Origin of the sequence: Flavobacterium panacagri, assembly GCF_030378165.1 — a bacterium.
GTDB lineage: Bacteria > Bacteroidota > Bacteroidia > Flavobacteriales > Flavobacteriaceae > Flavobacterium > Flavobacterium panacagri.
Map to the genome: position 1 here is coordinate 57,672 of NZ_CP119766.1, position 230,686 is coordinate 288,357.

Genomic DNA, 230,686 nt, shown 5'->3' on the forward strand with positions numbered 1-230,686 from the left:
AAACAATATAAAAACTGTTTTCAGCATAAAAGATCTTGAGAACTTATCTGGAATAAAAGCGCACACCATACGCATCTGGGAAAAGAGATACAATATCCTTGAACCAATGCGAACGGATACTAACATAAGATTTTATAATCTTCATAACCTACAGAAACTCCTAAACATTACGTTATTACACGAATATGGTTATAAGATTTCTAAAATAGCAACGTATCCTGAAGAAAAGATACCGCAATTGGTACGCGAAATAATTTCTAAGAAAAACTCTCAGAACTACGCCATTACTTCCTTCAAAATGTCCATGATGAATTTTGATCAGGAATTATTTTTCAATACATTCGATTGGCTTATTTCTGAAAAGACTTTTAAAGAAGTTTTTAAAGAACATTTTTTACCGCTTTTAAAAGAGCTTGGATTGTTGTGGCAATCTGAAACGATTACGCCTGCAAATGAACATTTCATGAGTCACTTGATCAAGCAAAAAATATTGATTTATACGGAAAGTCTTCAAATTAAAAAACCAACAAAAACCGACAGAATTTTTGTTTTATCGCTTCCGCTGAATGAAATACACCAAATTGGTTTATTATACTTACAATACGAAATTCTAGATAAAGGTTACAAAACCATTTATTTAGGCGAAAGCATGCCAATTGAAAATCTTCAGGATTTAACGAGACATTTTGAGAACATTACGTTTATCTCTTTCATGACCGTTCAACCTGATCGAAGCGTAATCAATCAGTACGTAAAATCAATGGGGCAGAAATTGTTACAGAAAAACAACGAAATCTGGCTTATGGGAAAAATGGTCGAACATATTGACAAAACCGTTTTACCAGAAAGAATCCGCATTTTTGACTCAATGGAAGAAACTATTAACATGATCTAATTTTATTTTGTTTAAAGTTTTCCTATATTTGTTAAACAAATGAGAAAAACAATCAAAATAATAGGATCTGGCTTTTCCTCCCTAGCCGCCGCTTGTTATCTTGCCCATCAAGGAAACAGCGTTACTATTTATGAAAAAAATCCAACAATTGGAGGTCGTGCCCGTCAATTCAAGAAAGAAGGTTTTACCTTCGACATGGGACCAAGCTGGTATTGGATGCCCGATGTTTTCGAACGTTTTTTTCAGGATTTCAACAAAAAACCTTCCGATTATTACGAGCTTGTAAAACTCAATCCGGCTTATCGTGTTTATTTCGGCATAAATGATTTTGTCAGCATTTGCGACAATCTTGCAACAATCAAAAATACATTTGATGAAATTGAAAAAGGAAGCGGTCAAAAACTAGAAACCTTTATCAATCAAGCCAAAAGCAATTATGATATTGCCATAAAAGATTTGGTTTATCGTCCCGGAGTTTCCCCATTGGAATTGGTTACAAAAGAAACCACTTTAAAACTCAATCAGTTTTTAGGAAATGTAAGTGCTGATATTCGCAAAAAATTCAAAAATAAAAAGCTGATTCAAATTCTGGAATTTCCAGTTTTATTTCTTGGAGCAAAACCAACCAAAACGCCCTCATTCTACAATTTCATGAATTATGCCGATTTCGGTCTCGGAACCTGGCATCCAAAAACGGGAATGTTTGATGTTATTCGTGGCATCGAAAAATTAGCTTTAGAACTCGGCGTAACCATTAAAACCAATTCGCCAATCGAAAAAATAATCGTTGAAGATAAAACCGCAACCGGAATTCTAATTAATGGAGAAATCCTAAAAGCCGATATTATTTTAAGCGGAGCCGATTATCAACATACCGAAACTTTATTAGAAAAAGAACATCGCGCTTATTCTGATGAATATTGGGAAAGCAGAATCTTTGCGCCTTCTTCGCTCCTGTTTTTCATTGGTTTTAATAAAAAAATAGAAAATATTTCGCATCATGCTTTGTTTTTCGACACCGATTTTAATCAGCATGCGATTGATATTTATGATCATCCTAAATGGCCAGATGAGCCCTTATTTTATGCCAACTTTCCATCCAAAACAGATTTGACTTGTGCTCCGGAAGGAATGGAAACTGGTTTTTTCCTAATTCCGCTTGCACCTGGAATTGAAGATAATACAAAACTCCGTGATGAATATTTCGAAAAGATAATTACTCGTTTTGAACAGCTTACGCAACAAGAAATTAGAAATAACATTATCTTTAAGGAATCGTTCTGTAAAAATGACTTTGTAACCGATTATAACGCTTACAAAGGAAATGCTTACGGAATGGCCAATACTTTATTGCAAACGGCTTTTCTGCGACCGAAACTAAAAAGCAAAAAAGTTCGTAACTTATATTTTACAGGACAATTAACTGTTCCCGGCCCAGGTGTTCCGCCTGCGTTAATTTCTGGAAAACTAGCCGCTGAATTAATTCAAAAATCTTTAAGATCGTAAAAAAATGAAATCACTATTCGACGCCGTTTCTTTCAAATGCAGTAAGCTGGTTACCAAAAACTACAGCTCCTCTTTCTCGATTGCCGTAAAAATGCTGTCGCCAAGCATACGCGATGCCATTTACAGTATTTACGGATTTGTTCGTTTTGCCGACGAAATCGTAGATTCATTTCACGATTACGAAAAAGAGTATCTTATCGATGATTTCGAAAAAGAATATTACAAAGCAATGGAATTGGGAATCAGTCTAAATCCTATCTTAAATTCATTTCAGCATACTGTAAAAGAATACAATATTACAGACGATTTGGTTCAGGCATTTCTAAAAAGCATGAAACTCGATCTGATTAAATCAACATACCAAACCCAAACCGAATATGCCGATTATATTTATGGTTCTGCCGATGTTGTGGGCTTAATGTGTCTGAAAGTCTTTGTTTCTGGAAAAGAACACAAATACGAACAGTTAAAAGAAGAAGCCATGCGTTTGGGATCAGCATTTCAGAAAGTCAATTTTTTGAGGGATTTAAAAGATGACAGCACGATTTTAAACCGTGCTTATTTTCCGGGAATCAACCTCAACAATTTCAATGAAGATTCGAAAGAGCAAATCATCAAAGAAATTGAAGAAGATTTCAGAATTGCTTATCAGGGAATTGTAAAATTGCCAATCGAAGCCAAATTTGGAGTTTATACGGCTTATGTTTATTACAAAAAACTGCTGAAAAAACTAAAAAACACACCGTCACATGAAATTGGAAATTCGAGAATTCGGGTTTCTAATTATACTAAAGCGGGACTTTTAGCGCAATCTTTTGTGACTTATAAGCTGAAGCTTGTATAGTTTTTTTTTTAAACACATAGAAACATAGTTTTCATGCCTTAGAAAAGGCGTTTCACTTGCATAAATACACATAGCTATGTGTTAGAAACTAGTTTCTTTCAATATTCTCCTTGCAAGAAAAATAAAATCTATGTTTCTATGTGTTTAAAAACTAATAAATAAAAACCTTTAGAGTTAATCTTTTATCATCTAAGGCAAAACTCAAAAGAAATAAAATCATAATTTTAATTTACAACATTTATAAAATGATTTCTTTTTTAATCTTTATAGGCGTTTTTCTGTTTATGGAATGTGTTACCTGGCTTACTCACAAATATGTAATGCACGGTTTTATGTGGTATTTTCATGCCGATCACCATCAGCCGAAATACGAGGATACTTTTGAACGCAACGACATTTTCTTTGTCATTTTTGCCATTCCGAGTATTCTCCTGTTTTATTTTGGTGTTCAAGGCGGATTCAATTATTTGTTTTTCATTGCATGCGGTGTTACGCTTTATGGAGCCTGTTATTTTTTAATTCATGATGTCTTGATTCATCAGCGCTTTAAATGGTTTAAAAACACCAAAAACAAATACCTCATCGGACTGAGAAAAGCGCATAAAATACACCACAAACACCTTGGAAAAGAAAAAGGAGAATGTTTCGGAATGTTGTTTGTACCATTTAAGTACTATAAAATGTAACTTGATTTGGGCGTTCCCTATCGGTCGGGTTTTTCGTTCCCGCTTTTTTATGTCTGGCAGAAAAAGCCAGCCACAAAAAGAGCTCCACTACAACCCCTAACGCTCACGTGTTTTTAAGAAGCATTTGTAACAATTTAAAGTAAAAAGATGAAATTATACAAAATAGCAACCGTTCAATATGTAAATGCCAGCGTTGAAGACTGCTGGGATTTTTTCTCCAGTCCAAAAAACCTGCAGACCATCACGCTTGATAATATGAATTTTACTATCAAGGATTTTGACGACAAGCGAATGTATCATGGACAAATTATAACCTATACCTTAAGACCGCTATTAGGAATCAAGATTTCCTGGGTTACCGAAATTACAGCCTGCAAAGAAAATCACTATTTTATAGACGTTCAACGTTTTGGTCCGTACAAGTTATGGCATCACAAACACTTTTTTGAACGAACATCTGACGGCGGAACTAAAATGACAGATATTGTTCATTATGCGCTCCCACTCGGAATTTTCGGAAGAATAATGAATCGCTTAGTCGTAAAAAACAAACTAAAAACCATTTTTGATTTCAGATACAACAAAATCGAAGAATTATTCAATTCCAAATCACAGCCCAAGATTATTCAAATTAACGCAGAACAAAAGAGCATATAAATTCATTTTAACACATAGAAACATAGTTTTCATTGCGCAGAAAAAGGCGTTTAACTTGCATAAAAACACATAGCAGTACTTTAACCATGTGTTAGAAACTAGTTTCTTTCAATATTCTTCTACAAGAAAAAAAATAGAATCTATGTTTCTATGTGTTTAAAAAAAAAACATAAGCTGAGCAAAAAAATAAACAATGACAAAACAAAAAGTATCCTTTTTCTGGTTTAGACGTGATTTACGTTTAGAAGACAATACTGGATTATTTCACGCTTTACAATCCAATTCCCCAGTAATTCCATTATTTATTTTTGATGAAGACATTCTGGATAATTTACCGAAAAATGATGCGAGAGTTAGCTTTATCTACGATTCACTTCAAAAAATAAATACCGAATTAAACACTTTCGAATCCTCTATTTTAATCAAAAAAGGAAAAACTACAGCAGTTTGGAAATCGCTTTTAGAAGAATTCGATATTCAGAATATATTCTTCAATAAAGATTACGAACCTTTTGCTATCAAACGTGACAATGCAATTTTTTCCCTCTTAAAAGAAAACAAAATCGACGCTTTCTCTTTTAAGGATCATGTTATTTTCGAAGAAAAAGAAATCACAAAAGCTGATGGCCTTCCGTACACTGTTTACACTCCATACAAAAACAAATGGCTTGAGAAGTATCATTTTTCAGGTTCAGCTCCAGAATATGATTCTAGTTCGCTGGTTTCCAAATTTGCGAAAAATCAATTTATATTCCCTGATTTAGCTGAAATTGGTTTTGAGAAAAGCTCCATAAAAGTACTTCCTCACAACTTAACTCAAATTGCGAATTATAAAGAAACTCGTGATTTTCCTGCTTTAGACAGTACGTCTTATCTTTCGCCACATTTACGTTTCGGAACCGTAAGTATTCGTAAATTGGTAAATTGGGCGAGTAAAAAAAATCAGACTTTTTTAAGTGAATTGATCTGGAGAGAATTCTTCATCCAGATTCTGTTTAGTTTCCCAAATTGCGTCAATCACAATTTCAAATCGGCCTATGACGGAATTCAATGGCGAAATAACGAAGAAGATTTCAAACGCTGGTGTTCTGGAAATACAGGTTATCCAATGGTCGATGCCGGAATGCGTCAGCTAAACGAAACAGGCTATATGCACAATCGTGTTCGTATGGTTGTCGCAAGTTTTCTTTGCAAACATTTATTAATCAATTGGCAATGGGGCGAAGCTTATTTTGCAGAAAAATTATTAGATTTTGAACTAGCATCAAATGTCGGAAACTGGCAATGGGCAGCAGGAACCGGTTGCGACGCTGCGCCCTATTTCAGAGTTTTTAATCCCGAAATCCAGCAAAAGAAATTTGACGAAAAAGGCGAATACATCCGTAAATGGATTCCTGAGTTTGATTTTGGTTATGCTGAACCTATGGTCGATCATGCTTTTGCGAGAGATCGTGCGATTTCTACTTACAAGGCGGGAATACTAAAGTAAAATCCCAAGCCCAAAGCAACAGGGCAAATTCCAAATCTCAATTATCATACAATAAAAAATCCCAAACTTTTTTTAAATTTGGGATTTGTTATATTTAAAATTAATTCAAAGAATTTAGATTTTCTTCATTTGTTCTTTCATCATAGAGATTTGCTCTTTCAGCATCCCTTGTTTGTCTAATTTTTTAGCTTCGTTTAATAAATTAGTCGCTTCTAATTTTCTTCTTCGTGACATAGCAACTCCAGCTAAGTTTAATTTAGCTACAGCTAAATCCATATCCATTGATAGTCCAAGTTCGATCGCTTTTTTGAAATGTTTCTCTGCTTGGTTGATATTAGTTTGAGACAACATTATACCTTGTAAGTAATTTAAGTAACCTTGTTGTTTTCTTACTAATGCTCCTTCAGGATTTTTGATATATGACAACCATTTATTTGCACCTTCAAAGTCTTGTTTTCTTAATTTAAGGAAGGCTAAAAGGATAAATTCGTTTTTAAAATAAAGAAAAATTGGAATTGCAGTCAATAAAATAAGAAATATACCATTCCCAATATTACTTTCTGTAAATTGCCAAATGCCAGCAACCACAAGAAGTCCGGCTAAAATTAGTTTAATATTTTTGTGAAACATAATTAATGTAAATTTGTGATTGCAAAGATAGTAAAAGGAATTAAAAATATTTTTATAAAAGTGCTTGCCAGAAAAAAAAGTCTTTGTATATTTGCACTCGGTTTTTGAACAACGATATCCAAAACCAAATAAACGAGTTAATAGATACCATTTTTAAAGATACAAAGCAATGAGCAAAAGAACATTTCAACCATCGAAAAGAAAAAGAAGAAATAAGCACGGATTTATGGACAGAATGGCTTCTGCGAATGGAAGAAAAGTTCTAGCGCGTAGAAGAGCAAAAGGAAGACATAAATTAACTGTTTCTAGCGAGCCTAGACACAAAAAATAATGTTTGTATAAACATACATAAGGCGATTACTTTTTTAGTATCGCCTTTTTTTATACCTTGTCGGTAAAAAATTTCGCAACATTCTAGTTTAGAATAGACTACGAATGTTTTTTTAAAGTACTTTATATAACTACACAATACAAAAAAAATGCCTAAAGACACATCAATTAAATCCGTTTTAATAATAGGTTCAGGACCTATTGTTATTGGTCAAGCTTGCGAATTCGATTATGCAGGATCTCAATCTGCACGTTCGATTCGTGAAGAAGGAATTGAAGTTATCTTGATTAACTCAAATCCAGCAACAATTATGACCGACCCATCTATGGCCGATCATATTTACTTAAAACCTTTAACTACAAAATCGATTATTGAAATTCTTAAGGAACATCCACAAATTGACGCTGTTTTACCTACAATGGGAGGACAAACAGCTTTGAACTTGTGTTTGGAAGCTGAGGAGAAAGGAATCTGGCAGGATTTCGGAGTAAGATTAATCGGTGTTGATGTTAACGCAATTAATATTACTGAGGACAGAGAGCAATTTAAACAGCTTTTAGAGAGAATTAATGTACCAACGGCACCTGCAAAAACGGCTACTTCTTACTTAGAAGGAAAAGAAATTGCTCAAGAATTTGGTTTCCCACTTGTAATTCGTCCTTCGTTTACACTTGGAGGAACTGGAGCAGCTGTGGTGTACAAAAAAGAAGATTTTGATGAGCTTTTAACAAGAGGTCTTGAAGCTTCTCCAATTCACGAAGTTTTGATCGACAAAGCTTTGATGGGATGGAAAGAATACGAGTTAGAACTTTTAAGAGATAAAAATGATAATGTTGTAATTATCTGTTCTATTGAAAATATGGATCCAATGGGAATCCATACTGGAGATTCGATCACGGTTGCACCTGCAATGACATTATCGGATACCACTTTCCAAAAATTACGCGACTACGCTATCTTAATGATGAGAAGTATCGGGAATTTTGCGGGAGGATGTAACGTACAGTTCGCAGTTTCGCCAGACGAAAAAGAAGATATCGTAGCGATCGAGATCAACCCTCGTGTATCTCGTTCTTCTGCTTTAGCATCAAAAGCAACTGGATATCCAATTGCTAAAATTGCTTCTAAACTGGCTTTAGGATACAACTTAGATGAATTACAAAACCAAATTACAAAATCGACTTCAGCCCTTTTCGAACCAACTTTAGATTATGTAATCGTAAAAATCCCACGCTGGAACTTTGATAAATTTGAAGGTTCAGACAGAACTTTAGGCCTTCAGATGAAATCTGTTGGGGAGGTTATGGGAATCGGACGTTCTTTCCAAGAAGCACTTCACAAAGCAACTCAATCTTTAGAGATTAAGAGAAATGGTTTAGGAGCTGACGGAAAAGGATACAAAAATTACGAACAAATTATCGAGAAACTAACTTATGCAAGCTGGGATCGTGTTTTCGTAATTTATGATGCAATCGCAATGGGAATTCCATTGAGCACTATTCACGAAATTACAAGAATCGATATGTGGTTCTTGAAACAATACGAAGAGCTTTATACTTTAGAGAAAGAAATTTCAAACTATAAAGTTTCTGATCTTCCAAAAGAATTATTGCTTGAGGCGAAACAAAAAGGTTTTGCAGACAGACAAATCGCCCACATGATGAGCTGTCTGGAAAGTGAAGTACACACTTTACGTATGAACATGAACATCAACCGTGTGTTTAAACTGGTTGATACTTGTGCGGCTGAGTTTAAAGCAAAAACACCATATTACTACTCAACTTTTGAGGCTGAAATTGAAAAAGCAAACGGAGAACGTTTTGTAGATAACGAAAGTATCGTAACAGATAAAAAGAAAGTAATTGTTTTAGGTTCTGGCCCAAACAGAATTGGACAAGGAATCGAATTTGACTACTCTTGTGTGCACGGAGTTTTAGCAGCTAAAGAATGCGGTTATGAAACGATCATGATTAACTGTAATCCTGAAACGGTTTCTACAGATTTCGATACGGCTGATAAATTATACTTCGAACCAGTATTTTGGGAGCATATTTATGACATCATCCAACACGAGAAACCAGAAGGTGTAATCGTGCAGTTAGGTGGTCAAACAGCGCTTAAACTAGCAGATAAATTATCTAAATACGGTGTAAAAATTATCGGAACTAGTTTCGACGCACTTGATTTAGCAGAAGACAGAGGACGTTTCTCTGACTTATTAACAGAGTTAAACATTCCTTTCCCAAGATTCGGAATTGCTGAAACAGCTGACGAAGCTTCAAAATTAGCGGATACTTTAGATTTCCCACTTTTAATTCGTCCTTCTTATGTATTAGGAGGTCAGGGAATGAAGATTGTAATCAACAAAAAAGAATTAGAAGAGCACGTTATCGATTTGTTGAAAGCCATTCCAGGAAACAAATTACTTTTAGACCATTACTTAGCTGGAGCTATCGAAGCTGAGGCTGATGCAATCTGTGATGCAGATGGAAATGTTTACATCATCGGAATTATGGAACACATCGAACCTTGTGGAGTTCACTCTGGAGATAGTAACGCAACATTGCCTCCTTTCAACTTAGGAGAGTTTGTAATGCAACAAATTAAAGATCATACGCATAAAATTGCAAGAGCTTTAAAAACAGTTGGTTTAATCAACATTCAGTTTGCAATTAAAGACGATACAGTTTACATTATCGAAGCAAATCCAAGAGCTTCTAGAACGGTTCCGTTCATTGCAAAAGCTTATGGTGAGCCTTATGTAAACTACGCTACAAAAGTAATGTTAGGTCACAACAAAGTGACAGATTTCGATTTCAATCCACAATTAAAAGGATATGCAATCAAACAGCCGGTTTTCTCTTTCAGCAAATTCCCGAACGTAAACAAAGCGTTAGGACCAGAAATGAAATCAACAGGAGAAAGCATCTTATTTATTGATGACTTAAAAGATGATCAATTCTACGAATTGTACTCTAGAAGAAAAATGTATTTGAGTAAATAATCTCAGATTCTATTATATAAAAAAGCTCCAATTTTCATTGGAGCTTTTCTTTTAGCGTCATATCTTGTCTTTATTTAAGTAAAATTGCAGATTTTGTTTATGCCTCTCAATTTTAGGATATTCAAGTATTAATTTTTCTGTGCAATTTTTTCCTTCACTAAAAAAACCAAGATAATAAGCATGTATGCTAATAATCTCTACAGGACCATTTCCTCCATTGGCATTCTTATCAATAAACAATACATCGTCTTTAGTTGAAGTTACTTTAATTGCTAATGAAGCATACATATAAGCTCTGACGTGATTGTCTTTTTTGTTATAATATTCAGCCAATTGAAAAACAGGTTCTGCTCTCCATGGGCGTTCTTGAAAAGCTTCTAAAAGAACATCTTCTGCATCTTTTATAGAAGATAGTTTTAACAGACATAAACCCCATTTGTATTTAGCATACCAACGTTCTTCTTCCCAGCCATTCATTGCAGTCCTAGCTTCGTAATATTGTTTTGCGCTATCATAATTACCAATATCAAAATAAGAATTGGCTAAATAAAATACATGTCTTGGATTTTCGGGTTCTGATTCAACTGCCATAGTTAAAAGTTTTACATCTCTCTCAAACTTGTCAATTTTAGAACCGCCGTCACCTATATCATGAATTTTTAATAGTTCAAAAGAAGTATTTTCCGAATTGTTGATATCTAAAAACTCATGTGTAGGCCCTATATATTGCATTTGAACATCAGAACGTACTAAACGAATATTGTAATACTCAAAAGTACTGTCATGAAATTGCTTGATATTGTATGCAAGAGCAGTTAATTTATTTTTACTAAAGGAAGGCTCAACTATTAACTGCATATCTGCATCTAAAAACAGAAAATACCAGTCATCTGCTTTGTTGTTATAAAAGTTTAGATATTCTTTTGCGTAATTAATGGCGTTTGTTCTATTAACTCCAAAATTTACCCATCTATCCTGAAATACCTTACATTGTATATTTTTAGAGTTTGCCCAATCTTCTATAATTTTAATGGTATCATCTGTTGAGCCTGTATCGCATATCACGATTGCATCTACAATATTTGCTACTGAATTTAAAAGACGAGTTATGATTTGTCCCTCGTTTTTAACTATCATATTTAAAAGAATTTTCGCCATAACCAACACATAAAATATACTTAATCAAGCAATTAAAAAATTACATAAAATTTAAACCAATAATAAAAGGTTTTTCAAAACCATGCAAATATAAGTAAAGTATTACAATTTAATTATTTTAAATTCAAAAAAATAGGTGATAACGATTTTATTTTTATGCTAAGTGAAAAAGTATTTGAGTAAATAATCTCAGATTTTATTATAAAAGAAAAGCTCCAATTTTTCATTGGAGTTTTTTTTGGTTAAGTTTTTTTTTCTAATTTATTTTATTGCTTTAATAATTTGCGTTAAAGTATTCCTTATTTTTCATTTCAATTTCTTTAAATTCTTAAAAAGTTTATCTTTTAATTTTGAAGAAAAGGCTTTGTAAATACACCACATTATTAATGAGATAATTGATAACAGAATAACAAAAAAATAATTAGAAGTTTGATTTGAAAACAAATTATTTCCAAATAACAAATCGAAGATTATCAGGTTTTTATTGTTTTTAAAATATTCAAATAGTAATATGAGTACATTTAGATTTAGTAATATGATACTTAGGGAAATATATTCAGATACATATTTGATTGTTTTTAATATATGTTCCGAGTGCTTTTTTAAATTTAAGTTAAGATCTATTTTTTTCCAGTTAGTCCAAAATTTCAGATAATAATAAGTGATAATGACATAATATAGATAATTAATAAAAGTAAGAGAGAAATTATTGCGTTCCATATTTTTATTGTGAATTATTATCACAGAAGCTAATAAAACAGAAAACTCTAAAACACTAATAATTAGTATTTTTTTCATAACCGATTTGGATGGCAATTTTAAGATTTTCTCTATATCGTAAAATTCAAAATTAAATTCATTCCAGTTTTTTTTAAATTGTATAAAATTGGATTTCATAAATGCACTTTTATTAAATTAGTGCGTTTTTTCTTTATTTTGTTACAATTTAGCATCCATAAAAAAAGAATTTTCTCTCTTTTTTTATATTTTAAGCTTATTCGAAGTATATTTTTAATAAAAAAAGCTCCAATAAAAATTGGAGCTTTTATATTTAAATCAGCTAAAATTATTCGTTTTGACCAAAGTTCATATTATCCCTAGTATTTTTCTGTACCGAAATAGCACCAAACAGGGCCAATAAGAAGGCAAATGCATAGAACCCTTTTTCACTTGGAAGAATCGTGGCATTCCAAAGACCAACTACTAAAAGTACGATTGAAAGCAAAGTTCCAAACCAGCATATTCCGTAATAAATATCAGTTACTGGAAGTTTTTCAAGTCTATCCCTAACACTTTTTTGAAGCGAAACTACAGCGAAAAGACCGAACATTAGAACAGTAAAATAATATCCTTTTTCATTTAAAAGCATTTCAGCTCTGGCAAGTCCAACAATAAATCCGATTGTTCCTGCTCCAAGAGCAACCCAAGATGCCGCGATAAAGGCATTTGACGTTTTTTGTATCATATTAATTCTGGTTTAATTAGGTTTTGAGATTTGATTTTTTGGCTTATAGAGAATCTCATTTTGTAAATGTAATTATTTTTGGCTAACAGTAAAATAAAAGAGGTACTTAATTAGTACGTATAAACTTTCTTTTTCTATTCGTGTTTTGAGCAGAAAAAAATTAATTCAAAACTTCTATAGCCTTTTGAATAAGAGGGTCTACTTTGTTCTCAATATCTTGTTTAGAGTTTTTCATTTCGATTTTTACAGGGACTCCAACATCTTCCAATAATTTCTTATCGGTAGAATAATATCTTTGGTTGGAAAGCGTAAATAAAATGTTTTTTGAAAGTTTTCCATCAAACATATCAGACATCATTCCAGAAGTATTGGTTCCGATTGTAGTAACATTAGCCTGTTGATACAATGAAATAGTAAAATCTTCAGCCGAACTTGCCGTTTTATCATTGGTTAAAATAACGATTGGTTTTAAATATTGAACTTCGTTATTAGGTTCAATATAAATTGGCTTTTGGACAGAGAAGTTATTGTAATCTCCTTTTTCTTTTATCGATTTATAATGCGTAAGTCTCTTTTCTGACACAAATCTTTTGGCTAGAAGTTCTCCTGCATGACCACCTCCATTTGCTCTTAAATCAATAATAATCCCTTTTGTATCTGCGAAAGATTTTAAAATGCTGTCAAATAGAGTAAGCATTAAATTGATATCTTGTTTTTCTTTTTTATCATCAAAAAGACTTTCGAGAGTTCCAAAACATCTTGATATTCGAATAAATCCTAAATCTTTACTTTTACAACTATTGTACAAATAGACATTATTAAATAAAGGACCACTTCCTTCCATTTTCGAAAATCCGTCTTTTTCTAAAGTATTCAAACTGGTTTCCCATAATTGTTTTTGAATTCCTTTAAATTCTTCTAAAAAAGGAGACTGTTTTTTGTATTTATAAATTACTTCTTCGCCTTTTAAAATAGTAATGTGTCCATCTTGTAACGGAGACACCATTTCCTCCAATATTTTCAAGAGTTCTTTTTCTGTTGTCTCTTTAGTAACCTGAGGCCTGTATTTTTTATAACTTTCCTCCCAATCTACTTTTTTAAGATCAAAAAAAGCATAATTATTTTTAAAAGTAGTCCAGAAAGTTTCAAAATCCTGTTCAGGACGACTGAGTTTTTTTGAGTTTTGGCTGTAAAAACTTAAAGAAAACAATAACATAACGATTAATAGAAAATAGATTTTTTTCATAAGAACAATATTGATTATTTATTCATTTTCGATTGATTAATAACACCTTAAAGATATGATCAAAAATAAGAAAAGCTCCGTAACTGGAGCTTTCTTAAGTTTAATAAAGTAAGATTTTTTTATTTTTTCAGCAATTGTTCTAATGGTTTTAACTGTTCCATATCTATTTTAGATTGCTGTAAAACAGACATTAGAGTCATGATATTATTTGGATTCATATTTTCGCCTAAAACCCTAACTACAGCAAATCCATTTTCTTTTCTGTTGGCAAAAATCACAAACTCTTTAATATTGTCATCACTTCCAACGTAACTTACAGAAGCACCATCTTTACCAGATCCAAACTTCATTAATTCTTGATATTTCGGGTCTTTTAGAATCGCTTTTACTTTGTTTCTTTCTGTTTCAAACAGTGATTGATTACTTTTATCTGCTTTAAAAGCTAGAATATTCATTTTATCAAAAGAATTTAAAGCTTCATTTTGTTCGGCAGATAGCTTTGCTTTATCAACATTTAAAATAGTCGGCGAAACATCTAAAGCGATAAAATCTTTTTTCTCCGAATTCTCTACAAAATATTTTTGAAGTGAAGGTTCAGAATTGCAACTTACTAAAGTCAGCAATAAGCATAGAATCGAGGTAAAAACAGTTGCTTTCATGTTATTTTTTGTTTTTAGAAGCTTTCTTTAAGTCCGTACCGCCAGGAAGCTGCATTTTATCTGTTAATACTGAAATCTCGTTCAAGTCAAAATTACCTGTAAGAGATAATAAAACAGTTTCGTCATTTTTTGCACCGTCAACAAACATTAATAATTCTTTAATTTGTGTATCGGTTGCGCCAGATTTTACCATTATTTTGACATTTTTACCACTGTCGTTTACTCTCATTAATTCTTCAAGACCAGCAGTTTTAATGTATTTATCGGCAGAAGCTTTCATGTCTGCTTCAATTTTTGGATTTTTAGTAGTAAATACTTTTAAGTAGTCCAGTTTTTTAATAAGTGAAATATACTGCTGTGTTTCCTTGTCAGAAGCATCAACTTTTACTTTACTCATTAAATCGAACATTTTTTTGTTTACAATTACAGAAGTTACATCGTCTTGACCATCAAATTTGTCAAAAGCACCTTGTGCATAAAAAACGCTTGTTACGAATGTGAATACTAATGTTATAATGAAATTTCTCATGATTATTTTTGTTTAATTACTGTTTAAAAATTTTGTTTTTTGATTGTTCATATTCGTTAATGTACTGTACACTTTCAATACCTACATTAACATTGTTTGATAATAAAGCCAAAGCCTTTTGAGTTGCTTTTAGGGCTTCTTCGGGATCATCGTAGGTTCCTAATTCTGTTTGCGAAGCTACTGCAGTAGTATCATTTTTTTCGTTCACAAAAAAGTAGGTTCCAATTCCCAGCAAAACAACAGCTGAAGCTGCAATCGATAACCACGCCACATTTCGTTTTTTGTCCCGAGGCTTCGGGAGTGGAATCTCATACGTCGATTTCTGTTCTTTTGCTTGAGAGAAATATCCAAACATTGGTTTGTACTGCTCCAAATGCTGCGCAACATTTGATGAAGAAAAGTATTCTTTTAATTGATTTTCTTCAGCAATAGAAGTTTCTCCCTGAAAGTATTTTTCTAATATATCTTCTATTTTATTTAGTTCCATAAAGGTGTGTATTAATCATTGATTCTCTAATTTTTTTTCTTGCTCTTGAAAGCGCCACTCGTATAGCCGTTTCGTTCATATTGACGATTTTAGCTATTTCATCAAATTCATATTGTTCAACATCCCGAAGCTGAATTAACAATTGTAATTGTTCCGGCATTTGGTTTATTATTTTTTCAACCCATTCTAAACTGTCTTCATCTTCAATTTTTTTATCTAATCTGGGCTCTCTGTCTGTAAAATTATTATGAACGATCTGGAGATTACTGGCTCTTTTAGATTTTAATTGATCCAGACAATAATTTTTAGTCATTGTCATGGCCATGGCTTCAACACTATTGTAACTTTCCAGACTTTCTTTTTTGTTCCATAATTTTACCATTACCTCCTGAGTTGCATCTTCAGCTTCCTCGGTGCTTGTAAGCAATCTTTTTGCCAGACGAAAAACTTTGTCTTTAAAAGGATTTATCAATTCTATAAATACAACTTGGTTCATTAATCTGATGGTTAATCGTTAGCTTATATAGTCAAGACGAGGCACAATTATATTTGTTACAACAAAAAAATATTTTTTTTTTACGTAAAAAAATACTGCTTTTTAACGAAGCTAAAACTAAAGATACTACTTTTACGTTTATTCTATTATAGAAACTTAAACGATATGAAAACACCTTTAAAAAGTATTCTTTTTCTTTTTTTGCTAGTTTTTTCTTTGCAATCCTGTGAAGATAATGATGATGTTGCGGCTCCGGCAGACGTACAGGTTAATAGTTTTATCTGGAGAGGTTTAAATGAAGTTTATCTATGGCAGGCTGATGTACCTAATCTAGCAGATGGACGTAATCTTAAATCTGATTTCAATTCTTTTTTAAGAGGATATTCTAAACCAGAAGATTTGTTTGAAGATTTATTATATAAACCAGAAAGTAAATATCCAAATGGTGATGCTGTCGATCGTTTTAGCTGGATTGTTAACGATTATACTGTTTTAGAGCAAGAATTAAGCGGTATTACAAAAAATAATGGAGTTGATTTTAGATTAAGCCTTATTGCTTCAGGTTCAAATGATGTCTTTGGTTACGTTCGTTATATTATACCAAATTCTGATGCTTCAACAAAAGCCATTAAACGTGGTGATATATTTACAAGTGTAAACGGTACGAAACTGACAGTGTCTAATTATCAGGCATTACTATTAAATCAGGATAGTTATACTCTGAACTTGGCAGATTATAATGGAAGTACTTTTGTTTTAAACGGAAAATCAGTGTCTTTAACTAAAACAGTTTTAGAAGAGAATCCAATTTTTATTAATAAAGTAATTCCTTCCGGAAGTCATAAAATTGGTTATTTGATGTATAATGGTTTTTATGATGAGTATGATGATAAATTAAACCAGGCTTTTGGCGAATTAAAAGCACAAGGCGCTACCGATTTAGTTTTAGATCTTCGTTATAATGGAGGCGGCGCTATTTCATCAGCTGCTAAATTAGCGAGTATGATTACAGGGCAGTTTGATACTCAGATTTTTTCGAAAATGACGTTTAATGCCAAACAAATGCAAGGTTTGTCTGATGCTGATCTAGAAAGTTTAAACGTAAGATTTGTTAAAAATTTAAACAGTTTAAACATGAGTACTGTTTATATCATAACCACTGCAAGTACAGCCTCTGCCAGCGAATTAATCATTAACGGACTGAAACCTTATATCAATGTAGTGCAAATTGGAGAAACGACCACGGGTAAAAACGTAGGTTCGTTTACGGTTTATGATTCAGAAACTCTGACTACAAAAAAAGGGATAAACCCAAATCACAAATATGCCATGCAACCTTTGGTTTTAAAAATTACAAATTCTGTTAATTTTGGTGATTATACACAAGGTTTGCAACCAACATATCAGCAATCCGAAAAAATATCGACTTATGGAATTTTAGGAGATGCATCTGAGCCATTATTAAGTCTTGCTATTTCAAAAATTACAGGAGCAACGGCTAAGAATATTCCTCTTGATTCAGAACCTGATCGTCCATACCTAACAGATTCTAAAATTATTAATGGATTGAAACATGGTATGTATCTTAAAACTGCACCAAAAGTGTTTTAATAAATTCTAAATACAAAAAAAGGCTTTCAGAAATGAAAGCCTTTTTTAATCCAAAAATATAATCTAATTCTAATTATTAGAGTAGAAACCGTTTGGTCCTAGACCAGCAGTTACTGTTTTTAACACTGCACCCGTTGAAGAATATACCGTAACAGTTCCGTCTGCAGTAAATCCGTTAGCAGCTCCTGAATAAATTTTTCCATCAATAACACCAAAACCATAAAAAGTTGACCAGTCGTTGTCTGCTACAGAAAACAAAGCTTTGTCTGAAAAAGCCGTAGCAGATAAATTCATTGCATAAACTCCTAAACCTTGAGTATAATAGATTTTGTCTCCATCAATATCCATATTCAAAGCTCCTTTTATAGTAGTCGATTCTATAGATGTTGCAGTATCAGTAGAAGTATTGATTTTAAATAATTTACTTTTTGTACTATTTCCAGCTAATACATAAACAGTTCCATTATTTGCTTCAATAGAATTAATTCCATTTTCAAGAGTAAGAGTTGTAGTTACCGCATTAGTAGACGGATTGATAACTGTTACTTCACTTCCGCTTCCATAAGCAGCGTTTGTCACATATAATTTTCCGTTTGCAGTTACAATTTTTTCAGAAGTTTTGCCAATTGAAATTGAATTTAAGTATGCATAAGTTTTAGCATCATAAACAGTTACCGCTTTAGAAATTGCATTCGTTACATACAATTTGTCATTTAAAACAACACTGTAACGCGGATTTTCAAGTTTTTCAGTAATTGTTCCAAGACTTTTAAGCGTGTAACGGTTCACTACCTCTACTTCATTAGAATTGTTTACCACAATAAAGGCTTTGTCATTGCTAAAGCTTAGAGATTGTGCTACATCCCCCAAAACAGCAGTTGGATTAACTACTTTAAAAATATCATTTTGAAAAGTAGCTAAGTCATTTGAAAGGTAAGACACAGAAGCATTGACATCCTTAAAGTTTCCTTCATTCAAAATAAGTACGCCGTTGTCATATGCCCCTAACGGAACATCATTATTATCATCATTATCACTGCTACAAGATGCAAACAGAAAAGCAGATGCTATAATTCCTAAATAAAGATTTTTTAGTTTCATGTTATTAATAATTAAGGTTTAAATAAATGGTTAAATTTCGTCCTGGCATAAAGCGATTAGGAAGCGCTTCATACTTTTCATTCCAAAGATTAGCGGCTTTGACTCCCAGTTTGAAAATATTTTTTTTACTAAAATTATAATCAACTCCTATGTTAGAAACATTGTAAGCGTCAAGTATATATTTTGGATTATTGTCTGATGTTGTAAAAACTTCTCCCGTAAACATAATTTGATAATAGGCTGAAAGTTTTTTGTAGTAATAAGATGCTGCACCTGTCATTTTATGGTAGGGAACATAAAAAAGCTGCTTGTCTGTTTTATCGTTTAATGAAACGGTATAAGCATAAGTTCCATTAAAATCAAATGTATGTTTGTTGAAGCTTTTTCTCCATCCCAAAAGTGCTTCGGCACCATAGATAGTGACTCTATCTGTGTTTTCTGGGATCCAATTTCCTGAACTATTGGGCAGCCATCGAATCATATCCTTAATTTTCATTCCGTAAGCTGTAACCGTCAGCCGAAGATCTTTGTATTTAAATTCATTTCCTATTTCTGCCTGAAAAGAACTTTCTGGTTTTAAATCAGGATTACCGCTTCCTTCCCAATACAAATCATTAAATGTTGGAATTCTGAAGTTTCTAGAAAAATTAAACTTAAGCTTATAGAAATCTGAGAAATTATATCGAGAACCAACCGAAAAAAGGACAGGACTTTTGTAAGCATCTGAAACCTCTTTTCGAGCGCTCATTTCATAATTCCATTTATCTGTCAGTGTATGTTTCCATAACAAGCTAGCACCTGCAATTTCGCGTATGCTTTGGCCAATTCCAGATCCATTTCCATCATTTCTGGTGTAATCTAAAATGGTGCTTATTTTCATTTTAGCAGATATTGTGTAATCTAGATCATACTTTCCTATAAAGCTTTTTACACCTCCAGAAGTATGTACGTCTCTATTAATATCTTCAAAATAATTATAATGTTCACTAATATAAGCAAGCTTTAAATTAGAGTCAAATTTGGTAAAGGAACTGCTCCAAGTCAATAAATTTCGAGTATTATAATCTTGGTATTTGGTTTTGGTTTCATTTGGTGAAGTGAGCGAAAAATGCCTTTCGCCATCAAATATTTCGCTGTAAAATTTGATACTGTTTTTATCATTTATTTTGTAACCTATTGCAGCATCAAGAGTGTTATTGTAGTATTGACCATTTTTATTCCATACTTCTTGCCCCACAAATTTAAAATCGTTGTCAGAGCTGTTTCTGGTAAAACTTGCATCAAAACTCCATTTTTTAGTTCCCGCTGTAATACCGTAAACAGCACTTAAAGTATTAAACTCTCCATAATAGATTTGGAAATCATTTTTGAATGTATCTGTAAATTTCAGATCATTATTTAAATGAATTGTTCCTCCAATGGCACCGCTTCCATACACAACACTTCCTCCGCCGGCTTTTACATCTATTGAATTAAAGCCACGTGTCGAAATGGTATTGAAATCTGCTTGTCCTAATAATTGAGAGTTTACATTTATACCGTTCCAAACCACTACAGTTTGCTGCGAAGTTGTTCCTCTGAAAGAAGGAGCAGAAGTCATTCCTAATCCATTTTCTTTAAAATATAATACAGTATTGTAATTTAAAAGTGAAGTTAATGAAGATTGGTTTTTGCTTATGATAGAATCATTCAAACGTTGAATCGACTGTGTATTCGAGAAATTTTTAAGATTTGAATCGGAAACGACAACTTCTTTCAATTTGTTAATAGAATCGTTCTGCGCCAAAGTAATCTGGCACAACAATAGAAAACAAAAAACAAACCTTAATTTTATAGTCATAATTTCTTCACTCTTTTTCCCGAGAGCTCGATAATTTGTTATAAAGGCAGGTCTCCTGGCTTGCGTCTTGTTGTTTTCCTTCCCATCACGCAGGGCGTGACAGTGGCTTTGCAGTTTACAACAAGCGTTCGTTTAAGAACTTAGCTTACAGTTGCGGGTACAGCTCAAGATTTTACTTGATTCCCTTTTAATGTGTTCATCAAAACACAACCTTATTTTGCCGCAAAGATAAAGTTAAAAATACGGATTATTCAAATTTGTTTCACTAATAAGCCTTAAAAGTGAAACAAATAAGGAATTTATAATTCGATTCTTATAACTTGTCCAAAATCTACTTTATTCTGAAATGCTTCCTTTAAAGGTAATGAAGTTTGATGACATAATATGCTTCGAATGATTCCTGCGTGTGCCACAATGACTATCGGTTGTTTTATTTTAGAAATTTTTTCAGATAAAAAATCACCGACTCTTTCGTGTAATTCCGTGAAAGATTCGCCATTTGTAGCTTTAAGATTGACAAAATCTTCCATCCACGGATTGAGTTCTTCGGGCGGAATTTCATTCCAGTTTTTTAGCTCCCAGTCGCCAAAATTCATTTCCATCAAACGTTTGTCTTCCTGATAAGAAATTACCTTTATATTTTCTTGAATATGTTTAGCTAAAATCACACAGCGTTTTAATGGACTAGAAAAAATGAAGGCTTCAGAAGGCAATTCAGAAATAATCTTACTGAAAACTTCATCAAAAGGTTTCGCAATAGCAACATCCGATTGTCCGTAGCAGATTCCTTTTTCGCAAATGGTTTCAGTATGGCGGACTAGATAAATTTCCATAAAAATAAAATGCTTAAGTAAAAGATAACTTCACAAACCTGCTGTGTGGCACCAAGGCAATCTCCAGTATAGCCATCAATCCATTTTTGGAAATATTTTGCTAAAAAATATCTTGTTATGAAAACTGGAATAACTGAAAATAGAACTTTAGGATCTAAATAAGAAAATACAAGTAAAGGAATCAACCCAAAAAAGAATGATCCAAAAACTTCTTTCCAGGTAAATTGTTTGGCAATGGGTTTGCTTTTGCTCGAAGCATCTTGACGAGAATATTCATGTGTAAAAATGATACTAATTGCAGCTAAACGGCTCAAGGAATGAGCAGAAATAAACAAAAGCCAAATTTTGAATATTGCCATCGAATCATAAACTTGAAATAGCAAAATAGATTCTGAAAGCAGTTTGAATTTTAGTAGAAAAAGTAAAACCAATCCAATTGCTCCATACGCACCGATTGCACTGTCTTTCATAATCATGAGGATTTTTTCTTTTGTCCAGCCACCGCCAAAACCATCGCAGACATCCGCAAATCCGTCTTCGTGAAAAGCTCCTGTTGTAAGAACTGAAATGATAATTGAAAAAATAACAGCCGTTTCTGTAGAAAGAAACAGAGCAAATAGAGAATAAATGATAAAAGAAATACTTCCAACAATCCATCCGATAAAAGGAAAATATCTGGTTGCTTTGTTTAAATAATCTGGATGATGTGTAATGTTTTTTGGACAGGGGATTCGGGTGTAAAACATTAAACTGGTAAAAAAAATATGGAGTTCTTTTTTCATTTAGTTTTTAGTTGTTTGGCTAAAGCCTTTCTATCTTCCAAATTTATAACCTCCAGATAAATCTGGAGGCAACTCAAAGAAGAAAATTATAAAAAAATATAAATAATTTCACAATTTGAGTTGCCAACATCTTTAGATGTTGGTTTGTTTGTAGACAAAGATGAAGGCTTCAGCCAAACTCTTTAAGTTGTTTAGCTGGAATTCTTTATAGAGTAAATACTTTCATAGATGTTTTAAATATGGTGATAATTAATTTGTTGTTTGGAATGTAATTATTTGGCTAAAGCCTATTTATGTGAATAAATTTGTTACCTCCAGATAAATCTGGAGGCAATTCAAAGAAGAAAAATTCTAAAAATGGAGGATTTTATAATTTGAGTTGCCAACATCTTTAGATGTTGGTTGGTTTATAGACAAAGATAAAGGCTTTAGCCAAACTTTTTTTAAGTATGTTTAAAGCTAAACTTAATCATAAACTCATCATATTCCTCTTGAAATGTTTTCTTTTTATGATATTCTTCCTGATTTTTGATGTAATCTCGAACTTTATCTACAATTGATTGTGAAACAGAAACTGCAAAGTATTCATCCTGCCATTCAAATTTATTATTTGTTAATTGATTTTTATTGATCCAATAAGAAGATTCTCCTTTTAATAATTGTATTGTTTTTTGAATTGTCTGATCGTTTCCTAGTGAAATTAGACAATGACAATGGTCAGAATAGCCACTTATAAAATCTAGATAAATATCTTTTCTTAAGGCATTTTCTTTTATATGATTCCAGACTTTTTCACGTAAATCGACTGAATTCAAAAAAGGAAATCTGTTTTTGGTACTCCAAACACAATGAACATAGATTTTAGTAAATGGCATAGATAAATAGTTTTAAAATTATTTCAAGTTTGATTCAAATTTAAAAACTATTAACAATAAACAGAAAGTTATTTCCTACTTATTCCCGCGCTTTCAAAACTAGCCATTTCATTCAAAAAAGCCTCAGCCGATTTTAAAATAGGAAAAGCTACAGCACAGCCGGTTCCTTCTCCCAAACGCAAATCAAGATTTAAAATAGATTTAGCTTCAAGGTATTCAAGCAGTTTTACATGTGCTTTTTCAACAGAACAATGACAGAAAACAGCATTATTTTTAATGTTAGGATTGATTTTAGAAGCAATTAGATAGGCTACAGTACAAATGAAACCATCAATTAGAATAAGCATTTTGTTTTCAAAAGCAGAAAGCATTCCGCCAGCCATTTGAAGAATTTCAAAACCTCCGAAGTAAGAAAGATGCGACAATAATTCCGCTTGACCAGAATAATTATCAATAGCTTTTTTGAGAATATTTTGTTTCTGAGTTAATTTTTCATCTGAAACTCCTGTTCCTTTTCCAACGCATTCTTCAATAGGTAAACCAGTTAAAAGACTCATTAAAACAGAAGCAGTCGAAGTATTACCAATTCCCATTTCGCCAAAACCGATGCAGTTACATCCTGTTTTTGCAATATTTTCTACGATAGCTTTTCCTTTGTCAAAACACAATTGCACTTCCGATTCGCTCATGGCTGGAACGTGAAGGAAAGATTGACTTCCCTTAGCAATTTTACAATCTATTAATTTTGTATTAGTTGGAAAATCATAATTTACACCAGCATCAACAATCGATAATTTGATCTCGTTTTGTTTGCAGAAAACATTTATTGCCGCTCCGCCCTCCAAAAAGTTGTTGACCATTTGACGTGTCACATCTTGTGGATAATCGCTTACACCGTGATTAGCAATTCCATGATCTGCAGCGAAAACAATAATGTTAGGATTGGTGATTTTTGGATTTAAAGTTTCAAAAACAGTTGCTATTTGAAAAGCTAAGGTTTCTAAAGTTCCCAGTGAACCAACAGGTTTTGTTTTTGAATCTATTTTTTCCTGTAAAAGCTTGTGGAAATCAATTTTGTTATCGTTTTCAGTTTTTACGTTTAATTCAAAATTTGAAATGTTTATTGTATGAATTTCCGAAATCTCTTTGCAGATTGGAGCTTCTGATTTTTGTTTCCAATGCAGTTGTTGTAACATTGGCTGATTGTTGTAATTGGTAGCTGGTTTTCCGATACAGAAATAACCCAGCGGTTCTATATTTTCAGGTAAATCGAGGATTTTTTTAAATTGATAATAATTTAAAATCGAAACCCAGCCCATTCCGTAACCTTGTTCCGTCAGTGAAAGCCAGATATTCTGAGCCGCACAAACGGAACTGAATTTTACTGCTTCGTTACTACCGATTGTTCCAATCGTAAATTGATTCAAAACCGAACGATCGTAAGCGATAATAAGTCCGATTGGCGCTTCTTCAATAGCTTCGAGTTTAAGTGAATTATACAATTCTTTTTGTTCCTCGTTATCGGTAAGTTCTGCTGCTTTTTTGTTGTAATCTAAAAACAGCTTTTTAATCGAGGTTTTAACTTCATTAGATTTGATGAGGAAATATCTAGTCGCATCAGTTAACCCCACGGAAGGCGCCCAATGACCAGCCTGCAAAGCTTTCTGAATTACTTCATCAGGAACTTCATCAGGTGTAAAATGTCGGGTGTCACGGCGTGATTTTAGTATGTCTTCTAGATTGCTCATAAATTTCAAATTTCAAAAATCAATATAAATTTCAATTTTCACTTTATGTAAAGATACTCCACGATATTTGAATTTGAAATTTAAAAATTTAGAATTTGTTTTTTGATATTGTCATTGCCATTGAATTTTATCAACCCTTTATTTTTACCGGAATTCCAGAAACCATCAGAACCACTTCATTAGCATTTGATGCCAGAAACTGATTCATCCAGCCTTGCAGTTCTACAAATTTTCTTCCGATATGAGTTTCTGCATGAACTCCCATTCCGATTTCATTTGTTACAATAATGATATTAGCGTTTTCTTGATTGGCAATGGCAAGGAATTCTTCTTTTGCTTCTTCTAAACTTAGTTGAACATCATTTTTAGTATCCACAAAAAAATTAGTCAACCAAAGTGTAACACAATCTATTAAAGCTGTTTTTCCGGAAAAATCAATTTTACTTAAATATTTTTCCTCTTCGATATTCGTCCAACGTTCGTCTCTTTCCTGCTGATGTCTGTCAATTCGGTTTTGAAAATCAGAATCCCATTTTCTCGCAGTTGCAACGTATATTGGATTATCGGAAAGTGTTAAGGCTAAGTTTTGTGCATAACTGCTTTTTCCTGAACGCTCGCCGCCGGTTATTAGGTAAATCATTTTTTTAGGGAAGTTATAAGTTATGGGTTAAGTGTTGCACTGTGAGACAAAGATAACGAAGAGTTTCTCAATTCATGACATATAATTCTTAACCTGAATTACTTTTAATAAGGACAATGTCGGCAGTTATTTCCACAGCAGGTTCCTCTTTTTAAATGGTACCAGGTTTTAAAAACCATATTTCCATTTTCAATATAATAATCAATACCTTCAATTAATGTGTTTGTTTTGGGTAAGGAAATAGCTTTGTTTTTAGGAGCGTTTGAAGGATTTATAGTTTCTACATAAGCATCAATTTTGTCTTCACATGCTTCTTTAAAACATGTTGGACAAAGGCAATCTCCTCCTTCAGAAAGAGAAAAAATGGGTGGGTAGTCATTGCACCAGCATTTTTTTTCTACAGATATATCTCCACAGCTGAATTCAGATTCACAGCTTGAGCAAATTTTCATTTTTGTGGTATTCATGTTGTAAAGATACAATTGTTTAAATTTGTAAGAATAAAGGTAAACAAAAAAAATATAAAATACTTTACCTTTGTCACTATCCAAAACATGAAACATGAGACATTTATTACCGAAAATGGTTTTTATAGCTTCTTTTTTTATCCTGACAGGTTGTAAGAAGAATGAAAAAACGGAAACTGTAAAAACTGAAGACGCAAAAAACAGTATCGAATATGCGAGCGGACTTTCAATCGTAAAATATGATGATTATTCAGTTGTAACTGTCTCAAATCCATGGCCAAATGCCAATAAAGATTTCAAATACATTTTAAAAGAAAAAGAAGCAAAAGTTCCGGACAGCCTTCAAAGTTATACTACAATTCAAGTTCCGTTAACTTCTGTTGTGGTAACTTCAACTACTAATATTCCTTTTTTAGAAATGTTGGAAGTAGAAAATAATTTGGTTGGTTTTCCGCATACTGATTATATTTCTTCAGAAAAAACAAGAGCTTTAATTGACAAAGGTTCTGTGAAAAACGTTGGACAAAATGAAAAACTAAATATCGAACAATTAATCGAGTTGTCTCCGGATTTGATTGTCACTTTTGGAGTAGATAACAATAATCCAATGTTGGATAATCTGAAAAAAAGCGGATTAAATGTTTTAATTCAAGGCGACTGGATGGAACAATCTCCCCTTGGAAAAGCAGAGTGGATTAAACTTTATGGTGCTTTATTTGGTAAAGAAGAGCAGGCAAAAGAACTTTTTGATAAAATTGTTCAAAGTTATAATCAGGCGAAAAAAATGGTGGCTGATAAACCTGCAACTTCAAAAGTTTTATACGGTTCTATGTACGAAGATGTTTGGTATGTCGCCAAAGGAAACAGCTGGGTTGCCGAGTTTATGAAAGATGCAAAAGCCAATTATTTGTGGGCTGATTTAAAAGGAAGCGGAAGTGAAGGTTTGTCTTTTGAAAAGGTTTTAGACAAAGCCAAAGATGCAAATGTCTGGATTGCTTCAGGTTCCTTCAAAAGTTTAGAAGAATTGCAAAAGGCAAATCCGCATTACGGAGAGTTTGATGCTTTTAAAAATAAAACAGTTTATAATTTTGAAGGCAAATTAGGAGCGACCGGAGGTACCGTTTATTACGAATTGGCTCCAAGCCGTCCTGATTTGGTTTTAAAGGATTATATCAAAATTTTTCATCCTGATTTATTATCAGGTTACGAATTTACTTTCGCATCAAAACTGAATTAAATTGGCAAATAAAAAACGAAATACCATTTTATTTGTCATTTTGGCGCTGGGACTTTTGCTGATGTTTTTCGCAAGCATTAGTTTAGGTTCTGTTATGATTCCTGCAAAAGATGTTTTTAACAGTTTAACTGGAGGACATGCGACAAAATCGACTTGGGAATATATCATTATAAATTACCGTTTACCAAAAGCAATCACCGCAGTTTTGGTTGGAAGCGGACTTTCAATCAGCGGACTTTTGATGCAGACTTTATTCCGTAATCCGCTCGCTGGGCCTTATGTGTTAGGATTGAGTTCGGGAGCAAGTTTAGGAGTTGCTTTTGTGATTTTAGGAGCAGGATTTCTGCCTTCTTTTTTAAGTGTAATTGCCTTGTCTTCTTATGGAATTGTTTTAGCCTCTACAGCCGGAAGTACATTGGTTTTACTTTTGGTTTTAGTAGTTTCACAAAGATTGCGTGACACGATGGCCATTCTGATTGTGGGGTTAATGTTTGGAAGTTTTACCACAGCTATTGTAAGCGTTCTGACTTATTTCAGCACAGCCGAACAGCTTCAAAAATTCACTTTTTGGTCAATGGGAAGTTTAGGAAATCTTTCATGGCCAACGATTGGCATTTTGACAATTTGCATTGGAATCGGGTTGCTTTTAAGTGCCAAAAGCATAAAACCTTTAAATGCATTGCTTCTTGGAGAAAATTATGCCAAAAGCATGGGGTTGAATTTTAAACAAGCAAGATTAATAATCATCTTTGCCACAAGTATATTATCCGGAGCGATTACGGCCTTTGCGGGGCCAATAGCTTTTATCGGATTAGCAGTGCCTCATATTGCAAAACTGACTTTTCAAACCAGTAATCATACCATATTATTTTGGAGTACTTTATTTTTTGGTTCGATTATAATGTTGTTTTGTGATATTGTTTCACAAATGCCAGGATTTGAAGTTACGCTTCCAATCAATGCGATAACGTCTATTATTGGAGCGCCGGTTGTAATTTGGCTTTTGGTAAGAAAAAGAAATTTTAAGTAAAAGATTACAAATTTTAATATCTTAGTTTTTTTAAACACATAGAAACATAGATTACTATTTTTTCTGAAAGTTAATTTTGAAAATTTACTAGTAAATTAAAACATAGACTTTGCGAAAATGGAACATGTTCTTTTAAAAATTAAGATAATGATTACTCAGAAATATTTAGATGAATTGACTTTCAGTGTTATAGGGGCTTGTATTCAAGTGCATAAAACGATTGGAAGAGGATTATTGGAAAGTGTTTATCATGAATGTTTAAAAGAGGAATTGAGTTATCGTAAAATAAATTTTTTCACAGAAATGAATGTGCCTTTGATTTACAGAGATAAAGAATTAAATGCTAATTTAAAATGTGATTTATTTATTGAAAATTGTTTAGTTGTAGAATTAAAAGCAACATTAGAATTAAATCCTATTTGTGAAGCACAGTTAATGACTTATATGAAACTCTTAAAAGCACCAAAAGGCATTTTGATTAACTTTAATTGCTTTAATATTTTTAAAGAAGGTCAAAAAACATTCGTAAACGAATATTACAAATTACTCCCAAAGATTTAAACTCAAAGCTATGTGTTAATTTACTAGTAAATTTTCAAATCAACTCTCAGAAAAAGGAAAAAACCTATGTTTCTATGTGTTTAAAAAATAACCACAATGATTAAAAGTATCTTAAATACATCAAATTTAAATATTGGATATAAATCCAAGAAAGGTGTTACAACTGTTGCCAAAGATCTGAATTTAAATCTGGATTCAGGAAAACTGATTACTTTAATAGGAGCAAACGGAATTGGAAAATCGACTTTACTTCGGACTATAACCGGAATTCAAAAACCTTTATCAGGAAATGTTTATTTGAATGAAAAAGAAATTTCACATTATAAACCTTTAGAACTGGCGCAGAATTTAAGCTTGGTTTTAACCGAAAAACTGCCTCCAAGTAATTTGTCTGTTTTTGAATTAGTCGCTTTAGGTCGTCAGCCTTATACCAATTGGGTGGATAGTTTGTCGAAAGAGGATATTGAGAAAGTTCAGGAAGCATTGCGTTTAACTCAGATTGAACACTTAGCTTCAAAAAAACATTTCGAAATCAGTGACGGACAATTGCAGAAAGTCTTAATTTCAAGAGCTTTAGCACAAGATACGCCGCTGATTATTTTAGATGAACCTACAACACATTTGGATTTATTGCATAAAGTTTCTTTATTTAAATTATTGAAGAAACTAACACAAGAAACTGAGAAATGTATTTTGTTTTCAACCCACGATATCGATTTGGCCATTCAGTTAAGTGACGAAATGATTATTATGACACCGGAAAATATTGTACAGGATCAGCCTTGTAATTTAATTTCTAATGGTAGTTTTAATAATTTGTTCAAAGACGAACATATTATTTTTGATGCGGAAAAAGGGAAGTTTATTGTGAATTGATTTTCAGTCTTTCCTGCAAGGTTTTCCAAACCTTGTAGGTTTAAATTTTAGATTTTGATGGAAAATAACAAATACCTACAAGGTTTGGAAAACCTTGCAGGAACGTAGTAACTATTTTTTCAATCCAATTTGTCTTTTAGCTTCACCAACCACAAATGCAACTGAATTCGCAATATTAAAACTACGAATCAGTGGAGACATCGGAATTGTCAAATGATTTTCGAATCTCGCCATAAATTCTTTGCTTAGACCAACGCTCTCTTTTCCAAAAACCAGCCAGTCGCCATCCTGAAATTCATTTTCCAAATACGACTTTTCAGAATGGGAACTCATTAAAAATACACGAGACTGATCCGGAATCTGTACAATCCATTCCTCAACGTTTTGATATTCGGTAACATCAAGATGTACCCAATAGTCCAATCCCGAACGTTTTAAGTTTTTATCATTAATGACAAATCCGAAAGGATGAATTAAATGAAGTCGGCTTTCTGTACCCACACACAATCTTCCAATATTTCCGGTATTATTTGGTATTTCAGGTTCTACGAGAACTACGTTTAGCATTTTCTTTTTTTAAGTTATGAGTTAAGGGTTCAAAGTTATGAGTTCACAAAAAAATATCAAATTGGCATATTTTCTAATTATCCAATTGAAAATCTGAAACTTCCAAAACTTCTCCCGCTTTTAAGTTTTGCAAATATACATTTCCTATTCGTACACGAACCAAACGTAAGGTTGGAAAACCAACTGCAGCAGTCATTTTTCTAACTTGGCGAAATTTTCCTTCTCTAACTGTAATCGAAGCCCAGGAAGTTGGGCCATGACGTTCGTCTCTGATTTTTTTGGCTCTTGTCCCAAAATCAGGAATTTCGTTTACGATAAAAGCTTTGCAGGGTTTGGTTTTATATTTTCCTCCATCAAGACCAATTTCGACACCTTTTTGCAATTGTTCTATTGCTTCGGGTGTAATTAATCCGTCAACCTGGACGTAATATTCTTTGTCGACTTTTTTGCTTCGCACGAGTTCACTCATATTTCCGTCGGTCGTCAGGAGAAGAAGGCCTTCAGAATCTTCGTCTAATCTTCCAATTGCCATTGTTCCTTCAGGAAAATTATGTAATTCGCCCAAAAGCTTTTTCTTTCTTTTTAATTCATAAATAAATTGGCTCAAATAGCCGTAAGGTTTAAAAAGAATGAAGTGTCGATGCATTTTTAATTTTTTGCAAAGATAGTTCTTTCATAAAATAAAAAGAGAACATTTAGTATGGTAAGTCTGAATGGGATTTCATTTTTTTAATCCATTGATACACAAACCAAATCGCGGTAAGAACAAAAACGCCGAATAAAATAGTATAGTAATCAGTAAAAAAATCATGAAAATAACTTCCAACAAAAATATAGGCAGAAGCCATGCAAAGTTTGATGAGAATAAAGTCGGCATTAGACCAGCTGGTTTTGATTTTTAAGAAATTCATGGTTTGAAATTTAGTTAAACATTGAAATATTGTAAACCTCACAATAAAATTATGAAAAATTTTCTGTCAAAAACCAAAAGCAATGTTAAACCACTTAATTATGAGAACTATAATTCGTAATATTATAATAGAAACTAAAAAGAATAAAGCCATGGAAACGAATAATTTAGGAACAAAAAAGATAAACGGTACTCAAAAAAATATTGATGAATCTAAAGGGAAAAATGTTTCTCACGATAAAGAACTGAAAGATTCAAAATTGAACAAGGAAGTGGTAACTGATGCTGACGGAAATAAAAAGATAGTAGATCGTGCGCGAAACGAAAATGAAGATATTAAAACCAAACCCTCGAATACAACACCAAAAAATCCAAATGTAAATCGTGGCGTAATTTCTGACGAAGAAGCAAAAAAAACAGTAGAAAACAAAGACCGAAATTCTGATATAACACCAAATCGATATCCAAATTCAAACCCTGAAAGTCATAAGGACAGAGGTAATATGAAATTAGATGAAGACGAGTAATAGTAATACGAAATTTTGACGAAATAGAGGTCATTTTAATATCAAATAACATAAGATTAGCGCTAAGCGTTAATCTTATTGTAAACTCTTGTCAAACCTTGAATATGCAGGGATATCTTCGTAAATTTAAGGTATAAATTTAAAACATAAATAAAATGGCACTTTTAGAAAATAAAGTAGCTTTTGTATCTGGCGGCGGTTCGGGAATCGGACGCGCAGTGGCAGAAGCCTACGCTCGAGAAGGAGCAAAAGTAGTAGTCTCTGATATAAACGTAGAGCACGGTGAAGAAACCGTAAAAATCATAAAAGAAAAAGGCGGGGAAGCTTTTTTTGTAAAAGGGGATTCATCGAGTGCAAGTGATAATAAACATATGGTAGAGGTTACGGTTTCAAAATACGGCCGACTAGACATTGCCTGCAACAATGCGGGAATGGGTGGTCCTGCAAAACCAACTGGAGAATATGAACCAGAAGCTTGGGACAAAGTAATTGCATTGAATTTAAGCGGTGTTTTTTATGCCTGCCGTTATCAATTGGAACAAATGGAAAAAAACGGCGGAGGAAGCATTGTTAATATTGCCTCTATTCACGGACAAGTTGCAGCACCAAACAGCGTAGCATATACAGCAAGTAAACACGGTGTTGTGGGTTTGACCAAAAATATTGCAGTTGAATATGCACAGAAAAACATTCGCTGTAATGCTGTTGGCCCTGGTTATATCGAAACAGCTCTTTTAAAAGACAACTTAAATAAAGATATGATGAATGCCGTTGCAGCAAAATCGGCAATGAACCGTTTAGGAACGGCCGAAGAAATTGCGGAATTGGTAGTTTTCTTGAACTCTGATAAATCATCATTCACAACAGGAAGTTATATTATTGCCGATGGAGGTTATACAGCGGTATAATATTTTAGAGAATAATATTTTGAATTAGAGAAAGCAGTAAGCAAAGGTTTACTGCTTTTTTTGTTTTGAAAACCTTATCATTTGTAGGAAACATGGTGTTTCAAAAGTCAAAGCAAAGCATAAATGTTTTGAATTATATTTTAAATATTTCACTTTTTGTTGTTTTTATTTTATTATCTTTAGAGTAATCCTGAATTTTATTATACATTATTTACAAAAAACCAAACATTAAGTTTATGGTTTTATAATATTGGCTTAACTTTAAAGGAGATAAATTTGACTTCTAAAAACTCTATTATTTAACGTATGAAAAAACTTTACTTATCACGCCTTTTTTGGGCTTTACTATGTTTTTTTGGCTGTGTTTCTGGAAATCTTTTTGCACAGACGATGCCAGAGCCGCAGACTTTACCCTATAGACAAGAATTTACTAATTTAGCGGCAGATTATCCAGATGGGATACAAGGCTGGAATGCAAGCACGCCTTCAAGCTCAGCTATAACTACACCTTCATCTTTTACTACTACAGTTTTATCAGATAAAACCATGTCTGCTGGCGGTTCAGCTACTTCTGCATCAGGGAATATTTATAATTTTAATGAGAGAATTGGTTTTTTAAATGCTGGGAATTTTCTTGATCAATGTATAGCTCTGGCTTTAAAAACTACTGGTAATACTGACATAGAGGTGCAATATGATGTAATGGTAATTCGTAATCCATATGGTACTGGTACAAATACTCGTATTAATGAAATGGCTTTACAATATCGAGTGGGTGTAACAGGAAACTTTATAACATTGGATAGAACTTATTTTCAAAATAATACAACTACACGAACAAGTGAAAGCGCCACATCACAAAGTGAGCATATAACGGTAATGCTTCCTGCAGCATGTAACAATCAAGAAATAGTTCAGATAAGATGGATTACGAGACAAGTTTCAGGAGGAGGATCTCGTCCATCATTTGCAATTGATAATATTGATGTTAGAGAAAGTAATGATCAAAATCCGCCAGTTAATGTTTCTGGTTATCCAAAAACAGATAATATCTTGGCGCAAGGTTTTGATTTCATCAATAAAATAAATGAAATTGGAAAAACCTATTTTGTATTACTTCCAAATGGAAGTGCTGCACCAACGGCAGTACAAGTAAAAGCGGGTCAGAATTCAAATGGAGCTTCAGCTTTACAGTCAGGGGTCTTAGATATTACAAATGCATCTCAGGAATATGTAAAAACTTTTTCAAACTTAAGTTTAGGGACAACATATTCTGTTTTTTCTGTTTCAGAAGATCAAGTTGGGAATATTCAAACAGTAGTAAATAAGGTTGACGCTACAACATTAAGTGTTATTCCTCCTGCTCTATCTACAACTGTTGATGAGTTAAATTTAGGTGGCTTTGAACCCAATTATGAATCTGTAATTAGAAGTTACCAAATAGAAGCTTCTAATCTTACAGGGAATGTTGTGGTTACTGCTCAATCTGATTTTTTAATTTCAAAAGATAAAGTTACATTCTCATCTTCATTAACATTCACTCCTGCTGATTTTGCTTCTAATGCAAAACCAACAGTTTATGTAAAATATACTCCAACAGCAATTGGCAGTTTTACAGGCTCAATTACTCATGAAACAACTGGAGTAGCAACAAAAATAGTTGAAGCAACAGCTTATGGAATTAATCCTTTGGTACAAAATTTTGATGATCCCAATGTGCTTTTAAAGAACGTATGGACACAATACAATGAAGCTGGGCCAGTAAACAAATGGGCATATACTGCAGCAACTAGAAATGTAAATTCAGGAACTGGTGCAGTTCTTATGAATGGTTTTTCAGATTCTGGAGCAAGTAAAGATTGGTTGATTTCTCCAAAATTGCGTTTAGATAGTTTTACTGAAATTCCTTCATTGTCTTTCTATTCTCGTCAATATTTTGAAGGACCTGCTTTAAAATTAATGGTTTCTACGGATTATGACGGAGTAAGCAGCCCAAGTACAGCAACATGGACAGCCTTAGAAGGTAAATTTCCAGGTAATACAGCAACTTATACAAAATCTGAGTACATCAATTTAACAGCTTACAAAACAAGTCATACTTATCTAGCTTGGGTTTACGAAACAACTTCTAGCGGAAGTGGTAATGCCGCAGAATGGTCTTTTGATGATTTTGCAATTACAAGCGAAACCAAATATGTAGACTCAAATCCAATTTTAGATTTTGGAGATGCAAGTCCAAATTCATTCTCAGCAAGCCAGTCTTTTGTGTTTACGGCTGCAGGGTATGATGATATAACAATTCAGGCTCCGGCTTCCTATCAATTATCATTAGATAATATTTCGTTTGGATCAAGCGTTGTGGTTTCTGCCACAGATGCATTCGCAGGAAAAACGGTTTATGCAAGATTTGCCCCAACAGTTAAAGAATTAACGATTTCAGGTGTTCTAACCATAACAGGAAATTCATTAAACAGACAAATAGGATCATTTACAGCTTCTTCTTGGCCTAAAGCTGATACTTTTGATGTAGTGACTTATAATGTATCGTTTTTTGGATCAACAAATAATAACTATGGTCCTGCAAACAATGCATTACAGGTTGAGAATGTGGCAAAAGTCATGAATAAATTAAATGCAGACGTATATGCGCTTCAAGAAGTTTCAAGTGACACTGAAATAGATAACTTAATTTTGAAGCTAAATATAAACGGAAAAACTTTCGCAAAGGCGACTTCGACATCTTGGTCATATTCATGGCAGAATCCTCCAAGTGATCCAAATTATCCGCCTCAAAAATTAGTGGTGTTGTATAATACTCAAACGGTTACAGTAAAAAATACAAAAGTATTATTTAAAGAGCTGTACGATCAGGTTCTTGCCCATACTGTAGTTTTACCAAATTATCCAGGACCAGATACTCCAGAGATAAATGATGATAGTTTTTTCGCATCTGGACGTTTACCTTATTTGGTTGAGCTAGAAACAAATATTGGAGGTGTTAAAAAAACAATCAGTTTAATTGATTTTCACGCACGTGCAAACAGTGGAACTCAGGTAATAAAATACGATCAGCGTAAATATGATGTTGATTATTTAAAACAAGCTTTGGATGCGGAATATGGAGATGCTAATATCATCCTTTTAGGAGATCTTAATGATGACGTAAAAGCGTGGGTTGGAAATGCGAACACACCATCTTCTTACCAGAGTTTTGTAGAAGAGACATCGGGCTTTAATCCTTTAACTTTAGAAATCAGTAAAGCAGGAGCCGTAAGTTATTTAAATTACACACCCCCAAGCTTCCTAGACCATATTATCATTTCTAATGAATTAAGTGATCAATATATAGCAAATTCAACGGCTGTCTATGACCCAAGAAATGATATTTCAAATTATATCAGCACAACTTCAGATCACGGGCCAGTGATTGCTCGTTTCGAATTAAAACAAGATGTGCTTTCTACGCCAGATTTTGGAAAAAATAAATATTATGTAAAAGCGTATCCAAATCCAGCAACTGATCTTGTCAGTTTTGATGTGAAAACAACACAAGGAAGAGACTTAAAAATCAGATTGTATGATTTTAACGGACGAGCAATTGGAACTCCGATAAGTGTTAAAAACGAATCAGAGATTAGTACGGCTGTAGTTCCTGTTACAAATCTAGCTTCGGGGGTTTACTTCTATACTGTTTCAGAAAACAACAAAGTAATCTTTAAAGATAAGATTATCAAGAAATAAATAAGCTCAAGATTAAAAGAAAGGCTTCCAGATTTTGGAAGCCTTTTTTATTGAAAATCTACACGAAGATTTTTCTCAATTGATTGAAATCAATTTTATTTGAATTAGTAAGCATTATAAAATAATCTGATTGCCATTTTTGAGTTTTTTGAGCTTGTTTGCTCGTAGTTTCATCCCATGGCGGATAAACTCTTGTCGCTCGAATTCCTTCTTTATTACTTGTCGAAAAAATTCCTTTCTCTAAGAGTATTTTTTTTGGAAATATAAAATGTCCCCAGTTTAAATCCTTTCGAACACTCACTATTACAAAATCAATTGGGTCAGAGTAGTCAAAAGGTTCTATGGTTCCAAATTTATTTCGTTTCCATAAAGTAACAAATTGCCCCGTTTTGCTTGGAGTAATCTTAGCTTCTCTGTAACAAATTTTCTTTTCGCTTAGTAGAAAACGATAGGCGCTATATTCGTCACTTTCATCTTCTTTTTGAAGGGATGCCATTTGTAAGGGAACTTTGTGAAAAACAATTTCTTTGGCTAGTTTTAAATCAGTAGGAATAGAATCAGTAGAAGCATTATCATTCATAAAAAAGGATATTAATTTTTATTGAAAATTACGCTAAAGGAAATTTAGAACGAAACATTCAAACCAAAATTTAATCCCCATTGAAACTGATTGAAAGACTGGCTATTTAGTGGATTGATATAATAATTCATAGCCGGTTCGACAAATACATTAGTTTTTTTGTAAACGCGATATTGAACCGTACTACTCAAAGTTGACCCATAAACATAATCATTTGCACTCATATTTTGTCCAATCGAATGACCGTCTAAAGCTACGTTGTTCGAAATCAGTTTCCCTACAAAACCACCAGTATTCAAATTAATGCTGGCTTTATTTTTATTAAAAACAGAATAAGAAACTTCAAGAGGCATTTCGATATATCTTAAGTTTTGATCTAATTTTCCTGTTTGAATACTGTTATCATTTTTTAATGCCTCTTTTGTACTATTAGAAACCAAAAGATAATCTGGATTATTGCTTACTACAGGTGAAGATGCTACATCTGACATTGCAACACCAGGAATAAAAAGAGCATTAGTTTTTGCACTTACATACGAAACATTCGCAACACTTTGTCCCAATTCATTAATCTTAAAACCAGACCCTACCGCCCATTTTTTATTAATGTTATATCTTGTTTTTACTCCAAAAGAGTTCGATTGTTTAGAATCGTTTGTATTTCCAAGCGTTTTTTCGTTTTTAGTATTTTCAGAACTAGCAACTCCAGCAAAAACGGCAACTGCCCATTTTTCTTTTTTATCAATTAAGTTGTTCTTTTTCTCTTTTTCTTCTTTTTTAGTTTCAGGAGTCAGAATACCTTTTTCTAAATTTTGAAGTTCTGCCAACTGCACCGAATCAACTTTGCTTAAAGCATTACTGTTAAATTTCGAATTTTCCTTTGCATCGGTCTTATAAGCTAACTCTGTTGAAGTATTTTGCCTTGGTGCTTGAACTTGATTTTCTTTAATTACCGAATTGCTTGATTCATTACTTTGCTTTAAGAAAGCTAAATTAGGGTTGTTTTTGGAAGGAGATAAATCTTCAAAAATCGAATTGGAAAGCTGTTTTTTAGCTGTCGAATTAAATTTATTTTGTTTTCCAAAAGCAATTCTTTCTTCATAAATCCCTTTTGAAGCACTCTTCTTGTTGTTAATTAAGATAGTTTTTTTAGAAGATGAAGTTTTAGATTGATCATCAGAAGTATTATAACTCTGAATAGCAAGTGATTGATTTGGAGCATTTACGCTGTTTGGCATTTGCACCTTAGATTCTGAATTCTTTTGATTGGTTTTATCTTTAGAATTATTTGTTGCAACAGCTGTTTCCTGCTCCTGAATTTCTTTAGGATTAGAATTAATTAATTGTTTTTGTGATGGCGAAACAGTGTTTAAAGAGTCTTTTGTTTCACTTGTCTTTTCATTTTGTCCAGCACTCTTGTTTTTAGAAGCATCATTTGCTTTTTCTTCCAAAACTACGCTGTTAGCATCAGATCCTTTTATATTAAAATTTTTATTTTCTGGAGAAGTGAAATGTAAAATTGAAGGCAGAAGCAACCCTAATAATAAGCATGCAGCAGCCGACCACCAAAGAATAGCTCTCTTCTTCTTTTTAGGTTTGTCTAATTTTTCTTCAATCTGCGCCCACAATTCTGGAGGCGGAACACTCGAAAAGTCTTCCATTGATGAAAAAATATCTTCTATTTTGTGCTTCTTCATGCTGTCTTAAAATTTTTTATGCTCAAAATTCGCTTCTGTAAAATATGTTTGGCGCGATTTAAATTTGATTTTGATGTTCCTTCGGAGATTTTTAATAATTCGGCGATTTCTTTGTGTTTCATTTTTTCAAAAACATATAAGTTGAAAACCGTCCTGTATTGATCTGGTAAATCCCGAATATATTCTAGAAGTTTTTCTTGTTCCATCGGAATCGCTTCTAGCTCCTCCTCTTCAATAAAATCTGTATCGGGATCAAAAACATCTAAAAAGAAACTCTCCTTTTTCTTTTTGTTTAAAGTTTCGATGAGCTTATTAATGAAGATCCGTTTGAGCCATCCTTCAAAACTTCCTTCAAATTTATATTGCCCTATTTTCTGAAATACAATTACAAAAGCTTCTTGAAAAACGTCCTTTGCGTCATCTTCATTTTTCATATACTTCAAACAGATACCATACAAAACAGGAGAGAACAACTGATAAATTTTCAGCTGTCCCTCTCTGTCATTTTTTATGCACAGTTTGATGTATTTTTCTAAATTGTCTTTCAAGAAATGGTTCAAATTTGATTTTGCAAAAATAGTTTTAAATAGCTTACAAAACTATCTTTTAAATATAGTTCTAGAACCATCTTGATTGTTACTCACAATCGTTAGGTTTTGATTATCAAGTTTTTCGATGATATAAGTTTTACCTTCAAAGGTCACTAAGTCATGTTCTACTTGATCGGAATAACCTATCCCTTTCTCTATCTGATAAGCACTATTTCTAATTTCTACATTGTTTTTATAGGTAATCACTCTTCCATTTGGAGTAAAGATTACTTTCTTTGTGAAACCAATAGTTTTTGGTGTAGCGAGATAAGGATTGTTTGTTCCTCCAACAGATTTTTCCCAAGTCCAGGTATTTACAATCGCTCCTGAATATTCATTAGAAATATCTGCTGCACAAAAACTGGCAAAAACAAAAAATGCACTAAAAGATACTAAAAGGTGTTTCATAATCGAATTATTTTAAACTTGTGATTTTATCTTGGATCGCTTTCTTAAACGTTTTTATAGCCGCACTTTGATCATCCGTGTCATTGTTATCAATATAAACTTTAGTTACAGCACCGTTTTGACGTAATTCAAAATAAACACCGCCTTGGTCTGCACTGTCTGGAGTTCCATAAGTTTTCGTCTGACCTCTTAAAGTTAGAATTTCAGCAGGAACTTCTTTCAAAAGCAAACTATATTCTCCCCTTTTGATTGTTGGTGTGTATTTGTACTGACCAAATTCGTATTGTCCAGCTGCAACATTTAAGAATTTTAAAGTGTTGTAGTCATTAATTTGATAGAATTTTTGACAATCTGCACCAGTACATTGATTACGGAAGCTTCCGATAACAATATTATCAGGATTTTCAGTTGTTTTATAAAATATAAAACCTTTTGATGTTTTTGGCACTAAAACAAAATCTGTAGGGTAAGTTGGAGTCTGAGTTACTGTTTCACCAGTTGCTGGAGACTTTTCATAGTAATTCACTACAATCTGACAGTTGTTTTCTACAATAGAAGTTATTTTAATTTCATATCCTGTAGATTCTTTTCTACCTGCAAAAATTCCAACTAAATATTGTTTTGTAAAATCGATGTTAGGATCACTTGCAACAGGACAGCTGCCAGCAGTTTTTGTAAATAATTGATTCAATTTTTCTTCAGTTGCAACAACAGTGACTGCAGCAGCACTAGGAGGTGCTTTTACAGTATAATTGCACAATAAAGGAAATCCGGTAAATTCTACATTAGTATTAGCGCCACAGTCAACATAATTATCGTCCCCATTATTAAGAGAGCAGGCACTAAATCCAAAAGCTACAAATAAGCTCAACATTAATTTTTTCATAATTTATTTTAATAGGTTTATATCTTGTAGATAGCGCTTTTAAAAAAAGGTTGCGTAGATGATGCAATTTTTTTTATTTTTTTATTTTGAGTAAAATGTTGGTTTAGTTTGGATTGATTATGAATTCGTGAAATTTCTATTTTTAAAACTAAGCACTACGTATTATTGCGTACTTTTACGTAAAATAAACTTAGTTATGTCTGATTATCTACCATTTTTATTGGGTTTTATTGTAGCGCTTTTTATTGGGTTATACTTAGGGAAAGTACTTGCTGGTTCAAAAACTCAATCAGAAAAAGGCATTTTTGAAGAAAGATTGAATGCTTTAAATGCACAATTGCAAATGCAGAAAGACCAATTTGAAAATGAAAAAAATAATTTTCAGAAACAATTGCAATTTCATCTTTCTGAAAAAGAAAGTATCCGAACAGAAAAAGACAGTCTGGCCATTCAGCTTTCTAAAAAAGAAGTTGACTTTGAAAATCTATGGGAACGTCACAAAGAACAAAAAAGTGAAATCAACGAACTTCAAGAAAAATTTACCAAAGAATTTGAAAATTTAGCCAATAAAATTCTGGAAGAAAAATCGGCAAAGTTTACCGAACAGAATAGCGAGAATATGAAAAGTATTCTTTTACCGCTTCAGGATAAAATTCACATTTTCGAACAAAAAGTAGATCAGACGCACAAAGAAAGCATCGATTACCACGCCGCGCTCCGTCAACAGATTTTGGGCTTAAGCGAAATGAATGCGCAGATGAGTAAAGAAACTCTGAACTTAACCAAAGCGTTAAAAGGCGACAATAAAATGCAGGGGAATTGGGGCGAACTGGTTTTAGAACGCGTTCTGGAAAAATCAGGTTTAGAAAAAGGAAGAGAATACGAAGTACAGCAGAGTTTTACGAACAGCGAAGGGAATCGTGTTTTGCCAGATGTTGTGATAAATCTTCCAGACGGAAAGAAAATGATTGTCGATTCGAAAGTTTCACTCGCTGCCTATGAAAAATGGATTAACGAAGAGTCTGAACTTTTGAAAATAGAGTTTTTAAAGGAACATGTTAATTCGATAAGAAGGCATGTGGAACAGCTTGGCAGTAAAAATTACCACGATTTGTATCAAATGGAAAGTCCGGATTTTGTATTGCTTTTTATTCCGATGGAACCTGCGTTTGCAATTGCTTTAAATGAAGATCCGGCTTTGTACACAAAAGCTTTCGATCGAAATATTGTGATTGTAACGCCAAGTACATTGCTGGCAACTTTAAGAACAATTGACAGCATGTGGACGAATCAGAAACAGCAGGAAAATGCTTTTGAAATTGCAAGACAGGCAGGCGCATTATACGATAAATTTGAAGGTTTTGTTTCCGATTTAGTCCGAATTGGAAATAAAATTAAAGACACCAAAACAGAATACGAAAGCGCGATGAATAAATTGGTCGAAGGAAAAGGAAACCTGATTACAAGTGTAGAAAGACTCAAAAAAATGGGAGCTAAAGCCAAGAAATCACTTCCTGAAAATATTATTACGAGAGCTTTGAATTCAGATGAAAATGAATTATTAAACTAAAAATATATAAACACATAGAAACATAGATTTGGTTTGTCTTTATAAAGAATAAAGAAAGAAACTCGTTTCTAACACATAGTAATGATATGTGAACTTATGCAAGTGAAACGCCTTTTTTATAGATTCCAATGAACTATGTTTCTATGTGTTCAAAAAAAACTAACCATTCCAAAAAAACAAAAAGCATGACTACAGATTTTAAACCCGTTTCTTCATCAAAAATTAGTATATCAGAATTAATGCTTCCGTCGCATACCAATTTCAGCGGTAAAATTCACGGAGGATATATTTTACAATTGCTGGATCAGATTGCATTTGCTTCGGCATCAAAATTCAGCGGTAATTATTGTGTAACAGCTTCTGTTGATACAGTAAACTTTTTAAAACCAATTGAAGTTGGGGAATTGGTCACTATGAAAGCTTCTGTAAATTATGTAGGAAGAAGTTCCATGATTGTGGGAATTAGAGTTGAAGCAGAAAATATCCAGACAGGAGTTATTAAACATTGTAATTCATCTTATTTTACAATGGTTGCGAAAGACAAAGAAGGTAAAAGCGTTCAGGTTCCCGGATTAATTTTGTCCAATTTACAGGAAGTACGTCGTTTTAGAAAAGCAATCAAACATATCGAAGTTCGCAAAGAAATTGAAGAACACGAAAAACTGGCTAATATCAACTCGATTGAAGATTTGGCAAGTTTAGAAAAATATAATGTTCTTTTAGAAATCAGTTAAAATTCTTATATTTAATTCAAACATATTAAATAAAGAAATCATGATAAAGTTTGGATATACAATATTGTACGTTGAAGATGTAGAAGAATCAGTAGCATTTTACGAAAATGCATTTGGATTTCACAGGAAATTTATAAGTCCTGATCACGATTATGCAGAATTAAATACAGGTGCAACCGCACTGGCATTCGCATCAAAAAGTCTGGCATCGCAAAATCTCAGTGATGGTTTTATAGAAAGCAGTTTAGAAGACAAACCTTTTGCTATAGAAATTGGATTTATAGTAGACAATGTTCCCGAAGTTTTACAAAAAGCCACTTCTTTTGGAGCTGTAATTGTTTCAGAACCGGTAGAAAAACCATGGGGACAAGTCGTTGCTTACGCAAGAGATTTGAATGGTTTTTTGATTGAAATTTGTACAGAAGTAGAAAATGTAGTTTAAATGCATTTTACATCGATAAAAGGTGTTTTTAGGTTAAAAATATTCACAAATATTTAGCATTAACTGGAGAACTTAACAAGCATAAATTTCGTAACTTTAAGTGTAATCATTAGGGTTACGAAATTTATTCACGGAGTACTGCCGTTCGATTTTTCCAGATTAGTCGGAATCTAATTTTTTACCTTCTGTTAACCAAGACAAATTGAATGACATAATTGTTTAAATGCAGACGATTATGAAAACAACTACCTTATTATTTTTACTTTTAACTGCTTTTACTGTACTAGCCCAAGACCGTTTTTTTACTAATACGGGTACTGTAAATTTTGAAGCTTCCGTTCCTTTATTTGAAGAAATAAAAGCAGTAAACAGACAGGTTATAATTCTTTTGGAGCCTAAAACCAGTACATTTATTTGTACGGTTATGATCAAAAACTTTCGCTTTAAATTAGATTTAATGCAGGAGCATTTCAACGAAAATTATTTAGAAAGCAACCGTTACCCAAAAGCGGTTTTTAAAGGTAAGATCGAAAAATTCGATTTAAAGGATATTAATGAAATCGAAAAGAAATACGAGATTAAAGGGAAATTAAATATGAAAGGCAAGTCGAAAGAAATTGTCGTGAATGCTTTAATCAAAAGAGTTCCGGAAGGGATTCAGATAATTTCAGATTTTCCGATAACGGTTTCCGATTTCAATATCAAAATTCCAAGTAAAATAGCTTCGAAAATTGCTCAAACTGCCAACACAGAACTGACGGGAATTATTCATGATGAAGAAGGAATGTATGCTACTTTAAAATAAGAGATTATTTTAAGCAGTTTATTAAGGTCTTTTCTAAATCGGTAAACTGAAATTCGAAACCTGTTTTCTGGATTTTTTCAGAAGAAACTCGTTGTCCTGTTAAAACAGCTTCACTCATTTCGCCTAAAACTATTTTTAAAAAGAAAGGAGGAATTTTGGGTAACCAAATACTGTAGTCAAACAATTTGGCGAATGTCTTAGAAAATCTTGAGTTCGTGGTGTTGTCAGTAATACAGGCGTTATAAGGGCCTTCTAATTTTGGATCCTCAATAGCTTTTAAATAAATAGTGCATAAATCGTCAATATGAATCCACGGAAGATATTGTTTTCCCGTGCCTAAAATGGCACCAAAACCAGATTTAAAACTCGGAGTTAGTTTTTTTAGAAAACCTTCATTTTTGCCAAAAACAATTCCGGTTCTTATTTTAACAGTTCTAATCTCTAAAGCGCCAATTTTATCCACGGCGCTTTCCCATTTTTGGCAGGTTGTGCCCAAAAAATCATCTGCCGGAGGCGTATTCTCAGTACATATTTTATGACTCGTAACAGCGCCATAAATTCCAACTGCTGAAGCCGAAACAAAAGCTTCCAGTTTTTTATTGTTTTTTTCTAATACAGAAAGAATTAAATCAATTGGTTTTACACGGCTTTCCAGAATGACTTTTTTTCGTTTATTCGTCCATCTTTTTTCTACAATTCCTTCACCGGCAAGATGTATGATATAATCGGCATTTAAAACCGCATTTTCGTCAATGTAGTTTTTATTTAAATTCCATTGATAATACGTTATGGCAGGAGAACTTTCTTTGGCAGAACGACTCAAAACAGAAACAGTAAATCCAGCTTCAAGAAGAACATCTGTTAAATGTCTTCCAATGAAACCGCTTCCGCCCGTTAGTAGAACATTTTGAGCCATAATAGTTTATAATATATTTAACAGTCTAACTTGTTTAAGGAATAGTAAAGGTACTTAAACAATGTTTACCTTTATGGCAAATTCTAAATTTTAATAAAATGGCGACTAAAAAAAAGGATATTACCAAAGATGACATCGTTTCAATATACATGGAAGAAGTTTTAGAAAAAGGGCAAAAGCCAAAATCGGTTTATCATTTTGCCAAAGAAAATGATTTTACTGAAGCTGAGTTTTACTCCTTTTTTGGAACGTTAGAAGGTTTAGAAAAAGAAATATTCCGACTGTTTTTTGAAAACACAGTTGGATTGCTTCACAAAAATGAAGAATATCAGCAGTATGATATGAAAAATAAAATGCTGAGTTTCTATTTTACTTTTTTCGAAGTTTTAACGGCAAACAGAAGTTATGTTTTGCAGACGCTTAAAATAGACCGAAATCCACTTAAAAATTTAGTGCAGCTGACTACACTTCGCGAAAGCTTTAAGAATTATGTTTCAGAAATCCTGACAGATGATTACAGATTGGAACAGGAAAAATTCCAGAAGTTTCAAGAAAAAGCCATTCAGGAATCATCTTGGTTGCAATTGATGCTGACTATTAAATTCTGGATGGAAGACGAATCGGCTGGATTTGAGAAAACAGATATTTTTATCGAAAAATCGGTTAATGCTTCATTTGAATTAATGAATGTAGCGCCAATGAATCATTTAATAGATTTTGGAAAATTTCTATTTAAAGAAAAAATACACAGCAGATAATGAAAACAATCGATTATATTCCAACTTCAAAAATAGAAAGAGCCGGAAAACTGGTTCAAACCGGAGCCAAAATTGGAGTAAACTACATTAAGCATTATGCCGAAAAAGTTGTAAATCCAGATTTGACCCGAGATAAACTAAACGAAAATAACGCCGAAGATATTTATGACGGACTAAAAAGCTTAAAAGGAAGCGCGCTTAAAGTCGCGCAGATGTTAAGCATGGACAAGAATTTTCTGCCTCAAGCTTATGTGGAGAAATTCTCATTGTCGCAATTTTCTGTTCCACCGCTTTCAGCGCCTTTGGTTTTAAAAACGTTCAAAAATAATTTTGGTAAAACACCTTATGAAATCTTTGATGAGTTCAATCCAAATTCGGTAAATGCGGCGAGTATTGGTCAGGTACATTTGGCTAAGAAAAATGATAAAAAACTAGCGGTTAAAATTCAGTATCCTGGCGTTGCCAATAGTATTTCTTCGGATTTGGCTTTGGTTAAACCAATTGCAATCAGAATGTTTAATCTGCAGGGAAAAGATTCAGATAAATATTTTAAAGAAGTTGAAGATAAACTGATTGAAGAAACGAATTATTTGCTGGAATTAAAACAAAGTCAGGAAGTAGTTGAAGCCTGTCATAAAATTGAAAATATCACTTTCCCGAATTATTATCCGGAGTTTTCATCAGAGAAAATCATTACAATGGATTGGATGACAGGAATTCATCTTTCTGAATTCACAGCTAAAAATACAAATCAGGAAGTGGGCGATAAAATTGGGCAGGCACTTTGGGATTTTTATATGTACCAAATTCATGTTTTACGCAAAGTACACGCTGATCCGCATCCCGGAAATTTTTTGGTTGATGATCAAAATCAATTAATTGCTTTGGATTTTGGCTGTATGAAACAGATTCCTGATGATTTCTACACGCCGTATTTTGAGTTAATCAATAAAAATGTGATTACGGATGAAGCATTGTTTAATAAAAAGTTATTCGAATTAGAAATCCTTCGCCCAGACGATACACCTGCAGAAGTAGAATATTTTACAGAAATGTTTCATGATTTATTGTCACTTTTTACAAGACCTTTTCAAAATGAAACATTCAATTTTGCCGATGAAACTTTCTTTAACGCTATCGCCGAATTAGGAAAACGTTTCTCTGAAGATACTAATTTGAAAAAAATGAACGGAAATCGTGGTTCAAAACACTTTATTTACATGAATCGCACTTTCTTTGGACTTTATAATTTAATGTTCGATTTGAAAGCGAAGATTGTGGTGGAGAATTATTTGAAGTATTAGTTTTTGTTTTATCTGTTTCAGGTTTCAAGTTGGCTCAACTTTATGTATAGACCTTTGTCAAAGTTTAAAACTTTGACAAAGGTTTTTTTAGCCTAGTTTGTCATACCGAGAAACGAAGGATGACAAGATTGTACATAATTAGAATTTTATTTTAACTAATCCTCCAATATAATTGAAGGCAGATTCTCATTCAGCCATTTGTACTTATTTAAGATCATAATATGAGTTCCCCCTTTTACCACAATACAGCTGTTGATGTATTTTATAGGAAAAACATCATCCTGATCTCCATGGATATGGATTACATTTTCATCAATCCGATTTCTATCCCACAAAATAACCGACTCCACAGCCCATTGTAAATAATTAAGATCACGCACAGCCAAAAACTTCTCGTATAATTTAATTCGTTTGTTGACTTTCTCTCCAAAAGAATATTTTGCAAGATTTTCAATATTCAAAATCAGCTTCATCGGGATTAATTTGTAGGCTTTTGTTGTCTTCCCTATTTTCATTCTTCTAGGAAACTCGAGATTACTTCTAACACTTGATATAATAATTACTTTTCTGGTTTTTATATGTTTCGAAATTTCCTGAACCAAAATTCCACCAAAGGAAACCCCAACTAAAACAGGATTTTCATGTTTGATATTTTTGCTTATTCGAAGCGCATAATCCGATAAAGATTCTTTAGGATTTGGAATTTCCCATTCCAAAAGACATATTTCGAAAATATTTTCATCCAATTTAATTCTTTCAAAAATAGATGGACTTGCCGCCAGACCGGGCATAAAATAAACTGGAATTTTACTCATAACATTAAAATGAAATTACCATTAAGATATTTATTCTAAAAAATAAAGTTACTTTTTTTAATAGCATGACAATCAAATTTTAAGCCTAATTTCTCATGAAACTCAAAAAAAGCAAACTTTGAAAAGACATCTTTAGGTTTACATCTTTAAAAAATAATTCAATATTGAAAATCAAATGATTACCTTTGTATTTGAAATAATTTTGACTTGGAAAACTTATAAAGAATTTTCTTTCAAGACTATTTCGGACCCCAAATTCACTATTTACACATAACCTAAAAATGAAAAATTACTATGGAAACTTTTGTAACTATGGAAATCAAAGACAACACTTTTGCACGCCAATTTGAAACTGTCGTACCTGAAGGGATGCTGGCAGTTGAGTATTCATTTCAAGAAAAAAAAATCTTCTTAACCAAAATCAACACACCAGATTCTTATCAAAATGATGATGCAATCAACGCCTTATTGAAAAATGTTCTGGATTTAAGTTCTGAAAAAAATTACAGAGTTGTTCCAATTCATCCAAAGATCGTTTCTTTCTTCAAAAAAAATCCGAAGTATAAGGAGTTACTTCCTCCAGGAATCAGGATTTAAAAATCACCTATTAAACGGAGCCACAGTCCTCCAATTACCATATAAATAAAGAGCATTACCAAACCAGTTACTAATCCTTTAACCCACCAGCTCTTTAAATCTACGTAGCCGCTCCCAAAAAATACGGGTGCCGGACCGTGACCATAATGCGTTAATGTTCCGTATAATGAACCTATAAACCCTAACATAAAAGCCAATAACAAGCCTGGAATTCCAAGTGAAATCCCGACCCCAAGCAGTGCTGCATACATCGCCGCTACGTGTGCTGTTGCACTGGCAAAAAGATAATGACTGAAGAAATAAACCAAAACAATTATCGGAAAAGCCATCTGCCAGCTTAATCCGCCGATTTGTGTTTTTACTAAATCACTAAACCAAGCAATAAAGCCCAATTCGTTAAGCGAACTGGCCATCATTACTAAAACCGAAAACCAAACTATAGTATCCCAAGCTCCTTTTTCGGCCTTGACATCATCCCAAGTCAAAACAGAAGTTAAAAGCAAAATCACCAATCCGATAAATGCTGTTGTTGTGGCATCAATAGAAAACAAATCGCCTGTCATCCATAGAAACAGAAGGATAAAAAATGTCAAAAGCATCATCCATTCATTTCTCGTTATAGCACCCATTTCTTTTAATTTCTGAGCGGCAATCTGTGGGGCATCGCCAGTTTTCTTTAGTTCTGGCGGATAAATTTTATATAACACAAACGGAATCACAAAAAAAGCGCATAGTCCCGGAACAATTGCCGCAATTGCCCATGACATCCAAGTAATTTTTATTCCCAAATTCAAAGCAAACTTTTGACACATTGGATTACTTGCTGTTCCAGTCAAAAACATAGAAGATGCAATCAAATTCATATTATAACTATTCAAAGTAAGATATGAACCTAATTTTCTATGTGTTTCGGGCTGATCGGGCATTGATCCAAAACTCATTGACATAGATTTCATGATTGGATAGATAATACCTCCTCCCCTTGCCGTATTACTTGGAACAGCAGGCGCTAGAACCAAATCAGCAAGACCTAAACCATAAGCCAATCCCAAAGAACTTTTTCCAAATATTCTAATAAACAAAAAAGCGATCCTATTTCCTAAACCTGTTTTTATGAAACCTCTGGCTATAAAAAACGAAATTCCAATAAGCCAGATTACCTTATCTCCAAAACCTTTTAGCGCCAGTGTGATCGACTTACCTGGATCTCCTGGTGCTAAAACTTGTGTGAAAGCTGTTAAAGCAATTGCAATCATACACATGGTTCCCATTGGAGCCGCTTTCAGAATAATTCCTAAAATCGTAGCTACGAAAATGGCAAACAAATGCCAAGCTTCAGCAACAACACCATTTGGAGCTGGAATAAGCCAAATTGCAATTCCAACAGCAAGTGTAATCAGGGTTTGGGGAATCTGTACTTCTTTCATAATAAATGGTTTTATATTAAACTTAAAGTCGAAGCTGTAATTGGATTAAAAATAATTCGTCGTTGTAAGTTGACGTATCTGGAACATTTCTATCAAATCGATCAATTTCAAATCCCATCTCGATTCGGCCTGTGTAAGCTTTTCCAAATTCCAAACTGATCATGGGCGTATACGTCTGTCTTACGTTTGAATTTACTTTGTAACTTGGGTCAAAGGTTTCATAACGACATGATAATTCGACTGCGGTTAATTTTTTATAATTTATTACATACCTCAAATTAGGTAGGAAATAAACACCTCTCATTTGATAATTGGAAACATCTCCTACTCTGCTTTCTGCTGGAAGAGAAAAATATAAATTATGATTTGTTCCCTGCTTATATTCAATTTGAAGATCAAAACTCATTCGGTCAGTCAGTTTAAAATCGCTGGTGATATCAGCTCCAACGGCAAAAACATCTTCTTTGAATACTTTTCCAAAACCACCGTTTAAACCAAGATTTATTTTATGCTCTTTAGACAATTCAAAAACCCATCTTGTAGAATATTGCTTTCCATTATCTTTATCCAATTCTACATTTTTTCCGTTTCCATTTAAAACAGAAACTGCATAATTGACTGGAATTTTTCCTATATCAAAAGCTCCCGTTGCCGAAGCTCCGATCTGGAAACTGGTCCAGCCGTTTTTTCCAAATTCGTAATACTGATTCGAGAAATCGAAAGATTTAATGATATCAACCGGAACAAGCTCTTCTATACCGAATGCCGGACGAAATTGCCCTCCTGTTAAGGCTATGTATTTACTAAAAGTATATTTTCCATAGGCATTTTCGAGAACTTTACCTTTGGTATCCGATTTAAAATCGGCTAAGTTGACTAAGATTACAACTTCTGTAGCTTCGCTCAATTTGGTATTTAAACCAACACGCATTCTTTTAATATCAAAAGACTGCTGCGTAACATCTCCTGCAGAATGATGAACTCCTAAAACATCGACATTATCGCCGAAACTTTCCAGATATCTTGCCTGCAAAAGACCTTTGAGCTGATATTGCGGGTATTTTATTTCGCTTTCTTCTTTTTTTTCTCCTGCATTAACATCACCTTGAGCATACAGAAATACTGGAGTAAGAAGAAAGAAAAAAATAATCGGAATTAGTAGAATTTTACTCATAGACTTCAAATAGATAAAATGTTATTTTTATATAATGAATTCAAAATCAGCATTCTGCTTTTTATTCTCAAAAAGCTAATTACCTACCGTCAACACGAAATGGGATTACTAAAATAACAAAAAAATGCGTGAGCTGTAAAAAAATTTGCATTAAAATTCTGTTATCAAAAAAGACAAACAAAAAAGGCGCAAGAATTAACCTGCACCTTTTCTATTATTTATATTAAAAAAATTACTTTTCGATCTCTCTCATAGAATCCATTTTCTTATGAGCAAGGAAACCTGCCACATCTTCAAAATGTTCTTTTACCCTTTTGTTTCCGAATTCAAAAACTTTAGTTGCCAACCCATCAAGGAAATCACGGTCGTGAGAAACCAAAATTAAAGTTCCATCAAAATCTCTTAAAGCATCTTTGATAATATCTTTAGTCTTCATATCCAAGTGGTTCGAAGGCTCATCCAGAATCAACAAGTTAACCGGCTCCAACAACAATTTAATCATTGCTAAACGCGTTTTTTCTCCTCCAGAAAGTACTTTTACTTTTTTAGTAATATCATCTCCTTGGAACATAAAAGCTCCTAAAATATTTTTAATCTGAGTTCTGATATCTCCAACTGCAATACTATCAATTGTTTCAAAAATAGTAGCATTCTCATCTAATAAAGCTGCTTGATTTTGAGCAAAGTATCCAATTTGAGCGTTATGACCAATATCAACACTTCCAGAATCAACACCAATTTCTTTCATGATTGCTTTAATCATGGTCGATTTTCCTTCACCATTTTTTCCAACAAATGCTACTTTCTGACCACGCTCAATTACAATGTTTGCATCTTTAAAAACCACATGATCTCCGTACGATTTAGACATTTCTTTCACAATAACCGGATATTGCCCAGAACGCGCTGCCGGTGGGAATTTTAAACGCAATGCAGACGTATCTACTTCATCAACCTGAACAATCTCCAGTTTTTCCAACATTTTTACTCGAGATTGAACAGCATCTGTTTTAGAAAAAGTTCCTTTGAAACGTTCAATAAAAGCACGATTTTCTGCGATCATCTTTTGCTGCTCATCGTATGCTTTCTGCTGATGGATACGACGGTCTTTTCTTAATTCTAAATAATGCGTGTATTTCGCTTTGTAATCGTAAATTCTTCCCATAGTAACCTCGATAGTACGATTCGTGATATTATCTACAAACGCTCTATCGTGAGAGATTACTACAACCGCTTTTGCCTGATTCAACAAGAAATCTTCTAACCATTGAATACTTTCAATATCCATGTGGTTCGTAGGCTCATCCAGCAAAATTAAATCTGGCTTTCTCAATAAAATTTTAGCCAATTCGATACGCATTCTCCAACCTCCAGAAAACTCAGAAGTCTGACGCGTAAAATCTTCACGTTCGAAACCTAAACCAACTAAAATCTTCTCAACTTCAGCTTCGTAATTTACTTCTTCGATTGCATAAAATTTCTCGCTTAAGTCCGAAACTCTTTCGATTAATTTCATGTATTCATCACTTTCATAATCCGTACGAACCGTTAATTGCTCGTTGATTTCGTCAATTTCAGATTTCATTTTAAAAATCTCACTGAAAGCTTTAGATGCTTCTTCCATAACAGTTGCACCGTCTTCAGTCAACAAATGCTGAGGCAGATAAGCAACCACAGCTTCTTTTGGAGCAGAAATGCTTCCGGTTGAAGGTTTGTTGACACCTGCAATTATTTTCAAAAGTGTAGATTTTCCTGCACCATTTTTACCCATAAGGGCAATTTTATCATTTTCATTAATAGCAAAAGAAACATCGCTAAAAAGTGTAGTTCCACCAAACTGAACCGAAATATCGTTAACTGTAATCATTTGTTTTTGTTAATTTGTTTAATCGGTTAATCGTTTATTTGACTACCCATTTTTTGTGCTGCAAAGATAGATTAATTAGATAATTAGACAATTTGAAAATTAGATAATTTTGGAAATGTGTCAATTAGATAATTTACTAATTAATAACACCTTAAATTCTAATAAACGAAACCCTAATCGTTTTTTAATATTTTAAAATTTTAATCTTATCTTGTATAATAATTTTAAATGCAGCAGAATATGAAACCGAAATTAAAACTGACCGTTTACCTAATTGCAGGATTACTATTTGGACTTTCTGCGAATGCACAAAAAACTGTTATTAAAAAAGAAGCTTTACCTGCAAATGCACAGACTTTCTTAAAAACTCATTTCGGATCAAAAAAACCGAGTTATGTATTAGAAGACAAAGAATTTCTTTCTACAGAATACAAGGTTCAATTTGACAAACAGCTTGAAATTGAATTTGACAAAAAAGGAAACTGGAAAGAAGTATACGGTAAAAATGAAAAAATTCCAAAATCTATTATTCCGAAAAAGATTGCTTCTTATATCAAAACAAATTTCCCTAAAGAAAAAGTAACCAAAATAGAAATTGGATCTTCTGGCTACGAAACAAAGTTGACGAACGGTTTAAAGCTAAAATTCAACTTAAAAGAAGATTTTATTAAAATTGATAAGTAATAGTAGCCACAGATTAGAAGATTAAAAAGATTTTTTTCACGACTTAAGATAACAATCTGTGAAAATCCTTTTATCCCGATAGCTATCGGGAGTGGGCAAAAAAATAAACCCGACAGGTTTTAAAAACTTGTCGGGTTACAAAATTATCTAATTTTCAAATTGCCTAATTATCTGATTAATCTTTTCTCCACTTTTTCGTTTCTTCGAAAACATGTTCTAAGATTGCCTGTTCCGTTTCATCAAAATCAATATTTCTTCTTGACAAAACCAAACGCGCCGTTTCAAAAGCTTTTTTCGTTACATACGTTGTAAAACCTGCAGCACCACCCCAAGAAAAACTTGGAACAAAATTTCTTGGAAATCCTGAACCGAAAATATTAGCACTTACACCAACAACGGTTCCTGTATTAAACATCGTATTGATGCCACATTTACTGTGATCCCCCATCATTAAACCGCAGAACTGAAGTCCTGTTTTTGCGAAACCTTCTGTTTCATAGCTCCACAACTTCACTTCTTCATAATTATTTTTCAGATTAGAGTTATTAGAATCAGCTCCAATATTACACCATTCACCTAAAACAGAATCACCTAAAAATCCTTCGTGTCCTTTATTCGAATTAGCAAAAAGAACAGAGTTTTTAACCTCTCCTCCTATTCTAGATCCAGGCCCAACAGTTGTTGCACCATAAACCTTAGCCGACATTTTTACCATTGCATTTTCGCATAAAGCAAAAGGCCCTCGAATAACAGTTCCTTCCATGATCTCGGTATTTTTACCTATATATATAGGACCGTTCGAAGCATTTAAAGTCACAAACTCTAATTTTGCGCCCTCTTCAATAAATATATTTTCAGGAGCAATTACATTTACGCTTTTAGGAATTGGCTGTGATTTTCGGTCTTCTGTTAAAAAATCAAAATCCTGACGGATTGCCGCATCGTTTTTAGAGAAAATATCCCAAGTATGCTCGATAGTAATACAAGCGTCATTATACTGGATAATTTCATAAGAATCGAAATCGACTTCCTCTTGATTTTCGCTTGCAAAAAATGCTATTACATCTTCACCTTTAAATATGGCTTGATTAGTGGTCAAATTAGAAACCATCTCCGCAAGAGTATCATTTGGCAGATACGCTGCGTTGATCATTACGTTTTCTTCCATTTCAACCATTGGAAATTTCTCTGATAAATATTCTTCGGTTATCGTGGTAATTGTAGAACCTAAACGTCTTTCCCATTTTTGACGAATAGTCATAATTCCAACCAAAATATCAGCCACAGGCCGTGTAAAAGTAAAAGGTAGTAAAGCATTCCGAACGGGGCCGTCGAAAAGAATGTAGTTCATAAATAATTGAGTGTTTGTTAAAATTTGATTTGGTTACCTAAGGCCAAAGTTACAAATATTTTACTGGTTTCATTTAAAACCACTTTAACGAAAAGTAATATTTAACGCATAAAAAAAGCCTTCCAGAATTGGAAGGCCTTTGTATAATTTAAAACAGCTATTATTTTTTAGCGTGTTTAGCGTATTTAGTTTTGAATTTATCAATACGTCCTGCAGTATCGATAAGTTTAGATTTACCAGTATAAAAAGGGTGAGATGTTCTAGAAATCTCCATTTTTACAACTGGATACTCAACTCCGTCAACTTCAATTGTTTCTTTTGTATCTGCAGTAGATTTAGTGATAAAAACGTCATCATTTGACATGTCTTTAAATGCAACTAATCTGTAATTTTCTGGGTGAATTCCTTTTTTCATCTTTTCTTTTATTTATTGTTTTAGAGCATTTTTATTTTGAAGCTTTTTCATGATTAGAAAAAGGTGTAAACAACACTACTCTTTTTTGTTTAAAAATTTAATTATTTTTGAGTGTGCAAATTTACAATTCTTTTTTAATAAACAAATACTTAGCTCACTTTTTTTTAGTTTATTTCGAAAAGCTTTTTTTATCTCCGATTATAGTGGGAATTACTATATTTGTGGATTAATTTTAAAACATATAGAAATATGATTAATGAAGTTATAAAAAAGAATGGGGTTACTTATGGAATAATGATCGGAATTGCATCGGCTTTGGTTACGGCTACTATATATGCAATTGATTTAAAACTATTTACAGCTTGGTGGATGGGAATCCTAGGAATCGTAATAAGTATTACAATTAGTATCATTTTACTTTCTAAAACCAAGAAAGAATTAAAAGGCGTTTTTACTTTCAAAGATGCTTTCACCACCTATTTTATAGCCGCAGTAATCGGAATTTTGATTTCTACAACTTTTAACATTGTATTATTTAATGTTATTGATCCAGGAGCAAAAGAAACTTTAAACGAAATCATGATCAAATACACTGTAGGCATGATGCAAAAATTCAACACACCAGCTTCTGCAATTAACGAGGCTGTTGCCAAAATGAAAGAAAGCAGTCCATACTCTACTTTTGAATTATTAAAAGGATCTGCTTTTGCTATTGTTATCAGTGCCATTTTTGGATTAATTTTCGCAGCATTTTTTAAAAGCAAATCTACACAAGAATAAAAATATAAATGAATTTATCTATACTTATACCGCTTCTAAACGAGGAGCAATCACTTCAAGAACTCTATGCATGGATCATTAAAGTGATGCAATCTAACAATTACTCTTATGAAATCATTTTTGTAGATGATGGTAGTACAGATAATTCTTGGCAGATTATTGAAGGCTTTTCTAATGAAAATTCGAATGTAAAAGGCATTCGTTTCATGAAAAACTTTGGAAAATCCCAGGCTTTACATGCTGGTTTTGCAAAAGCTAAAGGTGATGTTATTATTACCATGGATGCCGATTTGCAGGACAGCCCTGATGAGATTCCAGAATTATATGACATGATTACAAAAGAAAGATTCGATTTGGTTTCTGGATGGAAAAAGAAACGTTACGATTCTGTTGTTGCCAAAAATCTTCCTTCAAAGCTATTTAACTGGGCCGCTAGAAAAACTTCTGGCGTTGAGCTAAATGATTTCAACTGTGGCTTAAAAGCATATAAAAATGTCGTAGTTAAAAATATTGAAGTTTCGGGCGAAATGCACCGCTACATCCCTGTTTTGGCAAAAAATGCCGGATTCGGAAAAATTGGAGAAAAAGTGGTTATTCACCAAGCTAGAAAATATGGTGAAACCAAATTTGGAATGGAACGTTTTATAAACGGATTTCTAGATTTAATTACCATTTGGTTTTTATCGCGCTTTGGAAAAAGACCGATGCACTTGTTTGGAGCAATGGGTTCTATCATGTTTATTATTGGTTTTTTAGCGGCCGGATACATTGGTGTTTCGAAATTATACCATATGTATAATGGAATGAAATATTCTCTGGTTACAAGCAATCCTTGGTTTTATATTGCCTTAACCACAATGATTTTAGGAACTCAGCTTTTCCTTGCAGGATTTTTAGGCGAAATTATCTTAAGAACCAAAAACAATGAAGAAAGATATAAAGTAGCACGTGAAGTGAATTTTTAACACCAATCAGGAAAAAAAAATCTTTTTCACTCCAATCAACCTTTGAAGAAAAACTATCTTTATTAAAACATAAAAGAAAATTTACATGAACATAGCACCTAATATTTTAAACGCTGTAAATGAATGGTTAACACCTACGTTTGACCAAGAAACTCAGGCAGCTGTTAAAGAATTAATGACAACTTCACCAAAAGACCTTGAAGAGAGTTTTTATAAAAACCTTGAATTTGGTACTGGAGGAATGAGAGGTGTCATGGGGGTTGGAAACAACAGAATCAACAAATACACGCTGGGAAAAAATACTCAAGGATTATCCGATTATTTACATAAAGTTTTTCCCAACGAACCTTTAAAAGTAGTTATTGCTTATGACTGCCGTCACAACAGCAATACACTGGCAAAAGTTGTTGCAGACGTTTTTTCTGCAAATGGAATTCAAGTTTATTTGTTTTCTGATTTAAGACCCACTCCTGAGTTATCATTCGCGCTTAAATATTTAAAATGCCAATGCGGTATTGTTCTAACTGCTTCACACAATCCGCCAGAATATAATGGATATAAAGTGTACTGGCAGGACGGCGGACAAATTGTTCCTCCGCAAGACGGCGAAATCATTCAAGTAATCGAAAGTTTAGGCTACGACAAAATTAAATTCAATGCAAACGAAAGCCTTATTCAATATATTGATACGGAAATTGACAAAGAGTTTGTAAAATCATCTATAGAAAACGCAAGTTTTAATACTCCTGCTGAAGCAAAAGACAATCTTCATATTGTTTTTACTTCTCTGCACGGAACTTCAATAAAATCTATTCCTGATGTTTTATCGCAGGCCGGTTATAAAAACGTTCATATCGTTCCAGAACAGGCGGTTCCAGATGGAAATTTTCCAACAGTAAAATCTCCAAATCCAGAAGAACCTGAAGCTTTAACGATGGCTTTGGCTTTGGCTGATAAAACAAATTCTGATATCGTTGTTGGGACAGATCCTGATTGCGACCGTTTAGGTGTTGCTGTCAGAAATAATGATGGAAAAATGATTTTGCTAAACGGAAACCAAACTATGGTTTTAATGACTTCTTTCCTTTTGAAACAATGGAAAAAAGCAGGCAAAATCAACGGAAAACAATTTGTCGGATCTACTATTGTTTCGACTCCAATGATGATGGAATTGGCAACAAGCTACGGTGTTGAATGCAAAGTTGGTTTAACTGGATTCAAATGGATCGCTAAAATGATCAAAGATTTCCCAGAACTTCAATTTATTGGAGGTGGAGAAGAAAGCTTTGGTTTTATGGTTGGCGATGCTGTTAGAGACAAAGATGCTGTTGCCGCTACGCTATTAATCTGCGAAGTTGCCGCTCAGGCGAAAGCTGCAGGAAGTTCAGTTTACAAAGAACTTTTACAGCTTTATGTTGAAAATGGTTTCTACAAAGAATATTTAGTTTCATTAACTAAAAAAGGAATGGAAGGCTTAGAAGAAATTAATCAGATGATGATTAATTTACGCCAAAACCCTTTAAAAGAAATCAATGGCCAGCGTGTGATTATGGTTGAAGATTATCAATCATCTACAGCTTTGAATTTATTGACAAATGAAGAATCTTCTATGGATATTCCGAAATCAAATGTATTGATTTATTACACAGAAGATGGTTCTAAAATTTGCGCAAGACCAAGTGGAACTGAGCCAAAAATTAAATTCTATATCAGTGTGAATGCTGAATTAGAATCGGTTGCTGATTTTGATGAAGCAGAAAGTTTTTTAGATCAAAAAATACAAAATATCATTGCTGACATGCAATTAAAATAATAAAAAAGAGCCGCAAACTCTTTACATACATACTATGATTGTGCAGGCAATACCTGCACAATTGATTAAGTTTAATTTTTTTTAAACTCTGATTCACATTTAGAATAAATATGAATCAGAGTTTTTTTGATAAAAAAAAGCAAAAAAAAATTGAAAACACTCCAATTGGATTAATTTTGCGAGGTATAAATTCGACAGAATAAACTAATTATAACCTAAAAAAAATACTAAAACTCAAAAGAGCTTTAGCACAGCAGAAAAACAATATTCAAAATTAAATGAGTAATTTTAAAAAAATAGTTCCTTTTATATACCCATATAAAAAATACGCATTCTTAAACATTTTTTTTAATGTTTTATATGCACTTTTCAGTACACTTTCATTTGTTGCTTTAATACCAATGCTTCAAGTTTTATTTGACAAAACGAAAGCTAATCATGTAAAACCAGTATTTACAGGAATTTTAAACCTGAAAGAATATGGCGAAAACTATTTAAGTTACTACATAACTACAACAAAAGGCACTCACGAATCTGGCTATATTCTGGGGGTTATGGTAACTATTATAATTTCAATTTTCTTATTAAAAAACCTGGCCGATTATCTGGCAATGTTTTTTATCAACTTTTTACGTAACGGAGTTTTAAGGGACATGCGTAATGCATTGTACAAAAAAACACTTGAACTTCCTTTAGCTTTTTATTCTGAGAAAAGAAAAGGAGATGTTATTTCTAGAATTTCTGCAGACGTAAATGAGGTTCAAACTTCATTTTTAGCTATTCTGGAACTTATCGTGAAAGAGCCTTTGACTATTATTTTTACAATAAGTGCGATGCTTATTATTAGCGCTAAATTAACTTTGTTTGTTTTTATTTTTATCCCTATTTCTGGGTATATCATTTCATTAATTGGAAAACAGCTTAAAAAACAGTCCAGCAAAGCTCAGGAAGAACAAGGAAGATTTTTATCTACTATTGAAGAAACGATTGGCGGATTAAAAGTTGTAAAAGGTTACAATTCTGAAAATTATTTTAATACTGTTTTTAGAAACTCTACCGAAAGATTTTTTGACTTATCAAACAGCATCGGAAATCGTCAAAACTTAGCTTCGCCTGCGAGTGAATTTATGGGAATTACCGTTATCGCTATCTTACTTTGGTATGGAGGACAAATGGTTTTAATTGACAAAACTCTTGAAGGAGCTGCTTTTATCGCTTATATGGGATTAGCTTACAATATTCTAACTCCAGCAAAAGCAATTTCTAAAGCATCTTACGGTGTCAAAAAAGGAAATGCAGCAGCTGAACGTGTTTTAGAAATTTTAGAACAGGAAAATCCAATTACAAGTAAAGAAAATGCGGTTGAAAAAGAATCTTTTGATAATGAGATAAGCGTTCAAAATATCAACTTTAAATACCAAGAAGAAACTGTTTTAAAAGATTTTTCCCTTCAAATTAAAAAAGGACAAACTGTTGCCCTTGTTGGTCAGTCTGGAAGCGGAAAAAGTACAATGGCAAACTTATTGACCCGTTTTTATGATGTTAATGATGGAACTATTTCTATTGACGGAATCAACATTAAAGACATCAATCTGCAATCGCTACGCCACTTAATTGGACTGGTTACACAGGACAGTATTTTATTTAATGACACCATAAAAGCCAATATTGCATTAGGAAAATTAGATGCAACAGATGACGAAATTATTGAAGCATTAAAGATTGCCAATGCTTATGAATTTGTAAAAGACTTACCAGCCGGAATTTACACCAATATTGGAGACAGCGGAAACAAACTTTCTGGAGGACAAAAACAACGTTTATCGATTGCTCGTGCTGTGCTAAAAAACCCTCCAATTATGATCCTAGACGAGGCAACATCTAATTTAGATACGGAAAGTGAAAAATTTGTTCAGCTGGCATTGGAAAATATGATGCAAAACAGAACCTCTATCATAATTGCACACCGCCTTTCAACAATTCAAAAAGCAGACGTAATTATTGTGATGCAAAAAGGAAAAATTGTTGAACAAGGAACTCATGAAGAATTAATTGCGCTTAATGGCACTTACAACAAGCTGGTAACAATGCAGTCTTTCGAATCGTAAGATTTTCACATAAACAAATAGCCAAACACAGATTAAGGAAATATTAAAACTCATTTTAATTTCTTTAATCTGTGTTTATTTTTATAACTTTAGGTTGGTTAAAGAATAAGTCATTTAATCCCAAGAAAATGTATCTTAACAACCCCAACCTTATACTTCCTGAAGATCCTGATACTATTGTCTGGAAATATTTGGACTTATCAAAATTCCTGGATTTATTGCTCTCGAAGAAACTCTTCATGTCACGTTCAGACAAATTCGAAGATCAATACGAAGGCACTTTCAGCGAGCCTACTTACGAGGAAATCAAAAAACTCGCCATCGACAATCCTGAATTTCTAAATTACTACAAAACACACAGAGAACAAGTTGCTGTAAGCAGCTGGCACATTAATGAATATGAGTCATTTGCCATGTGGCAGATTTTTACTCAAAATAGCGAAGGAATCGCCATTCAATCTACAATTGGCCGATTACAAAAGGCAGTTAGACCTGAAAATAATTTTGACCAATATATTGGCGAAGTCAATTATATCGATTATAAAAAAGAATATATTCCTTTTGAAGATTTATTCTTTCCTTTTTTATTTAAAAGGAAAAGTTTTCAATACGAAAGAGAAGTCCGTATTTTAACTGACACTTCTAAAAGTTCTTTAAAACTCAATGACGGCTTAAAAATCAACGTCGACATCAATCAATTAATTGAAAAGATTTATATTCATCCTAAATCAGAGAATTGGTATAAAAAACTGGTTATTGAATTGGTGGAACGCCTTGGATTTGATTTTGAAATCGAAAAATCTGATCTGGAAAGTGATATATTAATTTAAAGCTGCTAAGGTTCTGAGATACTAAGGTTCTAAGTTTTTTTTTTAGCCACAGATTAAAAGGATTAAAAAGATTCTTTTTGAATAAAAAAAACAGGAAAGCCTGTTAAAAATTATATTTTTAACAGGCTTTCTTTATCTCAAAGATTGGAAAATCTTAGAACCTTAGTATCTCAGAACCTTAACAGCTAGCTTAAATAGGCTTATAACTTTTCACTTCCCATTTTTTTGAAGCTAAATCTATATAGTTATAATGCAAAACATCGTTTTTATCAAATTGACCATTTTGGTTGGTATCCTCAATTGTTCTAAAATACAAACGGTTTTTAGATTCTACTAAATTCCAGTCTATCAATTCTTCTAGATCAGCTGAAACTTTAGTAAAATTTTCTCCGCTGATATCACTTAAATATAGAGTCTTAATGTCACTTGTATCTATTTTCCCGTCTTTATTGGTATCAGAATCTGTCAATGTATAGACCATCACATTATTATGAGTTTTATCAGCAACGGTTTTCAAATAAGTTGCGGTTAAAATCAAAATAGGTTTATCAGATAAAGGACGAATAGAATCTGAATCTACCTTTTGGAATTTTAAGTTCTGCAAATATCCTGTAATTTCATATTCGCCTAAATTAGAAATCGTAAAACTCACATCGTTTACGCTTGAAGAACCAAATCTTGCTTTAGAACCTCTTTCAATTACTCTTAAATCTCCAACAGGATGAATTAAATAATTAGTTCCTTCCAATTGAATAGGAAGATCTGCAATTTCTATTTGAGTCGAATCTGCTTTTGTGACACTTACTTTGTTTGAAACATCATAAGTTACTTTTGGCTTTTTAACTTCCTCTCGGCAACTAATTACTGTTCCGACAAGGATTAAGGCGATATATTTAAAATACTTTTTCATCTACAACGATTATATACGATTATCAAATATACTATTTTTGATTGTAATTTCTGTTTTTATTGAATTTTACTAGTGTAAAGATGTTGATTAGAACAATTCCAATATATCCACAGAAAATTAACTGCCATTTTTGAGCAAAATAGGATTTTTGAAAAACAAGCGCTTCTTCTTCTTTCTTGTTTTTTTGTTCCAAGTAAGCCTGCTGTCTCATTACATCCATGGTTCCACAATTCATTGCCTTATAATGCGTTGTATCTTTAACTTTTTTAGGTGAATTATTATTCGCTATTACATAAATATCATTATCAAATATCACCCAAGAAGCAACATCTTCCAATACCAAAACATCAATAGTACTAATAAAGGTCTCATAATTTGTTCTTAGAGCGTATTGTAACTCAATGCCATTTAAAGTGTCTTTATCCTTTTTTAATTTTCGAAGATAAAACCTCATTTCATTAAGCATCTTCTGATCATCAAACTCATTCCCATTAAACTTATAAGTTTTGTATTTTCTTAGTGTTTCAACTTCATACTTTTCAAAGTCTCCTTTATTAGGCATCGACAAGTCTATTACTCCATAAACTTTAAAAGCATCTGTTGTATAAAAATAAACAATACATATCAATGGAATCAAAACCAAAGAAATCATTCCCGGAACGTAAAAAATCTTTTTTCTTTTTTTACGCTTTTCTATCATAACCTCGCATTAATCTTAACGTTAAAAACCCTCGAAGTCATATAATTTGGAATTGCATATTGGTTTTTTGAATACACATCACGAACCCAGGTATTGGTAATAGCATTTTGATTATTAAAAAGATTGAAAATTTCCAATCCAACAGCTAATTCTTTAAAGTTTTTCAGCCAGCCTTTTTTCGTATTCTGCGTACTGCTGTCCACAAAAACCTTTGCAAAACCAATATCGGCTCTTCTATAATCATTTAACCTGTTTTGGTACAAATATGGATCAGAATAAGCTGGCGCTCCACCGGGAAGTCCTGTATTATAAACTAAATTCAAATACACTTTTACACTAGGAATATTCGGCATATAATCCTGAAACAGCATCGCAAATTTCAGTCTTTGATCTGTTGGACGTGCAATATACCCTTTGTTTTCGTAATTTTCCTCTGTTTTCATGTAACCAAAACTTACCCAAGATTCTGTTCCCGGCACGAATTCTCCGTTCAATCTAAAATCTAAACCTTGCGCATAGGCTTTTGCATTATTATTGGCGACATATCGAATGCGGACATTATCAATCGAATATACATTTACATCTGAAAGTGATTTATAATAAAGTTCCGTTACCCATTTAAAAGGGCGGTTCCACATTTTAAAATTATAATCATTACCCAGAACTACATGAACAGCTTCCTGCGCTTTCACATTTGGATTTACAACCCCATCCAAATCACGGAGTTCTCTGTAAAATGGCGGTTGATGATATAATCCTCCTGAAATCCTGAAAACCATATCACGATCCCAATCCGGTTTAATTGCAAACTGCGCACGCGGACTTACAACGGTCTGATTTTTTCCTTCTTCTGAAGCTCCAGAAACATTCCAGCTTTGAAAACGAGCTCCGAAATGATACCAGACTCTGCTCGAACCAATTTCAGACTGCTTGTTCCATTGTGCATATCCTGAAAATCTATTGATTGTATTGAAGTTTGTCGCTCGAATATCTTGATAAGGCAAAAGTGGCCCAGTGTAGGGACTGTACGGCTGATTATTTTCTGGCAAAATTGCTATTGGAGGATTTATAGAAAATCCAGCCGAATCGATTACTTCCCACTCAACTACTCTATCGCGAATGGATTCTCTGGTATATTTTAAACCAAATTCCAACTGACTTTCTTTCCATTCTTTTGTTCCCTTCAATTCGATATTGGCAATTAAAGCGTCCAAATCGTTACGGGCATGATTCAGTTGCGAACCAATTCCACGAGTAAAATCAATTGTGGATGGATCTGTTGGATTTTCTGGATCAACATTTCCTAAACGATATTGTGCTAAAATATCAAAATGCTCTTTTTCAGTGGTATGAAATAATGATCCGATTAACTTTAGCGTAAGTGAAGGAGAAGCTTTATAAGTCGTTTTTAAAGCTCCAAAATAGGTGTCATATTGATCTTTTTCCTGACCTTGATAATAAACCGCAAGTGCCATTGGCTGATCGATTGTTCCGAATTTAGTTTCTCGTGTTAAAGGCTGATATAAATATTTATTTTCTGAAATATTTCCGAGAAAACTCATCTGCCATTTTTCAGAAATATCATAATTAACATTGGTCTGAATATCTGCAAAAGTCGGTGTATAATTGGTTTGAGTGTCTTGACTATTTACCAGCAGACTATTATTTCTGTAACGAACCCCAGTAACTGCCGACCATTTTTTATTTTTAGAAACCAAATCTACAGAAGCGCTTCCGCCCAAAAAACTGGCTTCAAAAGAAGCACCAAACTGAGTTGGTTTTCTGTACGTAATATCTAAAACAGAAGACAATTTATCTCCAAATTTCGCCTGAAATCCACCAGCAGAAAAATCGACATTCTGCACTAAATCTGTATTGGTAAAACTCAAACCTTCCTGCTGTCCTGAGCGAATTAAAAACGGACGATATACTTCTACCTCATTTACATAAACCAGATTTTCGTCATAATTTCCACCGCGAACCATATATTGAGAACTTAATTCATTATTAGAGTTCACACCGGGAAGCGTTTTCAGTACATTTTCGATTCCTGCATTAGCACCTGGAATCTTTTTTATGGTTTCAGCATCAATAGTTGCAATGCCCTGAACTCGTTTTCTATTTCCTGAAGAAACAAAAACTTCTCCCATTTGCTCCTGCGAATTGTTCATTATCGGATTAAAAACAAAAATTTCATTTGTTTTTAAACTAACCTTTAAGCTGATCATTTTTAAAGAAACATGGGTAAATATCAAAGAAACCTTTCTATTGGAAGGAACTACAATTTCAAAAAAACCATTCGAATCAGACTGAACTAAATTTCCCTGTGAAGAAATATTTACACTTGGCACAGGATGTTTGTCTGTATCTAAAATTACTCCTTTAATACTGGCTGTCTGAGCTAATGAAATACAGCTGACAAATAATAAAAGAAAAGCGAATATAAACCTATTATTACTCAAAGATTCGGGTTTTATTTTTGTTGACTTCTAAAAAAATGAGTTTCAAAGATAGTAGTATTTCCTACATTATCGACAACTTCAACTTTTAAATCATTTGCGCCTTCATTCAATAAAGCATCATCAAAAACATGCGTAATTCTTCTGGCTTTATTTTCATATTCAAACAAAACCCAATTCCCGTTTATATAACCGTTATATGATTTTATTCCCGATAAAGAATCACTAATTATAAAATCAACTTTCTTTTGATCACTAATCCATTTGTCTTGAATTGGCTTTGTAATCGAAATTTTCGGAGCGATTGTATCGAGAACCAAACCATACTGACCTAATATTTTGGCTTTTGCTGTAAAAACATCACCTTTTCTAACAGTTCCGTTATGACTTGTTCCTCTTCCGATATATAACTTATCTCTTAAATTTTCCGGATAAGAATCGTCTTTTATCGTTATTGTAAAATTAGAATGAACTGGAACAGTATCATCGTGGATATAAAGTTTTTTATTTCGAACATCAAAGTTCATATTAAAATCTTCATAGAAAGTGCCAGCCGGAAAGAAAACTGACATATTATCTTTTTCGAAATTAGAATCTTTATTATACCGAACAAAATATGGAGAAGTAACTGGTTGTGCTTCTACAATCGGAGTGACACTGTCAAACTCAATTGGAACAGTAACTGTTCTTAAATTTCCAAAATAGTCCGAAACTTCGATTCTGTAAGTAGAAGCTAAATTAGGCTCTGTTTTTATAATACCGCGAAGTGAATCCGTTTTAATAATACTTAAAGCAAAAGGTGTTTTCATAAAAAGCTTCTGCACACGCTGACTTGTTTTTTTGTATCTTGAATAATCAATAAAAGCATTGATATAACGCATCTCATCAAAAGAATAGGTATTAAACTGGTAGTTATAATTTTGATTTCCATTTAAAAAACTAGTCACATTAAAAACACCATTTTTATTAAAAGAAACATCATCAGTATCCACAGCATTGATTCCAAAACCAATTTTCCCGTTTGCTTTCACTTTTGCTGCTAAATAATTTCCATCTTTCTGAAGTGTCATGGCCAGCAGCAAAGGCTGTTTAGACTGATTCACAGTTGCATTATCCAAAGGATATACATACAAACTGGACAAAGTTGGCTTTTTGGTGTCTTTTATATTTTGGTCAAAGCCAAAGAAAATTGGATTGATGACAAACTCCGTTTTAGAATCACGAATTTCAAAATGAAGATGTGGTCCTTCAGATGAGCCTGTATTTCCTGACAAACCTATAATTTCTCCTTTGGTAACTGGAAGTTCACCTGGCTTTGGGAACATTTCAATTTCATACGCTTTTTCTTTGTAATGAGTTGCTTTAACATAATCTAAAATTGCTCCAACCGGAGTCTGCAAATGCCCATAAACAGAAGTATATCCGTTAGAATGTGTAATGTAAATACATTTGCCATTTCCAAATGTTGAAATCTTGATTCTCGATACATAACCATCTGCAATTGCATGCACACTCAAACCTTCTCTTTGATTGGTTTTTAAATCGAAGCCAGCATGAAAATGGTTAGGTCTTAACTCTCCAAAGTTACCAGAAAGTTGCATTGGAATATCAAGCGGAGGGCGGAAATAGTCTTTAGGATATTGCGTTTGAGCAAATAAAAAATTACAAATAAAAAGGGTAAGTACAGAAAATCTCATAAGCAACATTTTTGCTAAGATAAGTAAAAATAAGCCAAAAAAAGCAAGTAAAAAACTACAAAAAACACAATCAACTGAAAAACATTCATTTATCTATTTTAATGCAAAAAAATCGATAAAAAATTGCATTAATAAAAAGGAATATTAACTTTGTAGGATTAAGTAATGAATAGGATGTATAATGAGTGTAATTGCAGAAATAATTGATACTCTTGAATATAAAGTCGAAAAGCTTTTTGAAAAATCAAAAGGGCTGGAGAAAAATAATCAAGCATTACGATTAGAATTAGCTAAAGCTGCGCAAATTATCCAGAAACAATCTGAAGAAATTGAAGCTTTGAAGAAGCAAAATGAAACACTTAAGATAGCCAATTCGTTGCTTGGCAGCGACAATAACAAGAGAGAGACAAAGCTTAAAATAAATTCATTAATTCGCGAAATTGATTACTGTATAGCACAATTATCAGATTAGTAACATGGACGGAAAGCTTAAAATTAAAATATCAATTGCAGACCGCGTTTACCCGTTAACGGTTGAACCATCTCAGGAAGAAGGACTTAGAAGTGCTTCAAAAAAAATTGATGCTATGATAAAGCAGTTCGAAGAAAATTACGCGGTTCGTGACAAACAAGATGTTCTAGCCATGTGTGCCTTGCAATTTGCATCACAAGTAGAACAAAAACAAATTGATAACGCAATCGATGGAGAAGAAACTATCGAAAGAATTAAGAAATTAAATTCGCTATTAGATCAATATCTCGAAAATTAAACGTTCTTTACAGAAACTAAGATACTGCCTACATTAGTTCACAATTGGTAAACTCAACACTAACAATTTAGAATGAGCAAATCGTCGCTACTATAGTATGCCCTCCATTTGGCTGGGAAACTTGAACAGTGAGTTAGCTCAAAACTTGTCTTTACGAGTTTATACAAGCAATTAATGTAGGCTTTTTTTATATATAAACCCTAACAAACATGGACATCATAACGATCATTATTGGTATTGTAGGTATTGCAGCAGGTTTTGCAATAGCTAAAATTATCGAGAAAAGTAATATTTCAAACCTCATCAAAAACGCTAAAAAAGAAGCTGCTTCAATTTTAAAAGACGCTAATTTAGAAGCTGAAAATATTAAAAAAGATAAAATCCTTCAAGCAAAAGAACGTTTTATCGAATTGAAATCAGAACACGAACAAGTTATTTTAGCACGAGATAAAAAAGTCGCTGAAGTAGAAAAACGCGTTCGCGATAAAGAATCTCAAGTTTCTAATGAACTTTCTAAAGCAAAAAAAGTCAACGACGATTTTGAAGCTAAAACTGCTGAATACAACAATAAAATTGAAGTTTTAGACAAAAAACAAGCAGAAGTTGAAAAACTTCACAAAAGCCAGTTACAGCAATTAGAAGTAATCTCTGGTCTTTCTGCTGAAGAAGCAAAAGAGCAATTAGTGGAAGGCTTAAAAGCTGAAGCTAAAACAAAAGCCATGTCTCATATTCAAGAAACTATTGAAGAGGCTAAACTAACTGCACAGCAAGAAGCTAAGAAAATCATCATCAATACAATCCAAAGAGTTGGAACTGAAGAAGCGGTTGAAAACTGTGTTTCTGTTTTCAACATTGAATCTGATGACGTAAAAGGTAGAATTATCGGCCGTGAAGGACGTAACATTAGAGCGCTTGAAGCAGCAACTGGAGTTGAAATCATTGTCGATGACACACCAGAAGCAATCATTCTTTCTTGTTTTGATCCTGTTCGTAGAGAGATTGCTCGTTTGTCTTTACACAAATTAGTAACTGACGGACGTATTCACCCAGCAAGAATCGAAGAAGTTGTGGCTAAAACAGCAAAACAAATCGACGATGAAATTATCGAAGTTGGAAAACGTACGGTAATCGATTTAGGGATTCACGGTTTACACCCAGAATTGATTAAAGTTGTAGGTAGAATGAAATATCGTTCTTCTTACGGACAAAACTTATTACAGCACTCAAGAGAAGTTTCTAAACTTTGCGGTATCATGGCTGCAGAATTAGGTCTAAACGTGAAATTGGCAAAAAGAGCTGGTTTATTACACGATATCGGAAAAGTGCCAGATACAGAAAGTGATTTGCCACACGCATTATTAGGTATGCAGTGGGCTGAGAAATACGGTGAAAAAGAAGAAGTTTGTAATGCAATTGGAGCTCACCACGACGAGATCGAAATGAAATCATTGCTTTCTCCAATTATTCAAGTTTGTGATGCTATTTCTGGAGCTAGACCTGGAGCTAGACGTCAAGTTCTTGACTCTTATATCCAGCGTTTAAAAGATCTTGAAGACGTAGCTTACGGATTCAGCGGAGTTAAGAATGCTTATGCAATCCAAGCTGGTAGAGAACTTCGTGTAATTGTGGAAAGCGAAAAAGTTTCAGATGACAATGCTGCCAACTTATCTTTCGAAATTTCGCAAAAAATTCAAACAGAAATGACTTATCCTGGACAGGTAAAAGTAACAGTTATTAGAGAAACTAGAGCTGTTAATATTGCTAAATAATTGAAGAATATAAACATAAAAAGAAAGGCCGTCAATAGACAGCCTTTCTTTTTATATGCTAATTTAAGCTTTACATATCATTAAAAACGATTTTAAAGCTAGTTCCTACTCCTACTTCACTTTCCACCAAAACCGTCCCTTTCATCGCCTCAATTTGATTTCTCGTAATATATAATCCAATACCGCGAGCTTCTTCGTGTTTGTGGAAAGTTTTATACATTCCGAACAATAAATCGCCATACACTTTCAAATCTATACCTAATCCATTATCCGTAATTTTAAGAGATTTAAACCCTTCAGGCTCGAGTGCAAAATCAAAAGTAATTATAGGATCACGATCTGGATGTGCATATTTAATCGCATTGGTTGTAAAATTCAACAAAACACTTTCCATATAGGCAGGGTTAAAATTAATCGTCAAATATTTTGGAACGTTATTTACAATCGTCACTTTTCGCTGTTTATCATATCCTTTGATTGTTGAAATCGTTTTTTCTATGTATTCGCACAATTTCAAAGGCACAACCGCAATATTAATATTACTCTGCGTTTTTACAATTTGCGTAAGATTCAAAATAGTTTCATTCAGATCGTTAGAAACAGCACGCAAATATTCCAACATTTCTGTCACAGTCTGCTTATTAACATCAGCATCAATAAGATCTAAAATCGATTTTATGTTTCCTGCCTGCGTATTTAAATTATGCGAAACTATATGCGAAAAATTCAGCAGACGGCTATTTTGTTCGCTGTATAATTTCATAGTTTTCAAAAGCTCAAGCTCTTTTTCTTTTTGTGCAGAAACATCTGTATGAGTACCAATTACACGCAAAGGCTTTCCGTTTTCATCACGTTTAATTACTTTTCCACGATCCAAAATCCATTTATAATTTCCGCTCGAAGTCATCACACGATGATAATTTTCATAGTATGGAATTTTATTATCAAAATGCTCTTGGATGTCCGAGTAATATTTTGGAAGATCATCTGGATGTACAATTTTATCCCAGCGTTCCGGATCATCAAAAATATCAGTCGATTCCAGTTCTAAAATTTTAAGCGAAAGCGAAGAATAAAAAACACTATTAGTCACCATATCCCAATCCCAGATTCCAGCGGTAGAAGCATCAAGAGCAAATTGAAAACGTTCTTCGGATATCCTAAGCTTTTCTTCTTTGTCTTTTAAGTCTGTTATATCCGAAACATGTCCATAGAAAATAACGTTTCCATCCAAAGCCAATTCTGTTTTCGCCGCAATTTTAAACCATCGCATTCCTTTTTTGGGAAGAATTGCTCTAAACTCGATTTCCCAAGGCGTAATTTCTTTTCTCGACTTAACTAGTGATTGAAAAAAAAAGTCACGATCCTGCGATACAATTCTATTGTAAATTATAAGCTTTATATCATTTGTAAAATCTGATGCTGCAAGCTCAAATATCTCATCTGCCGACTTGCTGACAAGCGGGAATGTATAATTATTATCCGTATCTATAATAAACTGAAAAAGTAAGTCAGGCATCTCGGCCAACAATTTTTTATAAAAATTATTTACCTCCAAGCAATCGTCATTTCCATATAAATCAAAAACCATATACTACTTCTTTATGTAAATAAAATATTTAGATTTTTTACCTCTAAAAAAGAGAGAAAAATCACAACTTATTCCGATATTGTTTTTATTACAACAATATTTTAACACAATATATAAATTTTTACAACAAAAGTAACGCAACAAATAAAAAATTATTTTCTGGGGTGAAAACTATACATCACTTCTTTTAAGAAACTGCGATCTAAATGCACATAAATTTCTGTTGTTGTAATTGATTCGTGACCAAGCATTAATTGAATTGATCTTAAATCGGCTCCATTTTCAAGTAAATGTGTCGCAAAAGAATGTCGTAGCGTATGGGGACTTATACTTTTTTTCAAACCTATTTTTTGAGCAAGATCTTTAATAATGGTAAAAATCATAGCTCTTGTTAACTGGCCTCCTCTTCTATTGAGAAACAAGGTGTCTTCTGCACCTTTTTTAATCGTTTGATGTGATCGCACGGCATTTCTATAAATATCAATATACTTTTGGGTTAATGAACCTATTGGCACAAATCTCTCTTTGTTTCCCTTACCTGTAATTTTAACAAAACCTTCATCAAAAAATAAATCTGAAATTTTAAGAGTTGTTAATTCCGAAACACGAAGCCCACAGCCATAAAGTGTTTCAAGAATTGCTCTATTGCGTTCGCCTTCATTTGTACTTAAGTCTATTGCGTCAATCAAATTATCGATTTCTTCAAGCGATAAAGTATCTGGCAGTTTACGACCTGTTTTAGGTGCTTCGATTAATTCTAAAGGATTATCATTTCTATAATCTTCAAAAACTAAATAATTAAAAAAACTTTTTAACCCCGAAATAATTCGTGCCTGCGATCTTGGATTTACTTCCTTTGCAACAGCATAAATAAATTGCTGTAAGGTTTCGTCGGAGATTTTAATTGGAGAAACATCTATTTGATTCGTTTCCAAGAAAAGACACAAACGTTCGATATCAAAGCCGTAGTTCTCAATCGTATTTTTAGACAAACCTCTTTCTATCCTCAAATACGATTGATAATCTTTAATATATCTGCTCCAATTCATATTTACAAAGTAAAACAATTTTAGAAATAAAAATGTCTCATACAACGAAATAAAAAAACCTTTCTTAAAGGAGAAAGGTTTTTACAATTAATAAATATTCAATTTATAATTTATATCCCAGAGCCAAAGAAAATACACTGCTTTTAATTTTATAATTATAATCCTCAACATGAAAATCTAAGGCATTTGACAAACCTAAGTTATAACGAAGATCTACCGAACAATCTTCCAGAAAATTATAGCCAATACCAAAATTCAAACCAAAATCGATAGTTTTAACATGATCCGTAATATTTAAACCTTTTTCTTCAGCATGCATTAAAAAACCAATTTGCGGACCTGCTTGCACAGTTAATCCCTGAGTGACAAAATATTTAGCCAAAATAGGCAAATTCAAATAGCTTAATTTAATATCATTATTGTATGCTATACCATCTTCTACAAATTTATTTTTCGCTCCGTGAGTTGAGTATAGAAGTTCAGGCTGAATACCAAATTTTTCATCTGTTTTAATTTCCGAAAAAATACCAACCTGATACCCTATCAAAGTTTCATTTTCATGGAAATTAGAACTATTTGGAAAATTGACACCTCCTTTAATTCCAAATCTACTCCCAGTTCCTTGAGCATTAGCAAAACCAAATGCCATAACTGCAAGAGTAGATAAAACAATTTTCTTCATTTTAATTTGATTTTTTTAGTCTGGTTAATTTAATTCACCAAATATAAAAATATACATACGAAAACTTAATTTTATTTTAATAATAAAAATACCATATAACAAAAAAAGCCTTTCATATAGAAAGGCTTTTTTTGTTATATTCTAGAAAAATTAGAATTTATAAGCTAAGGACAGAGCTAAAACGCTATTCTTTGGGCTATCAAAATATTCATCAAAATCTTCAGCGTTATAATCTGCAACATTAGATATACCTACAGTGTAACGCAGATTTACTGAAAGATTATCTGTAAAATTATATCCTCCTCCAAAGTTAAATCCAAAATCAGTTGATTTGTATGCATCTTTTGCATCCTCGCCATCAACTTTAGCAGAAACTAAGAATCCAATTTGTGGACCTGCTTCCACAGTCCATTGTTTAGTAATAAAAAATTTTGCTAACACCGGTACATTTATGTAATTTAATTTAGAATTCACATCTAAATCATCAAGTTTAGCACCTTGCATCGAAAACAGTACCTCAGGTTGAATTGCTAATCTTTCAATAACTTTAATTTCAGCAAAACCTCCAACATGAGCACCAACAAGAGATTTAGCATCCCAATAATTTCCTCCCGCAAAGGATGTTAAGTTAAGACCTCCTTTTACTCCAAATCTGGTTTCCTGAGCATTTGTAAATGCAAAAGCCATAATAGCAATGGCTGATAAAATTATTTTTTTCATTCTAATTTGTTTTGGGTTAAATTAATTTTCATATCAAATATAAAAATATTCTTCATAAAAACTAATTTGGATTTTAACAAATAAAATAGTAATAAGTATAGATACTGTTAATTGACGATCAATTTGGTCTTAATTTTTTAAGCAAAAAAAAAAGGCCTTTTCATTTCTGAAAAGGCTCTTAAAAAGAATTAACTAAATAATTTTAGAAGTGTAATGCAAATCCAATGTTTAATTGAAAAGCATTTTTATAATAATCATCATTTAATGAAACATTATAACGAAGTCCTGGCTCAATAGAAACATTATTTCCAATAAACCATGCATATCCTCCTTGCAATCCTACAAAAGATGGGTTTTCATCAGCTCCTTTACGACTCATTCCATTATAAGAAGCCTCAACAGGAAATTTGTTTGCGATATAATATTTCGCACCAACTTTGTAAGCAAAAACGCTATCACCATCATCATCTCCATAGCCTAAACCTAATTTTACAGCCAAATTATCAGCAACAAAATAACCTCCTTCAGCTCCTACATTCCATTTAGTATATCCATCTGAAGACCACAAACCAAAAGATGTGCTTCCAACTAAAGGTGTACCAAAACCAGTATTAGCCTCAATTAACCATTTTCCTTTTGCTGTTTGTTCTTGTGCATTAGCAAATCCAAAAGCCATCACTGCAATAGCAGCTAAAAATAATTTTTTCATGTTTATATTTTTTTAATTATCGAGATCAAAACTAAGATTAGACCTACAAAATAAAACACCTCAGAAGTTTAAAAAATATTAAAATAAGACATAAAAAATAACACGAAAACAAAACTGAAAATCAACATTATAACTATAAAAATCACCGATAAAATGCTCAAAAAACAAAATATAGTGGGAATTTTAGTAATTATTTAATCTAAATTATAAGGCAATAAAATGCTAAATATGTAGTTTTGAACTTTAGAATAACATTTAAATACCAAAAAATTAAAAAACATTTTTATGAAAAAAATAATTGTAGCCGCTGTATTGTTCCTAGCAACATCAGCAACGATGAATGCACAATTTGTACAAATCGGGGTTAAAGCAGGGGTTAACTTTGCTAACCAAACTGGAGGTTCGGATTTTAATGGAATTTCAGTTGACAAAGAAGGTATTACAAGCTACCATGCTGGTCTTGTAGCAGAACTTAAATTATTAGAAAAATTCTCAATCCAGCCAGAGCTTCTGTACACTACTCAAGGAGCTACATATAAAAATGCTGTTGATGAATTTAAAAATGAAATGGGATACATTGCAATTCCTGTAATGGCAAAAATCTATATGACTAAATCTCTTAGCTTAGAGCTTGGGCCACAAGCTTCATTTCTTGTTAGTAATAAAAAAGAATTTGATCCAGCAGATCCAAAAACATTTGACTTTTCTCTTAATGCAGGTTTAGGATTAAAAGTGGTTGGAGGTCTTTTTGTTCAAGCCCGTTACGGTATAGGCTTAACAGAAGTTTCAAAAGAAGCTGACTTTAAAAACTCTGTATTCCAACTTTCAGCTGGATACATGTTCTAAAAGAATATCACATACTTTTATAAAAACCGTTCTATTAATTAGAGCGGTTTTTTTATTTTTACACAATTCAATGGCAATATCAAAAGTCAATGTCAACTTCAATAAATACCTCAACATAAATAATTAAACATGAAAATCTGCATTATCAACGGTCCCAATTTGAATCTTTTAGGAAAACGTGAACCCGAAGTTTACGGAAGCCAGACTTTTGAAGATTATTTTGAAACGTTGAAACAAAAATTCCCAAACATTGAACTTTCTTATTACCAAAGTAATATTGAAGGCGAATTGATTGAAAAAATTCAGGAAGTTGGTTTTTCGTTTGATGGAATTATTTTGAATGCAGGAGCTTATACTCATACTTCAATTGGTTTGGGTGATGCAATGAAAGCCGTAACGACTCCAGTTATCGAAGTTCATATTTCTAATACTTATGCTAGAGAAAGTTTCAGACATCAATCATACTTATCAGGAAATGCAAAAGGGGTTATTCTAGGTTTCGGATTAAAAAGTTACGAATTAGCAATTCAATCTTTTTTATAAATATTGTCTTCCTGAGCGAAATCGAAGGACTTACCAACTGTGAAAGGCTTCGACTTCGCTCAGCCTGATAATCAAATTCGTTCCCTAAATAACAGAACTCCTAAGTTCATCAATTCACTTATTTTAATTTAACAAATTATTAATAAGCTCGTTTTTAAGTTATTCTATTTTTGTAAGAGAAACTACTTACATGAGAAACTTTACGCTACTTGCCTTTTTAATTTTTTCTATTTCTAATTTCGCCCAAATCAAAGGAACCATAACCGATGAAAAGGGAAATCCGCTTCCGTTTGTTTCCATTTTTGAAGAAGGAACTTATAGAGGAACCACTTCAAATGAACAAGGACAATATCAATTGCAAGTAAAAGAAATTGGTAAAAACCGAATTGTGTTTCAATATCTAGGTTTTAAAACACAAAAAATAACGGTTTCCCCAGATTCCAAAACCGTAACATTGGATGTAAAACTAGTAGAAGAAAGTTTTGCATTAAACGAAGTCGTTATCGATCCTAAAAACAATCCCGCCAATGCCATCATAAAAAATGCTATTGCGAACAAAAAAGAAAACTCAGATAAAACAGGAAGATTTACTGCGGATTTTTATTCTAAAGGAATGTTTAAAGTCAAAGATCTTCCTAAAAAAATCCTAGGTCAAAAAGTAGATCTTGGTGCTGACATGGCTTCCAATCTGGATTCGACAGGATCAGGGATTTTGTATTTATCTGAAACGGTTTCTAAAATTGCTTTTGAAAAACCAGCCAAACTAAAAGAGAAAATTATTGCTTCTAAAATTTCTGGAAATAACCGAGGCTATAGCTATAATACAGCTGCTTTGTCTACTTATGATTTCTATGACAATTCTTTAGATTTTGATGTCAAAATGATTTCCCCTATTGCCGATAATGCTTTCAACTATTACAAATACAAATTAGAAGGAAGTTTTTATGACGATAACAATAAGCAGATTTATAAGATAAAGATCATTCCGAAACGAGATAAAGAACCTGTTTTTGAAGGTTATATTTACATTGTAGATGATAGTTTTGCGATCTATGCCATCGATCTAGATCTTAAAGGTTATCGAATGAAAAATGAAATTACTGAAACGATGTCATTGACACAGAGTTTCAGTTATAATGCAAAAAATAAAATATGGTCTAAAAACGCCCAGACACTTTCTTTTACTGCAGGTCTTTTTGGAATAAAATTCTCTGGAAACTTTAATTATATATATTCTAATTATGAATTTCCAGCTTCTTTTGAAAAGAAAACGTTTGGAAATGAAATTGTTTCTTTTGAAGCCAATGCCAATAAAAAAGACAATGCCTTTTGGAATGAAATTCGCCCCATTCCGCTAACAATCGAAGAAAGCAACGATTATACTAAAAAAGACAGCCTCTTAGTCATTCGAAAATCAAAAAAATATACTGATTCTATTGATGCCAAAAACAATAAATTTAAAGTTTGGGATATTTTGATGGGCTACGACTATAAAAATACTTTCAAACAATATTCTTTTAATTATCAAGGTTTATTGAATATTGCTTCTTTAAGTTTCAATACTGTTCAGGGATTCAATTTAGACTCAGGTTTTTCATTTAAAAAAGAAAATGAAGAGAAAGGAAAATCAACTTCAATTGGAACCACTTTTAATTATGGTTTTTCAGACGAACGTTTTAGAGCAACTGGATATTTTTCGCATAAATTTAACAATATAAATTATGCTACAATTGGAGCTTCGGGCGGAACAAAAGTAGCTCAATTTAATAGTGCAGAACCCATTACAAAACTGGTCAATTCTGTAAGTTCTTTATTCTTTAAAGATAATTACATGAAGTTGTACAACTTAGAATATGCACAAGTTAATTATTCACAAGACGTATTAAATGGCGTTAATTTATTTGCGAAAGTGGCTTACGAACAGCGAAAACCGCTCTTCAACACCACTGATTATTCTTTCTTTAAAAGAGATGATTTGTATTCTTCCAACAATCCTTTAGATCCAAATGATTTCACCACTGCTCCGTTTGAACAGCATCATTTGTTTAAAACAGGTATCAATGCGCGAATTAATTTTGGCAATAAATACATCTCAAGACCTGACGGAAGATATAATTTTAAAGATGACAGATATCCAACTGTAGTTTTAGGATTCGAAAAAGCTTTTGCCGCAAGCGAAAAAAAATATGAATTTGAACGAATTGGAGCTTCTCTGCAATATGATTTAAACTTAAATAACAAAGGAACTTTAGGCATGAATTTCAGAGCTGGAAAATTCTTTAATGCCGAGAATATTGCTTTTATAGATTACAGACATTTCAACGGAAATCAAACTCACATTGGAACAACGGGACGTTATTTGAATGTTTTCAATTTAATGCCTTATTATGCCAACAGTACGAATGACAGTTATCTTGAAATGCATCTGGAACATAATGATAACGGATATGTAATGAATAAAATTCCGTTATTAAATCTTCTTAAATCGACGATGAATATTGGGTTTCATTCTTTGGCAATTCCAGATCGCAAACCTTACACAGAATATACAATTGGTTTAGACAATTTAGGTTTTGGTAAATTCAAATTATTTAGAGTGGATTATGTGCATTCTTACCAAGGCGGTATTCAGCAAAATGGAGTTGTTTTTGGATTGAAGATTTTGAATGCGTTGGACTAAGATACTGAGATTCTCAGATGCTAAGATTCTAAGTTTTCGTTTAGTGCTTAATACTAATTTTTGTCAAGCTGATCGATCCCGAAGCTTCGGGAGAAGCCCACGCAAAGATTTTCGAACTTAAAAAAAAACTGCTTAATTTACAATCTTGTTAAAGTAGATTGTAAATTAAGCAGTTTTTTAATGATTACAAGGGAATTATATTTACATGCTAAAGAAAAACTTAGAATCTTAGCATCTCAAAACCTTAGCACCTTTAGCAGTGATAATCATCCGGCTCAATATGAATCAAAACATTTCCTAACTGCGGAATCTTTTCTTTTAAAGTGTCTTGTAATTTATGAGACAAATCATGCCCTTCTTTTACCGAAATTTTAGCCGAAACAATGGCGTGTAAATCGACATGATAACGCATTCCTGCTTTACGGATAAAACATTTTTCTGTTCCTAAAATTCCAGGAACTGTTAAAGCCACAACACGAATTTCTTCCACCAAATCATCGTTTAGATTTTCATCCATGATTTCGCCAAGTGCTGGTCTGAAAATTTTATAACTGTTGTATAAAATAAAAAACGCTGCAAAAAGCGCTGCCCAATCATCTGCCGATTCGTAGCCTTTTCCCATAATCAAGGCAATCGAAATCCCGATAAAAGCCGCTACAGAAGTTATCGCATCACTTCTATGATGCCATGCATCTGCTGCTAAAGAAGAACTGTTGGTTTGTTTGCTTCTTTTCATTACCAAACGAAAAGAATATTCTTTCCAAATGATAATCGCTCCTAAAACATATAGCGTCCAAGATTTAGGCAAATCATGAGAAGTTCCAATGTTAGCAATACTTTCGTATCCGATAATTGTTGCCGATGTAATTAAAAAACCAACAACCAAAAAAGTTATTAAGGGTTCTGCACGACCGTGGCCGTAAGGATGATTTTCATCAGCTGGTTTGTTTGAATATTTGATTCCGAATAAAACCAGACAAGACGAAAATATATCCGTAGTAGATTCGATTGCGTCTGCAATCAAGGCATATGAATTGCCAAAAAAACCTGCGAGACCTTTTACAAGGGCCAGGCAGGTATTTCCTATTATACTAAAAATAGTAGCTTTTACAGCTTTTTGTTCATTTGTCATTTAGACTATTTTTTTTAGCCACGAATTCACGAATTATTTTTTTATAATCTTTGACGATTTAAATTCGTGAATTCGTCGCTATAAACTTTTAAGCTCTCACGATTTTTGCACCGATTGCTCTTAAACGCTCATCGATACGCTCGTATCCACGGTCGATTTGCTCAATATTTTGAATAGTACTTGTTCCTTTTGCAGAAAGTGCCGCGATCAATAATGAGATTCCCGCACGAATATCAGGAGAAGACATTGTTGTAGCTTTTAATTGAGATTCGAAATTATGTCCCATAACCACAGCTCTGTGCGGATCACACAACATAATTTTTGCGCCCATATCGATTAATTTATCCACGAAGAATAAACGGCTTTCGAACATTTTTTGGTGAATTAAAACATCTCCTTTTGCCTGTGTTGCTACAACCAAAACGATACTTAATAAGTCAGGTGTAAATCCTGGCCAAGGTGCATCGGCAATTGTTAAAATAGAACCATCGATATCTGTTTTCACTTCATATCCATCTTTGTGAGCTGGAATGTAAATATCATCGTTACGTTTTTCGATTGTAATACCAAGTTTTCTAAATGTATTTGGAATCAAACCTAAGTTTTCCCAGCTTACATTTTTGATTGTGATTTCGCTTTTCGTCATAGCAGCAAGACCAATCCAAGAACCAATTTCGATCATATCAGGAAGAATTCTGTGCTCGCAACCACCAAGACTTTCAACACCTTCGATAGTCAACAAGTTAGATCCAACTCCAGTGATTTTAGCTCCCATAGAGTTCAACATTTTACACAATTGTTGTAAGTAAGGCTCACAAGCCGCATTGTAAACTGTAGTTTGTCCTTTTGCTAAAACTGCTGCCATTACAATGTTTGCAGTTCCAGTTACAGAAGCCTCATCAAGAAGCATATCTGTTCCTTTAAGACCTTCTGCAGGAGATTCTACTCCGTAAAAATGATCTTCTCTATTATATCTGAACTTTGCTCCAAGATTAATAAAACCTTCAAAGTGCGTATCTAATCTACGACGTCCAATTTTATCTCCACCCGGTTTTGGAATATATCCTTTTCCGAAACGAGCTAAAAGAGGCCCAACAATCATAATAGAACCACGAAGCGCTCCACCTTCTTTTTTGAAAGCTTCGGTTTCTAAATATCCAACATTAACTTCATCAGCTTGAAATGTAATTGAACCTGGTTCGTTACGTTGAATTTTTACCCCTAAATTACCCAACAAAGTGATTAATTTATTGATGTCTATAATATCAGGAATGTTATTAATTTTTACTTTCTCTCCTGTTAGAAGCACGGCACATAAAATTTGTAATGCCTCATTTTTTGCTCCTTGCGGAGTGATTTCTCCTTTTAAAGGAGTTCCTCCTTCGATTTTAAAAATTCCCATAGATCTTTGTTAAGGTTCTTTCAAAGTTTCTAAGATTCTGAGACTCTGAGACTCTAAGTAAAAAACTTAGCATCTTAGTCCCGATAGCTATCGGGATAGCATCTTAGTCACTTTTTTTTATTTTTGATTATTGTTTTTTTGAAATGTCTTTTTTTGACCGCCTTTGTTATTGTTGTTTTTATTGTTGTTCTGAATTTTCGGCTGAACACCAGAAGCTGTTTTATTAGACATGCGTTTGTTGGTACGCATTAAATCTGTTGTATTTAACAACTCTTCTGTACTATGCAATAAATTAATTTTTCCGCCTGATAATTCATATAAATGTTCGAAAATCACATCATCTTTCACGGTGTCTTTGTTCCAGCTTAAGAAAGATTTTTTCATGTGATTGGCGATAACCATTACCAATGCCGTTTTCATCTCGCCTTCGTCCCATTTATTGGCGACATCAATCATGTACTTGATGTTGTTACCATAAAATCTGTATTTTGGGAAGTTCTGCGGATATTGCAAAACATCTGGTTTTAACTCCAAAACTTCTCTTGATGGAATTGGATATGGCGATTCTACATTCAGTTTAAAATCTGACATAATAAAAAGCTGATCCCAAAGTTTGTGCTGGAAATCCGGCACATCACGCAAATGCGGATTCAAACTTCCCATAACCTGAATGATATATTTCGCCGATTTATTGCGCGTTTCATCATCTTCAATTGCGGTAGCCTGATCGATCAATTTTTGTAAATGACGACCATACTCTGGAATAATCAAACGCTGTCTTTCAGAATTGTATTCTAAATTATACACAACGTCGCTTGCGGCTTCTCTTTTATATTTTTCGATCATAAGTTTATAATGAAACTATACCTTCTATTGTAGAAACTTCTTTGTATTTACTAATCACATCGTCTGAGCTGTGCATCGTAACATCTACAGAAACACTGGTAAATTTACCTGTTTTAGATTTTGTTGTTTTTATAACCGCTCCCATTCGATCAAAAGCTTTTTCGACACGCTCCACATTATCTGCAACAGAAGGTACAATGAATTTGTATAAATATTCTGCTGGCCAAGTGTTTGCGTTATCAAGCTCTACTTTTAATCTTTCGTAAAATTCGGCGGTATTTTTTTCTTTATCGTTCTCCATTCGTAATTAAAAATAAACGCAAATATACGGTTTTGATTTTAGACTTTTGAGTTTAGATTTTAGATTTTTTTCGGGGCTAAAACTTTGTTTTAAAGGGACAAAATTACAAAGGCGCAAAGGTGCAGAGAAAAAAGCAATCGAAGATTATTTCTTTGTAAAATTTACTGTTATATTTGAGAAAACAATCTTCTGATATCTCTCGCAAAGTCGCAGAGGCGCAAAGTTTTTTTTACTTATTAGACTACTATAAAATTTCTTTGCGATTCTGCGACTTTGCGAGATTAAAAACACATTACAATGAAAAAACTTCTTTTACTTTTTATCGTTCTTATATCCAGCAATATTCAGGCACAAGAAGTCAAAACACTGACTTACTTCCAAAACGACACTTTAAAACTGGATTTAGATTTATATCTGCCAAAGAAAAAAGCTGGCGAGAAAATCCCTCTAATTATGTTTGCTTTTGGTGGAGGATTTTCTGGCGGAGAACGCACAAGTGAGAAAGACTTTGGAAAATTTATGGCTCAAAACGGTTATGCCGTTGCAAGTATTTCGTATAGTTTATACATGAAAGGAAAAGATTTTGGATGTAAAGGAACTTTGACTGAAAAAATAAAAGCAATTCAGATTGGCGTGAGCGATATGTGGCAAGCGACCTCTTTTTTAATTGAAAATGCTGATAAATATAATTTGGACACTTCAAAAATCTTTATCTCTGGAATTAGCGCAGGCGCTGAAATTGGTTTTCATGCTTCGTTTTGGGATTATAAACTGATGAATCTATACAAAAGTAATTTACCAGAAAACTTTAAATACAAAGGTTTTATAGGCGGTTCGGGCGCGATTCAGGATATTAATTTGATTACGAAAGATAAAGCGATTCCAATGTTATTGGCGCATGGAAGCAATGATGATACAGTTCCATATAGTGCGGGTTCACATCGTTCTTGTCCGACAAATGCTTCAGGATGGCTTATCCTTTTTGGTTCTTATGCAGTATACAATCAAATGAAAGATTTACATAAAGACATCGAACTGATTACTTTTTGCGGTGGCGGACATGAATTTTCCGGCTACCTTTTCCATGAAGGACAACAATATGTTTTGGATTTTGTAAATGATGTTTTGAAAGGAAAGAAATTTGAATCGCATGTAATTGTGCCTTCTAAAAATGGAAAAAGTTCTGGGAAGTATTTGTTTTGTGAGTAATCTTTAAATCAATTTAAATGAAGATTAATTATAAAAATTTTGAAATTGAAGTCTATGCCGATCCAGATTATATTGCAAACATATATGACATTTACACCGACAATAAGAGACAATACGAAATAATTTATTCTGAATTCGAAGTAGAACCAAGCGAAAATCCCGATTTTTTTTACACCAGTAATTATGCAATTATAGTTAAGGAATCTGAAAAAGAAATTTCTAGTGCAATAATTTGCGAGACTGACAGACAAACAATGCTAAATAAAAATTCTTTCATAATTGAAAATGATAAAATTTGGATTTGTGTTTGTAATAAAATTTATTGTTTAGAAATACCATCTTTAGAGTTGATATGGCAAAAAGACTTTGATGCTTTTTCTAATTTTTACTTACATAAATTAGAAGATGATTTTATCATTCACGGAGAATTAGAAATATTTAGAATCACTAAAGAAGGAGAAATTTTATGGCGTTTTGGAGGAAGAGATATTTGGGTAAGCATAGATGGGAAAGTCGAATGTAGTATAAAAGACAATAAAATAATTTTATTTGATTTTGAATCAAACGAATATGTTCTTGATTTTGAAGGAAAAGAATTAGAATTCAATCCCAGAATAATTGAAATCGAGACCAAAAAGAAATGGTGGCAAATATTTGGCTAAAGCCGAAATCTAAAAACCTTTTAAACCCGTTGGTTAAAACCAACGGCAATTCAAAATCATCATTAATTCCTGCAAGGTTTTCAAAACCTTGTAGGTATAAAATATAAGCCGAACCTACGGCTCTTTACATCTTAGACTTTTATTTGATGGACGAATTAAAATTCGTCCCTACAATATTGATCGAGCCTAAGGGCTCTTTTGCTAAAGTTCCGAAGGAACGATTTATTTTGTAGCACCCCCCGATAGCTATCGGGATTAATCCGTTGAATTTTATCGAACATTAACAGAAATTCCATCGGAACGAAACATATAAAATTGAATATCTAAATATACCTACAAGGTTTTGAAAACCTTGTAGGAGGGATCATCATAGAAATAATTCCAAAAACAAAACCATGTCTCTCTCCTAGCCCTGATTGAGGCGGTATCCTTTTATGGTCTCGTTTTTTTCTAACGAGACCATAAAAGATATAGCCGAAAGCAGGAACCCATACCTACTAAAAATGCCAAATCTTTCGCTTCAAGTAAAAATTCTTTTTAATTACGAATAAGTTTAGGTAAATTTGCCCTTTATTTTTAGAATAGTGCAAAAAGAAATTATAGTCTTACTTGGCGGTCCTGGTACTGGAAAATCAACACTTATTAACGAATTGGTAGCTCGTGGCTTTTGCTGCTATCCTGAAATTTCTAGACAGGTTACCATGAAAGCGCAACAGGAAGGCATTGAGCAACTGTTTCTGGAACAGCCTCTTTTGTTTAGCGAAATGCTTTTGGAAGGTCGTATCGAACAGTACAAAAATGCTCTTGAAGAACCAGATAACGTCGTTTTTATTGACCGAGGGATTCCTGATGTTGTAGCCTACATGGATTACATTGGAGACGAATATCCAGAACGTTTTACTAAGGCTTGTGAAGACTATAAATATTCTAAAACTTTTATTCTGCCGCCTTGGGAAGAAATTTATCAAAGTGATGCAGAGCGTTATGAAAATTTTGAACAAGCAGTTAAAATTCAGGAACATCTTATCGAGACCTATAAAAAATATGGGTACGAACTGATTGAAGTCCCAAAAGATACGGTTGAAAACAGAATTCTTTATATCTTAGACAAAATTTAGCAAAAAGGTTTTAAAGTTGCAAAACTAGGAACTGTTTTCTAAATTTTTAACTTTAAAACTTACGCAATGCTCGGAGCGCAGGATATTCTTCTAAAATACTGGAAACACGACAGTTTTAGACCGTTGCAAAAAGAAATTATCGATTCGGTTCTCGAAGGACAGGATACTTTTGCCGTACTTCCGACGGGAGGTGGAAAATCGATTTGTTTTCAGGTTCCCGCTATGATGCAGGAAGGTATCTGCCTCGTAATTTCTCCTCTTATTGCTTTAATGAAAGATCAGGTAATGAACCTGCAAAAAAGAGACATTAAAGCTATTGCTCTTACGGGCGGAATTCACACTGAAGAAATTATTGATCTTTTGGACAACTGCCAATACGGAAATTATAAATTTCTTTATTTATCTCCAGAACGTCTACAATCGGATTGGATTTTGGAGCGCATCAAAAATCTTCCTATCAATTTAATTGCTATTGATGAGGCGCATTGTGTTTCGCAATGGGGACATGATTTTAGACCAGCTTATCTTAAAATTTCTGAACTCAAAAAATTCTTTCCTAAAATTCCGTTTTTGGCTTTGACCGCTACGGCAACTCCGAGAGTTATTGAAGACATCAGAACACAATTGGAATTGAAAAACCCAAGACATTTTCAGCAGTCGTTTGAGCGAAAAAATATTGCTTATATGGTTTTTGAAGTAGAAGATAAATTGTACAGAACCGAGCAAATCCTTAAAAAGAATCCACAGCCTTCTATCATATATGTCCGAAATAGAAAGTCTTGTTTGAACATGTCTTCACAATTGCAGTCGTTAGGATTCACTTCGACGTATTATCATGGCGGACTTTCGGCAAAAGAAAAAGACAAAAACATGCAGTTATGGATGTCACAGCAAGCACAAGTGATTGTGGCAACGAATGCTTTTGGAATGGGAATTGACAAAGACAATGTTAAAACGGTTATTCATACACAGCTTCCGGAAAACTTAGAAAATTATTACCAGGAATCCGGTAGAGCGGGGCGAAATGGCGCAAAAGCTTTTTCGGTTTTGCTTTATAACAATTCAGACATGATCCAGACGGAACAACAGTTTATTAATGTTCTTCCAGACAAGAAGTTTCTTAAAACGATGTACATCAAACTCTGTACTTATTTCCAAATTGCTTACGGAGAGGGTTTAGATGAATCTTTTTCTTTTAAATTGAATCATTTTTGTAATAAATACGACTTCCCTACTTTAAAAACTTATAATGCACTGCAGTTTTTGAGTCAGCAGGGAATTATTACGATGTCTCAGGAATTCTCTGAAAAAATCAATATTCAATTTTTACTCGAATCTAAAGAGGTGATTCGATACATGAGTTTGAATCCGAATGATGAAGAAATTATGCTGGCCATTTTAAGAACCTATCCTGGCGTTTACGAAGTAAAATCAAATCTAAATCTGGGATTAATAGCTAAAAAATCCAATCATACCGAAGAACAAGTTACAGCACTTTTAGAAAAATTAAAGGAAAAGGAAATCATAGAATACAAATCTAAAAACAATGACGCTACTATTTTATTTAATGAAGTCCGCGAAGACGATCTTACCATAAATAGGGTTTCAAAATATTTAGAAAAACAAAATCAAGTTAAAAAAGAACAGCTTCATTCTGTTTTACATTATATAAAAGACACCAAAACCTGCAAAAACAGATTGGTTTTGAATTATTTTGGAGAAGAAACCAACGAAAACTGCGGTATTTGTTCATACTGCATTACCCAAAAAGGAAAAATTACAGAAGCAGATTCGATTGCTGATAAAATTTTATCACTTTTAAAAACAGCTTCTTTGACTTCGAGAGAAATTGAAACCCAAATCAAAATGGATACAAAAGACATTATTTCGGTTCTTCAAGAATTACTCGAAAACAATCATATCATTATACAAGCGAATAATAAATACACTTTAAAATCATAATGGAGAAATTGAGAATTATATTTATGGGAACGCCAGAATTTGCTGTCGGCATTTTGGATACCATTATTAAAAACAACTATGAAGTTGTCGGCGTGATCACTGCGGCAGACAAACCAGCAGGACGCGGACAAAAAATAAAATATTCAGCAGTAAAAGAATACGCCTTAGCAAACAACCTTACTTTATTACAGCCAACCAATTTAAAAGACGAGAATTTCTTAGCCGAATTAAAAGCTCTAAACGCTAATTTACAAATTGTAGTAGCGTTTAGAATGTTACCAAAAGTAGTTTGGGAAATGCCAAGTTTAGGCACTTTTAATCTTCATGCTTCTTTATTACCAAATTATCGTGGCGCGGCGCCAATTAACTGGGCCATTATAAATGGAGAAACCAAAACTGGGGTTACCACTTTCTTTATTGATGATAAAATCGATACTGGTGCGATGATTTTAAATTCTGAAATCGCAATTGAACCAGAAGAAACAGCCGGACAATTACATGATCGTTTGATGCATTTAGGAAGTACAACCGTTATTGACACCTTAAAAGTTATTGAAACAGGAAATGTAACGACCACGATTCAAGAAGATAACGACGATATAAAAACAGCTTACAAATTAAACAAAGAAAACTGCAAAATTGACTGGACAAAATCTGGAACAGAAATCAATAATCTGATTCGAGGCTTGAGCCCTTATCCTGCTTCTTGGTGTTTTTTAAAAGATCAAAATGAGGAACTTAACATCAAAATTTATGAAGCAAAACTGGTCTCAGAGTCCCATTCTTATGAGATTGGAAAATTAATTAGCAGTAAAAAAGAAATCAAGATTGCAATAAAAGAGGGTTTTATTCAGTTATTAAGTCTACAATTTCCAGGAAAAAGGAGAATGCTTGCCTCAGAAATATTAAATGGAGTGAGTTTTTCAGATGCTGCAAAAGTCTATTAACGTCAGTAAAACAGGGGTTTGTACTTGTTTTTCATCGATGAATAACATTCTTTATGAACAAAAAAAGCAAGTTATTAACAATTTTTGCTAAAATTAAAGAAAAGACTTGCACGCAACGGATTTCCTACTAAATTTGTGTATTAACAATTTTTTTTAACCAACAATTAATAACTAATTATTATGAACAAATCAGAATTAATCGATGCTATCGCTGCTGATGCAGGAATTACAAAAGCTGCGGCGAAATTAGCTTTAGAGTCTTTTTTAGGTAATGTAGGGACAACTTTGAAAAAAGGTGGAAGAGTTTCATTAGTAGGTTTCGGATCTTGGTCAGTTTCTTCTAGAGCTGCTAGAGATGGTAGAAACCCTCAAACAGGAAAAACAATCAAAATCGCAGCTAAAAATGTTGTAAAATTCAAAGCTGGTGCTGAATTAGAAGGTGCAGTGAACTAAGTAAGAAAGTTCTCTAAACTTACAATATAATTAAAACCTTCCTTATGGAAGGTTTTTTTATGCGGTTTAACGATTTTTTTTGTGATTTTAATTTTTTTATGATTAAATTTAATAAAAATTGTAACCGTATGATTTCAGAAAAATTAAAAAAAGGACACCTGCTTATTGCCGAGCCTTCAATAATTGGAGATTTATCTTTTAACAGATCGGTAATTTTATTAGCAGACCATAACAAAGAAGGATCAATAGGTTTTATAATTAACAAGCCATTAAAATATACTATTAGTGACTTAATACCAGAAATTGAGGCCAACTTTAAGATATATAACGGAGGTCCCGTAGAACAAGACAATCTTTATTTCATTCACAATATTCCTGAACTAATCCCAAACAGTGTTGAGATTTCGAACGGAATTTATTGGGGTGGCGATTTTGAGTCCACCAAAGACCTTATAAACAGCGGTGCTATCAGCAAAAATAACATTCGCTTTTTCTTAGGTTACACTGGCTGGGACGAAAATCAGCTTGAAAATGAAATGCAGGGAAACTCTTGGATCATTGCTGATAATAATTATAAAAATAAAATTATCGGAAAATCCACTACCCATTTTTGGAAAGAGCAGATTATAGAACTTGGAGGCGATTATCTTATTTGGTCTAATGCACCTGAAAATCCATATCTGAATTAATTTTCAGAAATGGATTCGTTTAGTTTCTGTACTAATAAATGAGCCAGATTCGCTTTAAACTCCTTTTTTCGATATTTAGTTATCGGCTGTATCCCTGTGATTACATTTGTGAGAAATAATTCGTCTGCTTTTTGAAGATCAAATGGCGAAATTATTTCTTCGGAAACTTCTATGCCTTCTATTTTCTTAGCCACAGCTAAAATTTGTTTACGCATTATTCCGTTTAAAGCTCCTTCTGAAACTGGTGGTGTGATCAATTTATTCCCCAAAACCATAAAAATATTTCCTTGAAGTGCTTCTACCACATTTTTACTGTCATTCAGTAAAATACAGTTAGCAAGACCATTTTCGTCTGCAAAAATACTTCCTGTTATATTAATCATCTTGTTAGTCGTTTTAAGAGACGATAACAATTGTTTTGTCACATAGAAGTCTTTATATAAATCTACTTCGTATTCGTTTGCATTTATGCTATATGCTTTATTTCCAAGAGAAATGGCATTTATTAAAAACGAAATATCATTCGTTTTAGGAAGATACAAACCCCCATCTTTTCTAAAAACAGTAATTCTGGCTCTTGCCGAAGAAGCAATGTTTAATTGATTAACCAAATTTAAAATCTGCTCTTCAAAATATTCCATTGTAAAATCCATAGGAATCATCATTCTAACCACACGCATGGAAGCCATCAATCTAAAATAATGATCTTCAAGAAACAAGATTTTTCCGTTGACAATTTTTACTGTTTCAAATATGCCGTCACCATACAAGAAAGCACGGTTTAGAGTTAATATATTATCTTCCTTTGCTATGTTTCCGTTAAAATTAATCATAAAAAAACCCTGAATTTTGTTCAGGGCAAATATAAGGTATAAAATAGACTTTTACTAAACAGAACCTATAAGATGTTTTAGGTCTGAAATCTGATTCTCCCACAATTGTTTAGCTTCTCCTAATTCTTCTTTTTCGGCAAAATCAACCACCATTAATGATACATCTTTAGTCAATTCATCAACTAAAATATGAAGTTCAAAAAAGTAATCAGTGTCTTTACTGCTTTCGTCAACCCATTTAAATTTTACTTTTTCGCCAGATTTTTTTGAAGCTAGACGTGCTTTTTCCTGTGAATCATTCCAAATAAATGTAAAAAACTCTCCTCTTGAATTAACATTGTCAGCAAACCATTCTTGTAAACCTGACGGGGTTGATATATATTGATACAATAATTGCGGCGAAGAATTGATCGGAAACTCTATTTCGTAACGTATTTTTGACTCCATGTGCTACTTTTAATTTTTTTGGAAATATAAGAATATATGTCCAAAAACAATGCGTTTTTAAAAATATTTTTTTTTCTTCATTTTATGCTTGCAAGCTTTAATATTATTTCTATCTTTGCACCCGCAATCAGGAATTCATGATAGCAGTCCAGGCGAGGTAGCTCAGTTGGTTAGAGCGCAGGATTCATAACCCTGAGGTCACGGGTTCAACTCCCGTCCTCGCTACTTGAAATAAAAAAACACCACTTTTGAAGTGGTGTTTTTTTCGTTTATAGCAATATGTAATACCACTAATAATCAGTTTGTTTTATAATTCAAAAGAGTTTTTTTACTCTCTTATTTCTAAACAACTCACTATCAACCTCAACATAGTTTATATTTCCAAAATACAGTTTTTATAATTACAAAACAGTTGTACAAAAGCCCAAAAGCTTTTCAACTCTCTATTTAGTAACCTTTAAACTATATTGATATGAATTTATTTAAACAACCTTTATTCATTGCATTAATTATAATGCTATTTTCTAATTCTATTGCTGCAAAAGTCAAAATCCCTTTTGGAGAAAGAGAAGTATTAAACAAAGTTTACGATCTGCCTAATACAGATGAGTTTAAACTGAAAGATGGCAATTTTATGGATTTAGCAACACTTCATAAAGAATTCAACATTGCTTATTTTCTTCCATTGTATATCATGGAAGAACCCAAAATAGTAGGTTATGATGAAAAAACAGAAGCCTTTTATGACATTCCGCAAAATGAGATAGATGAGATTATAGCCTCGCAAAAGCTAAAAAAAGAAAATCTTCTTCAATTGCCATTTTACACCAAATACGGTGGCAAATTAGTCGCAGGATTAATTATTGGATTATTGATCTGGGGTTCCATACCTTCAAAGAAAGACAAAGTTGAACCAAGAAATGTCTAACCTAATTCACAAATCATGAACTTTTACTATTTTCTTATTCCAGTTGTTTTAATTGTGGCAAGCTTAATACTTTCAAAAATTATGAAAAAGCGCCATCAATCTGCAAAATCTGAAATTGATTTTGATAAAGAAAGGGCAAATTATGCTTTATACAAAGACGAACTGTTAAGTAATGATTTTTCTTTTCTGAAAAAATGGATGAATGGCAAAACAATAAATGCTTTTACCTCTGCTTCTATTCCTCAAAGTACAGGAAATAAAATTAAAAACTTTATTGGTGATGGTTTAAAAAATGTCGCATTATCAACTGTAGGCGTAAGACTAAACAATATAGAAACGGATGCCTACTGGGTTTTAAGCGGCAATGATTTGCACTTTTTCACAACAGATACTGTTGGGGACTTAGAAGAACATTTGATTTTTGATACGTTTCGAATAGAAAGAGCTACGTTACAATATTCTGGACTATTAAAAACTCCAATAGGCTTTTACTCAAAACTTACGGAAGAATATCTGCCTAAAGTACATCTTATAACTTTTGATATTGATGGCCAGCAACTACCTTTAGAAATCCACGACAGATTAATATACCACGTAGATCCGACTGATATTTGGAGTGTAAAAAAGCAACTGCAAATCAGGACAAAACATTTAGTAGTTGGAGAAGGTTTCTTGGAAGAACTCAAATCTATATTTCCTAACTTAATTGCTTAACTTTTATGATTTTACTAAAATTATGGAGAGCTCTTTCTGGTTTGCGGTTAAACAATAAAGAACCTTTAAACGGACAACAACTTGATTACATATTAGTTAGTTCAATGTACGCCGGTCAACAATCAGCTTATTTAAACTCTTATGCTACAGGTTTAAGCAAAAGAGAAATAACAAAAATCCTGCAAGATTATTGGGGCATTTACAATATCGAAAATGCAAAAGAAACAATCGAAAACTTAATGGAGAAAAATAATGATCCTTATACTTCTGTTTTGTATGAAGCATTTGAAAATAAAGAAAACTATGTTGAAATTTTAAAATCAAAATTACCTGATGAAGAGACTATATTAGATTACTATGTTCAAATTTACAGAGCCATAAGTAATATAATTCCTGAAGTCACGGCTCAAGGCTTATTTGAAAATTATTCCATACTAAAAGAAACAAAAGATGCTGGATGGAATTACGGTCGAGCTTCTTTTATTGCAAGATGCTGTTTCGAAATGGGCTATTTATCAGATAATGAATTCAAATTGTATTTAGAAGCAAGTTACAAGGGTCTAAAAAACCATTGCAAAACATGGAAAGAATATACTTCTAGTTATATTTATGGCAGAGCTTTATGGGGCGGTTCACATAATGAAGGTATGATTTCTATTGCCAATAATTTATTGACCAATAATAAGAGCCCGCTAAAGGGCAAAAACTATATCTAAATTACTTAAAAATCTGATTTTCTATTAAAACAAATAACACTATTTTAAAAGTGGTGTTATTTTGTTTTGCAACGTGAAACATTTTACTACAAATATGTTATTCATGTGCGATGGCACTAAAATGATAAGTCGTCAAATTCCTTTATGATTCAAGATCATTATATTCTTTGCAAAAAGACTCAAATTAGAAAAATCTAAAAAACACTTAACAATAAATTTGCTTAGTATTTTACTGAAATCCGTAAAAAAACCCCTCAATTGAGGGGTTACTTTCGACCGGGTTAACAAGGTAATATATTTGCGGTTATTACAAATTATAGTTTAATTGAGAGAAGCTCTTTACCTAATTTATGTAAACCTTCCTCAATTTCTTTTGCTCTTTTTTCTGATATATATGTTTGTTTTTTAGATGTAGTATATTGTCTAAATAATGATGGATTAACTCCTATACTTTTTGCAAATACTGACTTATTGATAACTTCAAATATATTGAAAATTTCTGATATTTCCACATCATACTCAAATTCAAAACCTTTGACGTAAGCTTCATAAGTTTCTTTGTCGTGATCTTTTGCAGTCTCCAAATATAATTCTACTGCTTCTTTTAAGTTGTCTTTCATTTCATCGATAGTATCTCCATCAGATGCAATAACTCCTGGCACATTTTGTGTTGTACCCCAGAAGCTACCATCAGAAGATCTTTCAATCTTTACTTTGATTGCCATAACTCTTACCTTTCTTAGTGATTTTTCTCTTTACTTTTTTAATTTGCTTTTTGGTTGTTATAATAAAACACCCGACAAAATCGGGACTTACTCTACTTCAGTCCCGCTTGTCTCAAAATATTGCTTTCGGTTCCTTTCGGAATATCCTTTCTCGGATGAGGAAGAACAACAATACCTTCTTTCGTTGGGTGTCGAAACACATGATGGCTACCTTTTACTCGGTCGAGAATCCAACCATCATCTTCCAACAGCTTAAACAAATCCTTTGAACTCATAATAACCTGTTATTTGATTTATTAATAACAGCACAAATGTATAACATTTTCGCAATATAACAAATTTGTTATATATGTTTTTTTAAACTTTAACATTTTTTACCTTTGAAATAAAAAAGCGCCCCATCTCTGAACTGCTTTTTCGACTAAACAAAACCACTAAAATTACTTCTTTTTTCTATATTTTTTAATCTGTCGCTTTCTAAGTAATCATCAATTGTTTCTGTTGCAAAAAAGCTATTCTTACCAAGAACTGAGCTTTATTGTAATGTAAAAGAACTTAACATGTTACAGTTCTCATGTTAAAAAATTTCAAAAAAGTTAACACGTTATAAATCTCATGTTAATCATAAACACATTTTTAAGTCCAATATAATCCCAATACTTTTTTCAAAGTGGTGCTTTTTTATTTACAAATCTTGTAATTTGTACTAAATTTGCAACTTATAATTCAGCATAAAAAACATCAAACCCACTTTTTTCAATCTAAGTACTTTATTACCAAATGGATATAGTCAAATTTAAAATCACATCAAAAACGATAAAAGTAGAAGTACGTAATTCGAATAATTATGTTTTCAATTTTAATAATGTTTTAGACATTAAAAAAGAAGACAAAGATGTTTTATTAAAATTGTACAATGCCCTGGATATACTTTTTAAGAAAGAAACTCCAACAGAAACAAAAAATTATATTTCGCCTAATCAAACCAATATCTTGGATCAGATTTCTGATATTGATAAACTTGATCAGGAGAACAAATAACAGATTTTCTTTATTTAATTTACTAATCATTAATTTGATTTAAAAATATTCAAAACCCTCAAACAAAAAGTTTGAGGGTTTTCTTTTATACTCTGTTTTTCAAAATAAAGTATTACTTTTAATCTGTATCCTTAAAAAAAGTATTTTCTGTATCTGTACCCAAATCTAGAATCGCAATAATTTTGCTAAAAAAAGATATGGAGTCTACAGCATCAACACAGGAAAAAACAAAATTTAGAGAGGTTTATATATTTGACATGGAGGAGCTACAAAACATCTTTAGTCAAAATAGTAGTGAAAAAACTGAAGATAAAATGCTTTTTGGCATTCCCTTTCTTCTCAGTAAAAATAACAATAAGATTAATGCTTTTGCCAGTTTGATTTTGGATCAGAACAATGAAATCAAATTTGAAATTTATGATGACGGAAGTCTCAATGATCAAGAAAAAGAAGTTTTTAATGAATACATTATAAATTTTCTAAAGAAAAAAAGAAGTGCCAATTTCAATAATGTCACACAATTAAAACAAAGTACAGAACATCTTGTTCATTGCCTTAGTTTTTGAAAGTTTAACAAATAACAAAAATGAAGAACAATCAAACATTATATTTAAAAATTGCCAAAATTATCGAGGATCAGATTCACAATGAAACTTTGGTACTTGGCGACAAACTGCCTTCTGTTCGAAGTGCACAGAAACTTTATAATGTTAGTTTAAATACCATCAAGCAGGCTTATTTGGAACTGGAGAGTCGTTCACTTATAGAATCACGCCCAAAAATGGGTTATTATGTGAGTAAAAGTGCGATACGTACCACGGCGCTTCCCAGCATTGCGAGCATAAATAATCACGAAACTAAAAATACTCCTGAGGAACTTATCGATAAAGTTTTCAGCACCCTTAACAAAACAGATGTGACACAGTTTGCACTTGGATTACCCGGAAAAAATTTCCTTCCAATTGCTAAACTTAATAAAGGGATTATCAATGCTGTTCGCAACAGAGACGATGCCGGAACTGCCTACGAACCGGTTCAGGGATCTGAAAGTCTTCGGCGTGCCATTGCAAAATGGGCGCTTGTTATGGAAGGGAAAATTACAGAAGATGATCTTATCATTACCTCTGGTGCCATGCATGCTATGTACAATGCGTTAATGGCTGTAACTTCTCCCGGAGATAGTGTTGCTGTAGAAAGTCCTGCCTATTTTGGAATACTTCAAGCAATTAAAGCTTTAGGTTTAAAAGCAGTTGAAATTCCAACGCATCCTTTATATGGACTGGATCTTGAGGCTTTAAAAAAAGTACTTCCCGAAATTAAGGCTTGTTGTTTTATTACTAATTTCAATAATCCGATGGGTTTTCAAATGCCTGACGAGAATAAACGGGAATTGGTTAAATTGATAACACAATACAATGTTCCGTTGATTGAAGATGATCTTTACGGAAATTTATATTTTGGTTCAGAGCGTCCAAAACCTTGTAAATTCTACGACGAAGCTGGATTGGTTTTATGGATTGGGTCTGTTTCTAAAACTCTTGCGCCCGGATATCGTGTCGGATGGATTGCTCCGGGAAAATTTAAAGATAAAATTATACGCCAGAAACTGGTGCAAACCGTTTGTAATTCTTCTTTGTTTTCGGATGTTATTAGCGACTTTCTGGAACACGGACGTTACGATCATCATCTTAGAACTTTTAGAAATAAACTTTACACCAATTACCTCCAAATTAATCGTGCTGTAGAAACTTATTTTCCTGACAATACTAAAATTGCGCAACCAAAAGGCGGTTTTATGCTTTGGCTCGAACTCGATAAAAGAATCTCAACAACAGAATTATATACCACTGCCCTATCTCAAAAAATCAATTTTGCGCCCGGAAGAATCTTTTCGCAATACAATCAATACAATAATTGCATGAGACTTACTTATGCTCTGGAATGGAATGAACGCGTGGAATCTGATTTGGAAAAATTAGGCAGAATAATAAAGAATAGCATTTAACATTATGAAAAATAACGTTCAAATAGAAACTTATACTCCCAAATACAAAGAAAGTTTCAAGGATTTAAATATCGAATGGATTTCGAATTATTTTGAAGTTGAACCCAATGACATCAAAGCGCTCGATCATGCCGAAGATTATATTATTGAAAAAGGAGGCGAAATTTTTTCAGCTGTTTTAAACGATGAAGTCTTGGGAGTTTGTGCTTTAATCAAAAGCAATACTAAAGATTACGATTACGAATTGGCAAAAATGGCCGTAAGTCCAAAAGCACAAGGAAAAGGAGTTGGATTATTACTCGCGAAAGAAGCTATAAAATGGGCTTCTGAAAAAGGTGCTTCCAAAATTTATCTGGAAAGCAATACCAAACTTCAGCCTGCAATTAAATTATACGAAAAACTAGGTTTTAAAGAAATTAAAGGCATTTCATCAAGTTACAACAGAGTGGATATTCAGATGATGCTTGTTCTTAATTCTTAGATTAAATTGTACTGGACTATTTCATTAAAAGCAAAAGTGGACTATTAAAAACGTACTTTAGAAAAATACATTTGTAATCAATTTTTAGAAACAATGAATATCCATATTATACAACACGAAACATACGAAGCTCCCGGCGCTTATCTCAATTGGGCAACAGAACGAAATTATAATCTGTCTTTTTCTAAAGTATATGAAAATGATAAACTGCCAGCCAACATCGATTTTATAGACTTGCTGATTGTGATGGGTGGCCCGCAAAGTCCAAATACCACTCTTGATGAATGCCCTCATTTTGATGCATTAGGAGAAATTGCTTTAATACAAAAATGTATTACCGCTAAAAAAGCTGTTGTTGGAGTTTGTTTGGGTTCTCAGCTAATTGGCGAAGCTTTTGGTGCAAAATTCAACCATAGTCCAGAAAAAGAAATTGGAGTATTTTCTATTACATTAACTGAAGATGGAATAAAAGACGAAAAAGTAAATCATTTTGGTTCAGTTCTAAATGTGGGACATTGGCATAACGATATGCCAGGTTTAACAAAAGAAAGTAAGGTTCTGGCTGTAAGCGAAGGCTGTCCTGTTCAGATTGTTTCGTATTCGAATCTTGTTTATGGTTTTCAGTGTCATATGGAATTGACAACAGAAGTAGTTGGTCTTTTAATTGAAAGTGAAACTGATTTATTAGCTAAAAGCAAGCAATATCAATTTGTTCAAAATCCTGAAACGATTTTAGCTTATAATTACAGTGAAATGAATGAAAAACTTTTTCAATTTCTGGATAAACTTGTAGAAGCTTACAAAAACCAGAATTCACTTTAATTAAAACTATCATTTACTGAAATTTTTAGGGACGATAGAAGTTTCAGTTCAAAATAAATTTAAAAAAGCCACAAAATCAATTTGCTTAATTTGTGGCTTTTCTATTTTTTTTAATCAAATCGGTGTTTGTATTTCTTGAATAAGGTATTCATAACCAAAAGCACTACTCCTACTCCCAATAAAACTAATGCCCTGATTAAGAAATCAGAATTCGAAAGATCAAAAAACATTAATCGTATGACGCAGACTCCAACCAAAGAAAGAGAAACGTAGCGGAAATACTTTTCTTTCAGCATAATTCCAAGAATTAACAATCCTAAAGATTCTAAAATCCAGAAGAACGTTAAAATTCCTTTGTCGAATGTGAGATATAAAAACAATCCAATACTAAAAGTTGCCGGATAAATAATAATACTGTTTTTGAATGGAAACTCTTCGATGAATTTGTAAACAATAAAAACATACAATGCCAAAAGCGCAAATATAATGAGATAAACAAACTCGAATTTGGATTCAAAATAGTTGAAACTAACAAAGGCCAAATGAAAATTAGCCAATAAATAATAAACAATACTAATTTCTTTTTTACTGCCAATCTTTTTGTAATAAAGCCAAGCATTTACAATCGCTGTTGCTGCCCAAAATACTGGAAGCCATTTGTGTTCCAATTGCGAGAACATAATAATCGAAAGCCAAACGTTTATCACAATTTGATAGTCAAGCTGTAAAGATTTGATAAATTCTTTTTTGTGGATCAGGAAAGTTAATGCGATCAACAATGCAACTGCCGAAATTTGCAGCATCCAGTCCAACAAAGTGAAAGCGTTAAGGGTTTTAATGTTATAAAAGACAGATGTTAAAATAGCTAAAACTCCTATAACCAAAACCGATTCTGATGCCAAAACTATTTTTCTGTAAAGAATTAAACTAAAATTAACTATTGCCAAAATCATAAATAACAAAGGCAGATAAACGATTTCTACCTGAATAAACAATAAAGCAATTACCCATAAATTTTGAATGATAGGCAAAACTGCAATAAACATTTTTCCTTCTTCTCTCGGACTTTTAGTTTGCAGATAGACATAAACAACAGACAATAAAACACTGACTGTTTCTACAACATAAAGAACGATTTGATTGGTTGCATTCAACTCAAAAGCACTTAAATAAATACTCAGCATCACAGTGCCAATTAAAAGTACAAAAGAATAAATATTGAAGCGATTGATGCTTTCGATTTTTTGAAAAATCCAAAAAGTAATTAATGCTAAAACTCCTAAATAAACAGGAATGTAGTTCATCTCGACACAAGAAAAACCAAACACCAAAGCATTAAAAAGAATAAAATCAGAATTTAGGACGTTGAAATTTTTCCAGCCTGAAATAATTTCGTTTGATTTATTTCTGATTTTTTCTCCAAAGAAAATATAAACTTCAATTAAAGAAATCCCAACGGCAATTAATCCGATTTCAGTATTATTTAAGAATCTCGTATTATGTAAAAACAACAAACTTCCAAATACCGAAAAAGCAAGACAAAAACCATATAATAAGATTTGGTTTCCTACAGAAAGTCGTTTCTGCTTAAACTGAATCCATAAAAATTCATGATTCAATAAAGCGATTGCTAACAATCCAAAAATCTGAATAATATTATCCGATGTTAAATATTTGTACTCAATCGAAAGAAGTAAAGCATTTACCCCAATAATTCCGATTGTTTTGACAATTGAATCGTCTTTGTAAAAAGATTTCACAAACCAGTTAAGCGTTATTACAACGATAATTCCTAAAGCAAAAAGAAGATCTAAATTTGATTTTGGCTCTACCAGAATCAAAGTTAATCCCACACCAATAGCAATTAATAAAAACACAAATCGGCCAAGATCAAAAGTATTTGTTTCGAATTTAAATCGTAAAGAACACCACAGTAAAGCAATAAACACAATTGGATAGTAGAATGAAATTTCGATAGTATGATACCAGCTTATAAAAAACAATATGGAGGCCACAACAGAGAAAATTCCGTTTAAACTCAAGTTTTGTTTTGAAATAAAAGCATCAACCTCCAAAAATTCTTTTTTTACTGAGCAAAAAACTGGAACCATTAATGATGTAATTACAAGTACTATCAGCGCAGCAAAAGTGTTTGTTATATAGGTTTGAACAAAAAACGGATTAATATGCGAAATAAAAAAGATGAAAATAAACACACAAAAAATATGATTGATCACTAAAAATATTTTATGTAGTAATGTTTCTTTGTTTTTATAAACGATGAATAGACAAGTGACAATTAAAAAGTACAGACCACAAATAATAATATCGTAACCAATTTTCCAATCGTTAAGCATAATCATACTTAGAGAAAAAAGGATAAAAGAGACCATTCCGTCTAAATGATACAGCCAAAAAATCTTTTTCTTTCTGGCAAAAAGTGTCGCAAAAAGGCAAAGTATCCCCGCCACTAGCAAAACAAAAATCTTGATTTTACTGCCTGTAGAATGTAATATTAAACCTGCCGCAAATAAAACCCAATTGGTTAAATGTGTAATAAAAGCAATTCTATCAAAGCGAGTATCGGCATAAATACTTCTGTACTGCATGTACATACAGCTTACTGAAACCAAAATAATTCCTATTATCGCAAAAAGATTTTCTGTTGAAGTCAAAGCATTTGCGCCCTGCGTAAACCAAATATCAAATATGATAAAGCCTGAAATAACAATTAATAAATGATATTCCCATTTTTCTTTATAAGACAAGATAATTCCCGCTGTTGCAGTTAACGAAGCCAATAAAAATGTAATTAAGAGTTTCTCCGGAATTACACATAAAATTAAGATACTTAAAATCACATGAAGAGATAAAAAGGTCTGCTGTTTTATAATATAGCCGACATACAAATTGAGCGCAATCCCGAATCCGATTAGCGAATAAGCAATTGGGATATTAGTTATAAAAGTCAATGCTGGAATTTGCGAAGCACCAAAACAGCCAAACAAAAACAAACTCGCTCCCGCACTGCGTAACCAAAGTCCTGTTTTAAACCATTTTTCTTTTTTCTCCAGAAAATAGTATGATCCAACCAAAATTCCCGCATACAACCAAAGAATTAAAATTCTAAACATTGGCGACACTTTCAAAGCCGTGTAAATGCTTAAATAGCCAATTCCTAAAACCATAATTGCCGTTCCAAGAATTCCCGTCCAGTTTTCGACAAACTGCTGTTCCAGCTTTTTCATGAAAAGGGAAAAAGCACTTTCTACATAAACTTCTTCTTCACGAACCTGCGTTTCTGGCTTGGATTCTAAAGCACTAAACGAAGGAGTTTCTAAAACTTCTTCTAATTCTGGAGTTTCTTTTTGCGCTGAAATTTCAGTTTTGTCTAATACAGGAATTGAGGCAGATTCAAAACTTACCACTGGCTCAATGGATTCTTCAATAACCTCTTTTTCATTTTGAACTTCCTCGCTAACCACAAATGAATCTGTAACAACGGGCGAGAAAACTTCTTCTACAGGTTCCAGAATAATTTCTCGTTCCTCAATTACAGGTTTTGGATTTTCAGGAATAAAATCAGATTGTGAGAGTTGCCTTTTGATTTCGGCTAACTCATTTTTTAAAGTATTAAAATCGTCTCTGTTTTTTCTGTAAAGTGAATCCAGATGATCGTTTTCTTCTTTTAAGCTATTAAACTTATTAAACAAGACGACAATGCACACGATTAAGGCAAAAAGAATAAAATTCTCCATAGTTTAGGTTTTGGTTGGGGCTAATGTAGGAATTATTGGTTTAATTTAGTTTTCAAATAAAAAAGATTTCGTAATTGAAATCACTTTCTCCAAAAAACAAAAGCTTTTAAAATTTTTCACAACTAAAAAACATTCAAGAAACTGTAACATTTTTCAATAACAGCGTCAAAATATAGAATTAAATTACGGTTCTTTGTAACTTATTACATTCATAATACTAAACTGATAATTTTTGAATGCAATAATATTGAAACCAATGAGTTTAGATTAGTTAAAAACTAGTCGCGATATTTTCGTTATGGACAATAAAAAGTTTATTTTAAGTTTGAAAAAAGGGAATGAGGAAGCCTTCAAAAAGGTTTACTTCGACTACTATGATAAACTGATAAACATTGCCAGACGATTTAATCTTACGGTTCTTACGCCAGATGACTTTGTTCAGGAAAGTCTTTTAAGATTATATAATAAAAGAGATTTACTTAACGAAGATGTTTTGTTTGACAAGCAATTATATACCATCTGTAAAAACATTATTATCAATCATGTGAACAGAGAAAACAAAATTGTACAGCTTGATCCTTTTCAAGTTGACATCTTAGATGAAGAACAAGATTCAGGAATTTTTGAAGAAAGAAAAGAAAAACTGCAAAACTTCATAGATCAGCTTCCTGAACAGCAGCAAAAAATATTCACTTTACACAAACTGGAAAACCTTAGCTATAAGGAGATTGCAGAAATGACGGATCTTTCTGAGAAGACCATAGCCAATCATATTTATCTCGCCAGTAAATTTATTCGAAAAAAAATCGAAAACCATTAGGAACTTTTTTGTTCTCGTTTGTTATCTATAAAAACAAGAACAAAAAATGCACATTGAAGCTTATAAAACCAATGTTAGAACTAAAAAAGACGCGAGTTTAATTGTCGCTCTTTTACAGTTTGTTATTTCTGATTGTATCATAAATTTTGATTTCACAAAAAGAGAAAGAATTCTTAGAATCGAAACCAACCGAGAAATCAAAGAAATGGTTTATGGTGTTTTCACCAAACAAGGATTTTATTGTAAAAAGCTTTAACACTTAACAAACATGGAAAAGGAAAATTTTGATGATGAGTTTGATAAAATATGGAACGCCCCTCCTGCTTCACATTCAGATGAAATAAAAAAAACTTCGTGGGAAAAATTTCATTCTAAGGCTTTCGCCGAAAAGAAACGCAAATCGCAGCCGTGGCGTTATCTCGCTGCAGCATCTGTATTGCTTTTCGTTTTGATTGGAACTGGAATTTATTTCAACAATCAGCCTTTGGAAAAAAATACAATTGCCTCAACAGAAAATATAATTGAAAATACAACTTCAAAAATTAAATATGTGATTCTGCCAGACAGTTCGAAAGTAGAATTAAGTCCGAACTCTAAAATTTCTTACGGCAACAATTTTGCTTTAAACAGAAAAATTCAAATTGACGGCGAAGCTTATTTTAAAGTCAAAAAAGACAAACAGCATCCTTTTCAGGTTTTTTGCAATGAAACAACAACTACGGTTTTAGGAACATCCTTTATTGTAAAAGAAGCTGAAAATGAACAAATAACTGTTGAACTTTTTGAAGGAAGCGTTCAAATGAATGTAAAAGGTCAGGATCAAAAATGGATTTTAAAACCAGGCGAGAAATTCACGTATGGAAATCAAACTGCTTCGGTAACCGAATTCAGCCGTTTTGTAGATTTTGAAAACGAAAAGCTAACCAACCTAAGCAAATATATAGAAGAAAACTATGGTTATAAAGTTATTCTTCCAAGTGAATACCTGAATCAGAAAATCACAATCCGAATCAATAAAAAAGAAGATTTAAAAACAATTGTACAATTAATATCAGAAATGTATAACCTAAACTTTGAGATCAATGAAGATTTAAAGCAGATTACTTTTCAGTAGAAAAGAAAAAAGGATGTAAGCCGCGAAACTCCACATCCTCCTCATATTCAGGATAACACGAGGTTATTCCAGTTAATAATTATTCAAAAATACAAAATTTCATGAAGCATATAATTTCAGCATGCTTTTTTTTATTCAGCTTATGTATGTCCGCTCAAAGCGTTACAGTAACTGTAGATCAAAATGTAACTTTAAAAGAATTCTTTAAGCAAATTGAAAATCAAACCGATTATAAATTTGCCTTTACAGATCAAATTGACACCAATAAAAAATACTTTAATCAAAAAAGTACTTTTAAGCAGGCTGATATTGAAAAGCTTATTGCAGAACTAAACAAAACAGCATCTGTACAATTTTCTATAGTAGGCAATAATATTTTTGTGAAACAGAAATCTCAAACAACTAAACCAGCTAAAAAAAAAAGCAAGTTAACCGGACACATATTTGACGATGAAAAACAACCTGTTATTGGCGCCAATGTTTACATTAAAGAACTGGAAACTGGTGTTGTAACAGATGTTAACGGAAAATACAGCATGGAAGTTCCAAACGGAAGTTATATCGTTCAGGTAAGTTATGTTGGATTTAAAAATGAGGAAAAACGTGTTGCTGTTTCTGATGATACTAAAGTTAATTTCAACATAGATTCAGACAGCCAGCAATTGGGAGAAGTTATTGTCATGAATAACAAAGCCGCTGACATTAAAACAACTCAAATGAGTGTTAATAAACTTTCGATGCAGGAAATCAAAAAGATTCCGGTTGCTATGGGAGAACCAGATCCCTTGAAATCGATTTTGACTCTGCCAGGAGTTACCAACGCTGGAGAAGCTTCTTCAGGATTTAATGTCCGCGGAGGTGCTGCCGATCAGAATTTGATTCTTTTAGATGGTGCTCCAGTTTATGCTGATTCACACATGTTTGGATTCTTTTCTATTTTCAATGCTGATATCGTAAATGGTTTAGATTTATATAAAGGAGGAATTCCATCTAAATTTGGAGGCCGTGTTTCTTCTGTTTTGGACGTAGCGCAACAAACGGGAGATTTTGAAGAATATAAAGTAAATGGGGGAATCGGAATTATTTCGAGTCGTCTATTGGTTCAAGGGCCAATACAGAAAGAGAAAAGTTCGTTCATCCTTTCCGGACGTGCTTCGTACGCGCATTTGTTCATGAAACTGGCGGACAATAAAAACTCCGCCATGTTTTATGATTTGAACGCAAAAATAAATCACCGCTTTAATGCCAATAATACGCTGTCTTTTTCTGGTTATTTCGGAAATGATTTATTTGATATTAATGATCGTTTTGCAAGCACTTACGGAAGCACAATGGGTATTTTAAGCTGGAAACATAAATTTTCAGATCGTTTAAACAGTAATTTATCTGGTTTTTACAGTGACTACAGATTTAATCTAGAAATTCCTATTGAAAGCTTCAAATGGGACAGCAACATTCAGAGCTACGGATTGAAATACAATTGGAATTACCAATACTCAGAAAAGTTCAAAATCAATTATGGAATTGATGGCCTGTATTATAATTTTAATCCGGGAGTTGTAGCACCTACTGCTTCAGATTCTCAGTTTAATTATAAACAATTAGATAAAAAATATGCTTTAGAAGCTTCTGCTTTTATTGATTTTGAAAATCAGATTACAGAGAAACTGAATTTCCGTTACGGCCTTCGTTACAGTTCATTTTATCGTTTCGGGCCAGAACCAATAAGTACTTACGAAAATGGTCAGGCTGTAGTTTATAATCCGCTATATAAAATCTACGAAGAAGGTACTCCGACAGGAACTATCAATTATAAAAAAGGACAGGCAATCAGTACTTTTAATAATTTTGAACCTAGAGCCGCCTTGTCTTATGCTTTTAATGACGAAACTTCTATAAAAGCGAGTTACAACAGAATGGCGCAGTACATTCACATTTTGTCGAACACTCAATCTCCTTTACCCATGAGCATCTGGACGCCAAGCGGGCCATTTACAAAACCGCAGCTTTTGGATCAATATGCAATGGGTTATTTCAGAAATTTCAGAGACGGCGATTATTCTTTAGAAACCGAATTATTTTATAAAAATGTCCAAAATCGTATTGATTATATTGACGGAGCTGATGTCTTGGCTAACAATAATATTGAGCAGGTAATTCTAAACGGAAAAGCCAGATCTTATGGAATGGAATTATTATTCAGAAAAAATGTTGGCGTTTTCACAGGATGGATTTCTTATACTTTGTCTCGTGCAGAACAAAAAACACCAGGAAGAACTCCTGAAGAGCCAGGCGTTGCAAACGGAAATTGGTATCTATCTGGTTATGATAAACTGCATAATTTAAGCATTGTAGGAAGTTACGAATTAAACCCAAAATGGTCTTTTAATGGTAATTTCACTTTGCAATCCGGTCAGCCTGTAACTTATGCAAATGGTTATTATGAAATGGGAGGCATTCATGTTCCGAATTATTCTTTAAGAAACGATAACAGATTACCACTTTTCCATCACTTAGACCTTGCAGCAACTTATACTCCGAAACCCGACAAAAAGAAAGGATGGCAGAGTTATTGGGTTTTCAGTCTTTACAATGTTTACAACAGAAAAAATGCTGCTTCGGTTAGTTTTACAACCAATGAAGATACGGGAGCAAATGAAACCAGAAGACTTTCTATTTTTGGAATTGTACCTGGGGTTTCTTATAATTTTAAATTTTAATGCTATGAATAAATTGAAAAAAAATTGGGTAATGAATAGAGCACTGGCATTAATAAGTATTCTTTTTGTATTCGCTTTTGCTTCGTGCGAAGATGTAGTGAATCTTGATTTGGAAACAGGCGAAACCAAATTGGTTGTTGATGCTGAGATTTTATGGAAAAAAGGGACAAGCGGAAATGAACAAACAATAAAAATCAGTAAAACAGCTTCTTATTACAGTGGCTCAACGCCAAAAGTTTCTGGTGCGCAGGTTCGAGTAGAAAACAGCAACGGAGATGTTTTTACTTTTAATGAAACAGAAGCCGGAGTTTACAAATGCACCAATTTTGTTCCTGTAATCGACATGGAATATAAATTGTTTGTAACTGCCGAAGGTCAAAGTTATACCGCAACAGAAAAACTAACTTCTGCTACTCCAATTAATAAAGTAGAACAGAAAATCGTTCCAGATTTTGGAGGAGAAGATGTAATCGAATTAACCTTTTATTATAACGACCCAGCAGATCAAATCAATTTTTATGTAACCGATTATCAAAGCGAATTTTTGATTTATCCGGAATACGAAATCACAAATGATGATTTTTATAATGGAAATGAAATCAGTACTCGTTTTTCTCATGAAGACATGAAAGCAGGAAATACTGTAAAAATTACGCACAGAGGTGTTTCTAAAAACTTCTTCAATTATTGGAAATTAATTTTAGAAGCTTCCAACTCAAATCCTTTTCAGGTTCCGCCTGGAAATATTAGAGGAAATATCATCAATACTACCGATGCTAACAACACCGCTTTTGGTTATTTCAGACTTTGCGAAGCGGATCAGGTTGATTATTTGGTAAAATAATCTTTAAATTCAATATTACATTCCGTAGGAATGTTTCATTGGTAAAATAATAATAACCCTATAATTTTTCTACCGATGAGATGTTCCTACGGAACAAAATAGAATGTAAAATTCTATTTTATCCAGCCAGTCTTTTTTCGCCATTCCTCCATTTCCAGTTTTCTTTTTTCAAAATCTATTGGTGGAAATTGATTTTCATCTTTAACTCTTTTCTTCATAATTCCGATTTGTTCTTCCAAAGTATTGAAACCAATCTGTTTTCTTCTTTCGTTTACTTTGGTTACATCATCAAAGAAATTCGGGCTCATTTCACCGTTTTTATCCCAATCAAATTGAGTTCCGTATAACTGAGGCTTCCCTTCAAAAACGGCAATTCGATCTGTCAGATAAGCCAGATTTATTGGATCTGCTTTATTTTCGTTTACTGCTTTTTCTAATTCTTTGGCACACTTTCGCATAAAATCAGGCAGTGCAATTGCATGCTGTATTATAATCCACGCATTTTGACTGGCCTCTTCTCCAACTTTATCAATTGATGGATAACCAATTTGGTTTATTATATCTTCTAATTCACCAGCATTTTTATTATGCAGTTTTTCCATTTCTGGATTATATCCTACTGAAAGTTTTCCGTCGAGAATGAGTTTTTCTCTCAATGCGAAATCGGCGTTCTTTAGTTCTATTATTTTTTGGACTATGTCTTGATACATTACGTTTCTCCTTATTTTAAAATCTTCCCACTCGTTCTTTCAACAATTTAAAATACTTCTCTTTCATATCTTCAGACAAAAATGAAAACTCAATTAATTCATTCCATTTTTCAACATTATCAAACATTTTTTTTATTATCTGCTCAATAATTTTATCATTTAATCCTAATCGTTCTTTTGCAAAATAATCAATCAAATCAACGGCTTTAAAATTACTTTTCTTCCCTTTTAATTTTAAAGCCATTTCTTCCTGCGGTTTTTTTATGGCAATGGAAGAATTTAGAAAATCATATGCTGGTGCTAAAGTCGTTTTACCCGATTTTGTAATCAATGAAAAGTTTTTCAAATGCATGTCTTCATTACCTGTTATAAAACAAAATAATACTCTTTTAAAAAGTGCTGCTTTTTCAATGGAAGGAAATGTGCAGAAATCATCCAAAACTTTTACAATTTTCTCCATCGTAAAATTATACTTGGTATCTCTGGAACTTCCTGTTAACTGTGCGAAATCCTCTGTAGCAAATTTTCTGCCTTTACTATAACGATCAAATCTTTTTATGAAATATGATTTTGAATCATCTTTAGAATAAACCAATCCATGAAGCGGTACATCGATTCCGTAAAGTTTTGCCATTCGCATGGTAAGATCTTCATTCTCCGGTAGCTCAGGAAAAATATCACTTTGAGGTTTGATAATGAAATTACCAAACTGATCTACAATATCGAATTGTTGTTTTTTAATAGATAATACAGCGCTCAATTTAGGCTGAACACCTTGTATAGACAATTTACTGGCTCTATTAACCGCTTCTTGTCTCTGCTCTGATGCAGAAAAAGGAAGATTATGAAAAGAATTCAATTTAGGAGATAACATTCTTAAACCTTTACTACTGTATAATCCATCTCCACATAATTCATATGTTATTGGGCACCTATTCATAATCAACTTCTTTTACTGTTACCGCTCCCACTAAATCGCTTCCAGTTGCAATAAGTTGCGAAAAATAATCTTTCGTGTCTATTTTATTTATCTTTAAAAGACCTTCCAGCATTATTCCTTCTGGTAGTAATCCTTCAAAAAATGGAGGAAAATTCAAGAATGAATATTTTTTATGGGTAATAGGCATAGTAAGTGAAACTGGCTCAGCCGAATAATCTTCATCATATTCAAATACATAACTGCCATTTCCTTCTTCCAAAAGCTCGCCAGCTCTTACACCATGTACATAAACAATTGCTTTTCTCATCTCTTATTTTTTTAGTGGGCTATTAAATTGCACTTCAATATTTAAAACATTCAGAATCGCTTTTAGACTATCCCATCTCACAGATTCTTTATTTTTTTCAACATCAAATACAGTCGTTTTTCCTATACCTGCTAAATTTGCTAATTCAAGCTGTGTTAATCCTGCAGTTTTACGATGCTCTTTAATTAATTGTCCTAAATTAAAATCATTCATAATTACCGTTTTAACAGTAAATATATTGATTTTTTAAAGACAAAAAATGAAATAGAGATATTTTACACCATTTTTTACCGCTATAACAGTAAAAACACATGTTAAACAATCTTTTTTTATTCTTTTCAATCTGATTAACGAATATTTACTGCTACAACAGTAAAAAAGAAAAACCTTCAAAATCATTTCTGACTTTGAAGGTTTTTCAACTTTATCTAAAACTATAACTTACTTGTATTCTTTCTCTTTTTGTGCATACCAATCTTTCATCACATAAAAAGCTTTCTTTTTAATTCCTTGATCTGAGATTAAACCTTTACGATTAAAGAAATCCTGGATGTTTGGCAATTGTCTTCTAGGAGATCTAAAGTCAACTAAAATCCAAGGCGAAACTCCAGCTAGGCCTTCAATACGATTGAACATCTGTGTGTTTTGAATGTACAATTCTTCCTGATATTCTTCGTTCCAGCGCTCTTTTTTATCGCCGTGACGACCTTGTAAAGCCTCCCCTCCGAATTCGCTGATGATTACAGGTTTGTTATACGGAATTACCCATTGCATGTCTTTGCAAGATTCATTCGTTCCTCTGTACCAACCTAAATATTGATTGAAGCTTACAATGTCTACATATTCATTCATATTATCGTGAAGTGTATTGACATTGTTCGGACTTTTGGTTACTTCCATCGCCATACTGATTAAACGTGTATTATCCTGCGTACGAGCATATTTTGCCAATTTACTAAGGAAAATATCTCTTTCTTCACTATGTGGTGTTTCGTTTGCAATTGACCAAATCACGATACCGCAACGGTTTTTATCTCGATAAATCATATCGTGTAACTGTCGTTCTGCATTGGCATACGTATCAGGATTTGTCCATGAAATTGTCCAGTAAACTGGAACTTCAGACCAAATCATAATTCCCATTTTTTCAGCTTGTCTTACCATGTTTTCGTTGTGCGGATAATGTGCTAAGCGAACATAATTACAACCTAATTCTTTTGCCCAATTCAATAATGTAATGGCATCGTCTTCTGACCATGCTCTTCCCGATCTAAAAGGTGCTTCTTCGTGAATACTGATTCCGCGTAAAAAGACTTTTTTCCCATTTAAAAGAATTTCTTTTCCTTTGGTCTCAATAGTTCTAAACCCAATTTGATCTGCGATATTTTCATCAGCTTTGGAAATAGTTACCTCATATAATTTTGGTTTTTCAGGCGTCCATAAAACGGGATTGGCTTTGATTTCAAAATAAGCCATTCCTTTTGCATCTGTCGTAATGCTCTTTTTGATTTTCAATTCGGGAATCGAAACAGAAACCGATTGATTTGCTGTTTCATCATTCAGTTTTATCCACCCTGAAATTTTTCCTTTTTCTTTTTTATCCAATTGAACCAAATAATCTTCGACATATGTATTTGGAACTTGAGCCAAAGTCACGTCTCTTGTAATGCCGCCGTAATTCCACCAATCCATGTTTACGGTTGGTACATTGTCTTTATGACGTTTGTTATCAACCTTTACAACTACGAAATTGTTTCCATCTACCAATAAATCGGTTACATCAAAATTGAAAGGTGTATAACCTCCAACGTGTGTTCCTGCCAGTTTTCCGTTTAAATACACTTTAGCATCGTAATTGACTGCTCCGAAATGAAGAATCCCTTTGGTTTTAGAATCTTTTTTATAATTAAAGTCTTTCTGAAACCAAACCGTTCCTTCATAAAAAAACAATCTTTCGTCTTTGCTGTTCCAATCTGATGGAATATCCATTGTGGCAGAAGTCGCGAAATTATATTCCGTTAAATCTGTGGTATTCCATTTTTTGTTTTCGAAAAATCCGTTGTTTTTAAAAGGCATTAATCGGTAATCGTAATATCCATTTTCCAAAGGATCTACGATATAACTCCATTTTCCGTTTAAGGTAATATTGTTTCGGGCCGCAATATTGGAAACTAATGGAACTTCCTGCGCTATGGCTTTTCCCATCAATAGAAAAGTACAACACAGCATTACAATTTTTTTCATAGTTTTTATTTTTAATTATCTGATTTAATTCAGGAGCTGTATGAGGACACTGATTAAACGGATTCGTTATCACGAAGACGCGGATAAAAACGGATTTTTTCAACAAAATAAAATCTGTTTTTTTCTGCGCTTTTGCGAATGCAAATCTGTTTTATCCGCGTTCTATCTACGCAAACTAATTTATCTGCTGATCTGCTAAATCTGCGAGCTGAAAATTTCTCTCGCAGATTTGGCAGATTAAGCAGATTTTATTTTTTAAACACATAGAAACATAGGTTTTCTTTGTGTGCAAAAGGCGTTTCACTTGCATAAATACACATAGCTGGATTTTACTAACAAAGTTTAGCTATGTGTTAGAAACTAGTTTCTTTTAGTATCCTTTTTTCAAGTCTAAAAAATCTATGTTTCTATGTGTTTAAACTTTTACATTTTATCAAAATAACGCGTCAATTCATAAGCATTATCATTGATCACTTTCATCTCTTTTAATAATGGCTGATACGGTTCGAAATTGCTGTTCACAATTCCTTTGTTCGAATCTCTGTTGGAATAATCCGTACTTAAATCCAGCGGATCATTATCCATATATTTAAACCAATGCCAGCCTACTGAATTTTTATTTTTCAGAAGTTCTAAAGTGAAATTCTGATAAAAAAGCCCTCTTTCTTTTTGAGTTCTAACTAACCATCCGGCACCTGTATTATTGGGCAAACCTGAATCTTCTCCTTTAGTATACCATTCTGTAATTAAAAATGGTTTTCCTGACCACTCGCCCCATTTGTTCATTAAATCCTGACTCGGTTCCCATTTTCTGTAATGATTAATTGAAATAATATCCATGTATTTTCCTGCCACTTTAAAAATCTCAGGATTCGTCAATTCCTGTTCTTTATCCTGATTGAAACGGCATCCTAAATACATGTGGTTTGGATCTGCTTTTCGAAGTGCTTCCGTTACCTTTTTCATATAAGTTTCAAAATAAAAAGCGGTAAATGCCATTCGGTCTTCCTGAGTAATATCCGAAACGGAAGCATTAAAACCTTTTCTTTTATCAAACCACTCTTTTGCAGCGATATAACCCTGCTCATCTTTGGCCAATAAAGTTAAATGTTTATCTAATGCGTCATTATACCAAGGCAATTCATTATCAGTAAAATAACCCATCAAATACTTATCATTTTTGTACTGGGCAACCTCTTTTACCGATTTTTCGATGTAAGCATCAAATTCTTTATCAAAAACCATTACCAGATCAAAGCGGTAATTTTGCCAGCTTGCTTCTTTGTATTTTCCGCCGTATTTCTTGATGTGATCCGAATGATACATTCCCATTGGCGAAATAATTACCGTATAAACCAACGGATTTTCAGCATTTCGTACCAAATCAACATTCGACCAAGCTCCTACGCCATTGAATCCGTTGTCACGAAGTAATTTCGATTCTTGTTTGACCCAGTTTTCTTTGCTTCCGAATTTCTTATCAAATGCTTTCTGCTGGTTTACAGAACGTCCTGCATTAAAAACGGCAATTCCTTTATAGATATAAGGATAACCTTCAGGATCAATAATCCACCATCTATTGTCTATTTTTTCGGTTCTAAAAAATCCTGTTGCTTCTTTCTGCCAGACTTTTGATCCGCCGTAAATTGAAGTCGATTCTTGTTTTTTGATTTTAAATCCAGGCAGTTTATCAATAGTTTTGGCTTCGTAAGAAATCCATTTTGGATCTAAAGCATTTTGTCTGGCTTCAACTTTTTGATAGGTAATTTTATTCTGAGCATTCAACGATATGACACTTGTAAAACAGAACAATACGCAAATGGAATGTTTCTTTAAATTCATTTTTAATTATTTTTTTGAGAGGAAATACTGTGTTCATTTTTTTTAACACATAGAAACATAGCTTTACTTTGAGCATAAAAGGCGTTTCACTTGCATAAATGCACATAGCTAGATTTTATTTTCTGCTATTTCTCTCAGATTTTGCAGATGGTGCAGATTTTTAATTGTCTACATTCACAAAGTTTAACTATGTGTTAGAAACTAGTTTCTTTCTATACTCTTTCCAAGTCTAAAAAAATCTATGTTCCTATGTGTTTAAAAAACTATTTAGACAAATAAATGTGATCGAAATCAAACGTATAGTTGTTTAAAGCTCTTACATCTTCTGGATCAACACTTCTCAAAACCAAAATGTCTTTGATTTTAGTTAAATCTAATGCCGGATTTTGCTTTTTGTATTCTGCGATTGGGATTTGAACCATGTTCCAGCTTCCATCTCTTTTTAGTCCGTATAAGTTGCTTGTTGCATCAAATTCAACATAACCAGTATTAGTCGCATCTTTCATTCTAAATCTGATTTTTCCAGTACTTGTAGTTCTTACTGCCATATTGATATAAGTGTAAGATGAAATATCTGTGAAATTGACAAACTGCAGAATTGCCATTGCCCATTTTGCTTCTGCTGCAGGTGGAGTTGCCGGAAGAGAAAAGTTTCTGTAAACGCCTTCATATCCATCAGTTGCTACTTCTTTAATTACAAACTGATTGCTTGAAACCCAGTTTAAAACTGGAGCCGTTTTGGTAAAATCAGGATTTTCAGAGTAGATTTTAAGGGCATCTGTTGGAATAACAATTGGCGGCGTAGGCGGTGCTTCTACCTCAACTGTGAACGTTTTCTTTTGAATGGTATTATCTACAAAAGTGATTTCTAAAGTAGTGGTAAAAGTTCCTGCTTTGGTATATTTTACTTCAACATTTGGCTCAATTGAGGCCCCTGGCGAACCGCCTTGAAAAGTCCATTTTATGGCACGCACTTTTGTCGACGAATCGGTATAGGTTACCGTTTCTCCTCCCTGAATGGCTGTATTTGTTGAAGTCGCATTTAATTCTCCTTTTTTATAAAGATATACTTCGCGCACATCGTCTTCGCAGGAAAGCAAACCTACAAAAAGCACTAAAAGGAAATATTTTAATTTCGGTATATGGTTTAGTTTTATGGTCATGATTTTAATTTTTTTGGTTATTTTTTTATAGAAAATAGAACATAGATTATAGAGAAAAGACTTTTTTATTTTGAAGAATATAGAGAATAGAACATAGAAAAAAGACTTCCTTAAAAATCTCATTTGTGATATCTCTAGTTTCTATTTCCATATTGTATTTTCTTTGTTCTATATTCTATTCTCTATATTCTAAAATCCTATTTCAATCCTTCTAAAAATCCTTGGTAAGCTGGTTTTTTATTATAGTCAGCATCTAAAAGCAATGGATATTCTTTATAATGCCAAAAGCTTGTCAGCCAAGTATATTTATCGGTTACTCCCCAAGTTGTAATGGCAAATTTTTGGTTTTGAGGCAATTCTTCATACATAGTCGTGATGTACTTGTAGGTTTCTGACTGTTTTTGAGCTTCGGCATCATTAAAAACATAGGAATCAGATTTACTTGTATTGACTTTGATATCTAATTCTGAAATATGAATTAACAATCCTGTCGAAGCCATATCTGTAAAACCGGTTTTCATAGTCTGCCTGTTGGTGTCTGTAGCATAGTGAAACTGATCTCCAATACCATCAATAGGCACTCCGTTGGCTTTGAATCTGGTCACCATTTTTTTGATGGATGCTCTTTTTCCTGCATCCAGCACTACGCTGTAATCGTTGTAAAACAATTTGGCGTCTGGATCTGCTGCTTTCGCATATCTAAAACATCTTCCATAAAAACCTATTGGATCTTTAAATAATGAGTTTATTACGGTTTCGTTTCGCATAGCTCCACCATCTGCAAAAACTTCGTTGACAACGTCCCAGCTTTTTACTCTGCCTTTATAACGCCCAACAACATCGGTTATGTAAATTTTCACTTTTGACTCGAAGGCAATAGAATCGTATTTGGCATTTTTAAACCATTCTGGAAATGAATCATACCAAACTAAAGTATGTCCGTGAACTTCCATATTATTGTCTTTGGCAAAACCAACTAAATAATCGGCTGCAGTATAATTGTAAGCCGTTGAAGAAGACCAAATAGTGGCCATTTTCATTTCAAATTCTGCCGAAATTTGATTGTAATGTTTTAAAACAGCATTTTTAAAATTGGCTTCATTTTGCAAATCTCTCATTTTGACTGCGGCTCCAATTTTAAACTTTGCTTTTTCTTTTAAAGTCTGCGTAATCGGATTTGGATTTCCTGTATCGCCTTCATCTGCATTAATAAAAACTACTTTTTCGTCGTTGCTGCAGGATGCAAACAACAAAACGGTAAGTATACCAAGAATATATTTTTTATTTATCATTTTGTGTCTTTTTAAATCCGGAAGTCAGATTAGGATTATGCTAACTTCCGGATGGGTTATTACTAACTTTAACCTTAACTTTTTTGGGTGTGATTTTTTAAACACATAGAGACATAGTTTTTGAGAAACTTAAAAAAAGGCGTTTCACTTATTTAAATTCACATAGTAATCTGTGTGTGAGAAACTAGTTTCTTTATTTTAATCTATGTTTCTATGTGTTTAAATCAAATTAATTGTACCCAACATTAAAACCTGCTGGTTTTCCCATTAAATCGATTTGACTCTGTGGAATTGGCATGTTTACCATTGCTGGAGTCATTTTCAATTGTACTTCTCCAGAAATAGTTCCTGATGGACTTGAACGGAAATATAAATTTTGTCTTTCGACCAAAAGTCCAAGTCTTTTCAACAGAAACCATCTGTTATTTTCAAATGCTAATTCTCTTGCTGATTCGTCTAAATAATTATTTAATGTCCAAGCTGTCAAATCAAAAGTGGTTACAGTGCTTTCAGGATTTCCAGTGTATCCTCTCCTTCTTACTTTGTTTAAATAAGCCAAAGCTTTAGTATCATTACCTAAATTATGATACGCTTCAGAAGCCAATAAATAAGTTTCAGCTAATCTGTAATACATATAATCTTTGTAACTATTTGAAGTCATTGGCAGTTTTTCTGAATCATGATATTTCTTTAAACTCCAATGCCAAGCTCTATAGTTTCCGTTTGGCGCTGCAATGGCTGGATTGGTAATTGGCTGTCCAAATTTTGGATTACTTGGAACGTTGATTTTATAATCTTGATAATTATCTGAATAATAATACGTTTTAAATCTCAAGTCATTTGTCTGATCGTATAATGATTTCAAATAATTATTCGGATAAAACCATCCTAAAGCCTGACCTCCGTAAGCCACATCCTGAACCAATTCGCTTGTATTCAATTCGTAAGTTCTGTGGGTAAAAACACTGCTCAACCAAGAACCACCGCCTCCGGCTAAATTATCATCAGGCCCTAATAAAAAGTCTTTTTGATAGGTAAACAGTGATTCTTTATGATTTCCGTTTTGTCCCCAAACATCAATAAGGTTTACCAAACCATGAGTTCCATCATTAATAATGGCATCAAATTGTGTTGCTGCTTCTGTCCAGTCTTGCTGCCATAAAGCGCTTTTACCGCGAATGTGTCTGGCAACACCTTGTCCGTAACGTCCTGGATCTACTTTAAAAGGAAGGTTGGCAATTGCATAATCCAAATCTCCATCAATTAATTTGTAAACATCTGCATCGCTGGCTACTTTATATTCAACTGGATCGTTGATGTTTTGAGGTGTTGTTGGAATCGTATCGATTAGAATGCCGCCATACATTTGTTTTAAATCCAAATACAATTCGCCTCTAATTACACGAGCCTGTGCTACTAATCTTTTCTTAGCAGCTTCATCCATTTTTATAGATCTTGCCGAAGTAATAATAGCCGAACATCTGTCAATGATTTTATATCCCTGAATCCATTTTGAACCTGTAAACGACTGTGGGTTATGACCAGTTCCGTAAGGTGTATTCCATGTTCTGTGCAAACCTAAATCGGTTGCCACCATAAAGAATACATTGGCCCATAAATCGCTGTTGTCCCCAGATGGCAGATTGTAAAAACGCATCTGGTTGTAAAGTGCATTAACTCCAACTTCTAAACCAGCCGGAGAATTGTAGATATAATCTACTGAAACCTGATCTTTTACTGTTTCCTCCAGAAAATCTTCGCACGAAGTAAGTCCTAAAGAAAGTCCGAAAATCAAAACAAATAGAAAATTTATATTTTTCATGATCTTGTTATTTTTTATTTATTGAAATGTCTTAAACCTTGTGATTAGAAACCTACCTGCAATCCGATAACACAAGTAACAGGTTCTGGATAATCGTATATTTCTTTTTCTGGACTATACGATTGGTAATCGGTAAGGGTAACCAAATTACTTCCTGTTACGTAAAGTCTCATATTGCTTAATCCTAATGGTTTCAGCGTACTTTCCGGGAATTTAAATCCAACTGAAACGTTTTGTAAACGAATGTATGAGGCATCTTGCAATCCTAGAGTATTGATGTACGGCGGATCATTTCCGTCTCTTGGTCTCGGCCAGTTTCCTCCTGGATTTTCTGGTGTCCAATAATCTTGTTTGATACCGTTTTTCACTCCTCGTAAAGAACCTCCACGAACATAATCGTATAAGAATAAGTTGTCTCTTGTAACTCCCTGAACAGTATAAATATCTGCTGAAAAATCAAATTGTTTATATTCTAACGCCACAGAGAAAGTTCCGAACCAATCCGGCATTTTAGACGTAATTACTCTGTCTTGATCTGGATTTGGATTGGCTCCATTTGACGGATCTGCGTCCCACAATTTTATATCTCCAGGATATAAAGTAGTTCCTGTTACCAGCGGAATATTTTCTCCTTCCTGATAAATTCCAACTGCTTTGTATCTGTAATAAACATCAATCGGTTTTCCAATAAACCATAAGTTTCCAACAGCATCATCTTCTCTTCCGTCTCCGTCTGCATCTTTTCCGTAGATACTTACAATGCTGTTTTTGTTTTTAGTAAACGTGGCTCCCAGATTCAGTCTAAAATCTTTTGTTTTAATTGCATCGCCATTCAAAGTCACTTCCAAACCTTTATTGTTGACTTTTCCAATATTAGAAAGTTTGGTCGTGTAACCTGTATTCGCGTTAAGCGTTTCATAAATCAATAAATCTGAAGTATCGGTATTGTAAACCTCAACTGTTCCATTCAATCTATTTTTGAATAAACCGAAATCGGCAGCCAAGTTTAATTGAGTAGAAGTTTCCCATCTTAAATCTGGATTGGATAATTGCGAACCTGGCACATAACCCGAAACTTTTACACCATTGATAATGTAATCTCTCTGAGTTGCCGTTGCCATACTTTGATACGGATCTTTCGGCTGGTTTCCTACTTTACCATAACTTGCTCTTAATTTCAAGTTGCTGATTACTGGAACGTGCTCTCTCATGAATTCTTCATTCGAAACATTCCATGCTGCATTGACAGCCGGGAAGAATCCCCATTTATTATTGGCTCCAAAAACAGAAGATCCATCAGCTCTTCCTGAAACTGTAAAATAATATTTGCTGTCGAAATCGTACTCTAATTTTCCTGCGAAAGAAATCAGCGATCTTTCATTTCCTCCAATTTCAGGCGTATTTAAGAAAGCACTTTCTAAACCGTAAATCCCAAGAATATCACTCGGAATTCTGCTTGCTGAGTTTCTAAAATCATTGTATTCCGAAGAAGTAATCTCATAAACTCCAGTTACGTTAAAATGATTTTTTTCGGCTACATTTAAATTATAATGCAAAATATTACTCAATTGATATTCTACGTTATCCTGAAAACGAATATAACCGCTTCCTTGTCCTGAGTTTGCAATTCCTGAAAGTGATTTTGAAGAATTGAAAGACATCGCTTTGTAATTCCACGATCTACGGCTGGCATTCAATTTATAAGTAAAACCTTTTGCCAGATTAATATCCAAAAAGATGTTCATGATATCGTTACGATTTAATTCGTTTGTATTGGTTTCGTAAACATCAATCAAGGGATTTGGTGTTTCCTGAATTCCTCCCGGCAGATAACGGAAAGAACCATCTTCATTATAAACCTGTCCTAATGGCGAGGTATTAATCGCATTATTCAAAATATTCCCCACATTCGGACGGTTCGATTCTGAATACTGAAGCGAAACATTCATTCCTACTTTCAGCCAATCTGTAATTCTTTGATCGACATTTACTCGCATCGCTACCTTATCGTAATCCGAATTAGCAATTACTCCAGAAGTATTGATGTAGTTGATACTAGAAAAAATACTAGTTTTCTCTGTTCCAGATGAAATGCTCACACTATGGTTATTGGTTACGCCCGTTCTTAAAACCAGTTTTTCCCAATCAATATATTTTCCAGATTGAACAGATTCCAATTCTAAAGGAGTAAAAACCTGATCGTCTGGTCTGTAAACTCCACCATTGCTTGTTCTGTAGGCTTCTCTTTTTAGCTGTGCAAATTCTTCTCCACTGTAAACATCAAAATTTCTATTGATGGTCTGAACTCCCGAAAAACCATTATAAGAGATTTTTGCCTTTCCTGTTTTTCCTCTTTTAGTCGTAATTAAGATTACACCATTTGAAGCTCTTGCTCCATAAATAGATTGAGCAGCGGCATCTTTTAAGATTTCTAGAGAAGCAATATCGTTGGCATTAATATCATTAATGTTTCCAATTACGATTCCGTCTGCAATAACAATTGGCTCGTTGCTTCCATTAATCGATTTTTTTCCTCTAATTTGGATGGAAGAAGAACTTCCCGGTCCGCCATCATTTAAACTTACTTGTACTCCGGCAGCTTTACCACGAAGCATTTCTCCAACATCTGAAGTTGCTACTTTGGTCATGTCACCCGGTTTTACCGAAGCCACAGAACTGATTACGTCGCTTTTCTTTTTGGTGCCATAACCTACAACGATGATTTCGTCTAAGGCTTGAGAACTTGGTTTTAAAACTACTTTTAGGTTTTTCTTGTTTTCGGTTTCCACCGAAACCTCATCCATTCCGATGAAAGAGAATACAAGTGTACTTTTTGGGGCAGTACTGATTGTGAAGTTACCGTCGAAATCGGTTTGGGTTCCTTTTGTACTTCCTTTAACGTGAACGTTTACACCCGGAAGAGGCAATCCTGCATTATCGACTACTTTTCCAGTAATCGAACTTTCTTGTGCACTCGCAGTGGTTGAGAGAATACACATCAGAAGTAATACAACTAGTTTGAGATATTTTCCTTCACGGCAAAACATCTTTACAGGTTTGTTTTGTTTCATAAAATAATTGTTTGGTTAGTTAGATAGAAATCAGTCATGATTTATGTTGCAAATGTGACTAATAAATGATGGTTTTAGGGGAGGAAAACATTCGCATTTGGGGGCGTGAATGTGTTTATTTGCGAATTTCATGCTTTGTAATGCCTTAAAAAACGGGATTCGTAATATAAACCTTAAAAAATTGTGAGGTGCTTATTTTTTTTAGTTCTGGTTATTTAACCGCAAAGCACGCAAGGAATAAAAGCGCAAAGTCCGCAAGTTTTAATATTCAAACTTTTGCGGACTTTGCGTAAACCTTCGCGCGCTTTGCGGTTAAATAGGAGGTTAATTTTTCACCTGAGCCCCTTTATACTCACTTGGCGATAAATTATAAAACTTTTTAAATTCTTTACTAAAGTGTTTTCGATCATTAAAACCTACCATATAAGTAACTTCAGAAACCGAATAACTAGTATTGATTAAAAGACTCGCCGCTTTCTTTAAACGCATATTTTTAATAAGGCCAGCCACAGACTGATTCGTCAGCGTTTGTACTTTTTTATATAATACTGTTCTGCTCATTCCGATTTCGTTGACCAGATCGTTTACATCAAAATCAGTATTATCGAGATTGGCTTCAATAATCTGAATTAGTTTTTTTAGGAACTGTCCTTCGGGTGTATTTAGATTTTCCTGTTCCGTATCTTCAATAAATCCGTCACCATATTTCTGACGCATGATTTCTTTGGCTGATAATAAATTCGCAATCGTCAGTTTTAATTCTTCAATACTGAAAGGTTTCGAAATATAAGCATCTGCACCAGTTGAAAGCCCTTCGATTCTGTTTAAAGTTGACGATTTTGCTGTCAATAAAATAACCGGAATATGATTGGTATTCTGACTTGTTTTTAAAATCGTACACAATTCAAATCCATCCATTTCTGGCATCATCACGTCGGTTACAATCAAATCCGGAATTTCTTTTTCCATATATTCCAGCGCCTGGATTCCATTTATGAATTTCAGCACTTTATAATCGGCGTACAAAATATCGTAGACAAAAGAGAGCACTTCTTCATTGTCTTCAATTACTAGGACGGTCTTTTTAGAAGTGTTTTCCGGTTCCTCTAAATATTCGGGTTCATAAAGATCAATTTCAGTTTTAACATCTGAAATCGGATTTGCATTTTCTTCAATCTTAACCGAATTTTCAACAATCTGCGATTTCTTAAAATGCTCTTTTCCTTTCTTTAAAGTAATTGTAAAAATGGTGTTGAAATTAGCGTCGGCTTCAGTCTGTACTTTTATTTCGCCATGATGTAATTCAACAATACTTTTACTTAGCGCCAAACCAATTCCGCTTCCTAAATTGGCGCTTCCGCGTTCGTCCAGCTGAAAAAAGTTCTTGAAGATTTTCTTCTTTCTATTTTCTGGAATCCCAATTCCGTTGTCTTTTACTTTAATTTCAATCAAATCAGAATCTTCTTTTTGCTCGACAGCCAAAGTAATTCTGCCATTCTTGCCCGTAAATTTAAAAGCATTCGAAAGCAGGTTATAAATCACTTTCTCCATTTGATTTTTATCGAAATAAATCAAAGCCGTATTGATATTCAGCACAAACTTATAATCGATTTTTTTCTCTACTGCAATGCCTCGGAACGATTCATAAATATCAAAACAAAACGAAACAATATCTTGCTGTTCGCAATAGATTTTCATGCTTCCTTTTTCGGCTTTTCTGAAATCCATTAATTCGTTAACCAATTTCAAAAGGCGATCCGAATTGTTTTTAATGATTTTCAGTTTATGTTCCAGATTCGAATTCTTTTCGGCTCCATTTAATAATTCTTCAACTGGCCCGCTTATCAGGGTTAATGGCGTTCTAATTTCGTGTGAAACATTCGTGAAGAAATCCAGTTTCATTTTATACAATTCTTCCTGTCTTTCTTTTTCAACCTGTTCCAGATAATAAGCTTGTTTTAATAATTCACGGTTTCTTAAAAAACGGAACAATAAAACTCCGGCTCCTGCTAGTAAAGCAACATAAATTAAGTATGCCCACCACGTTTTCCACCAGGGCGGTAACATAATAATTTTTAAAGTTTTAACCGACGGATTCCACTCTCCGCCTCCGCTTGAAGTTTTGATTTTTAGAGTATAAGTTCCCGAATTCAGGTTCGTCAAATTGATGTAATGCTGTGAACCTATTACATGCCATTCGTCTTTATTAAACGAACTTTCCAGTTTATACGCATATTCACTTTTTTCGGGCGAAATAAAATTCATGGCACTAAATTCTATTCCAATATAGCCCTGATCGTGTTTTAAAGTGATTTCAGAAGTTTCGCTAATACGTTTTTCCAACGAAACCTCTTTATTTCCTGGTCTGATTTCTTCATTATTTACGATTAGTTTGGTTAGGACAATTGGCGCTTTATCTTCGGTTTTAATTAATTTCGAAGGATTAAAAAGCACTAATCCGTTCGAACAGCCAAAAGCAAGTTCTTTAGCATTCAGCTGTATACTGCAATTATTAGAAAACTGCTTTACTTTCAATCCATCTTTCGATGAATAAGAAGTAATTTCAAAATCGGAAATTCTAAAAGTCGGACTTAACTTTTTGGTTTTTAACTTATAAAGCAAATTATTATCGCTAATCCAGATATTTCCTTCCGAATCTTCCGAAATACTTTTTATGGTTTCATCTGTAAAACCCATCGAACGGTTGATTTCAAAGAATCTTCCTTTCTTTTCGTCAAATAAATTCACGCCTCCGCTTTCGGCACCGATCCAAAATCGGTTTTTAGAATCGGTAAACATGACAGTAAGACTGTTGTTAGACAAACCGCTTTTTCCGCCGGTTTTAAAAACTCTTGTAACCTTTTTTAGTTTTTTATCGAAATAATTCAAACCGTATTGTGTAGCAATCCAAAGTCCGTCTTTTCGGTTCACCAAATCGGTAATAAAATTATCGCTAAGCGAATTCGAACTGCCGTCTGCCATATAAATTTCGACCGTTCCGTCGGGCATTACTTTTTTCAGTCCGTTTCCGTTGGTTCCAACCCAAAGATCTTCATTATCCATCAACAAAGAAGTAATCGGACGTTCTCTTTCTTTGGAATCCTTTCGCGAAAGCGAGATAAACTGAAATGTTTTACTGCTTTTATTGAATTTAAATAATCCGTTGAAAGTCCCACAAAATAAATTCTGCTTGTTCTGATTGACCAAAGCTGTAATCATATTCACGCTTTTGTCAAAATCATAACCTTCAATCTGATACGTTGTGTTTCGGTTATTTCTAAAATCAAGATAATTTAAACCTCCTCCATTCGTTCCAACCCATAGAGCACCGTCATTTTCTCGTGCAACCGCATTGACAAAAGCGGTATTTAATCCGAAATTCGGTTTAACCACTTCTCTGATGTTGGTGAAATTGGCATTTGTTTTCTGAAAAAGATTAACTCCTCCTCCATTTGTACCAATCCAAATATCATTGTGACGATCTTTTAAAAAGCATTTTACATCATCGTCTGAAAGGCTGTAACTTTCTAACGGATTGTGTCCGTATTTGGTAAACTGATTTCTGTCTTTTTTGTAAACACACAAACCGTTTTTTGTAGCAAACCAAATCGTATTATTGTCCACTGCAACAATATCATTTACCCAGTTTGAGGATAAACTATTTCTGTTATTTGTATTCAGCAGATAATTTTTGACAACATTTTTATCGACATCAAAATGAAAAACGCCATTGGCTTCGGTTGCAAACCACAAATCGCCATTCTTTTCTTTGACGACTTTCCAGATTTTAGATTTTAGTAAAGCTTCATTTTCTACCAAAGCTTTTGGAAGCGTTTTTTTAGAACCGTTTTTAGGATCAAAACATTCCAAACCTTTAGAAGTTCCAACTAAAACTCCATAATTACGATCGTAAAACAAAGACAAAACCCTGCTTTTTCTGAATGGCGAATTATGATCGTTTGAGATTTCTTCCAGTAAATATTGCTGTCTGTTCAGGCGTTTGATTCCGCCAAAAGTTCCAATCCAGATTCGGTTTTCATCGTCCTGAATTATGGAAGAAATATAATTTCGCCCGCCTTTTATTTTCTGGACATCGACACGTACAAAACTTCTTTCGTTTTTATTAAAAAGATTCAGTCCGTTATTGGTTCCAATCCAAAGTTCTTTTTGATTGTCTTCCAGAATTACATTTACGTGATTATTGCTGATACTGTTCAAAATGTCCTTATTGTAAACATATCGAAGGAAATCATATCCGTCATAACTAATCAAGCCGTTCGCCGTTCCGATCCAAATAAAACCTTTTTTGGTTTGATGAATACTCGAAATCATACTCTGCGAAAAACTGGTATCATAGTTAATATGGTCAAAGTACAAATCGGAACTTTGAGCAAATGAACTGACAGCAGTTGCAAAAAATAGAATAAAACTTAAAATGTAGTTTTTGATGCTTTTCATAAACAAAATAGAATAAACGCCCGAGTAATTTAATTTCAATAAACCTATGAAAAAAATCAATCGAATGCACTGCAAAATACCGCTATTGCGAAAAATAAAGGAGGGAGTTTTTTCTTTTTAAGGGGTGTAGATGTACTTTCTCCCTAATTTTTAAGAGTAGTTTTTTAATTTGGAGCTAATTCCAGCTATCCGCTATATCTTTTGTGGTCTCGTTTTTATTTTACGAGACCACAAAGGATATCGCTCCTATCTGGGCTAGGGCAGTCATTTTCAAAAGTCCGTTTTTTATTGAATTAAAATTAGAAAGCGGAAGTATCCATTTTTAATTTATATTTAATCAAAAAATACGATTCTGTTTTTCAAAACTAAACATGCAACAATTAGAAGATATAATAAATCACGTTTCAACTAAAAACAAAAGAAACCTCTTTACCTTTTTGACAGGAGCCGGACTTTCTTCAGAAAGCGGCATTCCAACTTACAGAGGTGTTGATGGAATTTGGGTCAAAGGAACACAATTTCATAAACCGGAAGAATTTGGAACTTTTAAATACTTTAAAGAACATCCCGAAGAAGTCTGGCAATATTCTTTGTTTAGAAAGAAAATGTTTCAAAATGCCAAACCAAATGAAAGTCATTACGAATTGGTTGAAATTGAAAACATCCTGAAAGACCGATTTCATCTTATTACCCAAAACATTGATAATTTACACCGACAAAGCGGAACCGAAAGAATTTTCGAAATCCATGGCAACAATAGAGAAATTAAATGTTCGAAAGGCTGTAAAGAAATCGTAAAGCTACCTGAAGAAATAAAAGGAAAAGAAATTGACGAAGATCTGACTCAAAGAGAAATAGAACTTTTAAAATGTCAAAGTTGCGGAAGCTGGATGAGACCTAATATCTTATGGTTTGATGAATATTATGATGAGAAAACCAATAAAAAATTCAGTTCTTTAAAAATTGCTAAAAATTCGGGAATACTATTTATTCTGGGAACTTCGGGCGCGACAAATCTCCCGATTGCAATTGCAGAAACCACTCTAAAATATGGCGGAACTATTGTTGATATCAATATAGAAGACAATCAGTTTACCGCTTTGATAAAGGATAAAAAAAATAAAATCATCATTCGTAAAACATCGACTGAAGCTTTAAAAATCATAAAAGAGATGATTAAAAATATACAACTGACTTAAAGAATATGTACAAATTTTATTTTTTCATACTACTATCTTTTTTATTGACATCTTGTGATAGAAGAAGTGATATAACTCAAGAGTTATTAGATTCTGTATGCGAGATTCATATACAAAACAGAGCTATTGATCCATATGGAGGAATTGAAGAATATAGAATTACAGATAAAAAAGAAATAGTTTCTATATGCAGTGAATTATTATCATTAAAGCAAGAAAATAATTTACCTACTAAGCCGTATGATGGAACTATTCTTATTTTATTTGTTAGAAAAGATCATGATGGTACAAAAGAATATATTAATTTCCTCTCCACTGGAATTATTCTTAAACCTAATAATGACTATTATATAGATTTTTCAGAAGGTCAATATGTCTCAGACCATTTTCTAGCAAGAATTTTAAAGTATTTGCAAATAGATGAAACTAAAGTTGCCGCATTAGATAACTATAGAAAATCTCAGGAAAAATCTAGTCTATCTTTTGGTTCTAAAAACAAAAACATAAAAACATTAGAAAATCATAATTTTAAATTAGATATCGAAACTCAGTTTTCTAATGACACATTGGATATAATTGATTATAAAAATGATTTTTGTAGCAGTCCTATAATTTTAAATCAGGAATTATCTTTTTTTGAGAAAAATAAATTAATTAAACATTATAAACTGCCTGTTAAGATTGTAAAGAGAAAAACTATTACAAAAAGCAGTTTGAATACTTTACAAACTCCAATCTATGAAGTAAATCTGGCGAAAACTAGCGACAATGATTATTATATAGTTAATGGTTCAGACTGTTGCAATGGTTCAGGTTGTCCAGAATTTACAGGAATTTACACAATGCAAGGAAAAGTAATTTATGAAGGATTATCTACAGAAAAACAAAAAATACTTTTAAGAGATGTATTGAAGAAATATAAAATAGATATCAATACTCCTAAAATGAAAATTAAGGTAGATGACTTTTAAATGGTAAATCCCCACACTCTGAAGATTTCACTATAAAAGCTTTTCAATTAAAATAAAGATGAAAAAAATAACCGTTCTTAGAATTTTGCCCATATTTATTGTTGTTTCCGGAGTGACTGCATTTCTTATATACAATAATCAATTGAATAAAAAATTCATTCTATTGGAGGTAAACAGTATTATTATCAAACGAAATAATTGGCAATTAACAACAACCGAATTTTATTTACAAAATGGGTTGAGAATTGATTCTACATTTAAAGATAATTTTGACCTGAAAATAGGAGACTCTATTTCAAAAAAATCAAATACAACTATTTTTATGGTTTACAGAAAGGAAAATGGAACATATAAGTTTTACAAAAAAAATACTATTGATTAAAACGACCTTATTTTAGACTTAAAAATTTTAAAAAAGCCACTTCATTAAGAAATAACTTCTGTCTCCTCAATCAACCCCAAAATTTTCCCATAAGCGATCGCTGCTTTATGCACTTGGACTGTCCAGTCTTCGGCAGCATTGTCATCAGCACCGTCTGAAATGTATTTTAAAGATAAAAATGGAATGTTTTCTTTCATGGCAATCACGGCTAAAGCATAAGCTTCCATATCAACTACATTGTAAACATCAGATTTATGTTCCATTTCGAAGTTATCGCCTGTTCCGCAAATACCTTCAGGCAAATCATCCATTTTTAAACCGTATTCTAAAACTGGCGGTAAACCGGATAGCGGCGTTTCGTATAAGGCAAAACCTAAACCGCGGACATCCATATCTCTTTGCACAAATTGAGTACAACAAATTACTTCGCCTTTTTGAAAACAACTGCTTCCCGCCGAGCCCAGATTTATAATTACAGCCGGTTTTTTCTTTTGAATAGCTTTAGTCAATTCATAAGCCGCATTTACTTTACCAATTCCAGTAATTAAAACGTTATGTCCTTTAAAAACTTCAGCTGCTTCAGATTCAAGAGCAAATGAGAATAATATATCTTGGACAGCAAAAGATTCTGTCTGGTTAATTTGTATCATGCGTAATTTAATTTTCGGTTTACAAAAATACGTTTTAAAATTTACGCGGTTCTAACCTAAATTTAAAATCTAAAAAACACGTTAAATTCTGGTTTGAATGCGGGATTTTGTTTTTTAAAAAATACTTTTGTTAGAAACAGTTAAAAAGAATTTCCATCCTTAAAAACCAGAAAGAGAAACTGCATGGATAGCGAAAAATTTATTTTCTGCCTAGAAGGCGTGAAAGATATAGACGATCTTACTCCAACGCATGTGGTAAAATGTCTCGAAGAATTGGCTATTGACCAAGGCATTTCGAGCATTCATAAAACTTGCGATACCATTGAAGGTTTAGAAGAAAGTTTGAACATTTTATTGTATGAAGATCATAATTTTAAAGATTATGAAATCATTTATCTTGCCATGCCAGGACAGGAAAACAACATTTGCCTTCATGATTATTACTATAGTATAGAAGAAATCGCCGAACTTTTTGAAGGAAAAATGAAGGGCAAAATCATCCACTTTGCCAATCTTAAAGTTTTAGATTTAAATGAAGAAGAATCACAATATTTTCTGGATATAACAGGAGCAAGAGCCATTTCCGGTTACGGATCCACCTATAATAGAATTGCAAGCTGCAGTACGATTGATAAAGCATTTTTTAGTTTGTATCAGGAAAACGATAACTTGATTGAAGTTGTCGAAGACCTTTATGCTAAACATTATAATCTATGTAAACTGCTTGATTTTAGATTATACTATTAAAATGAAAAAAAAGCAGGCTGAGAAAATAAAGACATACAGTCCATCAGGATTTCGGGAGAAGTTTCTGGGAGAAGACAATCCCATTCATTTACTTTTCAAATCCAATTCGGATCATTTTTTCTGTCTAGAGATTGAGGAAATCATGCAGATGCAGCATCCTGTTCCGCCTTCTAAACATTCTTGCCATACCTTAATTTTTATTTCTTCGGGACAACATGTAATGAAATTGGGACATCAGGAATACATCACGACCGATAACGAAATGATTATGGTACCTGCTGGACAGATTTTCTCTCTTGAAAATGTCAACAATATACATAAAGGATTTATCTGTCAGTTTCATCCTGATATTTTAATTCGAAAATACGGAAGCCGAGAACTGCTGAATGAATTTGATTTCTTAAAAATTTCAGGAAACCCAAAAATAAGCCTTCCTAAAGAGGATATCGGTTCCATTGTCAACATTTTGGAACGATTGAAAAAAGAATATTCTGAAACTGCCTTTACAGATCTTAATATTGTACAGTCTTACCTGATTACTCTTTTTTATGAAATGAATAAAAATGCGGTAAAAACGGCAAAAGGCATTTCGGCTGCTGCTGTTATTACAGCAAAATTCAAAGAGCTTATTCACGATCATATCAAAAGCCAGCATCAGGTCAATTATTATTCCTCTCTATTGAGCGTAACTCCTAACCATTTGAATAAATGTGTCAAAACCGTAACGGGGAAATCTGCCGTAAAATGGATTGATGAAAACATATTGTTAGAGGCCAAATATTTACTCTTTCAGACCACACTTTCTGTAGGTGAAATCGCAACTCAGGTAGGTTTTGAGGATCAATCTTACTTTAGTCGTTTCTTTAAAAAAGCGGAAGGAATTTCTCCTATACGTTATCGAAAAATGATTGATAAGTCCTAATTATTGATTATAACATCCTAACAAAAAGCTTTACTTTTTTCAGAAATTTGCCTCTTGAAAAAAATGCAAATTATGATTTATGTTTTTAAAACTTCCGTTGACAGCCAGACCAAATTTGAGTCGGCATCTCTATTACTAGATCAATTATTGCCTGAATCTAAGTGGAACTTTGATCTTGAAGACTGTGACAATATTTTAAGAATCGACAGTGAACTTGACATTCCGAGTCTAATTCAAAACAACGGCATTTTTGATTGTATTGAATTAGAATAAAATAACCTTCAACCTCTTCATAAAATAATATGGAAACCAAATTATATCAAAATAGAACTTTTGATACCGTAGATTACTCTGAACAGAGTTTATCGAATGTAGAATTTGTAAACTGCGAATTTGTTAACTGCAACTTTTCTAAAAGCGATTTAAGTCATAACGATTTCTTAGACTCTACTTTTAAAAACTGTAATCTTTCATTGGCAGTTCTTAAAAATACAGGTTTAAAAAACATCAAATTTATCGGATGCAAACTTATGGGATTGGATTTTAGTGCCAGTAATAGTTTTTTATTCTCCATGAATTTTGAAGATTGCCTTTTGGATTATTCTACTTTCATTTATAAGAAGCTGAAGAAAACCAACTTCACAGACTGCTCTCTCAAAGAAACCGATTTCTCAAATACGGATTTATCTTTGGCAATTTTTAAGAACTGTGATCTGTCCGGTGCTACTTTCGTAGAAAGTATTTTAGAAAAAACCGATTTCAGAACTTCCAGAAATTATGCTTTTGATCCGTCAGAGAATAAAATTAAAGGAACAAAAGTTTCACATACAGCACTTGCTGGTTTGCTAGAAAAATTTGATTTATCAATTGAATGATTTAAAAATTAATAGTCTCCTTTTTTGAGAGCTGTCATAAAAACAGAAAGCGGAATACAAAATTAATTGTACTCCGCTTTTCCTATTTATTAACCATGAATTTATTGCTGTTTGATCCAACGAGGATCTCCAATTTTATTATCTATTAAAGTTTGGTTGCCTAATGTAAAATCTCCTGCAGTTGCGTTTACAAATTGTGGATTTAGTTCTGTTGCGCCAGTATCAGGTCTATTATTAGTTAATGCTGCCTTTAAATTAGGTGAATTAAAATTATTATTATTTCCAAATGCTGGAGCAGATGTCGTAACTTGATTGGTATAAATTGCCTGTCCAACAACAAACAAGGTATTACGTACCGCTAAAACATTTGCATCAAAACGTACATACAAAATCCTATTACTAGCTAGTAATGTAGGAGCATAGATAGTACATGCATCAATTACTACGTTACTTGTTAAACCTGTTCCTGACAAACCTCCACTAGCAGGAAGAACATTATCTATCCTAACAAAATCACGTCCTGTAGAACAAGAATCAAATGTACTATTTTTAAGAACTACACTTGCAATATATGTATTTCTAAAATCAATAAAATCAGCTCCTCCATTTGTATTTACTGACTTGATAATACTGTTATCAACTGTAAATGAAGTTACTTTTGAATTTGAAGCACTAGCAGCAATCAAAGCTCTTGTATAATCATGAACTCTAGAATTACTGATTAAAATATTTCCATAATTAGAAGTTCCTGAAATAGTTACCACTGCAGCATTAGTTAATGCAGTTCCGTCTAAATCTAAATCTACCAACGAAAGATCAACAAGACCTGGATTTACAGTAAATTTCACATTCAGTTTTGGTTTATTCTCTGGCCTTGTACCTCTAATAATAAGAGTTTTATTTACAATTAGCTCTCCCGTAGTCTGATATGTACCTGGCACAAGCAACAATCTTGATCCTGCAGTCGCTTGAGCTATTTTATCAGTCAAATTATCCCCTGGATTTACCAAAATACCCTTTGTTAAATCAACACCACTAGTAAATGTTAGTATTCCTCTTGTTTTAGTTCCATTTTTTAGAGTAGCAGTATAGTTTGTTTCTGGAGTTAAACCAGTAACAGTTGCCTCTCCTTTTGTTTTTTCTTCCGCTGTTATAGTGTGAATCACATCACCAGGCTGCGATATAATTTGGGTTACATTACTGTTAGGCGCCCATCTCAAAATAATAGAATTTGCTTGGATTTCTTCTGGTTTAATTGGAAGAAAAATTTGTTCGGATGCTGTAGCAGCAGAAGTAATCGACCATTTAGAATCGTCAAGGCCACCTGCACTTACAGCTTTTACTCTAATATAATAAGTAGTTTCTCCTTCTAAAGGCACTTGTATTGGCAATTGGCTTGTAGTAACATTAACTGTTTTGAAAATAGTTTTAAATTCAGGATCATCTGGACTAAATTCTACTACATAATGATCTGCATTTTCATCTGCCTTCACAGTCCAGTTTAACTCAACTGTGGTTGAGTTCCTAACTCTGGCTGTAAGTCCAATTGGCGAAAACTCTCTAGAGTTCCCAACACCATCTAATAAGCCTTCATTATAACTATCGCAGCTTGAAATTCCAATTGCAAGAAATAATACGGCTATTAATCCTCTATATATATATTTTGATTTCATCATAATACCTTAAATTTATTATTAATTTCTAAAGGTTTTAATAACCGTAGTCATTTTTTAATTGACCATTACTTCCATCCAAAAACACTTGCCATATTGGCCAGAATTGTCTGTTATCAGGATTAACCCCTGTTTTATACAATGAGTTTATCTTAGTATCTGCAGCTGTACCTGTCCATGTCCAAGCAATAGATGAATATGTTGTTCCAGGGTTTGTTGTTTCTCCTCTATTTAGTCCGTAAATATCTAAACTTACATTATCTGTTTTGTACTTGTAATACAAAGTTGACGGTACAGTAGCATAATTACCAGTACGTGCTGATAAGTCAGCCATTTTTTGTTTGGCTTCGTCTAATTTTACTTTTAACAAATTCCAGCGAATTAAATTTTGTTTACGCTCCATTTCTCCTGTAAACTCATATTTATTCTCAAGAACAAGTGCATTAAACATTGCTTCTTTACTGTTTAGAGCGTTCACATAGTTCTCTACTTTTTCAGCCTGAGCTGCTGCAGGAAATGATCTTCTACGAACTTCTTTTAAATAAGACATTGCTGCACTAGGCCCTTCTAGTTCGTTTGCTGTTTCAGCAGCTATAAGCAACACTTCAGCATAACGCATGTACATTTTATTAACTCCATCATCATTATCTGAAGTAACTCTGCGTGTCATCCATTCATAACGATACTTACCAAAATACCATGTATCTAATGTTCCTAACTCTTGTTTAGCAATAGGATACGGAGATGCTGCTACAGCAGTACCCCATTTGTAAGGTACACAAGTAACATCTCTACGCAAATCAGTTTGATCATAATCGTAAAAAACAAATGGTAAAGGACCAGCTACACCTCCACGGTTCGCTCCATTTTGCTGAAATTGATCACTTGCAGAAGTGTGTTTTACTGCAAACGTAAATAGCATACGTCCACGTCCATTTGAAAAAGGAAGTTCCCAAAGAGATTCTCCACCAGCTGTGGTAATTTCTTGATTATATTTTCTCCAAAGCCCTTCAAAAGTAGATTCTAAGTGAGCAGAACCACTTTCTATAACTTCACGAGATTCTTTTAAAGCCAATGCATACATAGTAGCCACTGAAAGTTCCGGATCACTGCTTCTTCTTACTCCATCAGGATATTGCTGATAACCACTTGCTGCCAATGCCAAACGAGCTCTAAATCCTTTTACAAAAGCTCTATTTACATGTTCAACAGTACTGGTATAAGAAGTTGTACCCGGCCATGCCACCAATGTTGATGCTTCTCCTAAATCTGCAATTATTTGCTTATAGATAACATCTCTGCTTGATTTAGGCAAATATAAAGTCGCTGTAGTAATAGGTTCAAAACGAGCAGGAACATCTCCCCATGCTTTAATCAAATCTGCATAGTAAATAGCTCTAAGTGTTAATGCTTCTCCGAGTAACTGTCCCATTTCTGTTCCAGGTAAAGGATTACCATACTTACGTATTCCTTCAATACAAATATTTGCTCGCTCAATACCCATATACATCATCGCGTAAGCATTCGTTATATTGTTCATTTCTGTGTTACTTGGTTTTGCATCGTAAACACACAAATCTGCTTTATCTCCTGCTGTTTGTGAGGCATTATACCATTCTACATCTGTATTTAGTCCATAATATGGTAAAAATCTTCCTCTGTAAGAGTTCGTTTCGGCGAACGGTACTTTTATTCCATCAATAGCTCCTTTTGCAAGTTCAGCATCAGAAAAAATCAATTCGGGCTTTAATGTTGACGGTGCGTCTGTTTCTAAATAGTCGTCTTCAAATTGCTGGCAAGAACTAAATAGACTTGAAATTATCAATCCTGCTATTATTAATTTATGTTTCATTTTGTGATAATTTAAAATTAGAAATTAAGATTCATCCCAAAAACCATTTGTCTGCTTCTTGGATAAGGACTTGAATCAACCCCTGGTGTAAGAGGGTTTTTTCTCTTAGTTGAAACTTCTGGATCAGAACCAGAGTAGTTAGTCCAAACAAAAACATTGCTTGCCGTCATATAGAATCTCAATTTAGAAACTCCAAGTTTAGATGTAAACATCTGCGGGGCTGTATATCCTAACGTTAAAGTATTTAATCTTAAAAATGATGCATCTTCAACTGCCCAATCTGTAAATATAGCTGTTCTCATATATGGAGACCACATAGTAGTATTAGCATTCAAAGCTGCCAATTGATCTGGATCGGTAACTAATTGGCCTGAAACTGGATCCAAATTTGTCCATCTTTTTCCATCAGCCATAGTAGAATTTAAATTTTTATACTGACCAGAAGCTGAAGCTGTCGAGAATTCAATTTTATCAGCATTATAAACATCATTACCAATACTCCAGTTAAAAGCCGCCATTAAATCAAATCCATAAGCATTACCATTGATAACAAAACCACCTGTACTTTTAGGGTTATAATTACCAATAACTGTTTTATCATTTAAATCTACTTTACCATCTCCATTAACATCTTTCAATTTCATATCTCCTGGCTTAAGACCACTTCCATCTCCCACTAACGTGGTAGCTGTAGGAATTACACCTGCTTTTAAAACATATTTCCCGCCAACGTAATCGAAGTCTGAAACCTCATATCTACCATCATTTTTATAACCATACATAGTTCCTAAAGATGAACCAACTGCGATTAAATAATCATCTCCAATTTGTGAAGAAGCCCAACCTGTAGCTTGTCCAAAATTATTCATAACCCCAAGTGAGTTAATACGATTTTTATTTATTCCCATATTAAATGAAAAGTTCAATCCGTACTTCGCTTTTTCAATTGCCACAACATTTATTGTTGCTTCAAAACCTGTGTTTTGAGTTTCTCCCATGTTACGGTATTGGTATTCGTATCCAGATCCTGGAACTGGGAAATTAATTAATAAGTCACTTGTAATGTTTTTATAAACATCAAAATTACCACTTAAACGATTTTTGAAAAATCCAAAATCCAAACCAACATTCTGAGTTACTGTAGTTTCCCATTTCAAATCTGGATTAGGCATTGTTTTTGGAATTGCCCAAACACTAGTAACTCCATTAATCCATGTTGTTGGAATAGATTGAAAAATTTGAGTTTGCTGTCCTACAGGAATATTGTTATTTCCTGCTTCACCATAACTAGCTCTTATTTTTAAAAGATCTATCCAATTTTTATTTTTCAAGAAACGCTCTTCAGAGATTTTCCATCCTGCTGCAAAAGCTGGAAAATAACCCCAACGATTTTGTGATAAAAATTTACTTGATCCATCTGCTCTAAATGTAGCCGATAAGATGTAACGGTTTTTATAGTCATAATTAGCACGTCCAAAAAATGATAATAATCTATCATCTGGATTATAATAATTATCTACCGCTTGTGGTGTCCCTTGTGATGTTAGTGTTTTTGCTTGGTTAAAATCAAAGAAAGAAGGATATCCATGAATAGTAGAAGTCACAGTATTTACATCGTAATTAATACTTTCTTCTCCTACAAGAGCTGTCAAATGATGATTTTCACCCATTATTTTTTTGAAATCATAATTCAACGTATTTGCATTTCTAAAACGTCTTTCTTTACCATCTGTAATAATCATAGCTGGCTTGCCTTGTAAAGTACTAGCTGGAGCGTTAGCCACATAGTAAGTACTACGTCCATAATAACGATAATCTAAACTGTTGTAATTATCTAGACCTAAATCTACTTTCAATTTTAAATTATCTACAAGTTCCCATCCAAAACTTCCCAACATATTAAAGTTCTTACGGAACTGCTGACGATTATTATCCGAAATAGATCTTAAAGGATTGATCAATACATCTGTTCCATCTCCAGAAACATCATCAGAAGTTAAACCTGAAACAGGAATTGGTGCATACCCCACAATAGTACGCATACGTGAATCTGATGAAGATTTTTCATTTTGCTCATTTACACCTCCACCATCAATCTCAGTATCAGAATAACGCACTGTAAAACCAACATCAATTTTATCACTTACTTTACTTTTTAAAGCCAAAGCAAGGTTGTTTCTTTTGTAATTTGAACCTAGCATAATTGCCTTTTCATCGAAATGAGCGTAATTGAAGTTATAATTTAACTTATCTGTTCCGCCTCTGATTCCTAAATCACGGCTTTGTACCTCTCCTGTACGTCCAAAAATCTGCTTTTGCCAATCATTTCCTTTTACCCCCTTGTACATATCTTGATCCTGCCAATTTCCAAAGTATTTAGTGTAAGAAGCTGGATCCGAAGCCACTTTTGTTCCAGTTTGAGAAAGCAATGCATATTCGTACTGCCATTTAGTGTAATCTTCAGGAGATAAAACATCGATTTCATTAGCCATAGTTTTCATACCGTAGAACATATTGAAATTCACTGCTATTTTCCCGTCTTTTCCACTTTTTGTTGTAATCAAAATTACCCCGTTTGCACCACGAGATCCATAGATGGCAGTTGAAGCTGCGTCTTTTAAAACGGTCATTGTCTCAATATCAGATGAAGAAATGTCATTCATGTTATTGATAGGAAATCCATCCACAATAATTAAAGGCGATGCATCTTGAGTAAGTGAACCACCTCCACGAACTCTAATTCTAATATCCGCATCTGGAGATCCCTCTGCAGAAGTAACCTGAACACCCGCAATTCTACCTGTTAAAGCTTCTGCAACATTTGCCACTGGGACTTTTTTCAAGTCGTTACCAGAAATAGTAGATACTGCTCCAGTTAAGTCAGATTTTTTAGATGTACCATATCCAATAACAACAACCTCATTTAAGTTGTTGGAATCTTCGAGCATCGTAGCATTTACTTTTGCTTTTCCCTCTGTCGCTACATCAATGCTTTTAAAACCAATAAACGAAAAACTTAAGACAGCTTTCGGATTGGTTAATTTTATTTTAAAGTGGCCGTCAAAGTCAGTAGAGGTTCCGTTCTTAGTTCCTTTCTCCAAGACATTTACTCCTGGCAGAGAAAGTCCTGCAGCATCTTTCACGGTTCCCTCTATAGTTGTGCCCTGTGCATGCATTTGACTGCCGATCAATAAGCACAGTAAGAAAACAAGTTTAAAGCAAAAATTTGCTCCTTTGTTTAATAGTTCTTTAAAGTTCATGGTTGATTGTTTAAGTTGTTAATTTTTTTTCGTTTTGGTTTAAGTGGTTTTTTGTGGTTACTTCAATTCATTTTTGCAATTATTAATAGGTCTGTTTTTTATTCAAAATTTTCTTATTTCTTAAATAACAGTGTTAATCTCTGTTACTTTATATGTTGTGTCACTTAATCGTTTTCGAACAACAAAAAATAAGTTGTAATCGATTACACAAACATAGATATTTTTTTGAAACGAAAAATAAATTCTCATAAAAATTTGCTAAAAAAAATTACATATTGAAAATTTTATTGCTTTTTTATGTGAGATATATAATTTATCTTAACTTAAAATATTAAAAATATTATTACTAATCGTTCATTTGATTCTCTTTTTATAAAAAAAACAATCGATTACATGAATATTAATTACGAAATTATTAGGTGTTATTTTTACACTTAAAAAGTTAAAAAGATGCTAAAAAAATTTGAGGCCAGAAGAAAATTATGCTGATTTTTAAAGTGTATTTTCCGATAAAGTAGAGAAAAAATAGAATAATTAGAAACAAAAAATCATTTCTGGACATAAAAAAAGCCCTTAAACAAAAGTTAAGGGCTTAAAAAAGGAGTGAAAATATTTTTAAATGTGCTGTACCGCAACTTGTTTACGATGTAACTTCATCAATATGAATGTAATAATCATTCCGATAATTGACATAGCGACGCCAATTAAATTAGGTGATGAGTAACTAAAGCCCGCTGCCAAAGGTAATCCTCCAAGAAAGGCTCCTAAAGCATTACCTATATTAAAGCTTCCTTGAAGTGATGCTGAAGCAATCATCTCTGCTCCTTTTGCCGTACGAATCATCAGCATCTGGATTGGTGCTATGACAGAGAAAGAAATAGCTCCCGTTAAGAATGTCAAAAATAAAGACACATATTGATTAAAAGAGAAGAAATAAACCAAAACTAAATCGGCCGACATTACTAGCAATAAAGCTAATGTAGTTGGAGCCGGCGAAAATCGGTCTGCCAGTTTTCCTCCTGCGAAATTTCCAACAACCATTCCTAATCCTGCTAAAATTAAGATATACGAAACATCTTCTGGCGAAAACTTAGAAACATTAATTAATAAAGGAGCAATATAACTGATCCAAGCAAACAAACCTCCAAAACCAATTGCCGTAATTCCGATAATCAGCCAGGCTTCTGTTTTCTTAAAGAATTGAAGTTGTGTTTTCATATTGACACTTTCTCCTTTTTCCAGATTTGGCATCCACATATAAATTGCTAGAAACGTTAATAATCCCACAAAAGCAATTAACACAAAAGTATAACGCCAAATAAAATGATGACCTATATAAGTTCCGATAGGTACGCCTATTAAGTTCGCAATAGTTAATCCGGCAAACATAATAGAAATAGCCTGCGCTTCTTTTCCTTTATCTGCCAAACGGCTTGCGACTACCGCTCCCACTCCAAAGAATGCTCCATGTGGCAAACCAGAAAGAAAACGAGATGCAAATAAAACATTATAATCAGGAGCAATAATTGACAATGCATTAAAAACAGCTAACATTAATGCTAAAATCAAAAGCATTTTTTTAGGCGCATAATTTCTTCCTGCGATTACCAATAAAGGTGCTCCAATAACAACTCCAAGTGCATAAGAAGATATTAAATACCCGGCAACAGGAATGGAAACTTTCATATCTGAGGCAATATCAGGCAAAAGGCCCATCATTACAAATTCTGTAATTCCAATAGTTAACCCTCCTAAAGAGAGTGCAATAAGACTTTTCTTCATTTGATTAATAAGTAGAAAGGAATAGATTTCTACGTTGCAAATTTAACACTGTTAGCTTAATCAAAAATTGTATATTTGTGATATAAAATTGTATATTTAAGTTATGCCTAAATTAAATCAGTTTAAAACACTAGTATTGGATGAATTTGAGGAAGAAAAATTTCATCTTCCGCCACATACTCATACTTATTACGAAATTATTTATATCAAAAAAGGAAGCGGAGTTCATCATTTAAACCATAATCTCCTTCCTTATAAAGCTGGAGATTTGTTTGTGATTTCTCCAGACGACGAACATTATTTTGATATCAAGAAAAGTACAGGATTCATTTTCATTAAATTCACTGATAATTATTTCAACTCTAAACAGAATCTTACCTGCGATGAATTTTTGGTCAATACTCCCGAAAGTTTCATGAGAGATAAAATTTTAAAAGAAACCGTTTTAAAGTTTGATGAACCTTGTAAAACTATTCTAAAAAACACTGTTGAAAATATTGTTACTTACGACAAATACATAGATGTAACTAATTCTCCAATTGTTTTCTATCAGATTCTTTCGATTTTTGGTTTAATTAAGGAAACCATTCGAGGCATGAATCTTCAGATGAAATCGACACATTTGGATAATGAACAAATTGCTAATTATATTCATCAGAATATTTATCAGCCAAAATTAGTTCAAATTAAAATTATTGCAGCGCATTTTAATATCGCACAAACTTATTTCAGTGCCTATTTCAAAAGGACTTTTGGTGTTAGTTATCGGGAATACATTCATAATTTAAGAACAACTTTAATAGAGAAAAGGTTTCATAACAATCAATTACCGATTAAGCAGATTGCGTATGAATTTGGTTTTACTGACGAGAGTCATTTGACGAATTATTTCAAGAAACGTAAAAACATGAAACCAAGCGATTTCAAAAAACTCTAGTTAGCGAAATCTTAAATAATGATTTGCTCGAAGTTTTTTAACTAAATTTGTACTTCTAAAAACAATTTCTTTGAAAAAGAAAATCCATATAATACTGCTTTTTATAACACTTAGTTTCTTTTTGAATCCAAGTTATACTTATGCATGTAATATGGGACATCATAAAGAAATTACTTCGAAAGAAGAAAACAGCTGTTCTAAAAAATGCTGTGAAAAGAAAACTTCAAAACAAGAAAAACACAATTGTGACGGAAAGTGCCGTCATTCGGGCTGTACAACTTCTGCATTACAATTTGTTATTTTGACTTCAAACGATTTTGATTTGCAAAATGATGTTTTCAATTTTTCTTTAAAAAACAAAATTTCATCTTATAGGAATTCAACTATTTCTTCTGGATTTACTTCTATTTGGCTGAAGCCGAAAATATAATTATTGCATTTAGTACAGCCCATATTGGGTCTTTTTGAAATCAACTTTTTTAATTAATTTTAAAGGAAATTAATCCTTTACCAAATATTATATACAATGAAAAAATCAATCATAGCTTTAGCAACAGCATTTACAGTATTTTTTAGCGCAAATACTATTCAGGCAAAAAACAATAATTCTGAATTGACAGCAATTGAAATCGCCGATTCTCAATTACAATCGGTTTACGATGCTTACTTTACTGTAAAAGATGCACTTATAAAAAGTGACAGCAAATTGACTTCGGCGAAAGCCAAAGATTTACTGAGTGCCATCACAGCTGTAAAAATGGATAAATTAAAAAGCAACGAACATACCGTTTGGATGAAAGTAGTTAAAAAATTAACCGCTGATGCTAAAAGTATTTCGACTTCTTCAGATCTTAAAAAACAACGTGAGACTTTTAAATCATTATCGAAAGGAACTTACGATTTGATAAAAGTTTCAAGTCCAACTGAACCAATCTACAAACAATATTGCCCTATGGCTGATGCCGATTGGTTAAGCAAAGAAAAAGCAGTTAAAAATCCGTATTACGGTTCTTCGATGCTGACTTGCGGAAATGTAGTTGAAACTATAAAATAAATATGAAGCTTTACATCAAAAACATGGTGTGCAGCCGATGCAAAATGGTTGTGAAGTCTGAGTTCGAAAAACTCGGACTTCAAACTATTGCTGTTGAATTAGGTGAAGTTGAGTTACAAAACGAAATCAATGATTCGCAAAAAGAGGTTTTATTAGAAAATCTTCAAGCTTTAGGTTTTGATTTAATCGATGATAAAAAAACAAAAACCGTCGAGAAAATAAAAAACCTGATTGTCGATTTGGTTCATCATAAAAACAATGATTTAAAAATCAACCTATCAGAATATCTGGCAGAAAACCTCAACCAGGATTATAATTCGTTAAGCAATTTATTTTCTGAAATCGAAAACACAACTATCGAAAAGTATTTTATCAGCCAGAAAATCGAAAAAGTAAAGGAATTACTAATTTATAATGAGCTTTCGTTAAGTGAAATTGCTGATATTCTTAATTACAGCAACGTAGCACATTTAAGCAATCAATTCAAAAAAATTACGGGCTACACTCCTACTTCATTCAAACAATTGAAAGATAATAAACGTATTCAAATCGAGAATTTGTAGTTATTTATTTAACCGCTAAGAGCGCTAAGATTTACGCAATCCCGATAGCTATCGGGAGCAAAGTTTTTTAGCCACAGATTATAAGGATTAAAGGGATTTTAAAAATCTGTGTTAATCTTTTTAATCTGTGGCTAACCTTTTATAGCTGTATAGTTTGTATAATTATATACACAAAGCTTTGCGAACTTTTTTTAATCTCAAAACAGAAAAAAAACTTAGCGTGCTTTGCGTAAATCTTAGCGCTCTTTGCGGTTAAAAAACACCATTTAGTAAATCTTACAAATCATTCTCAAAATTATACAAATCGTTGTAAATTGTACTTCGGAAATTTGCATTGTAATACTTAAAAACCAATACAATGACTCATCAATATATAATTTCAGGAATGTCGTGCAACGGATGCCGAACCAAAGTCGAAAAAACTTTGAATGAAGTCGAAGGCGTTCAGGCAGAAGTTACTTTGAATCCTCCAACGGCAACCATCACAATGGACAAGCATGTTCCGACAGAAAAATTTCAAGAGGTTTTGTCTGCTGCAGGAAATTATACCATTGAAATGGATTCTCCTAAAAACCATTCTGAAACTGCGGTTAAATCATGCTGTTCAGGTCATAAAAAAGAGCATCATGACCAACATAAATCAGAAACAAAAAAAATGCATCAGCAGAGTGCAAATGGCGTTTATTATTGTCCAATGCATTGCGAAGGCGACAAAACATATAATAAACCTGGAGACTGCCCAGTTTGCGGAATGGATTTAGTACCACAAGTTGCAATTACAGCAACACAATTTACTTGTCCTATGCATCCTGAAATTGTTTCAAACGAACCGGGCGATTGTCCGATTTGCGGAATGGATCTGGTTCCAATGCAGGCTTCTGAAAGTGAGGAAAACAAAACCTATTCTGATTTATTGAAGAAAATGAAAATAGCGATTTTGTTTACGCTTCCAATTTTCATTATCTCAATGTCAGAAATGATTCCAAATAATCCACTCTATAATATAATGTCAATTGAAAAATGGAATTGGGTACAGCTTTTATTTTCAATTCCTGTTTTGTTTTATGCGGGTTGGATGTTTTTTGTTCGCGCTTACAAATCGATTATGACTTGGAATTTAAACATGTTTACTTTAATTGGAATTGGGACAAGCGTAGCATTCTTATTTAGTATTATCGGAATGTTTTTTCCTGATATTTTCCCAACCGAATTCAAATCGCATCACGGAACAATTCATTTGTATTTTGAAGCCGCAACCGTAATTATCACATTAGTTTTATTAGGACAATTATTGGAAGCGAAAGCACACGGACAAACCAATGGCGCGATAAAAGAATTATTGAAATTAGCTCCAACCGAAGCCACTTTAGTAGAAAAAGGAATTGACAAAGTAATCTCCATTCACAATATCAAAAAAGATGATTTATTACGCGTAAAACCGGGAGAAAAAATTCCCGTTGATGGAAAAATCTATTTTGGAGAAAGCAGTATCGACGAATCGATGATTACAGGAGAACCAATTCCTGTAGATAAAAAAGTGGGAGATTCTGTAATATCAGGAACTATAAATGGTACAAAATCTTTTGTGATGATTGCTGAAAAAGTGGGTTCAGAAACGATGCTTTCGCAGATTATCCAAATGGTAAATGATGCCAGCAGATCTCGTGCTCCAATCCAGAAATTAGCCGATAGAGTTTCTAAATATTTTGTGCCGACAGTAGTTATTATTTCAATTATAACCTTTTTTGTCTGGGCAAAATTTGGCCCGGAACCCGCTTACGTTTACGGATTAATTAATGCGATTGCCGTTTTAATTATTGCTTGTCCGTGCGCACTTGGATTGGCAACTCCAATGTCGGTTATGGTTGGAGTTGGGAAAGGAGCACAAAACGGAATCCTGATTAAAAATGCCGAAGCGCTGGAAAACATGAATAAAATTGATGTTTTGATCACCGATAAAACAGGAACAATTACCGAAGGAAAACCATCTGTTGAAAAAATAGTTGCAATCCATAATAATGAAGATTTTCTGCTTCAAAACATTGCTTCGTTAAATCAGCATAGCGAACATCCTTTGGCGCAGGCCGTAGTCAATTTCGCGAAAGCAAAAGATAGTTCATTCAAAGAAGTTCAAGGTTTTGAGACTATTGCCGGAAAAGGTGTTTTAGGAACTATCGAAAACAAAAAAGTTGCTTTAGGAAACAAAAAATTAATGGATGAAATTGGTGCCACTATTTCTTCTGACTTAGAACAAAAAGTTACTGCAGAACAAAATCTGGGAAAAACTATTTCTTATATAGCTATTGAAAAAGAAGTTTTAGGTTATGTTGCCATTACCGATGCCATCAAAGAAAACAGTGCGAAAGCGATTAAAGAATTAATTGCTCAGGGCGTTGAGGTTATTATGATGACTGGAGATAATCATAACACTGCAAAAGCAGTTGCCAATCATTTACAGTTGAGCTCTTTTAAAGCCGATTGTCTTCCGGAAGATAAACTGAAAGAAATTGAACGTCTGCAATCTCAAGGAAAAATCGTTGCTATGGCGGGTGACGGAATCAACGACGCTCCTGCTTTAGCTCAATCCAACATCGGAATTGCCATGGGAACAGGAACTGATGTTGCCATCGAAAGCGCTAAAATTACTTTAGTAAAAGGAGATTTAAACGGAATTGTAAAAGCCAAAAACCTCAGCCATGCTGTGATGTCGAATATCAAACAGAATTTATTCTTTGCTTTTATTTATAATACATTGGGCGTGCCAATTGCAGCTGGAATTTTATATCCGTTTTTAGGAATATTGCTTTCGCCAATGCTGGCTGCCGTTGCGATGAGTTTGAGTTCAGTTTCAGTAATCGTGAATGCTTTGCGATTGAGAAATTTAAAATTGTGAGTTAGGACGCAATTATTTTAACACATAGAAACATAGTTTTGCATTGTGCGTGAAGGCGTTTCACTTTTTACAATACACATAGCTATGTGTGGAAACTAGTTTCTTTTATGCTCTTTTTTAGACACAAAAATCTATGTTTCTATGTGTTAAAATAAATTTAACCTAACGATTTAAAATTATAATCGATGACAAAAATAAAATATATACTTGTGCTTTTTTTAATTGCTATTCAGTTAAAGGCGCAAAAAGTAGTGCGTTATGATTTGCATGTTCGCGATACAATTGTCAATTTCTCGGGTAAAGAAAAACGTGCGATTGCAGTAAATGGACAAATTCCGATGCCAACTCTGACTTTTACCGAAGGCGATATTGCAGAAATTTATGTGCATAACGAATTAAAAAAAGAAACCACTTCGATGCACTGGCACGGATTATTTCTTCCAAACAAAGAAGATGGAGTTCCGTATTTGACTCAAATGCCGATTGAGCCTGGAACAACTCATAAATATACTTTTCCCATAATTCAAAACGGAACGTATTGGTATCACAGTCATTCGGGATTACAGGAACAAATTGGTTTGTATGGACTTTTTATCATCAATAAGAAAAAAGACGATTCGACTATTAGAAAAGGCATTGACGATTTGCCAACGATTCCAGTTATTTTAAGTGAATGGTCTGATTTAAAACCTGAGAATATTCAGCGAATGCTTCACAATGCCAATGATTGGTTCGCCATTAAAAAAGGAACTACTCAGAGCTATTTTGAAGCTTTAAAACAAGGGCATTTTTCAACCAAAGTGACCAACGAATGGAAACGAATGAATGCTATGGACGTTAGCGATGTTTATTATGAAAAGTTTTTAATTAATGGTAAAAATGAACAACAGCTTTCAAACCTTAAGCCAGGCTCAAAAGTTCGATTACGAATTGCAAACGGAGGTGCTTCCAGCTATTTCTGGCTGACTTACGGCGGAGGAAAAATCACCGTTGTAGCCAGCGATGGAAATGATGTCGAACCTGTAGAAGTCGATCGTTTAATTATTGCCGTTTCTGAAACTTATGATGTTGTGGTTACAATTCCTGAAGACCATAAATCTTTTGCTTTTTTGGCTACAGCCGAAGACAGGACAGGATCTGCTTCTTTGTTTTTAGGAAATGGAGACAAACAGCCCGTACATCATCTTTCAAAATTAAAATATTTTGAAGGCATGAAAATGATGAACGATATGATGAAAATGAATGGCGAAATGAACGATATGGGCATGAATATGTCACTCAACAAAATGGACATGAATGCCGTAATGTATCCTGAAATTTCGGGTGAAGATGAAAATTCTAAACCAGAAATGGATCATTCCAATCATAATATGGAAGCCTTGAAAATGGAAAGTGACAGCACTGAAACTTCTGAAATTGTGACTCTGAATTACGGAATGCTGAAATCTCCTTTTAAAACGAATCTTCCAAAAGACGCTCCTGTCAAAGAATTGCGTTTTACGCTTTCCGGAAATATGAATCGTTACGTTTGGAGTTTAGATAATAAAGTGGTTTCAGAAACCGATAAAATCTTAATTAAAAAAGGAGAAAACGTTCGTATTGTTTTATACAACGGTTCGATGATGCGCCATCCAATGCATTTACACGGACATGATTTTAGAATTTTAAATGAACACGGCGATTATGCTCCGCTAAAAAATGTAATTGATATTATGCCAATGGAAACCGATACGATCGAATTTCAGGCAAATGCCGATGGCGACTGGTTTTTTCACTGTCACATTTTATATCATATGATGGCTGGAATGGGGAGAATCTTTACTTACGAAAATTCAGCACCCAATCCCTTAATTCATCATCCGGAAATGGCTTTCAAAATGTTGAAAATGGACGATCGTATGTTTCATTTTATGGCAGAAAATGATTTTGCTACTAACGGAAATGATGGTGAAGCGATGTTGAGCAATACAAGATGGAGCATTGGAACGGAGTGGAGATTGGGTTACAATGACAAACATGGTTACGAAACCGAAACTCATATTGGAAGATATATTGGAAAAAATCAATGGTTGATGCCTTTTATCGGTTTTGACTGGCGCTATCGCAAAATGGGAATGGACGAACAGGAACAAAATCTCTTCGGACAGAAAAACACTAAAGACAATCGTTCCGTTTTCAGTTTAGGTGCCGAATATACTTTGCCAATGCTCATAAAAGCACAAGTTGAGGTTTATACCGATGGAAATGTTCGTTTGCAATTTGAACGAAAAGATATTCCGCTTTCGCAAAGACTTCGAATGAATTTAATGTGGAATACAGATAAAGAATATATGGCGGGTTTAAAATACATCGTGGCTCGAAACTTTGGAATTACAACACATTATGACAGCGATATGGGAATTGGTTTTGGGGTTAATTTGAATTATTAATACTACATTAGCATAGAAATTTTATTCGATTACTATGTTTGGCGAACCTCATTTTATTGCATCATTACAATATAAAACGACCGAAGAAGGCGGTCGAAAAACTTTTGCGAGTTCAGGATACAGACCACATATAAAATTTTCATTCGATGAATATCTAACTTCTGGAATGCAACTTTTCATTGGTACAGAATTTGTGCTTCCAGGAGAATCTGTTTCTGCAACGATAAGCATTTTATCTGTAGAATATTTTGAAGGCAAACTATATGAAGGTTTAGAGTTTGATTTTCGTGAAGGTGCACGCATAATTGGAACGGGAAAAATAACTGAAATTGTAAATCCGAAACTAAAACGTAATTTCCAAAAATGAAAAAAGTAAATTTCTTATTGTTATTTCTCACTGCTTTCATCTTAACAAGTTGTGATCCTTCACAAGGTATTCTTTTTACCAACAAAGGCGAAAGCAATGTCAAAGTAAAACTCATTATAAATCCGCAATTTAAAAACGATCAATTGGATGAGATGAAAAAAGGAGATTCAATTGTTTTTAATTTAATTCCTCATAATCCAGAAGAAAAAATAGGACATATTTATTTTGGAAGAGGAAGATGGAACAATGAAAATATTAGCGAAATCAGCAAATCTATCAAAAGCATTGAAATTGAAAATGATAATTATAAAATTGTCTATAAATCACAAAACGCAATAAGTAATTTACTTAAAGAAAATTATAACGGCATAGTCATGAAATCGTTAAACATTAAAATTGATGATGATTTTTTTAACTAAAAATGAGTTTGCTACAAAACTTCAATTCAAATTTAATAGCATTGTAAAAAAGAACTAAAATCTACTTTTACCAAAACATTAACAACAGAACTATTCTTACAAGCATTAAATCATTTTATATTTGATTCACTCAATTATAATTCTTCTAACAAAAAACAATTAAAACAAAATGACAAAAGTAATTACAATCGTTACCGTTGCTTTATTTACAATTAGCGTAAGTGCTCAGGACACAAAACCAGCTTCAAAAGATAAAGCAAAAAAAGAATCTTGTTGTAAAAAGACAGCAGACAAAAAAGACAAAAAATCTTGTTGCGTTAAAAAGTAACGGTAAATTATAAAGTAAAAGGCTTCGAATTGTTCGAAGCCTTTTTTATGTTTTTCTGCCACGAATTTCACTAATTTACACTAATAACTTCGCATTTAAAATTTGTGCTAGTTCGTGAAATTCGTGGCAAACAAAAACTTATTTCAGTCGAATACTCCACTCAAAATCCATTTCCGAAACCTGAATGCCTTCTTCGTTAGTTCCGATAGATTTCATCCAGAACGTCTGCCCTTCTCCGGTTTCGATTGTTTTTTTGATAGCATCGGCAATTAAATGTCCATCATTGCATACGAAAGTTATTCTTCCTGTTGCTTTTTTAGTGAAGTTTCCTTTGTTATTGGCTACTAACATGGATATTTTCTTTCCGCTTTGCTGAATTTGAGAAATAACCAGAGCACCTGTTGTCAATTCTGCTGCCATAGCCTGAACTGCAAAATACATCGAATTAAAAGGATTCTGATTAATCCATCTGTGTTTGACTGTTACGGTACAACTTGAATCGTTTATATCCTTAACACGTACGCCACAGAAATAGGCAGAAGGAAGTTTAAACAGAACGAATTTATTAAGTTTTGATACAGAAAGTGCCATGTGATTTATTTTTTATGTAAAAATACAAAAAAACTATGCACGCACAATAAATTATTCAACTATCAGAAAGACCTCAATAAATTCAACACTTCCGAATGATTTTCAACAATTTAAACTCATATTCCTACTTCTAAAATTGTTAAATTTTTGTTAATAATTAGTACTATGTAAAACAAGATACTGTTTTTTAGACATATATTTGCATAAGAAATTACTATATACTTTTAATCATGGAAACAACAACACCACTCATCATGGAAAAAACATCAGAAAAGAATACAGCAGCATTTACTCATTTGAGTACATTAAGCCAATATATAATTCCGTTTGGGAACTATATTTTTCCGTTAATCATTTGGACAAACTACAGAGATAGATCTGAATTTGCAGACCACCATGGAAAACAGGCTTTGAACTTTCAGTTAAGCTTATTGCTTTATACTTTGATTTTAGCACTTATCGCAATACCGATTTTTGTAACAGTCTTTTTACAGAATATTCCAATGGAAGTTATTTTTAATGACCGAGATTTTGTGATTAGAAACTTTGACTTTCAGTCGCATATCGGAATGTTAAGTATCGGAATTACAGCTGTAGTACTTTTTGGATTATTAAAATTTGTTGAATTCTTTTTAGTGATCTATGCTTCGATAAAAGCTTCAAACGGAGAATTATATAAATATCCTATTACAATTCCTTTTATTAAGTAATTCTAAAAAAGGTTAAAAGTTATATTCGAAATCAATCATCAATCAATCATCATCAATCAAAAAACGAATTGTTCAATCAAAAAAAAACAAAATGAAATTATGAACATTGAAAACACAAAAGCACAGATGCGCAAAGGTGTTCTTGAGTTTTGCATCTTATCTGTTCTAAAAGAAAAAGATGCCTATACATCAGAAATATTAGACACTTTAAAAAACGCAAAATTACTAGTTGTAGAAGGAACTGTTTATCCGTTGTTAACTAGATTAAAAAATGACGGTTTACTTAATTATCGCTGGGAAGAATCGACCTCAGGGCCACCGCGAAAGTATTATGGATTAACCGAGATAGGACAAACTTTTTTAAACGAACTTAGCGGAACTTGGACAGAATTGTCTGACGCTGTAAACTTAATCACCAATCAAAATCAATAAGTCATGAACAAAACAGTAAATATTAACTTAGGCGGGATGTTTTTTCATATCGATGAAGATGCATACTTAAAATTAACACGCTACTTTGATGCTATAAAACGATCACTTAACAACTCATCTGGTCAGGATGAAATTATTAAAGACATCGAAATGCGTGTTTCTGAATTACTGACAGAAAAACAAAAAAGCGAAAAGCATGTTGTAGGACTGAAAGACGTTGATGAAGTGATTGCAGTAATGGGACAACCTGAAGACTACAGAATTGAAGACGAAGAAAACCCAAATCAAACTTATAATAATTACGGCCCAAGAAAACACAAAAAATTATACCGTGATAAAGAAAAAGGTATGATTGGAGGTGTGGCAACAGGGTTAGGACATTATTTTGGAATTGACGCAGTTTGGATTAAAATCATTTTCTTAATCTTCGTATTTGCAGGTTTTGGAACTGGAATTTTAGCTTATTTTGTTCTTTGGATTGTAACTCCTGAAGCAGTTACAACTTCAGAAAAATTAGAAATGACAGGTGAGCCGGTAACGATTTCAAACATCGAAAAAAAAGTTCGTGAAGAAATTGATACCCTTTCTGAAAAATTCAAAAATGCGGATTATGACAAAATGGGAAACCAGGTAAAGTCGGGAGCTGAGAGAATAAGTAGTTCATTTGGAGACTTTATCATGACGGTTTTTAAAATTTTTGCAAAATTTTTAGGTGTAATTCTAATCATAAGCGGAATCGCAACTTTAATCATGTTGTTAATTGGAGTGTTTACTTTAGGAACTAACGTTTTTGTTGATTTTCCTTGGCAGAATTTTATTGAAGCTGGAAACTTTACAGAATATCCAATCTGGTCATTTGGTTTATTAATGTTATTTGCAGTTGGAATACCATTCTTTTTCTTAACACTTTTAGGATTTAAATTGTTATCTCCAAACTTAAAATCAATTGGAAATATTACAAAATATACACTTTTAGCCGTTTGGATTATTTCAATTGCTATTGTTGCGAGTATCGTAATTAAACAAGCTACTGAAATTTCACACGAGAACAAAGTTGTAGAGAAAAAAGAAATTGCTATTAGACCACTGGACACACTATTTGTAAAATTTAAGTACAGTGACTATTATACTAAAAGCTTGAATCATTACAGAGATTTTGAGTTTGTACAAGACTCGGCAAACAATGAATTGATTTACTCAAATGATGTACGCTTACATGTTTTACACACAGATCAAAAAGCTCCATTTATTCAGGTAGAAAAAAGTGCAAGAGGAAATTCTTTCACCAACGCTAAAAAAAGAGCAGAAAAAATCAATTATAAATTTCAAGTTAACGGAAATCATTTAATTTTGGATAACTTTTTTCTGACAGATGTAAAAAACAAATTCAGAGGACAAGAAGTTGACATTTACTTGTATCTTCCAGAAGGACAATTTTTTAAACCAGATAGTTCTGTTAGAGACTACTTCAATTATGAGGATGATTTCTTTAATTTAAATTATGATGGAAATTACAATTATAAAGTAGAAGGATCTAAAGTTAAATGCTTGAATTGTCCAGCAGAACATAACGATCATGACTATGATTCAGAAGAAATAGAAACTATTGACAATGATACTATAAATGAAGTTTCGGTAAAAATTAACGGAAAAGAAGTTATAAACGGGAAAAAAACTAAAGGAAAACTAACCACAGATAAAAACGGAGTTATAATCAAAATCAACTAAGCCATGATCAAAATAATCATTCATATTACAAAATTTGTTATCGCAACTATAACAGCATTATTATTTGCTTCGTGTAATTTTAACATGAATGCAATTGAAGGAAGCGGTAATGTTACAACTGAAAAAAGAACTGTTCAAGGTGATTTTACTAACATAAAAGTAAGCAACGCTATTGATGTAGTCATCGAACAATCTGAATCTAAAGAAATCATTGTTGAAGCCGATGATAATCTGCAGAAAGAAATTGTTACTAAAGTAGAAAACGGAACACTTATTATTGAATGCAAATACAACTCTTTCCGTAATATAGCATCAAAAAAAGTAACAGTAAAAATGCCAATTGTTGATAAGATCGAGGCTTCAACTGCTTCATCTGTTCAAAGTAAAAATGTTATTGAAGGAGAAAACATTATTTTAGAAACTTCAAGTGCGGCATCGATACAAGCTAACATTGAATCTGACAAAATATCCGTAGATTCTAGCAGCGGAGGTTCTGTAGCTATTGAAGGAAAAGCATTAAGCCTTAGCACTTCTGTTTCAAGCGGAGGAAGTATTGACGCTGGTAAATTAATGGCAAACGATATTCATGCTGAAGCTTCAAGCGGCGGAACAATTTCTATACGTCCTATCGTAAGTTTAAAAGCAGAAGCTTCAAGCGGTGGAAACATTAATTACGGAGGTTCCCCAAAAACTATTGAAAAATCTGAAAGTTCCGGAGGAAATGTCAGCAAAAGCTAATCAAGGAGTAACTGTTAAATATAAACGAAATCATTCATCAAAAGTGGATGATTTTTTTATATTTGTCAAAATCAAATCTAGAATTAATGAAAAAAAGTACAGCGCTGCTCCTATTATTATTTGTTACAACATTCACTTTTGCACAAAAAAGAGAAAAAGTTAAAGGCTCTAAAGTTGTAACTACTTCGATAAAAGAAGTTGGCAGTTTTGATGCCATTGAAGTTGACGATAATCTTGAGGTATATTTAGAACAAGGAGAAAAAAACGAAATTAAAATTGAAGCCGATGATAATTTACATGATATCATTGGAATGGATTTAAGGGAAAAAACACTTCGTTTATATACCAATAAAGAATCTACAATTTTCAAAAAACTATCTGTTAAGGTTACCTATACTAAGTCATTAAATAAGGTTATCACCAAAAATGAAGCAATCGTTTATGCCATTCAGGAATTACAATTGGATGATATCACAATGAATTGTCTTGATTATTCTAAATTATATTTGAATGTTAACTCGAAAAAATTCAGCTTAATTGCAGATGACAAATCTAAAACAGAACTAAATTTAAAAGCCGAAGATGGAAGTTTGCAATTGAGCAAAAATGCTTCAGTTAAAACATTGGTTTCTGCTATAAAATTCAAATGTGATTTGTACCAAAAAGCAAATGCAGCAATCGAAGGTATCGCAGAAAAAGCAACTATTCGATTAGATAATAATTCAGTTTTTACAGGAACAAAATTTACTTTGAAAGATGCCAACGTTACAGCTGAAAATTATGCCGTAGGAAGTATTTTCGCAGAAACAACACTTTCACTAGCAGTTGGAGATAAAGCAGAGATCTCTCTTTTAGGAAGTCCTGCCATTACACTAACACGTTTTTCTGAAGAAGCTAAGTTGTTTAAGAAGATAAAATAGTCGTAATATTCAGTGTTCAGTGTTCAGTTTTAAGTATTCAGTTCCGTTTGCAGCACAAATAGACTAAAAAGAAAAAGCTCCGATCATTTGATGATCGGAGCTTTTTCTTTTATAGTTTTCAGACTGAATACTATCTAACTGAAAACTGAACACTATAACTGTTTATTCTTTAGAAGCTAAATATCTTTCAGCATCCAATGCAGCCATACATCCAGTTCCTGCAGCAGTAATTGCTTGACGATATACATGATCTGCAGCATCACCAGCTACAAAAACACCTTCAACATTCGTTTTAGATGTACCTGGAGTATTTACGATATATCCAGTCTCATCAAGAGTGATATAATCTTTAAAGATATCAGTATTTGGTTTGTGACCAATTGCTACGAAGAAACCAGTTGCTGGAATTTCGATTGTTTCGCCAGTTGTTTTGTTCAAAGCTTTAATAGCGTGAACTACATTATTATCGCCTAAAACTTCAACTGTATCGTGATTCATTAAAATTTCGATGTTTTCTGTTTTACGAACACGCTCTTCCATAATTTTAGAAGCTCTAAATTTTTCGCTTCTCACTAACATGGTTACTTTTTTGCAAAGTTTAGATAAGTAATGTGCTTCTTCACATGCCGAATCTCCTGCTCCAACAATTACCACATCTTGATTTCTGTAGAAGAAACCGTCACAAACCGCACAAGCAGAAACTCCCCCACCCATATTTAAATAATGCTGTTCTGATGGCAATCCTAAATATTTAGCCGAAGCACCTGTAGAAATAATTACAGTTTCACAGTGCAATTCGATAGAATCATTAATCCAAACTTTATGAATATCTCCAGAAAAATCAACTTTTGTAGCCCATCCATCACGAATATCAGCACCAAAACGTTTTGCCTGTTCTTGTAGCTGAATCATCATTTCTGGTCCTGTAACTCCATCAACATAACCTGGAAAGTTTTCAACTTCATTTGTCGTAGTCAATTGACCACCTGGTTGCATTCCTTGGTATAATACTGGATTCATATTTGCTCTGGCTGCATAAATCGCCGCTGTATAGCCCGCAGGACCAGAACCTATAATAAGGCATTTAATTTTTTCGATTGTATTTGACATAGTATCTATAGTTTTTTTGAGTTGCAAATGTAAACTTTATTATAAAAAATTAGGGTTAAAATAAATCCGAAATAACTATGTCAAAATAAGTTTTATTTATTTTCATTTTTTCCTTTTGTAAATGAAATTTATTTCTATCTTTGCATCCGCTTTCGGGCAGTATTACAAATACATCTTCGGGTGTAGCGTAGCCCGGTTATCGTGTCCCGCTCTAGGCGGGAAGACCACAGTAACGTTCAATAAGCAAATGCTACGGGGTGTAGCGTAGCCCGGTTATCGCGCCTGCTTTGGGAGCAGGAGGCCGCAGGTTCGAATCCTGCCACCCCGACAAAAGCCGAACAGAAATGTTCGGCTTTTTTGCTTTAATCCCAACTTCTATGTTTTTCGTTTATATTCTTTACAGTACTACAAAAGAAAAGTTTTACATCGGTCAAACAAATGATATCGAAGATAGACTGAGAAGACACAATAGTGGACAATCATTATCTACAAAAAATGGTATTCCATGGAAAATCATTTATACAATTCAACTAGATTCAAGATCTGAAGCAGTGACTTTAGAATCTAAAATAAAGAAACGAGGTGCAAAAAGATATCTGCAAGACATCGATTTTAAATATCAATTATAGCATAGAACGTTTATCGTGTCCCGCCTTAAAGCGGGAAGGCCGCAGGTTCGAATCCTGCCTCCCCGACAAAAGTCTTTTCATTTTTTTGAAAAGACTTTTTTTTTGCAATAAACTCAAAATCAACTAACCGGTTATTACATCCCAATTATTTTATTGAATTAATTCAAAATTACATAATCAAATAAACAACTGAATCTAAACATAGCCCGTGGTTTCAACCACGGGAACGCATCATAATACCACAATACGTTTCCCGTGGTTAAAACCAAAGGCTATATTTAAAAACTATATCTCAATCTATTTATCCATTTTAATGTAAGCAGGATAAGATTCATTATTTGGCAAAGTAAATTCTTCATCATAAGGCTGAACACCTTCTCCATTATGATATGACGTTACACGTTTTGCACCAGTTGCCGTACTTCCACCTGTACTATTTATTACATTTTGAATATTCCCTGGCCCTGCAAAACGGGTAATGCACATTTTTTCCAACTTTACATTTGGACTGTTAGGTACTTCAAAACCATTTTTCTTATTTACTTTTCCATCAGTTCCTGTAAAAACTGCATAAGACCCCATGCCAATACTATGATGTTCTTTTACTTTATTAGCAACTTTAAATGCAGCATAACCCTCAACTCTCCCATCCTGACTACTCCAGCTTGCCTGATTTGGAGCATCATAAGGCGGTTCGTTCTGGAAGAAAAAAGTTCTTCCACGTTCTCCCAACCATAAAACTTCATATTCCTGATAATGTTCTGTAAATAATCCATAAAGCGTAACATCATTTCCGGTAACTATGAGTCCATTTTTACATCTATCTCTTGTCCAGCGTAAGTCTCCGCCTTTTTGCGAACCATGATCGGCACGCCATAACCAAAAGTGATCGCCAACGACATTGTTACTATTGATCTGCATCGAAACCTGTATCTGAATATTCTTAGACTGAACCCCTCCAACTCTGCAAGTAATATCTGAAAGTAATATAGGATCTGTTGAATGATCTGCTTTTGTCTCTTCATTGCCAATCCTAACCTGATATGTTGTACTATTCAACGAATCCATAAGAAGCCCAGCAATAATAATCCCGTCTTTATCATCAGCGTAGATACAACCCCAAATATTTTTCTCGGTTGGCTCCAATGTTACTGATGCAATACCGGCTCCAAGCAAAATAGCATCTTTTCTATTCACCTGAATAGGAGCATTCAATGCATAATGTCCCGGAGTAAAAAATATATTTTTGCCTGCTTTTAATGCTGCATTAATTTCTGCCTCAGTATCACCTTCTTTGGCAACATACCATCTTGTGAGCAAATCTTGCATTTTGCCTTCTCCCATATCAGTTAATAACCAAGAAACTCCTACTCGCTCTTTTTGCCACGCCGGAACAAAGATTTTGTATTCACCATCATCATCTAAAAAAAGAAAAGGTTTCTCTCTAATAATTGGCGTTGTTGAAATTGGAGAATTCACATCATCAGCTTGCGGCGGATTAACACAACCTTGCCAAACCATATTATACGAACCGCCCATCACCTCTGAACCCGAAGGAAAAACAGCATTTCTAGTGTACCATTGCTGCTGTCCTCCCCAATTTGGTCTTGATGAGGTATAATGTGTATCAGCAATAAAACCGCCGCTTCCCCAAAAATTAGTATTCCCAATATCCGAAATATACTTTGAAGTACTTTCAAGCAACATTCTTCTGGCACTAGTTGACTGAGAAACTGTCCAGGCAAAATCACGCATTACGGTTAAATTTTCCATAGAACGCCAAAAAGTGCAAGTCGCATTTGCCCCTCCTGAAAGATGAGGTCTGGTAAAAATAGAACCTAATTTAACAGCCGAGGGAACTTTGCCCAAACCTCCAATATGAGAATAAAACCCTAATTCTATTGAATTCGACTCGGCAGACGATGCAGAACCGGATCCTCCTGAATCATAAGTCTGCCCATTAACATTTGGTTTAAAATAGTAAGCTTGACGTTTTGTTGTCCATTCGCCATTTGCACCACCTAATCCAATAGTTTCAAATTGTGCATTAATGTCGTTTCTAGCAGTTTCTGCTTTTTCATATTTCCTGTCATAGAAATACATATTACTACCAAAAATCTGATTTTCTAACGAAATTAGTACTGTCATACCGTTACGAGTAACTTTATAATAGTTCTCATATTTATTTTTATTAGGTTTAACATCAGTAAATGAGAGCTTAGAAGTAGTACCAACCTGTATAAATTCAGATGCCAGACGACTTCCTCCTCTTGTAATGATATAATTTCCCGAAGAACCAAATGCCGGCCATGACAATATTATATTGTGTTTCTTTTTATCATAAACAATTTTGTACTCTATATTTTCCTGTTGATTTTTTTTCTCAGATAAATCAATCATCTCAAAACTGCAAAGAATGAACATAAAGGTAAATCCAACAAATGCCAAGGCTAACTTTTTAATCATAAATATTCTTTTTTGGTTTAATAGTAATAAGTTTTTCTAAAAAGCCAAAATACCAATAATCGTTAATCTAAAAGTCCGTTTTTAGTTCCTATTTTCTTATCAAAAACTATACAAAAGCTACCTTTTCATACCTTAACGACAGAAACAGCCGCTTTTAACATATTACCTTCATCTCAAGTAAACATTTTCATTTCCAATAATCATCTTCAAAAAAAAAAACACTTACTGCAAAATTGATATCGCTAGATTAAAATGAATTCTTCTAAAAGTAATCCTCTTTGATTACACATCAAATTAATAAAAAATCGGAATAAAAATTTGAAAACAAAAATCAATTAAAAAACAGTTCAAATTTTGCAAACTGACAAAAACTGGCAAAAAACCATAAGGAATTGGAAAGGATCATCGTTAATAATTTCTAATGAAAACAAAATAAATATCCGTAAACACCCACCACACAACGGATAACCAAACTTTCTTAAATGTTAACAAAATAGATTTTCAAAAACCATAAATAATTGTATTTTTACGGTTCAAAATTCAGAAAATAAATGGGCAAAATCATTGCTATTGCTAATCAAAAAGGAGGCGTTGGAAAGACTACTACATCAGTAAATCTTGCAGCCGCATTAGGTGTTCTAGAAAAAAAAGTATTATTAATTGATGCTGATCCTCAAGCCAATGCTACATCTGGTCTTGGAATTGATGTAGAAACAGTTGAAACTGGAACTTATCAAATTCTTGAGCATACTGTAACACCAAAAGAAGCCATTTTAAAATGTACAGCTCCAAACGTAGATGTGATCCCTGCTCACATTGACCTTGTTGCTATCGAAATTGAATTGGTTGACAAAGAAAACCGTGAGTACATGCTTAAAAAAGCATTAGAAGAGGCAAAACAAGAATATGATTACATCATTATCGACTGTGCACCATCTCTAGGTTTGTTAACCCTGAATGCCTTAACAGCTTCTGATTCAGTAGTTATTCCTATTCAGTGCGAATATTTTGCACTTGAAGGACTAGGGAAATTATTGAACACTATTAAGAGTATTCAAAAAATACATAATCCTGATCTTGACATTGAAGGTTTATTATTAACAATGTACGATTCAAGATTACGTTTATCTAATCAGGTTGTTGAAGAAGTTCAAAAACACTTTAACGATATGGTTTTTGACACTGTAATTCAGCGAAATGTAAAATTAAGTGAAGCTCCAAGTTTTGGTGAAAGTATCATTAATTATGATGCAACCAGTAAAGGTGCTGTAAACTATATTCATTTAGCTCAAGAGATTATAAAGAAAAACAGCAAATAGTTTTTATGACAAAAGTAATTAAAAAACAAGCCTTAGGAAGAGGATTATCAGCACTATTAAAAGATCCAGAAAACGACATTCAATCAGTAGAAGACAAAAATGCTGACAAGGTTGTTGGAAATATCATTGAACTTGAGATAGACGCGATTGAAATAAATCCATTTCAGCCTAGAAGCAATTTTAATGAAGAATCTTTACGCGAATTAGCCACTTCTATTAAAGAACTTGGTGTAATTCAACCTATTACTGTTCGTAAATTAGATTTTAATAAATATCAATTAATCTCTGGAGAACGTCGTCTTCGTGCTTCTAAATTAGTAGGTCTAACAACTGTTCCTGCTTATATTAGAATTGCAAATGACAACGAATCTTTGGTTATGGCCTTAGTTGAAAACATTCAGCGTCATGACTTAGACCCAATTGAGATTGCACTTTCATACCAGCGTTTGATTGACGAAATTCAATTAACTCAAGAACAAATGAGTGAAAGAGTTGGAAAAAAACGTTCAACAATCGCGAATTACTTACGTCTTTTAAAACTAGATCCGATTATTCAAACTGGAATCCGTGACGGTTTTATCAGCATGGGACACGGTCGTGCCATTATTAATATTGATGACTTAGAAGCTCAAACCGATATCTACCAAAAGATTGTGAGCCAAAACCTTTCGGTTCGTGAAACAGAAGCTTTGGTAAAAAACTACCATGAAGGTGTTCCGCCAAAAGCAGAAGGAAAACCAAAAGCTGATTCTGCATTCCAAGTAAGAGAAACTCAAAAAAACACTTTCAACGATTACTTTGGTTCAAAAGTTGATATAAAAGTCGCTGGTAACGGAAAAGGAAAAATTACAATTCCATTTAATTCTGAAGCTGACTTTAACAGAATTATAAAATTAATAAACGGATAGTGAATAAAATTGTCCCCATCGGTCTATTGTTCTTTCTAACAGGAACCGTTTCTCTTTTTGCCCAGGTAAAAAAAGACACGGTTTTGGTCGTAAAAGACACTACTGCATTACAAGAAATAGATCCGCTAACACCAGCAAAAGCAGCCTTTTATTCTGCTATCCTACCTGGATTAGGCCAAGCATACAATAAAAAATACTGGAAAATCCCATTAGTTTACGGAGCAATCGGAACCAGTTTATATTTCTACATAGACAACAACAATAAATACCGTGATTATCGTAATGCCTACAAGCGAAGACTAGAAGGCTATAATGACGATAATTATAAATTTCTAGACGATAGCCGGTTAATTGCTGGTCAGAAATTTTACCAAAGAAACAGAGATTTATCCGCTTTATTTGTTGTCGGTTTTTATGTTCTCAACATAATAGATGCCAATGTTGACGCAGCCCTGATTCAGTTTAACGTAAACGAAAGATTGTCAATGCGTCCAGAAATTTATCCAGCCGATGTAACATTTAAACCAAACGTTGGACTAACTTTTAATTACAAGTTTTAATAGATTCATTTCTATTTAACAAATCAAAAAAATATAATCATAATGAAAATTGCGCTTTTAGGATACGGAAAAATGGGTAAAGTAATTGAACGAATTGCTTTAGAAAGAGGTCATGAAATAGTTTTAAAAAAGGATGAATTTAACACCTATGACGGACTTTCAAAAGCCGATGTTGCCATAGATTTCAGCGTTCCATCAGCAGCCGTAAGCAATATATCTGCCGCTTTTAATGCCAATGTCCCTGTAGTTTCTGGAACAACTGGATGGTTAGAACATTATGACGAAATGATCGCGCTTTGCAACGAGAAAAAAGGCGGTTTTATCTCTAGTTCAAACTTTAGTTTAGGAGTAAATATTTTCTTCGGATTGAATGAATATTTAGCTAAAATCATGAAACAATTTGATTCTTATAAAGTTTCAATGGAAGAAATCCACCACATTCACAAATTAGACGCACCAAGCGGTACTGCAATTTCATTAGCTCAAGGCGTTATTGAAAATAGCGGTTATACAAACTGGACTTTAGATGAAGCAAAAGATAACGAAATACGTATTGAAGCAAAAAGAATCGGAGAAGTTCCAGGAACTCACACTGTCAATTATGATTCTGCTATTGACAGCATAGAAATAAAACATACCGCACATAACCGTGAAGGTTTTGCCCTTGGAGCCGTTGTAGCTGCCGAATGGCTTGCAGGAAAACAAGGAATTTTCAGCATGAAAGACGTTTTAAACTTACAATAAACTGACAAGATTCAGAAACCGCAAAAAATGATTCTGAATTTAAAACTTAAAAATACATTATTATGACACTTTACTCTTGGTTCGTATTTTTCTTAGCTGTACAGATCATTCATTTTCTTGGTACCTGGAAATTATATCAGGCAGCGGGAAGAAAAAGCTGGGAAGCTGCAGTTCCGGTATATAATTCGATTGTTTTAATGAAGATCATCGGACGCCCAACTTGGTGGACACTGCTTCTTTTTATTCCAATTATCAACTTGATCATGTTTCCGGTTGTTTGGGTAGAAACTTTGAGAACATTTGGCAAAAAATCTACTTTAGATACTATTTTAGGGCTTTTCACTTTAGGTTTTTATATCTATTATGTAAATTATACTCAAAAATTAGAGTATCATAAGGATCGTAAATTAACTCCTGAAAACAAAACAGCAGACACAATCAGCTCGTTGCTTTTTGCTATTATTGTTGCCACTTTAGTACATACTTATGTGGTACAACCCTATACAATTCCGACATCATCTTTAGAGAAATCTTTATTAATTGGCGACTTCTTATTTGTGAGTAAAATAAACTATGGCCCAAGAGTTCCAATGACAACGGTAGCATTACCAATGGTTCACGACTCTATTCCATTAACTAAGAGTAAATCTTATTTAAGCTGGCCGCAATTACCTTATTTCAGACTTCCTGCCATTCAAAAAATAAAACGATGTGATATTGTCGTTTTCAACTGGCCTGTCGATACGGTTCACTATTTCTTTGAACCAAAAGGAAGACCAGGTGTTATCAAACCTATTGATAAAAAATCAAACTATGTTAAAAGATGTGTCGGTATTCCTGGAGACAGCCTATCTATCAAAGACGGTTTTGTTTTCATTAATGGAAAAAAATTAGTTCTACCAGAAAGAGCCAAACCACAATATTCTTATTCTGTAGCACTGGATGGAAAAACTCCGATTGATTTTGAAAGCTTATTCAAAGAATTAGACATAACAGATCCTGCAGGCTTTACATCTGAAAAAAGAGACACTCTTTATTTAGGTTCTTTAACAGAAGCAGGTGCTGAAAGATTTAAAAATACTCCGGGTGTAACTGCGGTAATTCGTAAAATTGACAGAACGAACGACAATAGAATTTTCCCGCATATCAATAAATGGAGCCAGGATAATATGGGGCCAATCTATATTCCTGAAACTGGAAAAACAGTTGCTTTAAACAATGAGTCACTTCCATTCTATAAAGAAATCATTACAAATTACGAAGGAAATAAATTAGAGTTACAAGGTTCTAAATTTTTAATCAACGGAAAACCTGCAACTACTTATACTTTCAAACAAAATTATTACTGGATGATGGGAGACAACCGTCACAACTCTGAAGACAGCCGTTACTGGGGTTATGTTCCAGAAAACCATATTGTTGGAAAACCAGTATTTATTTGGATGAGCTGGGACACTAACGGAAAAGGCATCAATAAAATTCGCTGGAGTAGAGTTTTCACTACTGTTGATGGTGAAGGTCAGCCACAGTCATACTTTAAATATTTCTTAATTGCTCTTGCCTTATATTTCGTTGGAGATTTTGTATGGAGAAAAAGAAGAGAAAATAAAGCATAATTAAAAAAATGTTATTTTTGTTTGCTTCGCCTGTTCGAGCAAGCTCTTGAGTCAGGTTTCAAGTTTCACGTTCTTAACGTTAACTCGAAACCTGAAACATTTAAACCTGAAACAAAAACAAAATGAATTCCTTACTACTTCCTACCTATTTTCCATCTATCAGTCATTTTGCTGTAATTGTACAATCTGACAAGATTACTTTTGAAATGGAAGATAATTTTCAGAAACAAACTAATAGAAACAGAACCTATATCTATAGTCCAAACGGAATTCAATTATTAAATATTCCCGTTAAACATTCAAAGGAAGCACATCAGAAAACCAAAGACATTTTGATCGAAAATGAATTTGACTGGCAGAAACAACATTTTAAGTCTTTAGAAGCCGCTTACAGAAGCTCTCCTTTCTTCGAGTACTTTGAAGATGATATCGTTCCAATTTTCGAAAAAAAACACACTTTTTTAATGGATTTAAACTTTGAAGTATTAGAGATCGTAACAAAATGTCTTCGAATGAAGTTTGAATTCGGAAAAACAACTGAATATTTCCACGAAACACCTGATTTTTCTGATTTCAGATATTTAGCAAATGGAAAAAAAGACACTAATTCTTTTGAAAAATACACTCAGGTATTCGACGACAAACATGGTTTTATCAATAACTTAAGCGTTTTGGATCTGCTTTTTAACGAAGGAAAATTTGCTGCAGATTATTTAAAGAATCAGAAAATAGTTTAAGTTATGAGTTAGAAGTTATGGATTATGAGTATTATTTAATTTTCAACATTTATTCATAACTTACAATAAAATAACTTCTAACATCCCTCTAAAATTGATCGATTGAAAGTCTTGTCATGATTGGATAATGATCTGAATTTTCAAAATCAGGAAAACTTTCAAACTGTTTTACTTTCATTTTGCTGTCAGTAAAAATATAGTCAATTCGGGCTGGATAATATTTAAACTTATAAGTTGCTCCAAAGCCTTCTCCTGCTTCCTCAAAAGCATCTTTAAGTTTACCTTTAATGCTTCTATAAATATATGAAAACGCACTATTATTCATATCTCCGCAAATAATAATTGGGTATTTGCACTTTTTGATATGCTCTTTAAAAATTTCTGCCTGCTCTTGCTGCTGCTTGAAACTTTTACTGATTCGAGCATAAATACGCTGTGATTTCTTTTGATTTACATTATCAATATCATCAGAAATCTCACTTACATCTGGAGATATTTTAATGGACTGCAAATGCATATTGTAAACACGAATAATATCTTTTCCGCGTTTAATATCGGCATAAACCACATTATTATCTGACTTCGGAAAAACAATATTCCCTTCATCAATAATTGGAAATTTAGAAAAAATAGCCTGTCCTGTTTTTATCTTTTTTCCATCTATAAAAATATAGCGGTGCGGATATACTTTTAAATCTAAATGTGCTGAATTTGAATATTCCTGAATGCATAAGATATCAGGATCCTTTTCATCTATAAAAGCTTTTACATTCTCGGGAATATCGTCGCGATCCAGCCATTTAAAAACATTAAACAAGCGGACATTATAACTCATAACAGAGAAATCTTTTTCGTCCCGAACATATTCTTTAGCTGAAAATTTATAAAACTTATTTATAAACGTGATCCCAGTAAGCAAAACCAATCCAGATAAAATAAGACGTTTTTTAAACTGAATTGCCCAGTAAACAAAGAACAACCCATTTGCAACAAAAAAAGCAGGCATAAACAATGTAAGCACCGATAAAAGCGGAAAACTCTTAGGTGCTAAAAACGGCATGATATAAACACTGAATGTAAGCACAGTCAGCACTATATTCAAAAAGAACATTATCTTATTAAACCAAGAAAGGTTTTTCATATCTGTCTCCTACAAGTTTATTTTCCAGCTTTAAATAAAAACTCTTTTTCTTCTTTTGTCAGACAATCGTATCCAGACTGGCTTATCTTGTCTAATATCTCATCAATCTGTTGCTGCGTCTTGTCTTTAGTGACAATTCTTGATGTCGATTTCTGTGTAGGTTTTTGGTAATTTTTATGAACTTTTTTAAATGGGGTCGTAGGAGATTTTCTAAAAAGATTAGCAAAAAAGTCTAATGTTCTAGAAACAATGGTACTTAAATCCGTACCGTTTTGTAGCAGCTTAATATAAATAAAGCCAAAAAAAGCTCCTGCAAGATGCGAAATATGTCCGCCCATATTGCCTGATCGCAATTGCACTAAATCCAAAATCAAGATTACACCGGTTATATGCCAGAGCTTAACATTTCCAAACAGAAACAAACGAACATTCATTAGCGGAGAATAAGTTGTTGCTGCAACTAAAACCGCCATTATAGCAGCAGATGCTCCAACAATAGAAGCTGCGCTCCCTAAAACATAAAAACTCAAGGCAAAAATAATTCCAGCAAAAATGGCACTCAAAAAATACAATCCTAAATACTGCTTTTGAGTAAAAAAAGTTAAAAATAAATTACTCGCAAAATTCAGTACCATCATATTAAACAGCAAATGCAAAAAATCAAAATGAAAAAAAGCATACGTCAAAAACGTCCAAGGCTTAAATAAAAAAACTTGAGGATCTGAAGACAAAGCCAACCAGCTTGGATAATTAAATGCTCCAACAAAACCTGGCCAGAAAAAAAGCAAAGAAACAATAAAGCACGCGACATTCCAATAGATAACACGCATTGCAATACCACCCAATCTATATTGTAATTTCAAATCGTCGAGAATATTCATAGAAATTTCTTTTGGTTTTAGAATTTAAACTTAAAGTTAAAAATTAATTCCAACGATTGTTATTAAACTGATTCTTTTTCCAGTACCACATCATTAAAAAACCAGTTATCGCACCTCCAACGTGAGCAAAATGTGCTATTCCTGTGCCGCCACCTCCGAACAAAGAAGTTCCTTTAACCCCTAAAAACAAATCAATTAACAAAAGTCCAGGAACAAAATATTTAGCTTTAATTGGAATTGGAATAAACATAAGCGCTAATTCAGCATTAGGAAACATAAAAGCAAAAGCAGTCAGCAAACCATAAATAGCTCCAGAAGCTCCTACAACTGTTCCGATATAAGCACTTGTAAACCCATCAAATTGAGCAGCGCTTACTAAAGTCTGCCATCTCGTATCTATTTTTCCTTGACTTAAAATATTTAAAATATCAGCCTTATGATAACCATTAGCAGTCAAGATATTAATTGTATCTTCAAAAAAGTAATAGTTTACCGCTGTGTGAAGTAACGCAGAACCTAAGCCACATGAGATATAAAAAAACAAAAACTTTTTACCTCCCCAAAAATGCTCTAAAGCAGATCCAAAAGAAACCAACGCAAACATATTAAATGCAATATGCATAATCCCGCCATGCATAAACATATGCGTAATAGGCTGCCACACTTGAAAACTTGGATTTTCTGGAAAGAACATCGCAAGATACTCGTAAGATATTGGCACTAACTGAGAACCAATAAAAAATATAATATTAATAATTAGCAGTTGTTTAACCACTGGAGTCATATTCATCATAAAGCAAACTTTTTATCTATATCTTCCACACGCATCGTAATGAAAGTAGGTTTTTGAAAAGGTGAAATATTGGGATCTTTACAAGCAAACAAACCGTTTACCAAATTATCTTGTTCTTTTTCTGTTAAATAAGATCCTGTTTTAACCGCTAAACTTTTAGCCATTGATTTGGCAATGGTATCATTCTGACTGTAACTATTGGCTGGAATTCCATCTTGTAAATCGCTCAATAATTGTTCAATTACCAGAGACACTTCGCTTTCAGTAATATTTACAGGAATTCCTGACACTACTAAATGCTCCGTTTTTGAATCATCAAAAACAAATCCAGTCGTTTCCAGAGATGGTTTTAACTCTTCTATCTGTTTCATTTCTGAAGCAGAATAAAACAAATCTAATGGAAATAATAACTGCTGGCTCGAGGCTTGATTTACTGTCATATTCAGCAAAAACTGCTCATACAAAATACGCTGATGTGCACGCTGCTGATCCACAATGATCATTCCCGATTTAATTGGCGAAACAATATATTTTTTATGAATCTGATAGGTTTTCTGAGTCGCCTGCTCCACTTCGTCATCATTAAACAAAGAAGACGTTACTTCTTCATTTTCGAATGTAAATGGAGAACTTTCTATGGTTTCAGGATTTTCTGTATCCAAACCAACATATAAACTTTCCCAGCTTGCTGTTGGCTCTACTCGTTTAGAATAACCTGAATACGAAGAACTGGAACTTGACCCCGAACCTGAATAAGACGACGATGAAGATCCCGAGCTATAACTTCCAGAACTGGATCCAGAACCCGCTTTAGTATAATGCTGATTAGTCTTATCATCTGTAAAAGGATTGAATGTTCCATCAACTTGAATGGTTGGAATTCCTACTTCAACATCTTTATAATGATAAGGCGTATCCAAATTAGAATCCCGGTCAAAATCTAAAACAGGCGCAACATTAAATTGTCCTAAACTATGTTTAATTGAAGCTCTCAAAATCGCATACAAAGCCGATTCATCATCAAATTTAATTTCTGTTTTAGTTGGATGAATATTGATATCGATTGTATTTGGAGGAACTTGCAGATACAAGAAATAACTTGGCTGAGAACCATCTTTTAATAAACCTTCGTAAGCAGCCATAACTGCATGATGCAGATAACCGCTTTTAATAAAACGATCGTTTACAAAAAAGAACTGCTCTCCCCTATTTTTCTTTGCAAATTCAGGCTTACAAACAAACCCCTGTATATTTATAATATCAGTATCTTCATTTACTGGCACTAGTTTTTCATTGGTTTTACCAGACATAATTCCCACAATTCTCTGACGATAACCTGCAGCAGGAAGATTATACATCTCACTTCCATTATGATAAAAGCTAAAATGGATATTAGGATGCGCCAACGCTACACGCTGAAACTCATCCATGACATGACGAAATTCAACTGTATCTGATTTTAAGAAATTACGACGGGCTGGAATATTATAAAATAAATTTTTAACCGCAAATGAAGTCCCTTTAGGTAAAACAGCCACTTCCTGCGAAACAAATTTACTTCCTTCGATTACAATATGCGTTCCTAGTTCGTCTTGTTCTTGTTTGGTTTTCATTTCCATGTGCGCAATCGCCGCAATAGAAGCCAAAGCTTCTCCACGAAAACCTTTTGTTCCAAGTGAAAATAAATCTTCAGCCTGGCGAATTTTTGAAGTAGCATGACGGGCAAAACACAAACGCGCATCGGTAACGGTCATTCCAACACCATTATCAATAACCTGCACCAGCGATTTACCAGCGTCTTTTATAATCAATTTAATATCGGTTGCTTTTGCATCAACGGCATTTTCTAACAATTCTTTTACAACTGAAGCGGGTCTTTGAACCACCTCTCCAGCAGCAATTTGGTTAGCAACGTGATCAGGAAGCAATTGAATAATACTCGACATTAAGCAAAAATAGTTTTAGAGTTTAGATTAGTTTGTATAAACCAAGAAATACAAATTTAATGAATTTTGGTTGTCTTTTAGAAGAAGAGGTATCATAAAAAAAACAAAAAAACCTATACCGTTATGACACAGTATAGGTTTAAATATTTTTAAAACAATTGTGTTTTATTCGTTTTCTATTTTTCTAGGAGAATCTTCTATTTGAAGCGCTCCCGAAGTTAACAATGGTTGATTAAAAGCGTGTGAAATCGAAGCCTGCTGACGAATGTAAGCCATTTTTATCGCTGCAATTGCAGCTTCAGTCCCTTTATTTCCGTGAACTCCACCGCTTCTGTCGATAGATTGCTGCATATTATTATCTGTTAAAACACAGAAAATAACTGGGATATCCGTTTGCACATTTAAATCTTTGATTCCTTGTGTAACGCCTTCGCAAACAAAATCAAAATGTTTTGTTTCTCCTTGGATAACACATCCAATTACGATTACCGCATCAACATTTTGAGTCTGAAGCATTTTTTTTGCTCCATAAATCAACTCAAAACTTCCAGGAACATTCCAGCGGATAATTTGCTGAGCTGGAACATCACAATCAATTAAAGCATCAAAAGCACCATTATAAAGTCCTTCTGTTATAGTATCATTCCATTCAGAAACAACAATCCCAAATCGAAAGTCTTTCGCATTTGGGATTGTGTTTTTATCGTATTCTGATAGATTTTTATTTTCAGTAGCCATCTGTAATATTTTAGATTTTTGATTTAGTCCCGAAATGTCAGGAAGATTCTTAACTACAAATCTACAATCTTAAATCTAAAGTCTAAAATTTTTATTGTGCTAATCCAATCAAAGCATCAACAAGAGCTGCTTCTGGAGTACTGTCGTAATTATCTTTAATATCATTGAAATATTTCAATGCATCTTCTTTCTGACCTAAAGCTAAAGCTGTTTTTCCAGCTTTCAACAAGAAACGAGGTGTAGTGAAATCATTTTTGTTAGACTCAGCTGCTTTAATATAGTAAGACAAAGCTTCTTTTTGGTTGTTTTTTTGAGAATAAGCATCTCCAATTGCACCTTTAGCCAAAGCACTTAAGATTACATCCTCCGATTTAAACTCACCTAAATATTTAATTGCCTCATCAAATTTACCAGTATTCAAGTAAGCAATACCAGCATAATAGTTTGCTAAATTTCCAGCATCAGTTCCAGAATATTCGTCAGCAATTTTAATAAATCCGAATTTACCTTCTGAACCGTTTAATGATAATTTGAATAATGAATCACTTGAAACACCATTTACTGCTTTTTCAAAGTTTTGCTGAGCAACAAACATTTCGCTAGCCGCTTCATCTTGTTTAGGAGTTGCAATGAATTTTTGGTAAGCCAAATATCCAATTGTAGCAACAGCAATACCAGCCACTAAACCAATAATGATTTTTTGATTTTTAGCCACCCAATCCTCAGTTTTTGAAGCCGTTTCATCTAATTTTGAGAAAACCCCAGCTGTTGTGCTGTCTTTTTCGTCAATAACTACTTGTTGTTCTTCAGTAACCGCTTCTTTTACTTCCTTTTCTTTTGGTGTCTTATATCCTCTTTTATTGTAAGTTGCCATTTAAAATTTATTTAGTGAACGGCAAAAATAAAATTTTTCTTGAAACTGAGGTAAAAAAATTCAATTTTATCACTATTTTAAAAGAAATATTTTCATAATCCATTTTCTCTTCCGCGAAAGCGATAAAATAAAAGAACCTTAAACTTCTCCAAATCCAATTATATCGATAATTTTCGGTAATTTGCACCCTCAAATTTTCACTGCCAAAAAACAGTAATTTTTACACCTGGAGTTCCTAAAAATGCATCTTAACAAAATTTCATTATTCAATTATAAAAACTTTTCCGAGGCAAGTTTTGATTTCGACATCAAAATCAATTGTTTCGTGGGTAAAAACGGTATCGGAAAAACCAATGTTCTGGATGCTATTTACCATCTGGCTTACGGAAAAAGTTATTTTAATCCGCTGGCAGTTCAAAACATCAAACATGGTGAAGAGTTTTTTGTAATTGATGCTGAACTGGAAAAGAATGAGAGAACGGAGCAGATTGTATGCAGTCTAAAAAAGGGACAAAAAAAGGTTTTAAAACGAAATGGAAAAGCTTACGATAAATTCTCTGATCATATTGGTTTTATTCCGCTGGTAATTATTTCACCTGCTGATAGAGATTTAATTATTGAAGGAAGCGAAACGCGTCGTAAATTTATGGACAGTGTAATTTCGCAGTTAGATTCGACTTATTTGCATCAACTTATTCAATATCAAAAAGTCATTGTACAGCGAAATGCTCTTTTAAAATATTTTGCCCTCAATCATACTTTCGATAATGATACCTTATCTATATATAATGAGCAATTAAATGAATATGGAAAATCGATATTTGAAAAACGAAAAGATTTCTTAGAACAATTTATACCTATATTTAATATACACCATCAAGCCATAACGGGATCTGAAGAATCGGTTCAATTGGTTTATGAAAGTCATTTGTTCGAAAAAGATTTACTAACACTTTTACAGGAAAACATTAATAAAGATCGTGCACTGCATTACACAACTGTCGGAACTCATAAAGACGATTTATCTTTTGAAATTGATTCGCATCCGATAAAAAAATTCGGATCGCAGGGACAACAGAAATCTTTTTTGATTGCTTTGAAATTGGCTCAATTCGAATTTCTAAAAAAACAAAGCGGTGTAAAACCAATTCTTTTGTTTGATGATATTTTTGACAAATTGGACGAAACCCGTGTTGCCAAAATTGTAGAAATGGTAAACAGCGAAACTTTTGGCCAGCTTTTTATTTCGGATACGCACCCTGAACGAACAGAAGCAATTGTAAAATCTACCCATCAGACTTATAAGATTTTTAATTTGTAATTTTTCTTTCTGAAAAATTGATATAATTTGTATCAGCTTTCTGCATTAATCCCAAATTAGAAATCACTAAATTAGCCTGAACAAAACTTAAAAAACAACTGCAATAAATATTATAAGGAATATGTTAACGAAAGAATCATTGCAATTTTTAGACGATTTAAAAAAGAACAACAACAGAGAATGGTTTCAGGAGAATAAAAAGAGATATGAGGTTTTCAAAAAAGACTATCATCAATTGGTAAGTGCTTTTTTGGATGTCATGAAACCGCTTGACCCTTCTTTAGATTTACTAGAAGTTAAAAATTGTACTTTCAGAATCAATCGTGACATTCGTTTTTCAAAAGACAAATCACCTTATAAAGCCCATTTAGGAATCTGGATGTCGGGCGGAACTAAAGGTTTGAATCGTGCCGGATATTATGTCCACATTGAAAAAGGTGCCAGTTTTATTGCAGGAGGGTTTTATTCGCCTGAATCTGAAGACTTGAAAAAAGTCCGTAAAGAGATAGCTTTTTTCTATGATGATTTAGAAGAAATTCTGAACAACAAAGACTTTAAAAAAGAGTTTGGAAGTTTTGACACAAACGAAAACAATTCTCTAAAAAGTATGCCTCGCGGTTACGAAAAAGACCATCCTGCTGCCGAATTTCTAAAACTAAAAAGTTTTACAGCTTCACAACCTTATGATATTTCTGAAGTGACTCAGAAAGATTTCGTCTCAAAAATGAGTAAAAAGTTAATCGCTTTAAAACCCTTGAACGAATTCATCAATCGCGCTTTAGATACTGAAGAGTAAAAAAGATAGCCACGAATTCACGAATTATTTAAAATTAATTTGTGAATTCGTGACTAAAAAAACTTTTGTAATGAAAAGAAAAATACTTTTTCTTGGAGAATCTTACCGTGCCGACGCCATAACCTGGATGAAAGGCCTTAAAGAATTTGGCGATTTTGAAATTATCACTTGGGAACTTCAAACTTCAAATGCGCGAAGATTCAAACGAATTCTAGAATATTTATTTGCTCCTTTTGCAATTCGAAAAATTATTCGAAGAGAAAAACCAGACATGGTTATTGCGGAAAGAACTACAAGTTATGGTTTTCTTGCCGCACTATCAGGATCTAAAACTATCGCCATTGCCCAGCAAGGACGAACCGATTTATGGCCTGAAGAATCTAAATTGTATCCTCTTAAAAAATTCATTCAAAAACAAGCTTTCCAAAAAGCACATTTAATTCATGCATGGGGATCTGCCATGGCAATTCACATGAAAGCTTCTGGCGTTGATATGAATAAAGTTTTAGTACTCCCAAAAGGAATTGATTTATCTCTTTTTAAACCTTCAACCAACAATTCAAATAAAATTGAAGCGATTGTGACGCGCTCTTTAATGCCAGAATATCGTCATGATTCTATTTTAAAAGCATTTGGAGTTTTACACCAAAAAGGAATTGATTTTTCACTGACAATTGTCGGCGACGGAACAAGACTGCAATATTTAAAAGATTTGACCAAAGAACTTCAAATCGAAAACAAAGTAATTTTTACAGGAAGAATCCCGAATACGGAACTTCCTAAATTATTGCAACAATCAAACATCTATATCAGCATGCCTACTACAGAAGGTGTTTCGGCATCTTTATTTGAAGCAATGGCATGTAATTGTTATCCTGTTGTTTCAGATATTCCAGGAAATCAAAGCTGGATAACACATCGGAAAAACGGACAATTAATTGAAGTTGATAATATTGAAATGCTGGCTAATGAATTAATCTGGTCTTTTGAAAATCCTGAGTTTAGAAATCAAGCCATTATTCAGAATAGAAAGTTTGTGGAAGAAAATGCCAATTATGATATTAATATGAAGGTTATTTCTGAGAAGTATCATGAGTTGCTAGATTCTCAAACATAATATAACCGCAAAGTTCGCTAAGATTTACGCAATAAACGCAAAGCTTAGCGAACTTTGCGAAAACTTTGCGCCTTTGCGGTTAGAAAAAAAATTATAATCCTTACTTTTGAACCATATTAAAAAGCCTTTTATTTATGGAAATCCAATCCAATTTTTCTTTAAAAAAACACAACACTTTTGGCATTGAAGCAAGTGCAAAACAATTCGTTGCAGTTCATTCGATTGCTGATTTGAAAACCATTTTGTCAGCAAATCAAAACGAGAAAAAATTCATTTTAGGCGGAGGAAGCAATATGCTTTTAACAAAAGACATTGACGCTTTGGTAATTCATATTGATTTAAAAGGCAAAAAAATAATCAAAGAAGACGATGATTTTGTCTGGGTTGAAAGTCAGGCAGGAGAAACGTGGCACGATTTCGTTCTTTGGACAATCAACAATAATTTTGGCGGATTAGAAAATATGTCGCTCATTCCAGGAAATGTCGGTACAACGCCAGTTCAGAATATTGGTGCTTACGGAACCGAAATTAAAGACACTTTTGTTTCTTGTGAAGCGATGAATATTGCCACTCAGGAAATGAAAACTTTTGACAATGCCGAATGTAATTTTGGTTATCGTGAAAGTATTTTCAAAAATGAGGTTAAAGATCAATACATTATTACTTCAGTTATTTTTAAACTGACTAAACGCAATCATAAAATCAACACTTCTTACGGCGACATTTTAGCTGAATTGGCTAAAAACAATATTTCTGAGCCAACATTAAAAGACGTCAGCAATGCTGTAATTGCAATTAGACAAAGTAAACTTCCTGATCCGAAAGAACTTGGAAATAGTGGCAGTTTCTTTAAAAACCCGATTTTATTGAAGTCTGATTTTGAAAAGATCCACCAAAAATTTCCAGAAATGAAGTTCTATGAAGTTTCGGAAACTGAAGTAAAAGTTCCTGCAGGATGGCTGATTGAGCAGGCAGGCTTTAAAGGAAAACGTTTTGGCGACGCGGGAGTTCATAAAAACCAAGCTTTGGTTTTGGTAAATTACGGAAACGCAACAGGACAGGAAATCTTAGCCGTTTCAAAAGAAGTTCAGAAAACTGTTTTTGAAAAATTTGGAATTCAGATTGAAGCAGAAGTAAATGTGATTTAAAAAATATCCGCCACGAATTACACAAATCTCCACTAATTAAATTCGTGCTAATTTGTGTAATTCTTGGCAAAAAAAAGACAACAATGTACACTCCAGATTTATATAAAAATGAAAATCAGGAAGAAATCAGAGCATTTCTAAAAGAGAATAGTTTTGGAATTCTGATTAATCAGACTAACGGAAAATTGTGTGCCACTCATATTCCGATAGAACTGGAATTGAATGTTGATGGAAAAGAAATTCTACAAGGCCATATTTCAAAATTAAATCCACAAGCAGAAGGCTTTAAAGAAAATGATCAGGTTTTGGCTGTTTTTACTGGCCCTCACAGTTATATTTCTTCTTCCTGGTATGATCATGAAAATGTTCCAACCTGGAATTACATAGCCGTACATATTTATGGAAGAATTAAAATTGTCGACTATGAAACTTCTGTGGAACAATTGAAAAAATTAGTTGACAAATATGAAGTAAATTCCGAAAACCCGGTTCGAGTTGAAGATTTATCAGCGAAAACAATGCGTGAAGCAAGAGGCATTTTTGGTTTTGAAATAGAAATTGAAGAAATTCAGGCCACAAAAAAGCTATCTCAAAATCGAGACGATCACAATTATAAAAACATAATTTTGGAATTAGAAAAAACTGAAAACCCTCAGTCTATTGCTGTTGCAAAAGAAATGTCAAAATGCCGAAAGTAAATTAAGATTTAGCTATTGAATTTAAAGAATTCATAAGTACATTTGCAGTCGCAGAACGTGAAATTAAATAGAACCAAATAAATCAGATGCTTATATACATATTTTACTTTTTTATTGCTATTGTTGTTGTTCAACTATTTTATTATCTCGGAATTTTTGGAAAGTTTGCTTTTAGCAAACCGCAGCATATTACGCCAAAAAACCTTCCTGTTTCTGTAATTGTATGTGCAAAAAATGAGGAAGAAAATGTAAAAAAATATATTCCGCTTTTGGCACAGCAAAATTACCCCGATTTCGAAATTGTCTTAATTGACGACGCATCGAGAGATGAAACTCTTGAAATATTTGAAGAGTTTGAAAAAGAATTCTCTAATATTCGTCTGGTAAAAGTAGAAAACAATGAAGCTTTTTGGGGAAATAAAAAATATGCTTTAACACTTGGAATCAAAGCAGCAAAAAAAGATTATCTCTTATTTACAGATGCCGATTGTTATCCAAGTTCCAAAGATTGGATTACCTCTATGTCTTCGCAGTTTACTATGAACAAAACGATAGTTTTAGGATACGGAGGTTATGAAAAAGTAGAGCGTTCGTTTTTAAATAAAATTATTCGTTTTGAAACGGTTTTGACCGCTCTTCAATATTTTTCGTGGGCAAAAGTAGGACTTCCTTATATGGGAGTGGGAAGAAATTTAGCTTATAAAAAAGAAGAATTCTTTAACGTAAACGGATTTATTGATCATATTCAAGTTCGTTCCGGCGATGATGATCTGTTTATCAATCAAGCAGCGAACAAAGCGAATACTACTATCTCTTATACTCCTGAAAGTTTTACCTATTCAAAACCTAAAAAGACATTTGGAGAATGGTTCACACAAAAGAGAAGACATATTTCTACAGCAGAACATTATAAGTTTTTTGATAAAATGCAATTAGGATTATTTTTCTGCTCACAATTATTTTTCTTTTTATTAGTTATAATTCTGCTGGCTTTTCAATTTCAATGGATTGCAGTATTGGCAATTTTAGCAACACGTTATACCGTTGTCTGGACAGTAATTGGATTCACAGCGGGAAAACTGAAAGAAAATGACCTTAAAATTTGGTTTCCAGTTGTTGAGATAGCGCTTATATTAACGCAAATTAATATCTTTATAACTAATATCTTTTCAAAACCGGTATATTGGAAATAAATTCTAAAATAGAAAAAGCAAAAAAAGGCGATCAGATCGCCTTTACTTTTTTATTAGATCATTATTGGAATGAGGTGTATGCTTTTATGCTCAAAAGAACCGAAAACGAAACCACCGCAGAAGATATTACAATTGAAACTTTCTCTAAAGCTTTTGATAAAATAGCCTCTTATAATCCAGAATTTCAATTCAATACCTGGCTTATCGCCATTGCAAAAAACGTCTATATTGATTTACTTAGAAAAAAGAAAACTAATCTTTTTATCGAAATAACAGACAATGAAGACCAGCAGGCATATAATATTGCCGACCCTACTCCCTCAGCAGAAGATGCATTAATTAAGGAACAGAATCTTTCCCGTCTGCTTTTATGCATCAAAGAACTCAAACCGCACTATCAAGAAGTAATTCAGCTTCGTTATTTTCAAGAAATGTCTTATCAGGAAATTGCCGTTAAGATTAATGAGCCTTTAAGCAGCGTAAAAGTCAAACTTTTACGTGCTAAAAAATTATTAGCAGAAATTATCGAACGTAATAGATAATTTCTTATCTTTAAAACAAGAAAAATATACTATCCGTATTTTTATTCTTAAATAATTTATTTTATCACATACTAAAACTACAATTTTCTCGTTGTAGCTCCAAACCTAAAACTTTTTCTGCGTATGATTTAAAGTTACTTAACCTTAAAACCCAAAAATTATGTCTAAATTGAACATTTATGAAAACAAGTGGAACGATCTTGTTTTCGAAAACAGAAACAAAGAGTATGGAGCGTATCAATTACGCCAAGAGAATCCTAGAACTACGGTTAATGCTCTCTTTATGGGTTTATTGTTAATAACAGCTCTGGGAAGCATACCTGTATTAATCAGCAAACTTACACCGCCAACAGTGGATATAACACCTGAAGTTCCGCCTACAGATCCTATTGTTGTGACACCTTACAATCCTACTGTAACACCACCTCCACCTGCTCCGCCAGCACCGCCTGTACTACAGCAGACTACAACTACTGCTACAGACGCTCAAGGACTAGTTAACCCAATAGTTGTAAGAACTGAAGATGCTGTAGATAAAATAGCTCCTAACACAGATAATATACCTGTGATACAAAGTACTTCTGGAACAGGAGATCCTTCTAGTTCCGGTACATCATCAGGGGACGGAGGTAATGGCAATGTAATTTCGGCAGCGCCAACAATACCTGATGGGCCTGTTTCTGTAGCAGCTCTAGACAAACTACCTGAGTTTCCAGGAGGAATCGCTCAATTCTATAAATATGTTGGAAATAATTTCCGCAGACCAGAATTGGACATGGAAAAGACATTAAAAGTGTATGTTTCTTTCGTTGTTGAAAAAGATGGATCTCTTACAGACATTATAGTTAGAAACGATCCTGGCTATGGAATGGGAAAAGAAGCCGTTAGAGTTTTAAAATCATTAAAAACAAAATGGAGTCCAGGAATTTTAGACGGAAAAGCTGTTCGAACAGCATACAGCCTTCCGATTACAATAAAAACGGAAATGGAATAATTTAAAAAAGCAGAACTTAAGTTCTGCTTTTTTAGTTTTATTTTTTTAATCAAAAAGAAGCTAAAGTTCATTAGATTTATAGTTTATTTAAAATTCTATTTTTAATGCCCTTTACCTTTTCTCATCCTGCAATAATTCTTCCTTTAAAGTATTTACCCAGATCTTGGTTTTCTGTTACTGCTTTAGTAATCGGCAGTGTAACACCAGATTTTGAATACTTTTTAAGAATGAAAGTTAAAAGTGATTACAGTCATACATTAGCTGGTATTTTTTGGTTTGATTTACCTCTTGCTCTTTTACTTGCTTTTGCCTTCCATAATTTAATCCGAAATCTTTTATTTCAAAATCTCCCCTCTTTTATTAGCAATAGAGTATCCCTTTTCACCCATTTTAATTGGAATAATTATTTTAAGAAGAATTGGCCTATTATCATAATCTCTTTCTTAATCGGAATAAGCTCACATATCTTTTGGGATTCTTTTACACATAAACACGGCTACTTTGTTAATCAAATTGACGAACTAAAAAACACCATAATTGTCTTTGAAAAGGAAATTCCATTTTGGAAAATCGCGCAACACGCAAGCACCTTTCTTGGAAGCATTTTTATAATTATAGCTTTTCTAAAAATGCCGCAAGATTTTAATTTTAAAAATTCTGTTGATAAATTATATTGGATTACAGTGTCTTTATTTACAACAGCCATTTTATTTATCCGATTTACAATTCATCCAAAAACTTTAAATATTGGAAATTTTACTGTGTCCTTTATAGCTTCCTTTCTTATTTCAATAACTATAATTCCGCTATTAATTAAATCTAAATTCGACACTAAAAATTAACAAAATCAATTACTTTTACTCTTTTTTTAGTCAATTTATTTAACCAATAAAAACAATGGGGATATTTTCTGCTATTCTCGGCAATGCAGGTTCTGTAAGCCAAGAAGATTTAATTAAAAAATATGGACAGCTTTTAACTGCAAACGAGGAAATCGAAATGGGTTTTAAACTCATTCGCGATACCTTTATTTTCACAAACAAAAGATTAATATTAGTGGATGTACAAGGAATCACGGGAAGCAAAACAGAATACAAATCGATTGCTTATAAAAACATCACAAGATTCAGCGTAGAAACTGCGGGTACTTTTGATCTTGATGCCGAATTAAAAATCTGGATTTCAAGTGAACAGCAGCCAAGTATTGTAAAACAGTTTAACAAATCGGTTAATGTTTACGAAGTACAGAAGATATTAGCTTTTCACGTTTTAGGATAAAAAAATAAACCCGACAAAAAAATCTTGTCGGGTTTACTATTTCAGGAAACAGCTATTATTTCTTTTTGGTAGTTGTTGTTTTCTTCTTTGTAGTTGTAGTTGCCTTTTTAGTTGTCGTGACAACTGGAACAGTATTTACAATTTTCTGCTGTACATACGGCTTGTATAAACCATCTTTTTCTGCTCTCTTTTTAGCATCCTCAGCTCTTTGCTTAGAATCTGGATGCGAACTCATCATTCTCTCTATAAATGAAGCCTCTGCGCCTTCACTCATTTTAGCCAAAATTCTAAAAGCAGATTCTTCTGCATTTACGTCATAACCATTTTTCTTCAAGAAATTATAAGCGAATAAATCTGCTTCAGATTCTTGTTTACGGCTGTGTTTGCTATCAATTAATGCACTTCCTATTTTTCCTAATTGACTGTCTGTAACAGCTGCAATTTTTGTTGACTGAGAAGAAGCACCATCAATTAAAGCTTCCTTTTGGTAAGCGGCACGCATCGCATCTCTTGAATCATTGTTGGCTACGTGGCCTATTTCGTGCCCAATAACAGCAAGCAATTCATTATCATCCATAATATCCATTAAACCTGCAAATACTCTTACACTTCCGTCGGCAGTAGCAAAAGCATTAACATCTTTAACTTTATACACTTTGTAATTTAAGGTATATCCTTCTCCTGTAGAATGTTTTCCAAAAACTCTGTTTAATCGTAAAGTATAACCATCATTTGGCCCCGCAACTTCATTCTCTGTATCCATTTTTGCTACAGCTTCTTTAGACAAAGCCGCTGCATCTGCATTGGTTAAAGTAAAAGCTGTCACTCCTTTTTGAACAGCACCTATTGCTTTATCTCCGAAATTAATCTGTGCAGTCATTTTAGTTACACCAAATGCCGCAAATAGGAGTCCTACTATTATAAATTTCTTTTTCATGTTTTTTATAATTACAATTTAACAACAAATGTAAATAACAAAAATGCTTTTTCATTTCTCAAAAGCATGTTTTTTCAACAATTAAAGATATAAAATTTAAGCGTATCAATAGTTAAGTATAACAGTCAAAAAAAACGACAAACCTAAATAATTTGCCGTTTTTCAAACTAGGTTATAATTACTTCTTTTTTGTAGTTGCTTTTTTAGCTGTAGTCTTTGTTGCTGTTTTGGCGGCAGGGACAACAGGAGCAGTATTTACAATTTTCTGCTGTACATATTCCTTATACAAACCATCTTTGGTTGCTCTTTTTTTAGCATCATCTGCTCTTTTGCCAGAATCAGGGTGAGAACTCATCATCTTAGTAATAAAAGAAGACTCTGCTCCTTGGCTCAAATTTTGTAAAATTCTAAAAGCCGATTCTACTGCATTTACATCATATCCATTTTTTTTCATAAAATCATATGAAAATGTATCTGCTTGTGATTCTTGTTTTCTGCTGTGTTTGCTGTCGATCATAGCACTTCCTAAAACTCCTAACTGAGATTTTGTAATAGTCTCAATTTTACCAGATTGTGATGAAGCAGCATCTAAAAGCGCCTCTTTTTTATAAGCTGCTTTAACAGCATCTCTAGAATCATGATTTACAACGTGGCCAATTTCATGCCCAATAACAGCCAACAATTGATTGTCATCCATAATATCCATTAAACCTGCAAATACACGAACGCTTCCATCTGCACAAGCAAAAGCATTAATATCCTTTACTAAATAAACCTTATAATTCAACGTAACACCATCAGTAGTTGCATGTTTTGCAAAAACTCGGTTTAAGCGAATGGTATAGCCATCTGCTGGTCCTGCAACAGGATTATTGGCATCCATTTCGTCAATTGCTTGTTTAGCCAAAGCGGCTGCATCGGCATCACTGAATGTAAATCCCGAAACACCTTTTCCTAAAGCCCCCATCGCTTTATCTGAAAGTATCTGTGCATTTACATCAACAAAACTAAAAGTCATCAATAAGATCCCTAAGGCAATAAATCTTCTTTTCATATTTTTAAAACTATTAAATTAACAACAAAGTTAATTTTGAAAGAATTTTCAATTATCTCTGAAAGTCAAATTTGTAATAAATTAGGACAGAAATGTGAAAAGTGAACGAAAAGCAAATTTAGTCCTCAAAATGAACTACATTCCGTATCTTTGTGCTTTGATTATTGATATATGGAAACATCCGAAGCAAACATAACTACTGCAAAACCTAAGTGGTTAAAAGTAAAACTGCCAATTGGACAAAAATATACCGAACTAAGAGGTTTGGTCGATAAATATAGTTTAAATACAATTTGTACTTCAGGGAGCTGCCCAAATATGGGAGAATGCTGGGGTGAAGGAACAGCAACTTTCATGATTCTAGGAAATGTATGCACCCGTTCTTGCGGATTCTGCGGTGTTAAAACTGGAAGACCAGAAACAGTAGACTGGGATGAACCTGAAAAGGTCGCTCGTTCTATTAAAATCATGAATATAAAACACGCCGTAGTTACAAGTGTAGATCGAGATGATTTAAAAGATGGAGGTTCGATCATCTGGATGGAAACTGTTAGAGCGATCCGCAGAATGAATCCAAACACAACTCTTGAAACTTTAATTCCTGATTTTCAGGGAATGGAAAGAAATTTAGACCGTATTGTAGAAGCAAACCCAGAAGTAGTTTCTCATAATATGGAAACGGTGAGACGTTTAACACGTGAAGTTCGTATTCAGGCAAAATATGACCGAAGCTTAGAAGTTCTTCGTTATTTAAAAGAAAAAGGCATTAATAGAACCAAATCTGGAATTATGTTAGGTCTTGGAGAAACAGAAGAAGAAGTTTTTCAGACTATGACTGATTTAAGAAATGCCAATGTAGATGTCGTAACTATTGGACAGTATTTACAGCCAAGCAAAAAACACCTTCCTGTAAAAGAATTCATTACACCTGAACAATTTGCCCGATATGAGCAATTTGGACTTGATTTAGGTTTCCGACATGTAGAAAGCGGACCACTTGTTCGCTCTTCATACAAAGCACAAAAACATATTTTATAAATTCAGGATAAATCGTTTAACTGTTTAATCGTTTAATCGCAAATGTAAACGTTTTAAATAGTTAAACGATTTTAACTATTAAACGAATAAACCAAATAATTGAAAACAAGAATTGCCATTAATGGATTTGGAAGAATCGGGAGAAATTTATTCCGCCTTCTTTTAAATCATCCTGAAATTGAGGTCGTTGCTATAAATGACATTGCCGACAATAAAACGATGTCACATTTAATTAAATATGACAGTATTCACGGTGTTTTACCTTCTGAGGTCAGTCATGATGAAAATAGTATTATTGTAGACGGCAGGCATTTTTTCTTTTTTCATGAAAAAAACATTTTAAATCTAGACTGGAAATCACATTCGATTGACATTGTAATTGAATCTACAGGAAAATATAAAACACATGAAGAATTAAACAGGCATCTGGAAGCAGGTGCTAAAAAAGTAATTCTTTCTGCACCATCTGAAGTAGATACCATAAAAACGGTAGTTCTTGGAGTAAATGAAAACATTCTGGATGAAGATGAAACAATCGTTTCTAATGCAAGCTGTACTACAAACAATGCTGCACCAATGATCAAAATCATTGAAGAATTATGCGGTATTGAACAGGCTTACATTACAACAATACATTCTTTTACAACAGATCAAAGCCTTCATGACCAGCCCCATAAGGATTTACGTCGTGCAAGAGGTGCAAGTCAATCAATTGTTCCAACAACTACTGGTGCGGCTAAGGCATTAACAAAAATTTTTCCTAAATTGCACAACAAAATGGGAGGATGCGGGATTAGAGTTCCTGTTCCCGACGGTTCATTAACAGACATTACCTTCAATGTAAAACGTGCTGTAAGCATTGAAGAAATAAATAAAGCATTTAAAGAAGCCTCAAAAACAAATTTAAAAGGAATATTAGATTACACCGAAGATCCAATTGTCTCGGTAGATGTAATTGGCAATACACATTCTTGTTTATTTGACGCACAACTAACTTCGGTTATCGATAAAATGGTAAAAGTAGTAGGGTGGTATGATAACGAGATTGGCTATTCATCAAGATTAATCGATTTAATTTTACTCATAAGAAAAAAATAAGATTCATTGTAAAAGCACTGCCATACATGAAATACTGTCTTTTTATTGTTGTTTGTTTTCTTAGCTCGTCTTTGTATTCTCAATTCAAAAAGAATACAGATAGCGTTGTCTATTACAACAAACTAGCCAAAACTAATCTTGACAGTAAAAAGTACAATGAGGCCGCTGCATACACCCAAAAATCTATCAGTTTCTGCGAAGTCCATGGCAAAACAGAAAACTTAGCCAATCAAACCTTAAAACTTGGCAAGATTTTCTATAATCAAGGAAAACTTGAAGATGCTTTAAAAAGCTTTCACAAAACAGTCTCTATTTATGACACATTAAAACCTAGCTGTATTAAAGCCTTGGCTTTGTATTATATTGGAGTAACAAATACAGCAAAAGGAGATTACAAAACTGCTGATATTTACTATGCTAAATCTCAAAATCTATTAAAAGAACTTAATATCACTGATCATTCAGAAGCTTTAAGTTATCAAAAAGCATTGGCACAAAAAAAGAATGATGATCTTGAGCTGGCGGCAAAAACTTTCCGAAGTATCACAGAAAAACCTAACAATCCAGGCATAATAAAAACAAAAGTAGATTCTTATTATCAACTTGGTTTGATTGAAACACAGCTGAAAAGGAACGATTCTGCTATAATCTACTTTGATAAAGCTTTAGATTATAACGAAAAAAGCAATGACCTTCCAAAAAAATCGAAGATTGTTTTAGCCATAAGCCAATATTATAAGCAGAATAAAAATTATGATATGGCTTATTCTTTTTTAGATGAACATTATCAGTTGGAAAATTATCTTTTAAGATTAAAAAATGCCAAAGTTGATCTAAACGAATTCGAAAAATTCAAAAAAAATCAGTCTTTAAATAATACTATAAAAAGAGAAAGCGAAGAAAAAATTCAGCTTAAAACCTATCGTTATTCCAAGTTAGTTAGCATTCTCGCTATTGCTTTAATTTCGATTTTGTCTCTTTTAAGTTTGGCGTTATATAAAAATAACATTATTAGAAATCAGAACAATTTATTGCTTCGCGAAAAAAACAAAGAGTTAATTCTGGCTAAAAACAAAGCTGAAAAAGCATCGAAAGCACGATCTGAATTCTTATCTACAGTAAGTCATGAATTAAGAACTCCGTTAAACGCTATTAACGGAATTACGCATATTTTACTGGAAGACAATCCAAAGAAAAAACAATTAAAATATCTGGAATCTTTAAAATTTTCAGGAAATTATCTCACCACTTTTATTAACGAGATTTTAGAAATCAATAAAATTGATTCTACTAAAGTTGAGGTGGAAAATATTAGTTTTAATCTGAAAGAACTTTTATTCAATATTCAAGGTTCTTTAAAAGAGTTAGCTACAGCTAATAAAAACTATTTCAACTTAGAGATAGACAAATCGATTCCTGACAACTTAATGGGCGATCCAACAAAACTGTCCCAAATCATACTAAACCTGATTAATAATGCTTTAAAATTTACACAAAACGGACAGGTAAGCGTTATTGCAAAACTATATTCTCAGGAAGATGACACAGCTACTATTTATTTTGAAATTGTAGATACCGGAATTGGCATTCCCGAAGATAAGCTTCAAACTGTTTTTGAAAGTTTCTCCCAAGGATCTATCGAAGTAAACCGAAAATATGGCGGAACAGGTCTTGGCCTAACTATTGTAAAAAAACTAATCGAACTCCTTGGAGGAGAAATAAAACTAAAAAGCGAAGTGGGTAAAGGTTCTACTTTTACCTTCAAATTAAATTTTAAAATTAATAACGAACCATTGGAAGTAATTGAAGAAGTAAAATCATATAGTGATACACAATTGAAACACAAATCTATTCTATTGATTGAGGACAACAAAATCAATCAAATGATTACTCGAAAAATGCTTGAAAACAAAAACATTAACTGCGAAATCATTGATAATGGAGAAGATGCTGTTGAACTTCTAAAAATCAAAAGCTTTGATATGGTTTTAATGGATGTTCATCTTCCTGGCATTAACGGTACTACCGCAACCAAATTAATTCGAGAATTTGATAAATTGACTCCGATTATCGCACTGACTGCTATTTCGCTTGACGAAAATCGTGATATGCTTCTCTCTTTTGGAATGGATGATGTAATTACCAAACCTTTTGTCCCAGACGAATTTTACAGCACAATTGCCAAGTTTTTTGATTAACAAGATACTAAGCTTCTAAGATGCTGAGATGCTTAGTTTTTACTTTACATATTCTAAAATTGTCGCATCAAAATTTTGCTGGTGATTGATGAAAGTACTTTTTATTGGCAGGTAATACAATTGCGAAATCAGCTTTGAATCTTTTAAGCGAACATAATCTTTTTCGGTTGTAATTATTTTTCTTCCGTTTGCTTTGGTTAAAATCGTTTCTAAATCGGTATCAGAAAAATGATGATGATCTGGAAAAGTTAAGCATTCGTCATTCTCATTTTTTAAGTAATCATAGAATGGCTTTGGTTTTGCAATTCCTGCCAAAAGTAATTTAGATTCTGATTTAATTTCGCTCACAGCAATTTTTCCTGTTGAACTGTAAATTTCTTGATCATAATCTATAAATGTAAAGAAAAGTTGCTGCGAACAACTTAGTTTTAACTTTAATCGAATTTCAGCTTGTTTTTCTTCCGATAAAACTTTTGGGCATTTGGTAACCACAACAATATTGGCTCTTTCTGCTCCACTTCTGCTCTCTCTTAAATTTCCTGTTGGGAGCATAAAATCGTCTGCATACAAATCATCATAAGCCGTTAAAAGAATATAAAAACCCGCTTTTACTTTTCTATGCTGATAAGCGTCATCAAGTAAAATAACGTCTGGTTTTTCGTTCTGCGAAAGTAATTGCTGAATTCCATTTGTACGATTTGCATCAACGGCCACCATTACATTTGAAAATTTTTGATAAAACTGAAACGGTTCGTCTCCCAAAATTTCTGCATTCGAATTTTGATCAGCTAAAACAAATCCTTCTGATTTTCTTTTATAACCACGACTTAAAGTGGCCACTTTATACTTATCAGATAATAATCGAATCAAATATTCAATTTGAGGTGTTTTACCTGTTCCTCCCACGCTTAAATTTCCGACAGCAATAACAGAAAGATTAAATGAAGTCGATTTTAAAACGCCTTTATCAAAAAGAAAATTACGGACTGAAGTAATGAAGCCATATAAAATGGCGAAAGGGAAAAGTATTTTTCTGAGTAAGTTCATAATGTTATTTATCAGAGTAATGACCCATTGCAGAAACGATAATAACAGTTACTATTTCTTCTTCAACTCTATAAATCAATCTGTCTTTTTTGTTGATTTTTCTTGACCAATAACCTTTATAATTGTATTTCAATTCTTCCGGCTGTCCTTCTCCAGTAAAAGGATGTTCAGTTAATTCCAAAAGTATTTTTTCAATTTTTTTAATAGTAGCTTTATTTCCTGATTTATAATGATCTTTTAAATCTTTACGAGCAACTTCTTCAAAGTCTACAAAATACTTCCCCATATATCCTCAGGATTTAATCTTGTTGTTTTTCCTTTTTTAATGTTGTCTTCTGCTTTTTTAATTTTCTCGATAAATTCAGGACTATAAATACTTTCCTCCTCATTAACCTGTGCATAACTATCTGTTTCAACAATTTCAATACCATCAAGACCTTTAAAAAAAGCTTCGAACATTTCCATAAATGCTTTTCCAGTCTTCGTGCGTTCGTTAATTTTTATAGTTGTCATGACTTATAAATTTTATACTACAAATGTACTAAATTTGTACTTTTAGTATCAACTATTTATACCATTAGTATCAATTATTTATTACTGATGGTATAAATAGTTGATACTAATAAAAATTTGAAAAACTTAAAATGAAAATCAAAAATATAATCTCAGTCCTCGAAGAAATGGCTCCTTTGGCTTATGCCGAAGATTTTGACAACGTTGGACTTTTAGTAGGAAATTCAGAAACCGAATGCACTGGTGTTTTAGTTTGCCATGATGCTTTAGAAAATGTAATTGACGAAGCCATATCTAAAAACTGTAATCTTGTTGTATGCTTCCACCCTATTTTATTTTCCGGAATTAAGAAAATTACAGGCAAAAATTATGTCGAACGAGCTATTTTAAAAGCCATTAAAAATGACATCGCTATTTATGCCGTTCATACTGCTTTAGACAATCATTCAGCTGGAGTAAATAAAATTTTCTGCGATGCTTTAGGCTTAACCAATACTAAAACATTAATTCCTAAAAATAATTTCATTCAAAAACTGGTCACTTTTACCGTTCCGGATAATGCAGATAAAGTTCGAAATGCTTTATTTGAAGCTGGTGCAGGGAAAATTGGAAATTATGACAACTGCAGTTTTAATACACAGGGATTTTTTACTTTTCAAGGAAACGAAGACAGCAATCCTGTAATTGGAGAAAAAGGAAAGCTTCATACTGGAGAAGAAATTAAAATCGAAGTTGTTTTTGAAAAACACCTTCAATCCAGAATTTTAAAAGCGCTTTTTTCGAACCATATTTATGAGGAAGTAGCTTATGAACTCTACGATTTACAAAACCAGCATCAAAATATTGGTTTAGGAATGATTGGTGAATTTGAAAATGAAATGGACGAAAAAGACTTTCTTCATTTTGTAAAAGATAAAATGATCGCTGACGGAATTCGCCATTCAGCTTTTTTAGGAAAAAAAATAAAAAAAGTAGCCGTACTTGGAGGTTCTGGAAGTTTTGCCATAAAAAATGCAATTCAGGCTGGAGCCGATGCTTTTTTGACGGCAGATTTGAAGTATCATCAGTTTTATGAAGCTGAAAACAAGTTACTTTTGGCCGATATTGGTCATTTTGAGAGTGAACGTTATACAAAAAATTATATTGTTGATTATCTTCGAAAAAAAATTCTTAATTTTGCAATCATTTTATCGGAAGAAAATACAAATCCAGTTAAGTACTTATAGAATATGACGAATACGAAAGAATTAAGTGTTGAGGACAAGTTAAGAGCAATATACGATTTACAGCTTATTGACTCTAGAATTGACGAAATCAGAAACGTTAGAGGAGAACTTCCTTTAGAAGTTGAAGATTTAGAAGATGAAGTTGCAGGTTTGAGCACTCGTTCAGAAAAACTGAAAGGTGAACTTGAAGTGATTGAGGAGCAAATCAAAGCAAAGAAAATTGCTATTGAGGAGCATAAAGAAGTGATCAAAAAGTACACAAAACAACAAGAATCAGTACGTAACAACAGAGAATTTAATTCTTTGACAAAAGAAGTTGAATTTCAGGAATTAGAAATTCAATTGGCTGAAAAGCAAATCAAAGAAATGAAAGCTTCTATCGAGCACAAAAAAGAAGTTATTTCTAATTTAAAAGAAAAACTTGATGCTAAAAGCTCTCATTTAAAACATAAAAAATCTGAATTAGACGCTATTATGGCTGAAACTCAGAAAGAAGAAACTTTCTTAACTGAGAAATCTGCTGAATTTTCTGCGCAAATCGAAGACAGATTATTAGCTGCTTACAACAGAATCAGAAGCAGTGTTCGTAACGGATTAGCTGTAGTTTCTATCGAAAGAGGAGCATCTGCAGGATCTTTCTTTACAATTCCACCTCAAACTCAGGTTGAAATTGCTTCAAGAAAGAAAATCATCACTGATGAGCACTCTGGAAGAATCTTAGTTGATACACAATTAGCTGAAGAAGAAAAAGAAAAAATGGAACAATTGTTCGCAAAATTCTAAATACCAAGTCCCGATTAAATCGGGACTTTTTTTTTGCCACTAATTCCACTAATTATCACTAATTATTTTTTTATCTGTAATAGTGAGAATAAAAAATTCGTGGTCACTTGTGTAATTCGTGGCAGACCTTTTTTTACCTTTAGAAAAAATTTAAGTTTTGGGAATTAAAAAAGGAATACGCTTCATCACGTTAAAATCAGTTGGTTCTTATATTAACTTTTTGAGTTACGTGCGTCCGCAAAGAGCTATGGAACTTTCTTATGCACTTTTTAGCCAGCCTCGAATTGGCCGATTCAAAAAAGAACAACTTCCAAAAGTCTTGCGACATACAGAAACAGAAACTTTTCATCATAATGAACACCATTTCCAAACTTATATTTGGAAAGGAAACGAAACCAAAATTCTTTTGGTTCATGGATGGGAAAGTAATTCTTCAAGATGGAAAAAAACTTTACCGCATCTGCAAAAATCAGGAAGTACGATAATTGCTCTTGACGCACCAGCTCATGGACAAAGCAGCGGTAAAGAATTTAATGTGCCGCTTTACGCTGAATTCATTAGTAAAGCGGTCGAAAAATATCAGCCTGAAATTATTATTGGACATTCTATTGGAGGCGCAGCCTGTGTTTATCATCAATATTTATTTCCGAATACCAGTATAAATAAAATGGTGATCCTTGGTGCTCCATCCGATTTAAAAACACTGATTGACAATTATATCTCAATGCTGAGTCTAAATAAAAGAATGCTTTCTCTTTTAGAAAGTAAATTCATAAATCGTTTCAACTTTAAACTGGAAGATTTTTCTGGGCAAAAGTTTGCCTCAGAGTTTAACGTTCCTGGCTTTATAGCACATGATATTTCAGATAAAATTGTAGCTTTTGAAGAAGGAAAAAAAATAGCCAGCAATTGGAAAAACAGTCAGTTTATTGAAACTGATGGGTTAGGCCACGGAATGCACGATGATGAATTATATGATAAAGTGATTGAGTTTCTTTTTGAAGATTCTGAGCCGCTAAGTCGCTAAGACACTAAGTTTTTATTTTCTCAAAGCTCAAAGTAACAAAGAAGCAAAACAACAAAGGCTTTTCTCAAATCTAAAATCTGAATTCTAAAATCTACAATTAAAATGATCGCTGTAATTTTTGAAGTAATTCCTAACGAAGGCAAGAAAGACGAATATTTAGATATTGCAGCAAGTCTTCGTCCTGAACTGAACCACATTGATGGATTTATTTCCATTGAAAGATTTCAGAGCCTTAGTGATCCTGAAAAAATATTGTCTTTATCTTTTTGGAAAGATGAAGAAAGTATTCAGCAATGGAGAAATCTTGAAATGCATCGTCATGCGCAGGCTAAGGGAAGAAACGGAATTTTTAAAGATTATCATTTAAGGATTGCAACTGTAGTTCGCGATTATGGCATGTTTGAAAGAAAAGAAACTCCAGAAGACAGCTCTCAGTTTCATTCTTAAAAAAGATACAAAAGTACAGAGATCCAAAGTGACAAAGGGTTTTATCCCTATTTCAAAAAAATCTAAAATCTGAAATCTGAAACATAAAATCAATTTTTTGCCTACTTTTGCAGTATGGAAGAAAATTTAAAACGTCTAAATAAATTTATAAGCGAAACGGGCTATTGTTCTCGCCGTGAAGCTGACAAATTGATTGAAGAAAGACGCGTGACAATAAATGGTGTTGTACCAGAAATGGGAACTAAAGTTTCGCCAGATGATGAAGTGCGAATAGACGGAAAGTTGATTATTGAAAAAAACGAAAAAATGATTTATCTGGCATTCAATAAACCTGTTGGAATTGAATGCACCACCAATCTTGAAGTCAAAAATAACATTGTAGATTATATCAATTATCCCAAACGAATTTTTCCAATTGGAAGATTGGATAAAGCTAGTGAGGGATTAATTTTCATGACGAATGATGGTGATATCGTAAACAAGATTTTACGGGCTAGAAATAACCACGAAAAAGAATATACCGTTACGGTAAACAAACCCATCACAGAACGTTTTATACAAAGAATGGGAAATGGAGTTCCGATTTTAGATACGGTTACCAAAAAATGTAAAGTAGAACAAATCAGTAAATATACCTTCAAGATTATTTTAACGCAGGGATTAAACCGCCAGATCAGAAGAATGTCTGAATATTTGGGTTACGAAGTTACAGCACTGAAACGTATCCGAATTATCAATATTTCTTTGGATGTCCCAGTTGGACGTTACCGTGATTTAACTGATACTGAAATAAAAGAATTAAACCAATTAATTGAACCTTCGAGCAAAACTGAAGAAGCAAGTCTGCCAAAAGTGGAGACTTCCAATAGAAGTTCAAATGGAAATTCAAACAGAAGAACAACTTATATTTCTAAAAACGATCCTAGATTTAAAAAAAGAGGAGAACAATAGTTCTCCTCTTTTTCATTTATCAAAGTTTGATCTCCTGCACAGGTGCATCAATCACTCCTTTTTGATTTCCAGGAGTAGTTATTTTAAACGAATCGTTATCTATAACCTGCTTATTTTGTTCTGAGTTATTAAAATCCCCCAAAGGATATGCAATTCCTCTTTCATTGTTTTTCAAATTAATAAGCTTTTTAATTTCACTTAAAGACAATACTCTTTTGTAAACTCTAAGATCATCGATTCTTCCGTAAAAACTTTCTCTTGCATAAGGATATAGATTACCAACTGTAAGATCTTTGCCTGTCCATGAAAAACTAAATTTAAGTTCATCCATTGGTACAAAAGCCCCTTCAAAATTAATTGAGAATTTTTCTGGCTCTCCATTTATATACATCTGGAATACTTTTCCAGTATAAGTAAAAGTAACATAAACCCATTCCTGCAGCGGTATTTTATGCTGAGAATTAAAATGGATATAACCATTTTTGTAAGTATGAAAATTAAGGGTTCCGTCTTCCTGAACCTGTAAATTAAAATCTCTTCCAGGATTTACTTTAGATATAATAGTATTATGTTCTGTATATTTATTCAAATAAATCCAGCTGGTAATTGTAAAAGCAGTTAGCCCATTAAAATTATCAATATTTTGAACACCAATAAATCCAATATTGTCAAAAGAAAACGCTCCGTTATTATTTCCGTTTTTATCTTTTTCGGGTTTAATATTCCAAGAAAAACAATTATTTTTTAACGGACTTTCGTCTTGTATGTTTCCATTTAAAGGCAAATACAAAATCAAATCTCTATCAAATTGATTATTGGGTGTTATTTGAGCTTGTACTACTGCACAGCTAAAAAAAATGAAGATTATCCAAGAACTTCGCATAATTATTTAATGTACTATTTATCCTGCAAATATATCAAGCTAGATTCAAGAAAACTCTAATTAAATGTTAATTTTTAACCTCTAAAAAATCGTAATACAGTGCTTTTGAGAGAAATCCAGAATGCTGATAATTCGAAATCAGCTCTTCTCTTATAATCTCTGAATTTTTACCATCTAAATTATTTTTCAAGAAATAGTCACGGCGAATATCATCATTAAAATTTAATCCGCTTAGAAATACTGGTTCTACTCCTTTGTTGACAGAGATATTATAAGTAGTTACTAAACCCCCAATTCACATAACTGCATAAAAGAATTGTTCCATAGAAATACCAAACCATTTGATTGAAAAGATAAGCATTGGTTTTCTGTTTTCTGATTTTCTGAAATGAAACCACTAATCCAATAATGGCTAAGATTAAAAAAGCATATACCCCAAGACGTTTGTATGTTAAGCCATAAAAAGAAACATATTCAGTATTTTTAATCATGGCGCTTACAATTAAAATGACATTTAACGCAAGCCAGACTTTAGCGAGATTTTTTAAAGTTTTTGCTTTTTCATCAAAATTGAATCCTCCTTTAAAATAAAACAAAATTACGCCAACTGCCATTAAAATTGAGAAAATTACGGCATTTACACGCTCATGTGTATCTGAACTTAGATTTGTTTTTTCGACTACTTCAAAAAACTGTTCATAGTTGTAAGTTGCAATAAAAACCAAAAGCATAAGATTCAACATAAACAATGTAATTTCACCACTTTTCCTTTCAAAGTCTAAATCTAAAAATGAAAATGTACTTTGATTTTTCACTTCAGAAATAGCATTAAATTCATTATCAAGTTTTGGATTAAATTCATAAAAAGCATCAGGAACCCAATAATTCCAAAAACTAAACGAGATATAAAATCCAAGCACACTGATTAAGACCAATTGAAAAATATCAATATCCAAAGTATAGTCCGTGAATAATGAAGAAAAATGATTGCTTCCAAAAGAATAAACTATAAAAAACAACCCTAAAAATATAACCGGAATTACAACAAAAGCTACTAGTTTTTTAGCGAAATCGTTATGAATTTTACGTTCAGGGAGCCATTGGCTAAAAATAAAAATTCGCCCTAGAGAAGTTATTCCATTCAGGAATAGCAGCGGAAAGATTTGTATTATTTTGAGTTCGCCATCCTGCGTTTTAAAATGCAAAAATAAAATTGACAAAGCTAATGCAAAAAATGATGCGGCATCTCCATACCAAGCAAAGGCGAAACAAGATAAAATAGAAGTCATTACTAAAACAAGATGTGATCTGTCTACAAACTTTTCTTGAAAGAAATAACTAATTAATAGTGTCAATACCACTCCAAAAATAGAAACATTGATTCCAGGAGCTTCATTATAAAAAAGCAGCGCAAAAACTGCCGTACAAGCTAAAATAATTTGGTGTTTTTTCATGATTTTAATTTTTAAAAGTACTTTGTAATTCAAAGTTTTTAGGTAAAAAAATTTAGTTTCTAAGATTTCATTAATTTTTCGAGATACGAAAGGTGTTCTTTGAACGCCGCGCGGCCAAGCGGTGTTACCTGATAAGATGTTTTTGGCTTTTTACCCACAAATTCCTTTTTAATTTCGATGTATTCTGATTTTTCCAATGCAGAAGAGTGACTCGCCAAATTCCCATCGGTAATATTCAAAAGCGCTTTCATCTCGGTAAAATCTACCCAGTCGTTTACCATCAAAATGGACATAATACCCAATCTGACACGGCTTTCAAAATCTTTATTTAGTTTGTCAATAATTCCCATTCAATTATTTGTATTTTTTGAACATTACTAAACCATATAAAATATGTAGAATTCCGAATCCTAAAATCCAAAAAATCAAACCATATCCAATATAGAACATAGAAATAAGTCCTAAAATTAATTCAGAAAAGCCTAAATATTTAATATCAGAAAAAGTATATTTTTCTGCATTTAGAACAGCAAGTCCGTAAAATATTAATGTTGAAGGTGCTACTAATCCAAAATATCCGTGATACATCAAAGACAGGCAAAATATTCCACCTGCAAAAAGCGGAACTGCTAGATTAAATAGCATCTTTTTTGTTGCTGATGTCCAGATTGGCAAATTATATTTTCTGCTTTTTCTGATGGTAAAAAAGATTCCGAATACAAATGCACACGTCATAATTATGATTCCAATCCAGAATAATTCGGTTACCAGATTAGCTGAATACAATCTATGTTCATCACTTAGATAATCCATCCCATTCGCTTTAAAAAGCTGGTAAACATATATACCACCAATTAAAGCCGAAAGACCCGCGAAAACTCCCGAAAGTCCGCTTAACGATATAAATCTGGAAGAGCGCTCCATCATGGAACGAATATGTGCTAAATCTTCTTGGTGCTTTTGATTCATAATTAAAGTACTTTGCAGTACAAAGTTATTATTTATTTTGGAATAGCAAATAAAAAAGTTAAAAATATTTACGAAAGTAATCCAAACTCCTGAAAGATTTTCAAAATCTTGTAGGTTTAAAGCTGAGCTTGAATCAAAAAACTAAAGTCGTCTTTTACTTTAACTTCCTAAATATACCTACAAGGTTTTGAAAACCTTGCAGGAATGAGAATTTCTTATTACATGAGACCGCGTGAGGGATAGGAATAAGCTACCGAAGTAGCATGGATAGCCCGACCGTGTTTGCAGAAAGGCGCACATACGCACAAAGATTGGAAGCGCCTTTTTGCAAACACGGTCACGCCCAAATTATAAAAACTGAAAAGCCCTTTCTTAACGAAAAGGCTTTTGAATTATTTTTTAGAACCATCTTCTTCTTTTGAATAAAAAAACTCCAAAAGTGGATAGAATTATAGAAACTAAGAGTAGAATCCAGATTCCGTATTTACTTTCTTCTAATCCGTTTGGGACGTTCATTCCGTACAAACTGGCGATAAGAGTTGGAATCATTAATATGATAGAAATTGAAGTCATCTGTTTCATAATATTGTTCATATTATTGGAGATTACAGAGGCGTAAGCGTCCATCATTCCAGTTAAGATGTTGTTGTAAATATTGGCAGTATCCTGCGCCTGATTTAATTCGATTTCAACATCTTCTAATAATTCTGGATCATAATTGGCTTTATGTGCTTTTAGATTTTTGATTCTTTGGAACAAAACATCATTTGCTTTTAGAGAAGTGATGAAAAACACAAAACATTTTTCGATTTGAAGCAAAGCTTGTAATTCTTCATTTTTAATGGATTTCTCCAAATTATCTTCTGCAAGTTTTATTTTATGATTGATTTGTTTTAGATATTTCAAATACCAAACGCTTGATGATAAAAGCAATCGTAAAACCAAATTGAAATTATCTTCTATCTCGATGTTTTTGCGCTGTGAATAAGCTACAAAATCTTTGATTATCTCTGTTTTATAAAAACTGATTGTAACACATATATCGTCTTTAAAAATAATTCCGAGCGGAACTGTATGGAAAGGGATTTTTACATCGCCGCTTTTTATGGGAATGCGCATAATAATCAAAGTCCAGCCGTCTTCGATTTCGATACGAGGTCTTTCGTCGATATCCTCAATATCATTGTAAAAAGCTTCAGGAACCTGAAGTTCTTCTAATAAGTAATTTTTATCTGATTCTGTTGGAGATTCGATGTGAATCCAGCAATTTGAAGTCCATTTTTGGATTTCTACTAATCCGTTGTTGTTGGTGTAAAAGGCTTTCATTTCAAAATACAGGGTTTTAACGCAGCATTTTGAAATTTCAAAAGCTGCTTAATTTAATACTAACGAATAATAATAATCGTCCATTTGGAGAAGTGTTTTTTAAGTGGTGCAAAAGTATCCTTTATTTTTAAGAACCAAAACTTTAAACTATTAATTATATATTAAAATGGCAGTTTGGATAGATTTTTAAACACATAGAAACATAGATATTGTAACTGCAAAAAAAAGACGTTTCACTTTTTTAAACAAACATAGCCAACCTTTAACCATGTGAGAGAAATTTGTTTCTCATTTGCTTTCTTTTCATAGAAATTAAATTCTATGTTTCTATGTGTTTGTAAAAATTGTTACAATAAAAAAAGCCTGCTCAATTGAACAGGCTTTCATAGTATTTTGAAAAAGAAATTATTTATTTCTTGCGCTTCTCATTTTACGAGCTAAAAGTGTATTTTTAAGTAGCATTGCAATTGTCATTGGCCCTACTCCACCTGGAACTGGCGTAATGAATGATGCTTTTTTACTTACTTCGTCAAAATCAACATCCCCTTTTATCACATATCCTTTTGCATTTGATGCATCTTCTACTCGAGTAATACCAACGTCGATAACTGTTACTCCTTCTTTTACCATATCTGCTTTTAAGAATTCTGGAACACCTAAAGCTGTAATAATGATATCAGCATTTTTAGTGAATTCTGCCAAGTCTTTAGTACGGCTGTGAGTCAAAGTAACTGTCGAATCTCCAGGATTTCCTTTACGGCTCATTAAAATACTCATTGGACGCCCTACGATATGACTTCTTCCAATTACTACTGTATGTTTTCCTGCAGTTTCTACTTTGTAACGCTCTAACAATTCCATAATTCCGAATGGTGTTGCTGGAATAAAACTTTCCATTTCAAGCGCCATTCTACCAAAGTTTGTTGGATGAAAACCATCAACGTCTTTGTCTGGATCGATTGCTAAAAGAATTTTTTGTTCATCGATATGTTTCGGCAAAGGCAACTGAACGATATATCCGTCTAGATTATCATCTTCGTTTAACTCTTTTATTTTCGCAAGCAGTTCGTCTTCGGTAATCGTTTCCGGCAGACTTACTAAAGTAGAATCAAATCCGATTTCTTGACAAGATTTTACTTTACTTCCTACGTAAGTTAAACTTGCTCCATTATTTCCAACTAAAACCGCTGCTAAATGAGGCACTTTTCCTCCAGCTGCTTTTATAGATTGAACTTCGGCTGCAATTTCGTTTTTAATGTCGTTAGATGTTTTTTTACCGTCTAGTAGCTGCATTGTTTTTGTTTCAGGTTTATCTTTTTTTGTTTCAAGTTTAAAGTTTCAGGTTTGCTGCGCCAATTCGGCTTTTAGCCTCGGGTCACGTTGAAACGAAACTGTATTTATTTATCGAAAAAAGTTTCATGTTTTGGTTTCTTAACTTGAAACCTTAAACTTGAAACTTTTAATTTTATTATCTCGGCATTCCTCCTGGCATTCCTTTCATACCTCCCATCATTTTCATCAGATTTTTTCCGCCTGGGCCCTGCATCATCTTCATCATCTTGCTCATTTGGTCAAACTGTTTCATCAGCTGATTTACCTGCTCGACTTTAGTTCCGGAACCTTTAGCGATTCTGGCTTTTCTTTTTACGTCGATAATGGCTGGTTTGCTTCTTTCGGCTGGCGTCATCGAATAAATAATCGCTTCGATATGTTTGAAGGCATCATCTTCGATTTCTACATCTTTCATGGCTTTTGAAGCTCCTGGTATCATTCCCACCAAGTCTTTCATATTACCCATTTTCTTTACTTGCTGAATCTGCGTTAGGAAGTCATCAAAACCGAATTCGTTTTTAGCGATTTTCTTTTGAAGTTTTCTTGCTTCTTCTTCGTCAAATTGTTCTTGAGCTCTTTCAACAAGAGACACAACGTCTCCCATTCCTAAGATACGCTCTGCCATACGTTCTGGATAGAAAACATCAATTGCTTCCATTTTTTCTCCAGTACCAACAAATTTGATTGGTTTGTTTACAATCGATTTGATTGAAAGCGCTGCTCCACCACGAGTATCACCATCTAATTTCGTTAAGATAACTCCATCAAAATTCAAGATATCGTTGAACGCTTTTGCTGTGTTTACAGCATCTTGTCCTGTCATAGAATCGACAACGAACAATGTTTCCTGTGGCTGAATTGCTTTGTGAACACGTGCAATTTCATCCATCATTTCCTGATCAACTGCTAAACGTCCTGCTGTATCGACAATTACAACATTGAATCCGTTCGCTTTTGCATGTTTGATTGCATTTTGAGCAATCTCTACAGGATTTTTATTTTCTGGCTCTGAGTAAACCTCAACACCTATTTGGTCTCCCACAACATGCAACTGATTAATCGCCGCAGGACGGTAGATATCACAGGCTACAAGAAGTGGTTTCTTGTTTTTCTTTGTTTTTAAGAAATTTGCTAATTTCCCTGAGAAAGTAGTTTTACCAGAACCCTGAAGTCCTGACATCAAAATAACAGTTGGATTTCCTGATAAGTTAACACCAGCAACATCTCCACCCATTAATTCTGTCAACTCATCTTTTACCAGTTTTACTAATAATTGTCCTGGCTGTAAGGTTGTCAATACGTCCTGACCAATTGCTTTGTCTTTTACTCTAGCGGTAAAATCTTTAGCAATTTTAAAGTTAACGTCGGCATCAAGTAAGGCGCGACGAACTTCTTTTAAGGTATCGGCAACGTTTACTTCTGTAATTTTACCGTGTCCTTTTAATATATGGAACGCTTTATCTAACTTATCACTTAAATTATCAAACATACTATTTTCTTTATTTGAAGTGCAAAGATAATCTAATTAGATATTTCAGGCAATTTTTATTTATACGCTTTTTTTGCCACGAAGGCACTAAGACGCAAAGTTTTTTACCACGAATTACACTAATTTCCAGAATTATTTTTTCTCTCGCAGATTTAGCTGATTTTGCAGATTATTTTTATTTTAAAAATACAAAATCTGTTTTGATCTGCTAAATCTGCGAGAGAAAAAAAGTTTTGCGCCTTAGTGGTAAAACAAAAAAAGCGCAAAAGAGTAAAATCTTTGCGCCTTAGTATCTTCGAGGCTATATCTTCTTAGAATTGAAAATAAATAAACGGCTGTGAACCTGCCACTGCTGTTGCGTAAACAATCCAATAGACAAATCCCAAGATTATTGCTTTTATTAATAATGGAGTTTTGTCAAAAACCGATTTCATTCCGTTTGTGAATGTTTCCGGTAAGAAATGCCAAACATAACCGAATAACATTAATCCGAATACATTTTTATATCCAAGAACAATTGTTTTCCAAAGTTCTGGTTCGAATGTTAATTGTCCGATATTATTAATTACCTGCAATGCTGTTTCGAAATCTCTTGCTCGGAAGAAGATCCAGCAGAAAACTACGAAGTGAAATGTAATTAGGATGGAGAAAAATCTCCATAAGAAATTAGGTTTCTTATCTTTCTTAGAAGGAAAGAATTCCATGAAAATTTTATGGATTGCTAATGCTAGTCCGTGCAAAGCTCCCCAAACAATAAATTGTGCTCCTGCTCCATGCCACAAACCTCCTAAAAGCATAGTAGTAAACAAATTAAAATTGGTTACTAAAGTCTGTTTTATTTTGCTTGAAAGTAAAAACGACAGACAGAAAACCAAAATACTGCTTCCGGCAACAATCAACGGAATTACACTTTCATTATAATTTGAAATTCCCCAAAGCAATAAACCAAAGAAAAATAAACTCGGAAATAAATATCCTGCGAAAGATCCTTGACGATTTCCTCCAATTGAAATATATAAAAAGTCTTTTAACCAAGTGGAAAGTGAAATATGCCATCTTCTCCAGAAATCGGTGATTGATGTTGATTTATATGGTGTTCTAAAATTGACTGGTAATTTGAATCCTAGTAACAATGCAATACCAATTGCCATATCTGAATATCCTGAGAAATCACAATAAATTTGGATAGCATATCCGTATGAAGCCATTAAATTCTCAAAAGAAGTATAACTTAATGGTGTATCAAAAACACGATCCACAAAGTTTACCGAAATGTAGTTTGAAATTACCGTTTTCTTAATTAAACCTCCAATAATTAAGAACAAAGCATTGTTAACATCCTGCTTTGTCAAATTTAATTTTTGATAGATCTGCGGAAGAAAATCTTTCGCACGTACAATTGGCCCGGCAACTAACTGAGGGAAAAACGAAACAAAGAATAAATATTCAATGTAGTTTTTGGTTGGTTTAATTTCTTCTCTGTAAATCTCAATGATATAACTCATAGACTGGAAAGTATAAAACGAAATTCCAACAGGAAGAAAAACATTATGCAACGCAAAATTACCGTGAAACATGTCGTTGTAAGTCACAATCAAAAAGTTCATGTATTTGAAATAGCCCAAAAGTGCTAGATTCAAAATTACGCTTATAACGAGATATAATTTTTTAACGCCGTCTCTGCTTTCTCGGTAAATAATCTGACTCAAACCATAATCCACGACAGATGAAAGCAATAATAATAGAAAATAAATCCCGCTCGATTTGTAATAAAAGAAAAGCGAGAACAGAATAACATACGTTAATCTCAAATAAAATGTTTTGCGTAAAAAACCATACACAAAATAGAAAACCAAAAATAAACCAAGAAATAATCCGGTATTGAATAAAAGTTTTTCGTCTGGATTATAAACAAACCAGCTTTCAACTTGTTCTGTTGTAATTGCACCAAAATTTTGAATGAACCAATTATTAATGCTATCTATTGTTGTCAACTTAATTCTTTAATTTAAAATTATCGTATGTTTTAAAAAACGCCTGTGTAAACAAGTTTCCTTGTTTCTCATATCCTTTTTTGGAATAATGAACCCAATCTGGCCCAATTAATCCTTGTACTTTTAATTGTTTGATGCCACTCATACCTCCAAATTCATCATATAAATCCCAGACTGCAAAACCGTCTTTTTGAGCTGTATCAATAATCTGCTTTGCATAATCACTAATATAATAATTCGGTTTTCTTCTTAATAAAGATGGCGCCGGTGTCATCACTATTATCGGCACATCTATTTTCTGAGCTTTTATATTACTAATAAAATCTCGTAATTCTTTAATATAACTTGAAGCATCCAGATGATCATAACTTTCATTTGTTCCTAATGAAAAGATAAGTAAATCGGGGTGCAAGGCTTTTAATTGTTCAAAAAACAAAGGATATTTATTGTAATCCGAATATTTGGCACCATTTACTCCAATACTGCTGTAGATAACTCCTGAAGCATCTTTTTCTAAAACCAATCCATTTAATTCATAATTAGAAGCTTCTTTATTCGGAATCAAGAAAATTCGGCTTAAAGCATTATCTGAATTATAATAATGTGAAAAGGAATCCGACTCGATTGTTAAAGGCACAAATTCCGACATTGAAATGGTTTTGGGCCTTGTTTCGTTTGTTGCAATTTTTAAAGTTCGTCCAGCGCGAATATTATTCGATTTTAAACGATTGTCTCTTTTAATTTCAGCAACAGAAACATTGTATTTATCAGCAATCGTCCCCAGAACTTCTCCTTTTTTAATCTTGTGTGTTATAACTCTTCGTTCTGTTGTTTGAATAGAGTTAATCTTGGAAGAAACTGCCAAATCAAACATATCTTGATTCTGAGGTGTTATAATTTTTATGGTATTGAAATTATAAGCGGGATCTTTTACATTCATTTCCATTACAAATCCGCCCGAATCTCTCCAAAGTCCAATACCGCTTAAACCAACGGGATTACTTTTGAACGGAAGGATATTTCTATAACTTTCCCAACCGCGATTTGATTTGAAACGCTCGTTGTAAGATCCGTTTGTTTTTGCCAATTGATACGGAAACACCAAACCTCTTCCTGCATTTCCAAATCTTTGCTGCAAATTCTTTCTAATCTCATTGGTCATTAAATCACCTTGGATATGAGAATCGCCAATATGAACGATATTGATTTTCTGGTTTTTCTGGCTTTCGTTCTGCTCCAGTTTTTCAAAAAAGCTTTTTAAAACTTGGGCATTATAAATTTGACCCTCTATTGGAGCTTCCGCTTTTGCGGTATCAACTTTTTGAATCATTTTTTTGGGTATTGGATCTACATTAGCTTTTGGTGGCTTTTCATTTGTTGTAAAAAAAAGGCAACAAAAGAACACAATAAGTTTATTCATCATACACTGTCTTTTGTTATTGAAACGGAATCAGGTCTGGCTCTTCTTACTGGTTTTGGTTTAGTCCCTTCTGCATCACGTTTTGCTCTGAGCGTTTTAAATTCTTCGTATCCTTTGTTTAACTGTTCGTACAACAAATTACCGATAGCTTTTGCTCCTCGCTGGTTAAAATGCGTATAATCTTTATTAGCTTTCGCTGGCGCTTCGTCAACCCATTTAATCATTGATCCGTCACCGCCCATTAAAGTATATAAGTTTACGAAACCAGATTCTGTTTCTAAAGCATAATGTTTTTGTGCCTTCATTAAAGGTACAACAGCCGAATCGGTTTTCATTTCCAAATCATATTTAGTCGATTTGTCTGCTGTAGAAACAATTAATATCGAAACTCCTGGGAAAGATTCTTTGATTTTGTTTACGGTTTTTGTCATTCCTTTTTCATACCATGAGTAATTTTTGGTACCGTAATTCAAAACGTTTGTTCCGTAGTGCAGAATAATTAAATCGTATTTCAGATTGTTATTAAATGCTCTCATCACATCGGCATTGAACATTGAAATTGGAAGTCCTGAATTTCCTCTTTGTGAAAAATTATCTACGTGAACTCCTATTCCGTTATCAAAATTGAAACCGTAAATAGGAATAGAATCTGAATGTACAAAATTTGCTTTGAAAGCTTTTAAACTGCCCGAAGAAACTTTTAAAGTATTCACTAAACTATTTGGTGAAAGACTTTTCTTTAAGGTATCTTTTCCGATAATAAAATTCACTTTCCCTGTTTTAGACGAACGTCCGTAAAACAAAGTAGCATTATCTAAAGTGGTACAATTTTTATTCAATCCTGCTTCGTACTGAACCCAAGTGTTGTTTGATGCATCGTTTGCAAAAAACACATGTCCGTTAACTCCAAAAGGACTGATCGGTTTTTTGACATTTAAATACGATTGCGTTTTCCAGTTTTTAGAATAAGTAGATTTTACAGAACCTCTTGAAGCAGCAGATTCTGAAGTAATCGAAACAAAGCCAACTCCATTACCACCAAAACGCTCCTGATAATTGGCACGAACATCCTGAACGATCAAATCTCCATCGGTCATAGAATCTCCATAATAAGCAATTCTGACTTTGCTCTGCGGATTTTTCTCTAACTGATATAATTTTTCATAAAAAGAAATCAGGTATTGATATCCTTTATAATTTTCGAATGATTCGGCTGGAAACTCAATCCCTTCTGTTTCATCAAAAACAATTTTCTTATTGTTTAAATTTCTTTCACTTATGGTAATACTATCATCATCCGCAGCAAGCGAATCTTTAGCTACAGATTCTAAAAGCAGACTATCGATTAATATGTTTTTAGAATCTAACTTACTTTCTGAAAATATTTTGTCTGGAAGGATTTGTTTGAATCCAATAAAAGCAACCAATGCCAAAGCAACGATCGAAAAAGACTGAAAAAAATAAGATTTTGTATTCACTTAAATAATTATAAAATATAAAGGACTGCAACGCAAAAATTAAACCAATTAAGTTATTGTTAAATTATTGCAGAAAAAATTTGTGCAAAGATAGAATAACATTTTGTTTCTAATTCATTTTAACAAGAAACTAGTACAAAAAAAGAGGTTAGAAAAATTCTAACCTCCTTATCAAAAAAAAAATAAAAAAAACAAAGCTAATGATTAACTAAATATCGATGCCGAAACATCATTGAGTTAAGATAAGACGATCTTTATAATCTTTAATTTTTTAGCTTAAAAATTATTTTAAGATTGCATATTCTAAAGTAGTATTCCCTCTTAAACCTGCATCATTTGTCATAGCAAGGAATTTAACTTTGTAATAATTTCCAGCTGCATCTTTTACAACATAAAAACGATCTGTTCTAATACTTGGCAATGAAGTTGGTCCACCACCATTTCTCCAGTTAGCTCCAATCACTCTTTGATCTGTTGCAGAAACAGTAAAGTTTGCTTCAACCACATCTGCTTTTGCAAAAGCCTCATAAGTTTTAACAGAAGTTAATACTTGGTAAACTTGTGTTCCTCCTTTTGAGTTTGTAGTAATAAAATCAGCATAACCGTATGTTACTTCGCCACTTCCCATGTTTAAGTAATTTGTAAAAGTTGTGAAATTTAAATCCCATTTCGTTTTTGCAGGTTCAACTGAAACAGTATTACCTGAAACTAGACTAAAAAATGAAAAATTAAAGTCAGTATCTTTTGAGATTGTTTTCTCTGTGAAAGTTGTAGAAGTCAAGTCAGCGTATTGAATTTTATATCCATTTCCGCTTCTTAAGATTCTAACTTTTTTCCATCCTCTTGCATCACCATCAACACTTACTGAACCAACACCTGGTGTAGTAGTAGAAATTGCAAATCCTAGATTTACTAAGTATACTTTGTTGTCAGCATCTGTAGCAGAAATTTCAGCAATTGCTGTTCCTTTACCTGCTCCTTCACCAGCTAAAACTCCAGTCGGGTTATCAACATAACCATTAGATGCAGGAGTTTCTCCTCCTCCAACTGCAACATTTGCATCAGCCACCTGAGACAAAGTAATATCTGAAGTAGCTAATTTTTTTACAGCCATTTTAAGAGAACCATTGATGATTACTCTAAAATCTGAACCAGAAGAAAAACCTAAATCCCAAGACGCTCTGTTTACTGATTTTGTTTCTACAGCACTTAAATCAAGATAAAGTTGATTTGGTTGGTTTGGCCCACCAACAGAAGTCTTCAAAGTTTCTCCCACCGTTGGGATCTCCACTTTATTATCGTCATCATTTGAGCATGATGCTAGTGATAGTAACGCGATTGATAAAAATAATAACTTTTTCATTGTATTGTATATTTATATTAAAGATTAAGGTTATATGCTAATTTTAAAAAGTAAGAACGTCCGTATGCAAGCATTACATCTGAACCTGAAGCATGAGCTCCTGTATTGGCATTCGTTCTGTTTACATTAACTATGTTAAAAATATTTCTAGCGCCAAGGGTAACTTCTAAATGATTTTTGAAGAAATTTTGTCTAATTGAAGCATCAAGCCAGTTACTTGGGGCAACTTCAGACAAAACAAAACCAGAACTTCCTTCGGTAAATTGCTGTGCTTTTCCGTTGTATTTATAATATCCCGAAACAACTGTTTTCCATTTTGGAAACATATAAGAAACGCTTGCGTTTAAATTTAAAGTGTACAAAAATTCATCACTCATACCGTTATTTCCACTATCAATATTTTGAGAAACCCCAGCTAAAGTAGCACCAATATTAAAAGTCAGATTATCCAACCTAAACTGATTGGTTGAAGAAAAGTTCCACATCCTGTATTTACTAATATTGATAAATTGATACATCGGACTTCCTGTGTCTGGATTATCTCCAACAAACGCCTGATCAATTTTATCTTTTAAATCTAAATAACTTCCAGCAAATGTATTTGCCATTTGTAATCCAGAAGAAAAGGCTGTTATTTTTTTGACACTCACTTCATAAGAAGTACTTTTTTCAGGAACTAAATTTTCATTCCCCACAAAAAAGTGGCCATCGAAAATTTGTTTTGAATATAATTCGTTAAAATTTGGCGTTCTAAATCCAGTACCAAAAGAACCTCTTAATTCCAAGCCTTTATCAAATAAATATCTCAAAGCAATTGAGGAAGCGTATTGATTGTCAAATTTTGACTGGGCAGAAAAACGTAATCCTGGTTTTATAGAAAATCGTTCTGTCGCTAAAATTTCTGCAGAAGCGAAGAAATCATAGTTTTCCAATGTTTTTTGAATCGGAACATAAACTTTGTTTGCCTCCTGAACTAGAGAAAAACCTTGATTGTTTACAAATTCGTATCCTAACTGAAAATCTAATGTTTTACTTTCAAAAAAGTTATTGAATGTCCCCATCGAAGAAAGCACTTCCATCGATTGGTCTTTTACTTTCACATTAAGTGATTCGTCTCTGGTATATAAATTATATCTAAAATCTTCAATATCTCTTTCTTGCTTTTGATGTGTAACGGTAATATTATAATTTACTTGCGAAAACATTTTACCAATAGCATTCAAATTATTAAAATATCGATTTGTAAAATACCTGCTATCTTCAGCATAACGATAAGCGGTAGTATTAAAACCAGATTGCACAGTACTATTATAATAATCTACATCTTCGTCTAAAAATTCAAATCGGTAAAAAAGACGGAAATTACCTTTTTGATACGAAATCAAAGCTGTACCATTTAATTGTTCTTTTGGCAACCAGCTGTATCCTCTAGTACCATCATTTTCTATATAATTTTTGCCGTTCTTATCTCCTAAATAGCCCTGAAAATCATTTCTATTAATTCCGGCGCTTACATACCAATTTTCACTAAAAGTATGTCCAATGCGCAAATTCTGAATATGTCTTCCTTTGTCAAAAAGAGAATATTCGTTACCAACTGTTTCTTCTTGAGCTGCAACATTAATATCCCATTTATACTGAGAATATTTTTTTGTAATAATATTAAGAACACCGCTTACTGCATTTGCTCCATAAACAACTCCCATTGCACCTTCTACAATCTCGATACGTTCTACATCATTAAGGTTAATTTGAGAAAGGTCAGTATTGTTTCCTAATCCGCCCTCGTTAACCAATGGAACATTATCAACCAAAATTTTAAAATATTGAGCATCCAATCCAAATAACGAAACCGTCGAACGACCACTTGTCCCACTTGGTGTAACTGTAATATTTAAATATTGATTTAACACATCTGATAAATTATTTGCTGCTAAATTCTTGATATCCTTATTAGAAATAACTCGAACATTGTATACTGACTTTTTTATAGATTGAGGCTCGATTTGACCAGTTACAACCACCTCTGAAAGTTTTTCATGCGATTTTATGGTATCTTTCTGCTGAGCAAAAGAATATGCACTTAATAACAGCACAGCGAAAAGGGTAATTTTAATTTTCATTATTTTTATTGAGTCTTAATAATCGATGCAAATATATGATTATTTTTAATTGTTCTAAATTAAATTTATATATTTGCAAAAAATTTAAAAACAAAACAATAAGTTATGATTTCAAAAAGCCTTTTAATGTCAGCCGCTGTGGCTTTAACATGCAGTCTTGGTTTTAGTCAGGACAAAAAACAACAAGATATTAAGTCTATTAAATCAATGTGCGGTTGTTATGAAGTGAAATTTAATTTCACTGAGACATTCTCATATCCAAAAGACTCTCTTACTTATAAACCATCTGAAACTAAACATGAATCGGCTTTAGAATGGGTACAGTTATTAGAGGATACTCCTAACAAAATTGTTATGCAGCACTTACTTATTGTAAGTCCTGAAATGATTATCAAACACTGGAGACAAGACTGGCTTTACGAAAACACAGACTTATATAGTTTTGACAAAGGAAATTCTTGGAAATACAAAAAATTAGACAAGAAAGCGGTTAAAGGACAATGGACTCAAAAAGTATATCAAGTAGATGACAGCCCTCGTTACGAAGGTTCTTCAACTTGGGTACATGTTGATGGAAAAGATTACTGGGCGAACGTTGCAGATGCTCCACTTCCTAGAAGAGAGCAGACAAAACGTAACGATTACAATGTTTTAAAAAGAAGAAACATTCACGAAATCACAGCAACAGGATGGAATCATGAGCAAGACAACGATAAATTGGTTCGTGACGATGCTGGAAAAGATGTATTGTTAGCACAAGAAAAAGGATTTGATGTTTATACTAAAGTAGATGACTCTAAATGTATTGCTGGACAAAAATGGTGGGCAGCAAACAATGTACTTTGGAAAAACGTTCGCGATAAATGGCAGACTCTTTTTGACAGACATAAAGATTTAAACTTAGAAGCTAAAGTAGACAGAAAAGCGCTTTACTCTCTATTATTTGATTTAAAACCAGATACTGCAAAAGCAGAAACAGATAAAATCATTGACAAATTTGTTAAGTAATTAGAATTAGTTGTTATAAAAAGGCCGGAAGTTTTGAGACTTCCGGCCTTTTTTTGTTTAAATAATTTATAGAATACTATTATCTAGTTCCTCCAGCCCACCAAACGTTTTCTTTGTAAACATAGGTACCATCTCCAAATGCTGCTTGTACATTCTTGTTAGCAGATACATCTGAATTTCCATATGACAATCTAAGTGGAAACTTAGTCGCATTAAGTGGATTTGCCAATTGAATTGGATGGGCTGCGGCTGATCCATACATTGCTAATAAACGTCTGTAGTCATTGTAGGCTTCAACAGCCTCTTCTTCATAAAATGAAAAATATTTTTGCACCGCAATCTCTTTCAATAAACCAGCATTAGTTGAAATGTTTAAACCAGCAACATAACTAGCAGCATCTGTAGTTGAAAAATTAATAGATTGAGCTTTGTTAAAAGCTGCATTTACAGCCGCCGTTAAACTAGCAGTACTTGTAACACTCGCTGATTTTCTAGCCTCTGCTTCAGCCTTGATAAATAACAGTTCGTGATAGCTTAACATATATATAGGATTAGTTTTGTTTAGTAAGGCTGAATACGAATAATTTTGGCTTTGCGGGCTAACACCATTTTCATAAAATTCGTATGTCAATGGAGCTCCACTTGATTTACTAATTTTTTGAAAATAACCTGTAGCACGTGGGTCATTTGGTCTAGCATTTAACTTGTCTGACAAACTTTTACTAGAAAATAAATATCCTCTCGCAATTTTTAATTGATAAAAAGGATTTGGAATACCACTATTTACCATCTTAAATTCTTCACTTTTATTTGTAAATGACTTACTCACATAAGTTAAAACTTTATCATAATCAGGAGATTTAAAAGAAAGATGTAGTGTATAACGAGCCAATAATCCATTAGCCGCTTTTATCCATTTTGAATTACTACCACCATATATTAAATCCTGAGTCCCTAAAGTTGGATAAGTAGATGTTTTTTCCAAATTTACAATGGCATCTTGCAACGTTGCAAAAATTGTTTTATATAGGTCTTCCTGACGATCCAGTTTAGGTGTGTAATACACTCCTGGCTGAAAAGCCTCAGAGAAAGGAACATCTCCATACATATCTGTCAACAAAGCTAAATTATAAGCATATAGAATTTGTGCAATTCCTAATGTCGTATAGTTCCCTTTTTCTGTACCAGTTGTACATTTGTCGATAATAGTCTTTAAATTGTACATCGTTGAATATTGATTGACCCAAGAATTATTATAAGTCGTTGCACTTTGGGGTTCCCCATTTCTTGTCTCAGCATTATACATTTGACCAGAACCTCCTGCGCTTAATTCAACATAAATACCTGTATAAAAAGCTAAATCTGACCCCGTATTACTAAACGCCGTGCTCGTCATTGCATCAGTGATAGCAAAACGAGTAGCCACATTTACTGGTTTATTTACGTTTTTGTTAATGTCATCCATTTTATCTTCAGAACAAGAATTTAAAGAAATTGACGCCATCACCAAAAGTAATATGACTTTATATTTTTTCATGATTTTTTGAATTATATTAATTAATTGTTAGATTCAATCCAACTCCAATACTTGTAGTTTGCGGAACAGATAATCTTTCAAAACCACCAGCCATGTTGTTGTTTCCTTGTGATGCTTCTGGATCTAAATTTGGCATTTTAGCCCACAATAAGACATTTCTTGCGAATGCAGAAACACGTAAATCTAGGCTTGTTGAAAATTTTGGAAGCGTATACCCTAAAGATAATTCTCTTAGTTTTACGAAAGAAGCATCATATATTGCTGTTTCAGCAATGTTCGAATTTACATTATACATTAATTCTTTTGTAATAGCTTTTGTATTAGGCTGTCCATTTGCAGTAACACCTTCCTGAACCACTAATTCTTCACGATTTAGTGTTTTAGTACTTAATCCGTAAAGATCTAACAATGAATTTGTACCGCTATACATTACCCCACCATTTTTCCAATCAAAAGTTGCAGCAAGAGTCAATTTTTTGTATCTAAAAGAGGTTGTGCCTCCTAAGTTGAATTTCGGAGCTACCTCTCCAAGTGATTTAGTGTCTCCAGTCACAGCCTTTCCATTATCGTCAACCAAAATATTTCCTTTATCATCTCTTGCAAAAGCTGATCCGTATACAACAGGATAACGCTCTCCTATACTAGCCCTAATTTGTGGTGTTACAAATCCTCCTAAGAAAATATTTTGCACCCCTTCTTTTAATTCATCCACATAATTGTCTATTTTGGTAAAGTTTGCTGATATTGTCCAATCAAAATCTTTAGATCTAATTGGAGAAACACTAACTACTAATTCATGACTGTTTGTATGAACTTTTCCTCCATTCATTACTAAGCTTGAAGCTCCTGTTGAACCTGCCAAAGGCACACTAAAAATCTGGTCAATTATATTTTGTCTAGCGTAGGTATAATCGATACTTACACGATCATTAAAAAATCGAAATTCACCGCCTACTTCATAAGATCTTGTATTTTGAGGTCTTAAGTTGGGGTCATACATTACTCCGTAAGGCGTGTATGAATTTACACCAGTAAGAGGGTAAGTTATAGGTGCACTTCCCCAAAATCCTCCTCCATAAACTGGTGTCGAATAGTAATTTTGCTTATAAACTGCTGGCTGACCTACTTCAGCCCAAGATGCTCTAAGTTTTGCAAATGATAAGGTTGGGTTTCCTTTTAGACCTTCCAATTCAGTTAATACAACCCCTAATGATATAGAAGGATATACAAATGAACGGTTATTTCGCGGCATTGACGACACTACATCTTTTCTTAAAGTACCGCCTAAATAAATAAAGTTTTTGTATGAAAGATTCAAATTTCCAAACAAACCAACGGTTCTGTTTTTATCAATGTTATCTATGTCAACATTTTGCTGTGTATTAGCTAAATTAGGCCAGCCGCCAAAATTAAGATCATATCCTTCCATTTCGTAACTCTTTTCGTATCTGTCATTGATTTCATTACCTACCAAAGCAGCTAAATTTAAATCGTCTGAAATCTTATATTCATAATTTGCTGTGAATAATGAATTTATTGTTCTGGATGTAATTCCATAAAGATCTAAATAACCTGCTGTAGTCTGCTTATTCCCATATTCATCTATATCTCTATAATTAGTGGTGTAAGCATCAGCACCAAGCTGGTATCGAAATGATAGTTTATGTTTTCCATCCATTGAGATATTTGGAGTAAATTCAACGTAACTGTTTCCGAAAAAACGATCCGTTTGTTCGTCATGTATATTGTGAGCAGCTGCCCAATATGGGTTATTGAATCCAGTTGTTCTGTAATAAATTTGTTTGTATGGGTCTCCTGGGCTTTCGTATCCGTTTCCTTTCATATCATAACTTATTGGACTTGCAAATGCACCTGCAACAGATGAATCATTTGCACCAGTAGCTTTTTCAGTTTTACTGGTAACATAGTTCCCAACAAATCCTGTTTTCCATGTGTCTGATAATTTCGTGCTAAAGGCTGCTCTTGCATTATAACGTGTATAACCAGTAGCAGGTACAAAACCATCTTGGTTAGTTGAACCCAAACTAAAAGCATAATTAGATTTATCTGTTGCTTGTGTCAAGCTAAAAGAGTTATTTACAGTAGTTCCAGTTTTAAAATAAGCACCAAAATTATCATATACTCTTGGTGTTACCCACGGATCTAGACCTGCTGCTGCTCTTTGTGGTACATAATATTTGCCTGCATGAGCTGTTACATCTCCACCATTCACAGCATTGGCAACATTACCTCCATATGATTTATCATTTGGCAACTCAGAAATTTTTGGTCCCCAAGACAATGAATTTGTTGGACCATATACGCCATTTGTTCCTTGCGCATATTGATCTTGAAAATCAATCTTTCTTGACACATTTTCAGCAGACATTGAGCTAGAGAAATTTATGATAGGTTTTCCACTTTTTGAAGCCCCTTTACCGCTTTTTGTTGTAATTACAACTACTCCATTTGTAGCTCTAAGTCCATAAAGTGCTGATGCCGCTTGTCCTTTTAAAATATTGATAGATTCAATATCCTCTGGATCAATATCTGCAGCCCTGTTTGAACTGTCCGAACCTGTCACACTGCTTCCAGTACTAACATCAGCTGTTGAAGCTACTGGCATACCATCAATTACATATAAGGGAGTGTTGTCTCCTGTAAATGAACGAGCTCCACGAATAACAATTCGGGAAGAAGCGCCAGGCGCACCACTTGAAGGTGTAATATTAACTCCTGCTAATTTTCCTTGAAGAGCACCAGCTAAGCTATTATTGTTTGCTTTTGTTAATTCATCAGCTTTAATTTCTTGAGTAGCATATCCTAATGCTTTTTTCTCTTTCTTAATCCCTAAAGCTGTTACAACAACACCTTCTAATTCCTGCGCTCCAGCATCCAACATTTTCACATTAATAGTTGAAGCACTTGCTAGAACTTCCTGAGTTTGCATTCCAATATAACTAAATACTAAAGTCTGATTGGAAGCAGCATTAATAGTATACTTTCCATCAAAATCAGTTTGAGCTCCTGATTTTGTTCCCTTGACCAAAACGCTAACACCTGGTAAAGGCATTCCTGAATTGTCTGAGACCGTTCCTGTAATTTTTCTTTGCTGTGCAAATGCAAATTGCATTGCAAAAACAAAAAAAAGCACGATTAATCCTTTTAAGTTTTGTTTCATTATTTTTTTGTTTTGAGTTATTAAGGGCGAACTTAAAAATTTAAAATAATTTTAACAAGAATTATACAGTATTTAACATTACTAAATGAAATATTTATACTACAAATAATCAACAAGAGCGTTTGAAAAATAAAAAATAACTTACATAAAATGTAAAAAAGAAGAAAAAGTGGAGAGAATTTAGAAATTAGCTGCTATTACGCTAATTCTTTCTTGAAATTCTTACAGAGTAGAAATGAATATTTTAAAAGCTAAAAAAACCGTCTAAAAATTTTAGACGGCCTTTTAATCCCTTACCATTTTAGACTAAATGGGCTACTAATTCAAAATAATCAAAAATGGCTATAGGAAAATATGTTCTACTTATTAGTGTCCAGATAACAAAGGCAACAATACTCCATTTGGAGAATTGCATTGCGTGTGCGATTAAAGGCCAAAAGAAATCTAAACCCAAGAAGAAATAAACTTTACAATATTTGAGGAGTGGTATATTGTCTTTGGAATTATTGGGCAAACATAAATAAATCAAACGTAGTTTCCTACAAAAAACAATAGTCAATATTTAAATATGTCTTATATTAATACTTTGTACACTTTTAGAGGAATTCTCAGAAAACAAAAAGCCGATAGTAAATAACTATCGGCTTTTCAATTATAATATTAAATGAATCTCTAGTAAACAGTATTATTTAGATTCTGCACATTCAGAAAAAGTAATCGCATGTTTAGTCAAATCTGTCCATTTTGGTTCTGGAGTTGATGAGATCAATTTATCACATCCTCCCCATAATGGTGCAAATTCTTTTTTGTATTCTTTTTTCTTTAATAAAAATGCTGGTGAATCTTTTTTAGCAACGTAGTAAGATTTAGCATCTCCTCCAATAAATTTAACTCCACCAACTCCTAAAGATGTAGTTTCTTTTGCATGTGGGTCACAGTAAATTTTAATTTCTTTACTGAATGCAGGGTTTAATAACTGCATTAATAGTTTTGAAGTTTTTTTCTTAATTTTCACATCAGCTGTTTCAAAATAAGCATAACCTTCTTTAATGTATTCTTGGTTCAATTGATCATCATTCCATTGTTTAAAATCTGAAATAAAATCAAGTTTTTTAGCAAAGTTATCCAATCCACTTGGTGGTAAGTACATATGTTTGATATCCTCTGGTTTCAATTTGTGTTTTTTTCCAGCTGCATCTTGTAATTTGATAAATTCAATTAATCCCTTGTCTCTATCAATATCTCTGATAGTTCCGCTAAGCTCTGTTCCATCTGCCAGGGTAATGTAAGCTGTTTTATTGTGTGAAAATCCATAAGATGGATTAATTAAATCTTGAGCATTGATTGCAGTAAATGCAAAAAATAGCATCATTAATAGTAAAGGTTTTTTCATCATTATTTTGGGTTTAAAATTGTGCCTACTCTCACGATTTTCGGCTTCCTCGATTATTTTTAAAGTAAAAAAAAAATATCACACCTTGATTTTACTGGCCTACAAAGGTTTTTTTATCAGAAAATTTTTCACTGTAAACATAATTATAAAAATGATACTTACAAATCTTACTAACTCTTTTTTACACGAAAATTCATTCACTTAAATACTTAACAATCTCCTGACGATAACTTGATTTTTTCTAAACTTAAATCATTAAAATTCTATCTTAATTTCTGTTTCTGATCAAAAAAAAAAAGCCGATAATTATTATAATTATCGGCTCTTTTTTTTTTTAAGATATAAAAAATTACATTCGTTCTGGAACTTCAATCCCTAATAACTGAAATGCAGATTTAATTACTTCTGCTACTTTTTGAGAAAGCTGCACTCTGAATATTTTTTTAGTTAGATCAACTTCTCCTAAAATATGCACTGATTGATAAAATGAGTTATATTCTTTTACTAAATCGTAAGTATAATTAGCAATCAAAGCTGGACTGTGATTTTGTGCCGCATTTTGGATCACTTCTGGGAAAAGCTCAATTTGTTTTACCAATTCTTTTTCTTTTTCGTGAAGTTCTGCTATTTCAATTTTTACTGCGAAATCAAAATCTGCTTTACGAATAATTGACTGAATTCTAGCATATGTATATTGAATAAACGGCCCTGTATTTCCAGCAAAATCAACCGATTCTTCTGGATTAAACAGAATACGTTTTTTAGGATCTACTTTTAAAATGTAATATTTTAAAGCTCCTAGTCCTATTGTTTTGTATAATTTTGCTTTTTCTTCAGTAGAATAGTAATCAAGCTTTCCTAAATCTTCCGAAATTTTCTTTGCTGTATCGGTCATGTCTTGCATTAAATCGTCTGCATCTACAACAGTTCCCTCACGGCTTTTCATTTTTCCAGAAGGTAAATCAACCATTCCATATGACAAATGATATAAGCTTGAAGCCCAGTCAAAACCAAGTTTTTTCAAAATTAAGAATAACACTTTAAAGTGATAATCTTGCTCGTTTCCAACGGTATAAACCATTCCTCCCACATCCGGCATATCTTTTACACGCTGAATGGCAGTTCCAATATCCTGAGTCATGTAAACCGCAGTTCCATCAGAACGTAAAACGATTTTACGGTCAAGACCTTCGTCTGTCAAATCAATCCAAACCGAACCATCAGGGTCTTTTTCAAAAACACCTTTATCTAAACCTACCTGAACAACATCTTTACCTAATAAATAAGTATTGCTTTCGTAGTAATATCTATCAAAATCAACTCCAAGATTAGTATAAGTTGTAGCAAAACCTTCATAAACCCATTCGTTCATTTTTTTCCAAAGCGCAATCACTTTTTCATCACCAGCTTCCCATTTCTTAAGCATGTCTTGAGCTTCGATAATAATTGGGGCTTGTTTTTTAGCTTCCTCTTCTGTCTTACCCGCTTCCATTAAACCGTTAATTTCAGTTTTGTAAGCTTTATCAAATTCTACATAATATTTACCAACCAATTTATCTCCTTTCAAGCCAGAAGTTTCAGGAGTTTCTTCATTTCCGAATTTCTCCCATGCCAGCATCGATTTACAGATATGAATTCCTCTATCGTTGATAATTTGTGTTTTGTAAACTTTTTTACCAGAAGCTTTTAAAATTTCAGCAACAGAATAGCCTAATAAATTATTACGAACGTGACCTAAGTGCAGAGGTTTATTGGTATTTGGCGAAGAATATTCAACCATCACGGCTTTTTCAGCAGGATTTGGCTGCATAAAACCAAATTGTTTACCGTCTTTTATTGCGTTAAAGAAATTTAAATAATAGCTGTCTGAAATTACAATATTCAAGAAACCAGAAACTACATTAAAGCGCGCTACTTCTTCAACGTTTTCAACTAAATAATTACCGATTTTGCTTCCCAATTCTGCCGGATTGCTTTTGATCACTTTCAACAGTGGAAAAATAACCATTGTAATATCGCCTTCAAACTCTTTTCTTGTAGTTTGAAATTCGATTTTATCAACAGTAACATCAAATAATGCTTGTATTGATTTTTGTATAGAAGGTGTTAGAATTTGTGTTAATGACATGTAAACTTATTTTAAAGTGAGCAAAGATACTGCTTATTCATCAATTAGAGAAAATCAAAAACATATTAAATTTAGTAAAAGAATTAGAATTTGCTAAAAAAGCAGAATTTTCAATTGTTAAAATTATCAAAAAACCAAAAGCCTAATCTCTTATAAAACAAGACATGAGAAAGTTTTTATATTTTTTTTTACAATTTCCTGTAACATATCGAATAGGAAAGAGTCTTAATAGAGACTTCAAATTTTGTTTGAGGCAGCAAAAAATAAAAAAACAAAAAGATAATTTATACAATCATCATCATCAATCAAATCAAAACAATCAACAAGTAAATCATGAAATTAAAATTCTTTCTGTTCGCATTATTGGGGGTAATTGCGACAGCACAAGCTCAGAATACGGGAACCATTTCTGGAAAAATAACAGAGAAATCTAACAGTATGCCAATTTCTTATGCGACAGTTTCACTTAAAGAAAATGGCAAAATAGTTTCTGGAGTAAATACAGATGACAATGGAGATTTTTCATTTAAAAACATCGCTTTAAAAAGTTATACTATCGAAATTCAGTACATTGGATTTAGAAAATATATTGGTTCTGTTCTTTTAAGCGAAAACAAAAAAAATGCAACCGTAAATATTGCTCTTGAAGAAGAAGCAACGCAGCTTAAAGGCGTAAACATTATTGCAGAACGTTCTACAATCGAACAAAAAATCGATAGAAAAGTAGTTACAGTTGGTAAAGATTTAACAACTGCCGGTGCTTCGGCATCAGACATCATGAATAATATTCCTTCTGTGAATGTGGATCAAGACGGAAAACTTTCGCTTCGTGGCAACGATAATGTTCGTGTATTAATTGACGGTCGTCCGTCAAATATTGATCCTGCTCAACTACTAAAACAAATTCCATCAACATCAATCAAAAAAATTGAGCTGATTACCAATCCAAGTGCAAAATATAATCCAGAAGGAATGTCTGGGATTATCAATATTATTTTACATAAAAATGCAAATACTGGTTTTAATGGAACGTACAGCGGCGGTATCACTTTTGGAGAAACGGCTAAATATAATCAATCTTTAGATTTAAACTATAAAACTGGAAAAGTAAATTTCTTTGGAAATGTGGGGCAAAACTTTGGAACCTACTTTAATGATGGTTTTATTAGAAGATTTGACCAAGATATCGTTCAGAATATTGACGTTATGAATGACAACGATTCTTATCTGTACAAAATAGGAATGGATTATTTTATTGATGACCACAATACGTTATCGATTTATACCAATCAAAATAAATCGAACGGAAAAGGTTTTGTAGATACTGATATTGATTATAACAATGTTAGTAATTCTGATATTTCAAACATTTTTCAGAAATCAAGATATTGGGGACCAGATCAAGTTGGGACTTACAACTTGGCCTACAAACATATTTTCAAAAAAGAAGGACATACGTTAGATTTTGAAGGTAATTACAGTGATAATAAAGAAACACAGCATGCGTCTTTTGATACTGAAACCACAAAAACAGATAATACTGCTGGAAATATCTATTATGAAGATTATTTAAAAGGTACTCGAAAACTAACAACCCTAAATGTTGATTACGTAAACCCATTAAACGAAAAGACTACGCTAGAAGCTGGTGCTGAAGCTAGAATTACAAGAACTGGAAATGATTACATTACAGCAAATCCTTTGATTCCAGCAGCAGATCAAGTATCAAATTATACTTATGACACAGATATTTATTCTGCTTATGTAACTTTTGGACAGAAATATAAAAAATTCAGTTATCAAGTGGGAGCTCGTTTCGAAAGTTATAAAGCTGCTGCTAACTTAAATCGTGGTCAAACTACTTTTAATGACGATTATATTACACTATATCCTTCTGCTTATTTAACGTACAACTTAACAGAGAAAAACACTTTACAGTTGAGTTACAGCCGTCGTGTAGACCGTCCGAGTTTAGAACAGACAAAACCTATTCGTGAATTTGCTACGCCATTGGTAACGTCTTTAGGAAATCCTGAATTAAGACCACAGTTTACCAATTCTGTTGAGGTAAATTATACTAAAACACTAGAAAAAGGAAGTTTTACAGCGGGTGTTTTTGTGAGAAGCATTAACGATCAGATCAGCAGAATTTTATATCCAGATCCAGCAGATCCAAATAAAGAAAAGCAGATTATGACTTATACCAATTACGATCATAATACAGCATATGGCTTTGAAGCTTCTTTCAACTACAAAATCACAAAATGGTGGGATATTCAGCCATCTATTGATTTTTCAAGTATTAATCAGCAAGGTATTGTATTCCAATATGATCCCATTGCGAACGCCAGTAACCCCGTTGAAAGAAAAATTACAGTGGCTGCGTTTAACGCACGTATGAACTCCAATTTCAAAGCAAATAAACGTTTAAGCTTTTTATTATTCGGATTTTACAGAGGCGCAACTGATGGACTTCAGAACAACAATCACGAAATGTACAAAATGGATATTGGTTCCCGCTACACTTTGTTAGACAATAAAATGAACATCAGTGTACGTTTCAATGACGTTTTCAACACCATGAAATATGCTTTTGATACTATGTATCCTTATCCGCAAGCAGGACAATTTACATGGGAAAGCCAGACTGTTTACTTAGGTTTAACTTACAACTTTGGTGGTGGAAAAATTAAAAATTTACAGCGTAAACAAAGAGATGATAATACTAATAAAAGTGGAGGCGGTATGTTCTAATTCCAGTTTATTAGATGTATTTTAATATTTTAAATAAATTCTTGTAGAAAAAAAGCCTGGAGTATGCCAACTCCAGGCTTTTCTATTTTTATCAATTATAAAAAGTTTTTAAGTTCTCTTATTTCTTCAGGATTTGCAGTTTCAGTGTTGTCTGTTACAGCAGAAGAATGATAAAAAGTTAAATCCAGTTTTTCCTGTAATAACTTTATATTCGAAGACCTTAAACCACCTCCTGGCATAATTTCGATCCTGTCTCCAGCCAATTCTTGAATTCGCTGCAAAGCAAAAATACCTTCTTCGACATTTATTCCTTGCCCCGAAGTTAAAATAGTTTTAAAACCGCATTCTATAACATCTTCTAAGGATTTCTCTACATTTTTAACCACATCAAAAGCACGGTGAAAAGTACACGAAAGAGGATGCGCTAAATGAACTAATTCTTTATTCTGCTTTTTATTTAATTTTCCGTTATCCTTCAAAATTCCGAAAACAAAACCATCTACACCTAGTTTTTTAAACTGTTTAATATCTTGTTTCATTTCTGTCAGTTCTTCATCAGAATAAACAAAATCACCACCTCGGGGTCTAATAATTACGTGCATCTTAATATTTAGGTCTTCGCGGACTTTTAATACCAAAATAGAATTTGGTGTGGTTCCTCCAAGATTCATATTTTCACAGAGTTCAATTCTGTCTGCTCCATTTTCCTGAGCTATTATTGCCGATTCGTAATTAAAACAAGCTATTTCTAGTTGATTTTTTTTCATTGTGATTGAAATGTTTTTTATTCAAATAAGACCTAACAGGTTTTAAAAACCTGTTAGGTCTGAGTGCGCAATTTATAAAAAAACCCGCTCCAAAACGAAGCAGGTTTAAAATATAATGTAAGATGATTATTTTACCATTTAATAATAGCACTTGCCCAGGTAAATCCGCTACCAAAGGCTGCTAAAACTACAGTATCTCCTGATTTGATTTTTCCTTGTTCCCAAGCTTCAGTCAAAGCAATCGGAATAGAGGCTGCAGTTGTATTTCCATATTTTTGAATATTATTGTGAACTTGATCATCTGTCAATTTAAATTTGTTCTGAATGAACTGAGAAATTCTCAAATTGGCTTGATGTGGAATCAGCATATCGATATCTGAAACCTGAAGACCATTTGCTTCTAATCCTTCGTTGATTACTTCTGCAAAACGAACTACAGCATTTTTAAATACAAACTGACCGTTCATATATGGATAATAACTTTCATCATTTGGATCATTGTCTGCAATAATATCAGTTACCCAGCGTGCTCCCATTCCTGGTGCCTGTAACGCTAATTCTTCTGCATGCTCTCCTTCAGAGTGTAAATGAGTAGAAAGAATTCCTTTGCTTAGATCTTCTTCTCTGCTTAAAACTGCTGCTCCTGCTCCATCTCCAAAAATTACTGAAACACCTCGACCACGAGTTGTCATGTCTAATCCTGTTGAATGAACCTCAGAACCAATTACCAAAATGTTCTTATACATTCCAGTTTTGATATATTGATCTGCAACAGAAAGTGCATAAACAAATCCTGAACATTGGTTTCTAACATCTAAAGCCCCAACAGTTCTTAACCCCAAATCTCTCTGTACCAAAACACCTGGTCCTGGAAAATAGTAATCTGGACTTAACGTAGCAAAAACTACAAAGTCAATATCTTCTTTGGCAACGCCAGAACGTTCGATTGCAATTTTAGCTGCTTTCACTCCCATTGAAGTTGTGGTGTCTTCTCCACGAATAATATGTCTACGCTCTTGAATTCCAGTTCTTTCCTGAATCCATTCGTCATTGGTATCCATTATCTTAGACAAATCATCATTAGTCACCACATTAGAAGGAACATAATATCCTAAACCAGCTATTTTTGAATGATACATACTCTATTATTATTTATTAAAAATTTGGATTGCAAATTTACGCATACTTTAAAATATACGTACACAAAATACTATTTTTTTCGTAATTAGCAATTTAATATCATTTAATTATATGGCATTTTAACTGTTTTTATATTTTGAAAAAACAGCATTTTGTGTTATTCTTTGAAAAAAATTAAAAATAAGCACTAAAATGTAACAAGACAAATGTATTTTAGACAAACATTTCTAAACACCATTTTTTTAAACCACAAAACTTAAATTATGAAATTAAAGATTACCTTGTTCTTGCTTTTCAGTTTTGGCTCTTATTCTTTTGCTCAAGAGAACCTAACCTACCAAAAACCTCCAAAATCTATTCTAGATTTAGCCGATTATCAAAGAGCTCCTTCAGTGTCTATGGATACCAAAAAAGAAAACATGCTCTTAATGTATCGAAATACATACAAAACACTGGACGATTTAAACCAAGACGAAGTTCGTTTAGCTGGTTTAAGGATTAACCCTGTTACCAATATATCTAGTACCGTAACTTATATCAATAATCTTAAACTGCGAAAAATAAGCGGTAAAGACGAAGTTCAGGTTATTGGTTTACCCGAAAATCCAAAAATCGCTAATATAATATGGTCTCCAAATGACAAAAAAATTCTGTTTTCTCATACTACAAACACAGGTGTAGAACTTTGGGTTTTAGATGTTGCATCGGCACAGGCCAAAAAACTTACCGAAGCTACTGTAAATGCTAATTTAGGAAATCCGTTCAGCTGGTTTTCTGACAATGAAACGATTCTGGTAAAAATGCTTCCTAAAAACAAACCTGCTCTTTTAGATTCTAAAAAAGATTTGCCAACCGGACCAATTGTTTCTAATACTTCTGGAGAAAAATCCCAAAACAGAACCTATCCGGATATGCTGAAAAACAAAAATGATGAAATCAATTTTGAAAACAGTATTACCTCCGAATTGTACAAAGTAAAACTAAATGGGGATGCCATTTTGTTTAAAGAAGCTGCCATGTTTGCTGGAGAGAGAATTTCACCAGACGGAAATTATATTATGCTGACTACAATTCACAAACCATTTTCATATGTAGTCCCTCTAAATAGATTTCCTTCTAAAACTGTAGTTTATGATATAAGAGGAAAAGAAATTAAAACAGTTAATGAAGTACCTCTAAACGAAATTATGCCTAAAGGCTTTATGGCTGTTCGAAAAGGAAAAAGAGAAATGAGCTGGAGAAATGACAAACCTGCAACTCTTTCTTATGTTGTAGCATTAGACGAAGGAGATCCGGCAAAAAAAGTCGATTTTAGAGATGAGGTTTTTCTGTGGGATGCACCATTTGAAAAAGAAGCTTCTTCATTGGTAAAAACACCGCAACGTTACGATGACATTAAATGGGGAAATGACAATATTGCAATCCTTACAGATCAATGGTATGACACTAGAAATACCAAATCTTATTTAATCAATCCATCCAATCCAAGTCAGCAACCAAAAGTAATTACGGATAGAAATTCACAAGACGTTTATTCAGATCCAGGCAATTTTGAAACTCGTAAAAACGAGTATAACAAATATGTTTTAGCTATTGAAAAAGACAATCTGTACAGAATTGGAGACGGCTATACAAAAAATGGCCAATTCCCTTTTATTGAGGAATTCAATGTTAAAACTTTGAAATCAAAACATATTTATACTTCATCTTATAAAGATAAAAAAGAAGATATTATAGAAATAGAAGATTTCAAATCGGGGAAAGTTTTGGTTCAGATCCAGTCAAAAACAGACTATCCAAATTATTACTTCAGAAATATTAAAAAACAAAACAGCTTAACAGCGATTACTGATTTTAAAAATCCTTTTGAAAGCATTAAAAATGTCAGCAAAGAAGTTATCAAATACAAACGTAAAGACGGATTAGAACTTTCCGGAACTTTATATCTTCCAGCTGGTTATGATAAAACGAAAAAAGAAAAACTCCCGCTATTAATCTGGGCTTATCCAGCGGAATATAAAGACAGAAATAGTGCTTCTCAGTCTACTCAAAACTCAAACGAATTTACATTTCCATACTATGGTTCATTTGTATATTGGGTTACCAAAGGATATGTTGTTTTAGATGATGCGGCTTTCCCAATTATTGGAGAAGGTAATACAGAACCAAACGACAACTTTATTTCGCAGTTAGTAGACAATGCTGCAGCAGCAATTGATGCTGTAGATGCTTTAGGCTATATTAACCGTAAAAAAGTGGCTGTCGGCGGGCATTCGTATGGTGCTTTTATGACAGCGAACTTATTAACACATTCTAACTTATTTGCCTGCGGAATTGCGAGAAGCGGTGCTTACAACAGAACATTAACTCCGTTTGGTTTTCAAACTGAACAGCGTAATTACTGGGAAGTTCCAGAAGTATACAACACCATGTCGCCTTTTATGAATGCTGATAAAATGAAAACTCCTATTTTATTAGTCCACGGTGAAGCCGATAACAATCCTGGAACTTTTACGCTGCAGACAGAACGTTATTTCCAAGCTTTAAAAGGTTTAGGAGCACCTGCAAGAATGGTTATTTTACCTAAAGAATCACATGGTTATGCCGCAAAAGAAAATATTTTACACCTTCTTTGGGAGCAAGACCAATTCTTAGATAAATATTTGAAAAACTAATTTCGTATCAAAAGCAAACCCGACAGGCTTTGGAAACCTGTCGGGTTATTATAACTTAATATTTTTCAACCCGATAGAGTAAAAACCTATCGGGTTATTTTTTATAAATAATTTAAAGCTAAAAATACTTCTTGTTCAACTGGTAAATCTATTTCGCTTTCAAAAAAGATTAACTGTCTTTTATAAACAGTTTCAATTAGATAATGACTTCCTCTAAAATAAGTCCTTCTAATTTTTACCATTAATTTAGACTCCGAAACCATTTTAAACTGGTGCGGATACACTAATGTTTTATGCGTTTCATCTTCATATGACAATAATAAATGAGTTGGAATTTCATTTACTTCCCCAAATAGCGAAGCCACATACTTTATTTTTGGATCCTCATAAATCTTAGAAGGATCATCTTTAACAAGCACTTCTCCATTTCGCATTACAATCGCTTGATCTGCAAAAGACAAAGCATCTGTACTGTCATGCGTTGCAATGATGCAGGTAATTCCTTTTTGCTTTAAATAACGGAACAAATTACGGCGAAGCGCATTTTTTCTAAAAGCATCAATCTGGCTGAATGGTTCATCCAGTAAAATTACTTCTGGTTCCAGAGCTAGAACTCTAACCAATGCCACACGTTGCTGTTGTCCACCACTTAAAAACTTAGTTTTCACGTTAGCAAACGAATCCATTTCTACCATTTCAAGCAATTCCTGAACACGCAGTTTTTTCATGTTGGCAAAACCATTCGAAAGAAACTTACCTACGTTTTCTGCCACAGTTTCATACGGAGACAAATCAAAATCCTGTGCCAGATATTTCATATAAGGCATTCCTGGAATCAAATTGAATTTTGGCCCCAAAATAGGTTTACCTTCGTAAGAGATATTCCCTTCATCTAAATCATACAAACCGTATATAAGTTTAAGCAACGTACTTTTTCCGCAGCCACTTTCACCAATAATAGCAATGTTCTGTCCTTTCTCAATAGAAAAAGAAATATTTTTTATGACGGGGCTGTCGGTATAAGTAAAAGATATATTTTGAATGTCAAGCATGAGTTGTAATATGAGAGGTCAAATTTACAATGTTTAATTTCTAAAGTCAAAAAAAAGCTGCTTCATTTAAGAAACAGCTTTTTTTATATTTTATTTTGTCTGAAATTATTTTCCAGCTTCTGCTTTTGCGTCATTTACCATTTTGTCGTTTGCAGTAATTGAGAATTCAACACGACGGTTTTGAGCTCTTCCTTCTGGAGTATCATTTGTTGCGATTGGATCTGCAATTCCTAAACCTGAAGTTTTGAAACGGCTAGATTTTAATCCTTTTGCCACTAAATAAGCTTGTACTGAAGCTGCCCTTTGTCCAGAAAGTGTTAAGTTATATTCTGGTTTTCCTGTGTTATCAGTGTAACCAAAAATCTGAATATCAGTATCTCCATATTCATTAAATACTGGAACCAATTTATCTAAATTAGCTTTTGCTGTAGAAGTCAAAGTCGATTTATTAGTATCAAATCGAACTGAATTTTCATTCAGAGTCAAGTGAATACCTTCTCCAACTCTTTCTACAGAAGCACCTGGTAAAGCCTGATCGATTTCACGAGCTTGTTTATCCATTTTGTTACCAATAAGCGCTCCAGTTCCACCACCAACGGCAGCACCAATTGCAGCACCCAAAGCCGCGTTTCCACCTTTACCTAAATTATTTCCTAAAACTGCACCAATTACACCTCCAGCCACAGCACCAATTCCGGCACCTTTTTGAGTATTATTGGCATTCTTTACTGAATCACAACTAGTAAAAAAACTAGTTAATACCAATAAACTACACAAACCTAAAACAGTTATCTTTCTCATCTTTTATCTCTTTAAAATATTAATTAGCTCTTTGAAATTGGTATACCACATCTTTTACCTGACCACCAACATTGATATTATCAATTAATTGGAATGAACTTTCAGTTACACCGGCAACTTTAAGCAAATAACCATCTCTTACTTTCTTGGCTTTTTCACCTGCATCAAGAATTTTAAGAATAAACATTCCTTGGTTATTGATACTCCATACAATTGGTGAAGAAAATCCAGTACAACTTGGCGATGTTAAAGCCATTGTCCCTTTATTGTTGTTTGAAATAAAACTCCAAGTACTTCCGATAAAACATTTTGAATCTGCAAGATCAAATGAATTTACTTTGATGTAGTCTGAACCTGGATAAGACACATTGGTAAGCACCCAATTTCCTTTTAACGCTACTTGAGTAGGTCTGTCTAATTTTTTTGAAAGTGTTGTGTCTGTTGAAGACGTTGACGAAGCTGACTTACACGCGAAAAACATCACGGCAATCAAGCATATAAAAATACCCTTCTTCATTTTATACAATTTTTTATAGATTAATATTTTGCTTTTTTAACAATTATTGTACCACAAATATACGATTCGTAGAGATATTTATCATTCCAGAATCTATTTATTTTCTTTCAAAATTAACACTTCCGACATTTTGTCACCCTAAAAACAATTGGTATTTTATTTGAAGAAATGAAAATCATCAAGTTAAATCAAAAAATAAATAAAAATATGACAACAGGTAAAATTAATGTTTCGGTAGAAAACATCTTTCCCTTAATCAAAAAGTTCTTATACAGTGACCACGAGATCTTTCTTAGAGAGTTAATTTCAAATGGAACTGATGCTACTTTAAAATTAAAACACCTTATCAGTATTGGTGAAGCTAAAGTTGAATACGGAAACCCAATTATTGAGGTTAAAGTTGACAAAGAAGGTAAAAAAATCCACATTATTGACCAAGGTTTGGGGATGACTGCTGATGAAGTTGAAAAGTACATCAACCAAGTGGCTTTTTCTGGGGCTGAAGAATTCCTAGACAAATACAAAGATTCTGCAAAAGATTCTGGAATTATTGGTCACTTTGGTCTTGGTTTCTATTCTGCTTTTATGGTGGCTGAAAAAGTAGAAATTATTACTAAATCATACAAAGACGAACCAGCTGCACATTGGACTTGCGACGGAAGTCCTGAATTTACTTTAGAGCCAGCTGACAAAACTTCACGTGGTACAGAAATCATTCTTCACATTGCAGAAGATTCTCTAGAATTTTTAGAAGATTCTAAAATCAGCGGATTATTGAATAAGTATAATAAATTTATGCCTATTCCAATTAAATTCGGAACAAGAACTGAAACACTTCCAAAACCAGAAGATGCTCCAGAAGATTATGTTAATGAAACTGTTGAAACTGACAATATCATCAACAACCCAAATCCAGCTTGGACAAAACAACCTTCCGAATTATCTGATGAAGATTACAAAAACTTCTACAGAGAATTGTATCCAATGCAATTTGAAGATCCGTTATTCCACATTCACTTAAATGTAGATTATCCGTTTAACTTAACTGGAATTTTATATTTCCCTAAGTTAGGATCTGATATGCAAATTCAGAAAGACAAAATTCAGCTGTATCAAAACCAAGTTTACGTTACTGATAACGTAGAAGGAATTGTTCCTGAATTCTTGACAATGCTAAAAGGTGTTATCGATTCTCCAGATATTCCATTAAACGTTTCTCGTTCTGGTTTACAAGCAGACGGAGCGGTTAAGAAAATATCAAACTATATTACTCGTAAAGTAGCTGATAAATTGAAAGCTTTATTTAACGAAAACCGTGCTGATTTTGAAGCAAAATGGAATGATATTAAAATTGTTCTAGAGTACGGAATGCTTTCTGAAGATAAATTTTACGAAAAAGCAGGTGCATTTGTTTTATACCCAACTGTAGACGATACTTATTTCACTTTAGAAGAATTAAAAGAAAAACTAAAAGAAAACCAAACAGACAAAGACGGTAAATTAGTTGTTCTTTACGCTGGAAATAAAGATGCACAGCACTCTTACATTGAAGCAGCAAAAGATAAAGGATACGAAGTATTGCTTTTAGATTCTCCAATTATCTCACATTTAATTCAGAAAATTGAAAACGATAATAAAGATGTAACTTTTGTGCGTGTTGACTCTGATCATATTGATAATTTGATTAAAAAAGACGAAAACACGATATCAAAATTATCTGAAGATGAAAAGGCAACTTTAAAAACTTCATTAGAAGCTTATATTCCAAAAGCATACAGTGTTCAACTAGAAGCAATGGATTCTCAAGCAGCTCCATTCTTAATCACGCAGCCAGAATTTATGCGTAGAATGAAAGAAATGAGCCAGACAGGTGGAGGCATGTTCGGGATGGGTAATATGCCAGAAATGTACAATTTGGTTGTAAATACAAATTCAGACTTAGCTTCAAGCATCTTAAATACTGAAGATAAAGTACACCAAGAGCATTTAGTAAAACAAGCTTTAGACTTGGCTAAATTATCTCAAAACTTATTAAAAGGTGAAGCTTTAACTGCTTTCGTAAAAAGAAGTTTTGAAATGATCAAATAATCATTCCAAAAGAATATTTTTCAAAATCCTGCAAATTCAGTTTTGCAGGATTTTTTTTGTTCTTAAAACACCCTTCAAAAAAAGGGGAATTCTCCCCTATCCTCAAAATAGTAGTTTGTATAATTTTGAAAACCAACAAATTAAAATCAAAATTCTAGAAATCATGGATAAGAAGAAATTTACAGAAAATGGAACAGTTCTAGCAATTATTAACGATTTAAGAGATAATATTAGAAACAAGAAATTCTCAGATATCACAGACAATAATAATAATCAATATGTCGATCTTGTTCAAGAAGGCGGCGGTGTTCTTGGAATTGCCCTAATTGGCTACGTTTATGTTTTAGAAAAAATGGGGATCCGCTTTCTAAGTCTGGCCGGAACTTCTGCAGGAAGCATCAATACCATGCTAATGGCAGCCGCAGGAACTTGCGATATCGAGAAATCGGAATGGATTCTGGACTGTCTTTGCAATAAAAACTTATATGATTTTGTTGATGGAGATCGCGACGCTCGTCAGTTTATCGATGCATTGCTGAGTGATGCTGGAAATTTAAAATTGATTATGAGAGGCGTTCAGGTTGTAGATAATTTTAAAGATGATTTAGGACTGAATCCAGGAAATAATTTCCACCAATGGATGACTAATTTACTTTCGCAGAAAGGAATAAAAAATTACGGCGATCTAAAAGCTTTAAGAAAAAAAGGTGTTTCAGACAAAAACAAATTATTTAGAATAAACGATCAGGGGCAAAAAGAAGAATATAAACGAGAAGACCATTGGAGCGAAATGGCCATTATTGCAGCAGATATTACAACCGAAAGTAAAATCGTTTTTCCAAAAATGGTCGATTTATTTTACTCTAATCCAGATGTTCAAAATCCAGCCGATTTTGTTAGGGCTTCTATGTCGATTCCATTATTTTTTACCCCCTTCAAAATCAAAAATATTCCTGGTGGAGTAGATTCTTGGAACAGATGGAATGAAGCAACCTGCCTTAGAACCTCAGTCCCATCCGAAGTTATGTTTATGGATGGCGGCATTATCTCCAACTTCCCCATCGATATTTTTCATGAAAATCTAAACGTTCCCGCATCACCTACTTTCGGAATTAAATTAGGTTATGATAAAAACGAAATCAATACAAATGAAAAATTCTCCAATTTAATCAGTTCAATGTTTGATACGGCAAGATATGGTTATGATGCCGAATTTTTAAGAAAAAATCCCGATTTTAAACACTTGATCGGTTATATCGACACCGGAACACACAACTGGCTTAATTTTAATCTGACCGAAGATGCTAAAATTGATTTATTTATCCGCGGAGCACAAAACGCCGCCGATTTTTTAAACCGCTTTAATTGGGAAGAATATAAGAAAATCCGTAAGGCTAAAAGCGATTATTACAAGTCGGTCTAAGATTTTCAACAATAAAACAACATTTTATACGTTGCTCATACTTTTTTCTTCAAAAAGACGTTATAATATCCTGTAATGAATACTTACAGGATTTTTTATTAAGCTTCATTTTTTTTCGCTAAATTTGATTGCCTTTTTATCTAACACCAAACATAAAAAACCATTATGAAAAAAATCACTATATTACTAATAACCATCTGTATAGGTTCTCTTCTCTTTGTTTCCTGCTCAAACGACAGTAACGAAGGAACAGCTTCAGCAGACCTTACAAATATTGGTGCATCGATCGCAATTGACACTTCTAACGAAATGGATCTTAACACTGGTTTAGCTGTTGCAACATCAACCGCTACAGCAAAAACAACAGAAACTGTTGTTGGAATCTGCGCTTCAATTACAATAACAACTCCAAACGGCGGAGAATATCCCAAAGTGATTTTAATAGATTTCGGGACTGGATGCAAAGATGACAACAACCTTACAAGAAAAGGAAAACTTGAAGTAACCCTTACTGGAGCACTTACTACAACTGGAAGCAAAATGACAATTAAAAGAGTAGATTATTCTATTAATAACATCAAATTAG

208 protein-coding genes, 2 tRNA genes and 1 riboswitch (2 of these 211 only partly in view) are annotated in these 230,686 nt (G+C 33.1%); of the genes, 109 read left to right on the forward strand and 101 right to left on the reverse strand.

Translation table 11 applies throughout. The features are described 5' to 3' along the window. From P2W65_RS00310 to P2W65_RS00335, 6 genes are all read left to right on the forward strand, one after another. Positions 1–895, forward strand: partial view of a MerR family transcriptional regulator gene (locus P2W65_RS00310; protein WP_289662656.1) — the 3' portion only. The gene continues 5 nt to the left of window position 1, outside the view; 895 of the gene's 900 nt are visible here — the last part of the coding sequence; its start codon lies off the left edge, out of view; it ends in the stop codon at positions 893–895. Positions 896–934: 39 nt separating this feature from the next. Beyond that, a complete protein-coding gene (gene crtID / locus P2W65_RS00315; protein WP_289662657.1) occupies positions 935–2,401 on the forward strand; it encodes a bifunctional phytoene desaturase/3,4-desaturase in 1,467 nt (488 codons plus the stop codon). A gap of 4 nt (positions 2,402–2,405) precedes the next feature. After that, the gene (locus tag P2W65_RS00320; RefSeq protein WP_289662658.1) at positions 2,406–3,245 is read left to right on the forward strand and encodes a phytoene/squalene synthase family protein; all 840 of its coding nucleotides are present in this window, start codon (positions 2,406–2,408) and stop codon (positions 3,243–3,245) included. Between the two features lie 245 nt (positions 3,246–3,490). Further along, positions 3,491–3,931, forward strand: coding sequence for a sterol desaturase family protein (locus P2W65_RS00325; protein WP_289662660.1), 441 nt, complete (start codon positions 3,491–3,493; stop codon positions 3,929–3,931). A gap of 147 nt (positions 3,932–4,078) precedes the next feature. Next, positions 4,079–4,588 (forward strand): SRPBCC family protein, encoded by a 510-nt coding sequence (locus P2W65_RS00330; protein WP_289662661.1) that lies wholly within the window; start codon positions 4,079–4,081, stop codon positions 4,586–4,588. Positions 4,589–4,781: 193 nt separating this feature from the next. Beyond that, positions 4,782–6,077 (forward strand): cryptochrome/photolyase family protein, encoded by a 1,296-nt coding sequence (locus P2W65_RS00335; protein ID WP_289662663.1) that lies wholly within the window; start codon positions 4,782–4,784, stop codon positions 6,075–6,077. A 114-nt stretch (positions 6,078–6,191) separates the two neighbouring features. On the opposite strand, the gene P2W65_RS00340 is transcribed toward P2W65_RS00335, so the two are convergent. Further along, a complete protein-coding gene (locus tag P2W65_RS00340) occupies positions 6,192–6,707 on the reverse strand; it encodes a hypothetical protein (protein ID WP_011921618.1) in 516 nt (171 codons plus the stop codon). A gap of 169 nt (positions 6,708–6,876) precedes the next feature. Here P2W65_RS00340 and rpmH point away from each other — a divergent pair, with 169 nt between their 5' ends. Continuing rightward, complete coding sequence (gene rpmH / locus P2W65_RS00345) at positions 6,877–7,038, forward strand: 50S ribosomal protein L34 (protein ID WP_008464848.1); 162 nt, start codon at positions 6,877–6,879, stop codon at positions 7,036–7,038. Positions 7,039–7,186: 148 nt separating this feature from the next. Continuing rightward, on the forward strand, positions 7,187–10,042 hold the full coding sequence (carB, locus tag P2W65_RS00350) for a carbamoyl-phosphate synthase large subunit (RefSeq protein ID WP_289662694.1): 2,856 nt from the start codon (positions 7,187–7,189) through the stop codon (positions 10,040–10,042). A 57-nt stretch (positions 10,043–10,099) separates the two neighbouring features. Here the strand turns inward: carB and P2W65_RS00355 are convergent, their stop codons facing one another. The 8 genes from P2W65_RS00355 to P2W65_RS00385 form a co-directional block, all read right to left on the reverse strand. Continuing rightward, positions 10,100–11,179 carry a glycosyltransferase gene (locus P2W65_RS00355; RefSeq protein WP_289662696.1) on the reverse strand — a complete coding sequence of 360 codons (1,080 nt, stop codon included), beginning with the start codon at positions 11,177–11,179 and terminating at the stop codon, positions 10,100–10,102. Positions 11,180–11,506: 327 nt separating this feature from the next. Then, positions 11,507–12,097: a DUF8845 family protein gene (locus tag P2W65_RS25455; protein WP_491844603.1), complete on the reverse strand. Its 591-nt coding sequence runs from the start codon at positions 12,095–12,097 to the stop codon at positions 11,507–11,509. 169 nt (positions 12,098–12,266) lie between these two features. After that, positions 12,267–12,665, reverse strand: a complete 399-nt coding sequence (gene yiaA, locus P2W65_RS00360; protein ID WP_111424582.1) for an inner membrane protein YiaA — start codon at positions 12,663–12,665, stop codon at positions 12,267–12,269. Positions 12,666–12,825: 160 nt separating this feature from the next. After that, positions 12,826–13,911: a S41 family peptidase gene (locus P2W65_RS00365; RefSeq protein ID WP_289662700.1), complete on the reverse strand. Its 1,086-nt coding sequence runs from the start codon at positions 13,909–13,911 to the stop codon at positions 12,826–12,828. A gap of 119 nt (positions 13,912–14,030) precedes the next feature. Next, the gene (locus tag P2W65_RS00370) at positions 14,031–14,570 is read right to left on the reverse strand and encodes a GFO_1091 family lipoprotein (protein WP_289662702.1); all 540 of its coding nucleotides are present in this window, start codon (positions 14,568–14,570) and stop codon (positions 14,031–14,033) included. A 1-nt stretch (position 14,571) separates the two neighbouring features. Beyond that, complete coding sequence (locus P2W65_RS00375) at positions 14,572–15,099, reverse strand: GFO_1090 family protein (RefSeq protein ID WP_289662704.1); 528 nt, start codon at positions 15,097–15,099, stop codon at positions 14,572–14,574. 16 nt (positions 15,100–15,115) lie between these two features. Continuing rightward, positions 15,116–15,586: a PG0215 family putative anti-sigma factor gene (locus tag P2W65_RS00380; RefSeq protein ID WP_289662706.1), complete on the reverse strand. Its 471-nt coding sequence runs from the start codon at positions 15,584–15,586 to the stop codon at positions 15,116–15,118. Next, entirely contained in the window at positions 15,573–16,082 is a 510-nt protein-coding gene (locus P2W65_RS00385) for a GFO_1088 family ECF-type sigma factor (protein WP_289662708.1), read from the reverse strand. Before P2W65_RS00385 ends, P2W65_RS00380 begins: the two co-directional genes overlap by 14 nt. A gap of 165 nt (positions 16,083–16,247) precedes the next feature. Between P2W65_RS00385 and P2W65_RS00390 the strand changes: the two genes are divergently transcribed. Next, positions 16,248–17,693 (forward strand): GFO_1087 family putative carboxy terminal peptidase, encoded by a 1,446-nt coding sequence (locus tag P2W65_RS00390; RefSeq protein WP_289662710.1) that lies wholly within the window; start codon positions 16,248–16,250, stop codon positions 17,691–17,693. 69 nt (positions 17,694–17,762) lie between these two features. Here the strand turns inward: P2W65_RS00390 and P2W65_RS00395 are convergent, their stop codons facing one another. The 8 genes from P2W65_RS00395 to P2W65_RS00430 all read right to left on the reverse strand — a co-directional run bounded on the left by P2W65_RS00395 (position 17,763) and on the right by P2W65_RS00430 (position 25,979). Further along, positions 17,763–18,794, reverse strand: coding sequence for a YncE family protein (locus P2W65_RS00395; protein ID WP_289662712.1), 1,032 nt, complete (start codon positions 18,792–18,794; stop codon positions 17,763–17,765). Between the two features lie 4 nt (positions 18,795–18,798). Then, positions 18,799–20,634: a TonB-dependent receptor plug domain-containing protein gene (locus tag P2W65_RS00400; RefSeq protein WP_289662714.1), complete on the reverse strand. Its 1,836-nt coding sequence runs from the start codon at positions 20,632–20,634 to the stop codon at positions 18,799–18,801. 28 nt (positions 20,635–20,662) lie between these two features. After that, positions 20,663–20,864, reverse strand: a riboswitch (cobalamin riboswitch). Positions 20,865–20,933: 69 nt separating this feature from the next. Then, positions 20,934–21,467 carry an alpha-ribazole phosphatase gene (gene cobC / locus P2W65_RS00405; RefSeq protein ID WP_289662716.1) on the reverse strand — a complete coding sequence of 178 codons (534 nt, stop codon included), beginning with the start codon at positions 21,465–21,467 and terminating at the stop codon, positions 20,934–20,936. After that, a complete protein-coding gene (locus P2W65_RS00410; RefSeq protein ID WP_289662718.1) occupies positions 21,452–22,249 on the reverse strand; it encodes an adenosylcobinamide-GDP ribazoletransferase in 798 nt (265 codons plus the stop codon). The genes cobC and P2W65_RS00410 overlap by 16 nt, the downstream gene beginning before the upstream one ends. A 443-nt stretch (positions 22,250–22,692) precedes the next feature. Beyond that, a complete protein-coding gene (tnpA, locus tag P2W65_RS00415; RefSeq protein ID WP_289662720.1) occupies positions 22,693–23,124 on the reverse strand; it encodes an IS200/IS605 family transposase in 432 nt (143 codons plus the stop codon). 68 nt (positions 23,125–23,192) lie between these two features. Further along, positions 23,193–24,872, reverse strand: coding sequence for a nicotinate-nucleotide--dimethylbenzimidazole phosphoribosyltransferase (gene cobT / locus P2W65_RS00420; RefSeq protein WP_289662722.1), 1,680 nt, complete (start codon positions 24,870–24,872; stop codon positions 23,193–23,195). Between the two features lie 130 nt (positions 24,873–25,002). Beyond that, positions 25,003–25,512: a bifunctional adenosylcobinamide kinase/adenosylcobinamide-phosphate guanylyltransferase gene (gene cobU / locus P2W65_RS00425; protein WP_289662724.1), complete on the reverse strand. Its 510-nt coding sequence runs from the start codon at positions 25,510–25,512 to the stop codon at positions 25,003–25,005. Positions 25,513–25,616: 104 nt separating this feature from the next. Further along, positions 25,617–25,979 carry a C1orf53 family protein gene (locus tag P2W65_RS00430; RefSeq protein WP_179006516.1) on the reverse strand — a complete coding sequence of 121 codons (363 nt, stop codon included), beginning with the start codon at positions 25,977–25,979 and terminating at the stop codon, positions 25,617–25,619. A gap of 94 nt (positions 25,980–26,073) precedes the next feature. On the opposite strand from P2W65_RS00430, the gene P2W65_RS00435 reads away from it, so the two are divergent. From P2W65_RS00435 to P2W65_RS00450, 4 genes are all read left to right on the forward strand, one after another. Further along, entirely contained in the window at positions 26,074–27,216 is a 1,143-nt protein-coding gene (locus P2W65_RS00435; RefSeq protein ID WP_289662726.1) for an ABC transporter substrate-binding protein, read from the forward strand. A gap of 1 nt (position 27,217) precedes the next feature. Continuing rightward, positions 27,218–28,246, forward strand: coding sequence for a FecCD family ABC transporter permease (locus tag P2W65_RS00440; RefSeq protein WP_434783351.1), 1,029 nt, complete (start codon positions 27,218–27,220; stop codon positions 28,244–28,246). 147 nt (positions 28,247–28,393) lie between these two features. Beyond that, entirely contained in the window at positions 28,394–28,807 is a 414-nt protein-coding gene (locus P2W65_RS00445; protein WP_289662728.1) for a GxxExxY protein, read from the forward strand. 96 nt (positions 28,808–28,903) lie between these two features. Next, on the forward strand, positions 28,904–29,683 hold the full coding sequence (locus P2W65_RS00450; protein WP_434783352.1) for an ABC transporter ATP-binding protein: 780 nt from the start codon (positions 28,904–28,906) through the stop codon (positions 29,681–29,683). A 111-nt stretch (positions 29,684–29,794) separates the two neighbouring features. On the opposite strand, the gene P2W65_RS00455 is transcribed toward P2W65_RS00450, so the two are convergent. From P2W65_RS00455 to P2W65_RS00465, 3 genes are all read right to left on the reverse strand, one after another. Further along, a complete protein-coding gene (locus P2W65_RS00455) occupies positions 29,795–30,250 on the reverse strand; it encodes a tRNA (cytidine(34)-2'-O)-methyltransferase (RefSeq protein ID WP_289662731.1) in 456 nt (151 codons plus the stop codon). Positions 30,251–30,323: 73 nt separating this feature from the next. Further along, positions 30,324–30,896: a pseudouridine synthase gene (locus tag P2W65_RS00460; protein WP_289662733.1), complete on the reverse strand. Its 573-nt coding sequence runs from the start codon at positions 30,894–30,896 to the stop codon at positions 30,324–30,326. Positions 30,897–30,945: 49 nt separating this feature from the next. Further along, a complete protein-coding gene (locus tag P2W65_RS00465; protein WP_289662735.1) occupies positions 30,946–31,161 on the reverse strand; it encodes a hypothetical protein in 216 nt (71 codons plus the stop codon). Positions 31,162–31,261: 100 nt separating this feature from the next. On the opposite strand from P2W65_RS00465, the gene P2W65_RS00470 reads away from it, so the two are divergent. From P2W65_RS00470 to P2W65_RS00480, 3 genes are all read left to right on the forward strand, one after another. Then, complete coding sequence (locus tag P2W65_RS00470) at positions 31,262–31,687, forward strand: hypothetical protein (protein WP_289662737.1); 426 nt, start codon at positions 31,262–31,264, stop codon at positions 31,685–31,687. 155 nt (positions 31,688–31,842) lie between these two features. Then, a complete protein-coding gene (locus tag P2W65_RS00475; protein WP_289662739.1) occupies positions 31,843–32,595 on the forward strand; it encodes an SDR family NAD(P)-dependent oxidoreductase in 753 nt (250 codons plus the stop codon). A 306-nt stretch (positions 32,596–32,901) separates the two neighbouring features. After that, complete coding sequence (locus tag P2W65_RS00480; RefSeq protein WP_289662741.1) at positions 32,902–36,336, forward strand: T9SS type A sorting domain-containing protein; 3,435 nt, start codon at positions 32,902–32,904, stop codon at positions 36,334–36,336. Between the two features lie 58 nt (positions 36,337–36,394). On the opposite strand, the gene P2W65_RS00485 is transcribed toward P2W65_RS00480, so the two are convergent. The 5 genes from P2W65_RS00485 to P2W65_RS00505 are packed head-to-tail and all read right to left on the reverse strand — an operon-like array spanning position 36,395 to position 40,497. Next, complete coding sequence (locus P2W65_RS00485; protein ID WP_289662744.1) at positions 36,395–36,916, reverse strand: MepB family protein; 522 nt, start codon at positions 36,914–36,916, stop codon at positions 36,395–36,397. A gap of 44 nt (positions 36,917–36,960) precedes the next feature. Further along, positions 36,961–38,613: an outer membrane beta-barrel protein gene (locus P2W65_RS00490; RefSeq protein WP_289662746.1), complete on the reverse strand. Its 1,653-nt coding sequence runs from the start codon at positions 38,611–38,613 to the stop codon at positions 36,961–36,963. Further along, positions 38,610–39,161: an RNA polymerase sigma factor gene (locus P2W65_RS00495; protein WP_289662747.1), complete on the reverse strand. Its 552-nt coding sequence runs from the start codon at positions 39,159–39,161 to the stop codon at positions 38,610–38,612. Before P2W65_RS00495 ends, P2W65_RS00490 begins: the two co-directional genes overlap by 4 nt. A gap of 51 nt (positions 39,162–39,212) precedes the next feature. Then, entirely contained in the window at positions 39,213–39,611 is a 399-nt protein-coding gene (locus P2W65_RS00500; protein ID WP_289662749.1) for a hypothetical protein, read from the reverse strand. Between the two features lie 7 nt (positions 39,612–39,618). Further along, positions 39,619–40,497, reverse strand: coding sequence for a protease complex subunit PrcB family protein (locus tag P2W65_RS00505; protein ID WP_289662751.1), 879 nt, complete (start codon positions 40,495–40,497; stop codon positions 39,619–39,621). Between the two features lie 196 nt (positions 40,498–40,693). Between P2W65_RS00505 and P2W65_RS00510 the strand changes: the two genes are divergently transcribed. The 4 genes from P2W65_RS00510 to P2W65_RS00525 all read left to right on the forward strand — a co-directional run bounded on the left by P2W65_RS00510 (position 40,694) and on the right by P2W65_RS00525 (position 44,048). Next, positions 40,694–42,067 (forward strand): DNA recombination protein RmuC, encoded by a 1,374-nt coding sequence (locus tag P2W65_RS00510; RefSeq protein WP_289662752.1) that lies wholly within the window; start codon positions 40,694–40,696, stop codon positions 42,065–42,067. Between the two features lie 185 nt (positions 42,068–42,252). Then, the gene (locus tag P2W65_RS00515) at positions 42,253–42,801 is read left to right on the forward strand and encodes an acyl-CoA thioesterase (RefSeq protein ID WP_289662753.1); all 549 of its coding nucleotides are present in this window, start codon (positions 42,253–42,255) and stop codon (positions 42,799–42,801) included. Between the two features lie 40 nt (positions 42,802–42,841). Continuing rightward, positions 42,842–43,243 (forward strand): VOC family protein, encoded by a 402-nt coding sequence (locus P2W65_RS00520; RefSeq protein ID WP_289662754.1) that lies wholly within the window; start codon positions 42,842–42,844, stop codon positions 43,241–43,243. A gap of 235 nt (positions 43,244–43,478) precedes the next feature. Further along, positions 43,479–44,048 carry a YceI family protein gene (locus P2W65_RS00525; protein ID WP_289662756.1) on the forward strand — a complete coding sequence of 190 codons (570 nt, stop codon included), beginning with the start codon at positions 43,479–43,481 and terminating at the stop codon, positions 44,046–44,048. A 4-nt stretch (positions 44,049–44,052) separates the two neighbouring features. Here the strand turns inward: P2W65_RS00525 and P2W65_RS00530 are convergent, their stop codons facing one another. Next, positions 44,053–44,964, reverse strand: coding sequence for a TIGR01777 family oxidoreductase (locus P2W65_RS00530; RefSeq protein ID WP_289662757.1), 912 nt, complete (start codon positions 44,962–44,964; stop codon positions 44,053–44,055). Positions 44,965–45,062: 98 nt separating this feature from the next. Between P2W65_RS00530 and P2W65_RS00535 the strand changes: the two genes are divergently transcribed. Both P2W65_RS00535 and P2W65_RS00540 read left to right on the forward strand, forming a co-directional pair. Next, complete coding sequence (locus P2W65_RS00535) at positions 45,063–45,722, forward strand: TetR family transcriptional regulator C-terminal domain-containing protein (RefSeq protein WP_289662758.1); 660 nt, start codon at positions 45,063–45,065, stop codon at positions 45,720–45,722. Then, positions 45,722–47,026 carry an ABC1 kinase family protein gene (locus P2W65_RS00540; RefSeq protein ID WP_289662759.1) on the forward strand — a complete coding sequence of 435 codons (1,305 nt, stop codon included), beginning with the start codon at positions 45,722–45,724 and terminating at the stop codon, positions 47,024–47,026. Before P2W65_RS00535 ends, P2W65_RS00540 begins: the two co-directional genes overlap by 1 nt. Positions 47,027–47,181: 155 nt before the next feature. Here P2W65_RS00540 and P2W65_RS00545 read toward each other — a convergent pair whose 3' ends face one another. Next, complete coding sequence (locus P2W65_RS00545; protein WP_289662760.1) at positions 47,182–47,841, reverse strand: YqiA/YcfP family alpha/beta fold hydrolase; 660 nt, start codon at positions 47,839–47,841, stop codon at positions 47,182–47,184. Between the two features lie 294 nt (positions 47,842–48,135). Between P2W65_RS00545 and P2W65_RS00550 the strand changes: the two genes are divergently transcribed. Further along, positions 48,136–48,438 carry a GNAT family N-acetyltransferase gene (locus P2W65_RS00550; protein WP_289662761.1) on the forward strand — a complete coding sequence of 101 codons (303 nt, stop codon included), beginning with the start codon at positions 48,136–48,138 and terminating at the stop codon, positions 48,436–48,438. Here the strand turns inward: P2W65_RS00550 and P2W65_RS00555 are convergent. The 3 genes from P2W65_RS00555 to P2W65_RS00565 form a co-directional block, all read right to left on the reverse strand. Continuing rightward, the gene (locus tag P2W65_RS00555; protein ID WP_289662762.1) at positions 48,435–49,865 is read right to left on the reverse strand and encodes an anion permease; all 1,431 of its coding nucleotides are present in this window, start codon (positions 49,863–49,865) and stop codon (positions 48,435–48,437) included. The genes P2W65_RS00550 and P2W65_RS00555 overlap by 4 nt on opposite strands. Positions 49,866–49,887: 22 nt before the next feature. Further along, positions 49,888–51,039, reverse strand: a complete 1,152-nt coding sequence (locus tag P2W65_RS00560) for a porin (protein ID WP_289662763.1) — start codon at positions 51,037–51,039, stop codon at positions 49,888–49,890. A 232-nt stretch (positions 51,040–51,271) separates the two neighbouring features. Then, the gene (locus P2W65_RS00565; RefSeq protein WP_109190411.1) at positions 51,272–52,906 is read right to left on the reverse strand and encodes an ABC-F family ATP-binding cassette domain-containing protein; all 1,635 of its coding nucleotides are present in this window, start codon (positions 52,904–52,906) and stop codon (positions 51,272–51,274) included. 240 nt (positions 52,907–53,146) lie between these two features. Here P2W65_RS00565 and P2W65_RS00570 point away from each other — a divergent pair, with 240 nt between their 5' ends. Further along, positions 53,147–53,590, forward strand: a complete 444-nt coding sequence (locus P2W65_RS00570) for a PepSY-like domain-containing protein (protein ID WP_289662764.1) — start codon at positions 53,147–53,149, stop codon at positions 53,588–53,590. 175 nt (positions 53,591–53,765) lie between these two features. On the opposite strand, the gene P2W65_RS00575 is transcribed toward P2W65_RS00570, so the two are convergent. Next, positions 53,766–54,941 carry a GlmU family protein gene (locus P2W65_RS00575; RefSeq protein ID WP_289662765.1) on the reverse strand — a complete coding sequence of 392 codons (1,176 nt, stop codon included), beginning with the start codon at positions 54,939–54,941 and terminating at the stop codon, positions 53,766–53,768. Between the two features lie 160 nt (positions 54,942–55,101). Next, positions 55,102–55,356 (reverse strand): type B 50S ribosomal protein L31, encoded by a 255-nt coding sequence (locus P2W65_RS00580; RefSeq protein WP_011921626.1) that lies wholly within the window; start codon positions 55,354–55,356, stop codon positions 55,102–55,104. Positions 55,357–55,605: 249 nt separating this feature from the next. Here P2W65_RS00580 and P2W65_RS00585 point away from each other — a divergent pair, with 249 nt between their 5' ends. From P2W65_RS00585 to P2W65_RS00605, 5 genes are all read left to right on the forward strand, one after another. Next, positions 55,606–56,136: a DUF4199 domain-containing protein gene (locus P2W65_RS00585; RefSeq protein ID WP_289662766.1), complete on the forward strand. Its 531-nt coding sequence runs from the start codon at positions 55,606–55,608 to the stop codon at positions 56,134–56,136. A gap of 8 nt (positions 56,137–56,144) precedes the next feature. Beyond that, positions 56,145–57,101 (forward strand): glycosyltransferase family 2 protein, encoded by a 957-nt coding sequence (locus P2W65_RS00590; protein ID WP_289662767.1) that lies wholly within the window; start codon positions 56,145–56,147, stop codon positions 57,099–57,101. 85 nt (positions 57,102–57,186) lie between these two features. Further along, positions 57,187–58,914 (forward strand): phospho-sugar mutase, encoded by a 1,728-nt coding sequence (locus P2W65_RS00595; protein WP_289662768.1) that lies wholly within the window; start codon positions 57,187–57,189, stop codon positions 58,912–58,914. Between the two features lie 278 nt (positions 58,915–59,192). Next, positions 59,193–61,022 (forward strand): ABC transporter ATP-binding protein, encoded by a 1,830-nt coding sequence (locus tag P2W65_RS00600; RefSeq protein ID WP_289662770.1) that lies wholly within the window; start codon positions 59,193–59,195, stop codon positions 61,020–61,022. 128 nt (positions 61,023–61,150) lie between these two features. Next, a complete protein-coding gene (locus P2W65_RS00605) occupies positions 61,151–61,852 on the forward strand; it encodes a hypothetical protein (protein ID WP_289662772.1) in 702 nt (233 codons plus the stop codon). Between the two features lie 190 nt (positions 61,853–62,042). Here the strand turns inward: P2W65_RS00605 and P2W65_RS00610 are convergent, their stop codons facing one another. The 4 genes from P2W65_RS00610 to P2W65_RS00625 are packed head-to-tail and all read right to left on the reverse strand — an operon-like array spanning position 62,043 to position 67,618. After that, positions 62,043–62,762 (reverse strand): CREC-EF hand family protein, encoded by a 720-nt coding sequence (locus P2W65_RS00610; protein WP_289662774.1) that lies wholly within the window; start codon positions 62,760–62,762, stop codon positions 62,043–62,045. A gap of 31 nt (positions 62,763–62,793) precedes the next feature. Further along, positions 62,794–63,462, reverse strand: a complete 669-nt coding sequence (locus P2W65_RS00615; RefSeq protein ID WP_289662775.1) for a hypothetical protein — start codon at positions 63,460–63,462, stop codon at positions 62,794–62,796. After that, the gene (locus P2W65_RS00620; RefSeq protein ID WP_289662776.1) at positions 63,459–65,924 is read right to left on the reverse strand and encodes a TonB-dependent receptor; all 2,466 of its coding nucleotides are present in this window, start codon (positions 65,922–65,924) and stop codon (positions 63,459–63,461) included. The genes P2W65_RS00615 and P2W65_RS00620 overlap by 4 nt, the downstream gene beginning before the upstream one ends. Before the next feature lie 11 nt (positions 65,925–65,935). Next, on the reverse strand, positions 65,936–67,618 hold the full coding sequence (locus P2W65_RS00625) for a M23 family metallopeptidase (RefSeq protein WP_289662777.1): 1,683 nt from the start codon (positions 67,616–67,618) through the stop codon (positions 65,936–65,938). A 181-nt stretch (positions 67,619–67,799) separates the two neighbouring features. Here P2W65_RS00625 and P2W65_RS00630 point away from each other — a divergent pair, with 181 nt between their 5' ends. From P2W65_RS00630 to rny, 3 genes are all read left to right on the forward strand, one after another. Beyond that, the gene (locus P2W65_RS00630; RefSeq protein ID WP_095952164.1) at positions 67,800–68,090 is read left to right on the forward strand and encodes a hypothetical protein; all 291 of its coding nucleotides are present in this window, start codon (positions 67,800–67,802) and stop codon (positions 68,088–68,090) included. A gap of 4 nt (positions 68,091–68,094) precedes the next feature. Next, a complete protein-coding gene (locus P2W65_RS00635; protein WP_289662779.1) occupies positions 68,095–68,388 on the forward strand; it encodes a cell division protein ZapA in 294 nt (97 codons plus the stop codon). A gap of 209 nt (positions 68,389–68,597) precedes the next feature. Beyond that, on the forward strand, positions 68,598–70,157 hold the full coding sequence (gene rny / locus P2W65_RS00640) for a ribonuclease Y (RefSeq protein WP_289662781.1): 1,560 nt from the start codon (positions 68,598–68,600) through the stop codon (positions 70,155–70,157). A gap of 70 nt (positions 70,158–70,227) precedes the next feature. On the opposite strand, the gene P2W65_RS00645 is transcribed toward rny, so the two are convergent. The 5 genes from P2W65_RS00645 to P2W65_RS00665 form a co-directional block, all read right to left on the reverse strand. Beyond that, on the reverse strand, positions 70,228–71,676 hold the full coding sequence (locus P2W65_RS00645) for a PAS domain-containing sensor histidine kinase (RefSeq protein ID WP_289662783.1): 1,449 nt from the start codon (positions 71,674–71,676) through the stop codon (positions 70,228–70,230). Between the two features lie 224 nt (positions 71,677–71,900). Beyond that, positions 71,901–72,797, reverse strand: a complete 897-nt coding sequence (xerD, locus tag P2W65_RS00650; RefSeq protein ID WP_289662784.1) for a site-specific tyrosine recombinase XerD — start codon at positions 72,795–72,797, stop codon at positions 71,901–71,903. 103 nt (positions 72,798–72,900) lie between these two features. Further along, entirely contained in the window at positions 72,901–73,479 is a 579-nt protein-coding gene (locus P2W65_RS00655) for a porin family protein (RefSeq protein ID WP_289662785.1), read from the reverse strand. Between the two features lie 150 nt (positions 73,480–73,629). Continuing rightward, positions 73,630–74,199, reverse strand: a complete 570-nt coding sequence (locus tag P2W65_RS00660) for a porin family protein (protein WP_289662787.1) — start codon at positions 74,197–74,199, stop codon at positions 73,630–73,632. Positions 74,200–74,401: 202 nt separating this feature from the next. Continuing rightward, the gene (locus P2W65_RS00665; RefSeq protein WP_289662788.1) at positions 74,402–74,908 is read right to left on the reverse strand and encodes a hypothetical protein; all 507 of its coding nucleotides are present in this window, start codon (positions 74,906–74,908) and stop codon (positions 74,402–74,404) included. 285 nt (positions 74,909–75,193) lie between these two features. Here P2W65_RS00665 and P2W65_RS00670 point away from each other — a divergent pair, with 285 nt between their 5' ends. From P2W65_RS00670 to P2W65_RS00680, 3 genes are all read left to right on the forward strand, one after another. Further along, complete coding sequence (locus P2W65_RS00670) at positions 75,194–75,754, forward strand: porin family protein (protein ID WP_289662789.1); 561 nt, start codon at positions 75,194–75,196, stop codon at positions 75,752–75,754. Between the two features lie 129 nt (positions 75,755–75,883). Continuing rightward, positions 75,884–76,297, forward strand: coding sequence for a type II 3-dehydroquinate dehydratase (gene aroQ, locus P2W65_RS00675; RefSeq protein ID WP_289662790.1), 414 nt, complete (start codon positions 75,884–75,886; stop codon positions 76,295–76,297). Between the two features lie 190 nt (positions 76,298–76,487). Then, positions 76,488–78,977: a DUF5686 and carboxypeptidase regulatory-like domain-containing protein gene (locus tag P2W65_RS00680; RefSeq protein ID WP_289662792.1), complete on the forward strand. Its 2,490-nt coding sequence runs from the start codon at positions 76,488–76,490 to the stop codon at positions 78,975–78,977. Positions 78,978–79,230: 253 nt separating this feature from the next. On the opposite strand, the gene P2W65_RS00685 is transcribed toward P2W65_RS00680, so the two are convergent. The 4 genes from P2W65_RS00685 to P2W65_RS00700 form a co-directional block, all read right to left on the reverse strand. Further along, the gene (locus P2W65_RS00685; protein WP_289662793.1) at positions 79,231–80,109 is read right to left on the reverse strand and encodes a cation diffusion facilitator family transporter; all 879 of its coding nucleotides are present in this window, start codon (positions 80,107–80,109) and stop codon (positions 79,231–79,233) included. Positions 80,110–80,197: 88 nt separating this feature from the next. Beyond that, the gene (gene murA, locus P2W65_RS00690) at positions 80,198–81,511 is read right to left on the reverse strand and encodes a UDP-N-acetylglucosamine 1-carboxyvinyltransferase (protein ID WP_289662795.1); all 1,314 of its coding nucleotides are present in this window, start codon (positions 81,509–81,511) and stop codon (positions 80,198–80,200) included. A gap of 117 nt (positions 81,512–81,628) precedes the next feature. Continuing rightward, positions 81,629–82,357, reverse strand: a complete 729-nt coding sequence (locus P2W65_RS00695) for a DUF4290 domain-containing protein (RefSeq protein ID WP_289662797.1) — start codon at positions 82,355–82,357, stop codon at positions 81,629–81,631. A gap of 4 nt (positions 82,358–82,361) precedes the next feature. Continuing rightward, the gene (locus P2W65_RS00700; RefSeq protein WP_066033683.1) at positions 82,362–82,658 is read right to left on the reverse strand and encodes a DUF493 family protein; all 297 of its coding nucleotides are present in this window, start codon (positions 82,656–82,658) and stop codon (positions 82,362–82,364) included. Between the two features lie 297 nt (positions 82,659–82,955). Here P2W65_RS00700 and P2W65_RS00705 point away from each other — a divergent pair, with 297 nt between their 5' ends. The 7 genes from P2W65_RS00705 to P2W65_RS00735 all read left to right on the forward strand — a co-directional run bounded on the left by P2W65_RS00705 (position 82,956) and on the right by P2W65_RS00735 (position 89,698). Next, the gene (locus tag P2W65_RS00705) at positions 82,956–83,867 is read left to right on the forward strand and encodes an alpha/beta hydrolase family protein (protein ID WP_289662800.1); all 912 of its coding nucleotides are present in this window, start codon (positions 82,956–82,958) and stop codon (positions 83,865–83,867) included. 17 nt (positions 83,868–83,884) lie between these two features. Next, positions 83,885–84,529, forward strand: coding sequence for a hypothetical protein (locus P2W65_RS00710; RefSeq protein ID WP_289662802.1), 645 nt, complete (start codon positions 83,885–83,887; stop codon positions 84,527–84,529). Positions 84,530–85,113: 584 nt separating this feature from the next. Further along, on the forward strand, positions 85,114–85,647 hold the full coding sequence (locus P2W65_RS00715) for an AAA family ATPase (RefSeq protein ID WP_179008195.1): 534 nt from the start codon (positions 85,114–85,116) through the stop codon (positions 85,645–85,647). A gap of 66 nt (positions 85,648–85,713) precedes the next feature. Then, positions 85,714–87,609: a RecQ family ATP-dependent DNA helicase gene (locus P2W65_RS00720; RefSeq protein WP_289662803.1), complete on the forward strand. Its 1,896-nt coding sequence runs from the start codon at positions 85,714–85,716 to the stop codon at positions 87,607–87,609. Then, entirely contained in the window at positions 87,609–88,556 is a 948-nt protein-coding gene (gene fmt, locus P2W65_RS00725; RefSeq protein WP_289662804.1) for a methionyl-tRNA formyltransferase, read from the forward strand. Before P2W65_RS00720 ends, fmt begins: the two co-directional genes overlap by 1 nt. Before the next feature lie 180 nt (positions 88,557–88,736). Next, positions 88,737–89,009 (forward strand): HU family DNA-binding protein, encoded by a 273-nt coding sequence (locus P2W65_RS00730; RefSeq protein WP_008464760.1) that lies wholly within the window; start codon positions 88,737–88,739, stop codon positions 89,007–89,009. Between the two features lie 128 nt (positions 89,010–89,137). Further along, positions 89,138–89,698: a YqgE/AlgH family protein gene (locus tag P2W65_RS00735; RefSeq protein ID WP_179008189.1), complete on the forward strand. Its 561-nt coding sequence runs from the start codon at positions 89,138–89,140 to the stop codon at positions 89,696–89,698. Here the strand turns inward: P2W65_RS00735 and P2W65_RS00740 are convergent. Together P2W65_RS00740 and P2W65_RS00745 are read right to left on the reverse strand one after the other, a co-directional pair. Then, complete coding sequence (locus P2W65_RS00740) at positions 89,695–90,531, reverse strand: aminotransferase class IV (RefSeq protein ID WP_289662807.1); 837 nt, start codon at positions 90,529–90,531, stop codon at positions 89,695–89,697. The two genes, P2W65_RS00735 and P2W65_RS00740, sit on opposite strands and share 4 nt — an antisense overlap. Positions 90,532–90,585: 54 nt before the next feature. Then, a complete protein-coding gene (locus P2W65_RS00745) occupies positions 90,586–90,978 on the reverse strand; it encodes an START-like domain-containing protein (protein ID WP_091497265.1) in 393 nt (130 codons plus the stop codon). A 151-nt stretch (positions 90,979–91,129) separates the two neighbouring features. Between P2W65_RS00745 and P2W65_RS00750 the strand changes: the two genes are divergently transcribed. From P2W65_RS00750 to P2W65_RS00765, 4 genes are all read left to right on the forward strand, one after another. Continuing rightward, a tRNA-Met gene (locus P2W65_RS00750) sits at positions 91,130–91,203 on the forward strand. A gap of 247 nt (positions 91,204–91,450) precedes the next feature. Next, the gene (locus P2W65_RS00755; protein WP_289662808.1) at positions 91,451–91,906 is read left to right on the forward strand and encodes a hypothetical protein; all 456 of its coding nucleotides are present in this window, start codon (positions 91,451–91,453) and stop codon (positions 91,904–91,906) included. 81 nt (positions 91,907–91,987) lie between these two features. Then, the gene (locus tag P2W65_RS00760) at positions 91,988–92,620 is read left to right on the forward strand and encodes a hypothetical protein (RefSeq protein ID WP_289662809.1); all 633 of its coding nucleotides are present in this window, start codon (positions 91,988–91,990) and stop codon (positions 92,618–92,620) included. Positions 92,621–92,625: 5 nt separating this feature from the next. Beyond that, positions 92,626–93,336, forward strand: coding sequence for a DUF1266 domain-containing protein (locus P2W65_RS00765; RefSeq protein WP_289662810.1), 711 nt, complete (start codon positions 92,626–92,628; stop codon positions 93,334–93,336). A gap of 314 nt (positions 93,337–93,650) precedes the next feature. Here the strand turns inward: P2W65_RS00765 and P2W65_RS00770 are convergent, their stop codons facing one another. Together P2W65_RS00770 and P2W65_RS00775 are read right to left on the reverse strand one after the other, a co-directional pair. Continuing rightward, complete coding sequence (locus P2W65_RS00770; protein ID WP_289662812.1) at positions 93,651–94,061, reverse strand: type II toxin-antitoxin system HicB family antitoxin; 411 nt, start codon at positions 94,059–94,061, stop codon at positions 93,651–93,653. A 92-nt stretch (positions 94,062–94,153) separates the two neighbouring features. Beyond that, positions 94,154–94,336: a type II toxin-antitoxin system HicA family toxin gene (locus P2W65_RS00775; protein ID WP_289662814.1), complete on the reverse strand. Its 183-nt coding sequence runs from the start codon at positions 94,334–94,336 to the stop codon at positions 94,154–94,156. Positions 94,337–94,841: 505 nt separating this feature from the next. Between P2W65_RS00775 and P2W65_RS00780 the strand changes: the two genes are divergently transcribed. The 5 genes from P2W65_RS00780 (at position 94,842) to P2W65_RS00800 (ending at position 98,410) form a co-directional block, all read left to right on the forward strand. Then, positions 94,842–95,102, forward strand: coding sequence for a hypothetical protein (locus tag P2W65_RS00780; RefSeq protein WP_179008093.1), 261 nt, complete (start codon positions 94,842–94,844; stop codon positions 95,100–95,102). A gap of 182 nt (positions 95,103–95,284) precedes the next feature. Next, positions 95,285–95,668: a hypothetical protein gene (locus P2W65_RS00785; RefSeq protein WP_289662816.1), complete on the forward strand. Its 384-nt coding sequence runs from the start codon at positions 95,285–95,287 to the stop codon at positions 95,666–95,668. Positions 95,669–95,688: 20 nt separating this feature from the next. After that, entirely contained in the window at positions 95,689–97,107 is a 1,419-nt protein-coding gene (locus tag P2W65_RS00790; RefSeq protein ID WP_289662817.1) for an aminotransferase-like domain-containing protein, read from the forward strand. Positions 97,108–97,111: 4 nt separating this feature from the next. Next, positions 97,112–97,588, forward strand: coding sequence for a GNAT family N-acetyltransferase (locus tag P2W65_RS00795; RefSeq protein ID WP_289662818.1), 477 nt, complete (start codon positions 97,112–97,114; stop codon positions 97,586–97,588). A gap of 93 nt (positions 97,589–97,681) precedes the next feature. Beyond that, positions 97,682–98,410: a type 1 glutamine amidotransferase gene (locus tag P2W65_RS00800; RefSeq protein WP_289662819.1), complete on the forward strand. Its 729-nt coding sequence runs from the start codon at positions 97,682–97,684 to the stop codon at positions 98,408–98,410. A gap of 110 nt (positions 98,411–98,520) precedes the next feature. Here P2W65_RS00800 and P2W65_RS00805 read toward each other — a convergent pair whose 3' ends face one another. Continuing rightward, positions 98,521–102,168: a DUF2339 domain-containing protein gene (locus P2W65_RS00805; RefSeq protein WP_289662821.1), complete on the reverse strand. Its 3,648-nt coding sequence runs from the start codon at positions 102,166–102,168 to the stop codon at positions 98,521–98,523. A gap of 298 nt (positions 102,169–102,466) precedes the next feature. Between P2W65_RS00805 and P2W65_RS00810 the strand changes: the two genes are divergently transcribed. The 5 genes from P2W65_RS00810 (at position 102,467) to P2W65_RS00830 (ending at position 107,666) form a co-directional block, all read left to right on the forward strand. Then, a complete protein-coding gene (locus tag P2W65_RS00810) occupies positions 102,467–102,988 on the forward strand; it encodes an RNA polymerase sigma factor (RefSeq protein WP_289662823.1) in 522 nt (173 codons plus the stop codon). A 46-nt stretch (positions 102,989–103,034) separates the two neighbouring features. Beyond that, a complete protein-coding gene (locus tag P2W65_RS00815) occupies positions 103,035–103,244 on the forward strand; it encodes a hypothetical protein (protein ID WP_179008074.1) in 210 nt (69 codons plus the stop codon). Positions 103,245–103,256: 12 nt separating this feature from the next. Next, a complete protein-coding gene (locus P2W65_RS00820; protein ID WP_289662824.1) occupies positions 103,257–104,102 on the forward strand; it encodes a FecR family protein in 846 nt (281 codons plus the stop codon). A 101-nt stretch (positions 104,103–104,203) separates the two neighbouring features. Then, complete coding sequence (locus tag P2W65_RS00825) at positions 104,204–106,822, forward strand: TonB-dependent receptor (RefSeq protein WP_289662825.1); 2,619 nt, start codon at positions 104,204–104,206, stop codon at positions 106,820–106,822. A gap of 4 nt (positions 106,823–106,826) precedes the next feature. Next, entirely contained in the window at positions 106,827–107,666 is an 840-nt protein-coding gene (locus tag P2W65_RS00830) for a DUF4249 domain-containing protein (protein ID WP_289662827.1), read from the forward strand. A 113-nt stretch (positions 107,667–107,779) separates the two neighbouring features. Here the strand turns inward: P2W65_RS00830 and P2W65_RS00835 are convergent, their stop codons facing one another. The 11 genes from P2W65_RS00835 to P2W65_RS00885 all read right to left on the reverse strand — a co-directional run bounded on the left by P2W65_RS00835 (position 107,780) and on the right by P2W65_RS00885 (position 125,515). Continuing rightward, positions 107,780–108,376, reverse strand: coding sequence for a DUF6624 domain-containing protein (locus P2W65_RS00835; RefSeq protein WP_289662829.1), 597 nt, complete (start codon positions 108,374–108,376; stop codon positions 107,780–107,782). A gap of 16 nt (positions 108,377–108,392) precedes the next feature. Continuing rightward, on the reverse strand, positions 108,393–109,316 hold the full coding sequence (locus P2W65_RS00840; RefSeq protein WP_289662830.1) for a HipA domain-containing protein: 924 nt from the start codon (positions 109,314–109,316) through the stop codon (positions 108,393–108,395). Beyond that, positions 109,309–109,623, reverse strand: a complete 315-nt coding sequence (locus P2W65_RS00845) for a HipA N-terminal domain-containing protein (protein WP_289662832.1) — start codon at positions 109,621–109,623, stop codon at positions 109,309–109,311. The genes P2W65_RS00840 and P2W65_RS00845 overlap by 8 nt, the downstream gene beginning before the upstream one ends. A 3-nt stretch (positions 109,624–109,626) precedes the next feature. Beyond that, positions 109,627–109,836, reverse strand: coding sequence for a helix-turn-helix domain-containing protein (locus P2W65_RS00850; protein WP_289662834.1), 210 nt, complete (start codon positions 109,834–109,836; stop codon positions 109,627–109,629). A 228-nt stretch (positions 109,837–110,064) separates the two neighbouring features. Next, positions 110,065–111,867 carry a glycoside hydrolase family 2 protein gene (locus tag P2W65_RS00855; protein WP_289662835.1) on the reverse strand — a complete coding sequence of 601 codons (1,803 nt, stop codon included), beginning with the start codon at positions 111,865–111,867 and terminating at the stop codon, positions 110,065–110,067. A 423-nt stretch (positions 111,868–112,290) separates the two neighbouring features. Continuing rightward, entirely contained in the window at positions 112,291–113,709 is a 1,419-nt protein-coding gene (locus tag P2W65_RS00860; protein WP_289662836.1) for a hypothetical protein, read from the reverse strand. Between the two features lie 263 nt (positions 113,710–113,972). Next, positions 113,973–114,872 (reverse strand): PKD domain-containing protein, encoded by a 900-nt coding sequence (locus tag P2W65_RS00865; protein WP_289662837.1) that lies wholly within the window; start codon positions 114,870–114,872, stop codon positions 113,973–113,975. Between the two features lie 197 nt (positions 114,873–115,069). Then, positions 115,070–116,164, reverse strand: a complete 1,095-nt coding sequence (locus P2W65_RS00870) for an endo-1,4-beta-xylanase (protein WP_289662838.1) — start codon at positions 116,162–116,164, stop codon at positions 115,070–115,072. A 229-nt stretch (positions 116,165–116,393) separates the two neighbouring features. After that, complete coding sequence (locus tag P2W65_RS00875) at positions 116,394–117,986, reverse strand: RagB/SusD family nutrient uptake outer membrane protein (RefSeq protein WP_289662839.1); 1,593 nt, start codon at positions 117,984–117,986, stop codon at positions 116,394–116,396. A gap of 44 nt (positions 117,987–118,030) precedes the next feature. Beyond that, complete coding sequence (locus P2W65_RS00880) at positions 118,031–121,057, reverse strand: SusC/RagA family TonB-linked outer membrane protein (RefSeq protein WP_289662840.1); 3,027 nt, start codon at positions 121,055–121,057, stop codon at positions 118,031–118,033. Between the two features lie 324 nt (positions 121,058–121,381). Further along, positions 121,382–125,515, reverse strand: a complete 4,134-nt coding sequence (locus P2W65_RS00885) for a hybrid sensor histidine kinase/response regulator transcription factor (protein WP_289662841.1) — start codon at positions 125,513–125,515, stop codon at positions 121,382–121,384. A gap of 371 nt (positions 125,516–125,886) precedes the next feature. Here P2W65_RS00885 and P2W65_RS00890 point away from each other — a divergent pair, with 371 nt between their 5' ends. The 3 genes from P2W65_RS00890 to P2W65_RS00900 are packed head-to-tail and all read left to right on the forward strand — an operon-like array spanning position 125,887 to position 128,067. After that, positions 125,887–126,714: an SIR2 family NAD-dependent protein deacylase gene (locus tag P2W65_RS00890; protein ID WP_289662842.1), complete on the forward strand. Its 828-nt coding sequence runs from the start codon at positions 125,887–125,889 to the stop codon at positions 126,712–126,714. A 5-nt stretch (positions 126,715–126,719) separates the two neighbouring features. Beyond that, positions 126,720–127,685 carry a hypothetical protein gene (locus tag P2W65_RS00895; RefSeq protein WP_289662843.1) on the forward strand — a complete coding sequence of 322 codons (966 nt, stop codon included), beginning with the start codon at positions 126,720–126,722 and terminating at the stop codon, positions 127,683–127,685. Positions 127,686–127,743: 58 nt separating this feature from the next. Continuing rightward, positions 127,744–128,067, forward strand: a complete 324-nt coding sequence (locus tag P2W65_RS00900) for a hypothetical protein (RefSeq protein ID WP_289662845.1) — start codon at positions 127,744–127,746, stop codon at positions 128,065–128,067. A 44-nt stretch (positions 128,068–128,111) separates the two neighbouring features. Here the strand turns inward: P2W65_RS00900 and P2W65_RS00905 are convergent, their stop codons facing one another. Then, positions 128,112–128,717 carry a 5'-methylthioadenosine/S-adenosylhomocysteine nucleosidase family protein gene (locus P2W65_RS00905; RefSeq protein WP_289662846.1) on the reverse strand — a complete coding sequence of 202 codons (606 nt, stop codon included), beginning with the start codon at positions 128,715–128,717 and terminating at the stop codon, positions 128,112–128,114. Positions 128,718–128,900: 183 nt separating this feature from the next. On the opposite strand from P2W65_RS00905, the gene P2W65_RS00910 reads away from it, so the two are divergent. The 4 genes from P2W65_RS00910 to P2W65_RS00925 all read left to right on the forward strand — a co-directional run bounded on the left by P2W65_RS00910 (position 128,901) and on the right by P2W65_RS00925 (position 131,261). Then, positions 128,901–129,464, forward strand: coding sequence for a DUF6642 family protein (locus P2W65_RS00910; RefSeq protein ID WP_289662847.1), 564 nt, complete (start codon positions 128,901–128,903; stop codon positions 129,462–129,464). Between the two features lies 1 nt (position 129,465). Further along, positions 129,466–130,386 carry a helix-turn-helix domain-containing protein gene (locus tag P2W65_RS00915; protein WP_246611235.1) on the forward strand — a complete coding sequence of 307 codons (921 nt, stop codon included), beginning with the start codon at positions 129,466–129,468 and terminating at the stop codon, positions 130,384–130,386. Positions 130,387–130,449: 63 nt separating this feature from the next. Then, on the forward strand, positions 130,450–130,659 hold the full coding sequence (locus P2W65_RS00920; RefSeq protein ID WP_289666146.1) for a hypothetical protein: 210 nt from the start codon (positions 130,450–130,452) through the stop codon (positions 130,657–130,659). 29 nt (positions 130,660–130,688) lie between these two features. Further along, a complete protein-coding gene (locus P2W65_RS00925) occupies positions 130,689–131,261 on the forward strand; it encodes a pentapeptide repeat-containing protein (RefSeq protein ID WP_289662848.1) in 573 nt (190 codons plus the stop codon). Positions 131,262–131,362: 101 nt separating this feature from the next. Here P2W65_RS00925 and P2W65_RS00930 read toward each other — a convergent pair whose 3' ends face one another. From P2W65_RS00930 to P2W65_RS00945, 4 genes are all read right to left on the reverse strand, one after another. Further along, positions 131,363–132,937, reverse strand: coding sequence for a DUF4957 domain-containing protein (locus tag P2W65_RS00930; protein WP_289662850.1), 1,575 nt, complete (start codon positions 132,935–132,937; stop codon positions 131,363–131,365). A 34-nt stretch (positions 132,938–132,971) separates the two neighbouring features. Next, positions 132,972–134,786: a RagB/SusD family nutrient uptake outer membrane protein gene (locus P2W65_RS00935; RefSeq protein WP_289662851.1), complete on the reverse strand. Its 1,815-nt coding sequence runs from the start codon at positions 134,784–134,786 to the stop codon at positions 132,972–132,974. Between the two features lie 17 nt (positions 134,787–134,803). Beyond that, a complete protein-coding gene (locus tag P2W65_RS00940) occupies positions 134,804–138,046 on the reverse strand; it encodes a SusC/RagA family TonB-linked outer membrane protein (protein ID WP_289662853.1) in 3,243 nt (1,080 codons plus the stop codon). A gap of 615 nt (positions 138,047–138,661) precedes the next feature. Further along, on the reverse strand, positions 138,662–139,828 hold the full coding sequence (locus tag P2W65_RS00945) for an MFS transporter (RefSeq protein WP_289662855.1): 1,167 nt from the start codon (positions 139,826–139,828) through the stop codon (positions 138,662–138,664). A gap of 103 nt (positions 139,829–139,931) precedes the next feature. Here P2W65_RS00945 and P2W65_RS00950 point away from each other — a divergent pair, with 103 nt between their 5' ends. From P2W65_RS00950 to P2W65_RS00990, 9 genes are all read left to right on the forward strand, one after another. Continuing rightward, positions 139,932–140,765, forward strand: a complete 834-nt coding sequence (locus P2W65_RS00950) for an AraC family transcriptional regulator (RefSeq protein ID WP_289662856.1) — start codon at positions 139,932–139,934, stop codon at positions 140,763–140,765. 70 nt (positions 140,766–140,835) lie between these two features. Further along, positions 140,836–141,195 (forward strand): hypothetical protein, encoded by a 360-nt coding sequence (locus tag P2W65_RS00955; RefSeq protein WP_289662857.1) that lies wholly within the window; start codon positions 140,836–140,838, stop codon positions 141,193–141,195. 96 nt (positions 141,196–141,291) lie between these two features. Further along, entirely contained in the window at positions 141,292–141,819 is a 528-nt protein-coding gene (locus P2W65_RS00960) for a DUF3347 domain-containing protein (RefSeq protein ID WP_179008027.1), read from the forward strand. 2 nt (positions 141,820–141,821) lie between these two features. After that, positions 141,822–142,382 carry a helix-turn-helix domain-containing protein gene (locus P2W65_RS00965; protein ID WP_289662859.1) on the forward strand — a complete coding sequence of 187 codons (561 nt, stop codon included), beginning with the start codon at positions 141,822–141,824 and terminating at the stop codon, positions 142,380–142,382. Between the two features lie 358 nt (positions 142,383–142,740). Then, positions 142,741–145,275, forward strand: coding sequence for a heavy metal translocating P-type ATPase (locus P2W65_RS00970; RefSeq protein ID WP_289662860.1), 2,535 nt, complete (start codon positions 142,741–142,743; stop codon positions 145,273–145,275). A gap of 185 nt (positions 145,276–145,460) precedes the next feature. Further along, entirely contained in the window at positions 145,461–147,704 is a 2,244-nt protein-coding gene (locus tag P2W65_RS00975) for a multicopper oxidase family protein (RefSeq protein ID WP_289662861.1), read from the forward strand. A gap of 34 nt (positions 147,705–147,738) precedes the next feature. Then, positions 147,739–148,071, forward strand: coding sequence for an EF-Tu C-terminal domain-related protein (locus tag P2W65_RS00980; RefSeq protein ID WP_289662862.1), 333 nt, complete (start codon positions 147,739–147,741; stop codon positions 148,069–148,071). After that, on the forward strand, positions 148,068–148,490 hold the full coding sequence (locus P2W65_RS00985) for a hypothetical protein (RefSeq protein ID WP_289662863.1): 423 nt from the start codon (positions 148,068–148,070) through the stop codon (positions 148,488–148,490). Before P2W65_RS00980 ends, P2W65_RS00985 begins: the two co-directional genes overlap by 4 nt. 169 nt (positions 148,491–148,659) lie before the next feature. Beyond that, complete coding sequence (locus tag P2W65_RS00990; protein ID WP_167365473.1) at positions 148,660–148,818, forward strand: hypothetical protein; 159 nt, start codon at positions 148,660–148,662, stop codon at positions 148,816–148,818. A 138-nt stretch (positions 148,819–148,956) separates the two neighbouring features. Here P2W65_RS00990 and P2W65_RS00995 read toward each other — a convergent pair whose 3' ends face one another. Beyond that, entirely contained in the window at positions 148,957–149,409 is a 453-nt protein-coding gene (locus tag P2W65_RS00995; RefSeq protein ID WP_091497161.1) for a DUF4442 domain-containing protein, read from the reverse strand. 230 nt (positions 149,410–149,639) lie between these two features. Between P2W65_RS00995 and P2W65_RS01000 the strand changes: the two genes are divergently transcribed. The 5 genes from P2W65_RS01000 to P2W65_RS01020 all read left to right on the forward strand — a co-directional run bounded on the left by P2W65_RS01000 (position 149,640) and on the right by P2W65_RS01020 (position 153,937). Next, entirely contained in the window at positions 149,640–150,119 is a 480-nt protein-coding gene (locus P2W65_RS01000; protein WP_289662864.1) for a DUF4870 domain-containing protein, read from the forward strand. A 99-nt stretch (positions 150,120–150,218) separates the two neighbouring features. Further along, complete coding sequence (locus tag P2W65_RS01005) at positions 150,219–150,551, forward strand: PadR family transcriptional regulator (protein WP_008464689.1); 333 nt, start codon at positions 150,219–150,221, stop codon at positions 150,549–150,551. 3 nt (positions 150,552–150,554) lie between these two features. Next, on the forward strand, positions 150,555–152,279 hold the full coding sequence (locus tag P2W65_RS01010) for a PspC domain-containing protein (RefSeq protein ID WP_289662867.1): 1,725 nt from the start codon (positions 150,555–150,557) through the stop codon (positions 152,277–152,279). Between the two features lie 3 nt (positions 152,280–152,282). Then, positions 152,283–153,017 carry a head GIN domain-containing protein gene (locus P2W65_RS01015; RefSeq protein WP_289662868.1) on the forward strand — a complete coding sequence of 245 codons (735 nt, stop codon included), beginning with the start codon at positions 152,283–152,285 and terminating at the stop codon, positions 153,015–153,017. Between the two features lie 86 nt (positions 153,018–153,103). After that, on the forward strand, positions 153,104–153,937 hold the full coding sequence (locus P2W65_RS01020) for a GIN domain-containing protein (protein WP_289662869.1): 834 nt from the start codon (positions 153,104–153,106) through the stop codon (positions 153,935–153,937). A gap of 162 nt (positions 153,938–154,099) precedes the next feature. On the opposite strand, the gene trxB is transcribed toward P2W65_RS01020, so the two are convergent. After that, positions 154,100–155,047 carry a thioredoxin-disulfide reductase gene (gene trxB / locus P2W65_RS01025; RefSeq protein WP_289662870.1) on the reverse strand — a complete coding sequence of 316 codons (948 nt, stop codon included), beginning with the start codon at positions 155,045–155,047 and terminating at the stop codon, positions 154,100–154,102. A 253-nt stretch (positions 155,048–155,300) separates the two neighbouring features. Here trxB and P2W65_RS01030 point away from each other — a divergent pair. Both P2W65_RS01030 and P2W65_RS01035 read left to right on the forward strand, forming a co-directional pair. Continuing rightward, positions 155,301–155,375, forward strand: a tRNA-Pro gene (locus P2W65_RS01030). A gap of 16 nt (positions 155,376–155,391) precedes the next feature. Beyond that, positions 155,392–155,676, forward strand: coding sequence for a GIY-YIG nuclease family protein (locus P2W65_RS01035; RefSeq protein ID WP_179008004.1), 285 nt, complete (start codon positions 155,392–155,394; stop codon positions 155,674–155,676). A 297-nt stretch (positions 155,677–155,973) separates the two neighbouring features. Here P2W65_RS01035 and P2W65_RS01040 read toward each other — a convergent pair whose 3' ends face one another. Further along, complete coding sequence (locus tag P2W65_RS01040; protein ID WP_289662872.1) at positions 155,974–158,142, reverse strand: pectate lyase-like domain-containing protein; 2,169 nt, start codon at positions 158,140–158,142, stop codon at positions 155,974–155,976. Positions 158,143–158,693: 551 nt separating this feature from the next. On the opposite strand from P2W65_RS01040, the gene P2W65_RS01045 reads away from it, so the two are divergent. The 6 genes from P2W65_RS01045 (at position 158,694) to P2W65_RS01070 (ending at position 164,026) form a co-directional block, all read left to right on the forward strand. Beyond that, on the forward strand, positions 158,694–159,461 hold the full coding sequence (locus P2W65_RS01045; RefSeq protein WP_091496335.1) for a ParA family protein: 768 nt from the start codon (positions 158,694–158,696) through the stop codon (positions 159,459–159,461). Positions 159,462–159,466: 5 nt separating this feature from the next. Beyond that, a complete protein-coding gene (locus P2W65_RS01050) occupies positions 159,467–160,369 on the forward strand; it encodes a ParB/RepB/Spo0J family partition protein (RefSeq protein ID WP_179008000.1) in 903 nt (300 codons plus the stop codon). Next, the gene (locus P2W65_RS01055) at positions 160,369–160,929 is read left to right on the forward strand and encodes a DUF5683 domain-containing protein (RefSeq protein ID WP_179007998.1); all 561 of its coding nucleotides are present in this window, start codon (positions 160,369–160,371) and stop codon (positions 160,927–160,929) included. The genes P2W65_RS01050 and P2W65_RS01055 overlap by 1 nt, the downstream gene beginning before the upstream one ends. A gap of 42 nt (positions 160,930–160,971) precedes the next feature. Beyond that, complete coding sequence (gene dapB, locus P2W65_RS01060; RefSeq protein ID WP_289662873.1) at positions 160,972–161,673, forward strand: 4-hydroxy-tetrahydrodipicolinate reductase; 702 nt, start codon at positions 160,972–160,974, stop codon at positions 161,671–161,673. Positions 161,674–161,735: 62 nt separating this feature from the next. After that, positions 161,736–163,289 carry a signal peptidase I gene (gene lepB, locus P2W65_RS01065; RefSeq protein WP_289662874.1) on the forward strand — a complete coding sequence of 518 codons (1,554 nt, stop codon included), beginning with the start codon at positions 161,736–161,738 and terminating at the stop codon, positions 163,287–163,289. Between the two features lie 122 nt (positions 163,290–163,411). Further along, on the forward strand, positions 163,412–164,026 hold the full coding sequence (locus tag P2W65_RS01070) for a WbqC family protein (RefSeq protein ID WP_289662875.1): 615 nt from the start codon (positions 163,412–163,414) through the stop codon (positions 164,024–164,026). Positions 164,027–164,114: 88 nt separating this feature from the next. Here the strand turns inward: P2W65_RS01070 and P2W65_RS01075 are convergent, their stop codons facing one another. The 6 genes from P2W65_RS01075 to P2W65_RS01100 all read right to left on the reverse strand — a co-directional run bounded on the left by P2W65_RS01075 (position 164,115) and on the right by P2W65_RS01100 (position 170,399). Next, positions 164,115–165,167 (reverse strand): endonuclease/exonuclease/phosphatase family protein, encoded by a 1,053-nt coding sequence (locus tag P2W65_RS01075; protein ID WP_289662876.1) that lies wholly within the window; start codon positions 165,165–165,167, stop codon positions 164,115–164,117. 17 nt (positions 165,168–165,184) lie between these two features. Beyond that, positions 165,185–166,048, reverse strand: a complete 864-nt coding sequence (locus P2W65_RS01080) for a rhomboid family intramembrane serine protease (protein ID WP_289662877.1) — start codon at positions 166,046–166,048, stop codon at positions 165,185–165,187. A 43-nt stretch (positions 166,049–166,091) separates the two neighbouring features. Next, a complete protein-coding gene (locus tag P2W65_RS01085) occupies positions 166,092–166,841 on the reverse strand; it encodes a rhomboid family intramembrane serine protease (RefSeq protein ID WP_091496350.1) in 750 nt (249 codons plus the stop codon). After that, positions 166,838–168,787 (reverse strand): DNA mismatch repair endonuclease MutL, encoded by a 1,950-nt coding sequence (gene mutL / locus P2W65_RS01090; protein WP_289662878.1) that lies wholly within the window; start codon positions 168,785–168,787, stop codon positions 166,838–166,840. The genes P2W65_RS01085 and mutL overlap by 4 nt, the downstream gene beginning before the upstream one ends. A gap of 165 nt (positions 168,788–168,952) precedes the next feature. Continuing rightward, a complete protein-coding gene (ribH, locus tag P2W65_RS01095) occupies positions 168,953–169,525 on the reverse strand; it encodes a 6,7-dimethyl-8-ribityllumazine synthase (protein ID WP_109190498.1) in 573 nt (190 codons plus the stop codon). A gap of 91 nt (positions 169,526–169,616) precedes the next feature. Further along, the gene (locus P2W65_RS01100) at positions 169,617–170,399 is read right to left on the reverse strand and encodes a tetratricopeptide repeat protein (RefSeq protein WP_289662880.1); all 783 of its coding nucleotides are present in this window, start codon (positions 170,397–170,399) and stop codon (positions 169,617–169,619) included. A 241-nt stretch (positions 170,400–170,640) separates the two neighbouring features. Between P2W65_RS01100 and recF the strand changes: the two genes are divergently transcribed. From recF to P2W65_RS01150, 10 genes are all read left to right on the forward strand, one after another. Next, positions 170,641–171,720 carry a DNA replication/repair protein RecF gene (recF, locus tag P2W65_RS01105; RefSeq protein WP_289662882.1) on the forward strand — a complete coding sequence of 360 codons (1,080 nt, stop codon included), beginning with the start codon at positions 170,641–170,643 and terminating at the stop codon, positions 171,718–171,720. Positions 171,721–171,841: 121 nt separating this feature from the next. Continuing rightward, the gene (locus P2W65_RS01110) at positions 171,842–172,516 is read left to right on the forward strand and encodes a DUF2461 domain-containing protein (protein ID WP_289662884.1); all 675 of its coding nucleotides are present in this window, start codon (positions 171,842–171,844) and stop codon (positions 172,514–172,516) included. Positions 172,517–172,586: 70 nt separating this feature from the next. Further along, positions 172,587–173,633: a glycosyltransferase gene (locus tag P2W65_RS01115; protein WP_289662885.1), complete on the forward strand. Its 1,047-nt coding sequence runs from the start codon at positions 172,587–172,589 to the stop codon at positions 173,631–173,633. A 134-nt stretch (positions 173,634–173,767) separates the two neighbouring features. Then, positions 173,768–174,781 (forward strand): UDP-N-acetylmuramate dehydrogenase, encoded by a 1,014-nt coding sequence (murB, locus tag P2W65_RS01120; protein WP_289662886.1) that lies wholly within the window; start codon positions 173,768–173,770, stop codon positions 174,779–174,781. Positions 174,782–174,864: 83 nt separating this feature from the next. Further along, a complete protein-coding gene (locus tag P2W65_RS01125; protein WP_289662887.1) occupies positions 174,865–175,479 on the forward strand; it encodes an FMN-binding negative transcriptional regulator in 615 nt (204 codons plus the stop codon). Positions 175,480–175,565: 86 nt separating this feature from the next. Continuing rightward, a complete protein-coding gene (locus P2W65_RS01130) occupies positions 175,566–176,672 on the forward strand; it encodes a glycosyltransferase (RefSeq protein WP_289662889.1) in 1,107 nt (368 codons plus the stop codon). After that, complete coding sequence (locus tag P2W65_RS01135; RefSeq protein WP_289662890.1) at positions 176,663–177,214, forward strand: RNA polymerase sigma factor; 552 nt, start codon at positions 176,663–176,665, stop codon at positions 177,212–177,214. The genes P2W65_RS01130 and P2W65_RS01135 overlap by 10 nt, the downstream gene beginning before the upstream one ends. 160 nt (positions 177,215–177,374) lie before the next feature. Continuing rightward, positions 177,375–178,208 (forward strand): energy transducer TonB, encoded by an 834-nt coding sequence (locus P2W65_RS01140; RefSeq protein ID WP_289662891.1) that lies wholly within the window; start codon positions 177,375–177,377, stop codon positions 178,206–178,208. A gap of 104 nt (positions 178,209–178,312) precedes the next feature. Continuing rightward, complete coding sequence (locus P2W65_RS01145; protein WP_289662893.1) at positions 178,313–179,050, forward strand: DUF4184 family protein; 738 nt, start codon at positions 178,313–178,315, stop codon at positions 179,048–179,050. A gap of 55 nt (positions 179,051–179,105) precedes the next feature. Continuing rightward, positions 179,106–179,486 carry a PH domain-containing protein gene (locus P2W65_RS01150; RefSeq protein WP_008464535.1) on the forward strand — a complete coding sequence of 127 codons (381 nt, stop codon included), beginning with the start codon at positions 179,106–179,108 and terminating at the stop codon, positions 179,484–179,486. Between the two features lie 55 nt (positions 179,487–179,541). Here P2W65_RS01150 and P2W65_RS01155 read toward each other — a convergent pair whose 3' ends face one another. Beyond that, complete coding sequence (locus tag P2W65_RS01155) at positions 179,542–180,423, reverse strand: M48 family metalloprotease (protein WP_289662896.1); 882 nt, start codon at positions 180,421–180,423, stop codon at positions 179,542–179,544. Between the two features lie 178 nt (positions 180,424–180,601). Continuing rightward, on the reverse strand, positions 180,602–181,477 hold the full coding sequence (locus tag P2W65_RS01160) for a M48 family metalloprotease (RefSeq protein ID WP_289662898.1): 876 nt from the start codon (positions 181,475–181,477) through the stop codon (positions 180,602–180,604). Positions 181,478–181,648: 171 nt separating this feature from the next. Between P2W65_RS01160 and lipA the strand changes: the two genes are divergently transcribed. The 3 genes from lipA (at position 181,649) to P2W65_RS01175 (ending at position 185,811) form a co-directional block, all read left to right on the forward strand. Next, positions 181,649–182,515: a lipoyl synthase gene (lipA, locus tag P2W65_RS01165; RefSeq protein WP_289662899.1), complete on the forward strand. Its 867-nt coding sequence runs from the start codon at positions 181,649–181,651 to the stop codon at positions 182,513–182,515. A 99-nt stretch (positions 182,516–182,614) separates the two neighbouring features. Then, positions 182,615–183,613, forward strand: a complete 999-nt coding sequence (gene gap, locus P2W65_RS01170; protein ID WP_289662900.1) for a type I glyceraldehyde-3-phosphate dehydrogenase — start codon at positions 182,615–182,617, stop codon at positions 183,611–183,613. A gap of 26 nt (positions 183,614–183,639) precedes the next feature. Next, a complete protein-coding gene (locus tag P2W65_RS01175) occupies positions 183,640–185,811 on the forward strand; it encodes an ATP-binding protein (RefSeq protein WP_289662901.1) in 2,172 nt (723 codons plus the stop codon). Positions 185,812–185,850: 39 nt separating this feature from the next. Here the strand turns inward: P2W65_RS01175 and lpxK are convergent, their stop codons facing one another. Genes lpxK through P2W65_RS01190 form a run of 3 tightly spaced genes read right to left on the reverse strand, consistent with a single transcriptional unit; the run spans position 185,851 to position 187,371 of the window. Then, complete coding sequence (gene lpxK, locus P2W65_RS01180; RefSeq protein ID WP_289662902.1) at positions 185,851–186,858, reverse strand: tetraacyldisaccharide 4'-kinase; 1,008 nt, start codon at positions 186,856–186,858, stop codon at positions 185,851–185,853. A 4-nt stretch (positions 186,859–186,862) separates the two neighbouring features. After that, the gene (locus P2W65_RS01185; protein ID WP_289662903.1) at positions 186,863–187,144 is read right to left on the reverse strand and encodes a Txe/YoeB family addiction module toxin; all 282 of its coding nucleotides are present in this window, start codon (positions 187,142–187,144) and stop codon (positions 186,863–186,865) included. Next, positions 187,126–187,371 carry a DUF2683 family protein gene (locus P2W65_RS01190; protein WP_289662904.1) on the reverse strand — a complete coding sequence of 82 codons (246 nt, stop codon included), beginning with the start codon at positions 187,369–187,371 and terminating at the stop codon, positions 187,126–187,128. Before P2W65_RS01190 ends, P2W65_RS01185 begins: the two co-directional genes overlap by 19 nt. 131 nt (positions 187,372–187,502) lie before the next feature. Here P2W65_RS01190 and P2W65_RS01195 point away from each other — a divergent pair, with 131 nt between their 5' ends. The 5 genes from P2W65_RS01195 (at position 187,503) to rluF (ending at position 191,805) form a co-directional block, all read left to right on the forward strand. Further along, positions 187,503–188,597, forward strand: a complete 1,095-nt coding sequence (locus tag P2W65_RS01195; protein WP_289662905.1) for a Nif3-like dinuclear metal center hexameric protein — start codon at positions 187,503–187,505, stop codon at positions 188,595–188,597. 3 nt (positions 188,598–188,600) lie between these two features. Further along, positions 188,601–189,380, forward strand: a complete 780-nt coding sequence (locus P2W65_RS01200; protein ID WP_109190517.1) for a zinc ribbon domain-containing protein — start codon at positions 188,601–188,603, stop codon at positions 189,378–189,380. Between the two features lie 157 nt (positions 189,381–189,537). After that, positions 189,538–190,407 carry an alpha/beta fold hydrolase gene (locus P2W65_RS01205; RefSeq protein ID WP_289662907.1) on the forward strand — a complete coding sequence of 290 codons (870 nt, stop codon included), beginning with the start codon at positions 189,538–189,540 and terminating at the stop codon, positions 190,405–190,407. A gap of 102 nt (positions 190,408–190,509) precedes the next feature. Continuing rightward, complete coding sequence (locus P2W65_RS01210; RefSeq protein WP_179007912.1) at positions 190,510–190,854, forward strand: antibiotic biosynthesis monooxygenase family protein; 345 nt, start codon at positions 190,510–190,512, stop codon at positions 190,852–190,854. Between the two features lie 114 nt (positions 190,855–190,968). Beyond that, a complete protein-coding gene (gene rluF, locus P2W65_RS01215) occupies positions 190,969–191,805 on the forward strand; it encodes a 23S rRNA pseudouridine(2604) synthase RluF (RefSeq protein ID WP_289662908.1) in 837 nt (278 codons plus the stop codon). 19 nt (positions 191,806–191,824) lie between these two features. On the opposite strand, the gene P2W65_RS01220 is transcribed toward rluF, so the two are convergent. The 12 genes from P2W65_RS01220 to P2W65_RS01275 form a co-directional block, all read right to left on the reverse strand. Further along, positions 191,825–192,688: a LamG domain-containing protein gene (locus P2W65_RS01220; RefSeq protein WP_289662909.1), complete on the reverse strand. Its 864-nt coding sequence runs from the start codon at positions 192,686–192,688 to the stop codon at positions 191,825–191,827. 269 nt (positions 192,689–192,957) lie between these two features. Then, the gene (locus tag P2W65_RS01225; protein ID WP_289662911.1) at positions 192,958–194,142 is read right to left on the reverse strand and encodes a DUF4153 domain-containing protein; all 1,185 of its coding nucleotides are present in this window, start codon (positions 194,140–194,142) and stop codon (positions 192,958–192,960) included. Positions 194,143–194,201: 59 nt separating this feature from the next. Further along, positions 194,202–194,492: a winged helix-turn-helix domain-containing protein gene (locus P2W65_RS01230; protein ID WP_289662912.1), complete on the reverse strand. Its 291-nt coding sequence runs from the start codon at positions 194,490–194,492 to the stop codon at positions 194,202–194,204. 4 nt (positions 194,493–194,496) lie between these two features. Continuing rightward, a complete protein-coding gene (locus P2W65_RS01235) occupies positions 194,497–195,111 on the reverse strand; it encodes a hypothetical protein (RefSeq protein ID WP_289662914.1) in 615 nt (204 codons plus the stop codon). Positions 195,112–195,510: 399 nt separating this feature from the next. Further along, the gene (locus tag P2W65_RS01240) at positions 195,511–196,437 is read right to left on the reverse strand and encodes a magnesium transporter CorA family protein (RefSeq protein ID WP_289662915.1); all 927 of its coding nucleotides are present in this window, start codon (positions 196,435–196,437) and stop codon (positions 195,511–195,513) included. 405 nt (positions 196,438–196,842) lie between these two features. Continuing rightward, complete coding sequence (locus P2W65_RS01245; protein ID WP_289662916.1) at positions 196,843–197,730, reverse strand: bifunctional 5,10-methylenetetrahydrofolate dehydrogenase/5,10-methenyltetrahydrofolate cyclohydrolase; 888 nt, start codon at positions 197,728–197,730, stop codon at positions 196,843–196,845. Positions 197,731–197,905: 175 nt separating this feature from the next. Next, positions 197,906–199,258: a signal recognition particle protein gene (gene ffh, locus P2W65_RS01250; protein WP_109190528.1), complete on the reverse strand. Its 1,353-nt coding sequence runs from the start codon at positions 199,256–199,258 to the stop codon at positions 197,906–197,908. A gap of 311 nt (positions 199,259–199,569) precedes the next feature. After that, entirely contained in the window at positions 199,570–201,252 is a 1,683-nt protein-coding gene (locus tag P2W65_RS01255) for an MBOAT family O-acyltransferase (RefSeq protein ID WP_289662917.1), read from the reverse strand. A 1-nt stretch (position 201,253) separates the two neighbouring features. Next, positions 201,254–202,582 carry a GDSL-type esterase/lipase family protein gene (locus P2W65_RS01260; protein WP_246611367.1) on the reverse strand — a complete coding sequence of 443 codons (1,329 nt, stop codon included), beginning with the start codon at positions 202,580–202,582 and terminating at the stop codon, positions 201,254–201,256. Between the two features lie 89 nt (positions 202,583–202,671). Beyond that, complete coding sequence (locus P2W65_RS01265) at positions 202,672–204,150, reverse strand: SGNH/GDSL hydrolase family protein (protein ID WP_289662919.1); 1,479 nt, start codon at positions 204,148–204,150, stop codon at positions 202,672–202,674. 283 nt (positions 204,151–204,433) lie between these two features. Continuing rightward, positions 204,434–205,513 carry an HmuY family protein gene (locus P2W65_RS01270; protein WP_289662920.1) on the reverse strand — a complete coding sequence of 360 codons (1,080 nt, stop codon included), beginning with the start codon at positions 205,511–205,513 and terminating at the stop codon, positions 204,434–204,436. A gap of 17 nt (positions 205,514–205,530) precedes the next feature. Then, a complete protein-coding gene (locus P2W65_RS01275) occupies positions 205,531–207,636 on the reverse strand; it encodes a TonB-dependent receptor plug domain-containing protein (RefSeq protein ID WP_289662921.1) in 2,106 nt (701 codons plus the stop codon). 105 nt (positions 207,637–207,741) lie between these two features. Here P2W65_RS01275 and P2W65_RS01280 point away from each other — a divergent pair, with 105 nt between their 5' ends. Beyond that, a complete protein-coding gene (locus P2W65_RS01280; protein ID WP_289662923.1) occupies positions 207,742–208,644 on the forward strand; it encodes a DUF6607 family protein in 903 nt (300 codons plus the stop codon). Positions 208,645–208,723: 79 nt separating this feature from the next. Here the strand turns inward: P2W65_RS01280 and P2W65_RS01285 are convergent, their stop codons facing one another. The 4 genes from P2W65_RS01285 to argS all read right to left on the reverse strand — a co-directional run bounded on the left by P2W65_RS01285 (position 208,724) and on the right by argS (position 216,883). Continuing rightward, positions 208,724–210,148, reverse strand: a complete 1,425-nt coding sequence (locus P2W65_RS01285) for a SusD/RagB family nutrient-binding outer membrane lipoprotein (RefSeq protein WP_289662924.1) — start codon at positions 210,146–210,148, stop codon at positions 208,724–208,726. A 49-nt stretch (positions 210,149–210,197) separates the two neighbouring features. Beyond that, the gene (locus P2W65_RS01290) at positions 210,198–213,362 is read right to left on the reverse strand and encodes a SusC/RagA family TonB-linked outer membrane protein (RefSeq protein WP_289662925.1); all 3,165 of its coding nucleotides are present in this window, start codon (positions 213,360–213,362) and stop codon (positions 210,198–210,200) included. Between the two features lie 685 nt (positions 213,363–214,047). Further along, on the reverse strand, positions 214,048–214,758 hold the full coding sequence (locus tag P2W65_RS01295) for a hypothetical protein (protein WP_289662926.1): 711 nt from the start codon (positions 214,756–214,758) through the stop codon (positions 214,048–214,050). Positions 214,759–215,104: 346 nt separating this feature from the next. Further along, complete coding sequence (argS, locus tag P2W65_RS01300; RefSeq protein ID WP_289662927.1) at positions 215,105–216,883, reverse strand: arginine--tRNA ligase; 1,779 nt, start codon at positions 216,881–216,883, stop codon at positions 215,105–215,107. A 333-nt stretch (positions 216,884–217,216) separates the two neighbouring features. Here argS and P2W65_RS01305 point away from each other — a divergent pair, with 333 nt between their 5' ends. Next, entirely contained in the window at positions 217,217–219,637 is a 2,421-nt protein-coding gene (locus tag P2W65_RS01305; protein ID WP_289662929.1) for a TonB-dependent receptor, read from the forward strand. 95 nt (positions 219,638–219,732) lie between these two features. Here the strand turns inward: P2W65_RS01305 and P2W65_RS01310 are convergent, their stop codons facing one another. Then, positions 219,733–220,404 (reverse strand): copper homeostasis protein CutC, encoded by a 672-nt coding sequence (locus tag P2W65_RS01310; protein WP_289662930.1) that lies wholly within the window; start codon positions 220,402–220,404, stop codon positions 219,733–219,735. A gap of 131 nt (positions 220,405–220,535) precedes the next feature. Beyond that, positions 220,536–221,543: a 3-oxoacyl-ACP synthase III family protein gene (locus tag P2W65_RS01315; RefSeq protein ID WP_289662931.1), complete on the reverse strand. Its 1,008-nt coding sequence runs from the start codon at positions 221,541–221,543 to the stop codon at positions 220,536–220,538. A 264-nt stretch (positions 221,544–221,807) separates the two neighbouring features. Between P2W65_RS01315 and P2W65_RS01320 the strand changes: the two genes are divergently transcribed. Beyond that, positions 221,808–224,219: an alpha/beta hydrolase family protein gene (locus P2W65_RS01320; RefSeq protein WP_289662932.1), complete on the forward strand. Its 2,412-nt coding sequence runs from the start codon at positions 221,808–221,810 to the stop codon at positions 224,217–224,219. Positions 224,220–224,320: 101 nt separating this feature from the next. On the opposite strand, the gene P2W65_RS01325 is transcribed toward P2W65_RS01320, so the two are convergent. The 3 genes from P2W65_RS01325 to P2W65_RS01335 all read right to left on the reverse strand — a co-directional run bounded on the left by P2W65_RS01325 (position 224,321) and on the right by P2W65_RS01335 (position 226,589). Further along, on the reverse strand, positions 224,321–225,271 hold the full coding sequence (locus P2W65_RS01325; protein ID WP_289662934.1) for an ABC transporter ATP-binding protein: 951 nt from the start codon (positions 225,269–225,271) through the stop codon (positions 224,321–224,323). A 105-nt stretch (positions 225,272–225,376) separates the two neighbouring features. Next, positions 225,377–226,072 carry a YiaD family glycine zipper/OmpA-like lipoprotein gene (locus P2W65_RS01330; RefSeq protein ID WP_289662936.1) on the reverse strand — a complete coding sequence of 232 codons (696 nt, stop codon included), beginning with the start codon at positions 226,070–226,072 and terminating at the stop codon, positions 225,377–225,379. 19 nt (positions 226,073–226,091) lie between these two features. Beyond that, a complete protein-coding gene (locus P2W65_RS01335; RefSeq protein ID WP_091496443.1) occupies positions 226,092–226,589 on the reverse strand; it encodes a lipocalin family protein in 498 nt (165 codons plus the stop codon). A 207-nt stretch (positions 226,590–226,796) separates the two neighbouring features. Between P2W65_RS01335 and htpG the strand changes: the two genes are divergently transcribed. The 3 genes from htpG to P2W65_RS01350 form a co-directional block, all read left to right on the forward strand. Then, positions 226,797–228,677: a molecular chaperone HtpG gene (gene htpG / locus P2W65_RS01340; RefSeq protein ID WP_179007868.1), complete on the forward strand. Its 1,881-nt coding sequence runs from the start codon at positions 226,797–226,799 to the stop codon at positions 228,675–228,677. A 163-nt stretch (positions 228,678–228,840) separates the two neighbouring features. After that, the gene (locus P2W65_RS01345; RefSeq protein ID WP_289662940.1) at positions 228,841–230,100 is read left to right on the forward strand and encodes a patatin-like phospholipase family protein; all 1,260 of its coding nucleotides are present in this window, start codon (positions 228,841–228,843) and stop codon (positions 230,098–230,100) included. 165 nt (positions 230,101–230,265) lie between these two features. Then, a protein-coding gene (locus tag P2W65_RS01350; protein ID WP_289662942.1) for a hypothetical protein crosses the window boundary here: on the forward strand, positions 230,266–230,686 show its 5' portion. It continues 407 nt past the right edge of the window; only the first 421 of its 828 coding nucleotides appear in the window; it begins with the start codon at positions 230,266–230,268; its stop codon lies beyond the right edge, outside the window.

Bases quoted from the DNA above. Each gene is read 5' to 3' on its own strand.
- P2W65_RS00320 (WP_289662658.1), top strand. From the start codon at position 2,406: ATGAAATCACTATTCGACGCCGTTTCTTTCAAATGCAGTAAGCTGGTT.
- xerD (WP_289662784.1), bottom strand. From the start codon at position 72,797: ATGAATTGGAGCAGATATATTAAAGATTATCAATCGTATTTGAGGATA.
- P2W65_RS01275 (WP_289662921.1), bottom strand. From the start codon at position 207,636: ATGAAAATTAAAATTACCCTTTTCGCTGTGCTGTTATTAAGTGCATAT.
- P2W65_RS00810 (WP_289662823.1), top strand. From the start codon at position 102,467: ATGGACAATAAAAAGTTTATTTTAAGTTTGAAAAAAGGGAATGAGGAA.
- P2W65_RS01185 (WP_289662903.1), bottom strand. From the start codon at position 187,144: ATGGGGAAGTATTTTGTAGACTTTGAAGAAGTTGCTCGTAAAGATTTA.
- P2W65_RS00980 (WP_289662862.1), top strand. From the start codon at position 147,739: ATGTTTGGCGAACCTCATTTTATTGCATCATTACAATATAAAACGACC.
- P2W65_RS00585 (WP_289662766.1), top strand. From the start codon at position 55,606: ATGATTAATGAAGTTATAAAAAAGAATGGGGTTACTTATGGAATAATG.
- crtID (WP_289662657.1), top strand. From the start codon at position 935: ATGAGAAAAACAATCAAAATAATAGGATCTGGCTTTTCCTCCCTAGCC.
- P2W65_RS00805 (WP_289662821.1), bottom strand. From the start codon at position 102,168: ATGGAGAATTTTATTCTTTTTGCCTTAATCGTGTGCATTGTCGTCTTG.
- P2W65_RS00680 (WP_289662792.1), top strand. From the start codon at position 76,488: ATGAGAAACTTTACGCTACTTGCCTTTTTAATTTTTTCTATTTCTAAT.
- P2W65_RS00530 (WP_289662757.1), bottom strand. From the start codon at position 44,964: ATGGCTCAAAATGTTCTACTAACGGGCGGAAGCGGTTTCATTGGAAGA.
- P2W65_RS01035 (WP_179008004.1), top strand. From the start codon at position 155,392: ATGTTCGGCTTTTTTGCTTTAATCCCAACTTCTATGTTTTTCGTTTAT.
- P2W65_RS01085 (WP_091496350.1), bottom strand. From the start codon at position 166,841: ATGATGAATATGACTCCAGTGGTTAAACAACTGCTAATTATTAATATT.
- P2W65_RS01070 (WP_289662875.1), top strand. From the start codon at position 163,412: ATGAATTCCTTACTACTTCCTACCTATTTTCCATCTATCAGTCATTTT.
- P2W65_RS00845 (WP_289662832.1), bottom strand. From the start codon at position 109,623: ATGAGAAAAGCAATTGTTTATGTACATGGTGTAAGAGCTGGCGAGCTT.
- P2W65_RS00940 (WP_289662853.1), bottom strand. From the start codon at position 138,046: ATGAACTTTAAAGAACTATTAAACAAAGGAGCAAATTTTTGCTTTAAA.
- P2W65_RS00840 (WP_289662830.1), bottom strand. From the start codon at position 109,316: ATGAATAGGTGCCCAATAACATATGAATTATGTGGAGATGGATTATAC.
- lipA (WP_289662899.1), top strand. From the start codon at position 181,649: ATGGAAACATCCGAAGCAAACATAACTACTGCAAAACCTAAGTGGTTA.
- P2W65_RS00385 (WP_289662708.1), bottom strand. From the start codon at position 16,082: ATGAACCAAGTTGTATTTATAGAATTGATAAATCCTTTTAAAGACAAA.
- P2W65_RS00695 (WP_289662797.1), bottom strand. From the start codon at position 82,357: ATGATCGAAAAATATAAAAGAGAAGCCGCAAGCGACGTTGTGTATAAT.
- P2W65_RS00910 (WP_289662847.1), top strand. From the start codon at position 128,901: ATGGATAGCGAAAAATTTATTTTCTGCCTAGAAGGCGTGAAAGATATA.
- P2W65_RS00595 (WP_289662768.1), top strand. From the start codon at position 57,187: ATGAACATAGCACCTAATATTTTAAACGCTGTAAATGAATGGTTAACA.
- P2W65_RS00915 (WP_246611235.1), top strand. From the start codon at position 129,466: ATGAAAAAAAAGCAGGCTGAGAAAATAAAGACATACAGTCCATCAGGA.
- rluF (WP_289662908.1), top strand. From the start codon at position 190,969: ATGGAAGAAAATTTAAAACGTCTAAATAAATTTATAAGCGAAACGGGC.
- P2W65_RS00395 (WP_289662712.1), bottom strand. From the start codon at position 18,794: ATGAAACTAAAAAATCTTTATTTAGGAATTATAGCATCTGCTTTTCTG.
- P2W65_RS00365 (WP_289662700.1), bottom strand. From the start codon at position 13,911: ATGAAAAAAATCTATTTTCTATTAATCGTTATGTTATTGTTTTCTTTA.
- P2W65_RS01045 (WP_091496335.1), top strand. From the start codon at position 158,694: ATGGGCAAAATCATTGCTATTGCTAATCAAAAAGGAGGCGTTGGAAAG.
- P2W65_RS01160 (WP_289662898.1), bottom strand. From the start codon at position 181,477: ATGAAAAGAAGATTTATTGCCTTAGGGATCTTATTGATGACTTTTAGT.
- P2W65_RS00880 (WP_289662840.1), bottom strand. From the start codon at position 121,057: ATGAAACAAAACAAACCTGTAAAGATGTTTTGCCGTGAAGGAAAATAT.
- ribH (WP_109190498.1), bottom strand. From the start codon at position 169,525: ATGGCTACTGAAAATAAAAATCTATCAGAATACGATAAAAACACAATC.
- P2W65_RS01210 (WP_179007912.1), top strand. From the start codon at position 190,510: ATGATCGCTGTAATTTTTGAAGTAATTCCTAACGAAGGCAAGAAAGAC.
- P2W65_RS00435 (WP_289662726.1), top strand. From the start codon at position 26,074: ATGAGACATTTATTACCGAAAATGGTTTTTATAGCTTCTTTTTTTATC.
- P2W65_RS01195 (WP_289662905.1), top strand. From the start codon at position 187,503: ATGAAAATCAAAAATATAATCTCAGTCCTCGAAGAAATGGCTCCTTTG.
- P2W65_RS00985 (WP_289662863.1), top strand. From the start codon at position 148,068: ATGAAAAAAGTAAATTTCTTATTGTTATTTCTCACTGCTTTCATCTTA.
- P2W65_RS01110 (WP_289662884.1), top strand. From the start codon at position 171,842: ATGTTAACGAAAGAATCATTGCAATTTTTAGACGATTTAAAAAAGAAC.
- P2W65_RS00745 (WP_091497265.1), bottom strand. From the start codon at position 90,978: ATGGAGTCAAAAATACGTTACGAAATAGAGTTTCCGATCAATTCTTCG.
- P2W65_RS01155 (WP_289662896.1), bottom strand. From the start codon at position 180,423: ATGAAAAAGAAATTTATAATAGTAGGACTCCTATTTGCGGCATTTGGT.
- P2W65_RS01200 (WP_109190517.1), top strand. From the start codon at position 188,601: ATGACGAATACGAAAGAATTAAGTGTTGAGGACAAGTTAAGAGCAATA.
- P2W65_RS01175 (WP_289662901.1), top strand. From the start codon at position 183,640: ATGAAATACTGTCTTTTTATTGTTGTTTGTTTTCTTAGCTCGTCTTTG.
- P2W65_RS00970 (WP_289662860.1), top strand. From the start codon at position 142,741: ATGACTCATCAATATATAATTTCAGGAATGTCGTGCAACGGATGCCGA.
- P2W65_RS00765 (WP_289662810.1), top strand. From the start codon at position 92,626: ATGATTTTACTAAAATTATGGAGAGCTCTTTCTGGTTTGCGGTTAAAC.
- P2W65_RS00770 (WP_289662812.1), bottom strand. From the start codon at position 94,061: ATGGCAATCAAAGTAAAGATTGAAAGATCTTCTGATGGTAGCTTCTGG.
- P2W65_RS00555 (WP_289662762.1), bottom strand. From the start codon at position 49,865: ATGAAAGAAGTACAGATTCCCCAAACCCTGATTACACTTGCTGTTGGA.
- P2W65_RS00535 (WP_289662758.1), top strand. From the start codon at position 45,063: ATGGCGACTAAAAAAAAGGATATTACCAAAGATGACATCGTTTCAATA.
- P2W65_RS00635 (WP_289662779.1), top strand. From the start codon at position 68,095: ATGGACGGAAAGCTTAAAATTAAAATATCAATTGCAGACCGCGTTTAC.
- P2W65_RS00850 (WP_289662834.1), bottom strand. From the start codon at position 109,836: ATGAATGATTTTAATTTAGGACAATTAATTAAAGAGCATCGTAAAACT.
- P2W65_RS01270 (WP_289662920.1), bottom strand. From the start codon at position 205,513: ATGAAAAAGTTATTATTTTTATCAATCGCGTTACTATCACTAGCATCA.
- htpG (WP_179007868.1), top strand. From the start codon at position 226,797: ATGACAACAGGTAAAATTAATGTTTCGGTAGAAAACATCTTTCCCTTA.
- P2W65_RS00545 (WP_289662760.1), bottom strand. From the start codon at position 47,841: ATGAGTAAAATTCCAGTTTATTTTATGCCCGGTCTGGCGGCAAGTCCA.
- P2W65_RS00775 (WP_289662814.1), bottom strand. From the start codon at position 94,336: ATGAGTTCAAAGGATTTGTTTAAGCTGTTGGAAGATGATGGTTGGATT.
- P2W65_RS00790 (WP_289662817.1), top strand. From the start codon at position 95,689: ATGAAGAACAATCAAACATTATATTTAAAAATTGCCAAAATTATCGAG.
- P2W65_RS00375 (WP_289662704.1), bottom strand. From the start codon at position 15,099: ATGAGAAATTTCATTATAACATTAGTATTCACATTCGTAACAAGCGTT.
- P2W65_RS01050 (WP_179008000.1), top strand. From the start codon at position 159,467: ATGACAAAAGTAATTAAAAAACAAGCCTTAGGAAGAGGATTATCAGCA.
- cobT (WP_289662722.1), bottom strand. From the start codon at position 24,872: ATGAGCAATCTAGAAGACATACTAAAATCACGCCGTGACACCCGACAT.
- P2W65_RS01335 (WP_091496443.1), bottom strand. From the start codon at position 226,589: ATGAAGAAGGGTATTTTTATATGCTTGATTGCCGTGATGTTTTTCGCG.
- P2W65_RS00960 (WP_179008027.1), top strand. From the start codon at position 141,292: ATGAAAAAATCAATCATAGCTTTAGCAACAGCATTTACAGTATTTTTT.
- P2W65_RS01010 (WP_289662867.1), top strand. From the start codon at position 150,555: ATGAACAAAACAGTAAATATTAACTTAGGCGGGATGTTTTTTCATATC.
- P2W65_RS01145 (WP_289662893.1), top strand. From the start codon at position 178,313: ATGCCCTTTACCTTTTCTCATCCTGCAATAATTCTTCCTTTAAAGTAT.
- P2W65_RS00665 (WP_289662788.1), bottom strand. From the start codon at position 74,908: ATGAAAAAATTATTTTTAGCTGCTATTGCAGTGATGGCTTTTGGATTT.
- P2W65_RS00430 (WP_179006516.1), bottom strand. From the start codon at position 25,979: ATGAATACCACAAAAATGAAAATTTGCTCAAGCTGTGAATCTGAATTC.
- P2W65_RS01325 (WP_289662934.1), bottom strand. From the start codon at position 225,271: ATGCTTGACATTCAAAATATATCTTTTACTTATACCGACAGCCCCGTC.
- P2W65_RS00825 (WP_289662825.1), top strand. From the start codon at position 104,204: ATGAAGCATATAATTTCAGCATGCTTTTTTTTATTCAGCTTATGTATG.
- P2W65_RS00335 (WP_289662663.1), top strand. From the start codon at position 4,782: ATGACAAAACAAAAAGTATCCTTTTTCTGGTTTAGACGTGATTTACGT.
- P2W65_RS00800 (WP_289662819.1), top strand. From the start codon at position 97,682: ATGAATATCCATATTATACAACACGAAACATACGAAGCTCCCGGCGCT.
- fmt (WP_289662804.1), top strand. From the start codon at position 87,609: ATGGAGAAATTGAGAATTATATTTATGGGAACGCCAGAATTTGCTGTC.
- P2W65_RS01290 (WP_289662925.1), bottom strand. From the start codon at position 213,362: ATGAAACAAAACTTAAAAGGATTAATCGTGCTTTTTTTTGTTTTTGCA.
- P2W65_RS00390 (WP_289662710.1), top strand. From the start codon at position 16,248: ATGAAAACACCTTTAAAAAGTATTCTTTTTCTTTTTTTGCTAGTTTTT.
- recF (WP_289662882.1), top strand. From the start codon at position 170,641: ATGCATCTTAACAAAATTTCATTATTCAATTATAAAAACTTTTCCGAG.
- mutL (WP_289662878.1), bottom strand. From the start codon at position 168,787: ATGTCGAGTATTATTCAATTGCTTCCTGATCACGTTGCTAACCAAATT.
- P2W65_RS00450 (WP_434783352.1), top strand. From the start codon at position 28,904: ATGATTAAAAGTATCTTAAATACATCAAATTTAAATATTGGATATAAA.
- P2W65_RS00815 (WP_179008074.1), top strand. From the start codon at position 103,035: ATGCACATTGAAGCTTATAAAACCAATGTTAGAACTAAAAAAGACGCG.
- rpmH (WP_008464848.1), top strand. From the start codon at position 6,877: ATGAGCAAAAGAACATTTCAACCATCGAAAAGAAAAAGAAGAAATAAG.
- P2W65_RS01080 (WP_289662877.1), bottom strand. From the start codon at position 166,048: ATGAATATTCTCGACGATTTGAAATTACAATATAGATTGGGTGGTATT.
- P2W65_RS00590 (WP_289662767.1), top strand. From the start codon at position 56,145: ATGAATTTATCTATACTTATACCGCTTCTAAACGAGGAGCAATCACTT.
- P2W65_RS00540 (WP_289662759.1), top strand. From the start codon at position 45,722: ATGAAAACAATCGATTATATTCCAACTTCAAAAATAGAAAGAGCCGGA.
- murB (WP_289662886.1), top strand. From the start codon at position 173,768: ATGGAAATCCAATCCAATTTTTCTTTAAAAAAACACAACACTTTTGGC.
- P2W65_RS01240 (WP_289662915.1), bottom strand. From the start codon at position 196,437: ATGAAAGCCTTTTACACCAACAACAACGGATTAGTAGAAATCCAAAAA.
- P2W65_RS01315 (WP_289662931.1), bottom strand. From the start codon at position 221,543: ATGTATCATTCAAAAATAGCTGGTTTAGGATATTATGTTCCTTCTAAT.
- P2W65_RS01345 (WP_289662940.1), top strand. From the start codon at position 228,841: ATGGATAAGAAGAAATTTACAGAAAATGGAACAGTTCTAGCAATTATT.
- P2W65_RS00930 (WP_289662850.1), bottom strand. From the start codon at position 132,937: ATGATGAAATCAAAATATATATATAGAGGATTAATAGCCGTATTATTT.
- P2W65_RS01150 (WP_008464535.1), top strand. From the start codon at position 179,106: ATGGGGATATTTTCTGCTATTCTCGGCAATGCAGGTTCTGTAAGCCAA.
- P2W65_RS01295 (WP_289662926.1), bottom strand. From the start codon at position 214,758: ATGATGAAAAAACCTTTACTATTAATGATGCTATTTTTTGCATTTACT.
- P2W65_RS01285 (WP_289662924.1), bottom strand. From the start codon at position 210,148: ATGGCGTCAATTTCTTTAAATTCTTGTTCTGAAGATAAAATGGATGAC.
- cobU (WP_289662724.1), bottom strand. From the start codon at position 25,512: ATGATTTACCTAATAACCGGCGGCGAGCGTTCAGGAAAAAGCAGTTAT.
- P2W65_RS00615 (WP_289662775.1), bottom strand. From the start codon at position 63,462: ATGATAGAAAAGCGTAAAAAAAGAAAAAAGATTTTTTACGTTCCGGGA.
- P2W65_RS01000 (WP_289662864.1), top strand. From the start codon at position 149,640: ATGGAAACAACAACACCACTCATCATGGAAAAAACATCAGAAAAGAAT.
- ffh (WP_109190528.1), bottom strand. From the start codon at position 199,258: ATGTTTGATAATTTAAGTGATAAGTTAGATAAAGCGTTCCATATATTA.
- P2W65_RS00445 (WP_289662728.1), top strand. From the start codon at position 28,394: ATGATTACTCAGAAATATTTAGATGAATTGACTTTCAGTGTTATAGGG.
- P2W65_RS00735 (WP_179008189.1), top strand. From the start codon at position 89,138: ATGATTTCAGAAAAATTAAAAAAAGGACACCTGCTTATTGCCGAGCCT.
- P2W65_RS00380 (WP_289662706.1), bottom strand. From the start codon at position 15,586: ATGGAACTAAATAAAATAGAAGATATATTAGAAAAATACTTTCAGGGA.
- P2W65_RS00905 (WP_289662846.1), bottom strand. From the start codon at position 128,717: ATGATACAAATTAACCAGACAGAATCTTTTGCTGTCCAAGATATATTA.
- P2W65_RS00860 (WP_289662836.1), bottom strand. From the start codon at position 113,709: ATGAATTTAAAGAAACATTCCATTTGCGTATTGTTCTGTTTTACAAGT.
- P2W65_RS01330 (WP_289662936.1), bottom strand. From the start codon at position 226,072: ATGAGAAAGATAACTGTTTTAGGTTTGTGTAGTTTATTGGTATTAACT.
- P2W65_RS01310 (WP_289662930.1), bottom strand. From the start codon at position 220,404: ATGAAAAAAAATCAACTAGAAATAGCTTGTTTTAATTACGAATCGGCA.
- P2W65_RS00900 (WP_289662845.1), top strand. From the start codon at position 127,744: ATGAAAAAAATAACCGTTCTTAGAATTTTGCCCATATTTATTGTTGTT.
- P2W65_RS00740 (WP_289662807.1), bottom strand. From the start codon at position 90,531: ATGATTAATTTTAACGGAAACATAGCAAAGGAAGATAATATATTAACT.
- P2W65_RS00645 (WP_289662783.1), bottom strand. From the start codon at position 71,676: ATGCCTGACTTACTTTTTCAGTTTATTATAGATACGGATAATAATTAT.
- P2W65_RS00550 (WP_289662761.1), top strand. From the start codon at position 48,136: ATGGAAACTTTTGTAACTATGGAAATCAAAGACAACACTTTTGCACGC.
- P2W65_RS00630 (WP_095952164.1), top strand. From the start codon at position 67,800: ATGAGTGTAATTGCAGAAATAATTGATACTCTTGAATATAAAGTCGAA.
- P2W65_RS00410 (WP_289662718.1), bottom strand. From the start codon at position 22,249: ATGAAAAAAGAACTCCATATTTTTTTTACCAGTTTAATGTTTTACACC.
- P2W65_RS00925 (WP_289662848.1), top strand. From the start codon at position 130,689: ATGGAAACCAAATTATATCAAAATAGAACTTTTGATACCGTAGATTAC.
- P2W65_RS00480 (WP_289662741.1), top strand. From the start codon at position 32,902: ATGAAAAAACTTTACTTATCACGCCTTTTTTGGGCTTTACTATGTTTT.
- P2W65_RS00500 (WP_289662749.1), bottom strand. From the start codon at position 39,611: ATGAAACACCTTTTAGTATCTTTTAGTGCATTTTTTGTTTTTGCCAGT.
- P2W65_RS01220 (WP_289662909.1), bottom strand. From the start codon at position 192,688: ATGCGAAGTTCTTGGATAATCTTCATTTTTTTTAGCTGTGCAGTAGTA.
- P2W65_RS00490 (WP_289662746.1), bottom strand. From the start codon at position 38,613: ATGAAGAAGCACAAAATAGAAGATATTTTTTCATCAATGGAAGACTTT.
- P2W65_RS00795 (WP_289662818.1), top strand. From the start codon at position 97,112: ATGAAAAATAACGTTCAAATAGAAACTTATACTCCCAAATACAAAGAA.
- P2W65_RS01190 (WP_289662904.1), bottom strand. From the start codon at position 187,371: ATGACAACTATAAAAATTAACGAACGCACGAAGACTGGAAAAGCATTT.
- rny (WP_289662781.1), top strand. From the start codon at position 68,598: ATGGACATCATAACGATCATTATTGGTATTGTAGGTATTGCAGCAGGT.
- P2W65_RS00560 (WP_289662763.1), bottom strand. From the start codon at position 51,039: ATGAGTAAAATTCTACTAATTCCGATTATTTTTTTCTTTCTTCTTACT.
- P2W65_RS00890 (WP_289662842.1), top strand. From the start codon at position 125,887: ATGCAACAATTAGAAGATATAATAAATCACGTTTCAACTAAAAACAAA.
- carB (WP_289662694.1), top strand. From the start codon at position 7,187: ATGCCTAAAGACACATCAATTAAATCCGTTTTAATAATAGGTTCAGGA.
- P2W65_RS00820 (WP_289662824.1), top strand. From the start codon at position 103,257: ATGGAAAAGGAAAATTTTGATGATGAGTTTGATAAAATATGGAACGCC.
- P2W65_RS00370 (WP_289662702.1), bottom strand. From the start codon at position 14,570: ATGAAAGCAACTGTTTTTACCTCGATTCTATGCTTATTGCTGACTTTA.
- P2W65_RS00855 (WP_289662835.1), bottom strand. From the start codon at position 111,867: ATGAAAAAAATTGTAATGCTGTGTTGTACTTTTCTATTGATGGGAAAA.
- P2W65_RS00455 (WP_289662731.1), bottom strand. From the start codon at position 30,250: ATGCTAAACGTAGTTCTCGTAGAACCTGAAATACCAAATAATACCGGA.
- P2W65_RS00885 (WP_289662841.1), bottom strand. From the start codon at position 125,515: ATGAAAAGCATCAAAAACTACATTTTAAGTTTTATTCTATTTTTTGCA.
- P2W65_RS01130 (WP_289662889.1), top strand. From the start codon at position 175,566: ATGCTTATATACATATTTTACTTTTTTATTGCTATTGTTGTTGTTCAA.
- P2W65_RS00875 (WP_289662839.1), bottom strand. From the start codon at position 117,986: ATGAAAAATATAAATTTTCTATTTGTTTTGATTTTCGGACTTTCTTTA.
- P2W65_RS00505 (WP_289662751.1), bottom strand. From the start codon at position 40,497: ATGAAAAAATTAATGTTGAGCTTATTTGTAGCTTTTGGATTTAGTGCC.
- P2W65_RS01140 (WP_289662891.1), top strand. From the start codon at position 177,375: ATGTCTAAATTGAACATTTATGAAAACAAGTGGAACGATCTTGTTTTC.
- aroQ (WP_289662790.1), top strand. From the start codon at position 75,884: ATGAAAATCTGCATTATCAACGGTCCCAATTTGAATCTTTTAGGAAAA.
- P2W65_RS01235 (WP_289662914.1), bottom strand. From the start codon at position 195,111: ATGAATCAAAAGCACCAAGAAGATTTAGCACATATTCGTTCCATGATG.
- P2W65_RS00685 (WP_289662793.1), bottom strand. From the start codon at position 80,109: ATGACAAATGAACAAAAAGCTGTAAAAGCTACTATTTTTAGTATAATA.
- P2W65_RS25455 (WP_491844603.1), bottom strand. From the start codon at position 12,097: ATGAAATCCAATTTTATACAATTTAAAAAAAACTGGAATGAATTTAAT.
- P2W65_RS00705 (WP_289662800.1), top strand. From the start codon at position 82,956: ATGAAAAAACTTCTTTTACTTTTTATCGTTCTTATATCCAGCAATATT.
- P2W65_RS00580 (WP_011921626.1), bottom strand. From the start codon at position 55,356: ATGAAAAAAGGAATTCACCCAGAAAATTACAGATTAGTTGCATTTAAA.
- P2W65_RS00935 (WP_289662851.1), bottom strand. From the start codon at position 134,786: ATGAAACATAAATTAATAATAGCAGGATTGATAATTTCAAGTCTATTT.
- P2W65_RS00565 (WP_109190411.1), bottom strand. From the start codon at position 52,906: ATGATTACAGTTAACGATATTTCGGTTCAGTTTGGTGGAACTACACTT.
- argS (WP_289662927.1), bottom strand. From the start codon at position 216,883: ATGTCATTAACACAAATTCTAACACCTTCTATACAAAAATCAATACAA.
- P2W65_RS00710 (WP_289662802.1), top strand. From the start codon at position 83,885: ATGAAGATTAATTATAAAAATTTTGAAATTGAAGTCTATGCCGATCCA.
- P2W65_RS00895 (WP_289662843.1), top strand. From the start codon at position 126,720: ATGTACAAATTTTATTTTTTCATACTACTATCTTTTTTATTGACATCT.
- P2W65_RS00730 (WP_008464760.1), top strand. From the start codon at position 88,737: ATGAACAAATCAGAATTAATCGATGCTATCGCTGCTGATGCAGGAATT.
- P2W65_RS00965 (WP_289662859.1), top strand. From the start codon at position 141,822: ATGAAGCTTTACATCAAAAACATGGTGTGCAGCCGATGCAAAATGGTT.
- P2W65_RS00870 (WP_289662838.1), bottom strand. From the start codon at position 116,164: ATGATAAATAAAAAATATATTCTTGGTATACTTACCGTTTTGTTGTTT.
- murA (WP_289662795.1), bottom strand. From the start codon at position 81,511: ATGGGAATTTTTAAAATCGAAGGAGGAACTCCTTTAAAAGGAGAAATC.
- P2W65_RS00945 (WP_289662855.1), bottom strand. From the start codon at position 139,828: ATGAAGAAAAGTCTTATTGCACTCTCTTTAGGAGGGTTAACTATTGGA.
- P2W65_RS00780 (WP_179008093.1), top strand. From the start codon at position 94,842: ATGGATATAGTCAAATTTAAAATCACATCAAAAACGATAAAAGTAGAA.
- P2W65_RS01005 (WP_008464689.1), top strand. From the start codon at position 150,219: ATGAACATTGAAAACACAAAAGCACAGATGCGCAAAGGTGTTCTTGAG.
- P2W65_RS00830 (WP_289662827.1), top strand. From the start codon at position 106,827: ATGAATAAATTGAAAAAAAATTGGGTAATGAATAGAGCACTGGCATTA.
- P2W65_RS00525 (WP_289662756.1), top strand. From the start codon at position 43,479: ATGAAAACAACTACCTTATTATTTTTACTTTTAACTGCTTTTACTGTA.
- P2W65_RS01245 (WP_289662916.1), bottom strand. From the start codon at position 197,730: ATGCAGCTACTAGACGGTAAAAAAACATCTAACGACATTAAAAACGAA.
- P2W65_RS00400 (WP_289662714.1), bottom strand. From the start codon at position 20,634: ATGACTATAAAATTAAGGTTTGTTTTTTGTTTTCTATTGTTGTGCCAG.
- P2W65_RS00865 (WP_289662837.1), bottom strand. From the start codon at position 114,872: ATGACCATAAAACTAAACCATATACCGAAATTAAAATATTTCCTTTTA.
- P2W65_RS00520 (WP_289662754.1), top strand. From the start codon at position 42,842: ATGATAAAGTTTGGATATACAATATTGTACGTTGAAGATGTAGAAGAA.
- P2W65_RS00655 (WP_289662785.1), bottom strand. From the start codon at position 73,479: ATGAAGAAAATTGTTTTATCTACTCTTGCAGTTATGGCATTTGGTTTT.
- P2W65_RS01015 (WP_289662868.1), top strand. From the start codon at position 152,283: ATGATCAAAATAATCATTCATATTACAAAATTTGTTATCGCAACTATA.
- P2W65_RS00515 (WP_289662753.1), top strand. From the start codon at position 42,253: ATGACTACAGATTTTAAACCCGTTTCTTCATCAAAAATTAGTATATCA.
- P2W65_RS00755 (WP_289662808.1), top strand. From the start codon at position 91,451: ATGAATTTATTTAAACAACCTTTATTCATTGCATTAATTATAATGCTA.
- P2W65_RS00325 (WP_289662660.1), top strand. From the start codon at position 3,491: ATGATTTCTTTTTTAATCTTTATAGGCGTTTTTCTGTTTATGGAATGT.
- P2W65_RS01075 (WP_289662876.1), bottom strand. From the start codon at position 165,167: ATGAAAAACCTTTCTTGGTTTAATAAGATAATGTTCTTTTTGAATATA.
- P2W65_RS00760 (WP_289662809.1), top strand. From the start codon at position 91,988: ATGAAAAAGCGCCATCAATCTGCAAAATCTGAAATTGATTTTGATAAA.
- P2W65_RS00510 (WP_289662752.1), top strand. From the start codon at position 40,694: ATGTCTGATTATCTACCATTTTTATTGGGTTTTATTGTAGCGCTTTTT.
- P2W65_RS01225 (WP_289662911.1), bottom strand. From the start codon at position 194,142: ATGAAAAAACACCAAATTATTTTAGCTTGTACGGCAGTTTTTGCGCTG.
- P2W65_RS00920 (WP_289666146.1), top strand. From the start codon at position 130,450: ATGCAAATTATGATTTATGTTTTTAAAACTTCCGTTGACAGCCAGACC.
- P2W65_RS00950 (WP_289662856.1), top strand. From the start codon at position 139,932: ATGCCTAAATTAAATCAGTTTAAAACACTAGTATTGGATGAATTTGAG.
- dapB (WP_289662873.1), top strand. From the start codon at position 160,972: ATGAAAATTGCGCTTTTAGGATACGGAAAAATGGGTAAAGTAATTGAA.
- P2W65_RS00660 (WP_289662787.1), bottom strand. From the start codon at position 74,199: ATGAAAAAAATAATTTTATCAGCCATTGCTATTATGGCTTTTGCATTT.
- P2W65_RS00990 (WP_167365473.1), top strand. From the start codon at position 148,660: ATGACAAAAGTAATTACAATCGTTACCGTTGCTTTATTTACAATTAGC.
- P2W65_RS00470 (WP_289662737.1), top strand. From the start codon at position 31,262: ATGAGAACTATAATTCGTAATATTATAATAGAAACTAAAAAGAATAAA.
- P2W65_RS00600 (WP_289662770.1), top strand. From the start codon at position 59,193: ATGAGTAATTTTAAAAAAATAGTTCCTTTTATATACCCATATAAAAAA.
- P2W65_RS00330 (WP_289662661.1), top strand. From the start codon at position 4,079: ATGAAATTATACAAAATAGCAACCGTTCAATATGTAAATGCCAGCGTT.
- P2W65_RS01115 (WP_289662885.1), top strand. From the start codon at position 172,587: ATGAAAAGAAAAATACTTTTTCTTGGAGAATCTTACCGTGCCGACGCC.
- P2W65_RS00575 (WP_289662765.1), bottom strand. From the start codon at position 54,941: ATGAACTACATTCTTTTCGACGGCCCCGTTCGGAATGCTTTACTACCT.
- P2W65_RS01100 (WP_289662880.1), bottom strand. From the start codon at position 170,399: ATGGCAACTTACAATAAAAGAGGATATAAGACACCAAAAGAAAAGGAA.
- P2W65_RS00605 (WP_289662772.1), top strand. From the start codon at position 61,151: ATGTATCTTAACAACCCCAACCTTATACTTCCTGAAGATCCTGATACT.
- P2W65_RS00835 (WP_289662829.1), bottom strand. From the start codon at position 108,376: ATGTATCAAGACATAGTCCAAAAAATAATAGAACTAAAGAACGCCGAT.
- P2W65_RS00485 (WP_289662744.1), bottom strand. From the start codon at position 36,916: ATGAATGATAATGCTTCTACTGATTCTATTCCTACTGATTTAAAACTA.
- lepB (WP_289662874.1), top strand. From the start codon at position 161,736: ATGACACTTTACTCTTGGTTCGTATTTTTCTTAGCTGTACAGATCATT.
- P2W65_RS01230 (WP_289662912.1), bottom strand. From the start codon at position 194,492: ATGGGAATTATTGACAAACTAAATAAAGATTTTGAAAGCCGTGTCAGA.
- lpxK (WP_289662902.1), bottom strand. From the start codon at position 186,858: ATGAACTTACTCAGAAAAATACTTTTCCCTTTCGCCATTTTATATGGC.
- P2W65_RS00465 (WP_289662735.1), bottom strand. From the start codon at position 31,161: ATGAATTTCTTAAAAATCAAAACCAGCTGGTCTAATGCCGACTTTATT.
- P2W65_RS00340 (WP_011921618.1), bottom strand. From the start codon at position 6,707: ATGTTTCACAAAAATATTAAACTAATTTTAGCCGGACTTCTTGTGGTT.
- P2W65_RS01040 (WP_289662872.1), bottom strand. From the start codon at position 158,142: ATGATTAAAAAGTTAGCCTTGGCATTTGTTGGATTTACCTTTATGTTC.
- P2W65_RS00995 (WP_091497161.1), bottom strand. From the start codon at position 149,409: ATGGCACTTTCTGTATCAAAACTTAATAAATTCGTTCTGTTTAAACTT.
- P2W65_RS00670 (WP_289662789.1), top strand. From the start codon at position 75,194: ATGAAAAAAATAATTGTAGCCGCTGTATTGTTCCTAGCAACATCAGCA.
- P2W65_RS01280 (WP_289662923.1), top strand. From the start codon at position 207,742: ATGATTTCAAAAAGCCTTTTAATGTCAGCCGCTGTGGCTTTAACATGC.
- P2W65_RS01260 (WP_246611367.1), bottom strand. From the start codon at position 202,582: ATGATTCAAAAAGTTGATACCGCAAAAGCGGAAGCTCCAATAGAGGGT.
- P2W65_RS00610 (WP_289662774.1), bottom strand. From the start codon at position 62,762: ATGAAAAAGTATTTTAAATATATCGCCTTAATCCTTGTCGGAACAGTA.
- P2W65_RS01320 (WP_289662932.1), top strand. From the start codon at position 221,808: ATGAAATTAAAGATTACCTTGTTCTTGCTTTTCAGTTTTGGCTCTTAT.
- P2W65_RS00700 (WP_066033683.1), bottom strand. From the start codon at position 82,658: ATGGAGAACGATAAAGAAAAAAATACCGCCGAATTTTACGAAAGATTA.
- P2W65_RS00720 (WP_289662803.1), top strand. From the start codon at position 85,714: ATGCTCGGAGCGCAGGATATTCTTCTAAAATACTGGAAACACGACAGT.
- P2W65_RS00460 (WP_289662733.1), bottom strand. From the start codon at position 30,896: ATGCATCGACACTTCATTCTTTTTAAACCTTACGGCTATTTGAGCCAA.
- P2W65_RS00475 (WP_289662739.1), top strand. From the start codon at position 31,843: ATGGCACTTTTAGAAAATAAAGTAGCTTTTGTATCTGGCGGCGGTTCG.
- tnpA (WP_289662720.1), bottom strand. From the start codon at position 23,124: ATGCCATTTACTAAAATCTATGTTCATTGTGTTTGGAGTACCAAAAAC.
- P2W65_RS01020 (WP_289662869.1), top strand. From the start codon at position 153,104: ATGAAAAAAAGTACAGCGCTGCTCCTATTATTATTTGTTACAACATTC.
- P2W65_RS01125 (WP_289662887.1), top strand. From the start codon at position 174,865: ATGTACACTCCAGATTTATATAAAAATGAAAATCAGGAAGAAATCAGA.
- yiaA (WP_111424582.1), bottom strand. From the start codon at position 12,665: ATGATACAAAAAACGTCAAATGCCTTTATCGCGGCATCTTGGGTTGCT.
- P2W65_RS00625 (WP_289662777.1), bottom strand. From the start codon at position 67,618: ATGAGATTTTCTGTACTTACCCTTTTTATTTGTAATTTTTTATTTGCT.
- P2W65_RS00570 (WP_289662764.1), top strand. From the start codon at position 53,147: ATGAAACCGAAATTAAAACTGACCGTTTACCTAATTGCAGGATTACTA.
- P2W65_RS01305 (WP_289662929.1), top strand. From the start codon at position 217,217: ATGAAATTAAAATTCTTTCTGTTCGCATTATTGGGGGTAATTGCGACA.
- cobC (WP_289662716.1), bottom strand. From the start codon at position 21,467: ATGGAAATTTATCTAGTCCGCCATACTGAAACCATTTGCGAAAAAGGA.
- P2W65_RS00975 (WP_289662861.1), top strand. From the start codon at position 145,461: ATGACAAAAATAAAATATATACTTGTGCTTTTTTTAATTGCTATTCAG.
- trxB (WP_289662870.1), bottom strand. From the start codon at position 155,047: ATGTCAAATACAATCGAAAAAATTAAATGCCTTATTATAGGTTCTGGT.
- P2W65_RS00355 (WP_289662696.1), bottom strand. From the start codon at position 11,179: ATGATAGTTAAAAACGAGGGACAAATCATAACTCGTCTTTTAAATTCA.